This window comes from Hamadaea flava (assembly GCF_024172085.1).
GTDB lineage: Bacteria > Actinomycetota > Actinomycetes > Mycobacteriales > Micromonosporaceae > Hamadaea > Hamadaea flava.
In genome coordinates, this window is record NZ_JAMZDZ010000001.1 from 4,968,597 (window position 1) to 5,197,289 (window position 228,693).

The following is a 228,693-nucleotide window of genomic DNA, read 5'->3' on the forward strand; positions in this document are numbered from 1 at the left end:
CGACCCTCCTCATGCGCAACGGGGAGCGACTGGAGTTGAAGGAGGGCTGGACCAGCGACCTGCTGCACAAGCAGAGCCGCGACGTCCTGCTGGAGATCCTGGAAGGGATCGGGCCGAGATGACCGTCGAGTCGGTGACGATCGAGCAGATCCCGGACGGCCGGGTGCCGGAAGATCTCGAGGAGTTCGAGACCCGCGCCATCGGCGACTTCCGCCTGGTGGCACTGCTCGTCGGGGCGGTGCTGGCCGGCGCCATCGCGGCGAGCAGCCCGCACGACGACGACTCGGTGCAGAAGTGGGTGCTCTACGTTCTCGTCGGCGCGCTGATGGGCGCGGCGGCCGGGGAGGGCTTCGGCTTCGGGATCTCCCGCTGGCGGGAGGTCAGCCGCATCCGCCCGATCTCCCTCTGGCGGGTGCTGCCGATGCTGATCCTGGTGGTGGCCATCGCGATCGGGCTCATGTGGCTCACCCCGGTGGTCTCCTCGGCGATCACTCCGCGCGGCTGGGCGTTGTCGATCATCGCCATCATCGGCGCGCTGCCGCTCGCGGCGACGCTGACCGCGGTGCAGTTGCTGACCCGGCGCAAGCTTCCCGGTTCGGTCGGCCAGCAACTGGAGACGCTGCTCTGGCTGCGGCGTACGGTCTCGCGGATGCTCAGCGAACTCGGGGTGCTGGTGCTGCTGGTGATGGCGGTCAACCGGGCGGCGCTGGAGTTCGGCGAGAAGCAGGATCCGATCGTGGTCATCTTCGCCGGGGCGATCGGCTCGTTCATCGTCGGCATCATGTACGTGCCGGCCGCGACGACGTTGCGCCGCCGGGCCAACACGTACGTGCAGCGCAACTTCAAGCTGGACGCGGTGCCCCAGGGTGAGCTGATCGGCGCGGCCGAGGACCTCGGCAAGCTGGAGAAGCTGCTCGGCCTCGATCAGACGACGTTCGGCGATCTGCGCTCGGGGCTCGTCATCCTCACGCCGTTCGTGGTGAGCGCCCTCTCCGCCCTCCTCCCCAAGTTCTGACGTCTCGGCGCTGGATCACGGATCTCGGTCGAATCTTGGTGCAAGATCCGACCCGGAACCCTGATCCAGCGCTGAACGGGACGGCACCGGCTAGAGGCGGAACTGGGCGAAGCGGCGCTGGATCGCGCCGTTGATCTGGGTGAAGGAGCCGCCCGCGGCGGCCTTGCCGAGACGCGGACTTGCGGCCATGGCCTCCACGCCCATGACGCCGTTCGCGTCGGCGAGCCACGGCTGCAGCCGGCCGGACGGGTCCAGCGCGGCGAGCTTGATCCGAGTCGTCGACCCCTCTTGGCAGGCTCCCTTGTCACCGACCGCGGCGGACTTGCAGATGCGGTCGAAGTGGCCGCCCATGAGGATCGTGTCGTTCACGCGGACCACGGATTGCACGTCGCCGTCGGCGGTCACGGTCCACTGCGTCGCACCGGTCGTCGCGTCGAGCGCCATCGCCCGGCCGCCCCGGCCCGCGACGGCCGCGTAAAGGCTGCTTCCCGTCAACGACAGGCTGCTCACGGCGTACTCTATGGTGCTTCGGAACGAGGGCCGGACGGCGCCGGTGCGCGGATCGACCACCGCGACGCGTGCGGTGTTCTTGAGCCCGTTGACCTGCGTGAACGCGCCGCCGAGCAGGACCCGGTCGCCGGTGACGACGATGGCGTTGACCGAGTCCTGCGCGGCTGGCTTCCACTGTGGATCGAGTGCGCCGGTGGCCAGGTCGAAAGCGGCGAGGCGGCTGCGGGGCTGCCCGTCGATCTGGGTGACCGTGCCGCCGACGTAGATCCGGCTCCCGCTGATCGCGATGGCGTGCGGGTGGCCGTAGACGGAGTGGCGGAACGGGGCGAGCGTGCCGGTGACCGGGTCGATCTGCGCAAGATTGTCGCGGGTCAGGCCGTTGACGGAGCCGAAATCGCCACCCACGTAGACGCCGCGGTCGGTCGCGGCGATGGCCCGCACTCGGCCGTCCGCGACCGGACTCCAGTCGAGCAGTCGCCCGGTCCGCGCGTCGAGCGCGGCGAGCCGGGTCCGCGGGACCAGCTTGCCCGCGGTGTCGATCGCGTGCGTGAAATCGCCGCCCACATAAAGCCGATCGCCCAGGTAGGCCATGCTCTGGATGGCGCCGTCGAAGGTCACCGTCGGTTCGGGAGAGGCCCGCACATCTGCTTGCGCGACGCCGGGGAACAGCGCCCCAGCGATGATGAGGCCAGCGGTCAGAGTGCGAACAACTCGTGACATATGGGATACAACGAGGCAGCGAACAGCGAGCCACTAGGCTGTGGCACGCTTCCGTCGTGAATATCGCGGTGATCGGTCTCGGTCTCATCGGCGGATCCCTGCTGCGCGCCCTCGCCGTGGCCGGCCACCGGGTGCTCGGTTACGACGCCGATCCAGCGATACGCGCAACGGCGCGGACGGCGGCCGCGAAGGCGTCGGCGGACCACCGGTGGCAGATCGCGGCCTCGGTCGGGGAGGCAGGCAAGCCCTCCGAACTGGTCGTGCTGGCGGTTCCGCTGACGTCGGTGGCCGGCGTGCTGGACGAACTGGTCGACGCCGGCTTCACGGGGTTGATCACCGATGTCACCAGCGTCAAGGAACCCGTACGCGAGCTCGTCGAGGAACGGATGCGCCGAGCGGCCACCCCGTTGGCCGGATTCGTCGGCGGGCACCCGATGGTCGGCCGGGATCAGTCCGGCTTCGAGGCCGCCGACCCGTACCTGTTCACGCAGTGTGCCTGGGTTCTGTGCCTCGAAGAGGAGACCTCGCTGCCGGACTGGCTGCATCTCGCGGCGCTCGTGACCTCGCTGGACGCCCGGGTGGTCCCGACGACGGCCGCCGACCACGACCGTTCGGTGGCCCGCGTCAGCCATCTCCCGCATCTGCTGGCCGCCGCCCTCGCCGCGAGCATCGCCGCCGACCCGCTCAGCGCCACCCTGGCCGCCGGCTCCTTCCGGGACGGTACGCGAGTAGCCGCGACCCGGCCCGAACTGACAGCCGAGCTGGCCGGCGGCAACGCCCAACCGGTCGCCGAGGCGCTCGACGCGTTGATGGCCGACCTGGAGAAGGCCGGTACGCTGCTGCACCGCGCCGACCCCATCCGGGCCCTGCGGCCCTGGCTGCGGCCGGGATTCGAAGCCCGGTCGCAGTGGCCGGCGTTGGCCGGCGACTCGGCCGACCTGCCCGCCCGGGCCGACGTGCTGCGGCGGCTCGGCGGAGTCGGCGGCTGGATCATCGACGTGGCGGGGGATCGGCGTACCGTGACGGCCGTCCGCCCCGCCCACCCCTAGCGCTCGCTGCCTTCGCGGGCGCTGCCTTCGCGGGCGCTGGTTTAGCGGCAGATCACGGATATGCCGGTGATCATGGGCGCGTTTGGCCTGCTTATCCCTGATCTGGTGGCAACGCCGGCCGACACCGTGTGCGGTCGAACCCGTTAAGCCGGACATGAGACCGACTTTGCGCGAGCCCTATCCGGTACGCGTACCGGCAGTGCTCGCGGGGCTGGCCGGAGCGGGCGCGTGGCTGGCCGGCTTCGGTACGCTCGCCGCCGACCTGGCCGGGTACGCCTGGTGGACGCTCGGCGCCGGGGCGGCCGCGTGGCTCGCCGCGCTGGCGTTGCTCCGCCATGGCGACCGGGGCGTGGCGGCTGGAATCGCCGTCGCATTGGCTATCGGATGGTCGAGTACGGCGGTCGCTCTGGGGGTCACGTGGGTGCAGACCGGGACATGGCCGTTGTGGTGACGTTCGGTAGCCGTACAGTGGCAATAGTGGGCTTGACGTGCGAGGTCGGTGCGGGCAGTCTCAGCTTCGTGTGGACGCTGCAACGGCTTGACCCGGAACGGCGGCGCCGGCGGATCCAGCTCCTGTCGGAGCTCGCCGACGCCAAGTCGGTGCGCGTACGCCTCGCCCCTCGGCGTGCTCGTGGCGACCAGCTGCGGGATCTCATCGCTTTGCGGCGCAGACTCGCCGGATGACTCGTGGCCTCCGCTAAACGCCGAGGTCACCGGATACTGTCACACAAGGCCCCGATGTCGCGGGGACTGAAGTTGACCTTCAAGGAAGACGATCGTGTCGCACTTTGCCGCCGCGGTGGTCCGGGGCCGCTCCGGGTGGACCGCCACTGAACTCGACCTGAGCGACGCCGCCGATGTCGAGGATGTCGCCGACCGCTTGCGCGACGTCGACCTGTCCGCGTCCGTGTCGCTGCTCTTCGTGGAGTCCGACGACTCCTACCTGGCCGTCATGCGTCTCGACGACGGCGAGGATCTACGCGTCTTCGGCTCCGACTCGGCCTTCGTCGACGAGTCCCGGCTGGGCAAGCTGCTGCTCGGCGACCTGACGCTCGGCGGCACGATCGAGCCGGCCCTGGAGCCGACCGACGCCGACGACTTCGCCGAGGACACCGAGACCGAGGAAGAGGAGCGCCCGGCCGCCGACCCGACGGTGAATCCGATCGGCGACGCCGACCTGCTCGCCGATCTCGGCGTCTCCGCGCACCATCTGCTGGAGCTGTGCGCGACCGACGGGCTCATGCCGGCCGACGTCACGGCCGAGATCACCCAGATCATCGGCTGCGCCGACGAGGTCGAAGAGCTGCGCGAGGCGTGACCGCGCTCGCCGAGCGGCACGCCCGGTGGATGCGCCGCGCGCTGGAAGTGGCGCGTACCGCGGTCGCCCGGGGTGACGTGCCGGTCGGCGCGATCCTGCTCGACCGGGACGGCGTCGAGATCGCGGTCGGCCACAACGAGCGGGAGTTCGACCTGGACCCGACCGCGCACGCCGAGATCGTCGCGATCCGGCGGGCCGCCGCTCGGCTCGGCACCTCTCACCTCGACGGCTGCACGCTCGTGGTCACCCTCGAACCGTGCACGATGTGCGCGGGCGCGATCACCCTCGCGCGGCTCGGCACCGTCGTCTTCGGTGCCTGGGAACCCAAGACCGGCGCGGTCGGCTCACTCTGGGACGTCTTGCGCGATCGGCGGCTCAACCATCGACCCGAGGTGTACGCCGGAGTGCTGGCCGACGAGTGTGGCGCCCTCCTCCGCGACTTCTTCCGCACCCCACCCCCCAATCTGGCGTGATCATCGCGCCGGCCATGTCGGTTGGCGCGGCGAAATGCCCGATCTGACAGCGTGGCTGGCGCGATGATCACGTGACATGCGGCACGGAAGGTTTACGACCGGTCGGTCTTGTACTTAGGCTCAGGTGGTGAGTGCGAAGACGGACGGCCGAGTCGTCCGCGGCGACCGGACGCGTACCGCCGTCCTGGACGCCGCGGTCGCGATGGCCACCGAATCCGGCCTGGACGGCCTGTCCCTGGGCCAGCTCGCCGAACGGCTCGGAGTCAGCAAGTCGGGCCTGTTCGCGCACTGGCGCTCGAAGGAAGAGCTGCAGCTCGCCGCGATCGAGCACGCCCGCAAGATGTGGGCCGACCTCGTCGTCGCGCCGGCTCTCCACCAGCCCCGCGGCGTACGCCGGATCTTCGCGCTTCACGAGGCGAGGCTGCGGTTCTACGCGGACGGAGTCCTTCCGGGCGGCTGCTTCTTCGCCGTCGCCGAGTTCGAGCACACCGGGCGTACGGGAGTGGTGTCCGACCGGCTGGGTGAGGTGCTCGGCGAATGGCTCACCCTGCTGCGGCGGCTCGTCCGGGAGGCGGTCGAACTCGGGGAACTCCCCGCCGACGTCGACCTGGAGCAGCTCGCCTTCGAGATCGACGCGGCCGGCGTCGCCGCGATGCTGCATACCCGGCTGCTCTCCGCGAGCACCGCTCACGCGCGTACGGCGGTCCTCACTCGGCTGCGCACGCTGACCACTGATCCGACCCTGCTTCCGGAGGAATGATGACCGAGACCCTGCAGCACGCCGGCGTGATCCGCGAAGTCGTCGTGCACTTCGACGACCTCGACGCCTCCGCTGTCGTGCACAACTCCCGGTACGCCCTCCTGCTGGAGCGCGCCGTGTCGACCTGGTTCAGCGAGCACGGCTACTCGTTCGCCAACGGGCGTCCGACCACCGAGGACATGGTCGTCGGCGTACGCGAGTTCACGATCACCTACAACGTGCCCATCCGCGGCACCGGCCCGGTCGACGTCCACTTCTGGATCGACAAGCTCGGCCGCACCAGCGCCGTCTACGGCTTCCGATTCCTCTCCGCGGACCACACCACCGTGTACGCCGAAGGCCGCCGCGTCATGGTCAAGATGGACTTCGCGGCCGGCGTACCGGTGCCGTGGACCGAGGACGGCCTGGCGCTGGTGGAGCCGTTGGTCAGGCGATAGCCGTGTCGAGGGCGACCTCGACCATCTGGGAGAACGTCTGCTCGCGTTCCTGGGACGTGGTCGCCTCACCGCGCTTGATGTGGTCGCTGACGGTGAGGAGCGTCAGCGCGCGTGCCCGGAAGCGGGCGGCGATCGTGTAGAGCGCGGCCGACTCCATCTCCACCGCGAGCACGCCGTAGTCCGCGAGCTTGTCGTAGAGGTCCGGCCGGTCGGTGTAGAACGCGTCCGCCGCGAGGACCGGGCCGACGTGCATCTCGATGCCGCGCGATTCGGCCACCTCGACCGCCTTGCGGAGCAGCCCGAAGTCGGCCACCGGCGCGTAATCGATCAGGCCGTCGAACCGCACCCGGTTCATGTTCGAGTCGGTCGCCGACCCGTTGGCCGCGATCACGTCGCGCAGGTTGAGCGACTCCGAGAGCGCACCACAGGAGCCGACCCGGATCAGCGTCTTCACGCCGTACTCGTTGATCAGCTCGTGCGCGTAGATCGACGCCGACGGCATGCCCATGCCGGAGCCCTGGATCGAGACGTCGACGCCCCGATACTTCCCGGTGAACCCGAACATGTTGCGGACCGTCGAGTAGCACTTCGCATCCTCGAGGAAGGTCTCCGCGATCCACTTCGCGCGCAGCGGGTCACCCGGCATGAGAACCCGCTCGGCGATCTCGCCAGGCTTTGCTCCGATGTGCGTGCTCATGGTCCCGATCTTCGCACGTTGACCGGTTCGCCGGGCGTCGGTTACCCAGGTGACCGGGGCGCTGGGGGTCGTGTAAGGTAGCGCGCGGTGGTGTGTCCGAGTGGCCTAAGGAGCACGCCTCGAAAGCGTGTGAGGGTGCAAGCCCTCCGCGGGTTCAAATCCCGCCGCCACCGCTTCTGGTCACGGCTCGCGTCCTGGTGATGCGGGCCGTGACCCTTTTCATGTCCAGCATATGCGCAGGTCCGGACATAAAAAGGGCCCCCCGCGTACCCGCTAGAGCTCGCTTATCCTTGCTGCCTTCCGGCCCTGGGGAGGTTCACGAGGTAACGCCACGCGAGGGGCGTGACCACTGTACCCGGTAACCCGGGTGGGACGAACGCCGGGCCTTATGTATCCTTCTCCACGGAGGATTCGCCTAGAGGCCTAGGGCGCACGCTTGGAAAGCGTGTTGGGATAAAACCCTCACGAGTTCGAATCTCGTATCCTCCGCTCGGTTGAGCAGTACAAAACGCGGGACCAGCCCTATCCAAGCTGGTCCCGCGTTCTGCGTCTGGCCGACTCTCCCCGTTGATCATGGAGTTGACCGTGGCCTCGACGGTGTGGCGTGACCGGAAACACCATGATCAAGGTGAACGCGCGGAAGACGGGCGTGACGCCTCTCGGCGATGTCGGCCGGTCGTGAGAGGCTATGAGTCGGCAATCGGGAGGTGGTCGTCCGTGGCGTTGGCGCTCTATCGCAAGTACCGTCCGCGCACCTTCGCCGAGGTGATCGGGCAGGAGCACGTGACGGAGCCGCTGATTCAGGCGCTCAGCGCCGGGCGGCTGAACCACGCATACCTCTTCTCCGGGCCGCGCGGCTGTGGCAAGACCTCCAGCGCCCGCATCCTGGCCCGGTCGCTGAACTGTGAGAAGGGTCCGACGCCCGACCCGTGCGGTGAGTGCGAGTCCTGTCGGGCCCTGGCGCCCGACGGCCCTGGCTCGATCGACGTCATCGAGATCGACGCCGCGTCGCACGGTGGTGTCGACGACGCCCGTGAGCTGCGGGAGCGAGCCTTCTTCGCGCCGGCCGTCAGCCGCTTCAAGATCTACATCATCGACGAGGCGCACATGGTCTCGTCGGCGGGCTTCAACGCGCTGCTCAAGCTCGTCGAGGAGCCCCCGGATTACGTGAAGTTCGTGTTCGCCACCACCGAGCCGGAGAAGGTGCTCGGCACGATCAAGTCGCGGACGCACCACTATCCCTTCCGGCTGATCCCGCCCGGCGTTCTGCGGCCTTACCTCGAGAAGCTGTGCGAGCTCGAGGGCGTCACCGTCGACCCGATGGTGCTGCCGCTCGTGGTTCGCGCCGGCGGCGGCTCGGCCCGGGATTCGCTGTCCGTGCTCGACCAGCTCATCGCGGGCGCGGGACCCGAAGGCGTCGCGTACGCCCGCGCGGTCGCGTTGCTCGGCGTCACCGACGCCACGCTGATCGACGACGTCTGTGACGCGCTCGCCGCAGGAGATGCGGCCGCTGCCTTCGGTGCGATCGACCGGGTCGCCGAGGCCGGGCATGATCCCCGCCGCTTCACCGCCGATCTGCTGGAGCGGTTGCGCGACCTGATCTTGCTGCGGCAGATCCCGGACGCGGCGGCCAAGGGCCTGATCGACGCCCCGGCCGATCAAGTGGAGCGGATGCAGGCTCAGGCGCAGCGGCTCGGTCCGGCGACGTTGTCCCGGTGGGCCGAGATCGCCCACAACGGGCTGATCGAGATGCGGGGCACGACCTCGACGCGGCTGCTGCTGGAGCTGATCACCGCGCGGATGCTCCTGCCGACCGTGGACGCCTCCGAGGTCGGGCTGCTGTCCCGGATCGAACGCCTGGAGCAGGGCGTACCGAGCATCGGTTCGGCGGGCTCGGCTCCAGCGTCCGCAGGCTCCGCTCAGGGTTCGGCGCTGCCGGGCGACGGCGACGGACGAGCGGCCGCCCGTGCCGCAGCGGCGTCGGCTGCCCGATCGGCGTCCTCCACCACGCCGTCTTCTGCTCCCGCGTCGGCCCCACCGGCGGCGTCGGCCGCGTCCGTTGCGCCGACTCCGGTATCGGCTGCGCCCGCCCCGGTCGCCGACCACCCGACCTCGGCACCGCCCGCGAACGGGCCGGTCGCCGACCGTTCGGCTGCGGCGAACCGACCGGTGTCCGCCCCGGTGAATCCGGACCCCGCATCGGTCGACCGCCCGGTATCAGCCCCGGCGAGCCCGGCGTCCGCTGTTCCGGCCGGCGGCGAGATCGACGCTCCTACCCTGCGCCGGGCCTGGGACGAGATCGTGCAGCTCACCGGGCGCAGCAACAAGCGGATGGCGGCGATGGCGCGAGACGGCGTCGTCCGCGACGTCGACGGCACCACGATCGTGCTGGTCTTCAAGGCTTCATTCCACGCGAACTCGGTCAGCGCCGATCCCGGCGCCCTGCTCGACGCCGTGCACGAGGTCGTCGGCGGGCGCTGGCAGCTGCGCTGCGAAGTCGGTGGCGGCGGCGACCAGCGTGGCGGCGGCGACCAGCGTGGCGGCGGAGGCGGCGGCGCGGTTTCGCGTACGGCGAGCCGGCCGGCGCAGCCGACTCGTCCGACTGCCGGACCACGTGAGCCCCGGAGCGCGCCTCCGGCGGCCGATGCGGAGGACTGGCCAGCCACCGCACCGATCGGCGGTGCCTCGGGTTCGTCCAGTGCCGATGCCGGCGGCGATGGCGATGCCCCGGTGAGTCCGGCCGGGCCGTCGGCCGCCACCCCCGTACGCAGCCAGCCGGTCGCCCAAGCGCAGGCTGCCGCCCAGACGCAGCCTGTCGGCGGCCGGGCCGGGACAGCGACCGCCGTCGCCGACGAGGACTTCGGTCCGCTCGACGAGCCGCCGTACGACCCCGAGTTCGACGGGCCTCTGAACCGTTCAGCCGCCGGCGGGGCCGCGACGGCGACCGCGGTCGCACCGCAGCGTGCGGCGCAGAACGGCGCTCGGGCGGCGGCCCGGTCAGCAGCAGCTGCCGCAGCTGGCGCCGCTGCGGGCAAGACGGCCCCGGCCAACGGACGCGCAGCTCCGCGTACGCCTGCCTCGCCGACGGCCGCGCCCCGGGCGGCGACCGAGGCCGAGGAACCCGGGTTCGATCCGGGTGACGAGCCGACCGACGAGGTCATCGACGCCGCCACCGTGCGGCAGTCCGTCGAGCAGCAGGCGATCGACTCGCTCCGGCAGTCGTTCTCGCACGTCGAGAAGATCGCGGACCTCTGAGCACGCACTCTCTCGGCGACGACCCGCCGCGCTGTCTCAGGGCGGGCGGGAACAGCGGTGAGCGCGAGGTTAGTCGGTCCGCTGCATTATTCTGGCGGCGTAAGCATTCGTGACGAAAGGCTGACAGATGCGTCCCGGTGGCATGCCCAACATGCAGCAGCTCATGAAGCAGGCGCAGCAGATGCAGCGCAAGCTCGAGGCCGCCCAGGCCGAGTTGGCGGAGCTGGAGCTGACCGGTGCCGCGGGCAACGGTCTGGTGACCGTCACCGTGACCGGTGACGGCGCGCCCAAGAGTGTGACGATCGATCCGAAGGTGGTCGACGCCGACGACGTCGAGACCTTGGAGGACCTTGTGCTCGCCGCGTTCACCAGCGCGCTCGACGAGGCGGCGAAGGTGCGCGACGCGAAGATGGGGCCGTTGACCGGCGGCATGGGTCTGCCGTTCTGATGTACGAGGGTGCGATCCAGGATCTGATCGACGAGCTCGGCCGACTGCCGGGCATCGGGCCGAAGAGTGCTCAGCGGTTGGCGTTCCATGTGCTCGCGGCCGACCCTGCCGACGTGCGCCGGTTGGCGCAGACGTTGCTGCGGGTCAAGGACGTCGTGAAGTTCTGCACCATCTGCTTCAACGTCGCCGAGGACGACAAGTGCCGGATCTGCCGGGACGCCCGGCGGAGCGACGAGGTTCTGTGCGTCGTGGAGGAGCCGAAGGACGTCGTGGCGATCGAGCGGACGAACGAGTTCCGCGGGCGCTATCACGTCCTCGGTGGTGCCATCAATCCCCTCGAAGGGGTCGGTCCGGACAATCTGCGCATCCGCGAGCTGATGGCGCGACTGTCCACTGGGGAGGTCAAGGAGATGATCCTGGCCACCGACCCGAACACCGAGGGTGAAGCTACCGCCACGTATCTGGCGTTGCTGGTCAAGCCCATGGGGATCACGGTGTCGCGGCTCGCGAGCGGCCTGCCGGTCGGCGGCGATCTTGAGTACGCCGACGAGATCACCCTGGGCAGGGCGTTCGAAGGACGACGAACCGTCTGACGGGCTCACAACGATCCCTGACAGGGCTCACAACGATCTGATATCGGCCTCTCCTCTGTCCACCGATCAGCTATTAGTGTCCGGCTATCGGTGAAGCACGTCACAGGACAGAGGTGAACCATATGAGCGCCTCAAGGCTCCGAACCGTTACCGCGGTCCTCGCAGCCTCGGTGGCCGTTTCGCTGGCCCTGGCCGGATGCCAGAGCAAGCGGGATGACACATCAACCTCCACGAAGAAGGACAAGCTCGTCTTCGGGGTGGCCGGCGACGCGAAGGTCATGGACCCCGCGTTGGCGAGCGACGGAGAGTCGTTCCGGGTCGCGCGCCAGATGTTCGAGGGTCTGGTCAAGCCGGAAGAGGGTGGCACGAAGATCGTGCCGTCCCTGGCCGAGAGCTGGACGCCGGACGCGGCGGGTACGACGTGGACGTTCAAGCTGAAGACGGGCGTCAAGTTCCACGACGGCACCGACTTCAACGCCGAGGCCGTCTGCACCAACTTCAACCGCTGGTACAACTGGTCCGGCCTGATGCAGAACCAGGACATCTCGTCGTACTGGCAGGACGTCTTCGGTGGCTTCGCCAAGAACGAGTCCGCCGAGCTTCCGCCGAGCCTCTTCAAGAGCTGCACGGCCAAGGACGCGGCGACGGTTGACATCGCCCTCACCCGGGTCACCTCCAAGTTCCCGGCGGCGCTCGCGCTGCCCGCGTTCTCGATGCAGAGCCCGAAGGCGCTCAAGGACTTCGAGGCCGACAAGGTGGGCGGCACCGCCGACAACATCACCTACCCGGCGTACGCGCAGGAGCACCCGGTCGGCACCGGCCCCTACAAGTTCGTCAAGTGGGACCACACCAACAAGGCCGTCGAGCTGGTCGCGAACGACAGCTACTCCGGGGACAAGGCGAAGATCAAGACCCTGATCTTCAAGACCATCTCCGACCTGACCGCCCGCAAGCAGGCGCTGCGCAGCGGTGAGATCCAGGGCTACGACCTGGTCGCCCCGGCGGACATGAAGCCGCTGAAGGACGAGGGCTTCAACGTCCTGCCCCGGCCGGCGTTCAACATCCTCTACCTGGCGATCAACCAGAGCGGCAACCCGGCGCTCAAGGACGTCCGGGTCCGGCAGGCGATCGCGTACGCGGTCAACCGCCAGGCCATCGTGGACTCCAAGTTCCCGACGGGCTCGTCGGTGGCGCTGGAGTTCCAGCCGCCCGGTCTCGACGGTTACAACGACGCCGTGACCAAGTACGACTACAACGTCGACAAGGCCAAGCAGCTCCTGGCCGACGCCAAGGCGACGAACCTGAAGCTGGACTTCTACTACCCGACCGAGGTCACTCGGCCGTACATGCCGGCGCCGAAGGACATCTTCGAGCTGATCACCGCCGACCTCGCCAAGGTGGGCATCACGGTCACGCCGCACGCGCTGAAGTGGAGCCCGGATTACCTCAACGCGGTGCAGACGGGCAAGAAGCACGATCTGCACCTGCTGGGCTGGACCGGTGACTACGCGGACGCGTACAACTTCATCGGCACCATGTTCGACCGCCAGAAGGGCGAGTGGGGCTTCAACAACCCTGAGCTGTTCGCGCAGTTCAAGGAGGCCGACAGCGAGCCGGATCAGGCGAAGCGGGTCGAGAAGTACAAGGCCCTGAACGCCAAGGTCATGGAGTTCCTGCCGGGTGTGCCGATCGCGCACGGTCCGCCGGCGATCGTCTTCGGCAAGGACGTGACCGGGGTCAAGCCCAGTCCGTTGACCGACGAGAAGTTTGCGACGGCGTACTACACGTCCTGATTCCCCACATAACGCCTAGGCGGCACACGGCAATGCCCGTGTGCCGCCTAGCCGTGGCACACCCACAAGGACGCCGCCCATGTTCCGTTACATCGTCCGGCGACTGCTCCAGCTCATACCCACGCTGCTGGGCTTGTCGCTGATCCTCTTCCTCTGGCTGCATCGGCTGCCCGGCGGACCCGAGACCGCGATCCTCGGTGAACGCGGTACGCCCGAGACGCGCCTCAAGCTGCGCCACGACCTCGGCCTTGACCAGCCATTGTGGATCCAATACGCCCGGTTCATGCGCCGCCTGATCACCGGTGACCTCGGGGTGTCGATCAACACGCACCGCCCGGTGACCACCGAGTTCATGGAACGTTTCCCGGGCACCGTCGAGCTGACCGTCTCCGCCCTGATCATCGCCATCGGCCTGGGCATTCCGCTCGGCTACCTGGCCGCCCGCAAGCGCGGCGGTCTCCTGGACTACTCCTCGGTCGCGGGTTCCCTGCTCGGCGTCTGCGTCCCGATCTTCGTGCTGGCGTACCTGATCAAGGAGGTCTTCGCCGTCAAGCTGGGCTGGTTCCCGTCGGCCGGGCGGCAGGACGTCACGATCGACGCGACCCGCGTCACCAACTTCTACGTCCTCGACGGCATCCTCACCGGTGAGTGGGACGCGGCCGCCGACGCGCTGAAGCACCTGATCCTGCCGGCGATGACCCTGGCGACCATTCCGCTCGCCATCATCGTGCGGATGACGCGGGCCAGCGTCCTGGAAGTCCTCGGCGAGGACTACGTCCGGACCGCGCAGGCCAAGGGCCTGACCGAACGCACCGTACGCGGCCGGCACATCATGCGGAACGCGCTGCTCCCCGTCGTGACCACGATCGGCCTGCTCACCGGTGGTCTGCTCTCCGGCGCGGTGTTGACCGAGACGGTGTACGCCTTCACCGGGATCGGCCAGTTCATCGCCGAGTCGATCGACCATCGGGACTATCCGGTGCTCATGGGCTTCATCATGTTCGTGGCGATCATCTACGTCACCGTCAACCTGCTCGTCGACGTCGCGTACGGCGTCATCGACCCGAGAGTGAGGGTGCGATGACCCCCGACAATCTGACTCCCGAGGCAGCCGCTTCGGGCGCGACCGCGCCGGAGCAGCGTCAGGACGAGGCGACCGGGCTCAAGGGGCTGACCCCGAAGGCGAAGAAGCAGCGGCTCGACCGGCTTGCCGAGCTGGCCGCGGTGCACGCCGACGAGAAGGGCCGCAGCCTCTGGGCCGAGGCGTTCCGCCGCGTACGCCGCAATCCCGCCGCCATCATCGGTGCGGGCATCCTGCTGATCTTCGTGCTGGTCGCGATCATCGGCCCGTTCCTCGTCCCGTACAGCCCGACCTCCACCGCCTGGGCCGACCAGGTGAAGGAGGGCCAGAACATCATTCCCGGGCCGAGTTCCGAGCATTGGTTCGGGCTGGACCACAACGGACGGGACGAGTTCAGCCGGGTCATCGTCGGAGCCCGGCAGACGCTGCTGGTCGGCGTCGTCGCCACGTCGCTGGGTCTGCTCGTGGGCTGCCTGCTCGGCGGGCTCGCGGGTTCGGCGTACGCGTTGGGCGGCCGTCGCGGACGGCAGGTCGACAACGCCATCATGCGGGTCGTCGACATGCTCCTGGCGATGCCGAGCCTGCTGCTGGCGGTGAGCGTCGCGGCCTTGCTCGGACCGAGTCTGATCACCGTCATGATCGCCGTCGGGGTGATCTCGGTGCCGGTCTTCGCCCGGCTGCTCCGCGGTTCGATGATCTCTCAGGGCCATTCGGAATACGTCACCGCGGCCACCGCGCTCGGCGTACGCCGGGGCCGGATCGCTGTCGCCCACGTGCTGCCGAACTCGCTCGCGCCGGTACTCGTGCAGGCGACGTTGACGCTGGCCACGGCCATCATCGAGGCGGCCGCGCTGTCCTTCCTGGGCCTCGGCAACCCCGACCCGGCGGTGCCGGAGTGGGGCGTCATGCTGACCGACGCGCTGACCCGTCTCGAGGTGGCGCCCCGGCTCACGATCTATCCCGCCGTCGGGATCATCATCACCGCGTTCGGGTTCACGCTGCTCGGCGAGGCGATGCGTGAGGCGCTCGATCCGAAGCTGAGGAAGTGACATGGCGCTGTTGGAAGTGCAAGACCTCGGCGTCACGTTCCACGCCGATCGCGACGTCCGAGCGGTGGACGGCGTCTCGTTCACCGTCGACGCCGGTCAGGTGGTCGGGCTGGTGGGGGAGTCGGGGTGCGGCAAGTCCGTCACCTCGCTCGCCCTGATCGGCCTGCTCCCGCATCAGAACACCAAGCGCGTGCAGGTGGACGGCAGCGCCAAGTTCGACGGGCTCGACCTGTTGCGGGCTGACCGGCGTACGCTGCGCGACATCCGGGGCCGGGAGATCGCGATGATCTTCCAGGACCCGCTGTCCTCGTTGAACCCGGTCGTGCCGATCGGAGTGCAGGTCGCCGAGGTGCTGGTACGCCACCGGGGCCTCGGCAAGCACGAGGCGGAGCGGCGTTCGGCCGAGTTGCTCGATCGCGTCGGCATCCCGGACCCGCGACGGCGGCTGAAGGAGTACCCGCATCAGCTGTCGGGCGGGATGCGCCAGCGGGCGCTGATCGCGATGGCGGTGGCCTGTCGGCCCCGCCTGCTCATCGCCGACGAGCCGACGACCGCGCTGGACGTGACCATTCAGGCCCAGATCCTGGAGTTGCTGAAGGAGTTGGTCCGGGAGGACGGCACGGCGCTGATCATGATCACGCACGATCTCGGTGTGGTCGCCGGGCTCTGCGACAGCGTCAACGTCCTGTACGCCGGACGGGTGGTGGAGAGCGCCGGCCGCCATGAGCTGTTCGGCCACCCCACGCACCCGTACACGGTGGGGCTGCTGAACTCGATTCCCCGCCTCGACGCCCTGCGCGGCGAGGAGCTGACCCCCATCCGGGGCTCGGTACGCGACGTCCTGGCCTGGTCGGCGGGGTGCGCGTTCGCGCCCCGATGCGACCGGGCGATCGACACCTGCCTGACCGGCCCGCCGCCCCTGGAGGGCGACCGGCATGCCTACCGCTGCGTCAACCCGGAGGTCGCGCCGTGACCGCACTGGTGGAGATCAAGGATCTGCAGGTCCATTTCCCGATCCTGCGTGGTGTCGTGTTCGACCGGGTCGTCGGCCACGTCAAGGCGGTTGACGGGGTGACCCTCAGCGTGCCCCGGGGCAAGACGTACGGGCTGGTCGGCGAGTCGGGCTGTGGCAAGACGACGCTGGGCCGGGCGCTGTTGCGCCTGGTCGAGCCGACCGGCGGCTCGGCGCTGTTCGACGGGACCGACCTGACCAGCCTGAGCCCGTCCGCGTTGCGGGGGATGCGGCGGCGGATGCAGATGATCTTTCAGGATCCGCTGTCCTCGCTGGATCCCCGGCAGAACGTCGAGTCCATCCTGACCGAGGGCCTGGCCGCGCACGGGATCGGCGCCGATCGGGCCGAGCGGCGGGACATCGTCTGCGAGACGCTGGACGCGGTCGGCCTGCCCCGCTGGGCGCTGTCCCGCTACCCGCACGAGTTCTCCGGCGGGCAGCGGCAGCGCATCGGCATCGCCCGCGCCCTGGTCCTCAATCCGGATCTGATCGTCGCCGACGAGCCGGTGTCGGCCCTGGACGTCTCGATCCAGGCCCAGGTGGTCAACCTGCTGGGCAAGCTGCAGGCCGAGCGCGAGCTGACCTATCTCGTGATCGCGCACGACCTCGCGGTGGTGCGGCACATCTCCGACGTCGTCGGCGTGATGTACCTGGGCGCGCTGGTCGAGGAGGCCTCGTCGACCGAGCTGTACCAGCGACCGCTGCACCCCTACACGAAGGCGCTGATGTCGGCGGTTCCGGTGCCGGATCCGCTGGTCGAGGAGCGTCGCGAGCGCATCCTGCTGTCCGGCGACCTGCCCTCCCCGGCCAACCCGCCGTCGGGCTGCCGCTTCCGCACCCGGTGCCCCTGGGCTCAGGAGCGCTGCGCGCAGGAGCGCCCGGAGCTGCGCGTACTCGCCGAGGGGCACACGGTGGCGTGCCACTTCGCCGAGGAGATCGAGAACGGCTGAGTCCTCGGGTCAGGGTGCGACACGGACCGCGTGCCGCACCCCGGCCCGAGCCCGGTCCAAATAGGCGCGGACGATCGTGGCGAGCACGGCCGCCGGGTCGATCCGCAGCTCGTTGGCGGTGAAGGTCAGGACGAGCACGCCGTATTCCGTGAAGGCCTGCTGGCGGCGCAGTCGCCGGGTCCACGCCTCGGGCGAGGGGTCCTGGTCGGGCGCGATGACTTCCAGCGCGATCGCGGTGTCGGCGATCCAGCCGTCCGGCGTCGGCAACGCCTCGCCGTCCGGCCCGAGCAGCGCGGGCTGCCAGCGGATCTCGGGCAACGCCGGATTGCTCGCGCACAGCTCCCGCAACCGGGTCAGCGGCGAACCGCGCAATCCCTGCTCCACCTCGGTGAGCGCCGCGCGCAGCAGCAGGCTCCCGCGCTTCGGCCCGTCACGCAGCTCGTCCTGCAACGCGTCCAGGGTGGTCAGCCGCCGCTGCAACGACTCCACCACCAGCGTGCGGGCCGCGTTTTGGTCCAGTCCCGGGACCATCCGCACGGTGTCGGCCACGGCTCGTGCGGGCGAGACCACCGCCATCCGGCCGATGGTGGTCGCTCTCGGATCCAATCTATGGGTACGCGAGACGGCGGCGAACCGGGCCGGCGACAGGCGTCGGCGATCCGGGATCAGCACGTGCACCAGGTCGTCAGCCGGTGCGGAGTGGACGACGTGCAGCTGAAGCGCGGTCGGCCCGGTGAGCTGCGCGGACTCCCCCGCGTACAGGAGGCTGGCGAAGGCTCGCTGCTCCCGGCTCAGCGGACCGCCATGGGTGGCGTAGACGGCGGGCAGGACGGTCTGCCAGACGCCCCGCTCCAACCGCCAGCGCAGTGCGCCCTTCGTCAGGGAGTCGGGCATGCCGCCGAGGACCTGGTCCCGCCGGACCAGGCCGTATTGCTTCTCCAGCAGCCCGTCCAGGTCGGGGCGCGGCCATCGCCTCGGCATGGCGGCCAGCCTGCCGGAGCGAGGCGTTCCCTGTTAAGTGCCTGTGGATAACGATTCTTCATCAAAGACCCAGGTCAGGACGCTGTCACAACACCACTGGGGCTTTGATCACCTTTCGCAGCGCTTGGGCTGCGTCGACCACACCGCGCTGCGTCGACCACACAACGCTGGGCGGTCGCTGCGCTGGGCGTATCCCTTGTCCCTAGCCTTCGGGCCGGTGGAGCAAGCCGACCGCGAGCTGATGCACCGCCTGGAGGTCGTCCGGGGCGACCAGCGGGACCGCACCACCCGTGATCTTGTACCACTCCGCCGCACCCTTGTACTGCACGGACGTCCGGGCTGTGGCACCGTCGAGCGTGGTACGCAGCGTGAGATCGCCGGTGACCACACCCACCTCGTCGGTCATCACCCCACCGGGGCCGGGCACGATGTCGGTGACGAGTTCGGCGGGCGTGGTCATCCGGGTCTCCTGTCAGGCGCAGGTCTTGAGCATCGCGGAGAGGGCGTCCTTCTCCTTGGCCGTGATCGTGAGCTTGTAGTACGCCTTCACGGTGATCCAGTCCTGGGCGTAGACGCACCAGGCGTCCTGCGACGGCGGCTTCCACGTCGACGGGTCCTGGTCGCCCTTGGACCGGTTGGAGCTGGCCGAGACGGCGAACAGCTGCGGGCGCTCCATGTCGTTGGCGAAGTCGGACCGCTGCTCGTCGGTCCACTTGTCGGCACCCGACCGCCAGGCGTTGGCCAGCGGCACCATGTGGTCGATGTCGACCTTGGTCAGCTCGGTCTGGGTGGTGTCGTCGTACCAGCTCGCCCAGCTGCCGCCGGTGACGTTGCAGCCGCTGAGCTTGACGTTCTTGCCGTCGCGCTGCAGGACCTTGTCCCGGACGTCGCAACCGGTCCCGGCGCTGCGCCAATGGGGGAACCGATCGCGCGAGTACCCGGTCATCGGGTGCGCGTCGGCGATCTTGAGGCTCGCGAGGGCGGTCGAGACCGCCCCAGCGGCGGTGGGCTTGAGCCCACCCGTGGATGAGGATGGGCTCGCGAGCGGATCCTCGGTGCAGCCCGCGGCGAACACGAGGGCGGCGGCGAGCGCGCCGATGAGGCGAAGGGGGGTACGCACGCTGAGAGTCTCCCTTGGACCGAGGGGGTGTGGTAAGGATTCTCCCGCGCGTCGGCGTGTCAAACCTCCCTGGGCGACTTGACTGCCCAAGGAAGATGGTGATCGTGACGGAGCTGCGCCTCGGGACGACGGCGGGCCGGGCGACCCTGGCCGCGGCGGTGCTCGCCAGCGGCATGGCCTTCCTGGACACCACGATCGTCACCGTGGCGCTGCCGGCGATCGGCGAGGATCTCAGCGCCAAGCTGTCCGGTCTCCAATGGACCGTCACCGGCTACACCCTGACGCTGGCCGCGTTCGTGCTGCTCGGCGGGGCGCTCGGCGATCGGCACGGCCGCCGGAAGATCTTCCTGATCGGCGTCGGCTGGTTCACCCTGGCCTCCATCGCCTGCGGCTTCGCCCCGACGATCGAGGCGCTGATCGCCGCCCGCATCCTCCAAGGCGTCGGTGCCGCCCTGCTCACCCCTGGTTCGATGGCCATCCTGCAGGCGTCGTTCGCGCCGGAGGACCGGTCGAAGGCGATCGGCGCGTGGTCGGGACTGTCCGGGGTGTCCACCGCGATCGGCCCGTTCATCGGCGGCTGGCTGATCGACGTGCTGAACTGGCAGGCGGTGTTCTTCCTCAACGTCCCGCTCGCCCTCGCGGTGTGCTGGCTCGCCCGGCGGATGCCGGAAAGCCGCAACCTGATCGCGCGGCACACACGGTTCGACGTCGCGGGCGCCGTGCTGGGCGCGCTCGGCCTCGCCGGATTCACGTACGCCCTGATCGCCACGCCGGAAGAGGGCTTCGGCAGCCCAGAGGTCTGGGCCGGCTTCGCCGTCGGCGTGTTCTGCCTGTTCACCTTCATCGCCGTGGAACGCCGCCGGAGCCGTCCGGGCGTCGGCATCTCCGACCACGAAGGGCGTCCCCGCATCGTCGCCATGATGCCGACGTCGCTGTTCGGCTCGCGTACGTTCAGCCTGCTCAACGCGTACACGGTCGTCGTCTATGGCGCGATGGGCGGACTGCTGTTCTTCCTCGCCATCCAGCTGCAGACGGTGTCGGGCTACTCCGCGCTGGAAGCCGGGATCGCCACCCTCCCGATGACGTTGCTACTGCTGGTGGGCTCCGGACGCAGCGCCGCACTGGCCGCCCGGATCGGTCCCCGGCCGCAACTGGTCCTCGGCCCGATCCTCTGCGCCGGCGGCACGCTCCTGCTCCTCGCCGTCGACGAGAACACCCTCTACTGGCGAGACGTCCTACCCGGCGCGATCGTCTTCGGCCTCGGCCTGACCCTCCAAGTCGCCCCGCTGACCGCCTCGGTCCTCGCCGCCGTCGACGACGCGTACGCGGGCATCGCGAGCGGGATCAACAACGCCGCCGCCCGCGCCGCCTCGTTGCTGGCCGTCGCCGGGCTGCCGATGATCGTCGGGCTCGCCGGAGCGGCGTACGCGAACCCGGAAGCCTTCAACTCCGGCTACCACGAGGCGTTGTGGTGGTGTGCCGGTGGTCTCGCCGCCGGGGCGGCGCTGGCCGCCTTCCTCCGCCCCCGTCGCTCCTAGCGCTCGCCCGCTCGGGCCGCCTTCAGCAGCAGATGAGGGATATGCCTGCGATCTTGGTCCAAGATCGCAGGCATATCCCTGATCTGACGGGTACGCCTGACGGAGAAGGGGTCAGCGGTTGACGGCGCTGGAGACGGCCTTCAGCGAAGCGGTGAGAATGCTGCCGTCGACCCCGACGCCCCAGCGGATCTCGCCGTCGATCTCACACTCGACGTACGCGGCCGCCTGCGCGTCGTCACCTGCGGTGAGCGCGTGCTCGGCGTAGTCCAGGACGCGTACGTTGACGCCCCGGTCGCGCAGTGCGTGGGTGAAGGCGTCGATCGGGCCGTTGCCGATGCCCTCCAGGCGGGAGTCGACCCCGTCCAGCCGGGCCTCGACGTCGATCTCGACCTTGTCATCCACAGTGGAGATCGAGTAGGAGTGCACCGTGATCCGGCGATCGGCGAAGTACTCCTGCTGGAAGATCTCCCACATGCGGCTCGGGCCGACCTCGCCGCCGGCGTCGTCGGTGTGCCGCTGGATGACGCCGGAGAACTCGATCTGCATCCGGCGCGGCAGGTCGAGGTGGTGCTCGCTCTTCATGATGTACGCGACGCCGCCCTTGCCGGACTGCGAGTTGACCCGGATGACCGCCTCGTAGCTGCGGCCCAGGTCCTTCGGGTCGATCGGCAGGTAGGGCACCGCCCAGTAGCCGTCGCCCTGGGCCTCCAGGCCCTTCTTGATGGCGTCCTGGTGGGAGCCGCTGAATGCGGTGTAGACCAGGTCGCCGGCGTACGGGTGCCGCTCGTGCACGGGCAGCTGGTTGCAGTATTCGACGGTCCGCTTGATCTCGTCGATGCCGGTGAAGTCGATCTCCGGGTCGATGCCCTGGCTGAACAGGTTCAGGCCCAGCGTCACCAGGTCGACGTTGCCCGTACGCTCGCCGTTGCCGAACAGGCAGCCCTCGACGCGCTGCGCACCGGCCAGCATCGCCAGCTCGGTGGCGGCGACGCCGGTGCCCCGGTCGTTGTGCGGGTGGACGCTCAGCACGACGCTGTCGCGTCGCGGGAGGTGCCGATGCATCCACTCGATGCTGTCCGCGTACACGTTGGGGGTGATCATCTCCACCGTGGCGGGCAGGTTGATGATCAGCGGCCGGTCCGGGCTCGGGTCGATCGCCTCGATGACCGCCGAGCAGATCTCCAGCGCGTAGTCCTGTTCCGTGCCCGTGTAGGACTCGGGGGAGTACTCGTAGTAGATCTCGGTGTCGGGGGTGTGGATCTCGGCGTACTTCTGGCACATCCGGGCGCCGTCGACGGCGATGGCGGTGATGCCGGCCCGGTCCAGCCCGAAGACGACCTTGCGCTGCACGATCGAGGTCGAGTTGTAGAAGTGCACGATCGCCCGCTTGGCGCCGCGCAGCGCCTCGAAGGTTCGGTCGATCAGGTGCTCGCGGCACTGGACCAGGACCTGGATCGTGACGTCCTCCGGGATCAGCTGCTGCTCGATCAGCTGGCGGACGAAGTCGAAGTCGGTCTGGCTGGCGGCCGGGAAGCCGACCTCGATCTCCTTGTATCCCATCCGGACCAGCAGCTCGAACATGCGGCGCTTGCGTTCGGGGGACATCGGGTCGATCAGGGCCTGGTTGCCGTCGCGCAGGTCGACGGCGCACCAGCGTGGGGCGCGCTCGACGCGGCGGGCGGGCCACTGCCGGTCGGGCAGATCGACGGCGATCTGCTCGTGGAAGGGCTGGTAACGCTCGAAAGGCATGCCGCTCGGGCGTTGGCGCGCGATGGGGTCCGCGGCGTCTTCGCTGGAACTCGGCACGATGGATACGTCCGACATAGGTCGATTCTCCCGGATGGTCAGGTGGCTCAAGGAATGCGTGTGGGCTGATTCACAGGCCGGAAGCGAGAAAATCCGGCGGGATGCGCATCGATCGACCGGCCGGGACGCGGTACGCGCGTCGCATCACCGCGACGAGATGCCGGTCTCAGGCCTCGTCGCGGCAGCGAAGGAGAAGCGCACGCCACATGACCTTGGCAACATTACCGGCAGATCACGGACCTGGTACGCACCTCCCACATCGCGGGAAGAGCGGGTTGCCGCCGGTGAACGGATCATGGTCGAATCCCGGACCATGGGGGAACGACTGCTGAACAGGATCTTGCCGCCGCCCGGACTACCCCGGCGACTGGCCGTGCAATCGGCGATCATCGCTACCGGCTCCGGCACCTTCCTCACCGGAAGCGTCGTCTTCTTCACCCAGATCGTGGGTCTCACCCCGGTGCAGATCGGCCTCGGCTTCTCGATCGTCGGCGGCGTCGGCCTGGTCGGCTCGCTCCCGCTGGGGCATCTCGCGGACCGGATGGGCGGCAAGCGCGCGTGGGTCCTCGGCGCGCTCGGTGAGGCCGCCGCGTTCGCCTGCTACCCGTTCGCGCGCGGGTTCTGGTCGTTCGTCGCCGTCATCGTGGTCGCCTCGGTCGCCGACATGCTCGCCAACGGCGGTCGCACCGTTTACACCGCCGCAGCGCTGCCCAGCGAGAGCCGGGTCCGGATCATGGCGTTCATGCGGGCGTACCTCAACGTCGGCTTCACGATCGGCGCGGGCCTGGGTGCGGCCGCGTTGGCGCTGAACTCGCACGCGGGCCTGATCGCGCTCGTCCTCGCCAACGCGTTCGGCCTGTGCGTGAACGCGTTCGTGGTGTCCCGCATGCCCACGATTCACGCGCCGCGCGAGACGCGTACCCGGACCAGCCCATGGGGCGTGCTGCGCGATCACCCCTACACCGCGCTGTCCGTACTGCTCTCGGTGATCTGGCTGCACGGCATGATCTTCAACGAGATCATGCCGCTGTGGGCCGTCACGATGACCGACGTGCCCAAGCCTGTGCTCGGCGCGCTGTTCGCGCTCAACACCGTGATGGCCGTGCTGCTTCAGGTTCCGGCCACGCGCGGCGCCGACTCGCTTTCCGGATCGGTACGCCTCATGCGGTGGGCCGGACTGGCGAGTGCGATCGCCTGTCCCGTCATCGCGTTGAGCGGGATGACGCATGGGTGGCTGACGGTGGCGGTCCTCGCCGCCGGTGTCGCGCTGACGACCGCCACGGAATTGTGGGCGTCGGCGGCCCAATGGTTCTTCCAGACCGAGATCCCGCCCGCCGACCAGCGCGGCGCGTACGTCGGGGGCAGTCGCTCGATCGCGGGCGTCGCCAAGATGGTCGGCCCGGCCTCGCTGACCTTCCTCGCCATCCAGACCGGCGGCTGGGGCTGGTGGCTCATCGCGCTGCTCTTCCTCGGTTGCACTGTCGCGATCGGACCGATCATCGGCTGGGTGGAGCGCACTCCGCGCAACGGAGCGGCCGTCCCCGCCCCGGAGCCGGTAACCGTCGCGTGATCACCAGGACCACCGGCGACGGTTGACTGCGCTAGCCTGGCGGTCCTCACGAAACCCCGTCACAACAAACCAACGGGAGGCCATTGTGCGGCAAAGAGCTGCGACATGGCGGTTTGTCGGCGTGTTCATGACCATGATCGCCGCCGCCGCCGCCGCTGTCGCCGTCGCCTTACCAGCCGAGGCGGCTGGTCCGGAGATCCACCAGGTCACGCTGACGGACGGACTTCTGCAGCCACGCTCGAGCGCGGCCGATCCAGAGAACTCCGTCCGCCTCACTCCGCAGATGGTCGCCTCGGCCGAGGGCGTCCTAACTGGACTGGTGTACAAGTATGACGTCAGCGGCCTCGCCGGAGTGGCCGGATACCGCAAGCCCTTCGACGCCTGCACCGAAGCGGCATCGATTCTGACCTGCCCGGCATCGACGGCGGTCGGGTTCCATCCCCCGGCTCCCACTTTGGCGCCTGCGCTGACCGTCTTCGCCTTGCCAGGAGTGGCGGCCGGCCTCTCTGGAACGGTCAAGTTCGAGGTCGTCGCCCCCTCAGGCACGGTGACCGCCTCGGCGCGAGTGACGGTTGCCGAGCTGGTCGACCTTACCGGTGACGGCGGCAGCACGGCGACCGTCGCACCCGGCGGTCGGTTCGACGCCGAATTCCAGGTGAAGAACACCGGCTCGCGGGCCGTTCACGGCGTGGTGGCGGGATCTGCGTCTCTTGACCAGGGCTTCCCTTACATGAACGCGATGGTCCAGCCGGCGGCGCGCTTCGAGAACTGCTTCTACTCCGGGGATCTCCTCGTGAGCTGCCGATTCGACGCTGAGCTTCTGCCCGGTCACACCTACCGATTCACGCATCCGTTGCAGGTCCGGGCTGACGCCGTGGCACCCACACGGTCTGTCGTCACACTGGACTGGTCCACGTCTGCGGAGCGTCCGGATTCGACCGGAACGGCCGGTACCAACGGCAAGCTGGCGCTGATCGATGTCACGACCGGCCTGCCGGCCGCTCCCGCCAAGGACGGCGTGGCGCAGAAGGACGTCCTGCGGTTTGCGGATGGCACGGGCGGTTTGTTAACGCGCCTCAACCACTCGGCCGCAGTTGTGACCATCCGGGGCGACCAGCGTGGAGACGCGTACGCCGTCGGCGACTCGGCGCAGGTTGCCGTGGGCGGGTCCGTCGCGGTTCAGCTGGGCCTCGGGAACAACGGGCCCGCCGCGCTCAACCTGGAACAATTCCAGCCACTGCGAGTGGTCGTCACCGCCCCGGCGGGCAGCGTCATCGTCGGGGCACCGGCCGCGTGCCAGGTCACGTCGGACAAGTCGACCGCGACCTGTCCGATCCGCGACGTCGTCGCCGCTGGGGAAAGCCGCACGCTTGACCTGACTCTGCGAGTCGATCACCTCGTCGCGGGTGCCACCGGCAGCGTCAAGGTGATCGGCACGACCGGATCGACAGCTCCCCCAGCGGCGGAGGACCTCGATCCCACCAACAACACCGCCACGATCGTGCTCACCGCGCCGACGACGTCCCCGTCCTCGTCCCCGAGCATCACCGAGCCCGGCGGGCTGCCGGTCACCGGCCTTCCGGTCGCGGTGGTGGCGGCAGCGGGTCTGCTGCTGGCCGGTACGGGCTTCGTGCTCTACCGGGTGGCCCGTCGCCGACGGTTGACGGAGATCTGACCGGCACGCATGACGAAGGCCGGCGAGGACACTGCCTCGCCGGCCTTCGGCGTACCGGGGTCAGCGGGTGGCGGGGACGAACTCCGCCGCGATCAGCTCCGCGATCTGGGCGGTGTTGAGCGCCGCGCCCTTGCGAAGGTTGTCGCCGGTGACGAAGAAGTCGAGGGCTCGCGGGTCGTCGAGCGAGCGGCGCAGGCGGCCGATCCAGGACGGGTCGGTGCCCACGGCGTCGATCGGCATCGGGAACTCGCCGTTGGCCGGGTCGTCGACGAGGATGACGCCGGGCGCGCCGCGCAGCACCTCACGGGCTCCCTCAGCGTCCACTTCGGAGCCGAAGACGGCGTGCACCGAGATCGAGTGGCCGCGGCTGACCGGCACCCGTACGCAGGTCGCGCTGACCTTGAGGTCGGGTAGCCCGAGGATCTTCCGGGACTCGTTGCGCATCTTCAGTTCCTCGGACGACCAGCCGCCGTCCTTGAGCGAACCCGCCCACGGGATGACGTTGAGCGCGACCGGAGCTGGGAAGGGGCCGAGGTCGTCGCCCACGGCGTTGCGGACGTTGCCGGTACGCGAGCCGAGCGCCCGATCTCCGGCGACTCGGGTGAGCTGGTCGTGCAGGGCGTCGACGCCGGCCTGACCGGCTCCTGAGACCGCCTGGTACGAGGCCAGCACCAGCTCCTTGAGGCCGTACTCGCGGTGCAGCGGGGCGACCGCGACGATCATGGCCAGCGTGGTGCAGTTGGCGTTGGCGATGATGCCCCGGTTCCGGTTGCGGGTCTGCTCCGGATTGATCTCGGGCACCACCAGCGGGACGTCGGGGTCCATCCGGAACGCGCCCGAGTTGTCCACGACGATCGCGCCCGCCTCGGCGGCGACCGGGGCCCAGGCGGCCGAGATCTCGTCGGGCACGTCGAACATCGCGACGTCGATGCCCTCGAACGCGTCCGTGCTGAGCGCGACGACCTCGACCTGTTCGCCCCGCACCGACAGCCGCTTGCCGGCCGAGCGCGGGGAGGCGATCAGGCGGATCTCGCCCCAGACGTTCTTGCGGCTGGTCAGGATTTCCAGCATCACGGTGCCGACAGCGCCGGTGGCGCCGACGACAGCGAGGTTCGGCAGCTTGCTCACGCGACTACCGCCCGGTGCCGGCGTAGACGATCGCCTCGGTGTCGCCGCCGAGCTCGAACGCGTCGTGCACCGCGAGGACAGCCTTGTTGAGGTCGCTGTCCCGGCAGACCACCGAGACCCGGATCTCGGAGGTCGAGATCATCTCGATGTTGACGCCCGCCTCGCCGAGGGCGGCGAAGAACCGCGCCGCGACACCGGGGTGCGAGCGCATCCCCGCGCCGACCAGCGACACCTTTCCGACATGGTCGTCGAAGAGCAGGCCCTTGAAGCCGATCGAGGACTGCACCTTCGACAGCGCCGCCATCGCGGCCGGGCCGTCGTCCTTGGGCAGCGTGAAGGAGATGTCCGTACGCCCGGTGCCCTCGGTGGAGACGTTCTGCACGATCATGTCGAGGTTGGTCTCGGCGTTGGCGACCGTCTCGAAGATGCGCGCGGCCTCGCCAGGGGTGTCCGGTACGCCGACGATGGTGATCTTGGCTTCCGAGCGGTCGTGCGCCACACCGGTGATCAGTGCCTGTTCCACGGGGAGGTCCTCCATTGATCCGGTGACCATGGTGCCGGTCTTGTCCGAGTACGACGAGCGCACGTGAATCGGCAGGTTCGCCCGCCGGGCGTACTCGACCGAACGCAGGTGCAGCACCTTCGCGCCGCACGCGCACAGTTCGAGCATCTCCTCGTAGGTGACCTGGGCGATGTGCCGGGCGTTCGGGACGATCCGGGGATCGGCCGTGAACACACCGTCCACATCGGTGTAGATCTCGCACACGTCGGCGTCCAGCGCCGCGGCCAACGCTACGGCCGTCGTGTCGGAGCCGCCCCGGCCCAGGGTGGTGATGTCCTTGGTGTCCTGGGAGATCCCTTGGAAGCCCGCGACGATTGCGATCGCGCCCTCGTCGAGGGCACCGCGCAGCCGGCCCGGCGTCACGTCGATGATCCGCGCCTTGCCGTGCACCGACGTGGTGATCACGCCGGCCTGCGACCCCGTGTAAGACCGGGCCTCGTAGCCCAGGTTGTGGATCGCCATCGCGAGCAGCGCCATCGAGATGCGCTCGCCGGCGGTCAGCAGCATGTCGAACTCGCGACCGGGCGGCAGAGGGCTGACCTGATGTGCGAGATCGATCAGCTCGTCGGTCGTGTCACCCATCGCGGAGACGACCACGACGACCTCGTCACCGGACTTGCGGGCGTTGACGATCCGCTCCGCGACCCGCTTGATCCGCTCGGCGTTCGCAACCGAGGAACCGCCGTACTTCTGCACCACCAGGGCCACGGTGCGGCTCTCCTCTCCTCGCCGGCCTGTGCCGTCAGGCTGCGCGGCCGGCTGTGTCGTCAGAAAGACGTGCACGCCCGCTGACTGCGGCGCACGGGACTTCGCGCGGGGGTGTCCGGGCGAAGGCACCTGTGAGGATACCGGTCCGCCCCCCTGATCAGCACAGTCCGTTCCCACGATCTGACCCGGCGTACAAGATCTGCGCGAGGCCGCCGGGGCGGGCGATCAGGCTGCGTCCCGGACCGCGCCGGGCCGGAAGGATTGCGGCCGAAGATCGGCTGTGTCGTTGCACACCGGCGTGGCGCGCTGGGACGAGAATTCGCCCATGCGTGTCGCCCGACCCCTTATCGCCCTCGTCGCTGTGGCGACCGCGGCCGTCCTCGCCTCCGCCTGCAGCTCGCCGCCACCGACCGAGGTCGATCCCACCACCGGCCCGGCCGCGCCGGACGACCCCCGGTCAGTCCTCGCGGCTCGCGCGGCCGCCGCGAAGGACCTGCACCAGACGGCGCTCTACTCGCTCAAGACGACCGGCCGCCCCGACCGGTCCGTGACCGTCACTCTCGCGCAGGACGGCGGGTGGAAGGTCGACGTCCCGGCCACGGCCCTGGGGGGCACGGTCGACATCTCACTGGTACGCACCTCAGGCTCGCTCTACCAGTGCGCGTTGCCGTCGGCGACCCGGCCGCAGAGTGGATGCGTACGCCTGTCGAAGGTGGTGTCGGCGTACGACCCGAAGGTCCAGCATCTGTTCACCGACTGGCTGGAGGTCTTCATGGATCGCCAGGCCGCCTTGGCGGTGACGACGGCGACGGCGCTGCCGGGCGTGCAGGGCGCCTGCTACACCGTCGACACCTCGGCGGTCTCCGTCAAGGCGCCGGTCGATCCGGGCATCTACTGCTACGCCGACAACGGGACGCTGACCGGCGCCCGGACCAGCGTCGGAACGCTCACTCTCGTCGGCGCGCCGACGCCCGCGCCGCCGACGATCACGTTGCCGGGCGCGGTCATCCCGGGGCAGCCGTTGGTGAACGCGTCGCCGCCCGCGCCGTCGCTCACCCCGAGCGCCAGCGGTACGCCCAGTGGAAAGCCTTCTGTGACACCCACCACAAGCAGGCGTTGAGGCAGGTCCCAATTGGCCGGATTCGCCCGGCGCTCTCAGCGGACGTGAGTATCGTGGGCGGCCATAACGCCCCCTGGGGCGCCCCTGCCACCCCGGACGAGATCAAGGAACGTGCTTACCCCTCCGCGCATCGTCGAAGATGTGACCGACCGGCTCCGCGCCGCGCACAGCGCGGTCGACGCCTGTCGCGCGGTGGTCGACGTCCTGGCCACGCACACAGACGCGTTGATCGCGACTCTGCTGCACGTCCACGACCACCTGCGATGCGTCGCGGCGGCCGGGTCCTGGCACGTCTTCTCCTCCGTCCCGTTGGGCCGGGGCGTCGTCGGCCGCGTGTACGCGTCCGGGCGTACCGCCGTGCTGACGGACGTGACGGTCGACCCGGAGTTCATCCGGCTCGGCCCGGACGTGGTCGCCGAGATCTGCGTACCGATCCTCGATCGCACCGGTGAGCCGCTCGGCGCGCTGAACCTCGAGTGGACCAGCGAACTCGCCGCGACTCCTGATCTCGGCGCATGGCGGGTGCTCGCCGAGGAACTCGGCAAGTCGCTCGGGGCGCGCATTGACGAACTGGGCGGGCCGCCGGCCGAGACGCAAGCGGAGAAGCTGCTCCGGCACAGCGTCGCCCTGTCGGCGGCGGGAACCGAAGCCGAGGTGTACGCGCGAGTGGCCGAAGCGGCGCGGGACGTCTCCGGGCTGTCCTCCGCCGTCGTGCTGACGCCGATCGCCGGCGACATAGCGGAGCCGGCCGACGTGCCCGTCGGGGTGACCGGAAGCGCCGCTCTCTTCATCGGCGGAGTCGTGTTGCGGAGCAGCTCCCCAGGCCGGCACGACCGGGTGCTCGTCCAACGGCTCGCCGACCTGGGCGGGCGGGAGTTGGGCGTACTGCTCGACCGGGCGCGCCGGCACGGCACCTCGTTCTCCCTCGGCGACCCGGACCAGCTCGATCCGCGTGGCTTCGAAGCGGTCACCAAGACCGGCGTACGCACGATGATCGTGGCCCCGATCGGCCCCGGCGCGCTGGGCGGCGTCCTGGTCGCCTTCGACGACGTGACCGCCCATCCCGAACCGGCCCGGGTCAGCCTGCTCGAACTGCTCGGCACCCAAGCCTGGACCTGCCTCGACCGGTTGCACTCGCTGACCCGGCTGCGGCACCGGGCCAGCTCCGATCCGCTGACCGGACTGCGGCACCACGGGCCGTTCGGCGAACGGCTGGCCGCGGCCGAACCGGGCCGGACCGCGCTGCTCGCTATCGACGTGGACCAGTTCAAGGTCATCAACGACACGTACGGCCACGCCGCCGGCGACCGGGCGCTCGTCGACCTGGCCCGCGCGCTCGAAAGCACCCTGCGTCAGGGGGACGAGCTGTACCGCATCGGCGGAGACGAGTTCGTCGCCGTGGTCGAGGTGCCCAGCCCGAACGAAGCCGTCGCGGTCGCCGAGCGGCTCACGGCGGCCGCTCGCCGCGTCGGGCGGACGATCTCCGTCGGCGTCGCCCTGCAACGTCGCGACGAACTCGGCGAGACCACACTCAGCCGGGCCGACCAGGCGCTCTACGAAGTCAAACGCCGCGGCCGCGACGGCCTCCACCTAGCCCCCTAACTGCTTTCCGCGCGATCATGAACTATCGGTCGTGATCAACCGGCGTGTCATGTCCGTGGCGGCCTGATCAACTCCGCGAGTACCTGATCAACTTCGCTAGCGGGTGCGCGTACGGGATCGGGCGAGAACCGCGCCGAGCGTCATCACCGCGGCGGCGACCGCCACCCGGCGACGTGACCTTTCGCGTTCCTGTTCGTGGGACTCTGCGTTCGCCACGATCGGGCTGACTCGCTGCGGCGAGGTGGGCAGGAGTGCCGGTGGCACCACCACTCTCGGGGGAACCAGTGACTGCGGCGGGACAGGTCGGAGGATCAGTGGCGGCGGGGCGGGTCGCGGCACTACTCGCGCAGGCTTCGGCGCCACCACGACCGCCGGTGGCTTGGGCGGACTCGGTGGCTCGGGCGGACTCGGTGCCTTGGGCGGACTCGGTGGGCTGGGCAGACTCGATGGGCTGGGCGGCCTTGATGGGCTGGGCGGCCTTGATGGGCTGGGCAGAGCCGTCGGGCTGGGCGGGACAGCGATCGCCGACGGCGAGATCGGGGACGCCGGCGGCGAAGGGGACGGGGACGGGCTGACCGGACTCGGGCTCGGCGTTGGGCGTACCACTGGAGAAGGCGGGACCGGCGACGGCGAGGGACTCGCGGGCGGAGTCGGAACAACCGCGCAGCTCGCGGCGTCGGCGGCCGTGACCGGTACGCCCATCGCGACCCGCGTGACCGCGTGCCCGTCGAGCGGTACGCGAAAGGTCGTGCCGGTCTCGTTCCGGAGGGCGAACAGCGCGTTGTGACCGAGCCAGATCGCGCCGTAGCTGCCGCGGGGCAAGCCGGCCGGGTAACCGAGTGCCGTGACCGTGCCGATCGTCGGGTCGACTGAGATCAATGCCGGTCGGCCGGACGCGGTCGAGATCGAGAGCAGCGCTCCGCGGGTGGGGTCGAAGGCCCAGTCGCCGATCTCCACCGGCGCGCTCAACGGAACCGCGGTCCGGGCCAGTCCGGCGATCTGCACCGTGACCAGGTCGTTTCCGCTCAGCAGGAGCAGTCCTCCGGCATGCGCGGTGCCGACGAAGACGTCGCCGAGGCCGCGCGCGGTGCCGAGCACGCTGATCTGCCCAAGCGCGGAGATGCGCACGAACTGTGCCCGCGCCCCCACGGGCTGTGCGATGCCGTAGAGCGAGTTGTCGTCGTCGCGGCCGATCGCGTTGATCCGCTGGGGGAGGACTCGGATCGACATCGGTACGCCGTCCACCCCGACGGTGACTAATGTGGACGGCCCGGTGGCGGCGGTACGCACCTGAACCGCGCCGCACGAACTCACCGCTTCGGGTCCGGCGGCCCTCATGGCGGCCAGCCCGACCAGCGGAATCGCCCCAGCCACGGCGTACGCGATCACCCGCATGACGAGCACAACGCCGCCCGTTACGAGGCGTGACGGACGCCGTTCTGGTCTACGTGGGACTGATCTTCGGAGGCATCCTGGTCGCCGTCGTCACGGCACTCGTCGCGGCCGGCATCGTCATCGTCGTCCAGCGGTTCACCGACGCAGCCCGGGAACGGCACGACGGTTACGTCGACGCCATCGGCATGGTGTTCGCCGTCGTCGGCGTCCTGTACGCCATCGTGCTGGCCTTCGTCGTCATCACCGTCTGGGACCAGATGGGCTCCGCCCGCCAGGACTCCTTCACCGAAGCCACCGCGCTCGTCGACGTCTACGCGTACGCCGAGAACGTCCAGGACCCGGCCCGCTCCGAGATCCAGCTGCTCGCCCGCTCGTACGCCGAACAGGTCATCCGGGACGAATGGCCGGCCATGCAACACCACGAGTCAGTCCCGCTCAACGGCTGGAACACGCTCGACCGGCTCCGCGAGGCGGTGCGCGGCACCGGCCCGCACGCCGACGCGTCCGACGCCACAGTCGACTCCTACGAAGCCGCGATGAACGCCCTCACGACCGCCTCCGAAGCCCGCACCGCCCGCGCCACCGCCTCCACGCGCGGACTCCCGCTCGTGATGTGGTTCCTGCTCGTCGGCGGCGGCCTGCTGACCATCGCCTTCGCGTACCTGTTCGACATCGCCGGGCTCGTGTCCCAACTTATCTTCACCGTCGGGCTCACGGTCATGGTCGTCCTGCTGTTGTACGCCGTCTACCAGCTCGAATACCCGTTCGCGCGGGGGGAGCGGATCGAAGCTGACGCGTTCCGGTTCGCCCTCGCGCGGTTCGCCCAGCTGTCTGGCTAGCCCCCTTCCCGCTCGCCCCGCTCGCCCGCGCTCGCCCCGCTCGCCCGCGCTCGCCCCGCTCGCCCGCGCTCGCCCCGCTTTGTCTGCGCGATCATGAACTTATGGTCGTGATCGACCGGTGTGTCGTGTCCGTAGCGGCCTGATCAACTCCGTAAGCGGGTGATCGACTTCGCCGGCGCCGAGGGTGCGGTCAGCGGACCCGATCGGGATCGGGCGTCTCCGCCAGGGACTCGGCCGTGACGGGATGCCGAATGCCGGGATGGGCCTCCGGGAGCGCCTTCCGCAGAACCACCCAGCTCAACGCCAGGCAGGCGGCGACCAGCGGCCAGGTCAGCGCGGCCTGCGTCAAGCCGAGAGCGGTGGTCGCATCGGCGAGCCAGAGCGGGGTGAAGACCGCGATGCGGACGGCGTACTGGCCGACCCAGATCCAGCTCGCGCGCTGATATCCACGCAGCAGCCAAGGGTCCCTCCGCCAGCGCGTCTTCTGCCCGAGGGCGGTGCCCACGACGACACCCAGCAACGGCCACCGGGCGACGATGCTCACCGACCAGGCGAGCGCGCTGACCACATTGCTGGCCAGCCGGGCCAGGAAGAAGTCCGAGCCGCGTCCGGTGTAGAGCGCGATCGTGGCGGCCACCCCGACGCCGAGCGCGCCGAGCAGGACAGCCGTGAGCTTCCCACCGCGCCGCCAGCGCCACAGCCCCACACCGATGGTGGCGACGCCGGCAGCGATCGCCCCCCACGCGATGGACTTGCCGCCGACGAGATACCCGGCCACGTACGCCAGCGGCCCGACGCTCGCGTCCACCGCACCGCGATAGCCGCCGAGCACGTCGTGCAGGGATTCCTGCCTTGCCTCGCTGTCGTTCATCTCGCATCCTCGGTAGCCGGTCGCCCCGTCAGCGTCTTGACCATAACCGCACCGTCCGCCGGTATTCCGCGCGAACGTGCTCGATGTCGGACCGGCCACGTCATGCAAGTTAGGGTAGGCTAACGCGCCCGACGCCGAATAGGGGCTAGGGGATCTGCCGACCTTGCCAGCAGATTGCGGCGGCAGCCATCGTGATCGTCCAGATGAGCAGAGTCATCATGAGCATGCCGATTCCGACCAGCATCGGGGCGTTGAGGTTCTGTTGGTCACCGCTGCAATAGTCGCTGAAGCAGCCCTCGTCCAGGCCATAGGTGAGAAACAGCAGGCCGAGGAACAGCGGGACGGCCCCGAAGCAGGTCATCGCGAGAAGCCAGGGGTTCGACCTCGGCTCACCCGCACTGGAGGGCTCAGCACTGGGGGCGGCGTCGCCCGCCCTTGCCGGTTGAGACATGCGGCGGACGGTAGTCGATCAGCCGGAGCCGCGTAATAGCACTCAGGGCCGCTCTTGCGAGCGGCCCTGACATGGTCGGGGTAACCGGATTTGAACCGATGGCCTCTTCGTCCCGAACGAAGCGCGCTACCAAGCTGCGCCATACCCCGATGGCAACTCGGAAATAGTAGCGGACACCCCCGCCCCCGCCAAACTGGGTATCCCCCAGAACTCCCCGAGCCGCCTCGAGCGGATCGACAGCGGATCAGCGGGGGATCAGGGTCAGGATCGAGGCTTCGGGCCGGCAGGCGAACCGGATCGGTGCGGTCGGGTGCGTACCGAGGCCCGCACTCACGTGCAGCCACGCGTCGGTTCCGAGCCAGCGGTGCAGGCCCCGGGCCATGCTCCGGTCCAGGCCGCAGTTGGTCACCAGGGCGCCTACGCCGGGTACGCGTACCTGGCCGCCGTGGGTGTGCCCGGCGAGGAGGAGGTCGCAGCCGTCGGCTGCCAGCTCGTCGAGTACGCGGGGCTCCGGCGTGTGGCTGACTCCGATGGCGAGGGCCGCCTCGGGCGTACGCCGGAAGCCGGTGTAGTCGTCGCGGTCGATGTGCGGGTCGTCCACCCCGACCAGGTCGACGACGCGGCCGCCGGCCTTGATCGAGTCCCGGGCGTTGTTCAGGTCACTCCAGCCCGCCGCGGTGAACAGCGCTCGCAGTTCCTCGTGGGGGAGTTCGACGCCGTGCCGGTAGGTGTCCGCGCCGTCGATCTCCGGGTCGTGGCCGAAGTAGCTGAACGGGCTCTTCCAGACCGGGCCGGAGTAGTCGTTGGAGCCGAAGACGAAGGCGCCCGGGTACGCCAGCAGCGGCGTCAGCGCCTCGCTGAGCGCCGGCAACACGCCCGGATGGCCCATGTTGTCGCCGGTGACGATCACCAGGTCGGGGTCGAGCCCGGCCAGCTGAGCCACCCAGCGCTGCTTGCGTGTCTGACCTGGCGTCATGTGCAGGTCAGACAGGTGCAGGATGCGGAGCGGCTCCGACTCCGGAGCGAGGACCGGCACGTCGAACCGGCGCAACGTGAACATGTTGCGCTCGACCAGCGACGCGTACGCGAAGGTGGCCGCGCCCGCCACGACGGCGCCGGCGGCGATTTTCCCGAGCGAACCCATGCCCATTAGCGTAGTTTCTTCGATCGTGAGCACGCTGAAGGACCGCCTGACGGCGGACATGCGGAACGCGATGAAGGCCCGGGACGAGACCGTCACCCGGACGCTGCGGATGGCGCTGGCCGCTATCGGCAACGCCGAGGTCGCCGGGAAGGTCAAGAAGGAGCTGACCGACAGCGAAGTGCTGACGGTGCTGACCAAGGAGGCGAAGAAGCGCGCCGAGGCGTCGGAGGCGTTCGCCGGTGCTGGCCGCGCCGAGTCGGCCGCTGCGGAGAAGGCCGAGGAGGCTGTGCTTCTGGCGTATCTGCCGCAGCAGCTCACGGACGACGAGTTGACCGCGGCCGTGACCGCCGCGCTCGCCGGCGGCGACTTTTCCGGACCGGGCTCGATGGGCCCGGCGATGAAGGCCGCGCGGGCCGCGGTCGGCGACAAGGCCGACGGTGGCCGGGTGAGCGCCGAGGTGAAGCGTCAGCTCGGCCTTTGAGCCCGAGTTGATCAGTCCGTCCCGGAATTGATCAGGACGCTGCGGACGCGACACGCCGGTTGATCACGACCGATAGTTCATGATCGCGCGGAAACACTGATCGCGCGGAAACACCGATCGCGCGGAAACACCGATCGCGCGGAAACACCGGGTGGGCAGCAAAAAACCGGCGGTGAGGGCTTGCCAGATCGCCCCCGCCGCCGGTTTTCTCACGCTGTGACCAGTTGCCTGGTTGTCTGCTCCTTGAGCGCGGTTTCGAACGTGCGGCGCCAGCTGATCACCTGTGGGTGGCGGCGGAGCAGCGCTCGCCGCTCACGCTCGGTCATGCCACCCCACACGCCGAATTCGATGCGGTTGTCGAGTGCGTCTGCCAGGCACTCGTACCGCACCGGGCAGCCCCGGCAGATGCGCTTCGCTACGTTCTGTTCCGCACCCTGGACGAACAGTGCGTCCGGGTCTCCGTTCCGGCATGCAGCCATGCTGGGCCAGTCGGAATTCATGCTTCACGTCCCCCCTTGCGTTCCCCCTCGCCGCCCCTGGGGTCTTCTGACGCTCTCCTGCCCCGCGCAGGGCAGGCGAACGCAGATCTCCTCCCCGTCTTTACCCCTCGACGGGCGGCATTGCTCGCCGGACCATCATGCTCCGTAGTCAGGCGATTACGCAATGTTGTCGGCAAAATCGCCTCAAACGGATTTTTCTGCGCGCTTCGCTCCGGCGTGCCATATGTGGATCTTCTTCGGCTGGGACGGGACCCGATCCCCCCGAAGGGGTACCGGGCGGACGTTGCCTGGGGTAGGGCAACCGCACACCGGGGGTCGTGCGTCTTGACCAACGAAGCTGCGGGCGATCGGTGTCGCATTTCGGCCGCGCCAAGGTGAGCAGCGGCCTATCGCCGCTCCTCGTACACTGAGCCGACCGGTGGGATACCCCGTTCCCCCGTCACTAGACCCCCAGGCGGTGAAGCCGGATGCGTAAGAGCGATCACAACGTGTTCGCGAATGTGTTGTCGCTGCTGATCTGCGGTGTGCTCGCGGGTGTCGTGGTGGCGGCGGCGGCGTTCCCGGCGATCGCGATGTCCGGTTTGGCGGCCAAGTCGGGCGCGCAGGCGTTCGCGGATCTGCCGACCGAGCTGACGGTGAAGCGGTCGCCCCAGATGAGCAAGATCTACGCGAACGACGGCAGAACCCTGCTGGCCTCGATCTATGACGAGAACCGGCAGGACATCGCCTTGGACGAGATTCCCAAGGTGATGCAGCAGGCCATGATCGCCGCCGAGGACCACAAGTTCTACGAGCACAACGGCGTAGACGTCAAGGGCATCGCGCGGGCCTTCGTGGCCAACAAGAACTCCGGCGAGACCCAGCAGGGCGCCTCGACCCTGACGATGCAGTACGTCCGGCTGTCGATCACGTACGCCGCGAACAACCCGAACGACGTGCTCGACGCGGCCGTCGACACGAACGCCCGCAAGCTCCGCGAGGTGAAGTACTCGCTGGCGATCGAGAAGAAGCTCACGAAGGACCAGATCCTGGAGGGCTACCTCAACATCGCGTACTTCGGCAACCACGCGTACGGGATCTACGCGGCGTCGCAGGTCTACTTCGGCAAGGAGCCGAAGGACCTGACCATCGAGGAGGCGGCGTTCCTGGCCGGCCTCGTCAAGTCGCCGAGCGCGTACAACCCGGTGATGGACGACGGCTCGACCGACGAGGACGCGTTCAAGGAGGGCAAGAACCGGCGCGACTGGGTCATCGACCAGATGCTGGAGATCGGGGCGATCTCGGCCGACCAGGCGGCCAAGGCCAAGGCGACCGAGCTGAAGATCACCGGCAAGCCGGCGCCGAACGGCTGCACGGCCACGCTGGTCGCCAGCGCCGGGTTCTTCTGCGACTTCCTTCAGCGCTGGTGGATGAACGAGCCCGCGTTCGGCGCGAACTCCTACGAGCGCGAGCGGGCGTTGAAGACCGGCGGCTACAAGATCGTCTCCTCGCTGGACGTCCTGACCCAGAACGCGTCGAAGAAGAACGTCGAGAAGTACCTGGCCACGGGCAAGAAGCACGCGCTGATGGTGGTCTCGGTCGAGCCCGGCACCGGCAAGGTCCGGTCGATGGCGGTCAACCGCAACTTCAAGATCGACGACGCGGCGAGCCCGAAGAACGGCCTGTCGACCGACCCGGCGAAGTCGAAGAGGGGCATCCGGGGCACCTATCCGAACACGGTGAACCCGCTGATGAGCGGCGACCAGTACGGCTACCAGTTCGGCTCGACCTTCAAGTTCTTCACGATGGTCGCGGCGCTGGAGAACGGCTTCCCGCTCGACTACACGATCAACGCGGTCAGCCCGTTCGTCTCCCGGTACCCGGTCGCGTCCGGCCCCGCCAGCTGCGGCGGCTACTGGTGCCCGGTCAACGCCAACCCGAGCTGGATGAACGGCGTACGCAACATGTGGTCGGGCTTCGGCCGCTCGGTGAACACCTACTTCGCGGCACTGATTCAGCGGGTCGGGCCGGAGAAGGCGGTCGCGGCGGCCAAGGAACTCGGCCTGACCTTCCGGGGCAACGCCACGAAGTGCTGCGACGACGCGTACTACGCGGCGCACCCGGACGCCTGGGGTGCGTTCACCCTCGGCGTCACGGAGAACACCCCGATGGAGATGGCCAACGCGCTCGCGACGCTGGCCGCGGACGGCAAGTACTGCCAGCCGATCCCGGTCGAGGCGATCATCGACCACAACGGGGCCAGCCTCGACGTCGCCAACCCGCGCTGTGAGCAGCGGGTGAAGGTGGACGTCGCGCGAGCCGCGATCGACGCGGCCCGCTGCCCAGTGGGCGACAAGTCGCTCTGGGGCAAGTGCGAGGACGGCACCGCCCGGACAACCAAGGGCATCGTCGGCAAGCCGATCGCGGGCAAGACCGGCACCACCGACGACGAGCGCACCGCGTCCTTCATGATCACCACCAAGCAGCTCGCGGTCGCCGGCATCGTCGCCGACCCGGACTACATCCACAACAACGTCAGCCGGAAGAATCTCGGCGGCAAGGATCCGCACAGCGGGGTGGTGAACCCTGCGGTGGCGTACACGCTCAAGGACGCCATGAAGAACAAGCCCTCGGTGCAGTTCGAGAAGCCCAGCTCCAAGATCGCTTTCGGCACCAAGGTCAGCATCCCCAACGTGACCTGCAAGTCGGTGGCCGACGCGACCTCGATCCTGAAGAACAAGGGCTTCACCGTGGACGTCGACAAGAAGCCGGTGGCCTCGTCCTGCCCGGCCGGGACCGTCGCGGGCACCAGCCCGAGCGGCTCGACCAGCAAGGGCAGCAACGTCACGATCCAGATCAGCGCCGGTGGCGGCGGCCCGGGTGGTCCCGGTGGGCCTGGCGGCCCGACCACGCCACCCGGTCGTAACGACGGCGTCCAGACCTGGCTCTGCCCGCCGTTCTGCCTGCCGGCGCAGCCGCTCCAGACGCTGCCGTAGACCGCCCTCGACGGGCTGCCGCTAGAAGATGGCGCGCAGCCCGTCGAGGTCATGCACGTCGGTCGCCTGCGCCTCGATCTCCAGCACCGGCACGTGCCCGAACTCGCCTGTGAACCGCGAGATCACCGCTCGCTCGCGCGCCGCCTGCGCAGCGAGTGCCGCGTGCACCCGCAAGGCGTCCGCGGTCAGGTCCGAGACGCCGGCCAGCTCGTCCGCCGCAGCCAGCGCGGTGTCCGCGTCCAGATCGACCAGACAATGATGTACGCGATTGAGCAGCAGACCGGCCAGCGGCATCCGTTCGACGCCCAGCCGGGAGGCGAAGAAGGCGGCCTCGCGGACGGCGTCGGGTTCGGGCGCGGCCACGACGAGGAAGGCCGTCTGCGGATCCTGCAGGACGCGGTAGGTCTGCTCGGCCCGTTCCCGGAAACCGCCGAACATCGAGTCCAACGCCGAGACGAAACCCGACAGATCGGAGAGCAGCTGGGCGCCGAGGATCTTCTGCACGGTCTTCGAGACCACCCCGAATCCGGCGGTGACCAGGGAGAACATGCTCCGGCCGCCGGCCTTGGCCGGGGCCAGCAGCAGCCGCAGCATCCGGCCGTCCAGGAACCGGCCCAGCCGGGCGGGCGCGTCCAGGAAGTCCAGCGCGGACCGCGACGGCGGGGTGTCGACGACGATCAGGTCCCACTCGTCGGTCGACCGGAGCTGGCTGAGCTTCTCCATCGCCATGTACTCCTGCGTACCGGAGAAGGTGGAGCTCATCGCCTGGTAGAAGGGGTTGGCGAAGATCTCGGCGGCTCGCTTGGGCTCGGTGTGCGCCGCGACGATCTCGTCGAACGTGCGCTTCATGTCGAGCATCATGGCGTTCAGCTCGCCGCCGTTCTCGCCGCCGTTTTCGTGGCCGCCGTCGAGACCGGGGACCGCCCGGGGCGTGTTGTCCAGTTCGGTCAGGCCGAGCGACTGGGCCAACCGGCGCGCCGGGTCGATCGTGAGCACGACCGTACGCCGTCCGTGCTTCTCCGCGGCTCGCAGTGCGAGCGCGGCCGCCGTGGTCGTCTTGCCTACCCCGCCCGAACCGCAGCAGACCACGATCCGGATCTCCGGATCGCCGATCACCGCGTCGACGTCGAGCACGGGCTGCTCACCAGTCATGCTGCCGCCCCCAGGAGGCGGCCGATCTCCCGCAAGGCGGCGAAGTCGATGCCACCCGGGATCAGCGGCAGTTCCACGACCGGGCGGCCGACCTCGTCCAGCTCACCTCGCAGTTCGGTCTCGACCGTGCGCCGGGCGAGATAGGCCTGCGCCTGCTCCTGGAGTCCCACGACGGTCGGCCGGTCCGTCGCCAGGCCGGCTGCGGCCAGACCTCGACGGAGCTCCGCCTGCGTCACTTTGCGTACCCCTTCCAGCAATGGGGGATGCGCGGCGTTGACGATGACCTTGCCCACCGGGATGCCGAGGCCGCGCAGCTCGCGCGCGGCGTCGATGGTCTCCTGCACGGGCATCTCCTCCAGCAGCGTGACCAGGTGGACCGCGGTCATGGGGGAGCGCAGGAGGGCGGCCACGCCCTCGCTCTGGGTCTTGATCGGCCCCATCTTGGCCAGCTTGGCCGCCTCGGCCGTGACGTTGAGGAAGCGCCCGATCCGGCCCGTAGGCGGCGCGTCGAGCACGACCGCGTGATAGACCCGCTTGCCCTGGTTGTCGGTGCGGGTGGTCGCCTCCTTGACCTTGCCGGTCAGCAGCACGTCTCGCAGGCCGGGGGCGATGGTCGTGGCGAAGTCGATGGCACCCACCTTGCGCAGCGCCCGACCGGCCGCGCCCAGGTGGTAGAAGAGCGTGAGGTACTCCAGCAGAGCCTCTTCCGGGTCGACGGCCAGCGCGCGGACCTCGCCGCCGCCGGGCGTCGTCGCGATCGTCCGCTCCTCGTAGGGGAGCGGGTCACGGTCGAAGAGCTGAGCGATGCCCTGCCGGTCCTCCACCTCGACCAGGAGGGTGCGCCGTCCGCCGGCGGCCAGCCCGAGGGCCAGCGCCGCCGCGACGGTGGTCTTGCCGACCCCGCCCTTCCCGGTGACCACATGGAGGCGGGCCGGCCACTGGTTGGCGGCCGGCCCGTCGCTCGAAGCCGAGGTAGTCACACTGCTGAGGCTACCTGCTATGCAGGCACTTACTTCGACTGCACGTCGCAGACCCACCAGCCCTGGTCGTTGATGGTGGTCAGCACGAGCTCCTGCTTGCTGACCTTCTCATCGGCCGTGGTCATGGTGAGCTTGACGGTGACCTTCGCGTCCTTCTCGGTCGTGTCGCTGACCGCGGGCGTGTCCCAGGTGAACGTCGGCCGGGAGTAGGTGTCGGCCAGCTTCTTGATCGCGTCGACCTGCTGGGTGATCGTCTTGGAGTCGCGCGCCTGGGCGCAGACCGTCTTCTCCGCGTCGCTGGCGCTCTGGTCCTTGTAGAAGGCCTCCAGGAAGGCGGTCGCCGCAGCCTTGGGGTCGGCCGCGCCCTGCCCGCCCTGGTCGGTGTTCTTCAGCAGGAAGTACGCGCCCACACCGCCGCCGAGGCAGAGGACGAGCACGACGGCGAGCGTGATGCCGATGATCATCGGCGCCTTACTCTTCTTCTTCGGCTGCTCCGGCTGGCCGGGGAAGCCGGTCGTGGGGTAGCCGGCGCCCGGGAAGGTCTGCCCGGTCGTGGGGTACGCCTGACCCGAGGTCGGGTACGCCCCGGCCGGGTAGCCGCCGCCCGAGGTCGGCCCGCCCGAGGTGGGCGGCGTGCCGTACGGCGGCACCTGGGCAGCGCCCGGGTTGTACTGCGGCTGGGCCGGCTGCGCGGGCTGCCCGTACGCCGGGGGCTGCGCGGGCTGGCCGTACTGAGGCAGCTGGGTCGTCGGCGGAGTGGTCGGCGGGTACGCCGGCTGCGCGGGCTGCCCGTACTGCGGCTGCTGCCCGTATTGGGGCTGCTGCCCGTACTGCGGCGCGGGCGGGTATGCGGGTGGCTGCTCCGGAGTCGCCGGGTACGCCGGCGGCTGGGCCGGGCTCGACGGAGTCGCCGGATTGCCCGGGTAGGCAGGCTGACCGGAGGACGCGGTGTGCTCCGGGTACCCGCCTGTGGCGAACGGATCGGCGGGCGGCGGGTAGCTGCCCGGCGCCGGATGCTCCTCCGACGGTCGGTTCGGGTCGGTCATTGCTCTGCTCCCCAGTGTCGTAAGGCGGCCCAGCATATCGGCCCCGGACAACCCGCCGCAGCCCGCGTCCCGCTGTCTCACACCCCGGTCGTCATGGATACCTTGTCCTCATGACGGTCTCCTTGACGAAGTGGGAATATGCCACCGTGCCCTTGCTGGTGCACGCCACGAAGCAGATCTTGGACAACTGGGGCGCCGACGGCTGGGAGCTCGTCGCCGTCGTGCCCGGCCCGAACCCCGAGCAGCTGGTCGCGTACATGAAGCGGCCGAAGGAGGCGTGATGTCCGAGGTTCCCGCGTCCGGGGTGAACCCGTTCGACCGGCTGGCCGAGCTGGGCCTCACGCTGCCCGACGTCGTACCGCCGGTGGCGGCGTACGTGCCGGCCGTCCAGTCCGGCGCCCACGTCTACGTCTCCGGCCAGTTGCCGATGGCCGACGGCAAGCTGCTCGCGACCGGCAAGGTGGGCGCGGACGTCGCGCCCGAGTTGGCCAAGGAGCTGGCTGCGCGGTGTGCGCTGAACGCCCTGGCCGCCATCGACGCGCTCGTCGGCCTGGAGAAGGTCGTCAAGATCGTCAAGATCGCCGGGTTCGTGGCGAGCGCCGAGGGATTCACCGGCCAGCCGGGCGTTGTCAACGGCGCTTCCGAGCTGTTCGGGGCGGTCTTCGGGGAGGCCGGCCGGCATGCCCGTAGCGCCGTCGGCGTCAGCGAGCTGCCGCTCGGTTCGCCGGTCGAGGTCGAGGTCATCGCCGAAGTCGGCGAATAGTCCCACGGTGCGAAAAGCAGGTAAGGAGCGTCGCTGAGAGCGACGTAACATCGTGACGTGACTAATGGGGTTGGGGCGCGAGCGGGGTGGGGTCCGGAGTCCGGTCTGCCCGGGTTCATCCGGCATTTGCTCGCGCCCAACCCTTCTCCGATGACCCTGGACGGCACCAACACGTGGGTTGTGGACGGCGTACTGGCGATCGATCCGGGGCCGGCGGACGACGAGCATCTCCGGGCGATCGGCGCAATCAGGTATACGACGATCACGCATGGTCACATTGATCACGTGGAAGGCGTACCGCGGTTGATCGAGCTGACCGGGGCGGAGCGGATCGCCCCCGAGCGCGTCGCCGAGGTGATCGAGGGCGCGTCCGTCGTGCCCAGCCCCGGGCATACGAGCGACTCGGTCTCCTTCCTCGTCGACCGGGGCGGTGACCGAGTGATCTTCACCGGCGACGCGATCCTCGGCCGGGGCAGCAGCGTCGTGATGTGGCCGGACGGCGACGTCGGGGCGTACCTGGAGACCTTGAAATACCTGAGCGAGCTGGAGGGCGTCACCGTCCTGCCCGGACACGGCCCGATCCTGCCCGACTGCGCCGCCGCGGCGAATTGGCTGCTCCAGCACCGCCTGGAGCGCCTCGATCAGGTACGCGACGCGCTGCGTCAGGGCGCGGAGACGCCGGAGGACGTCGTCCGGATCGTGTACGCCGACGTCGACCCCGGCGTGCGGATGGCCGCCGAGTGGACCGTCCGGTCGCAACTGGCCTACCTCCGGGGCAACCCGTGACCTGCCCGATCTGCGGCACGGTGGCGGTACCCGGGGCCAACTTCTGCCACAACTGCGGTGCGGCGCTGCCCGGCGCGGCGGACCTGCCGCAGGCCGAGCGGCGGAACGTGACCGTGCTCTTCGGCGACCTCTCCGACTTCACCTCCTGGTCGGAGGAGCTGGACCCGGAGCGGGTCGGCGCGGTGACCGACCGGGTCATGTCGGCGCTCGCCGGTGCGGTGAAGACCTTCGGCGGGCACGTCGACAAGCTGACCGGGGACGGGATCATGGCCGTCTTCGGCGCTCCGGTCGCGCACGAGGACGACGTCGAGCGGGCCGTTCGCGCGGCGCTGTCGATGCAGCGGGCCGTTCGCCGGGTGCTCGACGACGAGCGGGGCGGCGGCGCTCCGCTTGGGCTGCGCGTCGGGCTCAACACCGGCGAGGTCATCGCCGGAGTCCAGGCGGGGCTGGAGTACACCGTCATCGGCGACACCGTGAACACCGCCGCCCGGCTGGCCGACGCCGCCGCGATCGGCGCGGTGTACGCCGGTGCGCGTACCGCCTCGGCGACCCGGCACCTGGCCGGCTGGCGGGAGCTGCGGCCACTGCGGCTGAAGGGCAAACGCGATCCGGTCGAGACGTTCGAGCTGCTCGGCCTGCACGACGCGCCCGGCACCCGGAGCGGCATCGGCGATGAGGCCCCCTACGTCGGGCGCGAAGCCGAGCTGGGCCGGGTGATCGGCCGGCTCGCCGAGGTCATCGACCGGGCGCAGCCGCGTGTCCTGGTCATGACGGCCGAGGCGGGCATCGGCAAGACCCGGTTCGCGGCCGAGGTCGAGCGGTACGCGGCCGGGTACGACATCGGGCCCGGCCGGTTCGCCACCCGCCGGATCGACACCGGGACCCGGGTGCTGTCGGTCCACTGTGCCGCTTTCGGCGAGCGCCGCCGGCTGGCGCCGCTGGCCGACCTGGTCCGCACCGCGATCGGGCTGCCTGTCGACGCCACGTCGACCGCGTTGACGCGACCCGCCGTGGAGGAACGGCTGCGGCGACTGTCCAGCCGCCTCGCCACCCGGGTGGGTCCGGAGCAGCCCGTACCCGAGATCCCGACCGAGTATCTGCTGACCCTCCTGGGGGTGGCCGCCGACCCGGCGTCCGGTGCGCCCGCGATCGGCGACGGGCTGCCGGACGGCGTGGAGCGTACGGGGGTCGACATCAAGGTCCTCGCGACCGCCGTCGCCCAGCTGCTCTCGGCGCTGACGTTGGAGTCGCCGCTCGTCGTGATCGTGGACGACCTGCATGACGCGACTCCGGAGACAGTGGACGCCCTCGGCGTCATGCTGGAGGAACTCGACGGTCCGGTGCTGGTGGTTCTGCTGGGCCGCCCGGAGTTGGTGCGTACCGCCGGTCTGCTGACCCGGCTCGCCGACGCCGAGGTGCAGGCGTTGCCGCCGCTGCGGGGCGCCGACGCCGCCCGGTTGCTGTCGAGCTACCTCCGGGGCGGCCGCCTGCCGCAGGCCGACGAGGACCGGCTGCTCGCGACCGCGCAGGGTAATCCCTTCTACCTGGCCGAACTGGTCACGCTGCTCATGGAGCGCGGTGCGCTCACCCGTGGGCCGAGTCCGCGCTCGGCGACCCGCCCGGTCGAGACCGACGGCGACACGAAGTGGCGGCTCACCCCGGGGTCGCTGGACGCCCGGCTGCTCTCCCGGGATCTGGCCGCGGTGCTCGCCGCGCGTATCGACGCGCTGCCGCCCGACGCCCGTTCGGTGCTGCGGGACGCGGCGGTCGTCGGTGACAGCACGCCGGCCGGAGCCCTGGAGGCGTTGCGGGAACGGCGTTCGTCCCGGGACGGCCGCCCGGCCGCGGTCGTCGCGGTGGAACTCGACCGGGCGGTGGACGAACTGCTCGCCCGGCGCATGCTGCGACGCCAGCGCGGCGGGTACGCCTTCGCCACCCCACTGCTGCGGGAGGCGGCGTACGCCGGGATCTCCAAGGCGGATCTGGCCGAGCGGCACGCGTTCCTCACCGAGTGGGCCGCCCGGGGGCTGCTCACCGACCAGGTCGGCCAGCGCTCCGATGCCGAGCTGGACCGCACTTCTGGCGGCTCGCGCCAGCATTCCCCGGCTTGGATCGCGCCGAGTGGCCGGGCGTTGCCCCCGTCGCTGGCAGGCTTCTCCGACGACGCCCGCGACGAGTTCATCGCCGAGCACGCCGAACGGGCGGCCTTCCTCGCCGACGCGATCCGACTGCGACCGGATTCGTCCGCGCGGTCGGTCGCGACGCTCGGCGTCGCCGCGCTCGGCCGGTCGGCGACCCGGGCCACCCACGCCGGTGAGCCGGTCACCGCGCTCGACCTGACCGCCCGGGCCCGCAAGCTCGCCACCACCGGTTCGGTGCCGCTGCCGGTGCAGATCTGGCTGGTCCACACCCGGGCGCTGCTCCAGTCGGGCCGCCCGGCCGAGGCCCTGGTCGAGGCGGAGAAGATCGCCGCGAACGCGGGCGACGACGGCCGCGCTCGCGCTGCCGCTCTGCTGCTGGCCGGGCGCGCCCATCGGGAGCTGGGCGACCCCGCCCGGGGCTCGGAATGCTGGCACGAGGCGCTGACCGTGGCGACCGCGGTGGACGCTCCGGCCGAACGCGCCGAAGCGATGCGCCGCCTGGGCATGGCGGACTTCCTCAACGGGCGGCTGGCCGACGCGGGCAGCCGCTTCACGGCGGCGTACCAGGTCGCCGTGGCCGCCGGGGATCGCCGGTCGCAGGCCTGGTCGTTGCAGAACCTCGCGTGGGTCACCACGACCCGGGGCGACTTCGCCGGGGCGGACGCGGCGCTGGCCCGAGCGGCCCGGCTGTTCGCCGAACTGCACGACCCGGTCGGGCGGGCTTGGCTGCGGGGTGCGCTCGCGTTCAACCGGCTGCTCTCCGGACGGCTCCGGGACGCCCAGCGGCTCGCCCGCGTGTTCCTGCCGTTCGGGGAGCGCGTCGGCGAGGTGTGGGCGGTCGGCACCCTCCGGGCCGTCGATGCGTACGCCGCCGCCGAGCTGGGCGAACTCGACTCCGCCGACCGTGACGCCCGGCGGGCGTACCGCGACTTCGCCGCCGCCAACGATCTCTGGGGACGCGGGTTCGCCCTGGTCGTCCGGGGTGTCATCGCGCGGGAGCTGAACGAGCTGGGGCACGCCGCCGACCTGCTCAGCGATGCCCTGGAATACGGCGAGCGAGTCAACCACCCCCTCCTGCTCGGCATGGCCGGGAGCATCCGCGGCTTCATCAGCCTGGAGCAGGGCGACCCGGAAGGCGCCGAGCGCGACGCCCGGCGGGTGCTGACGCTGACCCGGGCGCACGGCGTACTGGAGTCGGCGCAGGTCGGGCCCAAGGCGCTGCTCGGTGCGGCGCATCTGGCCAGTGGCCGCGTACGCGAGGCGCTCGACGTGCTGCGCCCGTTGGCCGAAGCGCCGTACGCACCGTCGATGCTGTTCGCCCGTCGGCAGGCGGTCGCCCTGTACGCCCGGGCCCTGCTCGCGGACGGCCGACCGGCGGAGGCGCTGGAGCAGGCTCGGCTCGCCGTCGGACTCCGGGCCGACGATGTGCGTAGTCGCGTCTCGGCCGAACGGGTCCTTGCGGCCTGCGAGTCGGCGATGGGATATCCGGCCGCATCTACGAGCCGCTAAGTTCTCCCCTGTGAGCACACCCGTCATCCCCGGCCTCGGCGAGCTTCAGCTGCTCGCCCGGGGCGGCTACGCGACGATCTATCGTGCCGCCCAGGGTTCGGTCGGCCGGGAGGTCGCCGTCAAGGTCGAGAATCGCACCCTCGACGACGAGCACGATCGTCGCCGGTTCCTTCGTGAGGCGCACGCCGCCGGGCGGATGTCGTCGCACCCGTTCGTCGTCGACCTCTTCGACGCCGGTGTCCTCGACGACGGCCGGCCCTTCCTGGTGATGGAGCTGTGCGCCGAGTCGTACGCCGACCGCATGAAGCGCGGCGTGCTCATCGCCAGCGAGGTCCGCGAGCTGGGCGTCAAGCTGGCCGGAGTGCTCGCCGACGCGCACGACCTCGGCGTCCTGCATCGGGACGTGAAACCGGCGAACATCCTGGTCAGCTCCTTCGGTGAGCCGGCCCTGGCCGACTTCGGCCTGGCCATCCTGGTCGAGCTGCGGGACCCGACGGTGAACCTGGAGATCCTCACTCCGGCGTACGCGCCGCCGGAGATGTTCGACCGCGCCCGCCCGGCGCCCTCGGCCGACGTCTACGCACTCTGCGCGACCCTGTACGCCCTGCTGACCGGGGCTCCGCCCCGCTGGCGGGACGAGGCGATGGGCGGCATCGCCGCCCTGCTCGAACTGTTCGGCGAACCCATCCCGGACGTCCCCGGCGCGCCGAACGAGCTGGTCGAGGTGCTGCGGACGGGGATGGCGAACGATCCCGAGCATCGGCCGACCGCCCGCGAGCTGATCGCCCGGCTCAAGGAACTTGATCACACCGAGGGCGTGGTGCCCAAGCCGCGCCGGTCGCCGGGGGACGAGCCGACCGAGGCCACGCCCCGTCGCTGGTCGCTCGCCCGGCTGTTCGGGCTGGATACCGCTTAACGCGCCAGTCGGGCACAACACGCCAATCGTGCGTACCGGTCTTCAAGAACCACTCGTTGTCGTGTTGTCGACTGCGGTGGAGAAGATGGACTTAGGGCGGACATGGCGATTCTCGAGACCAGCCTGGATCCCCGGACACCGTCTTATCTGGACAACCGTGGTCTCATGACGGCTGCCCTCGGCGAGGTCGAGACGGCCTTCGCGCGGGCCGTCGAGGGCGGCGGGGAGAAGCACGTCACCCGGCATCACGCGCGCGGCAAACTGCTTCCGCGGGAACGCATCGAACTGCTGGTCGACCGGGACAGCGCCTTCCTCGAACTGTCCACCCTGGCGGGCTACGGCACCGGTCGGCCGGTGGGCGCGGGCGTGGTCACCGGGCTCGCGGTCGTCGCCGGGCGGCCGTGCGTACTGACGGCCAGCGATCCCACCGTCCACGGGGGCTCGCTCAACGCGTACACGTTGCGGAAGCTCGCGCGGGCCGCGGAGATCGCCCTGGCCAACCGCCTGCCGCTGGTGAGTCTCGTGGAAAGCGACGGTCCGGACCCGGCGGGTGGCGGCGAGCTGCTGCTCGCCGGCGGTGCCTCGCTGCGCGACCAGGCCCTGCTCCGCGCGGCCGGAGTGCCCGCGATCTGCGCGGTGTTCGGCGTGGTCAGTGGCGTCACGCTGCCCGCGATCGCCGATCAGACCATTTTGGTACGCGGACAGGCGCGCGTGCATCTGGCCGGTCCTCACCTGGTACGCGCGGCGACCGGGGAGTCCGTCGACGACGAGGCGCTCGGCGGTTCGACGCTGCACGCGACCCGGACGGGGATGGCGCACCAGCTGGCCGAGGACGAACGGGACGCGTTGCGCCTGGTACGCCTAGCCGTCGACCGGCTGTGCCCGGAGGTGACCGAGTCGCCGCGACAGGTGGTCGCACCCCGGCACGAGCCCGAGGATCTGCTGGCCGTTGCCCGGGGCGACGACGCGTTCGATCCCCGGGAGATCCTGGCCCGCGTGCTCGACGCGAGCCAGTTCGACGAGGTCGCCCCATTGTTCGGGGAACGGCTGCGGACCGGCTTCGGCTCGGTGCACGGCCATCGGATCGGCGTCATCGCCAGTGCGGGCCCGCTGCTGGGCGTGGACGAGGCCACCAAGGCGGCCCGGTTCGTGCAGCTCGCCGCGGCGGCCCGGGTGCCGCTGGTGTTCCTGCCCAACACCAGGGGATTCGGGCTGGGCGTGGCGCAGGAGGGCGGCGGCATCTCGGTACACGCCGCCGCGCTCGTGCAGACCATCGCGACCTGCCCCGTCCCGATGATCACGATCGCCGTCGGCGGCGCGCACGGTTCGGCCGGTCAGGTGCTCGGCGGACGCTCGATGCGGCCCCGTTTCCTGTTCAGCTGGCCGAACGCGCGCGCCGCGGTGTTGCCGCCGGACCAGTTGGAGGCGGTCGCCGTGCACCGGACGGCGGTCGACGAGACCGGAGCCGGCACCCCCGACATCCCGCCGGCCAGCGCGCTGCACGAGTCCGGCCTGCTGCACGACGACGGCGTCATCGACCCCCGCGACACCCGTACGGTGCTCGGCATCTGCCTGTCGGTCCTGCCCTCGATCGGGGCGACGTCCACTTTGGGGGGAGCATGATCAGGCGGTTGCTCGTCGCCAACCGCGGCGAGGTCGCGCGGCGCATCTTCGCCACCTGCCGGACCATCGGAATCGAGACGGTCGCCGTCTACTCCGATCCGGACGCGAACGCCCCGTACGTCGCCGAGGCCGACTACGCCGTCCATCTGCCGGGGGCCGCGCCCAGCGCCACCTACTTGCGCGGCGACCTGATCATCGCGGCCGCCCGCAAGACGCTGGCCGATGCGATCCACCCCGGATACGGCTTCCTCGCCGAGAACCCGGACTTCGCCGAGGCGGTCGCCGAGGCCGGCCTGCTCTGGATCGGCCCGCCCGCCAAGGTCATCGAGGTGATGGGGGACAAGGTCGACGCCAAGGCGCTGCTCGCCGAGGCCGACGTGCCGACCCTGCCCAGCTGGACGGATCCCGACCAGGTCGACGAGTTCCCGGTGCTGGTGAAGGCGTCCACCGGCGGCGGTGGGCGGGGGATGCGGATCGTCCGCGAGCGCGCCGTCCTGGCCGAGGCCGTCTCGTCGGCCCGCCGGGAGGCGTTCGGCGCGTTCGGCGACGGGGACGTGTTCTGCGAGAAGTACATCGAGGGCGCGCGCCACATCGAGGTGCAGGTCCTGGCCGACCAGCAGGGCGGGATCGTCACCCTGGGCGAACGGGAGTGCTCGATCCAGCGCCGGCACCAGAAGGTCATCGAGGAGACGCCGTCGCCGGTGGTGACGCCGGAGCTGCGTGAGCACCTGTGCCGGGCGGCCATCGCGGCCGCGCAGGCGGTCGGCTACGTCGGCGTCGGCACGGTGGAGTTCCTGCTGACCCCGAACGGCGACTTCTACTTCCTGGAGATGAGCACCCGGCTCCAGGTCGAGCACGCCGTCACCGAATGCGTGACCGGCGTCGACCTGGTCCGGATGCAGATCGTCGTGGCCGAAGGCGGGCCGCTGCCGGTACTCACCCCGCCGCCGCTTCGCGGGCACGCGATCGAGGCCCGACTGTGCGCCGAGGACCCGGCCGCCAACCATCTCCCGGCCACCGGCGAGATCCACCGGCTGGAGATCCCCGGCGTCGCGGGACGGTTCAGCATTCTGACCGCACCCGGCATCCGCCTGGACAGCGGGGTCGAACCGGGTTCCGTGATCGGCGTCCACTACGACTCGCTGCTCGCCAAGATCGTGGCGTGGGCGCCGACCCGGCCCGAGGCCGCCCGGCTGCTCGCCGCCACCCTGGCCCGAGCGCGGATCCACGGCGTCGTCACCAACCGGGACCTGCTGGTGCGTACGCTGCGCCACCCGACCTTCCTGGCCGGGCAGACCGACACCTCGATGCTCGACCGGCATCCCGAGGTGCTCGCCCCACTCCTGTCCAGCGTGGACGCCGTACGCCTGTCCTGCCTCGCCGCCGCGTTGGGGGCGGCCGCTGAACGGCGAAACGGCGCGGCCTGGCAGGCCAGCATTCCGTCGGGCTGGCGAAACGTCCCCACCGCCGCCCAGACCGCCGTCTACGAGGGACCGGCGGGGCCGGTCGAGGTCGGGTACCGCTTCTCGCGTACCGGAGCGCTGGCCCAATGGTGGGTACGCGCCGTCGACCCGGAAGATCTCGAACTGGCCCCGCTGGGCCAACCCGGGCTCTCCGAAGACCATCCGCCGGTGGCGGTGGTGTCGGCGACCCCGACGCTGGTCGTCCTCGACGTCATCGGCATCCTGCTCGCCGTCCACCTGCATCGGGTGGGCGCGGTGACCTACGTGGACAGTGTCGAAGGCTCGCTCGCGCTGACCGAACTGCCCCGCTTCCCCCTACCGGGATCGGAACTCGCCGAAGGGGCGTTGACCGCTCCACTGCCCGGCGCGGTCGGCCGCGTACTGGTCGTGCCCGGCCAGCGGGTGGACATCGGCGAACTGCTGATGACCGTCGAGGCGATGAAGCTGGAGCACCCGGTGCACGCACCCGCCGCCGGCATCGTCACCGCTCTCCCCGTGACCGCAGGCTCCCAGGTGGACACCGGCACCGTCCTGGCCATCCTCACCCCCTAACTCCCCCGACTTTGCGCGTGGCTCCCCCGACTTTCCGCGTGGCTCCCCCGACTTTCCGCGTGATCATGAACCTATGGTCGTGATCGACCGGGTGGTTTCAAGTCCGCGGCATCCTGATCGACTCCCTAGCGGCCTGATCAACAAGCCCGAATGCGAAGGAGCCGCCGACCCGCGGGGACTGGATGGTGGTCCCCGCCGATCGGCGGCTCGTGCGAAAGGGCGGTGCTGCCGGTCTGCCGGGCTGTCCACCGGAGTGACGTTGCAGTGTCTGCCGCTTGAAACCTCCGGCAGACCGGCCGTTCGGGATTACTGCTGGCCGGAGGACCCGCCGACGCTCGACGCCGTCGCGGAGCCGAGTACGCCGATCGCGTTCCCGCTGATGTTCACCGGGATCTGGATCGGGGCGTACACCTGGGTGCCGTTCAGGACCCCGATGTTGCCCGTGCTGACGAGCGTCGGGCTGCCGTGACCGTGGTCGTCGTGGCCGCTGGGGCAGCCGCACGGACGCGGCTTGCCCTTGCCCTCGGTCGGGGCGCCGGTGCTCTCCAGCATCTCGGTGGCGGGCCGGCCGCCGAGCAGACCGGCCGCCGGGCCGGAGCCTCCGAGCAGGTCGCCGACCACGGGCAGGCCGGAGCCGTCGGTGAGGCCGCCGAGCAGGCTGCCTACGACCGGCAGTCCGTCGACCAGACCCTCGGCAGGACGCCCGCCTCGGTGGACTCCTTCGTGTAGTGCCCGCCCGGCTTGGTCTTGCCGGTGATGGTCGCCGAGGCGCCGCCCTCACATCCGGCGTACGCCTGGCCGAGGACCGCGACGGCGTTGCCGCAGACGTCGACCGGGACCTGAATCGGGGCGATGATCTGGGTGCCGTTGCCGATCCCGATGTTCGGGCCGGTCTTGGCCTGGTAGTGCGCCCAGCCCCACTCGGGGGAGAGCATGGCGGCCGAGCCGCCGACGCAGCCCGCACCGGCTGCGCCGCCGACGGCGACAGCGTTGCCGCAGACGTCGATCGGGGCCTGGACGGGCAGCAGGACCTGAGTGCCGTTGAGGATGCCAACGTTGTCGCTGCTGACCAACGTGGCGTCGGCGTGAGCGGCGGTGCCGGTCGCCAGCAGCGCGCCGGCGGTCAGGGCGCCGGCGTTGAGTGAGCGTCGAACCCACGTCTTCATCGCGAGGGACCTTCTCTCGAATCGTCGGGTGTACCGGTTGGACGATTCGAGAAACGAGGCGATTCGGGCAACTGACGCTGCTGTGTCGGATGAGCGACATAGGAAATGCCGGGTAATTCCGTCAGAATTCCCGGCAATGTCCGATTTATACGGTATGCAGAGTGCGTACCTGAAAAAACCTCAGACGCGAGCCCGGCGAGCGAGCCGCTCGGGGTCGAGGATGATCACGCTCTTGCCGTCGAGTCGCAGCCACCCGCGCGAGGCGAAGTCGGCGAGCGCCTTATTGACGGTCTCCCGGGAAGCCCCGACCAGTTGGGCCAGCTCCTCCTGGGTGAGGTCGTGCGTGACCCGCAGGACGCCGCCGTCGCGGGTGCCGAAGCGGCCCGCCATCTGCAGCAGGTTCTTGGCGACCCGGCCCGGGACGTCGGTGAAGATCAGGTCGGCGAGCGCGTCGTTGGTCCGGCGCAGCCGCCGGGCGAGGACGCGGAGCAGCTGCTCGGCGATCTCCGGCCGATTGGTCAGCCACGGGCGCAGGGCGGCCTTGCGCAGGCGGGCCAGCCGGGAGTCGGTGACGGCGGTGGCCGTGGCGGTCCGCGGCCCGGGGTCGAACAGCGACAGCTCGCCCATCATGTCGGACGGACCCATCACGGCGATCAGGTTCTGCCGGCCGTCCGCGGCGCGGCGGCCCAGCTTGATCTTCCCGGACAGCACGATGTAGAGGCTGTCGCCCGGCTCGCCCTCGTTGAAGACGACCTCGCCCTTGCGAACCTCGATGGTCTCGATCTCACGGGCGAGAGCCTCCGCGGCCTCGGGATCGACACCCTGGAAGATCCCGCTGCGGGCCAGCACCTCATCCATGCGCCACACCTCCACCTGTGCGCTTCTGCGCTTGCCTGCTTCTGCGCTGCCTGCGGCAGCCACGCAACAAACGCGCAACGTCAGTCTAGGCGCAACGCGACGAGAACCGGACGGGTACCCAAAAGATCGCTGTTAGCCCCAGAGTAGGGTCGTGCGGTGCGTCCTGAGCTGGTCTTTCGCGAAGAGGGCGGGCTTTTGGCACCGCTGCTGGTCTGGCGGTTGCCGGGCGCAATCCCGACAATCTCCTCAGGTCCCCTCGGCGGGGGCATCGGCGAGCGCCGTTGGGTGATGAACGCCACTGTTCCGATGTCGTACGACCGCGATGATCCTGGCGTTCACCTGTCCGACATCGCGGGAGATCTCGGCCTTTCCGGACCCGGTGCCGGGCTTATGACCGGGGTCGACGTCGCGCGGGTGGTCACCACCGAGGACGACGGGGTCGAGGTCTTCGCCACGGTCGGCCTCGGCCGCCCGATCCTCGCCGCAGCACCCGCCGAGGACTTCGGCGAACTCGTCGGCACGGTCAACATCATCGCCTTCCTGCCCGCGCGGCTCAGCGATGCCGCGCTGGTCAATGCCGTCGCCACCGTCACGGAGGCGAAGACACAGGCCCTTTTCGAGCTCGGGTACGCCGCCACGGGGACCTCGACCGACGCGGTGTGTGTCGTGGTGTCCGATTCCGGGCCGGCCGAGGCGTACGGGGGTCCCCGGTCGCGCTGGGGCGCACCCCTCGCACGCGCCGTTCACCAGGCGATTCTCCGCGGCGGCCGGGACTTCCGAGCCGACCCGGTCGGCTGGTCGGATCGGACCTGATCAACCTTTCGGGGCCCTGTTCGGCCCGTTCTCCGGGGTCGGCGGAGGGCTTGTCCGCCGGGTAGTCTGTGCGCGATGTCCGCCCCTCGACAGACCCCCCGTTCGTCGCGCCCCCGCTTGATCCTCGGCCTCGCGGTCGCGGTAGTCCTGGTGGGCGCGGCCAGTGCTGCGTACGGCGCGTTCAACGCCACGCGCAAGCCGCAGTGGAACGGTGGTTCGCCCGCCGCCGCCGCGTCGAGCAACGCCGCCGATCCCTCGCCGAGCCAGACCGCTGCGGCCGTGGCCGAGGCGATCACGCTGACGGCGACCGGCGACAACGTCATGGGCGGGCCGGGCAACATGCCGCCCAACGGCGGGAACGACCTCTACACCAAGGTCAAGCCGCTGCTCAAGGGCGACCTGGTGATGGGCAACCTGGAGGAGCCGGTCACCGAGGACACCGGCTACCGCAAGTGCGGCGCCGGCTCGACCAGCTGCCATCAGTTCTACGTGCCGCCGAGCTGGGCCAAGCACCTGAAGAACGCCGGCTACCAGCTGATGAACATGGCGAACAACCACGGCAACGACATGGGCTCGAAGGGGTACACGAACACCCAGAAGTCCCTGGACGCGGTCGGGCTCAAGCACACCGGCGCGCCCGGCGAGATCACCGTCGTGGACGTCAAGGGCATCAAGGTCGCCGTCGTCGGCTTCTCCTCGTACGCGTGGAACAACAGCCTGATCGACATCCCGAAGGCCAAGCAGCTGATCCAGCAGGCCGACAAGCAGGCAGATCTGGTCGTCGTGCAGGTGCACATGGGCTCCGAGGGTACGGCGTACACCCATGTGAAGCCGGGCACCGAGATCTTCCTGGGGGAGAACCGGGGCAATCCGATCGGGTTCGCGCACGCCATGATCGACGCCGGCGCCGACCTGATCGTCGGGCACGGCCCGCACGTGCTCCGCGCGATGGAGTTCTACAAGGGCCGGCTGATCGCGTACAGCCTGGGCAACTTCCTCGGCGGCGGCCGCACGCTGAAGCCGGACGGCGTCCTGGGCTACACCGGCGTCCTCAAGGTGCAGCTGACCAAGGACGGCACCTGGGTCGGCGGCCAGTTCGACTCGGCGATCATGAACAGCCAGGGCGTACCCGGGCCGGACGCGCAGAAGCGCGGCGCGACCGCCATCCGGAACCTCACGAAGTCGGACTTCCCGACCACCGGGCCGAAGATCGAGTCCTCCGGCAAGATCACGCCGCCGGCTGCCTGACCCGGCCGGTCGCGGCGGATGTCAGGGCGGCGACGTACGCTCGACGCCGTGACCGAGACCGACTTGGGCCGCAAACGCCGGGCCCGGAAGATGGCCCGCGAGCTGGCGGTGATCCATCCCGACGCGCACTGTGAACTCGACTTCACGACCCCGCTGGAGCTGGCGGTGGCGACGATCCTCTCGGCGCAGTGCACCGACGAACGGGTCAACCAGGTCACGCCGAAGTTGTTCGCGCGCTATCCGACGGCAGCCGATTACGCGGCCGCCGACCGGACCGAGCTGGAGACGATGATCAAGCCGACCGGCTTCTTCCGCAACAAGACGGACTCGCTGATCAAGCTGGGCGCCGCGCTGGTGGAGAAGTACGACGGTGAGGTCCCGGCGAAGCTGACTCAGCTCGTCGAGCTGCCCGGCATCGGGCGCAAGACGGCCAACGTCATCCTCGGCAACGCGTTCGGCGTACCGGGGATCACCGTCGACACGCACTTCGGCCGGCTGGTCGGGCGGTGGAAGTGGACCGACGAGACCGATCCGGTGAAGATCGAGCACGCCGTCGGCGCACTGATCGAGCGTCGGGACTGGACGATGCTGTCGCACCGGGTGATCTTCCACGGGCGTCGGGTGTGCCACGCGCGCAAGCCGGCCTGTGGGGCGTGCACGCTCGCCCTTTCCTGCCCGTCCTACGGCCTCGGCCCGACCAATCGCGCCGAGGCGGTCAAGCTGCTCAAGGGTCCGCGGGTCGAAGAGCTGGCCGCACTCGTCGACGAGGAGTTGCCGGTCGACTCGGGCGGGGTGTCCAAGGCGGGCTCCGCCATGAAGGTGGCCCGGGTCACGCCGGCCGACAATCCCGATGCGGCGAAGCCCGATTCGCGGCGGACCGGCGCCGGCCAGGGTGCCGCGTGAGGCGGTGGGCGGTCACGGTGCTGGCCGGCGCGCTCCTGCTCGCCGGCTGCGGCAGTGACGAGCCGAAGAATGCCGAGCCACCGATAGACGGGCCGTTCGCGGAGTGCGCCGCGCTCTCGTCCGACAACGCCTCGCCGGAGCTGCCCGACGTGACGCTGCCCTGCTTCCACGGTGGCCAGTCGGTGCGGTTCTCCCAGCTCAAGGGGGCTGTCGTGGTGAACCTCTGGGCGTCGTGGTGCCAGCCCTGCATCCGCGAACTGCCCGCGTTCACCCAGCTCGCCGGGAAGAAGGACGCGCCGAGGGTGATCGGCGTGGTCACGACGGATAAAAGGAACAGTTCGGCCGCGCTCGCCGAGGAACTGCACGTGACCTTCCCGACCCTCTTCGACGACCGGGGCCGCCTCGCGACCGCACTCGTCGAGGCGGAACGCATCAAGTCCAGCGCGCTGCCGGCGACCGTCTTCGTCAAGGACGGCCGGATCGCGTACGTCTATCAGGGTTCGGCCCTCGATGAGGCGAAGCTGACCGAGTTGGTGGACCGGTATCTCGGGGTGAAGGTGTGACGGCGCCGATCCCGGAGTGGCTCAAGGGTTTGCAGGAGCGGGTCGCGGAGTCCCGCTCGGCCGATTTCAGCCGCTGGCCGCTGCCGGAGCACGGCGGGCGCGAAGCAGCCGTGCTCGTGCTGTTCGGCGAATCCGAGGAGCACGGCCCCGATGTGTTGCTGCTCCAGCGCGCGGCCACGATGCGCAATCACGCCGGGCAGCCCGCGTTTCCCGGTGGCGCAGCCGATCCGGGCGACGGTGGACCGCAGCAGACCGCCCTGCGCGAGGCGAACGAGGAGGTCGGTCTCGACCCGGCCAGCGTGACGGTGCTGAGCGAACTTCCGCCGATCTGGATATCCGTCAGCGACTTCGTCGTCACGCCGGTCCTCGCCTGGTGGCACAGCCCGCACCCGGTGTACGCCGTCCAACCGGCCGAGGTCGAGCGAGTGGCGCGGCTGCCGCTGACGGAGCTGACCGATCCGGCGAATCGGTTGCGCATCCGGCATTCGAGCGGATACATCGGACCGGCGTTCTCCGTCGGTGGCCTGCTCGTCTGGGGTTTCACTGCCGGAATCCTCACCGTTCTGCTGGACCTCGGTGGGTGGAGCCGGCCTTGGGACACATCTCGCGTCGAGAATCTCCCCGTAGGCTAGGCGGATGTCCGTGGTCGATGCCGTGCTGATCATCCTGATGATCATTTTTGCGATCTCCGGATACCGGCAGGGCTTTCTCATCGGGGTTCTCTCCTTCGCCGGGTTCTTCGTCGGCGCCCTGATCGGATTGCAGATCGGTCCGCTGCTCGCCGAGCACTTCGCCTCGCCCACGATTCGCATCGTCATCGCCCTGATCGCCGTGTTCGGCCTGGCCATCCTCGGGCAGGCGGCGACCGGCTGGCTCGGCTCGAAACTTCGCGGCGGGATCACCAACAGCAGCTTTCAGACGGTGGACGACCTCGGTGGCGCCGTCGTCTCGGTGGTCGCGGTCGCGATCGTCGCGTGGTTGGTGGCCATACCGCTGGGCAAGTCCGACTCGGACTGGTTGTCGAGTTCCGTACGCAACAGCGTGGTTCTCAGCGGTATCGACAAGATCATGCCGAACGACGCGTCGAAGCTGACCCAGGCCCTGCAGGAGACCATCGACACCAACGGCTTCCCGGACGTCTTCGGCGACCTCGTGCCCACCCGCGTACGCCCGGTGCCCGAGCCGGACAGCGCGCTGGCGAAGTCGCAGGTGGTGGTCAACTCCCACAAGTCGGTGGTCAAGGTGCTGGGCAGTGCACCGAGCTGCTCCCGCCGCATCGAGGGCTCCGGTTTCGTGTACGCCCCCGAGCACGTCCTGACCAACGCCCACGTGGTCGCGGGGACGACGGCGGTGGCCATCAAGGACGAGGACGGCGACCGGCATTCCGCGCGGGTGGTGGTCTACGACCCGGAACGCGACCTGGCGGTGCTCTACGTCCCAGGGTTTTCCGCTCCGGCGCTGCGGCTGGCCGACAACGAGGTGGACACCGGCGCGGACGCGATCGTGCTGGGCTATCCGCTGGACGGGCCCTACAACGCCCAGCCGGCCCGCGTACGCGACGTCGGCGACATCACCGGGCCGGACATCTACGACGACCAGAAGGTGACCCGCGAGGTCTACACGATCCGGGCGCTGGTCCGCAGCGGTAACTCCGGGGGGCCGCTGATCAGCCCGAACGGCCGCGTACTCGGGGTCATCTTCGCTGCCGCGGCCGACGACAAGAACACCGGTTTCGCGGTGACGGCCGACGAGGCGACACCTGTGGCGGCGGCCGGCGCGACGAAGACGACCGGGGTCGGCACCCAGACCTGCGCCTGACGCGTCATCGCCAGATCATGGTTACGCATGCTGCTCGCGCCCGGGAAGCACGCACATCCGTGATCCAGCGCCTAACCCAACAGGCACCGACGGGTGGCAAGGGGCTCAGGTGAAGCGGCGCAGGGTGGCCGCGGCCCCGCCGACAAGCACGAGGACGACCGCGATCCCGGCCGGCAGTGCGGCGAGGAGCGGCCGATGACCGGCCGCCCGCTCGGGTTGCGCCCGGGCCACGCTCGCGGCCGGTGACGCGGTCGCCGATGCTCCGGCCTTTCCGAAGCGCGCTTTGCCCGGTGGCGGGACGGTGTCGAGCGGGTTCGCCGCCACCGCGGGAACCGTCAGCGTCAACGCGGCCACGGGATCCACCATGCCGTAGCCGTAGGTCGTGTCCCGGCCCAGCGGGCCCAGATCGCCGGCGGTGGCGATGAGGCGGTTCACGACGTTGGCGGCCGACATCTCCGGCCACTTCGATCGGACGAGCGCCGCCGTAGCGCTCACCAGCGGCGCGGCGAAGCTGGTGCCCTCGACCGTCCAATAACCGCCCGGCCGAGCGCCGACGAGGTCGGCTCCGGGCGCGGCGAGAATGGTCTCGGGTCCGGTCAGCGCGCCGGACCACAACGTCCGGCCGTTGCCGTGGCCGAGCCCGGTCACCGCCAGTACGCCGGGCTCTCGCGCCGGATACCAGACGTCGTCCGGATTGGGCGGCGACTCGTTGCCGGTGCAGGCCACCACGACGACGTCCTTCTCGAAGGCGTAGTCGAGGGCGTCGGCCAGTTCGGGACTGCTCACCGAACCGCCCAGAGAGAGATTGATCACGGTGGCACCATGGTCGACCGACCAGCGTACGGCGTTGGCGACGACCCGGGCGTCGTCGTATTCGTTCTTCGCGTCGAGCACCCGAACCGGGAGGATCTTCGCGCCGGGCGCCAACCCGAGGACGCCCGACAAGTCGTCGGCCCGCCCGGCGATCAGCCCCGCGACCGTGGTGCCATGGCCGACCGCGTCGGTCTGGCCATTGCCGCCGGGGCGGACGAAATCCGTCCCGGGCAGCACCTGACCGGACAGATCGGGATGGCGACCGTCCACACCGGAGTCGATGACCGCGACGGTCACGCCGCTGCCGTCCGACCAGCGCCAAGCCTGCTGCGCGTGCAGTTGGCCCAGCTGCCACTGGTCTCCGCGTACCTTGTCGGCGGCGAGCCCGGCGCCCTGACCGCCGGCGGCACTCGACCCGGACACCGGTGACGCCGGAAAACCCGCGGCCACGCCCAGCAGGAGCCCCGCGCCCACACGAAGCAGCGCCGTCGCGGTCTTCTGCGATCCGGCGCTGCGTTCAGCCGACGGGCGTCTCACAATGGGTGAAACCTACCGGCTTTGATCGATGAGCGCACGCCTTGCGGCGTGACAATCACCCGGCGATGGCTTGAATCTGATCGAAGACGTTGAGGACCCAGAGCGCGGCCGGGATGACCGACACGACGATCAGCATCTCGAAGAGGTCGGCGATCCGTCCGATGTACGGCGACGGCGGCTTCGTGGACCAGGCCTGCCCGGCGACCACGACGATCAGTGCGATCGCGACCGAGCCCACCGCGATCAGCGCCCGCATGCTGCTGTCGGCGCTCAGCACCATGCCGACGAGCAGCACGGTGATCCCGGTCAGGCCGGCGACCAGCAGCGGAACCCGCTGACGCGGGCTGACGAACAGCCGCGAGCGCAGGAGCAGCGCGACGGCCGCGACCGCGGTCAGCACCTTGCCCGCCACGCCGCCGCCGGTCACGAGGACCGCAGTCGCGCCGACGGTGAGGACGGCGTATCCGATGAGCATTCCGGAGAGCAGCTCTTCGGACCGGGAGACCGCCGAGAACACGCGCTGCCGATCGGGCAGCCGGCGCGCGGCCTCCAGCGAGGGCGAGGAGCCCGCCGCGTAGATCTCCTTGGCGCCCTGACCGGTCGGCAGCGTGACCGACGGGACCGGCACCTTGCCGAAGCGGATCGCGAGCACCGGGACCAGACCGATGCCGCAGACCAGCAGCGCGAGCAGCACGGCGGCCGCGCCGGCCGGGTCGAGGAAGCTGAGCAGACTGGCGAGCCCGGTGAGCAGGCCGAAGGTGACGCCGGCGGTGAACACCCGGACCCGGCCGCCGACACCGGCTCCGCCGAGGGCCGAGAAGAGCAGTACGCACATCGCGCCGAGCAGCAGCTGCGCCTGCCCGAGCCAGGGGACCAGGCCCATCGCGCCGGGCAGCGTGTCGCCGCCGAGGATGAGCGCGCCACCGGCGAAGGCGTAGGGCAGGCTGAACCCGCCGAGCACCGCGCCGACCCGGGCGTCGCCGTACGCCCGCGAGGCGACCACGCCCGCGAACAGCAGCAGCACCGCTGCGGCGAGGCCGAGCCAGCCACCGGGCTGCCAGCCCGGTCCGCCCTGCAGGATGGCGAGTACGCCGCCCGCGAGCAGCACGCCCGCACCCACCACGGTGGCGGTTCGAGTGCTGACGGGTGACCAGCCCGCGCCGCGGCGACGGGCGCCCTCGGCGATGGCTTCGACGACGTCGTCGTATTCCAGTTCGGGCCAGTCGGCGCGCGCCGGAACCAGGTGCAGGACCTGGCCGTCACGCACGTTCTGCTGGTGGAGGCTGCGGTCGCCGGCCAGCGACGTGCCGTCGGCGCGGCGCAGAACCCAGCCGCCGTGCCGCTCGCCTTCGTCGGCGAAGCCTTCGCCGGCGTGCTGGAGGAGTTCGGGGAGGATTTCGGCGATCGCGATCTGTTCCGGCAGCGCCACATCCACCCGGCGATGCGGGGTGTTGATGGTGACGCGCGCGAGCCCGAGCGCGGCGGAGGTCATGCTCACCGGAGTACGTCTATCACGAATCGCCCCTCACCGTCACCCCGCATAGACCGCAGTGAGACCCGGCTCTGTCAGGCGGGGTGCGTCCAGTCGGTGGCATCGCCTAGCATGGGCGGCGCTGAGCGCGCGTCATGGGGAGGAGGGCCGCCGGTATGGGAACGATCGTCGTGAAGCGGGGCCCGCGTCGGCCCGCTCCGGAGATTCCCAGCGGAGAGCTGGTCATCGAGGCTCCACCGGAGATTCCGCAGGCCAGTGGGGCCCGCTGGCAGCAAGCCATGATGGCGCTGCCGATGCTTGGAGCGATGCTGCCGTCCGCCTACATGATGGGCAACGGGCAGAACGGCAAGATGGGTTACGTCATGGGCGGCATGATGGGCCTGTCCATGATCGGCATGATGGCCATGAACCTCAGCCAGGGCGGCGGAGGCCCGAAGAAGGCCGAGATGATGGCCGCCCGGCGCGAATACCTGCGCCACCTGGCGACGATGCGGACCAAGGTTCGCGAGACCGTGGCCAAGCAGCGGACGGGTTTGTTCTATCGGCACCCCGATCCGCAGCGGCTATGGTCCACAGTCGACTCTCATCGGCTCTGGGAGCGCCGCCCGACCGATCCCGACTACGGGGTCACCCGCATCGGCATGGGACCGCAGTCGCTCGCGACTCCGCTGGTTCCGCCGGTCACCCGGCCGCTGGAGGAGCTGGAGCCGATGACGGCCGGCGCCCTGCGCCGGTTCCTGGACGCGTACTCGGTCGTGCCGGACCTGCCGGTCGCCGTGTCGCTGCCCGCCTTCGCCCGGGTCTTCGTCCGGTCGGAGGCGCCGCCGAACAACACCTACGGCTACAGCTCCGGGCGGCTCGCGCAGCCCGAGGCCGACCACCGCGACGGTAGCGAGACGCACAGTCTGGTCCGCGCCGTCGTCAGCCAGCTCGCCACCTTCCACGCGCCCGACGACCTCCTGATCGCGGTCTGCGCTCCGGCGCATCGCCGGGATCGCTGGGACTGGGTCAAGTGGCTGCCGCACAACGCCCATCCCTCCAAGGTGGACGCTCTCGGCCCGGTGCGCATGGTCGCGCCGACCGCCGTCGCGCTGGAGGAGATGCTCTCCGACATCATCGGCAACCGTCCCCGGTTCGGCGGCGGCGCGTCCGGCCCGTATGTCGTGGTCGTCCTCGACGGCGCGGACCTCACCGGTTCGCAGCACCTCGCGGCCGACGGCGGCATCGCGGGCATGACCGTGCTGGACCTCGACGGCCAGCCGCCGCGTCTGCTCGACCGGACCACGCTGACGCTGGAGATGCAGCAGGACACCCGGCAGCTGGAGATCTACACCGCCGACGGGTCGGCTGACGTCGGCTTCGCCGACGGGCTCACGTACGCCGAGGCCGAGTCGGTCGCCCGGCGGCTCTCTCCGCTGCGGCTGTCCGCCGCGACCAAGTCGGCCGACGCCCCGCTCTCGGGCGACCAGGGACTCGGCGACCTGCTCGGCATCCCCGACCCGGACACCTTCGAGGTGGCGCAGGGCTGGCGGCCACGGGCCGACCGCGACAAGTTGCGGGTGCCGATCGGCGTCGGGGTCGACGGCCAGCCGGTCGAGCTGGACATCAAGGAGTCGGCTCAGGACGGCATGGGCCCGCACGGTCTGCTGATCGGCGCGACCGGTTCCGGTAAGTCCGAGGTGCTGCGAACGCTGGTGCTCGCACTGGCGCTGACGCACTCCTCGGAGGAGCTGAACTTCGTCCTCGTCGACTACAAGGGTGGTGCGACGTTCGCCTCGATGGACGTGCTGCCGCACACCAGCGCGGTCATCACCAACCTCGAGGGCGAGTCGCTGCTCGTCGACCGTATGGCCGACGCCATCAACGGTGAGGTCATCCGCCGCCAGGAGCTGCTGCGGGCGGCGGGCAACTTCGCGAACCTGAAGGACTACAACAAGGCCCGGCTGCAGGGTAAGGCGCTCGCGCCGCTGCCGTCACTGCTCATCGTGGCCGACGAGTTCTCCGAGCTGTTGACGGCCAAGCCGGACTTCATCGACATCTTCGTGCAGATCGGCCGGGTCGGCCGGTCGATCGGCATCCACCTGCTGCTGGCGAGCCAGCGGTTGGAGGAGGGCCGCCTGCGCGGTCTGGACACGCACTTGTCCTACCGGCTCGGTCTGCGGACCTTCTCCGCCATGGAGTCGCGCACGGTCCTGGGCGTACCCGACGCGTACGACCTGCCCCGGGCGCCCGGCCACGGCTATATGAAGTTCGGCACCGAGCCCCTGGTCCGGTTCAAGGCCGCGTACGTCTCCGGCTCCTACAAGAAGGCGGGCGCGTCGCCGACCCGGGCCGGCGGCCGGCGTACCGACATCGACATTCACAACTTCGGGACGCACTTCGTGCCGCTGCCGAAGAAGCCCGCCAACGCGGAGCCCGAGGTCAACTGGGAGGTCAAGCCGGGCGAGAGCCTGATGGACGTCCTGATCGGGCGGCTGGCCGGCAAGGGCCCGCCGGCGCACCAGGTCTGGCTGGAGCCGCTGGACGCCTCCGACACCCTGGAGGAGGGCTTCGGCAAGATCGCGATCCACCCGGAGCGCGGTCTGACGACGGCCAACGCCGAACTGCACGGCGCGCTGACGGTCCCCACCGCGTGGGTCGACCGGCCCGCGCAACAGCGCCGGGACACGCAGTGGATCAATCTGTCCGGCGCGAACGGGCACGTGGCGATCGCCGGGGCGACCCAGAGCGGCAAGTCCAGCCTTCTGCGGACGATCATCAGCGGCCTGGCGCTGACCCACACCCCGGCCGAGGCGCAGTTCTACTGCCTCGACTTCGGCGGCGGCACGCTGGCCGCGCTGCGGGAGATGCCGCACGTCGGCGGCGTGGCGGGCCGCCTCGACACCGCCCAGGTACGCCGGACGGTCAGCGAGGTCGCGATGCTCCTCGCCGAGCGCGAGGCGCGGTTCGCCGAGCTGGGCGTGGACTCGATGAACAACTACCGCAAGCGCCGGGCCTCCGGCGAGGTCAACGACCCGTTCGGAGACGTCTTCCTCGTCATCGACGGCTGGGCGACCCTGCGGGAGAGCTACGACGACCTGGAGCCGGTCATCACCGACCTGGCCACCCGGGGTCTGTCCTACGGCGTCCACATCATCGCCAGCTCGCTGCGCTGGCGGGACTTCCGGGCGGCCATTCAGGACCAGTTCGGCACCAAGATCGAGATGCGGCTGGGTGACCCGTCGGACTCGATCGGCAAGGTCCGCAAGGCGGCGCAGAACGTCAAGAACGCGCCGGGCCACGGCGCGACCAACGACGGTCTGTACTACCTGACCCTGCGCCCGGAGCTGACCTCGCTCGGCACCGACCAGACCTCGCTGAGCAAACACGTCGCGCAGCATTGGAAGGGCCAGCCGGCACCGCGAGTGCGGATGCTGCCCCCGGTCTACGGCTACGACCGCCTGCCGCTCACCGGCGGCGATCCGCTGCACATCCCGATCGGCCTGTCCGAGGACCTCGCCCCGATCTCGCTCAACTTCCGCGACGACCAGCACTTCCTGGTCTTCGGCGAGAGCGAGTGCGGCAAGTCGACGTTCATGCGGGCACTGGCGACCACGATCACCAAGCGGTTCACCCCGGACGAGGCGAAGCTGCTGATCGTCGACCACCGGCGCAGCCTGCTCGGTGCGATCCAGGGCGACCATCTGCTCGGCTACACGACCAACTTCGAGCAGAGTACGCAGTACCTTCAGGCGGTCGCCGGTTACATGGACCAGCGCAAGCCCCCGGCCGACGTCACGCCGCAGCAGCTGCGCGACCGGCCGTGGCTGGAAGGCCGCCCGGAGTGCTTCGTCCTCATCGACGACTACGAGATGGTCGCGTCCGGCGCGGGCAACCCGCTCGATCCGCTGGTGCCCTACCTCGAGATCGCCCGCGACGTCGGTCTGCACCTGATCATCGCGCGGAACTCGACGGGCGCGAGCGGTCTGTCCTACCAGCCGCTGTTCCAGATCATGCGGCGGGTCGGCAGCCCCGGCCTGCTCATGTCCGGGGACAAGGGCGAAACCTCGCCCCTGGCGGACATCCGCTTCGAGCGGATGGTTCCGGGCCGTGGCCGGCTCCTGTCGCGCAAGCAAGGGGTACGCCTCATTCAGGTGGCGAACCTGCCCGGCGCGTAGGTCGGGCAGCCCCGCTCGATCCAGCGACGGCTGGGCGGACGGGGCGGCCCGCCTGTCAGCTCGGCGGTCCTTACCGGACCAGTAGCCGACCGCCCTCCCGGTGCGCTTCGATGCCACCGGGCAGGGCGGTCGCTCCTTGTCCGTGCCAGTCGGTGACGAGCGCGTCCAACGCGGCGACGTGCCGGTGGCCGAGGGCGGCCGCGGGTGCGCCGAGTTCGAGCGCCCAGGTGTGCAGTACGCGACCGCGCAGGGCGTCCGGCAGCGCCCGGAGGGCGTCGACCTCGAGTCCGCCGTCGCACCGGCACCCCTCGTACGCCTCCGCCGCCAAACCGTCCAAGTAGGACGCGTCCACGGCGAGCTGAGCGGCTGTCTGAGCGAGGTTGCCGACGACGCCCGGCCCCAACGCCGTCACCAAGGCGGGCAAGGCATCGGACCGTACGCGCGCTCGTGCGTACCGGGTGTCGGCGTTGTGCGGATCCTCCCAAGGCGTGAGCCCTTGCGCCGCACACGCTTCCCGAAGCGTCGTACGCCGGACGCCCAGCATCGGCCGGAGCAGCGCCACCTGGCCGACCTCCCGGCGTGCGGGCATCCCGGCCAGGCCACGGGGACCGGCGCCCCGAGCCAGGGCCAGCAGTACCGTCTCGGCTTGGTCGTCGAGTGTGTGACCTAGGAGGAGCGCTGCGGCGGCGTACTCGTTGGCATGGTGAAGGAGTGCCTCGTAGCGGGCGTGGCGTGCGGCGCCTTCGGGACCCATCGGATCAGCCGGGTCGATCGTGACCGGGGCGATCAGGACCGGAGCGAGCCCCGCCGACGTGGCCCAGGCCGCGACGGTGGCGGCGCGGTCGGCGGATCCGGTCTGGAGGTTGTGGTCGACGGTGATCAGGCCGACCCGCCAGCCGGTACGCGGACCGGCGAACGCCGCGGCCGCCGCCAGGGCGAGCGAGTCGGCGCCACCGGAGCAGGCGACAAGGACGAGCCGATCGTCACCATGGCCGAGCGCACGCCGCACCGCGGTACGCGTCTGCGCGACGGAGGGGTGGGGACCGGTCAAGGCGCGACCCGGGCGACCCACGCGTCCGGATCGGTCAGCTCGGCCAGCGTCGGTAGGTTCGCCGGAGCGGCCCAGACCCGGTTGAAGCCGGCCATACCGACCCGGTCGATGGCGCTCTGGACGAACTTGCGGCCCTCGGCGTATTGCCGGAGCTTCGCGTCGACGCCGAGCAGCCGGCGGATCACGGACTCCACGGGGTTCGCGGTGGCACGGCGGCGGTCGAACCGGGCCCGGATCGCCTCGACCGACGGGATGACGCGCGGACCGACCCCGTCCATGACGACCTCGGCGTGCCCCTCGACGAGAGTCATCAGCGCCGTGAGCCGATCCATCACCACCCGCTGGGCGGGCGACTGCACGAGGTCCAGGACGCTGGCCTGGCTGCCCTTGTTCCGGACGGCGTCCGCAGCGGCCGACACGGCCCGGCCCACCCGGCCGAGCAAGGCGGAGGCATCGGTGTCGGACGCGTCGATGAACGCCTTGACCTCGCTGAGGAAGTGCCCGCGCAGCCACGGGACGGCGGTGAACTGCGTCCGATGGGTGACCTCGTGGAGGCAGACCCAGAGCCGGAAGTCGCGGGGTTCGGCGCCGAGCTTGCGTTCGACCGCGACGATGTTCGGGGCCACGAGCAGCAGGTGGCCGGGTTCGCCGGAGAACACCTCGTATTGCCCGAGCACCCGCCCGGACAGATAGGCCAAGATCGTCCCCGCCTGCACCGCGGTGACCTTCGCCCCGACCATCTCCAGCGGGCCGGTGCCGGCCGTCTGCGATCGTCTGGCGAGCTGAGCGGTCAGCGGACCGATGACCTGCCGCATCCCGGCGACGTTGAGCGCCGCCCAGTCCCGGCGATCGACCACCCGCACCGGTGGCACGTCGACCTGCGAGGTGAGCCCGGTGAACTCGGCCACGTGCTCGGCCGCCTCATCGGTCAGCGTCCGCAGTTGCCGGACGACTTCGACCGCCTCCGCCTTGGTCACCTTCGGGCCGGTCGGGCCCAGGGTGGCGGCGGTGGATGCGGCCAGGTCCCAGTCGACGAAATCCGCCATGCGCTCGACGCTACCCGGTTCCAGCCCGCAACCGCCGTTGATCTTGAACAGAAAAACGCGGCCAGGGCGACGTTTTCTGTTCAAGATCAACGGCGGAAGGTCAGTGCGAGGTGTCCTTCGCCCGCTTGAACGACGCGACGATCTCGGCCTCGGCCTCGGTCCGGCCGACCCAGGTGGCGCCCTCGACGCTCTTGCCGGGCTCCAGGTCCTTGTAGACCTCGAAGAAGTGCTGGATCTCCAGCCGGTCGAACTCGGCGACGTGGTGGATGTCGCGCAGGTGCTCCAGGCGCGGGTCCTCGGCCGGGACGCACAGGACCTTGTCGTCGCCGCCCTTCTCGTCGCGCATCCGGAACATGCCGATCGCGCGGCAGCGGATCAGGCAGCCGGGGAAGGTCGGCTCCTGCACCAGCACGAGCGCGTCGAGCGGGTCGCCGTCCTCGCCGAGGGTGTTCTCGATGAAGCCGTAATCGGCTGGGTACTGCGTGGATGTGAACAGTGTGCGGTCAAGCCGGATACGGCCCGTCTCGTGGTCGACCTCGTACTTGTTGCGCTGCCCCTTAGGGATCTCAACCGTGACGTCGAAATCCATCTCACGCTCCTGACACGTTTTCTCGCCGACTCTGGCTTCTGCTCGATAGTGTCGCGTAGGTCGATCGGAAAGCTCACCGGGAGGGTCTGTGGGGAGGCAAGGTTCACACTACGGCGACGAATCGCCGTGGGCGGCCGGATGGTCCGGAAACGGACCAGAACCGGCATCTGACCAGCCCGAATCTGGTTATCCACCGGATTATCCACAGGCTCCAGCCGACTATCCACAAGCTTATCCACAGGCTGCCACGCCACAAACCGGACGTTATCCACAGGCTGCGCAAAACCCTCCACAGGCCACCGCGCACCCTCAGTCTCGACCGTCCGGCACGGTCTACGGCTCCGTTCCCCCGAGTGGTACGCCCACCGCAGGCCGTTCACCGCGCGCCTCGGGATCGGCCTCGGTCCCGCCGTCCGGCCCGATGCCCGGCCCGTCCTCGCCTTGGGCGCCGCCCCCACCACCGCCGTCGTCCACCCCGATATCCACAGGTCAGCAGCCCGGTGCCGGGCGGGTCTACGGCAGCGCGGCGATGCCGCCCGGCGCGCCGCAGTCCCCGCCACCGGGATCCCCCCAGTGGGGCCAGCCGCCGGCCTCGCCGCCGCCGGGCTTCCCGCGAGCGGGCTCCCAGCCGCCGGACTTCCAGCAGCAGGGCTTCCCATCGCCGGACTTCCACCAGCAGGGCGAGCAGCAGCCGGGCTACCAGTCGCAGCGCGAACAGCCGTGGGGAGAGCAGCAGCCGGGCTACCAATCGCAGCGCGAGCAGCAGTGGGGCGACCCGCGATCGGCCACTCCACCGCCGGTTCGGCCGGGCGCCGCTTCGGCCGAGCCGCCTGAGCCGCCGCGCAAGGGCCGCCGCGGCCTGTGGATCTCGCTGGCGACGGTACTCGTCCTCGTGCTGGCCGCGGCCGGCGGCGCAGTCGCGTTCGCGCCGGATCGCGTACGCGAACTGCTGGGGCAGACGACCCCGGTCAACTCCTGGTCGCCGGACGCGGTGGCGAGCGCGGCCGGAGTCCTGTCCGCGGCGACCGGCACCGCGCCGACCGCCGAGCAGGTCAAGGCGGCTCTCGAAGAGCTGCGTACGCACACCGACCTGGGTCCGTCGGTCAGCGTCTCGGTGGTGGACGTGGCGACCGGGGAGAGCCTCTACGACGCCGGTTCCTCGCATCCGGCCGTCCCGGCGTCGACCACGAAGATGGCGACCGCCGCCTCCGTCCTCGCCACGCGAGGACCGGACTACCGCATGACCACGAAAGCGGTGGCCGGGCCGAACGAAGGTGAGGTCGTGCTGGTCGGCGCGGGCGACCCGACGCTGACCGCCGGCGCGACCGGGTACTACCCGGGCGCAGGGCGCCTCGACCAGCTCGCCGCGCAGGTGAAGACGGCGCTCGGCGGGAAGTCGCCGACGAAGCTGATCTACGACACGTCGATCTACACGGGATCGTCGATCGCCGAGGGCTGGGACGACGACGCCGCCGTCGGCCCGTACGGCGCCCGGACGACCGCGCTTGCGATCGACGGCGCGCGGACGAGCCCCAAGCGGCCCAAGAACATCGACGACCTGCACGCCGGGCAGGCCCGGTCGGCGCAGCCGGACAAGGCCGCCGCGCTCGCCTTCGCCAAGCTGCTCGGGGTTCCGGCGTCCTCGGTGACGGCCGGAACGGCCCCGTCCGGTGCCCAGCAGCTCGGCGCGGTGCAGTCGCCCCGGATCGAGAGCCTGGTCGAGATCATGCTCGAGGAGAGCGACAACGTGGTGGCCGAGGCGCTGGCCCGCCAGGTCGCGCTCGCCAAGGGACAGCCGGGCAGCTACGCCGGCGCTGGGACCGCCATCAAGCAGGTGCTCGGTGAGTTGGGCGTACCCACGACGGGCGTGGTGATCAAGGACGGCTCGGGACTGTCCCGGCTGGACCGGCAGCCGCCCGCCATGCAGACGGCGCTGCTCGCCCAGGCCGCCGGAGACAAGCATCCGCAACTGCGCTCGCTGTTCGCGGGACTGCCTGTCGGCGGCTGGTCCGGGACGTTGTCCGATCGGAACACGACCACCGCGGGCACTCCGGAGTCCGGGGCGGGCGTGGTTCGGGCGAAGACCGGAACGCTCACCGGCGTGGCCGCGATCGCCGGGATCGTCGTCACGAAGGACGGCCGGCTGCTCGCCTTCTCATTCCTCGCCGACGCCGTGCCCTCCGGGACGGACACCGCCCGGGAACGCCTCGACGCGATGACGAACGCCCTCGCCGCCCTCTGACACCCCGCGCCCCTGACCCCCCTCGCGCCCCTGACACGCGCTGGCGCGTTCCCTGCAGATCACGGTTACGCAGCCCAAACCGGCCCAAGATCACATGCTGATCCGTGATCTGCAGGGAACGCGGCGGGCGAGAAGCCGGAACGGGGTGACCGAGACGCGGGGTTGACGGGTAGGCGACAGGTCGAAGTGTCGGCGGGGTCAGGCGGCCGAACTGGGGCAAGATCTGCCGTATGTTTTCGCGGCTTTTGTTGCCACTTGCACTAGTTGTCGTATCTATCCCTGCCCCCGCGAGCGCGGCGACCCACGCGACAGGGGCGACACAGGAAGAACGAGTCAGCCTGGTGTCGCGCTACACCGCCGCGAAGACGAGCGCGCTCGCGCGTACGGATCGTTCGCTGCTGGGGCGTACGGACAGCGCTCAGGTGAGCGTGCTGGTGAAGCTGGCCAACGATCCCGTGGCGACCTATCGGGGCGGCGTTGCGGGGTTCCCGGCGACCAGTCCGGCGATCACCGGGCGGCCGTTGTGGGGCGGCCCGGCCGAGCAGGCGTACGAGCGGTTCCTGGCCCAGCAGGAGGACGCCTTCGGCACGGCGGTCGCCCACGTGCCCGGCGTACGCCTGGGGCAGCGGCTGCGCACCGTCTACGGCGGACTGGCGCTGACCGTCCCGGCGAACCGGGTCGGCGACCTCCTCAAGATCCACGGCGTCGTCGCCGTCCAGCGTGACCAGGTACGCCAGCCGCTGACCGACGCGAGCACCAAGTTCATCGGGGCGGACACCGTGCAGCAGTCCCTCGGCGGTCCGGCCGACGCGGGCAAGGGTGTGATCTTCGGGGTGCTCGATACCGGCGCGTGGCCGGAACACCCGTCCTTCGCCGACCAGGGCAACCTGTCCGCCCCGCCGGCGAAGGCCGACGGCAAGGCTCGGGCCTGCGACTTCGGCACGAACCCGGTGACCGGCGTGAAGTTCCGGTGCAACCACAAGCTCATCGGCGGGCAGCCGTTCCTGGACGCGTACTTGACGGCGCACGAGGGCGAGAAGTATCGCAGCGCCCGCGACAGCGACGGCCACGGTACGCACACCGCCTCGACCTCCGCCGGCGACGTTCTGAGCAGTGCCAAGGTGTTCGGGGTCGAACGCGGCCCGCTGCGGGGAGTCGCGCCCGGTGCCTGGGTCAGCGTCTACAAGGTCTGCGGCGCCGAGGGCTGCTTCTCGTCCGACTCCGCAGCCGCCGTCGCGCAGGCCGTCAAGGACGGTGTACGCGTCATCAACTTCTCCATCTCGGGTGGCACCGACCCCGAGACCGATCCGGTCGAGCTGGCCTTCCTGGACGCGTACGCCGCGGGGGTGTTCGTCGCCGCGTCGGCGGGCAACGAGGGTCCGGAGGCCGAGACGGTGAACCACCTGTCGCCCTGGGTCACCACAGTCGCGGCGAGTACGCAGCGGCGCGAGTTCGACTCGACGATCACCCTGAAGGCCCCCGGCGCGAAGGACCTGACGCTGACCGGATCGAGCATCACCGCCGGAATCGACGCGGCGACCCCGGTCGTGCAGGCCAAAGACGTCAAGGGGTACGACGGCGGCGCGCTCTGCCTGACGAAGCCGAAGAAGAACCTCTTCCAGGGCAAGATCGTCGTCTGTCAACGCGGTGAGAACGCGCGGGTCGAGAAGGGCTACTTCGTCAAGCAGGGCGGCGGACTCGGGATGCTGCTCTACAACCCCACGCTCCAGGACACCGAGACGGACAACCACTGGCTGCCGACCGTCCATCTCGCAACCGGTGCTCAGCTTTCGGCGTACCTGAAGAACAAGGGCGTGACGGCCAGCTTCACCGCGGGGCGCGCCACGCCGGGGAATGGCTCGCATGAGCCGCCAGGAGTGCAGTCAGCCGGGCGGGGCGACGTGATGGCGGCGTTCTCCTCGCGCGGGCCCGGCGGGCTCGCGTTGAAGCCGGACGTGACCGCGCCCGGCGTGCAGATCCTGGCCGGGACCACGCCGACGCCCGAGGACCCGACCGGCGGCCCGGCCGGGCAGTACTTCCAGGCCATCGCGGGCACCTCGATGTCGGGACCGCATGTCGCGGGCGCGGGCATCCTGCTGCGCGCGTCGCATCCGAACTGGACGCCCGGTCAGATCAAGTCCGCGCTGATGACGACGGCCGTGACCAAGGTCGTCAAGGAGGACCTGAAGACGCCGGCCGACCCGTTCGACTACGGCGCGGGCCGGATCGCGGTCGACGTCGCCGTCAACCCGGGCCTGACCTTCGACGAGACCGCCGACCGGATGGCCGCACTGGCCGCGGACCCGGTCGACGCGGTGCGGCTCAACACGCCGTCGATCAACGCGCCGGTCATGCCGGGCCGGCTCACCGCCGTCCGGACCGTCGAGAACGTCTCGGGTCACCTCCAGACCTACCGGCTGACCAGCACTTCACCGACCAAGTCCGCGATCACCGTCGATCCGCCGACGCTCACGCTCGCACCCGGGCCACCGGCCGGTTCGCGGTGGGCATCGCCTCGTGGGCGCCGAAGCGCCAGCTCTTCGGCGAGGTCCGGCTCGTGCCCGTCGGCGGCTCGGTCCCCACGCTGCACCTGCCGGTCGCGTTCGTCCCGCAACAGGGCGCGGTTGCGCTCGCCGCGAAGTGTTCCGGCTCGTCGTGCTCCTTCACCGCGACCAACAAGGGGTACGCCGAAGCCCGTGTCTCGATGGCGTCACGCTTTCCGTCCGGGGCCGCCGTCGGCCACGTGACCGGGGCGTCGCGTACGTCGCTGGACACGATCGGACGGTCGAAGGTGACCCTCGCCGGGATCACGCCGGGCAAGCCGTCGCTGTCCACCGCGACCGGATCCTTCTACCAGCGGCCGGACGCGACCGCCGACCCGATCGGCGACGAGGAGATCATCAACTACGACACCCCCGAGTTCCAGTACGCCGGCCAGGCGTACACGCGGATCGGGGTGACCTCCGACGGCTATCTGGTGGTCGGCGGCGGGACCGGCCAGGACGTCACGCCGGAGCCGAACGGGCTGCCGGACCCGAAGCGCCCCAACAACATCCTCGCTCCGTTCTGGACCGACCTCGACGGCACGTCCGCCGGGGGCATCCGGGTCGACGTGCTCGACCGTGAGGGCGCCCGGTGGATCGTCGTGGACTGGGACGTCACCGTGTTCGGAACATCCTCGGCGCGGCGCTTCCAGGTGTGGCTGCCGCTGACCGGAGTTTCGCCTTCAGCGAACATCCGGTACGCCTACGACCCGTCGGCGCTGCCGAAGGCCCCGCCCGGTGGGCTGAAGTACCTCGTCGGCGCGGAGAACGTGGCGGGGTCCGCCGGGGACGCGTTGTCCGGCCTGCCGAAGGGCGACTTGTCGGTGCCGACCACCGCCGGTAAGCCGGGCGGGTCGCTGACCTACTCGGTCACGCTCACCGGGGGCACCGCCGGGTCGGTCACGACCTCGATGACGTCGTCCACCGTCCCCGGAACGACCGTCCTCCACACCCCCCTTGCCGCCCCCTGACGGCCCCACCCCCGCGGCCTGACCGTGCGATCATGAACTGACGGTCGTGATCGTGCGGCGTGTCGCGTACTCAGGTTCATGATCGATCCGGCGCAGGCATGATCAACGCCGCCAGAGTCCGGCCAGGAAAGGGGGCGGGGTCCAGCCGGGAAAGGGTCCAGCGTCACTGCTTGGCGGCCATCCGGGCTCGATAGTCTGTAAGGCATGGCTGATCTGCCCGGGTGGTATGACAACGACATCGACCGCGTGATCGTCTCCGAGGACGACATCCGCGCCAAGACCGATGAGCTGGCCAAACAGGTCGCTGCGGACTACGCGCAGGCGGACAGCGTACTGCTGGTCTGTGTGCTCAAGGGCGCGGTCATGTTCATGGCCGACTTCGCCCGCGCGCTGAGCCGCTACGGCCCGCCAGCCGAACTCGAGTTCATGGCGGTCTCCTCGTACGGCCAGGGGATGACCTCCAGCGGGGTGGTCCGCATTCTCAAGGACCTCGACCGAGACATCGCCGGCAAGCGCGTGATCGTGGTCGAGGACATCGTCGACTCCGGGCTGACCCTGAGTTGGCTGCTCAAGTACCTCGAATCGCGGTCCGCCGCGAGCGTGGACGTCGTGGCTCTGCTCCGCAAGCCCGACGCGATCAAGGTGCCGGTCCCGGTGAAGTATGTCGGGTTCGACATTCCGAGCGAGTTCGTGGTCGGATACGGCCTGGACTATGCGGAGCGGTACCGTGACATGCCATATGTCGGAGTTCTAAAGCCAGAGGTATACCAGAGATAGCGGTTACGGGTCTACGAGGCGTAGGCCCGCCGTCTCTCAGGGTGTTCACAGGGGCGCGCTGTTGCGGCAAGTGTGACATCTACGGTGTACCGTCAAGTGACCTGACGGCCTACGTATCGATCGGGAGGTTTCGGGTGCGCCGCACCCGACAACAACGGTATGGAGCGACTCCCCTTTTATAAGCGCCCGTGGTTCTGGTTCGTGCTAGTCGCGGCCGCGATCGCGGTGTTCTTCGCGACCTACAGCAGCTCGGGGACCTACCGCGACGTCGATACCTCGGTCGCGCTCGCAGAGCTCAACAAGCCGGACAATGTCAAGAAGGTCCTGATTCAGGACAAGGAGCAGACGATCCAGCTCGAACTGGCCAACAAGGCCAAGTTCGGCAGCGTCGAGACCGACAAGATCCAGGCCGAGTATCCCGCGCAGAGCGCCGACTACATCTTCGACCAGGTGCGCAACGCGAACCTCGCCGACGGCGGTAGCTACAACACCGAGGTCACCCAGGACTCCTGGATCACCTCGCTGATCTTCTCCTTCGCGCCGCTGCTGCTCATCGTCCTGTTCTTCTTCATCATGATGTCGCAGATGCAGGGCGGCGGCTCCCGGGTGCTCAACTTCGGCAAGTCCAAGGCCAAACTGGTCAGCAAGGACATGCCGAAGACCACCTTCGCCGACGTGGCCGGGGCCGAGGAAGCGGTCGAGGAACTGCACGAGATCAAGGACTTCCTGCAGAACCCGTCGAAATACCAGGCGCTGGGCGCGAAGATCCCGAAGGGCGTACTGCTCTTCGGTCCGCCCGGAACCGGTAAGACGCTGCTCGCCCGGGCAGTCGCCGGGGAAGCGGGCGTCCCGTTCTACTCGATCTCCGGCTCGGACTTCGTCGAGATGTTCGTCGGTGTCGGTGCGTCCCGCGTACGCGATCTCTTCGAGCAGGCGAAGTCGAACGCTCCGGCGATCGTCTTCGTCGACGAGATCGACGCCGTCGGCCGGCACCGTGGCGCCGGCCTCGGCGGTGGCCACGACGAGCGCGAACAGACGCTGAACCAGCTGCTCGTCGAGATGGACGGCTTCGACGCGAAGGGCGGCGTCATCCTGATCGCCGCCACCAACCGGCCGGACATCCTCGACCCGGCGCTGCTGCGCCCGGGTCGGTTCGACCGGCAGATCGCCGTCGACACGCCGGACATGGAGGGCCGCAAGGCGATCCTCCGCGTGCACGCCAAGGGCAAGCCGTTCACGCCGGACGTCGACCTCGACGCGGTGGCTCGGCGTACGCCGGGCTTCACGGGCGCCGACCTCGCGAACGTGATCAACGAGTCGGCGCTGCTGACCGCCCGCAACGACAAGCGTGCGATCACCAACGACTTCCTCGAGGAGTCGATCGACCGCGTCGTCGCCGGTCCGCAGCGGCGTACTCGGGTCATGTCGGACCACGAGAAGAAGATCACGGCCTACCACGAGGGCGGGCACGCCCTGGTGGCGCACGCGATGCCGCACTCGGCCCCGGTCCACAAGGTCACCATCCTGTCGCGCGGGCGGTCGCTCGGGCACACGCTGGTCCTGCCGACCGAGGACAAGTACACGCAGACGCGGGCCGAGATGATCGACACCCTGGCGTACGCGCTGGGCGGCCGGGCCGCCGAGGAACTCGTCTTCCACGAGCCCACCACCGGCGCCGGCAACGACATCGAGAAGGCGTCGGCGATCGCCCGAGCCATGGTCACTCAGTACGGCATGAGTTCCAAGCTCGGCGCGGTCAAGTACGGGACCAGCGGTGACGAGCCCTTCCTGGGTCGTAGCTACGGCCACGAGAAGGACTACTCCGACTCGGTCGCGGCCGAGATCGACTCCGAAGTGCGGGCGCTGATCGAGCTGGCTCACGACGAGGCCTACGCGGTTCTCGTCGAGTACCGGGACGTGCTCGACAACATCGTGCTGGAGCTGATCGAGAAGGAGACCCTCTCGACGGCCGACATGAACCGGATCTGCGCGCGGGTCACCAAGCGTCCGCCGATGGCTCCGTTCAACGGGTTCGGGAAGCGTACGCCGTCCGACCTGCCGCCGGTGCAGACCGCGGCGGAGCGTGCGGCCGCCGGTTCGGCCTCGGCCGGCTCGGCGCCCGCGACCGGCGCTCCGCAGTCGGTGGCCGACGGCGCGACCCTGATCGAGGGGTCGAACTGAACAGCAGCACCTCGGTGACCCCGGACCCCGCTGACGCGGGCTCCGGGGTCACCGCCGCTTCCGAACTCGACCTGCTCGCCGCCCGTCTCGTCGACGGGTCGATCAACGGCGGCCCCGTCGAGAAGGCGGTCGACCTCGAACGCATCGAACGCGCCGTACGCGAGATCCTGATCGCCGTCGGCGAGGACCCGGACCGGGACGGTCTGGTCAAGACGCCCGAGCGGGTGGCCCGGGCCTACGCCGAACTCTTCGCCGGCCTCCGGGTGGACCCGCGGCGGGTGCTGCGGACCACGTTCGAGGCCGATCACGAGGAGATGGTGCTCGTCCGCGACATCGAAGTCTTCAGCCTCTGCGAACATCATCTGCTGCCTTTCCGGGGCGTGGCCCACATCGGCTACATCCCGAACGAGGACGGCCGGATCACCGGTCTGTCCAAACTGGCCCGGCTGGTCGAGGTGTACGCCCGCCGCCCGCAGGTTCAGGAGCGCCTCACCTCGCAGATCGCCGACCTGCTGGAGAGCCAGCTGGGCGCGCGTGGCGTGATCGTGGTGCTCGACTGCGAGCACATGTGCATGGAGATGCGCGGCATCCGGAAGGCCGGCGCGCGTACGGTGACGAGCGCGGTGCGGGGCATCCTCCGCTCGGACTCCAAGACCCGCACCGAGGCGCTGACCCTCATCAACAGCCGGTAGCCGTCAGGGGCACCAGCCGCGAGCCAGCAGCACCGCTCGCAGCTCCCGGAGGACGGCCGCCTGTTCGCGGTCGACGCGGTATCGGTGGACGCGCAGGACCCGCCAGTCCGCCTCCTCGTAGCCTTCGCCGCCGTCCCCGGGACGCGAGAACACCAGCGCCACCCGGAAACGCGGCCAGCCCAGTTCAGGCTGAAGCAGCACGCCCCGGGGACCTTCCACTGTGTAGTGCGGGATCGGCCGGGGCAGGCCCTGTTGCAGGATCGCCAGCCGGAGCCGGGACGCGTCGGCGTCACGGGAACGCCCGTCCGCCAGTTCGAAGGCGTGCTCTGCCTTCCGGTAGCCGCGGACTCCGGCACGGCTCTCGGCGTACGCGTGCAGCTCGTCGGGAGTGACCAGCGCCCGCGCGAGCAGTCCGTCGAGGGTGGGGATGGCCTGTTCCAGCGGGAGTGACGCGGCCAGGTCCCACGCGGTACGCCGTGGCGACGTGAGCATGAGCCCGTCGAGCACGTCGACGTCGCCGGGGTCGATGGTGGTCTGATGGACCTTGATCGCGGACCAGCCGCCCGGTTTGGCCGGCGGCGGGACGGTGACGTGCACCGGGTCCCCATAGTCGGCGGCGAGGTCGACGCCGTGCAGCCAGGCCGCCGACGTGTGCGAGAAGCAGGCCCGGCCCGGCAGCACGAGCGCGGCGGCGTGGCAGTCGACCCCATGGTCGAGCAGTACGCGCGAGTCGACGTAGATGTCGCGGCGGACCCGCCGCCAATCGTTGGTACGCAGTTGGTCGGTGGTCAGCAGCCCCTCGGCGACGGCGGCGCTGCCCCGGAACACCGTGAAGCTGAGTTCGGTCGGGCGGTCAAGCAGTTCCTCCATGACAGAGAACATTCGCGTCCGGCCTACCGCCGCCTCAATGCCTGTGGACAACGGGCCGCGCCTGCCCGGCGCAGGGGTGTGGACGACGTTGCGGCACCTTTGTGGATCTGCTATGCGGTAGCGCGCCACGCGTCAGCGTCGCCGATGGCCCCCGTGGCCAGCGTGTGTGCTTCGTTGAGCCGCTCCCGAGCCTGTTCGAGCTTGCTGATCGCGTCGATGAGCGTGGGGGACACTGTCCCGGCGGCGGTGAGCCGCAGCATCGTGAGCGCTTCGTCGAAGGTCTGCCCGACCGCTCGCAGGCGGATCAGCGCGTCACCGGTCTGCGACACCGTCGCCGCCACCCGCAGTTTGACGTCCTCGACGCTGCTCACCGACTCACCTCGTCAACCAGAGAAGGGCGAACACCGCGGTCGAGAGGACCTGCGGCAGCGCGACGACGGCGAGCCCCATCGCGGCCGTACGCGTCCGGCTGATCACGCCGGTGGCGATCCAGCCGATGCCGAACGCCCCGAACGCCAGGAGGAACCCGGTGCAGCCCGCGTAGAACGGACGAGTCCGCTCGTCCACGAGCAGCACGAACACGATCTGAGCCAGCAACGCCGCCGCCGCGAGACCGCCGTAGACGGCGAGATTGCGTGTCGTGGCCGACGGTGGCCGGGTCGGGGCCTGCGCCAGCGCGCCGTCGGCCACGTCCACCGTCGACATCGCCTGCCGCAGCGCCGCCAGCACCACCGCCGGGCCGCCCGAGACGGCCCGCTCCGCGCTCGTCGTCTCCGCCGGCGTCGGCGCCAACGGCGGCATCGGGCGGCCGCTCGCCGTCGCCATTTCGGCCATCCGCTGCTGCTGCAACGCCAGCCGCGCGCGAATCGGCGGCAGCTCCTCCCGAGCCGCGCGCAACGCCGCCTGCTCCGTCGCCACCGACGTGGACGCCTCACGGCGTACGGCGTCCAAGCGTTCCGCCGCCGCCAGGTACTCCTGCCAGGCACCGGTCATCTGCCGGCTGCTGTCGCTCATCGCCGAGCCGCCGTCCTCCATGGTCGCGTCGTCCTCGTCCATGGTCGCGTCACTCATGGCCGCACCGCTCATGGCTGCGTCGTGGTCGCTCATTGGCCGGCCGCCGTCGTCCGCGGGTCCACGCCTTGGTCGCTCGCCGTCGTGCGCTGGCCCGGCGGGGTGCGCGTCTCGACCGCTGCTCTGGCCTCGGGCGTCGTGAAGGGCACCATCACGGCCGTCAGGCCGGTGTGCCGGTCGTGGAACAACGCGCGGCCCGGCCGCGGCTCCCACTGGAGCGACTCGCCCAGCATCAGCGCCACCTCAGGCCCCGGCACGTTCAGAAACACCAGCCCGGCCACATCCTCGCGGCCCGCGGAGAACCCGACGTCCTCCGAGAACCGGCGCAGCTGCCGCCACCAGCCCAGCAGGTGCAGGCCGCGGCTCGGGTCCTCGCGGATCAGCGTCCGCGCCTCGCTCCCGGCCGTCTCCATTCCCCAGACCACCAGGTACGCGTTGACGCGTGCCACGGATTCCGGGATGTCGGCCTTCTCGGTGGTGATGACCTCGTGCCCTTGGCTCCGCAGCTCAGTGTGCAGCGCCTCGACGGCGGCCACGGTCTGCGGGACCATCGGCGCCAGGACGAACCGGACCGAGCCCGGCCGGTGCTGCGCGGCCAGTGAACGGACCGCCGCGACCAGGACGTCCGCGCCCTCGGCGGACGGACCGAGGACGGCCAGATGCCGCCCCGGCGTCGCGTCGAAGGGGAACGCGACCGTCGTCATGTTCACGTCGACCTGCCGCCCCAACAGGGCCGCCTTGGCCGTCTCCGTCTGGGTCTCCTTCAGCGCCTGATACAACGGATCGTTGTCGAGGTGCTGCGCGGCGTACCCCGAGAACACCACCGGCGGCTCGTCGTGCTCGTCGCGGGCCTGCCACAGCCGCTGCCGCAACGCGGTCAGGATCTGCTGATCGGCATGCGGATCAGGGAACCGCACCAGTTTCTCGTGCGCCCGCCGGGAACCCCGTGGCCCGCCCAAGCCGCCCGCGGTGTTCACGATCGCCGCGCCCAGCTGCAACGTCGCGGCCGACTCGTTCGTCGGCTCCAGGACGTCCGCGCCGCCCGGCAGCGCCACGCGTACGGGGAACTGGCCGAAGATGGAGTCACGCTTGGCGTAGAGCGCCTCGATGCCCCGCACGGTCTGGCTCGCCAGAATCAGATGTATGCCGAACGACCGCCCCTTCCGGGCGACCGACTCCAGCAACGCCACCGCCTCGGTGGCGATCCGGTCCGTCCCGGCGAGCAACACCTGGAACTCGTCGATCACGCACACGATCCGAGGCAACGTCTCGCCCAGGTTCCGCAGATCGACGTACCGCGAGACGCCGTTGGCCTTGAACATCTCGGCCCGCCGCGTCATCTCCGCGTCCAGCTCGCGCAGGACCGCCAACCCGTAGGTGCGATCGCTCTCCACCCCGACCGCCCGCGCGTGCGGCAGCCAACTCGCGTCCCGAGGCGTCGGGATGAACTCGGAGAACGACACGCCCTCCTTGAAGTCCAGCAGGTAGAGCGCCAGCTCCTCCGGGTCGTACCGCGTACACAATCCATAGAGGACGTCGATGAGGAAGGCGGTCTTCCCGCCACCCGACCGGCCGCCCACCAGCCAGTGCGGCGTCAGATCGGCGAAATGCAGACTGATCGGCGTGTCCCCGGAGATGCCGACGGTCACGCTCAACCCGGCCGCCGACGAATCCGCCCACCAGCCGTGATCCGGGTCGGGCAGCAGATCCAGCAGGTGCACCGAACCCTGCTGGGCGAACTGTGAGCCCAACTCATGGCACACCCGGTCGATCAGCTCCAACGGCGGATCCGGATCCAAGTACACCGGCACGTTGAACGGGTCGCGGCCTCGGCTCCACGACGCCCCCGGCGGATTTCCGACCAGCACGTGCGGATTGCGTACCGAGATCTCGGTCGCCAGCGGCAGCCGATCCTGCGTCGTCTCCGGCGTCAACGGCGCCGGCGGCCACCCGGCCACCACCATGTGCAGCCCATGGGCCGGACCCCGCTTGGCGAGGTCGACGATCCGAGCCAGATCCGACGCGTCCGCCAACGACGGCAACCCGGCGATCACCAGCAGCATGCTCCGGTCGCGGCGCCTCGGCTTCGCCTTCCGTTCCTGATCCGGCCGGCTGGGGCGTACCCAATGCTCCGCCTCCGCGAGCACCGCCCGCAGACCCTCCCGATCCGTCGCCGGCTCAGGCAGCAACCCGGTCTCGGACAGCGCCGCGAACGGCGCGAACACATGCCCGTGCCCGTCCACCGCCCGCACGATCAACGTCCCGGACGGCGCGGTGGCCAGCAACCGCACCACGATGCTCCGGAGCGCGCCCGTCACCCGAGCGTCGCGGGCGTCGGCCGAGAAGGCCAGGTGCCCCACGCCCAACAACGGCACGACCAACGGGAACCGGGCATCGTCCAACGGCTGCGCCGTGCCCACCCGCACATACTCCGGGCGACGCTGACCGCCCAACGGCGTACTGGCCGGAACCGCGTCCAACGGCTGCCCCAACCAGGCCGGGGCGAGCGCCTGAGCGGCGGCGCGCAAACGCTCAGCCAACTCGTGCTGCTCAGCGATATCCGTACGCGGCAACGGCAGATAGGTATCCAGCGTCGCAGCGGCCGCGGTCACCACCGCCGCCGCGTGCCGGTGCAAACCGGCCGCCTGATCGAGAGGTGCGCTCGTCTCCGCCACGCCGGACCGCCTCCCATCTGCTTCCGGCCAAGACGGTAGCGCACGAGGCGGACATCGGCGTGTCACGCCGCGCGCCTCAGCACGATCTCACTCCAGGAGCCACGCCGACGGATCCGGCATTGCGCCGTGAAGAGGACGACGGCCGTCACCGAGGCACCGGCCCTCGGGTAAAGATAGGGCGTGCCGGTCGTCGAAGCCTCCCTCATCGTCCCCGTCCCGCCCGAGGTCGCGTACGCGGTCTCGCAGACCACGGGCGAGATCCGCTACCGCTGGGATCCGTTCGTACGCGAACAGCACTTCCTCCACGGCGCGACGAAGCCGGCCAAGGGGGTCCGAACGTTCACTCGGTCGCGGCACGGCTTCACGATGATCAGCGAGTATGTCTCGTACAACCCGCCCAGCAACGTCGGCATGAAGATGGTCGAGGGGCCGTGGTTCTTCGAGATGATGGGCGGCGGCTGGCGATTCAGTCCAGCTGAGGTACCTGGGCACAGCATCGCGACCTGGCGGTACAACTTCCGCTGCCGACCGCGCCTGGTACGCCCGATCGCCGAGTGGATCGGGCGGCGGCTGCTCCAACGGGATATCGACCGGCGGATCGCGGGGTTCAAGAAGGGCTGCGCAGACCCGGTCGTCCTAGCCGCTGTCCGCGACGGCCTTGATCGTCCGTAGCCCCGTTGATCATGGGGTTCGCACCCTCGACACACCGCCGAGGCAACAGTTAACTCCATGATCAACGAGGCGAGGCGAGGCGAGGCGAGGCGACGGCGGGGGCGACGGTCACGGCGACGGCGACGGCGACGGCGGTGAGTTGTCAGCCGTAGAGGGCGAGCGCAGGCGCGGTGACGAGCTGGATGAGCTGCGCCTGCGTCAGGATCGGCTCATCGCCGAACGTCGGCGGCCGCACGGTTCGGTAGTTGTCGGCGCCGGCGGTGATCAGGGTGTGCCCCGTCCACAGAGTCACCTCCAGCCAGCGGGAACCCGGTCCGAGCAGGTCGGGGTAGGAGTCGACGGCCACCTGCCGACCGTCGGGCAACGTGACGGTGGCGTCACCGGATGGGGGAGCGACGGTCGACCGGGTGATCATGACGCTGAAGCTGCCGCCGGGCGTACGCGCGCTCGCCAGCAGATGATCTGACGCGGAGACGGTCTGGAAGGGCGCGACTGCGCGCCAGGTCGCGGGTAGGTATCGCGCGTCCGGGGTGAGCGCTGCGACCGCGTCCACCAGGTAACAGGACACTCGGGTCGCGGTGGTCGAGTCCACTGCCGACAAGGGCGAGCTGGCCGCGAGCGGGTCGACAGTGATGTCGGGTGTCGCCCCGGTCACGAGCGGTACTCGGGCTAGGCATGGAGCTTCGCCGGAGAGCACAGTCTGAGGCTCGTTCGAGGGCAGCGAGAACCAGACGAAGGTCGCTGCGACGAGGGCGACTGCGGAGAATGCACCGAAGCGGAACATGCGTCGCCGCGAGCCCTGCTTCAGCAGGTCGGCCGAGGTCAACGTCATCGGTGGTTCGTCCTCGACGACATACGTGCGCAGCTTTTCGCGTACCAGAAGATCATCCATGAGAGTCTCCGAAGTGTGACCGAAGTTTGGCCAGGCCATGTGCGGTCTGGCTCTTGACCGTGCCTTCCGCGATGCCGAGCAGGTCCGCGGCCTCAGCGACCGAAATGTCCTCAAGGTGCCGCAGCACCACGAGCGCGCGCTGCCGGGGCGGCAGCGCGTCGAGCGCGGCGCGGATGTCCAGGCCCAGGTCAGGCGCGGGCTCTGCGGCGCGTTCCGGCACGTCGGCCACCGCGGTTTCGTGCTTCTTGCGCCTATGCGACAGGTACGCATTGACCAGCGTCCGTCGCGAGTAGGCGTCGAGTGTGGTCGGATCGAGTCGTCGCCAATGCCGATAGAGCTGTAGAAAGGTGTGCTGGACGAGGTCCTCCGCGAGATGCCAGTCGCCGCTGAGGCCATAGCCGAGCCGGCGCAGCGGGGCGGCCCGCGCCGCGAAGTATTCGGAGTAATCGGCCTTCCAGGTCATGCATCACATACGCGCCTACCGGACGCGGGGTTGCATGTCAGGCGTTGGCGATCTGCCGGTCGATGATGCGCAGAATGCGGTCGACCGCGGCCGGGTCGATGCCCTCGTCGCCCCGCAGGCGCAGGGCCTCGGCCTGGGCGGCGGCGTGGAGTTCGAGGTTCACGGCGCGCATGTGACGGAAGCGCGCACGTTCCTCGATGAGACTTTCCGTCTCAGGGTTTGGACTGACCTGGGCCACGATTCGCCGTACGCGTTGCCGCCACTGTTCAGCATGTTCGTCGTCGAGGTCGCCATCGGCGTGTAGTTCGGTGATCCGCTCGTTCATGGCGCCGACGACCCGGACGGCGATCTCCCGCGTCGCCCGCTCCGGGTCGGCCGTCGCGACGCCGATGTGCCTGACCAGCCATGGGAGCGTGATGCCGGGCAAGATCAAGGTGACCATGACGACGACGAACGCGATCAGGATCAGCGTGCCCCGCTCGGGTGTCGCCGCTGGCAGCGACAGCGCGGCGGCGATCGTGACCACGCCGCGCATGCCGGCCCAGCCGAGGACGATCGCCTCGCGCCAGTTGCCGGGCACAGTGCTGCGCAGGAAACGGTGCGCGAACAGGCCTGATGCGACCAGCCACACCATGCGTACGCCGATCAGCACGGCGGCGACCGCGAGCCCGATCATGATCTGCCGCCAGATGTCGGACCCCGCGTCCTCGATGATCGGCCGCATCTCCAGTCCGATCAGGATGAACGCGATCGACGTGAGCAATAGATCAAGGGTGGCCCAGAACGCCGATCCCACCAGTCGGGACTCCGCGTCCTGAATGTGGTAGAACGCTCCGCCCAGAACCAGGCCGATGGCGAGCACCGCGAGAACTCCGGAACCGCCGATCTCCTCGCCTGCGGCGTACGCGGCGAACGGCAGCACAACGGTGAATGCGCCGGCGAGCACCGGATCGGTCAGCCAGTCCAAGATCTTGCCCGCGACCAGCGCCAACAGCAGCCCGACTCCGATGCCGAGCACCGAGGCCGCGAGAAACTCGCGCCCCGCGCTGCCGAACGAGATACTCCCGCCCACCGCCGCCGCGGCCAGCGCCGTATTGAACAGCGTCAGTGCGGTCGCGTCGTTGCCCAGGCCCTCGCCCTCGATCACCGCCACCATCCGGTGCGGCAGGCCGAGCTTCCCGGCCACACTGGTCGCGGCCACCGGGTCCGGCGGCGCGCAAGCCGCGCCCAACGCGAACGCGATCGCCCACGGGACCTGCGGCAACAGGCTCGACAGCACCGCGGCCACCGCGAACGCGCTCACCGCGACCAGCGCCACCGCCAGCATCAAGATCGGCCGCAGGTTCGCGCGAATATGTGCCCAGCTTGTACGCGTAGAGGCGGCCCACAACAACGGGGGCAACAGGAAGGGGAGCACGAAGTCGGGATTGAGCTCGATCTCCGGCACGTTCGGAATGAGCGCCGCCGCTATCCCGACCATGGTCAGCAGCACGGGATAAGGCAGGCCGAGCCGCGACGCGAGCGGCAACGCCACGACCAGCGCGCCGACCGCGAGGATGAGCAGCTCGATACGATCCACGCCGATCATCCTCGCCCCCCGATACGCCACCAGGCGGCTGGCCGACGGCGTGTCGCCGGCGCTACCTCTGGCTTCTCGCCAGGAGGTTCATCACCGCGCCGATCACCGCGATCAATGCCCCGATCAACATCAGTACGCCGCCCCACCCGAACTCGCCCGCGGTCGTGGCGCCGACCTGAATCCGGGCACCCAGGAATTCAGCCGACGTCGTCGTCTCCGAACCCTTCTCGGTCAGCGCGTATCCGATCAGGACACTTGCCGCGTACGCCGCCACCACCAGCTGCAGCTGACTCGTCCGGAAGGTGACCAGACTCCGATCACCATTGAGCGCCCGACTCAGCCCTAGCGCGAGCAGCAGCAGTCCGCCGACGACGACGAACCAGGTCAGCGGGGCGAGAAAGCCCGTCCACTCCCAAGCCAAGTAATCCACACCCGTGCTGTTGCGAGTCGCCGGCTCATAGCTCACGAACGGAGCGAACGAGAAACCCAGAATCAGTACGCCACCCAGCATGACCAGCGCGTCCGAGATCGGAATGCGTACGTCGGCGGGCTGCGTGACCGGCTGCTGCGCCATGGGCTCCGTCATGCGCGCCACTATCCTGGCGGGTGCCCGATCTGTCCAGGGCGGCCTGTGTGACCAGCTGAGTACTCGGAGTTATCCACAGGCCCTTTCATCGATGTCTTGCGCGGTTTACGCTGCCCCCTTGCGGTGATGGGGGATATCGATGACAGTGCGCGGAATAGCGATCGACCTGCAAGCGGTGACGGACCTGTTCACCAAACTAAGCTCCGATGTGGACGTCGGTCTGGTGCCCGACGGAGAACGCGCGGCGCTCGGCGTCGGCTGCGGCGCTCGGTTCGGAACCGGATTCGCGGCGCTCGACGTCCAAGGACACGTGAAAGCCAGCAACGTCGCGTTCACCCTGGCGAGCACCAGGTACGTCGACAACTTGAAATCCCATCTCGCCAACGCCCGGGGTCTGATGGCGTCGGTTGAGAAGGTGCTGACGAACTACCGCTCTGTCGACAAGGTAGCCGCGGTCCTCGCCACCTCGGCGATGACGCGATCGGCCGAGTTCTCCGACGAGTCGACGTCATCCAACACGGGCATCGTAGGAACGGGAGTGGCGACGACGCTTCCACAGCCACCGCTCCCACGGGCTCCAGAGTTCGCCTCGGTCGACGTCGCTTGGGGCACGGCGTACGACGTCCAGCGTATGAAGGACATTCTGTTCCGAGATGACATCAAGGAATCCTGGAACCAAGTAGGGGCGTTGCGCCTCCTTGGCCAGGCCCTGGAGAACCACTACCGTCGCTTCCTCGAGTTGCGTCCCAAACTTGCCGAAGTCTGGCCGGTCGACGGATCTCCCACTGCGGCAGAAGCACAGGCCCGCATCGACGAGCACGCACGAGCCGTCTGGCAGGACGCCATCTGCGCTCAGACCACGGCGAAAGCACTGGACGGAATCGTTGCCGCGATCGCCAAGGCGCGAGAGAAGATGCTTCCGTTGCACGAGCGATGGCAGACAGTCACGACGGACTTCATGCCCGAGGCCTTCGACCACGCCGCCCAGGAGCTGAACGTACGCGGCCGGGAGGTCATGAAGGAGTTGGATGCGACGGTTGGTGATCTCCGTACGCAGATCTACTTCCCCGAGACTACAAGGCAGGTTAAGGGCGAGCTTGATGAGCCACCCGAGGAGACTTTCGATCCTAGAAGGTCTGGACCCGAACCATCGCCTGATTCTGAAGATGTAGGGGGCAGCCGCCAATCACTTCAACGACCGGTGCCCCCGATTCCTGGTGTGCCGCCGGGTGATGGGCCTGTGTTGTCGGGAGGTGTGCCACCTGTTGGCATTTCGCCATCGACGCCGCCATCAACGCTTCCTGTTCCACCGGGAGTAATGTCCGAGGCTCCATACGGTGGTGCCTGGGTCCTGCCGGGCCCGGCCACCAGCACATTTCGACAGAACTTGCCAGTGGGTGGGGTAGTTGCGGCATCACCTGCCGTAGGGTTCCGCAACCGAGCATCTGTTGCCGGGACGGCTGGATCATCCGGCATGATGAGCGTTCCGGTTGGCGGATATGGCGGAGGCGCAGCAGCTTCCGAAGGATCTGGCCGGCAGAAGATGGCGACCGAGCAGTGGGAAGTCGCGGAGGGCGTTCCCCCGGTTATTGGCGAAGCCGGCCCGTTCTTTGAGGAAGAGAAAGAACCTGATGACGAACAAAGGATGCGGCAGGAGTTCGAGGACTGGTACAACCGAACCATGCTGCCGTGGACCGAAGGGCTGAACCTGTGAGGATCGGTAGTAGGCTATGTCGAGCCACGTCGCTAACCTTGGTCGTGATTGCAGCGTCCCTACCGGTGCTATCGAAGGGCGCATCTGCGAAGGCCGATAACATTCAGGATGGCCAATGGTATCGTGCTTTTTTGGATCTTGATGCTGCGCACAGGGTGTCGAAGGGTGAAGGCGTGTCGGTTGCCATCATTGATACCGGAGTCGATGCTACGCATCCCGCGGTAAAGGGGCGGGTTGCGAAAGGTGCGGACTTCAGCGCGGGTGGACAGTCGAGTACGGGGAATGGGTGGATTGACCGGAACGGGCACGGCACACAGATGGCTGGGCTTGTCGTGGGGTTCGGCAGGGTACAAGGCGTTGCACCTGCAGCAACGGTTATTCCAGTCAATGCCAGCGTAACTTCGTCCGCGCTTGGAACCGCACGTCTCGCTGAGGGCATTCGGTGGGCCGTTGGTCAGCATGTAAAAGTGATCTCGATATCCTCGGGCGGAGATGATGATCTGCGGCTGAGACAGGCGGTAGAGCTCGCAATCGCCAACGACATAGTTATCGTAGCCGCAGCTGGTAATGCTGGTGAAGATGCTGCCGTTACCTATCCTGCAGCATATCGTGGTGTGATCAGCGCATGCGGCGTGGATCGCATGGGTGCCCATTCGACAATATCGATTATTGGCCCAGAGCTGACACTGTGCGCTCCGAGCAATGGCATATCTAGTGCGTATCCCGGGGGCCGATACGTCGTAGGCTCGGGGACATCAGAAGCCACGGCACTAATTGCTGGTGCGGCCGCGCTAATCCGATCTAAGTTCCCAACGTTGACGGCAACTCAGGTGATGGAGCGCCTGTACGCCACCGCGATAGACAGGGGCGCGGCAGGCAAAGATGATGTGTACGGTTATGGAGTAATTGACGTTGTTCGCGCGCTTACGGCCGATCTGCCGCCCTCTGCTCCAGCGTCGAGCCCGTCATTCCTGCCGACAAGCTCGCCAGATGCTCGAGTGTACGAATCAAGCCAGGACACGAAACCGTGGCTGATCGTCCTCGGGAGCATCTTGTGCCTAGTGCTTCTGGCGGTTGGTAGCGCCCTGGCAGTCGCCGCGACGCGCTCAAGCAAGAATTAATTGCTTCGAATCTATATATTTGTTTGGACTGCTTCGGGCAGGTGTTAACGGGCGCATGGGATAGCGCCCGCGCTGTCGTTCGCTGTCGGCTGAACACCACGCGTTGTCGGCGAGGACATTCGATATTCTTCGGCCATGGCGACGGGACGTCTGAAGCGCGGGATTTTGGTGGCGGGTGGGGTGTTGGTGGTGGGCGCATTGATCCTCGGCGTGCTGACCCTTCGTGCGTATCACGAGGCGACAAAGATCGACCGATCGGTGCCGAAGATCGTAGTTCGGAACTATATCGATGCATTTCTAGTGCGTCGCGATGATCAACGTGTCGCGTTGTTTACCTGCAGTGATGGGTCTGCGCTCGAATCCATCATTTCGCTTAGGGAGCAGCTGGTGCGTGAGGAGACAGCGGGAGACGTCACCACCAGAGTTGTTCTGACGCGGTCCACCGAACTGGACGGGGGCCGCCGTGTTGATGTCGAGCTCCAGCTGAACCAAGGTTCTGGTCTTCAAACCGACCGACGAACTCAACATTGGCTGTTCCGAATGGTGGACGAGGATGGGTGGCGCGTCTGTGGCGCTGAGCAGCTCCCGGATCCCAGCCCAAGCCCGAGCGCCTCGCCGTCGGCTACTCCACCCACAGCAGGTTGAGATAGACCGCACGAGTGGGCGGAACTAGTCCCGTAGCCGCCCACCGGTACCAGTCACCCTCGGCTGCGACCCGTACCTGGGCCTGGGTCTTGCCAGCGTAGGGCTCTGTCACCGCGCGAAGCCCCCGCTCCGCGGTGAAGTCGTCGGATCGTTCGGGCATCGCGACGAGGCGTCGGCCGGTGAGGTATGGGACTTCCTCGGCGCGGATGGCGCGGCGTACTGGTGGTTCGTCGAGACTCACCGGGCCTTGCTTGTTGCTATCTGGTCCGTCGTCGCCGATGGTTTCCACCCACACTCGTTCGGCCGGGATCAGTGGGGCGAATACTTCGATGCGGTCCTGCTCGGCGCGATACCAGTCGGCCTCCGGCATCACGGGCACGAGGCTGCGCGACTCTTGGCGTACCAGTGAATCTGCGCGGAGATCAGCGCGCCAGCCGTGGCCTGGCAGGCCCACGATGACGCGCTTCCCACGTAGCTCGCCGACGTATTTCATGGCCGGAACCGGCACGATGGGTGAGGGCCAACGGTAGAGCTCGTTGGCCCAGCTGGCGAAGTCCGCTTCGGTCATGGGTGTAACTCCGCAGGTTAGGGTGCTTCTCCGAGGGGCGCGCCACGGGCGGCCATGAACGGCACCGGACTGACCCCGCCTGCGAATGACCGGTCGCCGTTCAGGTGCGTTTCGAAATGCAGATGCGGGCCTGACGAGTGCCCGGACGTACCGACAAGGCCGATGACCTGGCCAGCCGAGACGCGGTCGCCGACTGAGACGAACGGTCGCTGAACCATGTGGCAGTACCGCGTGATGACCTGGTCCGCGTGCAGGATGTCGACGAACCAGCCACATCCAGGTGTGCTCGGCGAACCGTCGCGGTCGCAGTTGCCGACATCGCATTTGCTCACGATGACGACGCCGGCGGACGCCGCCCTAATACGCGTGTAGCGCGAGGCGCCGAGGTCGACACCATTGTGGGTGGGGCGGTCAGCGGTGCGGAACCCCGAGACGATGCCTGCCTTCACCGGTACCGTCCAGCCCGAGGCTGCGATCTCCCCAGGTCCGGCGCACTTCAGGTCCGCAGCGGCAGCGGCTGCGAGGCCCGCACCGTCGGCCAGCGTGTTGACGATCGTCGTCGCGAGCGGCTCGTGCTTCGCATAGGCATCCGGGTACGCCGACCGCTGAACGGCTTGAGCTGCGACCGTCAGCGGGATCGTCGCCCAGTCCGCCACCTTCACGAGTTTCTGGTAGAACTTCCGCGACGCGTACCGGGGATCCATGATCTGCTCGGGGGTGCCCCAGCCCTGGCTCGGACGCTGCTGGAAGAGGCCGAGCGAATCATGGTCGTTGCGTTCGCCCAGGTAACCGTGGTTGGTCAGACTGCTTTCCTGCATTGCCGTCGCGACTGCGATGATCCAGCCGCGCGGCGGGATCTTCATCTCGTGGCCGACGCTGATGATGATCGCCGCGTTACGGACCTGGTCCTGGCCGTATGGGCCGATCCGCGGCATCTCCTTGTTGGGGTCGATGACCCCCTTCTGCCCGCAGGTGAAGGCATTGTCGCCGACACTCGTGCCACCGAGCTGGTCCAAGGTGAACGCGCCGAGCCCCCCGCCGCAGCAGAGTAGGACCAGGGTGGCGACCAGGGCGATCCAGAGAGCTGGGCGTGGACGGCGGCGACGTCCGCGAAGCTCCTCGTGCTCCGGGTCGTCGAGGACTGCAGCGTCCGGTCCGTCGGCGCTCACGTGCGCTCCCAGTCCACGCCGTCGACGAACCAATGCCCGGACGGTCCGACCAGACGGAGCACCAATCGTCCGCTGTCGAGCGGAATGCTGGCCTGGGCGGCCGACTCCGAGTAGATCACCAGCGTCACCTCGCCAGTTACCTTGCTGGCCGGAACGCTACTGGGCTCAACGTCCTTGAGCTGGTCGATCAGCTGTTGGGTGCAGTGCGGGCGAAGCGCATCCAGCCACTTGTCGGCCGACCTTGTCCGCTCAAGCCAACTCGCCGCGAATGTCAACGCCACCTGATTCGGCGGGGCGGCTCCCTTGGCGACGCTCGGGCTCACGGTCGGCATCGCGGAGACCACGCCGTCGTCTGGTCCGTAGCTCTTTGTCGTGGCTATCTCGGCTCCGCTTTGGCCGGAGGAATCGGGCGACCAGCCGGTGTTAGACGACGAGTCGCCGAACAGACGGGCAGCACCGACCAGGATGACCACGATCACGGCGAGAGCCAGGGCGACGCCTACCCGAGAACGGAGGATACCGGTGAGCACCGCGCGCATGACTACCTCGCCTCTGCTCTCACCACCGGTCTGGCGGAGCTCGGCTCCGACACGGAGTCGCGGGCGGCATCAGGTCGGTAGAGCGCCTGTGCCGGAGCGGCCTCGGGAAGATTCGGGTCCGACCAGCGGCGCTGCTCGGGCAACGCCTCGCTGCGGACGAGCTCGCGCTGAATGGTCTCGGTGACCGCCGGACGTGTCTCGCTGGGCGAGTCCGGTCGCGTCTCGGGTCGTCCCGCGATTGCGACGGCCGCGCCCGCCGCGGCACCACCTGCGGCCGTGGCCGCTGCCGTCGCGGCAGCCGGCCGGACGAGCGCACGGGCCCAGCCGTTCGACGGCGTGCTGCCGCCGAGCTGCGTCACGCGCCGATAGGGGCGCAGCAGGATCCACGCCACGATGCCGCAGAGCAGCATCAGTACCACTTGCAGCCAGCCGGGAAGGCTGGGCGTGCTCATGATCAGATCCACTGCGGACAGATAAACGGCGGCACCCGTGCCGAAGATCGCGATGTTGAAGACCGCGGCCAGGACGGAACCGGCGAGGCGGCGGAGACCGGCGCTGGCCGGTCGCAGAAGGCCGACCGTGCCCAGTGCTGGGGCGGCGATGACGGCCCAGCGGAAGATCAGGAAGCCCAGGAGCACCAGGATGGAGGCCACGATGTCGAAGATCGCGAAGGAGATCGCGGAGAGGATCGCTACGAAGCCGGCTCCGATGCGCTCCATGCCCTTGGTGCCGCGGAGATACTCGTAGGCGTCGGGGTCCTCGGTGCGGATCTGTTCCGCAACCTTCATCCAGTTCTGTTGCTTTGAACGAATGAGTTCGTCACGGTCCTGGGCGCGTTTCACAGGGTCGGACTCTGTTTGAAGCGCGGCTACGTCTCCCCAAGTCAGCGACTTCGAGTCGTAGAGCGCGGGTCCATACTTCAGCGCGGTTTCACTGTCTGCGGACCCGAGCGCTCCGCGCACCCAGTTCCGATAGAGCAACGTCTCCGTCGCCGTATCGCTGGACCTGACAGCTGGCGGCCGATTGTCTGTGCAATCTGGAGTCTCGTTGACCTTTCCCTTGCAACGTTCAGGCACATGGGTGGTGGACGAAGGCCCGACAGCGTCATGAACCACGCCGAGAGTGCTCGTAAGCGCTGAATCAGCAAGGTTGGCCGAATGCACTGGCCACGCCGCGATCGCCGTGACGGCCACCATGACGAAGATGGCCCAGCCCGCAGTGGTCATCGCCCCCGACATGTTGGCGTTTCTCGAGCGCCAGATCAGGTACAGACCCACCACGCCCAGGGTGATGATGCCGAAGACGGAGAAGACCTTCGAGTAGATGGCCTGTGTAGCGTTCTTGACCAGTGGGTCGGCCCAGCCCCACATCTGGCCGGGATCCCAAGCACGCTCGCGGAGTGCGTTCGATGCACCGACGATGCCACTGGCCAACATGAACTCGCCGTTGGCGACGGTATTCTCGAACTTGTAGTCCGGATGCATCAATGTCTGAGCGCATCCGATGTCGTAGGTCGTGTAGTCGTATCCCGCGTAGCCATACGAGCTGTATAAGCCTAGGCCGATGCTCGCATCGTCGTTCCAGGTGGGTTTGCTGAGGAACCAGCCGGCCATTCCGTTGTCCGGCGCCTCCGGCGTCGGTGCCTGGAGACACTGCGCCCTTGACGCCGCGACATCTTGGAGCCGGTCGACGCAAGTCTGCAGCGGGTACTTCTGCCACTCCTCCAGGGAGCATGCGGGCTCCCCTGGGGCTGCGATCACTAGGGGTTCCGCGCCGACCGCGGGCGTACCGAAGAGCGTGCCGATCCCGAGAACCAGGGTGGCGAGCACCCCGTAGACGAGTCGCCGCATCGGGTCACCCCGCCTGGGCAGGTGCGGCAGCTGGGTCGCCGAGCGGTGTGGTGTCGAGTGCACTGAGCAGCCCCTCCACATAGGAGACGTCCACACGTATCTTCTGCACTCGTCCATCCACGTCTCGGACAACGAATTCGCGGTAGCCGAGGCGCGCCGAGGATGCCCCGTCGGCTGCGGAGAGTCCGGCGAGGACTGCCTCGTAGCCGACGTCGGTGGGTACGCGCAGCAGCCGCAGCGCCTCGGAGGCGATCTCGGTGTCCTCGGCGATGCGGCCGACGAAGACGGTGGAGACGAGGTTCTGGACGTCCAGCCCGAGGATGTCTTTGGGGTTCTGGGAGGCGACCAGGGCGGCGAGGTTCCATTTGCGGGAGTCGCGGGCGAGGCGTACCAGGAAGGAGCGGCCGGACCGCCAGCCTTCCATGAAGTGCGCCTCGTCCAGGCCGACGAGTTTGCGCTGGTGCATGTCGCCGGAGTAGCAGCGGCGTACGGCTAGTCGGTGTGCGGTGTGGAGCATCGGGAGTGCCAGCGCTTCTTCGGCTGACCAGTATTCGCGTTCGATCTTGAGGTCGGGCAGGCGGAGGCCGGCCATCGTGATGACGGTGAGGGCCGCGTCGGAGCCGAGTAGGCCGGCTGGGGGTGCGCCGAAGAACAGCAGCGCGAGCGGCATCTCCGCGGTGTCGAGGAGCAGGTTCGCCAGTTCCCGGCCTTCGCCTCCGTCGAGCCCGCGGAGGCATTCGACGACGTCGTCGAGGGTGGAGGTCTCCTCGGCGGGGATCGTCCGCACGGCGTGCCGCAGCAGCGTGGCGGTCGAGGCTTCCCGGGCGACCTGCGGCGGGACGAGCATCGAGGCGATGTCCTGGACGAGCATGCGGCGCTCGGCTCGGGCGTTCGAAACGGCGATGTCGAATTCGCGGTCGCCGTCGGATCCGGCCGGGAACTCGTCCCGGGAGGGTGTCGGGATCAGCGCGTACGGGGCGAGGGTGCCTTGTTCCGATCCGGTCAGGTTGATGACGCGGGAGTATGGGCGCAGTTCCGGCATCGCGGTGAGGCGGGCGAGCGGACCGCTCGGGTCGAGCAGCGTCACGCGTACGCCGCGGCGGGCGGCCAGGTAGCCGAGCGCGCCGAGCAGGGTGGACTTGCCACCGCCGGGTTCCGCGACGAACACGCCGAGGCCGGAGCGTTCGCGTACCTCCATGGGGAAGTGCAGGTCGAGGAAGACCGGCCGGCGCGAGGTGCCCGCCGTACGCCCGATGAGGTCGCCGCGATGATCGCCGACGGTGGACGCCGCCTGCGGCAGCGCTGCCGCGAGCAGCTTGACCGGCATCCGCCGCAGGTATCCGGAGTTGGCGATCGGCTCACCCGGGATGAACTCGCGGATGAGTTGCTCCTGCTGTTTGGGGTGCTGCAGGGCGATGCGCATCTCGCGGCTGTAGAGCTGGGTGACTCGGCGTACGCGTTCCAGGCATTCCTCACGGGAGGAGCCGGCCACGGCGAGGCGGTGCCAACCGTGGGCACGGGCCGAGTCGACCGGCAGCCCGGTCGTCATCTCGTCGCCGATGACCAGGGCCCGCTTGGCGAGCCGTTCCAGCTCGGGCGGGGCGTCCATGCCGTGCTCGAGGTAGTCGAGCTGCTGCGAGCGGATCATGCGCAGCCGCTGTTCGAGGTTCCGGAAGCTGTCGGATTGGCCGAGGATGTCGATCCGGCTGGAGATCTCCATCGGGTACGGCAGCCGCTCGTGGAAGTGCAGCCATGGTTCGTGCCGCTCGGGGATGTCCAGCGGTTCCATGCGGCCGACGGTCAGCACGGCGACGTGCTTCGCTTCGCCGGTGAGCCGGTTGACGAGCTTGACGCTGGATCCGTAGGGCGCGCGGTAGCGCTCGATCTCCTCGGTGAGGGCGAGCAGGTCACCGGTGTCCCACTGGCCGTGGCCGACGGCGCCGATGTGGGTCGGCGGGTCCATGCAGAGCGCGACCGACCGGTAGAGCAGCCATTCCAGTTCCTCGGCGGTGGCCCGGCGGCCGCGCATGCCGAACGCGCCCAGCACCTCGTCGAATTGCTCGACGGCACGCTCCAGTTTGGACCGTTCGGACAGCGTGCTGCCCTTGCCGAACGCGCGCAGCAGCCGCCCGGAGAACGAGTCGCCCAGGCTGCGCCGGGCGAAGGTCACGCCCAGATAGGTCCGGCCCTCGGCGTGGTTGGAGCCCACGAGGTGCTTCTGCGCCGCCACGAGGTGGTCGCCCCACGACGGCGCGCCGGCCACTCCGGCCAGCGGTCGCGGGGTCAGGCGGTCGATCTGGCGGGCCCATTCGGCCGCCGGGAACGGCCGCGAGGTGCGGCGGATGTGGAGGCGGAAACCCGCGAGGCCGGCGTACTGCTCGGCGATCGCGTCGATCAGTGCCTCGCGCTCCGGGTCCGGGCGGAACGCCCAGCGCACCTCGGGCACCCAGTACCAGGCGGTGACCGCGTGCGCGGTGAACGTCAGGTGTCCGGCGATCTCGGTCAGCGCCAGCTCTACGGCGGCGCTCTTCACCTTCTCGCTCTTAGGCCGCGGCGCTTGCGGCGCGGCCGCGCGCTTCCGCGACGAAGGCGCGGGTTCAGATCTGCGTTCGGGGGTCACGGTTCGCGTGGGTCCAGGCTTCTTCCTGGCCTCCGGCGCGGACCCGCCGGGCCGTGCCTCTCGCCGCGCACCATCCGCGGGTCGCGCACGCTCCAGAGCATTCGGTGATACGCCCAGCGCAGCGCCCTGAGTCGGGGGACGGCCCGGGGGGTTGGCCCGCGCCGGCACGTTCGACTGAGCCGGCGGGCCGCCGGCCTGAGCCGGAGGCGCGCTCGCCTGCGCGGGAGGAGCCGAGGTCGATCCTCGCTGGGAGCCTCCCGGTCCGGCCGGCAGTTCCGAACGCCGGAGGACGGAGACCGCCGACGGGTTCGGCGCGTCGGGATCGAAGAGATTGAGGAACGGCGACTCGACATCGCTTGCGGCCCGCGGCGCCGGGGTGGTCGGGCCGGGATCGTTTGCAGGCTCTTCCACGATCTCTCCGGAGAGGACGGTGTCGTCGAGCTCGTCGGTGGTCACGTGATCGACCTCCGGACGACGATACGGCGAGCGACCACGCGTGGTTCGGTGTTCTCGTGCGCGGCTTCGCGGGATCGGCGCCAGTCGGTGAGTGCCGTCCGGATGACCAGGCGAGCCGGCCGATCCGGATCGACATGGCGGAAGATATATGACGTCGAGACCATGGCCAGGGCGATCTCCCACGCCGGGAAGGCGTCGATCGACTGGGTCAGCAGGAAGTGCAGACCCATGTAGAGGGGGACCAGCAGGATGAACAGGCCGTATTGCGCGTAGGGCAGCTGTACCGGGAGGGTGTAGCCGGGCGGGCCGAGGTAGACCAGGCGGGCCCGGTAGATGTCATCGTCGGTGCGCAGCCTCATCGTGCCGGGTCACCCGAAGATGAGGTTGACGAGGTATTCGCCGAAGAAGAAGAAGGCGCCGGCGCCGGCGATGAACAACAGGCCGACGATCGCGATCGCCGAGCTCGTCATCACTTTGGACATCTCGCCCTTGCCGGCCCGGCCGATGAAGATCACGCCGAGCGCCGCCAGCAGGATGGGCACGATGTTCTTGACGAAGAACCCGAGGACCTTGTCGGTGTTGACGCCTTGGCCGCCGGGGCTCGGCGACGGAGCCAGCTCCATCATGGAGCTGACGTGTTGCATCGCCGCGTGGGCGAGCCCTGTGGCGATCATCGTGCGTCCCTCCCCGATGCGAGTCACTGGCCGGTCGGTTCAGCTTTTCAGCCGTAGACCGGTTGAGCACGGACCCTGTGTGCGGGGACCGGCGTGTCTCGCAATTTTGTCCATTTTTGCACCTCACCGCGAGGTTCAATAGGGAAGCGTACGGGGCTCTCCGGTCGCTTACAAGCGTGTGCCCGGCTCTCGCCGTGGCCAGTTCGTGCGCCCGAGTAGGGTGAGGTCGTGCTGCCGATCGACCGCAAATGGTCACCGCCCGTGGTCATGGGTGTCCTCAACGTGACGCCCGATTCCTTTTCGGATGGCGGTCGCTACGAGAATTTCGACGCCGCCGTCGAACACGGTTCGTCCCTCGTCCGTGACGGAGCGCTGATCATCGATGTAGGGGGAGAGTCGACCCGACCGGGGGCGGCGCGGATCGACGCGGAGACGGAAATCGGTCGAGTCGTCCCCGTGATCCGCGCGCTTTCGGCACAAAATGTGCCAACGAGCATCGACACCACGCGGGCAGCGGTCGCGGCGGCGGCGTTGTCCGCCGGGGCGAGCGTCGTGAACGACGTCTCAGGTGGACTCGCCGATCCCGCGATGGCGAAAGTGATCGCCGACGCGGGCTGCCCCTACGTGATCATGCACTGGCGGGGCCACTCCGAGCGGATGCAGGACCTCGCCGTCTACTCCGATGTGGTCGCCGAGGTATGCGCTGAGCTGCGCGAACGCGTCGACGAGGCGACTGCGGCCGGCGTACGCCCGGAGCAGATCATCCTCGATCCCGGGCTCGGCTTCGCCAAACGCCCCGAGCACAACTGGGCGCTGACCCGGGGCCTGCCGGCGCTGCTGGAACTGGGGTTCCCGGTGCTGTTCGGGGCCAGCCGCAAGAGTTACCTCGGCACGCTGCTGGCGATGCCGGACGGCACGCCGCGTCCGGTCGACGAGCGGGAGGCGGCCACCCTGGCGTCCAGTGTGCTCGCGGTCGCCGCCGGCGTGTGGGGCGTACGCGTCCATGAGGTGCGCGCGACCGTCGACGCGCTCGCGGTCTGGCGGGCGTCCGGGGAGCCCCGGCTGACCTGGAGCGCCCCGTGATCGAACTGACCGGGCTGCGAGTCTTCGGCCGTCACGGCGTCTTCGACTTCGAACGAGAACAGGGCCAGGAGTTCGTCGTCGACGTACGCCTGGAGCTGGACCTGACCAAGGCGGCGGCCAGCGACGACGTGGCCGACACCGTCCACTATGGCGAACTCGCCGACGCGCTCGTGGCGATCGTCGGCGGCGAGCCGGTGAACCTGATCGAGACGCTGGCGAGCCGGCTGCTGGACGCCTGCCTGGTGGACGAGCGGGTCACCGCCGCGACCGTCACCGTCCATAAGCCGCAGGCCCCGATCCCGCACGCGTTCGCCGATGTCAGCGTCACCCTGAGCGGACGGCGTACCGAGCGGTGATCACGGTCGTGCTCAGCCTGGGCAGCAACCTGGGCGATCGGGAGGAACACCTGCGCCAGGCCGTACGCGCGCTGGGCGACAGTCTGCTGCTCGTCAGCGGGGTCTACGAGACGCCGCCCTGGGGCGACGCCGACCAGCCCGCGTACCTCAACGCGGTGGCGCTCGTCGGGGAGGCCGGTCGCGGCGTCGACGAATGGCTGTCGGTGGCGCAGCAGCTGGAGCGGGATGCCCATCGGGAACGTGACCCGAGCCGTCGCTTCGGCCCGCGTACCCTTGATGTCGATTTGATCACCGCGACCACCGCGGCGGGTGAGCCGGTCCTGAGCGACCGACCCGAGCTGATTCTTCCGCATCCACGCGCCCACCTGCGGGCCTTCGTGCTGCGGCCGTGGCTGGAGATCCAGCCGTACGCGAGCCTGCCCGGTCACGGGTGGGTCTATGACCTGATCCGCGCCGAGCCGGTGGCGTCCGACGTGCTGGCGATGACGGCGAGGCCCGAGATCTCGCTAGAGTCGTAGCGGACGGAAGGGGACCGGCATGACCGAGCCGAAGCCATCGCTGCGGCCGACCAACCCGGCGACGTTGATCGTGGCCGGCCTGCTCTCGGCTGCGACGGCCTGGTTCGTGATCAGTACCTGGTACGGGGAGATGCCGGCGCTGCCCTGGATCCCCGCGGTGACGCTGGCGCTGCTGGCGTTGTTCGAGGCGGTCCTGGCGAACAACACCCGGGCCCGGATCGCCCGTAAGCCGGGCCGCCCGCCGGTGGAGCCGCTGCTGGTCGCGCGCTACGTCGTGCTGGCCAAGGCGTCCTCGCTGGCCGGATCGATCTTCGCGGGGTTCACCGGCGGACTGCTGATCTGGCTGCTCATGGAGCGTGGCCGGTTGGCGGCGGCGCAGCACGACCTGCCGCCGGCGATCGGGGCGTTCGTGGCCTCGCTGATGCTCATCGCGGCCGCGCTGTGGCTGGAGCACTCCTGCCGCGTGCCGAAGCAGCCCGACGACAAGGACGAGCACAACGGGGAGAACGGCCGTAACGGCGAGACCGGACGGCGCACTCCCGCCTGATCCACCGTTCGGCCCGCCGAGCGACCCACTCGGGGTATGGCGACGCAGCGCTCCCAGCTCTCTTCGATCGGGAATCGGACGCGGTCGAGGGGCTTTTGCGAACGGCGCTCACCCGGTAGGTTCGCAGCCTGTGGCGGCCCGCACTCCACGGCCGCCTGCGGTCATGACGGCCGCTCGACGGCTGCCCCCGCGGCCGGACCCGATGGAGGCGGCTCCCGATGCCTTACGACGACGGCGACAACACGCGATTTCGCGGCGAGCCGGGATTCCGCGAGGAGCCCGATTTCCGCACGTCGACGTCGACCGGCTCGATCCCGCCGGTGCGGGCCTCCTCCGGACCCCTGGACGACATCTTCGACGACCCGACGCACGGCGACCCCGGTCGTGACCGCATGGCGGTGCACTTCGCCTGGGAGGCGATCCTGCTCATCGGGGCCGGCGTCCTCGGCTTCCTGATCTACAGCCAGCACAAGTCGGCGGTGACCGGGCAGAACCTGCGGGAACTCGTCGTCTTCGCGGCCGCCCTCGGCCTGCTGGCGTTCGGCGCCGCGGCCTCCTTGCGCGCGGCCGCCCCGAACCTGGCCATCGGGCCCGTGGCGGTCGCGGCGGCGATGTCGTTCGCGGAGCAGGGCAACGCCGGCGTGAGCGCGGCCGGGCCGAAGATCGTGGGCCTCGCAGCCCTGGTCGGGTTGGTGATCGCGGTCCTCGTGGTCGGCTTCCAGGTGCCGGGCTGGGCGGCGAGCCTCGCGGGCGCGCTCGTGGTGATCGTCTGGATCCAGAAGCACGCCGCGCCGATCACGGTCGCGGGCGAGTTCGACCCGACCGACCGGTCCTGGTACTACTTCGGCGGCTTCGCGGCCGCGTCCATCCTCGGCGCCGCCCTGTGCGCGATCCGGCCGTTACGCCGCGGCGTCGGCCGCTTCCGCCCGGTCGGCGACCCCGCGGCCCGCCGCGGATTCTTCGCCGCCCTGGTCACTGGGGTCGCGGTCGTCAGCTCGACGGTGCTGGCCGCCGTGGCCGGCATCCTCATCGCCGGCCTGAACAGCAGCGTCCAGCCGGACCTCGGGATGGAATGGACCGGCCTCGCGATCGGCGTCGCACTGGTCGGCGGGGTGAGCGCCTTCGGCCGGCGGGGTGGCGTCTTCGGCACCGTCCTCGCGACCATCGTGGTCTCGCTGGTCATCCGGTTCGGCGAGGCGGCCGACTGGCGGCTCTCGCCGTACGCCGTCGCCGCGGTCACCATCGCGGCCGGACTCGTCGTCACCCGGCTCGTCGAGACGTTCGGCAAGCCGCTGCTGACCCCGGACGAGGAGACGTGGACTTCGGAGTCCACCTCGACCTGGACCGGTGGCACCAGCTGGGGCGGCGCGGACACAGGATCATGGTCGGCGTCATTGCCGACGCAGCCGACGGTCAACCGGCCCGACCCGTGGCAGGACGACCGCTGGGGCGCCGGCCGCTGACCCCCTATCCCCGCGCGGATGGGTGCGGGTTTGCTGCGGATCACGGTTACGCATGATTCCCGAGCCCAAGATCGCATGCATATCCCTGATCTGCCGCCAACGCGAAGGCGGCGGCGTGCGGACGGGGGCGACCTGGGGGTGAGTAGGCTCAGCGCATGACGGAGTCGGGCCTGCGCGAGCTGACGGTCGGCACGGGGACCGGGATCGAGACCGAGGACATGGTCCTCAACATCGGCCCGCAACACCCCTCGACGCACGGTGTGCTGCGGCTCAAGCTCACGGTGGACGGCGAACGCGTCGTCACCGCCGAGCCGATCATCGGCTACATGCATCGCGGGGCCGAGAAGCTCTTCGAGGTACGCGACTACCGGCAGATCATCGTGTTGGCGAACCGGCATGACTGGCTCAGCGCGTTCTCCAACGAACTCGGGGTGGTCCTCGCGGTCGAGCGGCTCATGGGCATCGAGGTCCCGGAGCGGGCGATCTGGCTGCGGATGGCGCTGGCCGAGCTGAATCGGGTGCTCAGCCACCTGATGTTCCTCGGGTCGTATCCGCTGGAGTTGGGCGCGATCAGTCCGGTCTTCTACGCCTTCCGCGAGCGGGAGGTCCTCCAGGTCGTCATGGAGGAGGTCTCCGGCGGCCGCATGCACTACATGTTCAACCGCGTCGGCGGGGTGAAGGAGGAGGTCCCGGCGGGCTGGTCCCGGCGGGCGCGGCAGGCGATCGACGACGTCCGCCGTCGCATGCCCGACCTCGACAACTTGATCCGCAAGAACGAGATCTTCATGGCGCGTACGGTCGGCGTGGGGGTGCTCAGCGCTGAGCAGGCGGCGGCGTACGGGGCGTCCGGGCCGGTCGGCCGGGCCAGTGGACTGGACTTCGACCTGCGGCGTGACGACCCCTATCTCGCGTACGACCAGCTGGACGTGCCGGTCGTGACGCGTACGACGGGGGACTGCCACGCCCGGTTCGAGGTGCTGCTGGATCAGGTCTACGTCTCGCTCGACCTGGCCGAGCAGTGCCTGGATCGGCTGGACCGCACGTCCGGTCCGGTCAACGTGCGGCTGCCCAAGGTGGTGAAGGCTCCCGAGGGCCACACGTACGCCTGGACGGAGAACCCGCTCGGAGTCAACGGCTACTACCTGGTCTCCCACGGGGAGAAGACGCCGTGGCGGTTGAAGCTGCGGACCGCCTCGTACGCCAATGTCCAGGCGCTGTCGACGTTGTTGCCCGGCTGCCTGATTCCGGACCTGGTGGCGATCCTCGGCTCGATGTTCTTCGTCGTCGGCGACATCGACAAGTAGGGCCGCCGAGCAGCGACACCTAGGAACTCAGTAGTCGTCGGCGTACCGGCGGCGCCGGGGTTCCTGCTCCCGAGCCGGCCACTGGTTCAGCCACTCCGCGACCGACGGTTCGTCGTTCTGGGCGGGCAGCGCCCGCGGTCCTCGCTGGTCGTTCCAGCGGTCGCCGTCCCAGGAGTCGGAGCGGCCCGCCCGCGGTTCGTCCCGGTGAACGGGCTCGTCACGCCGAACGGGCTCGTCACGCCGAACGGGTCCGTCACGCCGAACCGGCTCGTCGCGGCGGATGGCCGCCCAGCGGTCCTCGATCCGCATCTCGGAGCCGTTCTCGTCGGAGTGCATCGAGGCCCGGCGCTCGCCCATGCGCAGTTCAGCGCCCCGGTCGTCGTTGCGGACGGCGGCCCACCGGTCGCCGGCCTGTACGCGGGACCAGTCGGCCTCGACGGGAGCCGCTTCGTGACGTCGCTGGCCCGCACTGGGACCGGACTGGTCCTGCATCGCCTGTCGGCTCCACCGGTCGCGGGGGTTGTCCTCATGTGACAGCAGCGGCTCACGCGGCGGCGCCGGGGGCGACGTCGGCTCGGCGAGCCGGTTGCGCAGCTGCTGCTCGGTCCAGGACTCGCCGTACTCGTCCGGGTAGGCAGGCCGAGCCGGTTGCGCCGGGTACGCCCCGGCCGAGGCGTACCCGGGCCAGCGCTCGTCGTCCTCGGCGCGACGACGGCCACCGGATCGCGCGGGCGGGGCCTGCTGGGCGTCGGCCCAGGCCGGTGCCGGCGGAGTGGCCCGCCCGGCGTGCGGCTGCTCCTCGGCGTGCGGATCGATGTGCGGGTCGACGATCGTGGACCGGGTGGTGACCTGCACGGTCTCGGTATGCCGGACGACGCCGGCCGGGACCGAACCGCTCACGGTGCCCGGACGTGGGGACGCCGGATGGGGCGACGGCGACTGGGCCGAACCACGGGCCAGCTCGCCGCGCATCGCCTCGACCTGCGCGCGGAGCTGGTCGACGGTTTCCTGCAGGTGCTGGAACCGCTCGGCGAAGGCCCGATGTGTCGCCCGCGCCGCGGTGGTGATGTCGTTGCGGACGTCCTCGCGCACCACGTCGATCTCGTCGTAGATGGTGTCCTCGAGTTCGACCTTCACCGAGTCCGGCGCCGGGCGCAGCACGATCGCCAGTCCGATCAGGACGACGGCGAGCAGCGCGAGGCCGATGGCGGCCCGCAGCGAACGGTCGCCACTGCCGATCAGCAGGGCCAACGCGGCGAGCGGTGCGACACCCACCCCGGCCCAGAGCAGGCCGGTGGGCAGCTTGACGTTCTGCCGTTCGGGGGACTCGGAGGAGGCCGGCATGGCAGGTCAGCCTACCGACAGGGGCGGCGAATGTCACTGCCGGCAGGTCGCGTCGCCGCCCGGAATCCGGACTTTGTCAGCTTTCGGGGGACATCAGGTAGTCGATGAAGCGCGCCCGGATGAGCGGTTCGAGATCGCCGTAGTCGTGGCCCTTCAGCTCGCGCCACATGTTGTAGTAGTCGTCGATCTGCGGGCCGATGTCGCCCAGCGAGTCGTCGCCCTGCTCCGCGTCGCCGGCCGACGGGAGGTGCTGCGCGAGGTCCACGAAGAAGCCGAGGTCGCGCCGTTCCTGGGCCAAGTCGAAGGCCCGGTCGCGCAGCTCTTCGGTGGTCAGCGCGTCCAACTCTGCGAAAGTCGCCATGGTGTCCACTCTATGGTCACCGTCTGAACGGCCCACCAGTGATCTCCCAAACCGCCCTCGGCCAGGAGTTCCGCCGCCTGGCTCGCGCCGCTCAACGCCCGCAGATACCCGGCGGGGTCGGCGGTCGCCAGGTCCAGGGGTGGCCGGGCCCCGTCGACACCGAGGGTCGCGAGGGCCTCCCGCTGCCTCAGCACTGGTACGCCCAAAGCATCGACCGCCACATGCGCGGTGATGTCGGTGCTCCCGTCGAACCGGGGCTCGACCTCGCGGCCGTCCCGGAAACCGGTGAGCGTCGGCCGCCGGTCGGCCCGGGTGTGGCCGTAGTCGATCGCGACGGCCAGTCCGGCGGTCAACCGGCTGACGGCGTCGGCCCAGGCCCGGTCCCGGGGCAGCCCGATCTCGGCGGTGTCGCCGGGGTCGTGCAGCGGCCACCATTCGTCGGTCCACTGGGCGTCGGCCGGGTCGAGGGGCGTACCGAGGCTGCCGTCGTCGAGGAGGTAACGCGGGACGCCGTCCGGGTCGACGACGGCCACGTCGAGCGGGACGTTGTCGAGCCACTCGGTGGCGATGAGCAGCCCGGTGAACTCCTCCGGCAGCTCCGGGCGCCAGTCGATGCCGGGATCGAGGCCGGCCGGGCGATCGGCCAGCTCGACGGCGACCGGGCGTACTCGGGAATCCCGCCCGATCAGCGCGTACACCTGGGAGAGCAGTTCACCGCGCCCGGCGCCGACGTCCACGACGGTGAGCACGTCGGGGTGCCCGAGCGCCTTGTCCACCCCGGCGACGAGATGGGCGATCGCCGTGGCGAACACCGGTGAGGCGGTCACGCTGGTCCGGAAGTGATCGGCCGGACGCTCACGCCGGAAGAACCCGTCCGCTCCGTAGAGCGCGGCCGCCATCGCCTCCCGGAGCCGGACCGCCACGGCGGCTACCGGCCGGTGCCCAGCGTGCCCGCGGTGATCGCGTCCAATCGCTCCAGCTCCGCCGCACTGGGGATCCACCCGCCCGCCTGTGCGTTCGCGCGTACCTGCTGGGGAGAGGTCGCGCCGGCGATCACCGTGGCGACGCCCGGCTTGGCCGCGAGCCCGCCGATGGCGATCTCCAACATCGACACGCCCGCCTCGTCCGCGTACGCCCGGAGCCCCTCGACGGTGTCCCAGTCCGCCGCCTTCAGCCAGGCCGCGTAGCGGTCGTCGGCCATCCGCGAGCCTGCCGGCGGGGTCTGATCCCGGTGGTAGACCCCGGTGAGCAGTCCGGACTGGAGCGGGAAGAACGGGATGAAGCCGACGCCGGCCCGCTCGCAGGCGGGCAGCAGCTCGGCCTCGGGCTTGCGGGTGAGCCAGTTGTACTGCTGCTGCGTGCTGATGAACGGGGTCAGCCCGGCGGTCTTCGCCGTCCACGCGGCGTCGGTGACCTGCCAGCTCGCGAACTGCGAGGAGCCGAGGTACCGGACCTTGCCCTGGCGGACCAGGTCGTCGAGAGCGCGAAGGGTCTCCTCGATCGGCGTGGCCGGGTCGGGATAGTGGAACTGGTAGAGGTCGAGGTAGTCGGTCTGCAACCGGCGCAGCGAGTCCTCCACCGCTTTCAGGATGTACCGCCGGGAGCCCCGCGCGCCGTCGGCCGAGCGCGGGTCGCCCGCTCCGGCGCCCATGTCCATTCCGAACTTGGTGGCCAGCACGACGCTGTCGCGGCGGCCCTTGAGCGCCTCGCCGAGGAACATCTCGCAGGTCCCACGCGGGGTGCCGTAGACGTCGGCGGCGTCGAAGAAGGTCACCCCCACGTCGATCGCGGCGTCGACGACCGCGCGGGTCTCCTCGGCGTTCAGCTTCCGGCCGAAGTTGTTGCATCCCAGTCCGACGACTGAGACCACCAGACCGGAGTCGCCCAAGCGGCGGTAGCGCATGGCAGCCATGATCGAAAACCTACCTGTAGTCTTCGGGATGTGACGAGCGTTCAACAGATCGACAGCATTCTGCAGCGTGCGGCCGATGGCGGTCGGATCAGTCCGGACGAGGCCCTGCTCCTCTACACCGACGCGCCGCTGCACCCGCTGGGCGAGGCCGCGGACGCCGTACGCCGCCGGAGATACCCCGATGGCATTGTGACCTACCTCATCGACCGGAACATCAATTACACGAACGTCTGCGTGACGGCGTGCAAGTTCTGTGCCTTCTTCCGCGCGCCCAAGCACGCCGAGGGCTGGTCGCACCCGATGGAGGAGATCCTGCGCCGCTGCGGCGAAGCGGTCGACCTCGGCGCGACGCAGGTCATGCTCCAGGGCGGCCACCACCCCGACTACGGGGTCGAGTACTACGAGGAGCTGTTCTCCTCGGTGAAGCAGGCGTACCCGCAGCTGGCGATCCACTCGATCGGCCCGAGCGAGATCCTGCACATGGCCAAGGTCAGCGGGGTCTCGATCGAGGACGCCGTCATCCGGATCAAGGCCGCCGGCCTGGACTCCATCGCTGGAGCAGGCGCGGAGATGCTGCCCGACCGGCCGCGTCAGGCGATCGCGCCGCTGAAGGAGTCGGGCGCGCGCTGGCTGGAGGTCATGGAGGTGGCCCACCAGCACGGTGTGGAGTCGACCGCCACCATGATGATGGGCACCGGCGAGACCAACGCCGAGCGGATCGAGCACATGCGAATGATCCGGGACGTGCAGGACCGCACCGGCGGCTTCCGGGCTTTCATCCCGTGGACCTACCAGCCGGAGAACAACCACCTCAAGGGGCGTACGCAGGCCACGACGCTGGAGTACCTGCGGCTCATCGCGGTGGCCCGGCTGTTCTTCGACAACGTCAACCACCTGCAAGCCTCGTGGCTGACCACCGGTAAGGACGCCGGCCAGCTGGCGCTCCACATGGGTGTGGACGACCTCGGCTCGATCATGCTCGAGGAGAACGTCATCTCCTCGGCAGGTGCGCGCCACCGCTCCAACCTGCAGGAGCTGATCTGGATGATCCGCACCGCCGGTCGCATCCCGGCGCAGCGGGACACCCTCTACAACCACCTCCAGGTGCACTGGACGCCGGCCGACGACCCGACCGACGACCGCGTCACCTCGCACTTCTCCTCGATCGCCCTCCCGGGCGGCGGCGTCGGCAAGGCGCTTCCGCTGGTGGAGGCGCACTGATCGCGGCGGGGCCGCGTACTGAGCCCACTTCGTCGGCAAGCTCGCCACGTGACGCAGAAGTGCACGACGGCCGGGTGGCCGTGGCGGTCGCCGTGAGCGTCGCCCTGCCGGCCGCCGGAATCGGAATTCTGTGGCGTATCCGCAGGCGGGGCGCGGTCCCGGCCGACCTGTGACACTCGGGTGATACTGTCCGTCATCACCTCTCAGGGAGCGGACCATGTGGATGCGCAGAGTGCTGGCCGCAGCCGCGGCGGCGCTCGTCGCCGGGCTGGCGACGGGAGCCGCGACGGCGTACGCCGCACCGACGACAGCCGATCTAGCGGTGTCCGCCTCGGCGGTCGGCGGACGGGTCGGCCAGGCGGTCGACGTCCGATACGTGCTGCGTAACAACGGTCCGCAGAGCGCCGCTCCACTCACCTACACGGTGGACTTCACCGCCCCACCCGGTACGCGCATCGTCAGCACCGGCGGCGGCATCTGCCAACCCGCGTCCGGTACGCACGCCCGCTGTGCGTACAGCGCCGCGTTGGCGGACGGCGCCCGGCGGCAGTTGACGCTGCGGCTGCGGATCGACAGCGCACCCACGGGGTGTGGCGCGTTGGTGATCAGTTACGCCGACGACCCTCGGCCGGGCAACAACACCGCCGCGGTGCGGGTGGCCGTCGACGGCCGTCCCCGTAACTGCTCCGGTTCGGACACGACCGCGTCGCCGAGGCCGACGAAGTCCAAGGTGTCCCCGACGCCGTCCGACGAACCGACCGTCGACGCCACTGAGGAGTTCACGGACGAGACGAGCAGCCCGGACGACAGCCCGCAGCCGGCGACCATGCCGCAGGACACCGTCGGCGGGTTGGGCCTCGGCTCCGTGCTCGTGATCGGAGGTGGCGCCGTGCTCGTCTCGCTGGGCGGCCTGCTGCTGTGGTGGATGCTGCGCAAGGATCCCGACGACGACGCCGACGACGCCACCGGGCCGATCTACCGCTGATCGGTGCGGCGTACCTCCTGCGTAGAGTGGGGGACGTGACCCGCGCAGACCTGGACAAGGACCGGCACGAGATCGCCGAGATGTTCGACGGTGTGGCCGACCGCTATGACCGCACCAACACGATCCTCTCGTTCGGCCAGGATCGGTCCTGGCGGAAGGCGACGGCCGCCGCGCTCGATCTGCGGCCGGGGGAGCGGGTGCTCGACCTCGGGGCGGGCACCGGGATCTCCACCGTGGATCTGGGTCGGTCCGGGGCGTACGCGGTCGGGGCGGACATCTCGCTGGGCATGCTCGGCGTCGGCCGGCGAGTACGCCCGCACGTGCCGTTGGTCGCCGGGGACGCCTTGGCGCTGCCCTTCGCCGACGCCTCCTTCGACGCGGTGACCATTTCCTTCGCCCTGCGCAACGTCAACGACACCGCGGCGGCGCTGCGGGAGATGGCCCGTGTGACCAAGCCCGGCGGCCGGCTCGTGGTGTGTGAGTTCTCCCACCCCACCGTGCCGGTCTTCCGCACTGTGTACCTGTCCTATTTGATGCGTAGCCTGCCCGTCGTCGCCCGCAAGGTCGCGTCCAATCCGGACGCGTATGTGTATCTGGCGGAGTCGATCCGGGCCTGGCACAACCAGTCGAGCTTGGCCGAGGTGATCGCCGCGAGCGGCTGGACGAAGGTCGGCTGGCGCAACCTGACCGGCGGCATCGCTTCTCTGCATCGCGCTGTCCGCGTCTGACCTGCCGGTACGCCCGTTGGACGGGGTGTGGGAGTACTCGGAAATCTCGGCGGCGGATTCGGTGAGGAGCCGGTTCGGGTCGCGGATCTTGAAGCGGCCGCGGCGGAAGAGGCTGAGCCTTCGTCGAGAGAAAGCCGAGCTGAGAAACGGTCAGTCAACTTAGTAGGTCGCCCACAGTATGAAACACGCATTCCTCGCGAACTGGACAAGCGTTCGGAGCGTCCCGGATCTTGAGCTGCGGAAACGAGAGCAAGCTCACTGGTAAGGGCAACCTAAGTCACACGCGTTCACAGAAGCGGTACTAGAGTGCGCCTGAGCCGAGCTTGTGAAGAGTTTCACGAGCGTGTTCAGCGGTGGAGGTGACCGTGACCACGACTGATATGGACGCCGACGTGATCGTCGTCGGTGCAGGTCCGGGCGGTTCAGCGACCGCCTACCACCTGGCCAAGCACGGCGTGAACGTCCTGCTGCTGGAGAAGACCGAATTCCCCCGCGAGAAGGTCTGCGGCGACGGACTGACCCCACGGGCCGTCAAGCAGCTGATCGACATGGGCGTGGACGTCGGCCCGGAGCAGGGCTGGCTGCACAACAAGGGACTGCGGGTCATCGGCGGCGGCATCCGCCTGGAGCTGGACTGGCCGGAGCTGGCCAGCTTCCCGAACTACGGCCTGACGCGTACCCGGATGGACTTCGACGACCTGCTGGCGCGGCAGGCGGTGGCGGCCGGCGCGAAGCTGCTCGTCAACAACAACGTGATCGCGCCGGTGCTGGACGCCGCCGACCGCGTCGTGGGCGTGACGGCCAAGACGCCGGAGGGCGAGGTCACCTACCGCGCCCCGCTCGTGATCGCGGCGGACGGCGTGAGCGGGCGGTTCCCGCTGGCGCTGGGCGTGGCCAAGCGGGAGGACCGCCCGATGGGCGTGGCGGTCCGCCGCTACTACCGCAGCCCCGCCAAGCACGACGACGACTACCTGGAGTCCTGGCTGGAACTGCGCAGCCGGGAAGGCGGCGACAAGCTGCTGCCCGGCTACGGCTGGATCTTCGGGATGGGGGACGGCCGGGTCAACGTCGGCCTCGGCGTCCTGAACAGCTCCGTCGCGTACGGCAAGACCAACTACCGCCAGCTGCTGATCGACTGGATGGGCAGCACCCCCGAGGACTGGGGGATGCGGGACGAGGCCAACGCCGACGGCCCGATCATGGGCGCCGCCCTGCCGATGGGCTTCAACCGCACGCCGCACTACACGCGGGGCGTACTGCTCGTCGGGGACTCCGGCGGCATGGTGAACCCCTTCAACGGCGAAGGCATCGCGTACGCGATGGAGTCGGGTGCACTGGCCGCCGAGATCGTGACGCAGGCGCTCGCCCGGCCCGAGGGTCCGGACCGCGAGCGTGCTCTCCAGGCGTACCCGCAGGAGCTGAAGATCCGCTACGGCGGCTACTACCGGCTCGGCGGGATGTTCGTGAAGCTCATCGGAAATCCGCAGGTCATGAAGCTGGCGACGAAGCACGGCATGCCGCATCCGACGCTGATGCGCTTCGTTCTGAAGCTTCTGGCCAACCTCACCGACCCACGCGGCGGCGACGCGATGGATCGGATCATCAACGGCCTGAGCCGGGTAGCCCCGGCGGTGTAGGGAAGGGACGTCGAGCAATGTCGCTCTCGCCATACGTACCGATAGTCGGGCTGTTCGCCCTCGCGGCGGCGTTCGCCCTCTTCTCGGTGGTGATCGCGCCGTTCGTCGGTCCCCGCCGTTACAACAAGGCCAAGCTCGACGCCTACGAGTGCGGGATCGAGCCGACGCCGCAACCGATCGGCGGTGGACGCTTCCCGGTCAAGTTCTACCTGACCGCGATGCTCTTCATCGTCTTCGACATCGAGATCATCTTCCTCTACCCGTGGGCGGTCAGCTTCGATCGGCTGGGCGTCTTCGGCTTCGTGGAGATGGTTCTCTTCATCGGCACGGTCTTCATCGCGTACGCCTATGTCTGGCGGCGCGGCGGCCTGGACTGGGACTAGGGGACAGGGCGAGCCATGGGTATCGAGGAGAAGCTGCTTCCGAACGGGGTCCTGCTGACCACCGTGGAGAAGCTGGTGAACTGGTCGCGCAAGGCGAGCTTCTGGCCGGCGACCTTCGGCCTGGCCTGCTGCGCGATCGAGATGATGGCGACCGGCGCCGCCCGCTACGACCTGGCCCGGTTCGGCATGGAGGTCTTCCGGGCCTCGCCGCGGCAGGCCGACCTGATGATCGTGGCCGGTCGGGTGAGCCAGAAGATGGCTCCCGTCCTGCGCCAGATCTACGACCAGATGCCGGAGCCGAAGTGGGTGCTCTCCATGGGCGTCTGCGCTTCCAGCGGCGGCATGTTCAACAACTACGCGATCGTTCAGGGCGTGGACCACGTCGTGCCGGTCGACATGTATCTGCCCGGCTGCCCGCCGCGGCCCGAGATGCTGATCGACGCGATCCTCAAGCTGCACGAGAAGGTCATGGCCGAGCCGCTCGGCGACCGGCGGGCCAAGTCGATCGAAGCCAAGATCGCTGAAGGCCGTGGCCCGATCGTCAAGCCCGGTTCGATGCCCTCCAGCTACCGCTTCGACAAGCAGAAGCGGGCCGCTTGGGAGAAGGCCGTCGCCGAGGGCACGGAAGAGCAGCTGCGCATCTCGAACTGGATGCAGCGGGAGGTGGCGAAATGACGGAGTCCGTCAGCGGCGGCCGCGGCCTGTTCGGGGTCAGCGGCAGCGGTGACACGTCCGGCTTCGGCGGACTGGTACGCAAGGCGGGCGTACCCGCCTCGCTCGGCCGTCCGGTCGGCGTGGAGGAGTTCGACGAGGTCCTCGACGGCCTGGCCGACGCGCTCAGCGGCGGCGAGCGGCCCGAGGGCGAGGTCGAGCCCGCGTTCGCCTCGTTCGACGAGGTGATCGAGCGCATCGTGGTCGACCGCGGTGAGCTGACCCTGCACGTCAAGCCGGAGGCCATCGCGGACGTGTGCCGCACCCTCCGCGACGACGAGGGTCTGCGGTACGAGCTGTGCTCGTCGGTGTCGGGTGTGGACTATCCCGCCCAGGACCGCCGGCTGCACGCCGTCTACCACCTGACCTCGATGACCTACCGCCGGCGTATCCGGCTGGAGTGCGCGGTCACTGCCGAGGAGCCGCACCTGCCGAGCGTCACCAGCGTCTACCCGACCGCCGACTGGCAGGAGCGGGAGACCTACGACATGTTCGGGATCATCTTCGACGGCCACCCCAACCTCACCCGGATCCTCATGCCGGACGACTGGGAGGGCCACCCGCAGCGCAAGGACTACCCGCTCGGCGGTGTGCCGGTCGAGTACAAGGGCGCCGAGATTCCACCGCCGGACCAGCGGAGGTCCTACCGATGACTAGTAGTTACGACACTTACGCGCCGGAGCGCGAGACCACCCAGGGCAAGGTCTTCACCGTCACCGGTGGCGACTGGAACGACGTGGTCAGCGGCGTGGACCCGATCCATGACGAGCGGATCGTGGTCAACATGGGTCCGCAGCACCCGTCGACCCACGGCGTGCTGCGGCTCGTCCTCGAGTTGGAAGGCGAGACGGTCACCGACGCCCGTACCGTCATCGGCTACCTGCACACCGGGATCGAGAAGAACCTCGAGTTCCGGACGTGGACCCAGGGCACGACCTTCGTGACCCGGATGGACTACCTGGCGCCGATCTTCAACGAGACGGCGTACTGCCTCGCGGTGGAGAAGCTGCTCGGCATCACCGACGACATCCCGGAGCGGGCGACCACGATCCGCGTGCTGATGATGGAGCTGAACCGGCTCTCGTCGCACCTGGTCTGGCTGGCCACCACCGGCATGGAGCTGGGCGCGCTCTCGATGATGATCTACGGCTTCCGCGAGCGGGAGTTCGTCCTGGACATCTTCGAGCTGATCAGCGGCCTGCGGATGAACATGGCGTACGTGCGGCCTGGCGGGGTGGCCCAGGACGTTCCGCCGGAGGCGATCAAGAAGATCCGCGAGCTGCTCGACTTCATGCCGAAGCGCATCAAGGACTACGAGAACCTGCTGTCCGACCAGCCGATCTGGTTGCAGCGTACGCAGGGGGTCGCGGTCCTCGACGTCACCGGCTGTCTGGCGCTGGGCATCACCGGCCCGGTGCTCCGCAGCGCCGGCCTGGCCTGGGACCTCCGCAAGACGCAGCCCTACTGCGGGTACGAGACCTACGAGTTCGACGTGCCGACGCAGCAGGAGGCCGACGTCTACGCGCGGTACCTGGTGCGCATCAACGAGATGCGGGAATCGCTGAAGATCATCGAGCAGGCGCTGGGCCGGCTCAAGCCCGGCCCGGTCATCGTGGCGGACAAGAAGATCGCGTGGCCCGCCCAGCTGGCCGTCGGCCTGGACGGCATGGGCAACTCGCTGAACCACGTCGCGAAGATCATGGGTCAGTCGATGGAATCGCTGATCCACCACTTCAAGCTGGTCACCGAAGGCTTCCGCGTCCCGGCCGGGCAGGTCTACGTCCCGGTCGAGGGTCCGCGTGGCGAGCTGGGCGCGCACGTCGTCTCCGACGGCGGCACCCGCCCCTATCGCGTGCATTACCGCGAACCCAGCTTCGTGAACCTGCAGGCCATCCCCGCGATGGCCGAGGGTGGTCTGCTGGCCGACGTGATCGCCGGCGGGGCGTCGCTCGACCCCGTCATGGGAGGGTGTGACCGGTAGTGATGAGCCACTTGGGTGAAGAACCAGGAGTGCAGTCAGTGTTCTCTGCCGAGACCTACGCGCGGGCGAAGGAGATCGTCGCGCGGTACCCCGAGGGCAAGCAGCGTTCGGCGCTCCTGCCCCTGCTGCACCTGGTGCAGAACGAGGACGGTCACGTCTCCCCGGAAGGTGTCACCTTCTGCGCCGAGCAGCTCGGCCTGACCAAGGCCCAGGTCGGCGCGGTCGCGACGTTCTACACGATGTACAAGCGCCGGCCCACCGGCGACTACCTCGTCAGCGTCTGCACCAACACGATGTGCGACGTCCTCGGCGGTCAGGCGATCTTCGACGCGCTCAGCGACCACCTCGGCGTGGGGCACGACGAGACCACGCCGGACGGCAAGATCACGCTGGAGCACGCCGAGTGCCTGGCGGCCTGCGACTACGGTCCGGTCGTCACGGTCAACTACGACTTCGTCGACGGGCTCGACCCGGAGTCGGCGGTGCAGCTGACCGAGGACCTGAGCGCCGGGCGTCCGGTGCAGCCCTCCCGGGGCGCGCGGCTCTGCTCGCTCAAGGAGATGGCGCTGCAGCTCGCGGGCTTCGCCGACGAGCGGGACGGCGCGGTCGCCGACGGTCCCGCGGGAGAGCCGACTCTGCGGGGCGTCAAGCTCGCCCAGCAGTACGGGATCAGCCCGGCCGGCTTCGACCTCAACACGCCGATCCCCTCCGCGGCGAACGGAGCCAACAAGTGAGTGTCTTTGAGAAGCTGACGCCGGTCCTCACCAAGCGCTGGCTGTCGCCCGACGCCTGGCGTCTCGACGTCTACGAGCAGCTCGACGGGTACGCCGCGCTCCGCAAGGCGCTGAAGGTGCACCCGGACGACCTGATCGCGTTGGTGAAGGACTCCGGTCTGCGAGGACGCGGCGGCGCCGGGTTCCCCACCGGCCTGAAGTGGGGCTTCATCCCGCAGAACGACGGCAAGCCGCACTACCTGGTGATCAACGCCGACGAGGGCGAGCCGGGGACCTGTAAGGACCTGCCGCTGATGACCTACGACCCGCACGCGCTGGTCGAGGGCGCCATCATCGCCTCGTACGCCATCCGCGCCAACCGCGCCTTCATCTACATCCGCGGTGAAGCCGTCCACGCGGCGCGCCGGCTGCGGCACGCGGTGCAGGAGGCGTACAAGGCGGGGTATCTGGGCCAGAACATCCTGGGTTCGGGGTTCGACCTCGACCTCGTGGTGCACTCCGGCGCCGGGGCGTACATCTGTGGCGAGGAGACGGCCCTGCTGGACTCGCTGGAGGGGATGCGCGGCCAGCCCCGGCTGCGCCCGCCGTTCCCGGCGACGCACGGCCTGTACGCCTGCCCGACCGTGGTGAACAACGTCGGCACCATCGCCAGCGTCCCGTACATCGTGCTGGGCGGCGCGGCCTGGTGGAAGACGATGGGCACCGAGAAGTCGTCCGGCCCGATGATCTACTCGCTGTCCGGCCGCATCCAGCAGCCGGGGCAGTACGAGTGCTCGCTGGGCGTCACGCTGCGGGAGCTGATCGAACTGGCCGGCGGCATGCAGCCGGGCCACAACCTGCGGTTCTGGACCCCGGGCGGCTCGTCGACGCCGTTGCTGACCGCTGACCACCTCGACGTCCCGCTGGACTTCGACAGCGTCGCGGCGGCCGGATCGATCCTGGGCACCACGGCGACGCAGATCTTCTCCGATCAGGACTGCCCGGTCTACGCGACGTACCGCTGGCTGGAGTTCTACCACCACGAGTCCTGCGGTAAGTGCACTCCTTGCCGCGAGGGCAACTACTGGATGGTGCGCGTCTACCGCCGCATCCTGTCCGGCCAGGGCTCGCACGAGGACCTGGACACCCTGCTCGACACCGCCGACAACATCCTGGGCCGCTCGTTCTGCGGTCTCGGCGACGGCGCCACCAGCTCGGTGACCAGCTCCTTGCAGTACTTCAAGCAGGATTACCTGGACTACATCGAGGGCCGGAAAGCGCCGAAGCTCTCGGAGAAGGCATTGGCAGGTGCTCACTGATGACGTCCGCCGAAGTAGCCAAGAGCACCGACGAGGTCACCCTCACCATCGACGGGATCGAGGTGACCGCGCCCAAGGGGACGCTGCTCATCCGGGTCGCCGAGAAGATGGGGATCGACATCCCGCGGTTCTGCGACCACCCGCTGCTGGCCCCGGCCGGCGCCTGCCGTCAGTGCCTCGTCGAGGTCGAGGGGCAGCGCAAGCCGGTCGCCTCCTGTACGCAGACCGTCGCCGACGGCATGGTCGTGCGTACGCACCGGACCAGTGAGGTCGCGCAGAAGGCGCAGTCCGGGATCATGGAGATGCTCCTGATCAACCACCCGCTCGACTGCCCGATGTGCGACAAGGGCGGCGAGTGCCCCCTGCAGAACCAGGCGATGAGCACCGGCCGGACGGATTCGCGGTTCCACGAGCACAAGCGCGAGTACCCCAAGCCGATCAACATCTCCAGCCAGGTGCTGCTGGACCGCGAGCGCTGCGTGCTCTGCCAGCGCTGCACCCGGTTCTCCGAGGAGATCGCCGGGGACAAGTTCATCGACCTGATGGATCGGTCCTCCGCCGAGCAGATCAACGTCTACCGCGACGAGTTCTACGGCGGCGAAGGCGACGGCGTCTCGATCGACGCGGGCGACGAGCCGTTCAACTCCTACTTCTCCGGCAACACCGTGCAGATCTGCCCGGTCGGCGCGCTGACCGGCGCGCAGTACCGGTTCCGCGCCCGGCCGTTCGACCTCGTGTCGTCGCCGAGCGTGTGCGAGCACTGCTCGGCCGGCTGCTCCCAGCGGACCGACCACCGGCGTGGCAAGGTGCTGCGGCGCCTGGCCGGTGAGGACGCGCAGGTCAACGAGGAGTGGAACTGCGACAAGGGCCGGTGGGGGTTCCAGTACGCCACCGCGTTCGACCGGCTGACCACCCCGCTGGTCCGCGACAAGGAGACCGGCGAGCTGCGGTCGGCCAGCTGGAGCGAGGCGCTGACGGTCGCCGCCGAGGGCCTGCGGGCCGCCCGGGACGGCGAGCACGGCGTCGGCGTCCTGACCGGCGGCCGGCTGACCGTCGAGGACGCGTACGCGTACGCGAAGTTCGCGCGGGTGGCTTTGACGACCAACGACGTGGACTTCCGGGCTCGGCCGCTGTCGGCGGAGGAGGCGGACTTCCTCGCCTCCACCGTCGTCGGGGAGACCTCGGTGACCTACGCCGACCTGGAGAAGGCGCGGCACGTGGTGCTCGTCGGGCTGGAGCCCGAGGAGGAGTGCCCGATCGTCTTCCTCCGCCTGCGCAAGGCGGCCACCGCGAAGCGACTGCGGGTCACCGGCGTCGCTCCGTTCGCCACACGCGGCCTCGCGAAGCTGTCCGGCACGCTGGTCACCGCCGCCCCGGGTGAGGAGCCCGAGGCGCTCGACCGGATCGTCGGCGTGGACGCGGAGACCGTCATCCTCGTGGGCGAGCGACTCGCCACCGTCCCGGGCGGCTTCTCGGCGGTGGCCGCGTTCGCCGCGCGTACCGGTGCGAAGCTGGCCTGGGTGCCACGGCGCGCGGGAGACCGCGGTGCTGTCGACGCGGGCTGCCTGCCGAACCTGCTGCCGGGTGGGCGGCCGGTGGCCGACCCCGCGGCCCGCGCCGAGCTGGCGCAGCTGTGGGGCCTGGAGCCGGGCGTGATCTCGAGCCAGGCGGGCAGGGACACCGACGCGATGCTCGCGGCGGCCGCCGACGGGCGATTGGGCGCGCTGGTCGTGGCCGGTGTGGACCCGGGCGACCTGGCCGATCCGGCGCTGGCCGAGCAGGCCCTGACGAAGGTCGGGTTCCTGGTCAGCCTGGAGATCCGGGCGACCGCGGTCACCCGGCACGCCGACGTGGTCCTGCCGGTCGCGACGACCTCCGAGAAGGCGGGGTCGTTCGTGGACTGGGAGGGCCGGCTGCGGCCGTTCGACCAGGTCTTCGAGTTCACCACCACGCAGGGCGGACGGCAGGCGGCGGCGATGATGGCCGACGCCCGGGTGCTCGACGCGATCGCCGCCGAGCTGGGCGTCACGCTCGGCACGGCCGACGTCACCGCGGTACGCCAGGAGTTGGGCAGCCTGCCCGCGACGGCGGCGGAGCAGCCGCTGGCCCCGACGTACGCCCCGGCGACCCGGCCCGCGCTCGCGGCCGGGACGGCGATCCTCAGCTCGTGGCACTACCTGCTGGACAACGGCAGCCTGCTCGACGGCGACGAGGTCCTGATGGGCACCGCCCGCCCGAGCGTGGCGCGGCTTGCCAAGGCGACCGCGACCGGGCTGGGCGTCGCCGACGGGGACCTCGTCACGGTCAGCACCGAGCACGGCTCGGTGACGCTGCCCGCGCTCATCACCGACATGCCCGCGGACGTCGTCTGGGTGCCGGCGAACTCGCCGGGCTCGACGGCCAACCGGACGCTCGGCGCCCACTCGGGCGCGGTCGTCACGGTCGCCGCGGGAACCACCGCCGCTGGAGGTGCGCAGTGATCCTCGCCCAGGATCCGACCCTGGAGAACTTCGGCCAAGATCCGTGGTGGCTGGTTCTCGTCAAGGTCGTCGCGATCTTCGTCTTCCTCGTCGTGATGACGCTGTTCGCCATCTGGTACGAGCGGCGGGTCGTGGCGCGGATGCAGGTCCGTCCCGGACCGAACCGCAACGGTCCCTTCGGTCTGCTCCAGTCCCTCGCCGACGGCCTCAAGCTGGCCTTCAAAGAGGACATCATGCCGAAGCTCGCCGACAAGGTGGTGTTCTTCATCGCCCCGGTGATCTCGACGGTCTGCGCGTTCACCGCCTTCGCGATCATGCCGTTCGGCCCGATGGTCTCGATCTTCGGCACGAAGACGCCGTTGCAGCTCACCGACATCCCGGTGGCGGTCCTGCTGGTGCTGGCCTGCTCCGGCATGGGCGTGTACGGCGTGGTGCTCGCCGGCTGGGCGAGCGGCTCGACCTACCCACTCCTCGGCGGTCTGCGCTCCAGCGCCCAGATGATCTCCTACGAGGTCGCCATGGGCCTGTCGATCGTGGCGGTCTTCATGACGGCCGGGACGATGAGCACCTCGGGGATCGTGGCCGCGCAGGCGGACGGCACCAAGTTCGGGTCGTTCACCGCCCCCAGCTGGTACGCGCTCCTGCTGCTGCCGAGCTTCGTGATCTACTTCGTCTCCGCGATCGGTGAGACCAACCGGGCTCCGTTCGACCTCCCCGAGGCCGAGTCGGAGCTGGTCGGCGGTTTCCACACCGAGTACTCGTCGCTGAAGTTCGCGCTGTTCTTCCTCGCCGAGTACATCAACATGGTGACCGTCTCCGCGCTGTGCACGACGCTCTTCCTGGGCGGTTGGCGCGCACCGTGGCCGATCAGCTTGTGGGACGGAGCCAACGACAACTGGTTCCCGCTGCTCTGGTTCACGATCAAGGTTCTGTTGCTGCTGTTCGTCTTCGTCTGGTTGCGGGGCACGCTGCCCCGGCTGCGGTACGACCAGTTCATGCGGTTCGGCTGGAAGGTGCTCATCCCGGCCAACCTGATCTGGATCCTGGCCCTGGCCGGCATCAAGACGCTCCAGAACAGCAACGCGTCGCGTACGCAGACGCTGTTGTGGCTGGGCGGCGCGGTCGTGGTCCTGATGGCGGTCGCGCTGCTGTGGCCGTCGAAGAAGGAACCGACGCCAATGACTCTCACCGAACAGGTCGCGCAGCGCCCGGCGGGAAGCTTCCCGCTGCCGCCGCTGGACCTGGTCGTCCCGGTCAACCCCCGGGCGAGGCGGATCTCGGCCGACCGCGGTTCGGCCGAGACCGACAACGACCAGCCGGTGGGTTCCGGCGCTAAGGAGGCGTGAGATGGGTGCCTTCACCGGAATGGCCAAGGGCTTCGGGGTCACCTTCTCGCACATGTTCAAGAAGGTCGTGACCACGGAGTACCCGGAGAAGCCGGACGCGACCGCGCCCCGCTTCCACGGCCGGCACGTCCTCAACCGGCATCCGGACGGCCTGGAGAAGTGCATCGGGTGCGAGCTGTGCGCCTGGGCCTGCCCGGCCGACGCGATCTACGTGGAGGGTGGCGACAACACCGAGGAGGCCCGGTTCTCCCCGGGCGAGCGGTACGCCAGCATCTACCAGATCAACTACGCCCGGTGCATCTTCTGCGGCCTGTGCATCGAGGCCTGCCCGACTCGTTCGCTGACCATGAGCAACGAGTACGAGCTGGCCCGCGACGACCGCCAGGCGCTGATCTTCACCAAGGAGCAGTTGCTCGCGCCGCTGCTGCCGGGGATGGAGCAGCCGCCGCACCCGATGTATCTGGGTGAGACGGAGAAGGACTACTACCTGAGCGGGCCGACCAACCCGGGTGTCTCGGTGGGAGCTGAGGGGCGATGACTAGCGCACTTCAACTAGCGGCCGCGGCCGGTGGGGTGGCGACTTCCGAGAAGGTCGTCTTCTTCGTCCTGGCCCCGATCGCGCTCATCGGCGCGATCGGCATGGTCGCCAGCCGTAACGCGGTGCACTCCGCGCTCTGGCTGGTGCTGACGATGCTGTGTCTCGGTGTCTTCTACATCGTGCAGGCCGGGCCGTTCATCGGCATGACGCAGATCATCGTCTACACCGGCGCGATCATGATGTTGTTCCTCTTCGTGCTGATGCTCGTCGGCCGGGACGCCTCGGACGCCGTGATCGAGACATTGCGCGGTCAGCAGACCGCCGCGATCATCCTCGGCGTAGGCTTCGCCGGCCTGCTCGGCACGGGCCTGCTGCGCGTGGTCGAGAAGATGACGGTCACCGGGCTCGACGAGGCGAACGCCAAGGGCAACGTCCAGGGCCTCGCCTCGCTGCTGTTCACCAAGTACGTCTTCGCCTTCGAGATCTCCAGCGCGCTGCTCATCACCGCCGCCGTCGGCGCGATGCTGCTGGCGCACGTGGAGAAGCGCAAGGAAGACAAGATCAACCAGCCGGACATGATGCGGGCGCGGTTCGCGCCGGGCAACTACCCCGGCCCCAAGCCGGGTCCGGGTGTCTTCGCCACCTCGACCTCGATCGCCACCCCGGCGAAGCTCCCGGACGGCACGCCCGCCCAGCGCAGCATCTCGCCGATCCTGCCGACCCGGGAGCTCACGGCCGCCGAGGTCGCCGACAAGCACACGGAAGGCCGGTGATCGAAGTGACTCCGATGTGGTACATCGTGCTCTCGGCGGCGCTGTTCACCATCGGCGCGGTGGGCGTGCTCATCCGCCGGAACGCGATCGTCCTGTTCATGTGCATCGAGCTGATGCTGAACGCGGCCAACCTCTCGCTGGTCACCTTCAGCCGGATCAACGGCTCGCTGGACGGCCAGATCATGGCGTTCTTCTCCATGGTCATCGCCGCGGCCGAGGTCGTCGTCGGCCTCGCCATCATCATGGCCATCTTCCGTACGCGACGCTCCGCCAGCGTCGATGACGCGAACCTGCTGAAGTACTGAGGTCGCAATGCAGACATTGATCACCCTGGTGGTGGCGATCCCGGCGGTCAGCGCGGCGTTCCTGCTGCTGTCGGGCAAGCTGGCCAACAAGTGGGGACACTGGCTCGGCGTACTCGCGACGGGGACGTCGTTCGTGCTCGGCCTGATCGCTTTCATCCGCCTCGCCGACCTGCCGTCCGACAACCGCGCGGTTCAGGTCCACCTATGGGACTTCATCCAGTCCGGCAAGCTCGACGTCGGGTTCGGCCTGCTCTTCGACCCGCTGTCGGCGGTCTTCGTGCTGCTGATCACCGGCGTGGGCTCGCTCATCCACCTGTACGCCGTGGGCTACATGGCGCACGACGAGGGACGCCGCCGCTTCTTCGGGTACTTCAACCTGTTCGTCGCGGCCATGCTCCTGCTGGTGCTGGGCAACAACTATGTGATGCTCTACCTCGGCTGGGAGGGCGTCGGTCTGGCGTCGTACCTGCTGATCTCGTTCTGGTACAACCGGAACTCGGCGGCGACCGCCGGCAAGAAGGCCTTCCTGATGAACCGGGTCGGTGACGCGGGCTTCGCCCTCGGCATCTTCCTGATGTTCTACACGCTCGGCACGACCGACTACGACAAGGTCTTCGACGGCGTGGGCAGCCTGGCCGCCGGCACGGTCCTGATGATGGGCCTGCTGCTCCTGCTGGGCGCGACCGGCAAGTCCGGCCAGTTCCCGCTCCAGTCCTGGCTCCCGGACGCGATGGAGGGCCCGACCCCGGTCTCCGCCCTCATCCACGCCGCGACGATGGTGACCGCCGGTGTGTACCTGATCGCACGGTCGAACCCGATCTTCTCGGCCAACCACACGCTCCAGACCGTGGTCGTGAGCGTCGGTGCCCTGACCCTGCTGATCGGCTGCATCATCGGCTGCGCCAAGGACGACATCAAGCGTGTCCTGGCCTGGTCGACCGTCAGCCAGATCGGCTACATGTTCCTGGGCGTCGGACTCGGCGGGGCGGCGTACGCCCTGGCGATCATCCACCTGCTCGCGCACGGCTTCTTCAAGGCCAACATGTTCCTCGGCGCGGGTTCGGTCATGCACGGGATGAACGACCAGACCGACATCCGCCGCTTCGGCGGGCTGGCCAAGTACATGCGGATCACCTGGCTGACCTTCATGATGGGCTGGCTGGCGATCATCGGCATCCCGCCGCTGTCGGGCTTCTACACCAAGGACCCGATCATCGAGGCGGCGTTCAACCGGCCCGGGTGGACGGGCTGGCTCTTCGGGAGTGTCGCTCTTGCTGGAGCAGGACTTACAGCCTTCTATATGACAAGGCTGTTCGTGCTCACCTTCCACGGCCCGAAGCGCTGGACCGAAACTGAGCCGCAACACGGATCCGCAAGCGGACCCGTGCCCGTGCACCCGCACGAGTCCCCGGCGATCATGACGATCCCGCTGATCTTCCTGGCCATCGGCTCCATCGTGGCCGGTTTCCTGATGAAGACCAGTGTCCTCGACTGGCTCACCCCGGTCGTCGACCCCGAGGGCGTCGTGGACGAGGTCCACCGGATCACGGCGGTCGAGGGCGCACTCCTGTCCGTCGCGGTCACCGTCATCGGCGCCGGGTTCGCGTACCTCCTGTTCCGCCGGGGGACCGCGTTGGTGGAGCAGCCGGCCGGCCCGTTCGTCACGGCGGCCCGGCGCAATCTGTACGCGGACGCCTTCAACGAGGCGGTCTTCGAGAAGCCCGGCCGCTGGCTCACCCGCGGTCTGGTGTTCCTCGACAACCGCGGGGTCGACGGGCTGGTGAACGGCCTGGCCGCGCTGACCGGCGGCGGGTCGAGCCGGCTCCGGCGGCTCCAGAACGGTTTCGTGCGCTCCTACGCGCTGTCCATGCTCACCGGCGCGCTTGTGGTCGTGGGCGCGTTCTTGATGGTCACGCTCTGATGGCGAGGTTGTGATGTACCTATCGATCATGACGGCGGCGCCGCTGGCCGGTGCGATCGCGGTGGCCTGCCTGCCGCGTAGTCGTGGCGCCCTGGCGAAGCTGATCGCGCTGGTCGTGTCGGTGGCCGTCCTCGTCGTCGCGGTTGTCGCCTGGTTCAAGTTCCAGCCAGGCGGCGACCGGTTGCAGCTCACCGAGAGCTACACCTGGATCCCGGCCTGGGGCGCGCGGTTCAGCTTCGGCGCGGACGGCATCGCCCTGGTGATGCTCGGCCTGATCGCTCTGCTGGTGCCACTGGTGATCATCGCCAGCTGGAACCACGCGGAGCAGGACAGCCGTCGCTCCGTACCGGCGTTCTTCGCGCTGCTGCTGTTCCTCGAGGGCTCGATGATCGGCGTCTTCGCCGCCACCGACGTCCTGCTCTTCTACGTGTTCTTCGAGATCATGCTGGTCCCGATGTACTTCCTGATCGGCTCCTACGGCGCGGACGTGCCGCAGAAGCAGCGGCAGTACGCGGCGGTGAAGTTCTTCCTGTACTCCCTGGTCGGCGGTCTGTTCATGCTGGCCGCCGTGATCGGCCTGTGGGTGCTGGGCGGGCACACCTTCGACTGGCAGACGCTCACCAGCGTCGAGTTCTCGCGCGGCGCCGGCCGCTGGATGTTCCTCGGGTTCTTCCTCGCCTTCGCGATCAAGGCCCCGTTCTTCCCGTTCCACACCTGGCTGCCGGACGCCGGTGGCGCCGCCCCGGCCGGGGTGGCCGCGCTGCTCGTCGGCGTCATGGACAAGGTCGGGACGTTCGGCATCCTGCGGTACTGCCTGACGCTGTTCCCGGAGGCGTCGAAGTACTTCGCCCCGTTGGCGATCACGCTGTCGGTCGTCGGCATCCTGTACGCCGCACTGCTGGCGGTCGGCCAGAACGACCTGAAGCGGCTGGTGGCGTACACGTCGATCGCGCACTTCGGGTTCATCGGGGTCGGCATCTTCGCCTTCACCACCCAGGCGGCCACCGGAGCGGTGCTCTACATGCTGAACCACGGGCTCGCGACCGGCCTACTCTTCCTCGTCGTCGGCATGCTGGTCTCCCGGCGCGGCAGCGCCGCGATCAGCGACTTCGGCGGCGCGGGCAAGCTGGTTCCGGCGCTCGCCGGGGTCTTCTTCTTCGCGGGGATGGCCTCGCTGGCCCTTCCCGGGCTGGCGCCCTTCGTCTCCGAGTTCCTGGTGCTGATCGGCACGTTCACGGTCAACAAGACCGCCGCCGTGATCGCCACCGTCGGGATCATCCTCGCGGCGGCGTACGTGTTGTGGATGTTCCAGCGGACGATGCAGGGCACGCTCAACCCGACGCTGAAGGAGGTCAGCGGGCTGCGCCAGGACATCTCCAAGCGGGAGATCCTGGTCGTCGCGCCGCTGATCGCGCTGCTGCTGGTCCTCGGCTTCTACCCGAAGCCGGTCCTCGACGTGATCAACCCGGCGGTGTCGGTCACGTTGCAGCAGGACCTGGGCGTGCAGGACCCCGCACCAACCCACTCCACGACTGAGGCGGGCAAGTAATGGACAACCTCACTCTGCCGCACCTGAACTACGCGGCACTGGCGCCGATGCTGATCCTGTTCGGCGCGGCGTGCGTCGGGATCCTCGTCGACGCCTTCGTGCCCCGGAAGGGCCGGTACGGCGTACAGCTGGTCGTGGCGCTGGCCGGACTGGTCGGCGCGTTCATCGCGATCATCGCCCGGATCGGCAAGGTGACCGCCGACAACGCGGTCACCGCCGGGGGCGCGGTCGCGGTGGACAAGGCGGCGCTGTTCCTCCAGGGCGCGATCGTGGTGCTGGGCGCGGTGGCGCTGCTGCTCATCGGTGAGCGCGCGCTGGAGCGGGGCGGCCCGTTCGTCGCCCAGGCGGCGATCACCGTCGGCTCCGAGGCCGACCAGCAACAGGCCAAGACGGGGAGTGGGGCGACCGAGACGTTCCCGCTGGCGCTGTTCTCGCTGTCCGGGATGATGCTCTTCGTCGCCTCGAACGACCTGCTGACGATGTTCATCGCGCTCGAGGTCTTCTCGCTGCCGCTCTACCTGCTCTGCGCGCTGGCCCGTCGCCGGCGGCTGATCTCGCAGGAAGCCGCGCTGAAGTACTTCCTGCTCGGGGCGTACGCGTCGGCGTTCTTCCTGTTCGGCCTGGCGCTCCTCTACGGGTTCTCGGGTGGGGTGGGCTTCGCCCAGATCCACGCGGCCGCCCAGGACAGCAAGAACCCCGTCGTCCTCCTGTACGCCGGCCTGGCGCTGCTCTCCATCGGTCTGCTCTTCAAGGCCGCTGCCGCGCCGTTCCACGTCTGGACGCCGGATGTCTACCAGGGCGCGCCGACGCCGATCACCGCTCTGATGGCGGCCTGCACCAAGGTGGCCGCCTTCGGTGGTCTGCTGCGGGTGCTCTACGTCGGCTTCGACCGCGTCGAGTGGCAGTACGCCCCGATCATCTCGGCGGTGGCGGCGCTCACCATGATCGTCGGCGCCATCCTGGCGGTCACCCAGACCGACATCAAGCGGCTGCTGGCATACTCGGCGATCGCCAACGCCGGATATCTGCTGGTCGGCGTCATGGGCAGCAGCAAGGACGGGCTGTCGAGCGTCATGTTCTACCTGGTCGCGTACGGGTTCACGGTGATCGCGGCGTTCGCCGTGGTGACCCTGGTCCGCGACGCCGACGGTGAGGCGACGCACCTGTCCCGGTGGGCCGGGCTCGGCCGCCGCTCGCCGTTCTACGCCACGGTGTTCACCGTGATCCTGCTGTCCTTCGCCGGTATCCCGTTGACCAGCGGTTTCACTGCGAAGTTCGCGGTCTTCTCGGCGGCCGGCGGCGGCGACTCGTCCTGGCTGATCATCGTCGGCGTGGTGAGCAGCATGATCCTGGCCTTCCCGTACCTGCGGGTGGTGGTCATGATGTGGCTCTCCGAGCCGGGTGAGTCCACTCCGTCGGTGTCGATCCCGGGCGCCCTTACCGCGGCCGCGCTTGTCATCGGCGTCGTGATCACGATCGCGGTGGGCGTGGTGCCGCAGCCGCTCATCGAACTGACGACAAATGCGGCGAGCTTCGTCCGTTGAGTGATTCAGCGGCGAGCTTCGTCCGTTGAGTGATTCAGCGGCGAGCTTCGCCGTTAAACGTCCACTGAGTTACGCCTGCGCCCCGCCCCCTGGGATGATCTGTTGATCAGCCCCGGGGGCGGACGCGTACTGGCGGGGGCATGCTGGACGGGGGACGGCGATATGACAGGGTGGGGGACGTGGTGAACACGGCTGGTGGACGAACGGGGCTCGGTCTCCCCGACTCCGAACTGGAGTCGGAGGTCACCGCCGCGCTGGTGCGGGTGGAGGATCGGATCGTCGAGTCGGTGGACAGCGCCGACCCGTTCGTGGCGGAGGCGGCGCGGCATCTGCTCGACGCCGGGGGCAAGCGGTTCCGGCCGCTGCTGGTGATCCTGACCGGATACTTCGGCAAGCCCGATCCGGATCGGATCGCCGACGCCGGGGCGGTCATGGAGCTGACGCACCTGGCGACGCTCTATCACGACGACGTGATGGACGAGGCGAAGCTGCGGCGCAGCGCGCCGAGCGCGAACGCCCGCTGGGGCAACTCGCTGGCCATCCTGGTCGGCGACTACCTTTTCGCGCAGGCCGCCGAACTCGCGGCCAATCTGGGCACCGAGGCGGTCAAGCTGCAGGCCCAGACCTTCGCCCGGCTCGTGCACGGCCAGATCGCGGAGACCATCGGCCCGCGCGACGCCGACCCGATCGGCCACCACCTGCGCGTACTGGCGGAGAAGACGGGCTCGTTGATCGCGACGTCGAGTCGGCTCGGCGCGATGGTGTCCGGGGTGGAGGAGCCGCTGCTTCGCGCGCTGAGCGAGTACGGCGAGACCATCGGGATCGCCTTCCAGCTCTCGGACGATCTGCTGGACATCGCCAGCGAGTCCACCCAGTCGGGCAAGACGCCGGGCACGGACCTCCGCGAGGGCGTGCCCACCCTGCCCGTCCTCTACGCGCTCGCAGACGATGACTCCTCGCCCGACGCTCAGCGTCTGCGCGAGATCCTCGCCCTTGGCCCGCTCACCGACGACGCGCTCCACGCGGAGGCGCTCGGCCTGCTGCGCGACTCGGCCGCACTCAAGCGCGCGCGGCAGACAGTCCACGGGTACGCCGACAGAGCGCGCGACGCCTTGACGGCGCTTCCGGATGTGCCCGCGCGAACCGCGCTGGCCGGGTTGTGCGACGTGGTGGCGGACCGCAGCAGTTGATCCGGGGTCAGAAGGTCATCGGGGCAGGCGCTTCCGTCTGGGCGAGCGCCTCCCGTAAGTGCAGCGCGGTCTGCTGCAGCCGGGTGCGTACCAGGGTGGCCTTCTTCTGGAGGTCGCCGGCCGGCGTGGCGCACGCGACCACGAATCGCTGGTTCTCGTCGCGGTGCGTCCGGATGAGGACCGAACCGCATGCCAAGTCGGGGCGGTATTGCGCGATCTCGACCTGCATGCCGAGTCGTTCGCCGCGCGCGAGGTCGGCTTCCAGCGTCTGCACCGACACCAGGGTGTTCCGGGTGAATCTGCGAAGTCCGGACAACTCCAGGTAACGGCGCCGTTGCACCGGGTTGAGCGTGTTGAGCAACGACTTGCCCAACGCGGTCGCGTGCGCCCCGTCGTCGAAGCCGGGCACCAGGTCTTCGACGTACGGCGAGCTGCGGCCTTCGGCCACCGCGGTGATGACGATGCGCTTGTCGACGAAACTGCCCAGGAAGTGGCTGTATCCCGATTCCCAGGCGGCCCGCCGGAGCACGTCGCCGACGGCGCTCGGGCCGCGGAAAGCATGCACCAGCTCGCGGAACCGGTCGGCGACCTCCAAGCCTGTCGTGTACGCCCCGTCGGCGAGCCGCGTCAGGTATCCCTCGTAGTGCAGCGTCCGGACCAGGTGGTACGCGCTGGTGGCGCTCATGTCGCAGCGGCTGGCGATCTGCTTGACCGACAGGCCGGTCGGTTCACGCCCGACTGCTTCGAGGATTCGCAGCGCCCGGGAGACGCTCTGCACGAGATTGGGTGGCTCCGCCCGGGGCTCACGCATGGCCGCTCCTCAATCACAGTGGGTGACATCGGCTTCCGGTCTTCAAGAATAGGCGGAAACACGTGTGGCAGTCGACGCCCTCGACGAGAAGAGCGCCGACTGCCACAGTGGTATGTCGGGAAAGGACGGTTAGCGGCCGATCGACCGGCCGTCCGGGTGCCACACGACCGCGATGCCGGGCTTGGCGTGGTCGCCGTCGGGCCACACCGAAGCGGGGCTGTCCCAACTCGCGCCGCTGAACTCACCCGGGTGCTGGACGGCGACGAACAGTGACTCACCGTCACCAGTCAACGCCGGACCGCATGTTTCCGCGCCCTTGGGAACGGTGAGGAACTGCTTGAGATGTCCGGCCTCCGGACCCGACAGCGGCACCGCGAAGAGACCGTCGTTGGTGCCGAAGGCGTTGCCGTCGGTGGAGATCCACAGGTTGCCCGAGCGGTCGAACATGACGTTGTCGGGGCAGGAGATCCGGGAGACCTTGGTCTTGTCGTACCCGGCGAAGTAGGTCGCCGGGTCCGCCGGGTCGCCGCAGACGATCGGGATCGACCAGGTGAAGGACGTCCCGGCGTGGTCGCCCCGATCCTCGACCAACTCCAGGATGTGCCCGTGCTTGTTGGCGTTGCGCGGATTCACCTCGTCCGCGGCCGCCTTGCCCGCGGTGCCGCGCTGGGTGTTGTTGGTCAGCGCGACGTAGATGTGGCCGGTGACCGGGTTCGCCTCGACGTCCTCCGGGCGGTCCATCTTCGTCGGGCCGATCTTGTCGGCGGCCAGGCGGGTGTGCACCAGGACCTGCTCGACGGTCATCCCCTCGACCATCGACCGGTTGTCCTTGACCAGCGGCAGCCAGACCCCCGAGCCGTCGAACGCGCCGTCGCCGGGGAGCTTGCCGGAGCCGTCGATCTCGGCCGCACTGGTGTAGGAGAACTTCGCGACGTACAGGTCGCCCGACTCCAGCAGGGTCAGGTTGTGCCGGTTGTCGCCCGGCCGGTATCGCTTGTGCGTGACGAACTTGTAGAGGTAGTCGAAGCGCTCGTCGTCACCCATGTAGACGGCCACCCGGCCGTCCGGGGCGATCACGATGTTCGCCGCCTCGTGCTTGAACCGGCCCAGCGCGGTGTGCTTGCGCGGGGTCGAGTCCGGGTCGAACGGGTCGACCTCGACGATCCAGCCGAACCGGTTGGCCTCGTTGGGGGTCGCCGTGAGGTCGAAGCGCGGGTCGGCCTTGTCCCACTGCCGGGAACCGGACGGGTAGCGGGTCGCCGTGCTGATGCCGTACCGGTCCAGGCTGGCCTTGGCCTCCTGGGGCGCGCCGTCGGCGCCGACGAAGTACTGGTTGAAGTTCTCCTCGCCGGACAGCACCGTGCCCCACGGGGTCACGCCGCCGGAGCAGTTGTTGAGCGTGCCGATGACGGTCCGGCCCGCCGGGTCCGCCGCCGTACGCACCGAAGCCGTGCCCGCGACCGGGCCGGTCAGCCGGAACTTCGTCGACAGGGCGCTGATCCGCCTGTTGTACGCGCGCCGACCGTGCGCCACAGGGCGCCACTGGCCGGTGCCGCGTACGCGCTCGATCTCCACTACGGACATGCCGTGCGCGGCGATCGCCGTCTTCTGCTGCTCGACCGTGAGATTCGCCAGCCCGGTGAACCCGGGGAACATCAGCTCCTCGTTGGTGTACTCGTGGTTGCACACGAGCAGCGCGTGGCGGTCGGAGTGGTCCAGCGGCAGGATCGCCACGAAGTCGTTGTTGTAGCCGAACTGCTTTTCCTGCGCGGCCGGCGACTGGTTGTACGCGTCGAAGGCGGGCGCGCCGGGCACGACCGCGTCGCCCCAGCGGATCACGACGCTCTGGGCGTACCCGGCGGCTACGGTCAGCGCGTCAGCCGTGTTCGGCTCGACGGCCCCGAAGGTCAGCGGCTGCGGGCCCCGGCCCGGCCGCCAGCTGTTCGCCGCGTTCTCGGCCGCACCGTGAGCCGCCTCGGCGGCCTCGGACGATCCGGCGACACCGGCGCCGGCCAGACCCAGCACGATCGCTCCGGCCCCCGCCGCCTGCAGTACGCCCCGGCGCGAGACCTCGGACCGAGCCATGTCCCCGAAGTATTCGTTGCCGGACTCGTTCGGCGCCGGATGGTCGCAGGCGTTGCCACAGCGATAGAGGCACGTCATGGCCGAGCGGCTGCCGCCACTGTGGCCGCTGCTAAGCAGTGGGAGTGGTTTCCGTGTCATGAGGCCGGACGGTAAGTGCGGCAGATGATCCACCGTCTTCCACCACGTGAACGGCGATTGAACGCTGCCTGGTCAGGTGGACGAAGCCGTCCGCGCTGAAGATGCCCAGAGCCAGCCAGACCAGTGCGAAACCGATCCACCGGGCGGTCGGCATCGGCTCGTGGAACCAGAAGACGCCGAGCCCGAATTGGATGATCGGCCCGATGTACTGGAGCATGCCGATGCCGTACAACGGGATCCGGTTGGCCGCGCCCGCGAACATCATGAGCGGTACCACGGTCGCGATCCCCGAGAAGACCAGCAGGAAGGTGTGCGTCGCCCCCGCCGACCCGAACGAGCTGTGGCGCAGCGTCATCAGGTAGATCATGGCGGGCAGCGCCAGCACCGCCGACTCCAGCAGCAGGCCGTCCGCCGGAGGCAGCCCGACCCGCTTCTTGACCAGCCCGTACAGGCCGAACGAACAGGCCAGGGTCAAGGCGATCCAGGGCAGCCGCCCGTAGTCGACGGCGAGGACGACCACGGAGACGACGCCGACCGCGACCGCGAACCACTGACCCCGGCGCAGGCGCTCATGAAGCACCACGACGCCGAGCATGATGACCACCAACGGCGTGATGAAGTACCCCAGCGCGGTCTCCACGACTCGGGAGCTGTTCACCCCGTAGATGTAGGTGCCCCAGTTGACGGCGATGAGCACGGCGGCCAGTGCCATCGCGGCCAGCCGCTTCGGTTGCCTCCGCAGCCCTGCTACCGCGCGCCAACGACGAAGCGCCGTGACGATGATCGCCACGGTCGTCAACGACCACACCACCCGGTGCGCGAGGATCTCTGCCGCCCCGGCCGCCTGTAGGTGCTTGAAATAGAGGGGGAAGAACCCCCACATCACGTACGCCCCGATGCCCAGGAGGTAGCCGCGCCGGACTTCGTTCACCGGCCAACCCTATGCCCGGCGGGGCGTACGTGATGATCACCGTGGTCTCCGTCACCGGGGACTGCGGTGGGCGTACACGTTGATTATCAGTCTTTGTCGGGGATCGCGAGGTTGATCGCCCAGCTGATGACCCCGACGATCAGGGCACCGAGAATCGCGGACAGTACGCCCTCGACCTTGAACGGCAGCCCGAGCTGGTCCGCGATCCAGCCGGTCAGCAGGAACAGCAGACCGTTGACCACGAGCGCGATCAGGCCGAGGGTGAAGACGTAGAACGCGCAGCCGACGGTCTTGATGATCGGCCGCAGGATCGCGTTGACGACGCCGAAGATCGCGGCGACCGCGACCAGCGTGCCGATCTGGCCGATCACGGAGTCGGTGTCGAGGTAGATGCCGCTGATGAGGAGCGTCGCGATCCATAACGCGACCGCGTTCACCGCCAACCGGAGGAGGATGCCCATCCGCGCATCGTGCCATAAGCCCGCACACCCGGCGATACCCCAGTTCGCCGCGAATCCCGTTACGCCAGAAGCTGTTGCTCCATGGGCGCGGTGCCGAGCGACGCCCAGCGGACCGAGCGGCGATGCACCACACCGATCAGGCCCGGCACCGGGCGGCTGAGCGCCTCCCGCTGGTTGTCGCTGAGACCGAGGACGGAGACCGCCAGCGCGGCGGCCTCAGCCGTGGTGGGCTGGAGCAACGCGATGTCGGCATGCCCGAGGGCATCGATGTCCACTGGGGACAGATCCTCGCGGACCACCAGCGTCGTCTGCCACGGGTGACCGGCGGACCGGTCCGCCCCGACCGGGCCGACGTCGACCACCATCATCAGCGGCCGCAACTGAGTCGCGGGCGGGACCGCGAGCGGCTGCCCGGGCGCCACGATGGCCAAGGAGTCGTTGGGGCCGCCCAGGTTGCGGAAGAACCGCTCCCAGGCCGGCGGACGGGCCGTCTGCACGACCACGCGGGCGCCGAGGGCCAGCGCGCGCAGCGTCAGCAGCTGAGCCGACTGGGTGCCGCCCACGAGCATCGCCCGCGTCGCCTGCGGCCGGAAGATCCGGATCGACACCGGTTCGCGACGGCGGTTCGGGCCGATCATCAGACCGGCGGAGCCGATGGGCGTACGCATCATCGTCAGGGGCGCGGCCGGCCGGGAGATGCCGTGCTCCACCTCGGTCGGCATGTCGGCCGGGGCCGAGCCGCCCAGCGGCAGCGAGTCGCAGAAGCCTTCGAGGTGCTCGCCGTCGAGGCGGTGAGCGGCGGCGCGGTCCGCGCCGAGGACGCGATGCAGCGCCGTGTCGGCCTGCGTCAGGCTCGTCTGGTCCGCGGCGGTCAGCCGGACCACCAGGTCGGTACGCATCTCGGCGGCCTCGCCGGTCGTCCACGGGCCGGCGGTGAGGCTGACCGTCACCGCTCGGGCCGGGATCGCCATCAGCCGTGTCACGAGGTCCCGAGCGGCCTCGGTCCGCAGATCGGGCCAGCGGCGTACGCGATAGGAGGCGTGCAGCAGACCGCCCGCGGTGACGCCGGACCACGCTTCGCGAACCGGGTTGGCCCCGTCGTGCGCGGCCAGTTCCAACACCGTCCGCAGCGCCGCGTCGTCGTCGAGCACCCGGCTCGGGATCGTGTCCAGCTTGCGACGGACCTTCCGGATCACGCCGCTCAGCGCGCGGCGCAGGTCGGTCTCCTCCCAGCCCTCAGCGGCCGGCACGTGCACCGCGATGAGCATGCGTTCCGAGGCGGGCAACCGTCCCTCGGTGAGCTGCCGGTACGCCTGAGCCGGGGCGCCCGGCCCGCCGACCGGGACGGAGCTGTAGACCAGCTGGACCCGGAACCGGGGCGTGTTCGGCGCGGGCGGCGGCAGGAGGCCGGCCGGCGAGGGCACCGAGAGCAGACCGCTCGGCAGCAGGCTGTCGTCGCCGATCTCCAGGACGGCGGTCAGCCCTTCCTCGTGGGCGATCACCGCTCCCGGCTCACCGTCGAGCTCCATCCTGTCGACGGAGACGCCGGGCCGGACGAACTGGAGCAGGGCGGCGCCGTCGGAGCCGGGCGCCAGGCTCCGGCGGTGCGTCCGGTAGCTCAGCCAGATCCGCATCCACTGGAACAGCCAGCGGCCCCGTAGCCGCGCCCAGGCCAGCACGATGAGGGCGGCGGCGACCACGGCCAAGCCGATGGTGGGCGCCATCCCCCAGAGCAGGCCGACGAGCAGCAGTGCCACCGCCAGCTCGGTGGCCACGATTTGGCCACTGTGGACACGGTTGGGGTTGCTGCGCCGTCGCGCGCCCCCGGTAACCGTCGGCTGAAGGGACGTTGGTGAATGCACAACGCCGACCGTCATCCGGTTCGCCTCCCCCTGGTCCGCCCGCCCCGGCACACCGGTGAGCGGGTGATCCCGCCGACGCATCGAGGTGGGTCGGCGGCACGTTCCTCCGGCCGCCTATCCTAGGCGGGTCTTGCGTCACTTGGGGAGGGACGATGCCGTCGAGGCAGGATCAGCTGCATTCCTACCAGTTCTCCGTTCAGCGCGTCGTGTCGGCGTTGGTGATGCGTGAGACCGACCCGGCCCAGTTCCCGTTCCGCCGGGTGACGGTCGCCGGATTCGCCAGCTTGATGATCGGCATCGTGCTGATCGCCGGATTCGGGGTGTACGCCCTGTTCACCGGCGGGGCGTCCGAAACGTGGAAGCAGAAGACGAACGCCGTGCTGCAGGAGAAGGGGACCGGCGCGCACTACGTCCTCAAGGACGGTGTGCTGCACCCCACCCTGAATCTCGCCTCCGCCCTCCTGTACGCGGGCGGCAACGAGCGAGCGGTCATCGAGGTGAGCGCCAAGTCGCTCGCGACGGTGCCCCGGGGTGCGATGGTCGGCATCCCGGACGCCCCCGACTCGGTGCCGACGGCGGACCGTCTCATCAACAGCACCTGGACCGTATGCACGCTGCCCGTGACGGACGGGGCGTCGGACGAGGGCGGGCAGCGGTCGCTGCTGGCCGTCGGGAACCTGCTCGGCGTGGCCGACGGCGGGACGGCGCTGACCGACGAGACCGGGATGGCGGTGAGCGTACCGGGGGACGACGGCGCCTGGCTGATCTGGCACCAGCGGCGCTATCTCATCAAGAACGTCAGCACGGAGGTCCTGGGCGCGCTCGGCATCAGCCAGGATCCGAAGCAACTGCCCGAGGTGGACCGGGCGTTCCTCAACGGATTCGCCCAGGGCGACCCGATCCAGGCGCCGTCGGTGTCTGGCACGATGGACGAGAAGTCCGGCGTACGCGACTTCAACGTCGGCGACGTCATGCGCTTCCGCGGCCCGGCCGGCGACCGGTACTTCGTGGCCGCCAAGGGCAGCCTCCAGGAGATCACGCAGGTGCAGGCGGCGCTGCTGAAGCCGCGGGTGTCGCCGCCGTCCATTCAGGAGCTTCCGGGCGACCTCGGCAAGAGCCTGATCCCGCAGGGCGACGGCGCGCCGCCGAGCACGCCCATCAAGGCCGTCGACCGGGGCGACTCCGCGGTGTGCGCTACCGCCGCCGACGACTCCGGCTTCACCTCGGTCCGGTACGGCGTCGCGGTGCCGCCGGTGGCGGCCCTGATGCGGACGGCGGGCAAGAGCGCCAAGACGGGCGCGCCGCTGGCCGATTACGTGTCGGTGCAGGGCGGCCGTGGCGTACTGGTCGAGGGCTACACCGTGGCGAAGACGTCCAGCGGCGTGGTGAGCCTGGTGACCGACGCGGGGCAGCAGTTCCCGATCGGCGACGCGGCCGCGTTGGCAGCTTTGGGATTCAGCGCCGCCAAACCGTCCAAGATGCCCGTGAACCTCGTCGCCTTGTTGCCGCAGGGCGCGGAGTTGAGTCAGACGGCCGCCGCGACGACCGTGACCCTGGGCTGACGTGCCGTTCAGCTCAGTTGATGGAGTTATCCACAGGGGGTGGCGTCGCTTGTTTTGGGCGGCTACCGTTCTGCGCAGTGCGTCGATCGGACAGAGGTCGACGGTGGGGACCCGTATTTTTAGACAGGGAGCGGGGTGACACATGTCCCAGACGGCAGCACAAACCGCGTTCATGGAGACGACTGCCAGCAAGTTCGAGTCCACCAACGGTGAACTTCAGAGCATGCTGCGGACGCTGATGGGCAACCTGGAGATTCTGCAGTCCGGTTGGAAGGGCGCCGGTGGCCGGTCTTTCCAGCAGGTCAAGGAGCAGTGGAACCAGGACCAGGCCAAGCTGCAGCAGGCGCTGCTGGAGACGGCGAGCGCGATCCGTGACTCCGGTAAGAGCTACGCCAACACCGACTCGGAGTCGTCGAGCCGGATGAACAACGTCAACCGCGGCGGCATCAACCTGTCGCTCTGACCTGGGGAGGTTCAGAAATGTCCGACGACAGCCTTGTCGTAAATTTCGCCTCGATGCAGCAGGCAGCCGGCGACATCCAGTCGGCGCTGACCAAGCTCAACGGCTCGCTCGACACGCTCGAGTCCGACGCCTCCAAGCTGGTCGCTACCTGGGAAGGTGACGCGCAGGAGGCGTACTCGCGCCGTCAGGCGCAGTGGCGTGCGGCTTCGCGCGACCTCTCGCAGATGCTCCAGGACATCAAGGGAGCGCTCGAGGAGTCGGCTTCGCACTACCACTCGACTGAGAAGAAGAACACCGGCCTGTTCGCCGGCTGATCTTCCAGCGAAGGCGGCGGCAAGGACCACGACGGTCCTTGCCGCCGTTGCTTTTTGTCCTCATTGTATGTCCCACTTGGACAGTCGGCATGAAGTGTGCCGAGTTCCCGAAGTGTGCCGAGTTCCCCTGGCGACTCGATCGCCGAATCCACGGTGAACGTATCCGGTGAACGAAACGGCCGCGCTGCCTGGCAGCGCGGCCGTTCGGGTCGTCCGGGACTGTCTCGCAGAAGCCGAGCTCACTCGGCCGGACGCCACCGCCGCCGAGCGCCGTTGAAAAGAATCGACGAGCTGAGTAGCACGATGACGGTGAGGGCCACGCCACCGAGGGCCAGCCACAGGGCCATCGCCTTGCGATCGGCGGCCCGCTGCTTCGCCGCCACGATCTGCGGGTCCTCTTCCGGCATCGCCGCGGGAGGATTCTTGAACGCGGCCCCGAAGGCCGGCACCTCGTTGACCGCGCGGACCGGGTCGACCACTCCGGCGCCGTAGGTCTTCGAGTTCTTACCACCCGGTGACGGATCGGCGGTCGCCATGATCTGGCTGACGTACTGCGCGGCGGTCCAGTTCCGGTGGGCCTGCTTGAGCAGGGCCACCGTGCCGGCCACCACCGGAGCGGCGAAGCTGGTTCCCTGCGCCTCGGTGTAGATGCCCGGCGTCCAGCCGGTCAGGATGCCGCCACCCGGGGCCGTCACATCGACGTAGGTCCCCGTCGTGGAATTGCCCCAGAGTGATCCGTTGCTGGTGATCGCGCCGACCCCGAGGACACCCGGCACGTTGGCCGGGAAGCTGTTCTTCGCCTTCGGGTCGTTGCCGACCGCCGCTACGACGACCACGTTCTTGTCGAGCGCCCGCTGCACGGCGTCGGCGAAGACCTTGTGCTTGTCCGGGTCCGCTTCGCCGTCCAGGTACGCGAACGAGATGTTGATGACGTCGGCGCCCTGGGCGACCGCGTAGTCGATGGCGGCCGCGATCTTGCCGTCGTCGGTCTTGCGGCCGTCGTCGTCGCTGCCGCCGACGGTCTCGTTGACCCGAATGGGCAGGATGGACGCGCCCGGGGCGATCCCACGGAAGCCCGACCGGACGTTGCCGGCGATCAGCGAGGACACCGCCGTGCCGTGGCCGCGGCAGTCTTCCCGACCCTTGGTGGTGTTGCCTGCCTCCAGGAAGTCCTTCCCGGTGGCGAGCACCCGGCCCTTGAGCGCCGGATGGGTCGCCTGCACACCGGAGTCCAGCACCGCCACGGTGACGCCCCGGCCGTCCAGGGTGGCCGGCAGCCGCCCCAGGGCGAACCGCGCGAGCATCCAGTTGCCGCTGTCATCCTTTGGCGGATCTGTGACAGGTGCCTGGCTCGAGTTCACGCCCTCGCAGTTGGCCAGGGCGGGCGCCGCCGGTACCACGACCAAGGCGGCACCCAGCAGGGACACCGTCGCGAAAGCGCGCAGCCTCATAGATCGCCTCCCCCAAATCCGGGGCCGATGCTATCGCAAGCCGGGCATCCGCCGCGGCTCGGCAGAAGGATGCCGTTGAAGAGCACCGGTGGATATCCCGCAGCGAGGTCGCCTCTTGTTAGGTTGTATAGGCGCGGGGTAGCTACGTGATAGCGCACCGGAACCATGGGAGGACACCTTGGCCGAGTGGCAGCCAAGCACGCAGGCGGAAGCCGCCTTGCGTGACGCGCTGCGTGCCGGGGATCAGGATCGGTATTTTCACATCCTCTCCCAGCTGGAACTGCTCCTGCCGGTGCCGCCGGAGGGCACCGCTCAGGGCACCGGCGGCTGGGGCACCTGGACCGCCGACCGGCGTACGCACGTGCTCGCGTTCACCTCCTACGAGGCGATGTACGCCTGCCTGGCGCAGAACGCCGGCTCAGCGCGTACGGTGCCCTATCTGCGGCTGGCCGAGCAGTGGCCGAACCACGAGTGGTGGCTGGCGGTGAACCCGGGGCTCCCGATCGAGGGGTATCTCCCGGCGTGGTTCATCGCTCAGCTCGCCCAGCAGATCCGGGCCGAACTCAGCCGTCCCGAGCCGCCTCGGCTGCAACCACCTGGCCCGATGCGGGAGGCTCGGCCGGATGCTCGGCCCACGCCCCCCGGGACGGACCGGGGTGGGCGGAACGGCTCGCCACCACGGTCGCGAGCGGAACGCCTGGAGGCGCTCACCCGCGCGCAGGCCGGAGCGACCGGGTACGCCCCGACGACGCCGCCCGCGGTGAACGCGCCGCCCCCGGTGAACCCGGCGATGAACCCGCCCGTGAACCCTGCCTCGACGAATCCGGCCCCGATGAACCCGTCGCCGACGGAACCGCCGGCTCCAGCGGCCCCGCCGATGAGCCCGCCGCCCACGTCGCCGCCGCCCAAGCCGGAGCAACGGCAGTCCAACGGAACGCCGCTGCTGGAACTGGAGTCGGCCGGCCGCCCGGCCGGAGGCCGCCACGCTGACGCCTTCGTCCCGGCGAACGAGGTCGAACGGCAGCTCTTCGACGCCGCCGAGGTGGACAACACCGACCTCTTCCTCTCCACGCTGCTGCTGGCTCAGGTGCTCGTCCCGGTCGCGGCGAGCGCGCGTGGGGTGCTCCGGCCGGGCGATCCAGGCTTCGGCTGGCAGACCCAGCAGATCGACGGGCAGCCCTACGTCGTGGTGTTCACCTCGACGGAGCGCGCCGGCGCCCAGGCTGGGCAGTGCGTACGGGTGCGGTTCATCCAGCTCATCAGTGCCTGGCCGGACGAGACGTGGTCGTTCGCCGTCAACCCCGGTACGCCCGTCGGCGCCACGCTGCCCGGCGATCAGGTGGTGACCCTGGCGAGCTGGGCCGGCCGGATGGGATTGTCGAGCGAGGAGACCTCCGAGATCCGCTCGTCGGTCCCGGCGGTGTCGCCGAAGGCCGCTCCGCCGACGGTGATGCAGAAACCCATCTCGCCCAGCCAGATCGGTTTCTACCTCGAACGCGGTTACGACCGGGTGTCCGGCTTCGTCCATCGGGCTCACGAGGTCGGCCAGCTCAAGACGCCGGACCAGATGCGGCAGGCGCTCGGGCTGACCTGGCAAGGGTCGCCGTTCGAGGAGGAGGCCGACGAGATCTTCATCCTGCGGTGGTCGGCGTACCGGCCGAGCCTCTATCGGATCCCGTACGGCGGACAGACCGAGGCCGCGATGAAGGCGATGGAAGGCTGGGTCATCGAGCGGTCGCCGTTCCGCGGCAACGGGTTCGCCCCGGGCGAGTCCAGTACGGTCATCGCCGAGTTCAAGGTGGACAGCGCGCGGCTGCCGCACGGCGCCCGGTTGCTGCGCCTAGGCGCGGACGGCGTCGAGGAGATCATCGCGGTGCTCGACGCCGACGGGCCTCGTTGGCTGCGGGTCGGGGAGTACCCCCGCAAGCCCGCACCAGCGCCCGACCATGGTGGCGGCGAGGGCCGACCGGCCGTGGAGGGCACCATCGAGGGCGAACTCGTCGGCGAGGAGGAATGACCGTGCGCGACGGCTACATCGCCCGGTGGCGGGGCCTGGAATATGAGGCCAGCCCGGACGGCGACGACGTGCGGATCTACCTGCCCGAGCCGGCCGACGGCTTCGAGGAGGTACGCCCCGGGCGCTACGTCCGGGTGCTTCCGATCGCCCAGGTCGACGACTTCTGCTACGTACGCACGGCGTGCACCTGGCGGGGCGAGCCGTTCATCGTGCTCGGCCGCCACGAGAAGTGGTTCCGGGTCGAGTACACGGGCGGGAAGGCTCCGGTGGCCCGCGACCTCGGCCTCGAGGAGTTCGACTACGGCGTCTACCAGGGCTGGGCCCCGGTCGCGGACGTCAACGACCTCCGCGAAGTACGCGTCTGACCGGTCAGGCCTTGATCCAGCGGAGGATCTCGCCGGTCACCGTCTCGGCCGCCTCCAGGTGCGGGAAGTGGCCGATGCCGTCCAGTAGCCGCCACTCGTACTCGGCCAGCACGTAGCGTCCGGAGCCCTGGGCGGTCGACGGAAGGGCCGCCGTGTCCAACGCGCCATGCAGTTGGAGGGTCGGTGTGACGATCGGTTCCCGGAGCTGCCGGGTGAACCGGTAGCCGTGCCAGCGCAGGACGGAGCGGAACGCCCACCGGTACGCCTCCAGCGCGCAGAACATCGCCTGCGGGATGCGCATCGCTTGGCAATACCGGTCGCGGACTTCGGCGTACGAGCTGGTGGAGCGGAACGACGGGCCGGTCCAGGCGTCGAGGAGTGCGCCGATCGCGGCGGCGTCGTCCCGGGTGAGCTGGTGCTCGTAGCGGGGCAGCTGGAAGCGCAGCAGCTGCGCGGAAGCGGCGGTCTGCCCGCGCAGGTCGGTGAGGATGGCCGAGCGTAGCCGCAGCGGGTGCGCGGCCCCGAGCACGACGAGCCGCCGCACCATGCGGGGGTGGAACGCGGCGGTGGTCCACGCGATCATGCCGCCGGCGCCCGCGCCGACCAGGGCGGCGTCGCGTTCGCCGAGCGCGCGGATCAGGCCCATCACGTCGGCGGCGAGGGTGAACCCGTCGTAGCCGCGCGGCGGTTTGTCGGTCGCGCCGTAGCCGCGTAGGTCGACCGCGACCGCCCGGTAGCCCGCGTCGGCGAGCGCGACCATCTGCGCGTGCCAGCCCCACCAGAACTCCGGGAAGCCGTGCAGCAGCAGGACGAGCGGGCCGGTGCCGGCCTCGACGACGTGGAAGCGCGAGCCGTTGGCGTGGACGAAGCGATGCGTCCAGGGGCCTTCGACGAGTACGCAGGCCTCGTCGATGATGTGCCGCCGCTCGCTGTCCACGGCGGCAAGCTTAACCTTCGGCTTGGGACCGTATGCGTCTGCGCAGGCCGGCCGCGCCGAGCAGAGCCGCCACCAGCGACCCGGCCAGGACCGCCATCTTGATCCGGTTCTGCTGGTCGCCGGCGGGGAAGGCCAGTTCGGCGATCAGGAGGCTGACCGTGAAGCCGCAGCCGGTCAGGGCGGCCACCGCGGCGAGGTCGCGCCAGCGCAGCCCGGTCGGCAGTTCGGCCAGCCGCAGCCGGGTGGACAGCGCCGCGCCGCTCAGTACGCCGACGAGCTTGCCGACCAGCAGCCCGAGGAAGACGCCGAGCGCGACCCGGTCGCTGAAGATCCCGCTCAGCGTTCCACCCTTGATCGGGATGCCGGCCGCGAAGAAGGCGAACACCGGTACGCAGATCCCGGCCGAGATGGGCTGCAGCGTGTGTTCGAGCCAGGTCGCCGGAGCCTCTCGTTCGCCGGGATCGCCTTTGACCCGGGTGGCGAGCCCGAGGGCGACCCCGGCCAGGGTCGCGTGGACGCCGGACGCGTGCAGCAACACCCACGCAGTGACGCCCAACGGGAGGTAGAGCCACCAACCCCGGAAGCGCATCTGCTGCAGGGCCGCGTACGCCGCGATCGCGCCGACCGCGCCGATCAGGGCCAGCACGTTGAGCGTCGCGGTGAAGATGGCCGCGATGAGCAGGATCGCGCCCAGGTCGTCCACGATGGCCAGCGACAGCAGGAAGACGCGCAGCGACGACGGCAGTCCCGATCCGGCGATCGCGAGGACGGCGAGCGCGAACGCGATGTCGGTCGCGGTCGGCACGGCCCACCCGTCGGTCCCGCCCGGCGCGCCGATCGCGACCAGCAGCGCGACCCCGGCCGGCACGATCATGCCGCCGAGCGCCGCGAAGATCGGCAACATCGCCCGGCGTACGTCGCGCAGCTCGCCGACGACCAACTCCCGTTTCAACTCCAGCCCGGCGACCACGAAGAAGATCGTCAGCAGCCCGTCCTTGGCCCACGTCGCCAGGCTGAGGTTCAAATGGAGGCTCGCCGGCCCGACCACGGTCTCCGACAGTTGCTCGTACGCGTCGGCGGCCGGGGAGTTGGCGACGATCAAGGCGATCGTGGCGGCGCCGAGCAGGATGAGCCCGCCGATCTGCTCGGTCCGCAGGAACCGGGCGACCTCGGCGAACGCGGCCTGACCACGCCGGGCGGTACGCCGTCGCAGTCGCCGCTGACTCGTCACGATCATGAGCTTATCCGCCCCGATGCGCGCTTCCAGCCCTTCCCACCAGGAACGGCCGCCCTTCCCGGCAGGACCGACCCAAGTGGCCGCACGGGAAGCGGCGAGAATCCGGTCGGACATCAGGTAAGGCGCGGGATAGGGTCAGGCCATGACACCCCCGTTCGTCGTGGACGTCAGCGGCACCCCCGCCGACATGGGCCGGGCGTACGGCGCCCAGGCCGCCGACCTCATCCGAGCCAACGTCGACGAGTACCTGATCCGCTTCGAGGCGTCCGTCCGGCTCGACCGGGCCGCCGTCGTCGCCGAAGGCCGCAAGTACATCGCCCCCACCGAGCAGCATTTCCCGCGGCTCGCCCAACTTCTGGAGGGCGTCGCGGTCGGGGCCGGCGTCGAACCGGCCCTCATCTACGCCATCAACGCCCGATCTGAACTCCTCTACGGCACCCCCTCCTGCGGCTCGCCCGGCGGGGCCGGGGCTTCCGGCGGAGCCGACATGGGCGAGTGCACGGTGGTCGGCGTACTGGGTGAGCGCAGCGACGACGGGCACACCCGCATCGCCCAGAACTGGGACTGGCACCCCGAGCAGCGTCCCTACACGCTGCTGCTGATCACCCGCGACGAACTCGGCCACGAGGTCGCCACCCTGACCGAAGCGGGCATGCTCGCGAAGTCCGGCCTGAACAACAAGGGCCTCGGGGTCTGCGTCAACCTCATCGGCTCCGACCGCGACGGCCGGCCCGGCGGCGTCCCGTACCACGTGCTGCTCCGCTCGGTCCTGGAAGCCGACTCGCTCTCGTGGGCGCTGCGCAACGCCGTCCGCGCGCCCCGGAGCGCCTCGATCAACCTCCTCATCGGCCAGGCCCACCCGGACGGCGGCGAGATCATCGATCTCGAACTCGTCCCGGGCGATTCGGGCTGGCTCCACCCGCAGGACGGCCTGCTCGTCCACGCCAACCACTTCGAGACGACGCTGCCGGTCTACGACACCATCAAGGACTGGGGCGGCTCGTCGCTCTTCCGGTCCGCGCGGGTCCGGCGCCTGCTCCAGGCCCACCCTCAGGTCGGCGAGAAGGAGCTGCTCTCCGCGCTGACCGACCACCACAGCTTCCCGGTCTCGGTCTGCCGCCACCTCGACGACCGCGACGCGCCGCTCGATCGCTCGGAGACCATCTGGACCACGATGATGGACCTCGACGCCAAGACCCTCCGGCTGATCGCGGGTCCGCCCTGCGAGGGCGGCGCCGGTTCGCTGTTCTCACCCTTCTCCTGACTTGTACGCACAACGCAGCAGCCGAGGCCGGTTCGAGAGAACCGGCCTCGACTGTTTTCTCACCTATTCCTGTCCGCCGGATAGTATCCAATCGGATACATTTGGAGGCGAGGATATGTCAAACGACCTGGTTCAGCGTGCGAGATCGGCTGCCGGGCTGACGCAGGCCGATTTGGCCTCCCTGTCCGGCACTTCGCGACCCACCCTCTCCGCCTACGAACGGGGCCAGAAGTCGCCGACGCTGGCCACCGCGGAGCGGATCATCGAGGCGGCCGGTTTCGAGCTGACGATCCAGCCGCGCCTCGACTTCACGGTCGAGGAGACCACCCGGGGGCATGTCATCCACGTGCCGAGTCATCTTCCACGGCAGGAAGTCCAGCACGCCTTCGCCAGCGTGATCCTCCCGCTGCACCTGAACTGGTCAGGCCCGGCCCGGGTCTTCGACCTGGCCGATCGACGCCAGCGGGCACGGGTTTACGAGATCGTCCTTCGGGAGGGAACTCCGGCGGACATCGCGCGCTACATCGACGGGGCTTTGCTGGTCGACCTGTGGCACGACCTGGTACTGCCCAGAGCTGTCCGAGCGGCTTGGGCGCCGCTCGTCGGCGTGGCTGGGCAGTAGCGGAGCAGCGACCGGCCTGGGCTGGCAGGTCGATCGAATCCAGGATGCCGAGACCTTCTGCCGGATGAAGGTGACAGGACTCAGCGAGATCCTGATCGTGGATCTCGCGGTCGACGCCGCTCCGAGCCACCGGACGATCAGGACGGCGCTCGGCCCGAGCTACGCTCCTGAAGAACTCGCCGGGCGGAAGACGATCGCCCTGTTCGACAGGGCGGAGGCCCGCGACTTCGCCGACGTTTACGCACTGGCCCAACGCTTCGGGCGAGAGACGCTCATCGCCCGCGCGGCCGAGGTCGACGCCGGCTTCGACCTGCAGATCTTCGCGGCGATGATGCGGACGCTCGACCGGTTCGCCGACGACGAGATCCCGGTGGAGGGCACGCCGGTGGCCACCCTGCGGGAGTACTTCAGGGACTGGGTCTTGAGCCTGACCGACGCAGCGGGCTAAGAAAAGCGAACGGGGCCGGTCCGTCAGGACCGGCCCCGCCTTTCGCGTCGAGCGTCAGCTCAGCGCGGGCACCACGTAGATGGTGGCGTAGGAGTTGTCCTTCGCCACGCGCTTGATGGTGATCGTGACGCCGTACGAGACACCGGCGTCACCCGGCTTGCCGGTGCCGAGAACGGTGTTCCCGGCGACGGTCAGGCCGTAGTACTGCGGCAGCAGGTTGCCGTTCGCGTCGACGACGCGGGTCGAGTACAGCTGGTTGTCCACCGACGGGATGACCACCGAGGCGTCGGCGTCGCGGTAGAACAGCGAGCTGCCCCGGATCTCGATGCCCGGGTACCAGGCCTGGCTGTCGCTGAACGTCGACACCGCCGGGAGCGAGCCGAAGTCGGTGCAGTACTCGCTGTACGGCGCCTTGACGTCCTCGATGCACTCCTTGAAGGCGTACGTCGGCTGGAGCGTGAACGCCGCGTTGGACGACTGCGGACGGCTGGGCAGGTTCTTCAGCGTCGTCGTGTCCTTCGACGCCCCCACTCCCGTACGCCGCAGCGGGTCGAAGTGCGAGTCGACGACCAGCAGACCACCCTTCGAGCCACCGCTCGGCAGCGCCGTGATGTTGGCCGTCGGCCAGTTGTCGGTGCCGTACGTGGTGTCCCGGTACCAGAGGAGCATGCCGGGCGCGTTGTACGCGACCTTCTCGACCTTCCACGCGTCGCGCGAGTAGGTCGTGTCGTAGGTGTACTTCAGGCCCTCGTCGAAGCCGTCGAAGTTACGCCACTCGGCCAGGTAGTACTGGTTGCGCCACTGCGAACCCGGGTCGAGGATCCAGCCCGCGCCCGTGGTGTCCACGAAGGTGCCGCCGGTCTGGGCCCAGCCGTTGTTCGCCTCGGCGTCGTCCGACCACGTGGTCGCGCCGCCGCCGGTCACCGACAGGTCGTCGACGAACCAGCCCTTCTCCAGCGACGCCTCGTCGGTGGCGTAGCGGAGCCGGACCTGGACCGTCTGCCCGGCGTACGCCGAGAGGTCGACGTAGTCGTGCCGCCAGCCGGTGGTGTGCCCGGTCAGGCCGTACTTCTTGCCGCCGTAGTCACGCATGCGGCCGTTCGGGTCGCCGTAGTTGTCCGGGGTCGTGACCAGTGCCCCGCCCTCGGTGTAGACCTTCTGCTCCGACCAGGTCGAACCGTCCGTGGACAGCTCGATGAAGCCGTAGTCCCAGTCCTGCTCGATGCTGTAGTCGCTGTAGAGCCAGAACTTGGCGTCCGCCGCGGCGGGCACCTGGACGGTCCGGGTCAGCTTGACGTCGGCCCAGTTCTGGTCGGCGTTCGAGTACCACATCTGGCTGCCGCTGTGCGGCGTCGCCAGCGAGATCCTCTTCTGCGGCAGGTCGATCTTGATGCCGTCCTGGGTGCCGACCGGCGTACGCGACGTCTGGCCGAGCTGCACCGCGCGCGCGTCCGAGCCGGGCGTGATGACCAGCGGGTCGGCCCAGCCGAGCACCCACTTGTCCCAGATGCCCATGTGCGTCGGGGTGCCCTGGAAGATCGCGCCCGAGTGCGAGCCGGACGACATCAGGTCCCAGAAGTCCACGTCCGAGTCGGCCGCGCCGCTCGTGTCGTAGAGGTCCGGCAGGCCGAGGTCGTGGCCGTACTCGTGGGCGAAGACGCCGACACCGGAGTCCTCCGGCTGCACGATGTAGTTCGACACCTTGAGGTCGGTGCCCGGGATGGTCGCGCCGCCGGCGACCGACGAGGAGTGCGCCCAGATCGAGTAGATGCCCTGTGCGCCACCGCCACCGGACTTGTCCTTGCCGGCGTGCACCAGCACGAGGTGGTCGATCACGCCGTCCGGCTCGAAGAAGTTGCCGTCACCGTCGCGGTCGGCCTGGTCCTCGATGTCGTAGTCGGCCCAGGGGAAGCTCGGGTCGGCCGCGGCGAGCGCGGCGACCGCGTCGATCGCGAGCTGGCCCTGGCCCCGGGCGTTGGTCGGGTGGCCGTTGCCGGCCTGCGACCGCGGCAGCACCCAGTTCCCGTTGGCGTCCTTGGTGCAGCGGGACGCGGCGTACCAGCCCTCGGAGTGCGGCATCGTGATCCACGGCGAGGCCTGGCCGTTCACCGTGTACGCGCCCTTGGACATCTCCAGGTACATGTTGTGCATCGTCTTGCCGGCCAGGTCGACGCCGGCCTTGCCGTCCGGGCCGGTCAGGTCGGTGCGTACGCGGTCGGTGATGCCCGTCGTGGTGTAGAGCATCTTGTTGTAGTGCTCCGACGAGAAGTCCGGGACCCACATCGAGTTGTTGTCGGTGTGGCCCAGCGTCCCCGGATTCTGGATCTGGTTGTGTAGCGGCCCGTTCTGGACCGTGCCGTTGACACACTTGCGGTCGTCGGCGGTGGTCGACGCGTCCGGGTCGAACACGTTGTCCGGCACCATGACGTTGGAGAAGTCGTCGTTGGCGTTCGGGTTGAACTCCATCAGGATCGTCAGCAGCTTGGCGACCTGCGTGCCCTTGGCGTTCTTGATCTGCCGCGGGTTCTTGCCGGTCTTGGCGGCCTGCGCTTCGAGCTTGGCCAGCTGCTTGGCGGTGACGGGGTTGCCACCGGCGTACTTGCGGTCGAGTTCGACGGCCGCGGAGCCGCTGCCGCCGAAGACGCCGTTCTTGCCCTTGGTCTCCGGACGGTCGTCCGGCTGGACCGAGGGCTCGGCGTAGTTGAGGTAGTACTCGTCGGCGCCGATGCTGGCGACCGGGGTCAGGGTGCTCGATCCGGGCAGGGCCGATAGGCCGAGCGCGGCGAGCGCCAGTGCGGGTACGGCTGCGAGTACGCGCAGTCGCCGCCGCCGGCGGACGGGGTGAGTCATGACACTCCAAACTCCACAAAGGATGGACGGCCTGGTAGGGGCCGAAAGGGCCGCAGAAGGCGGCCGCATGAAGTGATCTCACGATCGCAGAGGGCGATGCGGTGAGGCGCTCGGTGGAAGGAATGCATGATCGTCGCGGGGCGTGTCACGGATGACGTGACAGCGGACGGCCGATTGACGGACAAAGAAATCCGGGCGAAGCCCGAATGGCTTCGCCCGGATCTTGGTGCGGTTACCTCAGTCTTCGCTGGTAGTGCTCATGCCCTGCTGGATGAGCTGCATGACGCCGGCGTCCTGCAGGGTGGTGACGTCGCCGAGCGCACGCTTCTCCGCGATGTCCTTCAGCAGCCGCCGCATGATCTTGCCTGAGCGGGTCTTCGGCAGCTCGGAGACGAACTGGATCTGGCGCGGCTTGCAGATCGGGCCGAGCGTCTTGGCGACGTGGTCCTTCAGTTCCGCCTCGGAGGCCGAGGCGTTGCCCTTGAGGATGACGAACGCGACGACCGCCTGGCCGGTGGTCGGGTCGGTCGCGCCGACGACCGCCGACTCGGCGACCGCCGGGTGCGACACCAGGGCCGACTCGACCTCGGTGGTGGAGATGTTGTGGCCGGACACCAGCATGACGTCGTCGACCCGGCCCAGCAGCCAGAGCGCGCCGTCGTCGTCCTTCTTCGCGCCGTCGCCGGCGAAGTAGTAGCCGTGCTCGGCGAAGCGGGACCAGTAGGTGTCGATGAACCGCTGGTCGTCGCCCCAGATCGTGCGCAGCATCGACGGCCACGGCTCGTTGAGGACGAGGTAGCCGCCACCGCCGTTGCCGACGATCTGCCCCGCGTCGTTCACGACGTCGGCCGCGATGCCGGGCAGCGGGCCCATCGCCGAACCGGGCTTGCAGGCGGTGACGCCGGGCAGCGGCGAGATCATGATCGCGCCGGTCTCGGTCTGCCACCAGGTGTCCACGACCGGCGTACGCCCGCCGCCGATGTGCTCGCGGTACCACATCCAGGCCTCGGGGTTGATCGGCTCGCCGACGCTGCCCAGCAGGCGCAGCGACGACAGGTCGAACTGGGCCGGGATGTCATCGCCCCACTTGGCGAAGGTGCGGATCGCGGTCGGCGCGGTGTAGAGGATCGTCACGCCGTACTTCTGGACGATCTCCCAGAACCGGCCGCGGTGCGGGGTGTCCGGGGTGCCCTCGTACATCACCTGGGTGGCGCCGTTCGAGAGCGGGCCGTAGACGATGTAGGAGTGGCCGGTCACCCAGCCGATGTCGGCGGTGCACCAGTAGACGTCGGTCTCCGGCTTGAGGTCGAAGACGGCGTGGTGGGTGTAGGACGCCTGGGTCAGGTAGCCGCCAGTGGTGTGCAGGATGCCCTTCGGCTTGGCGGTGGTGCCCGAGGTGTAGAGGATGAACAGCGGGTGCTCGGCGTCGAACGGCTGTGCCTCGTGCTTGTCGGAGGCGGTGGCCACGGTCTCGTGCCACCACAGGTCCCGGCCCTCGGTCCAGTCCACGTCCTGACCCGTACGCCGGACGACGAGGACCTTCTCGATCGTCGGGCACTCGGCGACGGCCTCGTCCACGGTCGGCTTGAGGGCGCTCGGGTTGCCCCGGCGGAAGCCGCCGTCGGCGGTGATCACGACCTTCGCGCTGGCGTCCTTGATCCGGCCGGACAGCGCGTCCTTGCTGAAGCCGCCGAAGACGACCGAGTGGGTCGCCCCGATCCGAGCGCACGCGAGCATCGCGACGGCGGCCTCGGGAATCATCGGCAGGTAGATGGCGACGCGGTCGCCGGCGGTCACGCCCAGGTCGGTCAGCGTGTTCGCCGCCCGGCAGACCTCGGCGTGCAGGTCGGCGTAGGTGATGGCCCGGCTGTCGCCCGGCTCGCCCTCCCAGTGGATCGCGACCTTGTCCCCGTTGCCGGCCGCGAGGTGCCGGTCGAGGCAGTTGTACGCGACGTTGAGCGTGCCGCCCACGAACCACTTCGCGAACGGGGGGTTGGACCAGTCGAGCACCTGGTCCCACTCCTGGAACCAGTCCAGGCGCTGAGCCTGCTTCGCCCAGAATGCCAGGCGGTCGGCGGCGGCCTCGTCATAGGCGGCGGCGGTGACGTTCGCGTTCGCCGCGAAGTCCGCGGGCGGCGGGAACTGCCGGTCCTCGGAAAGCAGGTTCTCCAGTGTTTCACTCATTCCCGGGTGCCTCCTCGGGGTGGTTGTGATCCAGATCTGTGACTCAGGCCGCAAGCTGATGTTGATGTTACGTGCCGATGTCGGAGCGGAGTAGTTAGGGTTCCTTCCAATTAGCCGCTACTGGCTGGTAGCTACGCTGGTGAGCGTGGACGACGCCTTGGCACCCTTGCTGGACCTCCCCGACGTCGCACCGGCGATCGCCGATGCGCGGAACGCCGTCGACGCGGCGCTGCGGCACCGGGCGCTCCGGCGCTCCGGCGGCGTCGTCGCGGCCGAGGTCAGCCTCCGATCCGCCGTCGCGAGCGCGGCGCTCTCCGGGCACGCGTACGCCGTCGAGGACGTCCGGGCCGGAACGGTGCTCGACCCGGTGGTGCAGGGCGCGCTCCGGATCGCCCAGCAGATGCCGGGGTTGGCGGAGACCTTCGCCAAGGCGCCCCGCCAGGTACTCGCTCGCCTGCACACGGTCGCTGCTTCCGGCGTACTAGCTGATGCCGAATTGGGCCGGCCGGTCTCGGATCCGCTGGTGAGCGCGCGCCTGAACGCCCTGTGTGACCTGGTGGTGGCCGCGGCGGGCGACCCGATCGTGCGGGCCGCGGTCGTGCACGGCGAGTTGCTTGCGCTGAACGCGTTCGCCGAGGGCAACGGCGTGGTCGCGCGGGCGGCAGCGCGCGCCACCCTGATCGGCAGCGGATTCGACCTGCGGGGATTGATCGCCGTGGACCTCGGCCACCGGGAGCGGGAGCCGGAGTACGTGGGCAGCGCACACGCCTTCGCGACGGGCACCGTGGACGGTGTGCGGTCGTGGCTCAAGCACTACGCCGCGGCGGTCACGATCGGGGCGGCTGAGTTCACGAAGATCGCCGACGAGGTCCTCGCCACGGCTTAACTCAATTGTCCCACCTGTCACACAATCGGGGCCATCGCTGGCTTACCGGCGGGTACGGGCGTAGAAAAGGGGATACGGAAAGAGCAACCTTTCCGGGCACAGCCGCCGGGCACCCACGCGCGATGACTGCCGTCGTGAAGGCACGACACGTCGGAACCGTAAGGGCTGACGCGTTCGAGCAAACGGACACGCCTGGTAACCCGAGCGGGAGTGCGAGATGGCGCCGCAGGACGTGCGGCGCCATCCTATGTATACAGAGGGCTTTCGCTCGGGCGAGCTATTCGCCGGCTGCGGCGGCCCGCGTCTTGCGGCGGTGGCCGTACCAGGCGATGCCGATGGCCACTCCGACGCCGACCGCCGCGGCGGCCGCGACCGGGACGGCCGGGCGCTCCATGATCTGCTTGCGCATCCGCGCGCCCAACGGGACCGGCCGACGGAACTCGAGGATCGGCCACTCCCGTTCGACGGCGAGTTTGCGCAGCCCGCGATCGGGATTGACGGCTGTCGGATTTCCGACGATCTCCAGCAGCGGCGCGTCCGAGATCGAATCCGAGTACGCGTAGCACTCGCTCAGGTCGTATCCGCGCTCGGCGGCCAGCTCCTTGACGGCGCTGACCTTGCCGGTGCCGGCGGCGTAGAAGTCGATCTCGCCGGTGTAGACGTCGTCGACGATCCGCATCCGCGTCGCGACCACGTCGTGTACGCCCAGCTGAGCGCCGATCGGGCGGACGAACTCCTCACCCGAGGCGGAGACGAGGACGACGTCCCGGCCGGTGGCCTGATGCTCGGCGATCAGCGCCGCGGCCTCGGCGTACACATAAGGCTTGATCAGTTCGTGGAGCGTCTCGTCCACGATCTGCCGGACTTGCTCGGCGCTCCAGCCCTTGCACAGCTCGGCCAGGTAGTCCCGGGTCCTCGCCATCGAGGCGTCGTCTGCGCCGCCGATCTTGAAGGAGAGCTGCGCATAGGCGGCCTTCACCGCGTCGCGGCGCGTGATCAGGCCGTCCCGATAGAACGGACGCCCGAAAGCCAACGCGCTGGACTTCGCGATGACCGTCTTGTCCAGGTCGAAGAAAGCGGCGCTTCTGCCCACGGCGAGCCAGTCTAGTCGGGCCGAGCGGTCCGGCGGGGCCGCCCAGCGGTGCGCCATACCACCCAGACAGGGATGAATACCTGCAACCGGTTACTGTGCGATGCACCAGCAGCGCGGAGAGTTGCGAACGCACCGCAAGTTTCGATGATCTCGGCGTGTCGCCGCGAGTTGTGCTCGACCCCCCTCGACTTAGCGGCCCTGCCTCAGGCATGCTTGTGCGCAAGCACTCGGCGGTTGCACCCCCCGCTACCGCTGGGTGGGTTACGACTCAACCCCCCCGGAGTCGGACCCCTGACGACCCCCGTCTATTGACGGGGGTCGTCTTCGTTACGGCGAACCTTTCCCCCTGAGTCCCCCGTGGAATCCCCCTGAGTGGTTCCCCCCGGAACCTTCCCCCTCGGTCAGTTCTCCACACTCGTTCGCCGTCCACAGAATTCCATCGCATCTATGTGGGCCTCGGCTGTCCGCTACGGGACCGTGTGCAGGTCACGAACCCGACTCCCTTGGTGTGATGAGGATCCCGCGATGCCGAGCCGACCACTGCTGCTGTCCGCCGACGCCCACCTGACCGACGAGATCCTCCGGCTGGCCGCCGTCGCGGGGGTCGAACTGGAATTCGCCCTCGACCCCGACGCCGGCGTCGCCTTCAGCCGGGCGCCGCTCGTCCTGCTCGGCGCGGAGGTCGCCGACCGCGCCCGGCGGCTGCCTCGGCGTACGGGGGTGATCGTGGTCGGGTTGGGCGATCGGCCACAGGATCTGCTGCCGATCGCGGAGGCGCTGTCGGCCGAGTTCGTCGCCTGTCTGCCCGCCGCCCAGGAGTGGCTGCTCAGCCGGCTCGCCGAGACCGCTGTCGCGACCGGGCGCCAGGGTCGAGTCGTCGGCGTGATCGGCGGCCGGGGCGGGGCGGGCGCGTCCACCGTGGCCGCCGCGCTCGCGGTGACCGGCGTACGCGCCGGACTGACGACCTTGCTCGTCGACGCCGATCGACTGGGTGGCGGCATCGACCTCACGCTGGGCTGGGAAGACGTCGCCGGCCTGCGCTGGCCCGCGCTGGCCGGAGCCGGTGGCCGCATCGATCCCGGGTTGCTGCGCCGGGCGCTGCCCGGTCGGGGCGCGCTGGCGGTGCTGTCGTGGACCCGCGCCGAGGGCTGGGCCGGCGAGCTGACCGCCGACCTCGGTGGCGAGCGGACCGGGCCGGAAGGCTGGGGGAGCGACGTCCTCGCGACTCGCGAATGGACACTCGCGGACGCCTGGACCTCCGGGACCGCGCCCGTTCCAGTGGACCGCGCCGCGGAGGCCATGCGAGCCGCGCTCGACGCCGGTCGCCGGCAGGCCGATCTCGTCGTGCTCGACCTGCCCCGGTACGCCGACTCCGCGGCCGAAGCGGGCATGGCGGCGGCGTACCGGATCTTCGTCGTCGTCCCGGCGGAACTCAGGGCGACCGCGGCCGCCCTGACGGTGGTCCGCCGTCTGCGGGAGTTCTGCGACGACCTCCAGCTCGTCGTACGTGGTCCCGCCCCGGGCGGCCTCCGAGCGGCCGAGATCGCCGGAGCCCTCGGCCTCCCGCTGGCCGAGGTGCTGGCTCCGGAGGCTGACGTGGCCAGGGATCTGGAGAAGGGCGCCGCACCCGCCGGGACCGGCCGGGGCGAGTTGGCCTCGGTCTGCCGGAAGCTGCTCGGGGGCCTGTCGTGACCGGGTCGCTGCTGGATCAGCTGGCGGGCCGGTTGCGCGATCAGTTCGCGGTCGACGGGGCGACCGCGACGCCGGTGGCGATCGCGACGGCGTTGCGGGCCGAACCGGAGGCGGCGGTGCTGGGCGACGCCGGGCTGTTGCGCATGGCCGACCGGGTGCACGGCGACCTCGCCGGGGCAGGCCCGCTCGCGCCGTTGCTCGCCGACGCGGACGTCACCGACGTGCTGGTCAACGGGGTCGAAGTGTGGGTCGACCGAGGCCGAGGTCTCCAGCGAGGTCCAGCGGTCTTCGGCCACCCCGACGACGTACGCCGCCTGGCTCAGCGCATGGCAGCAGGTGCGGGGCGGCGGCTGGACGACGGTTCGCCGTTCGTGGACGCCCGCCTGCCCGACGGCACCCGTTTGCACGCGGTCCTGCCGCCGGTGGCGGTGGGCGGCCCGTGTCTGTCGCTGCGAACCTTCCGGCATCGTCCGTATGTGCTCGGCGAGCTGGTCAGCGCGCCGGTCGCCGAGTTGCTGGCGGCGATCGTGGCGGCCCGCGTCAGCTTCCTCATCGGCGGCGGGACGGGGTCGGGGAAGACGACGCTGTTGGCGGCGATGCTCGGGCTGGTGCCGGTGTCCGAGCGGATCGTGGTCGTCGAGGACTCGGCCGAGCTGCGGCCCCGGCATCCCCACGTGGTCGCGCTGCAAAGCCGTACCTCCAACGTGGAGGGTGCAGGCACGGTCGGGCTGGCGGATCTCGTCCGTCAAGCGCTCCGGATGCGGCCCGATCGGCTCATCGTCGGCGAGTGCCGAGGTCCAGAGGTCGTCGACCTGCTCGCCGCGTTGAACACCGGCCACGAGGGCGGCGCGGGAACGCTGCACGCCAACACCGCCACCGACGTCCCGGCTCGGCTGGAAGCGCTCGGCTTGACCGGCGGACTTCCCCGCGCGGCACTGCACGCGCAACTCGCCTCTGCCCTCCAGGTCGTGCTCCATCTGCGCCGGGACACCCACGGTCGCCGCCTCGACGAGGTCTGCGTCCTGCTGCCGGACCGCTCCGGGCTGGTCACCGCCGTCGTCGCGTGGCGGCGTACGAGTGGACCCGGCCCGGCCGCCGGGCATCTCGGCGCGCTGCTGTCCGCGCGCGGCGTCGCGGTTCCCGCCCTGCTCCGCTCGGGTCCGGCGTGACCCGCGCGGTCCGCCGCCGGTTCGCTCGCGTTCTGGCGGTACGCCCACCGCAGCGTCCGGCCCGGCGACGGGTGCCGGTGGCGTACCCGGCGCTGGTGGGCGTCACGGCGACGGCTGCGGTTCTCGGCGGCGTGGTTGCCGGGCTGCTGACACTGCTCTACGGCGGCGTGATCGCGTACGCGATCCGGGCGCACCGGGCAACGCGGGCGACTGCCGCGCGACGGGCGGCCGCGCTGGACGCGATCGCCGACGCGGCCGCGGCGCTCCGGGCGGGATCGTCATCGGCAGCGCTGCCGCTGATCGCTGATCCGGTGCTGTCGGCCCAGGTCAACGCCGCTGTCGAGGTCGCCGGGGAAACCGGGGCGCCATTAGCGGAGTTGTTCGACCGGATCGAGGAGGAACACCGGGGCGCCACCCGGGCAGCCGCGCGGGCTGCGGCGGAGGCGGCCGGGGCCTGGATGACAGCCGTCCTTCTCCTGATCCTCCCGGTCGGCGGGGTCGCCCTCGGACACTTCATCGGCGTGGACTCCGTCGCCGTCCTGCTGCGTACGCCGATCGGCGGAGCATGTGCGCTCGCCGCCGCTTCGCTCCAACTCGCCGGCCTGCTCTGGGTACGCCGAATCGCCGTCGCCCGGCCGCCCCGCGATCGTCACCAACGCGATCTGCCGCTGGCGGCCGAGCTGCTGGGCGCGGTTCTGCGGGTCGGCGTACCGGTGGATCACGGAGTGCTGGCGGTGGCCCGAGCGCTGCCGCTGGGGGAGCGGCTGACCCGAGTCGGCCGGGCCTTGCGGCTCGGGGCCGCCCCCGCGGAGGCCTGGCGGCATTTGGCCGACCTCGACGGCGCCCAGCGGCTGATCACGGCGGCGATCCGGAGCGCGGGCAGCGGCGCGGCGCTGGCCGCCACCTTGCGGCGTATCGCGGGTGACCTGCGCGCCGCCGAAGCGGATCGGGCCGAGGCCCGGGCCCGTCGCGCGGCGGTGCTGCTGGTGCTGCCGCTCGGACTGTGCTTCCTGCCGGCGTTCGTGCTGGCCGGGCTGGCCCCCGTGGTGATCGCGGTGGTCGGGCAGCTCTCACAGTGAGGAGTCCATCCACATGAAACAACCATCCGATGCCGGGAAGCTGAGCCGTCGGGTCATACCGCCGGAGGGCGGCATGCTGAGCCGTCGGGTCATACCGCCGGACGGCGGCATGCTGAGCCGTCGGGTCATACCGCCGGACGGCGGCATGCTGAGCCGTCGGTCGACACTGCGGGACGGCGGCATGCTGAGCCGTCGGGTCATACCACCGGACGGCGGCATGCTGAGCCGTCGGTTCATACCGCCGGACGGCGGTATGAACACCGCGGAGTACGCCGTCGGCACGTTGGCGGCAGTCGCCTTCGCGGGGCTGCTCTACAAGGTCCTGACCAGCAACATCATCCAGTCCGCGCTGACGGCGATCATCCAGCGAGCGCTGAAGTGATCGGTGTTCTCCGGTGCGGCCGGGCGCGTCCCGGTCGCACCACCTCAGCCGGATCCGCGACCGTGGAGTTGGCGGCGAGCCTGCCAGCGGTCGTCCTGCTGCTCCTCGTCGGCCTGACTGCGGTGGACGCAGTCGCGACGCGGTTGCGATGTGTCGACGCCGCACGGGACGCGGCGCTGGCGGTCGCCCGTGGCGAGCCGGCGAGCACCGCTCACCTGCCCAGCGGCGGTCACCTCACGGTCAGCGCGTCGGGCGACCAGATCACCGCAGTGGTGAGCGCGCCCGTGTACGCGGGCTGGCGCAGCCTGCGCGTGTCGGCCATGGCGGTCGCGGCGGTCGAGTCGTGACCGCGCTTGGCCGGTCGCGGCAGCGTGACCGGGGTTCGGCAACGATTTGGGCGTTGACCGTCGGGCTGGTCGTCGTCCTGTTCGGCGTCGCGATGGCCCAGGTCGGCGTGGCGATCACCGCCCGGCGCAGTGCTCAGGTGGCAGCCGATCTGGGCGCGCTGGCCGGGGCGGCTCGGGCGATCGAGGGCGCGGCCAGCGCGTGCGGGCGGGCGTCGGCGTACGTCGTCGCCAACGGCGCTGAACTGCGGGACTGCCACCTCGACGGCCTCGATCTGATCGTCACCGCAGCCGTCCCCACCCGCTTCGGCACCGCTACCGCCGCCGCGCGCGCTGGCCCTGTCGCCTGACGCGTCAGCGCTGGATCACGGATCCGGGTCGAATCTTCGCCCAAGATTCGACCGGGAACCCTGATCCAGCCCGGTGGGGGTGGCGCAACGGATCGCGAATCGCGTCAGGCGAGGGCGGCGAGGAGGAGGTCGAGGACGACGATCGCGCCTTCCTTGTCGAGCGGGTCGTTGCCGTTGCCGCACTTGGGCGACTGCACGCACGACGGGCAGCCGCGCAGGCATCCGCAGGCCGCGATTGCGTCCCGGGTGGCGCGCAGCCAGTGCCCGGCGATCCCGTACGCCCGCTCGGCGAAGCCGGCACCGCCGGGATGCCCGTCGTAGACGAAGATCGTCGGCGCGCCGGTGTCGTAGTGCAGGGCGGTCGACAGTCCGCCGATGTCCCACCGGTCGCAGGTCGCGACCAGCGGCAGCAGTCCGATCGCGGCGTGCTCGGCGGCGTGCAGCGACCCCGGCAGGTCGTCGATCCCGGCGACCACCTCCGGGGACAGCGTCGTCCAGACGGCGACCGTACGCAGTTCCCGGGGCGGCAGGTCGAGCGGAAAGGTACCGAGCACCTCGCCGCTGCCGACCGCCCGGCGCTGATAGGAGACGACCTGGTGGGAGACGTCGACGTCGCCGAGGAACAACCCGATCGGTCCGGCATCCACATAAGACCGGACGGCGACGATGTCGAGGTTGGTGACGTCGCGGGCGTGCGTCGTGTAGTCCGGCTCCTCGGTGCGAACGAGGGCGGTGGCGTCGTCGAGGTCCAGCCGGTCCACCACGTACGACGTGCCCTGGTGCAGGTAGACAGCGCCGTCGTGCAGCGCGTGGTGCGCCGAGCCGGCGTCGAGCGTGCCGACCAAGCGACCGGAGTCGGCCTCGACGATCGCTATCGGCGCACCGCCGGTGCCGCGCAGGTCGACCTCGGGCCGCTGCGGATGCGTCCAGTAGAGGCCGGTCGGCCGTCGCCGCAGGGCGCCCGCCTCGACCAGCTCGTCGACCAGCTCGGCGGGCGCGTCGAACAGGGCGAGGTCGGCCGGGGTGAGCGGGGCTTCCATCGCCGCGGCGCACAGATGCGGGCCCAGGACGTACGGGTTGCCCGGGTCGAGCACGGTGGCCTCGACCGGCCGGTCGAACAACGCGGCCGGGTTGTGGACGAGATAGGTGTCGAGCGGATCGTCCCGCGCCACCATCACACAGAGCCCGTCGCGCCCGGCCCGCCCCGCGCGCCCGGCCTGCTGCCAGAGCGAGGCCAACCGGCCGGGATAACCCGCGAGCAGCACCGCGTCGAGGCCGGTGAGGTCGACGCCCAGCTCCAGGGCGTTCGTCGTGGCCAGCCCGGTCAGCTCCCCGGTGAGCAGCGCTCGCTCCAGCGCACGCCGATCCTCGCGCAGATAACCACCCCGGTACGCGGCGACCTGTGTGGACAGCTGGGCGTCCACCTCACGCAGGGCGCGCCGGGTCATGGCGGAGACGACCTCCGCGCCCCGCCGGGACGGGACGAAGGCGAGCGTACGCATCCCGGCCACGACGGCGTCGGTGAGCAGATCGGCCGTCTCGGCCAAGGCCGACCGCCGGTGTTCCTCGCCGGACGCGTCCTTCTGCAACGGCGGTTCCCACAACGCGAAGGTCATCGCGCCTCGGGGAGCCGTGTCCTCGCTGACCGCCACCGCCTCCGCCCCGATCAACCGGCCGACCGAGGCGGCCGGGTCGCCGGAGGTCGCGGAGGCGGCGAGGAAGACGACGTCGCGCGGGGTCAACCGGCGCAGGCGGCGCAGCACGTGGGCGACGTGAGAGCCGAACACTCCGCGGTACGCGTGGCACTCGTCCACGATCACGTAGCGCAGCCCGCGCAGAAACCGCCGCCAGCGGCCGTGCCCGGGGAGGATGCCGTGGTGCAGCATGTCCGGGTTGGTCAGCACCAGGTTCGCGTGCTGGCGTACCCAGTCCCGTTCGTCGCGTGGCGTGTCGCCGTCGAACACCGCTGCGCGTACCCCTGGGAGATCCAGAGCCGCGACGGTCCGCAGCTGATCCGCGGCGAGCGCCTTCGTCGGGGCGAGATAGAGGACGCGGGCGGTGGGTTCGGTGATCAGCTCGCTGAGCGCGGGCAGCAGGTAGGCCAGCGACTTGCCGGAGCCGGTGCCGGTGGCGACCACCGTGTGGTGACCGGCGCGGGCGTGCTCGCCGACCGCGACTTGATGTGGCCACGGCGCCGCGATGCCCGCCTCGATCAACGCTGTGACAAGCGGCTCCGGCGCCCAGTCCGGCCAGGGCGCGGAGGCGCCCGCCCGGGACGGCCGAAACTCGATGTGCGTGATCGCCTCGCGAGCGGCGTCCGGGCGCAGACGAGCCAGGCCGGACGCGGCGAGCAGAGCCATGAGGTCGGAGGTGGGGTCGGCGGCAGTCACTTCCACGAAAGCCTATCCGGATGCTGTGACACTCCGGCCATGCCGAGGAGGTGCGTCCGTCGGGGACGATGGCAAGATGCCAGTCATGGAACTCTCGCTGGCGACGCGGACTGTCGCTGCCCACACGGTGCTGGAAGTCACCGGGGAAGTCGACGTCTACACCGCTCCCAAGCTGCGGGATCGGCTCACCGAGCTGCTCGAGGCGGGCACGCGGGCCCTGGTCGTCGACCTCGGCCGGGTGGAGTTCCTCGACTCGACGGGGCTGGGCGTGCTCGTCGGCGGGCTGCGCAAGGCGCGCAACCTGGGCGGCAGCTTCGGCTTGGTCGTGGGGCAGGAATCGCTGCTCAAGGTCTTCCGCATCACCGCTCTCGACCAGGTCCTCCCGCTGTATCCCACGATCGAGGCGGCCACCGGGCAGTCGGGCGACGGTGGTCGATAGGTGGCGACAGTACGCCTGGAGTTCACCCCCGAACCCGTCTACGTCCGTACCGCCCGGCTCGTCGGTGTCGCCGTGGCGCGTCGCGCCGGGCTGCCCGAGGATCGGCTGGACGAGGTACGCCAAGCGATCGGGGAGGCCTGTGGCCGCGCGGTCACCCGGCATCTCCGGCACAACCTGCGGGCGCCGGTGCTGGTCGAGATGCGCGACGAGAACCCCTACACCGTCCTGGTGACCGACCGGGCTCCGGACGACGCCGCCTCCGACATGGAGGAGGAGATCACGGTGGAAGCGAGTCTTGCCCTGCTCAGCGGGGTGGCCGAGGAGCTCGAGGTGCATCAGGCGCCCGACGGAGCCGGCTCGGTCGTGCGGATGTCCTGGACGGCGCGGCCCGTACGCACCCGGCGCTGAGCACGAACTGGTGACCCTAACCCATGACCCCGGCGTAACACAGCGGCAAAGATCACCGCGACACGGCCGGACCTTGGTGTGACCAGGAACACGGTTCACCGCTAGAGTGCTCGGGTTATCTGCAACCGCCGCTACTCACTGTGAATGGCGGCGATCAACAGGAGGACATCGATGTCCGGGACCACAATTGTCGCCGAAGGCGACAAGGTGGCCCTTACCGGTAACAACGTCACGTACATAGTGGTGGCCGCCGTGATCGCTCTTGTGGCGCTCGGCTTTGCCTTCACCCTCGTGCGAGCCGTGCTCGGCACCGGCAAGGGCACCGTCAAGATGCAGGAGATCGCGGGCGCCGTCCAAGAGGGCGCCACGGCATACCTGTTCCGCCAGTTCAAGACCCTGGCAATCTTCGTCGTGATCGCAGTCGTCGTACTCTTCGTGCTTCCCGTGCACGGCGTGTCCGACAACGTAACCGCGGTGAAGATCGGCCGCTCGGCCTTCTTCGTGGTGGGTGCGGTCTTCTCCGCGTTCATCGGCGGTGCCGGCATGGCGCTGGCGACTCGGGCGAACCTGCGGGTCGCCGCGGCCGCCCGTGAGGACGGCGGCCGGGAGAAGGCCATGTCGATCGCGTTCCGCTCCGGCGGCGTGGTCGGCTTCCTCACCGTCGGTCTGGGCCTGCTCGGCGCGGCGATCGTCGTGCTGGTCTACAAGGGCGACGCGCCGACCGTGCTGGAGGGCTTCGGCTTCGGCGCCGCGCTGCTCGCGATGTTCATGCGGGTCGGCGGCGGCATCTTCACCAAGGCCGCCGACGTCGGCGCGGACCTGGTCGGCAAGGTCGAGCAGGGCATCCCCGAGGACGACCCGCGCAACGCGGCCACCATCGCGGACAACGTCGGCGACAACGTCGGCGACTGCGCCGGCATGGCGGCCGACCTGTTCGAGTCGTACGCGGTCATGCTGGTCGCGTCGCTGATCCTGGGCAAGACCGCGTTCGGCACCCAGGGCCTGGTGTTCCCGCTGATCGTCGCCACCATCGGCGCGCTCGTCGCGATCGTCGGCGTGTTCATCACCCGGCTGCGTACCTCCGACCGCAGCGGCCTGACCGCGATCAACCGGGCGTTCTACATCTCGGCCGTGATCTCGGCCGTGCTGGTCGGCGTCGCGACCTGGCTGTACCTGCCGGCGTCGTTCAAGGAGTTCGACGGCGGTCTGCAGGACGTGGACGCCAACCCGCGGGTGGTCGCGCTCGCCGCGGTCGTCATCGGCATCGTGCTGGCCGCCGCCATCCAGGCGCTGACCGGCTACTTCACCGAGACGAGCCGCCGTCCCGTCCGGGACATCGGCCGGTCCTCCGAGACCGGCCCGGCCACCGTCATCCTCGCCGGCATCAGCGTCGGCCTGGAGTCGGCGGTCTACAGTGCGCTGCTGATCGGCGCGGCCGTCTTCGGCGCGTTCCTGCTGGGCACGGGCTCGATCACGCTGTCGCTGTTCGCCGTCGCGCTGGCCGGCTGCGGCCTGCTCACCACGGTCGGCGTCATCGTCGCGATGGACACCTTCGGCCCGATCAGCGACAACGCCCAGGGTATCGCCGAGATGTCCGGCGACATCGACGAGCGGGGTGCGCGTACGCTCACCGACCTCGACGCGGTCGGCAACACCACCAAGGCGATCACCAAGGGCATCGCGATCGCGACGGCCGTGCTCGCCGCGACCGCCCTGTTCGGTTCGTACACCGACACCCTGGTGTCCACCCTGGGCGGTGGCGAGGCCGCGGCGGCGAAGCTCGCCGAGTGGCTGAACATCTCCAACCCGGCCAACCTCGTCGGCCTCATCTGCGGCGCGGCGGTGGTCTTCCTGTTCTCCGGCCTGGCCATCAACGCCGTGTCCCGGTCCGCGGGCGCGGTCGTGATGGAGGTGCGCCGCCAGTTCCGGGAGTTCCCGGGCATCATGGACGGTTCGCAGCGTCCGGAGTACGGCAAGGTCGTGGACATCTGCACCCGGGACGCGCAGCGCGAGCTGATGACCCCCGGTCTGCTGGCCGTGCTCGCCCCGATCGCGGTCGGCTTCGGCCTCGGCCCGGGCGCGCTCGTGTCCTACCTGGCCGGCGCGATCGGCACCGGCACCCTGATGGCCGTCTTCCTGGCCAACTCGGGTGGTGCCTGGGACAACGCCAAGAAGATGGTCGAGGACGGCGAGTTCGGCGGCAAGGGTTCGCCGCAGCACGCCGCGACGGTCATCGGCGACACCGTCGGCGACCCGTTCAAGGACACCGCCGGTCCGGCCATCAACCCGCTGATCAAGGTCATGAACCTGGTGGCCTTGCTCATCGCCCCGGCCGTCGTCACGCTGAGCTTCGGCGCCGACGCCAACACCGGCGTACGCGTGGCGATCGCGGTCGTCGCGTTCGCGATCATCGCGGGCGCGGTGGTGTTCAGCAAGCGCAAGCCGATCGGCGTGGGCGGAGACGGTGACTCGGGAAAAGCTGACGCCGCCTCGGCGGCGGATCGCGAGTCCGTCACTGCGTAGCCAGTCAGTCGGAAAATAGACAAGACCCGAGCCTTCGGCTCGGGTCTTGTCTATTGGGGGGACATAGCACGCCTGTGCTACGCGTCGTAGGCTGCTTCCATGCGAAGGCTCGCGCCACTCGCCGCCCTCGCGGCCGCTCTCCTCGTCGCCGCGTGTTCCAGCGGCCCGCCGCCCCGGGTCTGGGCGGCCAGCGTCTGCAGTGCACTCACGCCCTGGCGGGCCGAACTGCAGAGCTTGACGACCAAGGCCCAGGAGCAGGCCAACGCCGCGCCCAACTCGGCACAGGCCAAGGAGAACCTGGTCCGGCTCTTCGACGGGGCGCAGAAGTCCACTGAGGCGGCTCGGGCGAAGGTGGAGGCGGCGGGCGTACCAGACGTCGACGACGGCGCGAAGATCGCGCACAACTTCATCGCCACGCTGACGGCGGTGCGGGACGCGTACGGGCATGCCAAGGACGGCGTCACGGCGCTGGCCCCGGGGGACGCGCACACCTTCTCCGACGGGGTGGCGACCGTGCTGACCACCCTCAACACCGAGTACTCCAAGAGTGCGATAGACGTCAGCCAGCTGGATTCCGTCGAGCTCCGCAAGGCGTTCGACGAGGTCCCCGAGTGCAAGTAGCGCGGGACCGGGATGCTGGCCGTGCGACCGTCCAGAGGGCAGCTGCCGATCTTCGCCGCCGCCTCGGCCGACCCTGGCCCGGGTGATCTCGCCGGGCTGCTGATCGGGCCGGGTCAGGTCGTCCGCATGGGCGGGACCGCCCGGGTGTCGGTCGTCGTGGACGCCCCGTGGCGGGTCCATGCCCTCGACGCCGAGCTGCGCCGCCGCGATCTGGCGATGCAGTGGGAGCCGTCCACCGTCGAGGGACACTACGGCGTACGCACCTCCTATTCGGGGGTGCTCGCCGAGTTGTCGGCGCGCTGGCTGCGCGGTGCCGTGAAGGCCCCGCCGTCGGCGTTCCTGCTCGACGGCGTACGCCTGAGGCTGTGGTTCACCGCTGCGGGCACGGTCACGCCCGACTCGCCGGAGTTGCTGCTTCGGCTCGGCCAAAACGACGAGCAATGCTGGACGCCCGCTGTGCGGGCGCTGGCGGTGCTCGGCTTCCCCGTCGAGGCGGCCAGGGGCCCGGCGCTGCGGATTTCCGGCCGTCGCCGGATCCGGCGGTTCGCGGAGTTGATCGGCGAGCCGCTGCCCGTGGTCCCGCTCACAGCATGGCCAGCGTGAATTCGCCTTCTTGATCTTGCTGGAAACGGCAAAATGCATGATCAACGACGTTGTGCCCGCGGGAAAGGTATCGTCTACGCGTCGATGGGGTGCGATGGGGTGCGCAACCGGAGCATTCAGCCGAGCGTTACCTTGGACATCCGCGGGCGAGAACGCCCCCGACCCTGTAGGCGGAGTGACGCCGCCTACGGACCAAGCCACTGCGGAGAGGTGCCGTGCCGACAGCCGCCAAGAACCGACTGGTCATCGTCGAGTCGCCGGCGAAGGCGAAGACGATCTCGGGCTACCTGGGCCCGGGATACGTCGTGGAAGCGAGCCTGGGCCACATCCGGGATCTCCCGGCCGGGTCCAAGCAGCTGCCTGACCGGTACAAGAAGGAGCCCTGGGCGTACCTGGGCGTCGACGTGGACCACGGCTTCACCCCTATATATATCGTCAACCCGGACCGGGCCAAGCACGTCACGAAGCTGAAGGCCCTGCTCAAGGATGCCGACGAGCTCTACCTCGCGACAGACGAGGACCGTGAGGGCGAGGCCATCGCCTGGCACCTCGCGGAGACCCTGAAGCCGAAGGTCCCCGTCAAGCGGATGGTCTTCCACGAGATCACCCGGCCGGCGATCCAGGCGGCGGTGGCCAACCCCCGCGAGATCGACAAGGACCTGGTCGACGCGCAGGAGACCCGGCGCATCGTCGACCGGCTCTACGGCTACGACGTCTCCCAGGTGCTCTGGAAGAAGGTCGCCCGGGGGACCAGCGCGGGCCGCGTCCAGTCGGTCGCCACCCGGATCGTGGTCGAGCGGGAGCGCCAGCGGATGGCGTTCCGCTCCGCGACGTACTGGGACATCGTGGCTGAACTTGCTGCTTCCGGAGGAAGCACCAACGGCTCAGCGAACGGGCACGCCAGCTTTAACGCCACGCTCATCGCGCTGGACGGCGACCGGGTCGCGACCGGCAAGGACTTCGACCCGGCCACCGGCCGGGTCCGCGGCGGCGTCGTCCACCTCGACGAGCCGGCCGCCCGCGGGCTGGCCGCCCGGCTGGACGACCGGCCGTTCACGGTCACCCGGGTCGAGGAGAAGCCTTACCGGCGTAAGCCGTCCCCGCCGTTCATCACCTCCACGCTGCAGCAGGAGGCTGCCCGCAAGCTGCGGTTCTCGTCGGCGCAGACGATGCGTACGGCCCAGCGCCTGTACGAGAACGGCTTCATCACCTATATGCGTACCGACTCAGTGAACCTCTCGGAGTCGGCGCTGACCGCGGCCCGCAGCCAGATCGCGGAGCTGTACGGTCCGGCCAGCGTGCCGCCGCAGGCGCGGCGCTACACGGGCAAGGTCAAGAACGCGCAGGAGGCACACGAGGCGATCCGGCCCGCCGGCGAGCACTTCCGTACGCCCGGCGACGTGGCCCGCGAGCTGTCGGTCGAGGAGTTCAAGCTCTACGAGCTGATCTGGAAGCGGACCCTGGCCTCGCAGATGACCGACGCGATCGGCAACTCGGTGAGCGCCCGCATCCGGGCGATCTCGACCTCCGGCGAGGAGGCCGACTTCGCCGCCTCCGGGACGACCATCACCGAGCCCGGCTTCCTGCGGGTCTACGTCGAGTCCAGCGACGACGAGACCGAGGACACCGACGGGGAGAGCAAGCTTCCACAGCTGGTCAAGGACCAGAAGCTGACCGAGAAGTCGCTGACCCCGATCGGGCACACCACGCAGCCGCCGGCCCGCTACACGGAGGCGTCGCTGGTCAAGGCGCTGGAGGAGCTGGGCATCGGCCGCCCCTCCACGTACGCCTCGATCATGCAGACGATCCAGGACCGCGGCTACGTCAACAAGCGTGGTCAGGCGCTGATCCCGAGCTTCCTGGCGTTCGCCGTGGTGGGCCTGCTGGAGGGGCACTACCCGCGGCTGGTGGACTACGGCTTCACCGCCGCCATGGAGGACGAGCTGGACCAGATCGCCGACGGCGACGCCTCCAGCCTCGAATTCCTGACCTCGTTCTACTTCGGCGCGCCGAGCGCGGCCGAGGGTTCGGTGGCGCAGGCGGGCGGCCTGAAGAAGCTGGTCACCGAGAAGCTCGGCGAGATCGACGCCCGCGAGGTCAACTCGATCCCGCTGTTCACCGACGACCAGGGCCGGGAACTCGTGGTCCGGGTCGGTCGCTACGGCCCGTACATCCAGCGGGGCAGCGGCGGCGGCACGACGGACGTCGACCCCGACGCCGAGTCGGCGGCCGACGGCGACCGCGTCTCCATCCCGGAGGGGCTGGCCCCGGACGAGCTGACCCCGGAGAAGGTCGAGGAGCTGTTCCTCGGCGGGGGCGGCGAGCGCAAGCTCGGCGAGCACCCGCAGACCGGCGAACCGGTGGTCATCAAGTCCGGCCGGTTCGGGCCGTACGTCTCCTCCGGCGAGATCAACTCGTCGCTGCTCAAGACGCAGTCGCCCGATTCGCTGACCCTCGACCAGGCGGTGCAGCTGCTCAGCCTGCCGCGGCTGGTCGGCAACGACGAGAGCGGCGTGCCGATCTACGCCCGCAACGGCCGCTACGGGCCGTACATCGAGCGGGAGAAGGATTCGCGGTCGCTGGAGAACGAGGATCAGCTCTTCACCGTGACCCTGGACCAGGCGCTCGCGCTGCTGGCCGCGCCGAAGACGCGGGGCCGCCGGGCAGCCGCGCCGCCGTTGCGGGAGATGGGCAACGACCCGCTGACCCAGAAGCCGCTGGTCATCAAGGACGGCCGGTTCGGGCCCTACGTCACCGACGGCGAGTCCAACGCCTCGTTGCGGCGGGGCCAGAGCCCAGAGAGCCTGACCCTGGAACAGGCCTCGGAGATGCTCTCCGAGAAGCGGGCGAAGGGTCCGGCCCCGAAGAAGGCGGCTCCGGCGAAGAAGGCGGCGGCGAAGAAGGCGGCTCCGGCGAAGGCGACGGCGGCGAAGAAGGCTACCGCGAGCAAGGAGACCGGGGCGGCGAAGAAGGCCACCAAGAAGACTGCGGCGAAGAAGACCCCCGCAAAGAAGGCAACGTCGGCGAAGAAGACGGCTGAGTAGCAGAGACGTCACGCCGGGCGGCTCGTTGATCCGAGTGGCGTTACAGTTTCGGTCTCTGCGTCGCGGTCGTGAAGGTCGCCGACGCCGTTGCGAAGGAGCGGCGAGTGACAACACCAGCCGTGACGACCCGTCCACTGCGGCGGGTACCGGTCCAGGGCCGCAGTGTGGCCCGGGTTCAGCGGATGCTCGACGCCTGCGCGGAGCTCGTCGACGAGGTCGGCTACGAAGGCCTGACCACCACCCTGCTCGCCGAGCGGGCCGGGGTGGCGATCGGGTCGGTGTACCAGTTCTTCCCCGACAAGCGCGCCATCGTGCAGGCTCTCACGCTGCGTAACGTCGAGGCGTACCTGGCCCGGCTGGCCGAGCGGATCCCCGCCGGTGAGCTGGACGACTGGTGGGACGGCGTCGACGCGGCGATCGAGGAGTACATCACGCTGCACCGGACCGTGCCCGGCTTCCGTACGCTGCACTTCGGCGACGTGGTGGACGTCCACCTCATCGACGCCGAGCGTGACAACAACGAGGTCATCGCCGACCACCTCGCTGAGCTGCTGGTCCTCTACCACTCGGTGCCCGACCGGCCGCGGCTGCGGTTCGCCCTGGTCATCGCGGTCGAGGCAGCCGACGCATTGATCAAGCTCGCGTTCCGCCGTCAGCCGGACGGTGACGACGCCGTGCTCGTCGAGGCGAAGGCACTGGTTCGCGAGTACCTCCACCGCCACGTCGGCCAGGTCTGACCGAGATCCTCCGCCGCTGGTGAGCCTCACTGCGGACGGGTGACTCGGGGGGTACGCACATCGATCCCGAGATCCGGGTAACTTCAGGGTGCTCATTCTCGCGGGCGCTCGGCGCCGCACGGCTAGAGTGATCCCAGGGCGCCCAGCGATGGGCAGGCGAGGTGGAGGCTGCCATCGGGAACCGGTCGCGTGGGCGGGCTGACGCAGGCGGTCCAGGGGACCGCGGCGCGGCCCCGGCTGCCCTGTCCGGCGACGTCTCCATTCTGAAGATCCGGCCGTTCCGGCGGCTGTGGATCGTCCTCGGGGTCGCCTCGCTCGGCGACTGGCTCGGCCTGCTGGCCACGGCCACCTTCGCTTCGGCCCAGGTGAGCGGCTCGGCCGCCAAGGGTTTGGCGTTCGGCTCCGTCATCGCGGTCCGGCTGCTGCCGGCGCTCGTCTTCGGGCCGGTGGCGGGCGTCCTCGCGGACCGGTTCGACCGGCGCTACATGATGGCGATCTGCGACGTCCTGCGGTTCTTCCTGTTCGCCTCGATCCCGCTGGTGGCGCTGCAGAGCACGAACTCGACGGTCACCATCGGCTGGGCGGCGGTCGCCACCTTCCTCATCGAGACGATCACCCTGATCTGGATCCCGGCCAAGGAAGCCTCGGTCCCGAACCTCATTCCGCGGGGCAAGCTCGAGGACGCCAACCAGCTCACGCTGATCACGACCTACGGGATCACGCCGGTGCTGGCCGCGCTCGGGCTGGCCGGGCTGAACCAGCTCTATTACTCGGTCAGTGCGGGTGGCGTCGACCTGCCCGAGACGACGGCGTCCACCGTCGCGCTGTACTTCAACGCGCTGTCCCGGCTGGCCACGGCGGTCGTGGTCTTCTTCGGCATCCGCGAGATCAGCGGCCGGGACGGCCGGCATGAGGTCCCGCAGGAGAGCGCGCTGCGCCAGTTCGTCGACGGCTGGCGCTACATCGCGCGGTCGCCCCTGGTGCGGGGCCTGGTCCTCGGCATCCTCGGCGCGTTCGCCTGCGGCGGTCTGGTGATCGGCACCGCGCAGTTCTACGCCCGGTCGCTGAGCGGTGGCGACTCGACGTTCTACCTGCTGTTCGGCCTGATCTTCATCGGCCTCGGGGTCGGCATCGCGCTCGGCCCGCGCCTGATCGGCCAGCTGTCCCGGCGTCGCTGGTTCGGCTTGTCGATCATGCTGGCCGCCCTGTCGGTCGCCGCGCTGGCGCTCGCGCCGCACCTCAGCGTCGCCGCCGTCGGCACCCTGCTCGTCGGGGCCGGGGCGGGCATGGCCTTCCTCTCCGGGACGACGCTGCTCGGCGGCGAGGTCGAGGACGAGGTCCGCGGCCGCGTCTTCGCCTTCGTCCAGACCTCGGTCCGGGTCGTGCTCATGCTCGCGATCGCGCTGTCCGGCGTACTGGTGGGGGCGGGCGGCTCGCCCGAGCTCTCGATCGGCGGCACGACCGTCCCGATCTCCTCTACGCGCGTACTGCTCTTCATCGCGGGCATCTGCGGCACCCTGGCCGGCTACTGGGCCCTGCGCCAGATGGACGACAAGCCCGGCGTACCGCTGCTCCGCGACATCTGGGCCTCGATGCGCGGACGACCGCTCGGCCTGCTCGGCGACAGCGCGGCCAGCGGGATGTTCATCGTCTTCGAGGGCGGCGAGGGTGCGGGTAAGAGCACCCAGATCGAGCTGCTCGCGACTCACCTGCGGGAGCAGGGGCGCGAGGTGCTCGTCACGCGCGAGCCCGGCGCCACGCCCGAGGGCGCGCGCATCCGGGAACTGCTGCTGGAGACCCACTCGCCGGAGGGCTCGCTGTCCGCGCTCGGCCCCCGGGCGGAGGCTCTGCTCTACGCGGCGGACCGCGCGCATCACGTCGATTCAGTGGTACGCCCAGCGCTCGACCGGGGTGTGGTGGTCATCAGCGACCGCTACGTGGACAGTTCGCTCGCCTATCAGGGCGCGGGGCGGACGCTGGACGCCGACCAGGTCGCCTGGCTGTCGTCGTGGGCGACCGAGGGGCTCACCCCGGAGCTGACCGTGCTGCTCGACATCGACCCGCGGATCGGGCTCGACCGGGTCGCCGAGCGAGGCGATGGCCACGACCGGCTGGAGAGCGAGGCGATCTCGTTCCACGACCGGGTCCGGCACGCCTTCCTCAGCCTGGCCGACGCCGAACCGCGCCGATACCTGGTCGTCGACGCCACGCTGCCGGTCGACCGGGTCGGCGAAGCCGTCGCGGAGAAGGTCGACCGCATGCTGCCGCCGTTCCACGAGGCCGACAAGAGCCGTTCGGCCGGGCAGGGGGACGCGGAGCCGCCCACCTTTCGTTCGACCGGATCGCTCGACCGGGCCGAGGTGACCGCCGAACTCGCGACTCGCCGGGAAAGCGCTCGCGCTGAGCCGCCAGAAGTGCAGTCGGCGCACCGATGACGGCCGACGTCTTCGATGACCTGGTCGGCCAGCCAGAGGCGGTCGAGACGCTGCGAGCTGCGTCGGCGGCGGCCGACCTGATTCTGCGCGGTCAGCCGTCCCCGCCCGGGGTGATGACCCATTCGTGGCTGTTCACCGGCCCGGCCGGCTCCGGCCGGTCGACGGCGGCCCGGGCCTTCGCGGCGGCGCTGCAATGCGTACGCGGTGGGGTGGGCTGCGGCGAGTGCTCCGGCTGCCACACCGTCCTCGCCGGTACGCATTCCGACGTGCGATTCGTCGTCCCGGACGGGCTGAGTATCCCGGTCGCGCAGATGCGGGAGCTGGTCCTGCGGGCGGCGAGCGCCCCGACGGCGGGCCGGTGGCAGGTGCTGGTGGTAGCGGACGCCGACCGGCTCACCGAGGCGGCGGGCAACGCCCTGCTCAAGGCGGTCGAGGAGCCACCGGAACGGACGGTGTTCCTGCTCTGCGCGCCGTCGACGCATCCGGACGACATCTCCGTGACGATCCGGTCGCGGTGCCGTCTCGTTCCGCTGCGCCAGCCGGGAGCCGACGCTGTCGCCTCGTTGCTCACCCGGCGGGACGGCGTACCAGCTGATGTCGCGGCCTGGGCTGCCGCGGCCGCGCAGGGACATGTCGGCCGGGCGCGCCGGTTGGCCGCGGACTCGCACGCGCGGACCCGGCGGGACGCGGTGCTGGCGGTGCCCCGGCAGCTGACCACGGTCGGCGCGTGTTTCGACGCGGCGGCCTCGCTGATCGAGGCGGCCGAGGCCGAAGCGGTGGACGCGGTGGCGGCGGTGGACGCGGCTGAGCGCAGTGCGCTGGAGATGGCGCTGGGCGCGGGCGGGACGGGCAAGGGCGCGGCGGGCGCGGCCCGGGGCAGCGCCGGGCAGCTCAAGGAGCTGGAGAAGCGGCAGAAGTCGCGGGCGACGCGGGCGCAGCGCGACGCGTTGGACCGAGCGCTGATGGACCTCGCCGGGTTCTACCGGGACGTGCTGAACGCGCAGTTCGGCGCGGCGGTCGCGCCGATCCACACCGACGTCGACCAGGTCACCCGGGCGGCGGCGGCGAAATGGCGACCGGAGTCGACGCTGCGCCGGCTGGAGGCCGTGCTGGCCTGCCGTGAGGCGATCGACATCAACGTCAAGCCCAAGATCGCGGTCGAGGCGATGATGCTCGCGCTCTGGCGCGGCTGACGCCCGATCCCTTTCTCGGCGAGTTATCCACAGAGTTGTCCACAGGGATTGCCTCGTTATCCACAGGGACTACCGGGGCTGTGGAAGCGCCGGTAGCCTCGGCGACGTGCGGGAGATCGACGAGGCGTGGATCGAGGAGGCGGTCACCGCTTACCGGCGTATCGAGGATCGGCAGGCCGAGTTCCAGCGGTCGCTCTCCGCGATCGAGGTGAGCGTCCGCTCGCCCGACGGTCTCATCGAAGTGGTCGTGGCGGGTGAGGGAGGGGTGCGGAACGTGGCCATCGTAGGTGCCCTTCGCAGTCAGACCTCGGCCGAGATCAATCGGTCGATCCAAGCCGCGCTCCACGCCGCCAAGGACGCCGCCGACTGGGCGCGTCGACGCCTCCACCAAGAGGTCTTCGGGGACTACCCGCGCCTGGGAGGCCCGTCATGAGCGGACTCGCCAAGCTCGCCGACGCGCTGGAACGCGCCGCCGAGCAGATCGCTGACATCCCGGCCGAGCTGGCCCGGCATGAGGTGACCCCGTTCAACGACCTGGCCGCGGCGCCCGGCCGGCTCGGCGACATCGGCCGTGACCTGCGCCGTCAGTGCGCCGACGCGTTCCAGAACCGCTACGACGAGACGACCGACGCCGCCCGGCGGCTCGACCGGCTCGCCGAGGGCGTACGCGAAGCCGGGGCGAACTATGCCACGGCCGAGGACACCGTCCGCGACGACGCCCGCCGGGAGCAGACCTTCGGGGATCATCCGGACTGGGGCCTCTGATGGACGCCCTGGACAAGATCGCCGGCCCCGCCGCTGACCTGCTCCAGCGGGTCGACGCCGCGTTGGGCCGCCACGGCGCGCCGCCCGGTCACCAGGTGTGGCCGCTGCTGCGCTGGGTCGGCAGCCTGCCCGGCCCGGCGGTGCAAGCGGTCGTGGGCCTGCGCCCCATGCAACTGCCCGGCGACGATGTCCGCGCGCTGACCGACCGCCTCGTCGAAGCGGTCTCCACCGTGGATCGTGTGGGCGTCAACTGGGAGGGCGACGCCGGGGCGGCGTACTTCTCGCAATGGTCGGCACACCGCCGGCACATCGCCGATCCCGACACGTCGCTCGGCGCCCGGCTCGACGACTTCGGGGCGTACCTGGACGACGTGGAGGGGTGGATCGCGGAGAGCCGCGTCTCCCTGGCGATGCGGCTGGCGCTGGTCATGAAGTCGGCCGAGGCGATCAGCGTCGTCACCGGGCTGGACCCGATCGAGGTCGGGCTGGCCGCCGCCACGATCGGCGCGCTCGTCCTGGAAGAGGTCGAGGAGATCTGCAAGGCGGGCGAGGAACTGCGGGAGACCTGGGAGACGCGGCTGGCCGCGCTGCCGTTCCGGCCCGGCCCGGACTTCGGTCCGTCGACCGGCGGCATCACCCGCGTCGACCTGTAGCAACCGTTCTCGAACGCACGGACGCCGCCGCTCCCGCGAGAGCGGCGGCGTCCGGTGCGGTAGGCATCAGACGGAGCGCCGTCGGGCCAGCAGGATCATCAGCCGCCCGAGCAGGGCCAGCAGCACACCCGCCCCGACCACGTACGCGACCGGGCCCATTCCGGTCTGGGGGAGCGTCCCCGGTCCGCCGCAGCCGGGGCCGCCGCAGCCGGCCGGGCTCGTGCTGGGCGCCGGGCTGACGCTGGTCGCCGCCGAGGGCGACGTCGACGGGGTCGGCGAGGAGACCACCGGGACGTTCGGGGCCGTGGCCGAGGTCCGCAGCAGTCCGACCGCCAGGTCGAGCACGGTCACCTGAGCCTGGTCCGGGCCGCAGAGGATCAGCTGGATCCGCAGGGAGGCGGCTTCCGCCTCGACCGCGGCGTCGGTGATCGACTTGTCGAGCGCGCCGAGCGAGATGCGGAGCATGGCGTACTTCCCGGGGCCGGGCACCTGGAGGCCCTCGACGTGGACGCTGCCGACGAGCGAGTTCAGCAGCGGCACGTTGAGCCCCCGCAGCAGGGTGCCGAGCGGGTCGCCGCCGGTGGCGGGGAGCACCACGTCGACGTGCTTCGCCGGAGTGTTCAGCCGCTGCGTCGGTACGCCGGGGCCGGAGATCTCCAGCAGCGGGTTCGAATACTCCACACTCGACGTACGCGCGGCGCCGGTCGCGGTCGCGGTCAGTGTCGGCCGCTTGAGGACCTTCACGGCCACCGCCCCGTTGAGCAGGCGCAGATCGGTCAGCTCGACCTCGGCCGCTGCGACCGACGCCGTACGCCCGCCGACCGTCCGCAGCCCGGTCACCGCCTGGCTGGACAGGTTGCGCGGTAGGCGTACCACAGCGGAGGAGGAACTCGGGAGCACACTGACGTCGGCGACGGCGGCCGAGCTGACCCCTGCCGGACCGGTCTGCCGGCCGCAGGCCATCCGGTCCACCCAGGTGGCGTGGGCCGACAGGGCGCCGGTGCCCACCTTCGCGACGCCCGCGTCCTGGCTGAGCGCGTTGTAGACGGCTGGACCGGCGTGCGTGGGCGGAGCCTGCTGGCTGACCGCGCTGCCGAGAAAGAGCGGGGAGAGTTCGAGCCCGACGACGCCGGCCTCGGTGTAGCGGGCGGCGGCCCGGGCGGCGACGGGTTTGCGGGCGTCCATCGTGGATCGACTGGACGCGAGGGCGAGTTCGGCGACCGGCCCGACCGGTACGCCCAGCGGCCGCAGGTCGAGAGCGGTGAGCCGGACCAGGTCGGCGGAGGACTCGGCGGCGTACGCCATCGGCGCGCAGCTCGCGGCGGCAGCGGATTCCGGCAGGACGACCGGCACGGCGGCGAAGAGCGCCAGCAGACCGGTCGACAGCGAGCGGAAGCGTCGGGGAGGCAGCATGCCGGGCCCAACGAACGCGTCCGCCGAACGGTGACGCGTTTGTCGGGCACTACCCGCATTTGGCTAACGACGAATGGTACGAATAGGTACGGGTGGTGCGCCGTTCCGCCGATGGTCCTAGAGTGGCGGGATGGGCATGCTCTGCGCGGTCACGTTCAACCAGTACGGTCGGCTCTTCTACCTCGACCCCGGCGAGTTCCAGCCGCAGGTCGGGCAGAAGGTCCTGGTCCCGACGGATGACGGCCCCGAGGTCGCCGAGTGTGTGTGGGCCGCGCAGTGGGTCTCCGACGACACCTCCGGCTTCCCCAAGATGCTCGGGCTCGCCGGCGACGACGATCTCGACCGCGACAAGCAGCTCCGGGCGCGCAAGGCGGAGGCACAGGTCGCCGCCCGCAAGCTCATCCGGGAGCACCAGCTGCCGATGAAGGTCGTCGCGGTCGACCACGTCGACGGCGCCTCCCCGCAGACCACGATCTACTTCACCGCGCCGCATCGGGTCGACTTCCGCTCGCTCGTACGCGACCTCGGGGCGACCCTCAAATGCCGGGTGGAGCTGCGGCAGCTCTCCGCGCGCGATTCGGCTCGCGTACAGGGTGGGATCGGATCGTGCGGGCGCGACCTGTGCTGCGCCACCTTCCTCACCGACTTCGAACCGGTCACCATCCGGATGGCCAAGGATCAGGACCTGCCGCTCAACCCGCTGCGGATCTCGGGTGCCTGCGGGCGGCTGATGTGCTGCCTCAAGTACGAGCACCCGCTCTACCAGGACTTCCAGGCCAGCGCCCCGGCGGTCGGCGAGCGGGTCACCACCGACGAGGGCGACGGCAAGGTGGTCGCCCATTCCGTGCCGCGCGACTCCGTCGTCGTACGCCTCGACGCGGACGGATCGCGCCGGGTGTGCCCGAAGGCGTCCGTCTGCGGATCGCGCAAGCTCTTCGAGGACCGCTACCAAGCCTCTTCCTGACGGCTCGCCCTGCAGATCACGGATACGCAGCCTGAAACCCGCCCGGGAGGCATGCAGATCCGTGATCTGCTCGGTGAAGAGCACGCTGGGCGGCAAAGGCCCGAAGGGCCGACAGCGAAACTGTGCGATGGACGCTAGGCTGCACGGCTGTGACGAACCCCCAGCAGCAAGCGGGACAAGGCATTCCGGAGCAGTCCCCGGCGTCGGCGTTCGAGGGTCCGCCGGTCGGCGGTCCGGGCACCCCGGCCCCGGAGTCCGGTGTGGACCCGGGCAGCGAGCCGACGGTCCAGTTCGCGATGCTTCCGCAGCACCGTCCGACCTCGATGGAGCCGACCGAGCTGGGGTTCACGCCCAAGGAGCCGGTGCCGTGGCTCGGCCCGGTGCTGCTCGCCGTCACCGGCGTACGCGTCGCCTTCGCCGAGCAGTTCGGGGCGTACCTCGACAAGCGGGAACTGCAGGGCGCCTTCCCGACGAAGATCTACGACGACCACGCCGAGGACGAAGAGCTGTGGCTCGACTACATCTCCGACCTCGGTGACGGGTTCAACGCCACCTACTCGATGGCCTGGCTGCTGTCGCAGAAGTCGTTGCGGGTCAACACCACCGACGACCACCAGGACGACCTGGTGCTGACCGAGCTGCCCCGGGGCCAGGTGCTCGTCATGGGCGGCGACCAGGTCTACCCGACCGCCAGCGGTCAGGAGTACGAGGACCGGATGGTCGGGCCGTACCTGGCCGCGTACTCGACGCCCGAGCCCGGACAGACGCCGCCGTCGGCGTTCGCGCTGCCCGGCAACCACGACTGGTACGACGGCCTGACCGCCTTCCTGCGGTTGTTCGCTCGCCGCGAAGGGGGTCACGTCGGCGCCTGGCAGACCAAGCAGACGCGGAGCTACTTCGCGTTGAAGCTGCCGCACAACTGGTGGCTGCTCGCGGTCGACGTGCAGGGTGAGGCGTACCTGGACGATCCGCAGCTCGACTACTTCCGGAGCGTCGCCAATCTGCTCGGCCCGGACGACAAGGTGATCATCGCGTTCCCGCAGCCGTCCTGGGTGCAGACGCTCGAGCACCCCCGCGGCTACGACACTCTCGGCTACTTCCGGCGGAAGCTGATCGAGCCGACGGGGGCCAAGGTCAAGCTCATGGTCTCGGGCGACCTGCACCACTACGCCCGGTACGCCGAGGCGGAGTCGAGCGAGGAACAGCTCATCACCTGCGGCAGCGGTGGGGCGTACCTGTATGCGACGCATGGGCTGCCGTCGAAGATCACCGTCCCGCCGCGGCGTCCGTTCGCGATCGACACCCAGCAGCAGTCGTTCACCCTGCGCAAGACCTATCCGAGCAAGTCGAGGTCGCGGGCGCTGTCGGTCGGCATCTTCCCCCGGCTGCCCTGGCGCAACCCCGGCTTCGCGACCTTCCTCGGCATCATCCACACGCTGTTCCTGCTGTCGCTCAAGGGCAAGGCACATCAGCTCCTGAGCTTCCCGGCGTTCCTGATGATCGGCCTGATGCTGGCCGGATCGCTGTTCTTCGCGGTCGGCCTCTCGCACGGCATGCTCCGCCGGATACCGGTCCTCCTCGGACTCGCCCACGGCATAGCGCACGTCCTGCTCGGGTACGCCGGCTACTTCGCCTGGCGCGAACTGCCCTTCGACGATCAGCCGTGGCCATGGCCGGGCGTGCTCGCGTTCGCCATCTACGGCCCGGTCGCCGGGCTCATCGCCACCGAACTCGTCGCGCTCTACCTGTTCCTCGCCGGCGGTTTCCGGGTGAACCTCAACGAGCTGTTCGCCGGGCAGGGGATCGAGGACTACAAGGGCTTCCTGCGGATGCGCTTCGCGCCGGACGGCTCGCTCACGATCTTCCCGATCGGGGTGGACCGGGTGGGCCGCAAGTGGGAGCCCAAACCGCAGCGGGACGCCAGCACGCCCTGGTTCGACCCGGCCAAACCGCTCCGGCCCAAGCTCATCGAGGAACCCATCGTCATCCGCTGACCATCACCTCCAGCTTCCGACAGCTTCCCGCAGCGCCGGATCAGGGTTCTAGGTCGAATCATGATGCAAGATTCGACCTAGAACCCTGATCCAGCGCCAGAGCGGGAGGCGGGGGGCGGAGAAGCGGGAGAGGGGAGGCGAAGTGCTGAATGAGATCGCGCGCATCATCGCGGTCGGACTGGCGCTGCTGGGCCGGCTGATCCGGCGGGCGTTCCGGGGGCTGCGGTTCCTGGTGCTCCTGGCGGCCTCCATCCGGACCACCACGGCGTCGGCCGTGCCTGGCAGCGGGCGGCTGCTCAACATCGCCCTCTATTCGACCGCGGCCGATCTCCTCCTGCTCGCCGAATGGTGGCGGCGCTCCGCTCCCGCGCCTGGCGTACTCGCGTTGATCGGGCTCATCCTCGGTCTCGCCGCGTGCGGCGCGGTCGGCTGGCTGCTGCACGACCGGACGTGGTCGCGCTTCGTGCTCGCCGCGGTCGAGTTGGGCCGACTGCTGGCCGTCCTCCTCGTCGCGCTGAACCTGACCCCCGAGACGGCCCCCGCCGCGCTCATCGCGTTCGGGCTCGTCGAGCGGGCACTGTGGACGGTCTCGGGGACGCCGGGCCACCGGGCCGCGACCGCCTCGGCCGCCGCGCGCTACGTGGGCGCGCTGCTCGTACCGGTCGCCTTGGTCGTCCTGGCGGCGCTCGTGGTGGGCGGCCTCTTCGCGCCGCTGCTGGCTCAGGTCGCCCTGCTGGTCGCGCTGATCGCGGCCCTCCTGCTTCCGGCAGCTGGTACGCCGAAAGCAAGGCCGCCGAAGCAGCGCCCGGCGCCGCAGCGCAAACAGCAGCCGCCGCCCAAGCAGCAGGCGCAGCCGAAGTCGAAGTCGCAGCCGAAATCGCAGCCCGAGCCGGCGGAGCCGGACTCGCCCGACGGCTCCTACCACGTCTACCGGCCGTCGTCGCTGAACACCCGCCCACCCACCACCCCACCCGCGGACCCACCCGCCCAGCCCCGTTGATCATGGAGTTAACTGTGGCTTCGCGCCGGGGAGCGCTTGCGCGAGCCGCCAGGAGTGCAGTCAGTGTGTCGAGGCTGCGAAATCCATGATCAACGCGGCGAGGAAGAGGGGAGCGCACGATGCGGGTGCTGATCGCGACAGCGGTCGAGGTCGAGGCCGACGCCGTACGCCGAGGGCTGGGCGACCGCGATGACCTCGTGGTGGCCCCGATCGGAGTTGGCCCGGCGAACGCGGCGGCGGCCACCGCCCGGCTGCTGACCCTCGCTGAGGCGGCCGGCGAGCCCTACAGCGGCGTCCTCAGCATGGGTATCGGCGGTGGCTTCGCCGACGTCGTGGACCTGGGCGGGCTCGTCGTCGCGACGCGGAGCATCGCCGCCGATCTGGGCGCGCAGTCCCCGGAGGGCTACCTCACCATCGACGAGCTGGGCTTCGGCCGGGCCGTCTCCGAAGTGGATCCTGCGCTGCACGCGCTGCTGCGTGGGCGGCTGCGCGACGCCGTCTCCGGCGACGTGCTCACCGTGTCCACCGTCACCGGGTTGGCCGGACGAGCCCAGGAGCTGCGGCTCCGCTATCCGCACGCGGCAGCCGAGGCGATGGAGGGCGCCGGGGTGGCGGCGGCCGCCGCGACCTGCGGCGTCGCGTACGCCGAGATCAGGGCCATCTCCAACGCCATCGGCCCCCGGGATCGGGCGGCGTGGCAGATCGGCGCCGCTCTCCAGGCGCTGACGGGTGCCGCCGCCACGATCGGGGATAGCCTGGAAGCACTATGAAGATCGCGTACTCGCCCTGCCCGAACGACACCTTCGTCTTCCACGCGCTGACCCACGGTCTGGTGCCGGGCGCGCCCGAGTTCGACGTGACGTTCGCCGACGTCGACGTGACGAACACGGCCGCTCTCGACGGCCGGTTCGACCTGGTCAAAGTCTCCTACGCCGCGCTGCCCTGGCTGATGGACCAGTACGAGTTGCTGCCCTGCGGCGGCGCGCTCGGCCGTGGCTGCGGCCCGCTCCTGTTGACGCTGACGGCCGGCGGGATCGACGGGAAGACGGTCGCCGTGCCTGGGGAACGGACTACTGCGTACCTGTTGATGCGACTGTGGGCCGAGCAGAGCGGGCAGCGGCCCGCGGAAATCGTGGTGGTGCCGTTCCACGAGATCATGCCGGGCGTCGCGGCCGGACGGTTCGACGCGGGTCTGGTCATCCACGAGGCCAGGTTCACCTATCCGCGCTATGGACTGTCGCAATTGGTGGATCTTGGCGAATGGTGGGAATCCGACACCGGGTCGCCGATTCCGCTCGGGGCCATCCTGGCCAAGCGCGGTGTCGTCGATCCGCGAGCGGCCACGGAGTGGATCCGGGCGTCGGTCCGGCACGCCTGGGCGCTTCCCGCGGACAGTCGGGACTACGTTCTCGCCCACGCGCAGGAAATGGAGCAGGCCGTGGTCGATCAACACATCTCGTTGTATGTCAACGAGTTCACCGAGGATCTCGGCCCGGCGGGGTACGCGGCCGTCCGCGAACTCCTGAACCGTTCGGAGAAAGCCGGACTCACCCCCGGTATTGCTGTTGGGCTGGACGATCTCGCTCGATAGCCTTAACCCGGCCGCATTGCCGCGGCGCGACGACGGGTCACGACGTGGCCGCACAGGGATGGGAAGCAGGGATCAACGGTGCCTACCGGTCGGGTCAAGTGGTACGACGCCCAGAAGGGCTACGGCTTCGTCACCAGCGACGAGGGCGGCGACGTCTTCCTGCCCAAGACCGCTCTCCCTGGTGGGGTCGCCGAACTCAAGGGCGGCCAGAAGATCGAGTTCGGGATCATCGAGGGGCGCAAGGGTGCGCAGGCGATGGGCGTGAAGCTGCTGGAGGCTCCGCCGTCGCTGGTGCAGGCGCAGGCTGAGGCGAAGCGGCGTACGCCGGACGAGCTGAACACGCTCATCGAGGACATGATCAAGGTGCTCGAGGCGAAGATCCTGCCCGACTTGAAGCGCGGCCGGCACCCGGACCGCAAGACGGCGCAGAAGATCGGTGAGGCGCTGCACGCGGTCGCCCGCGAACTCGAACTCTGACGCGTTCTCCACGCGCTTTCTCAGCGTGCAGATCACGGGTATGCAGGCTTCCTCACCGAATTGAGCCTGCGTACCCGTGATCTGCACGTATCACGCTTCGGGGACGGCTGCGGTTACGCGCGATAGCGCGAAGGTGTGGATCGTCTGCGTACGCTCGTCTTCCGCGCGCAGGTAACCGGCACCGATGGAGACCGGCCGGACCAGGCGTGAGTTGGTCGTGCCGTGGGCGTCGACGTAGCCGACCCACACCCGCGCCTTGTCCCGGACCGCCTGCTGCAGAACGGCGAGCGCATCGCTGTGCGCCTGAACGGCGGTGATGCCGTCGACTGCGCCCCCCGTGGCCGCGCGTACGGCCAACGGGGCGCGCCGGGCGGCTCGGGCAGCGGCGTCGCCGTGCCGCAGATGTTCGACGATGCCGAGCAACCGCGGCCGGGTCAGCCCGCTCGCGGGGTCGATCGGCGGCGCTACGACGGCCCGGGCCGGCGCGCGGCGTACCTTGGGCTTGCTCAGCACGACCGCGCCCGTCGGGTCCTCCGGCACCGGGGTGTAGCCGGCTTCGCGCAGGGCGGCCAGCAGCCGCCCTGGGGGCGACAGCGTGATCAGGACCGTCGGGGCGAGCCGCCGCAACGACAGCCCCGACAGCCGCCGGTCGGCCAGTGCGGAGGCGATCAGCGCCTCGTCGTCGCTGCGCAGATAGGACCCAGCCGCGCCGGTACGCAGCCCGCCGTGCGTACGGGAGATGTCGTCGATGAGATAGGTGAGCGCTTGCGGCACCGGCGTACGCGATCGTTTGCCGAACAACGTGTGCAGGTCGGCTGCGGCGTACCCGGCGTCGAGCGCCCGCCGCACGGAGTCCCGGGTGACCCGGTAGACGACCGCGCCACCGCCCGACTCGTGGTCGGCGACCATGTCGAGTTCGGCGGCGAGCTGCGGTTCAGGCGGTCCGGGCACCACCACGGTGAGGTCGGCCTGAACCATCAGATGGTCGACCGGCGGGGGCAGCAACGCCCCGAGCGCGAGCGAGGCCGGGCTCTCCTCCCGAGGCCGGTCGGCCCCCGGGCGGCGGCCCAACGGGTCGTCCTCCGGGTTCTCGCCGTCGTCGAGCAGCAGCGCGCCGACGGCGGTCAACCCGCCGAACCCGGTCACGCCCAGGCTCGCCGCCTCCGCCAGCACGGCCGAATAGACCGCCTCACGACCGCGCACGCGGATCGGCGTACGCCACCCGAGCAGATCCAGCACATCCTGTTCGGACGGTGCCGTGCCGAGCGGTAGCGAGCCGAGCAGTTCCCGGCGCAGTCCCGGCATCCCCGCCCGTTCGGCTTCCGGGGCCAGCGCCGTGATCGGCCGGTCGCGTTCGTCGCGCAGCCCGATCAGCGACGGCTGCCGGGGCATGTTCAGCCACGCCTGCGCGAGCTGGGTCCACCGCTGCGCCAGCGGCTTGTCCCGCCAGCCGTCATAGCCGGCGGCGGGGAGGTATTCCGTCTCGGTCTCGCCGATCAGCCCGGCCGCCGCGACCACTTCCACCAGCAGCGCCGCCGTCGGTTCCGGCAGCTCGGCGGCCTTCGCGAGGCGCCGCAACGGCAGCACCCCGACCCCACCGCCGCGCAGGATGCTGATCGGCTCGGCGGCCAGCGCCTCCAGGACCGCTTCGGCCTCGCGGACGACCGTCATCGCCTGCCCGGCCCCGGCCCGGTCGATCGTCGCCTGCGGTCGCGTCCCGGCCGGCAACTCCGGCGGCTGCGGATGCAGGCGGCCCAGCGGACCCTGGTCCCGCCGCAGCAACAGACCCAACTCGCGGGGCAGCTCGACCGTCTGGTCGTCCAGGCGTACCAGGAGGTGTTGCTCGAGGAGTTCGAGCACGGCCGCGGGCGGCTCGCTGAACGTGCCCACCGGCGGCCCCTCGGCCAGCCGGTCCAGGACCGCGCGGGCCGAGGGCGGGGCGGCGAGGAGCGTGCGGCGCAGCCGGGCCGGATCCGCGGCGAGCGCGTCCGCGGCCGGGTCGAGTTCCGCCGCTGGTCTTCCTAGTCCCGCCGGGTACGCCGAAAGCACTTCATCGATCGCACCAGTGAGTCGCAGTTCCTCCTCGGGCCCGTAGAGCAGGAGAAGTTTCTGGAGCGCGTGCACGGCTTCCCGAACCCGGGCCGGCTCCGGCCCGCCGGAGGGCACCGCGGCCAGTGCCACGATGGCGTCCATGGAGGTGTAGCCGTCGTCGCTGCGGGTCAGCCGGGCGGCGTCGAGGATTTCCAGGGTGAACCGGTCGAGCCGCTCGACCACTCGGGCCAGCGACAGCCGGGTCTGCGCGCGAGCCGCCAGCGCGGAGAGGTCCGGCGGCACCGGTGTGATCAGATCCGGGCGGGCACGCAGCAGCTCACCGAGCGCCTCGTCGGAGAGGGCCCGCAGCCGGTCGGTGAATGAGGTGGTCATCGTCGCTCAACCGTACCCATTCGATCGCCTGCTGCGGGCCGCGCGCGCTCAGGTTCCCGGCCGGCGGCCGTACAGGTGAACCTTGGTGCCGTAGCCGAGCGTCGCGTAGTACTTCTGCGCGTCGACCTTCAGCAGGTTGACGCAGCCGTGCGAGCCGATCCCCGTGTTGTGGATGTACGTGGTCGTCTCGTGGAAGCCGTCGCCGTTGTAGAACTGCTGCCAGGACGGCAGCCAGACCTTGTACGGGTTGGACCAGTGCTTCGGCGAGCGGTCGAAGATCTTGAACCAGCCCGACGGCGTCGCATATCCGGCCATCCCCGTACGCGTGACGGTCGGCCCCCAGATGACCTTGCCACCCTTCATGATGTAGGTCGTCTGGTGGGTGAGGTCGACGCAGGCCACCAGCCCGGTGCCGGCCTGGCACTTGGCGGGGTCCGTGGCGGCCAGCCGCTTGGCGACGCTGGCCGTGGTGTCCCCGGCCCGGCCGTTGGCGGGCGAGATGCCGAACCGCTTCTGGAACTTCTTGATGGTCGCGCAGTCGGCGTCGGTCTGGTGCCCGTCGACGACGATCGGACCCCACGTCCCGAGCTTGGCCAGGGCGGTCTCGACCTCTTTCTGGCGCGGACCCTGCTGGCAGCTCGACGTCGTGGTGGTCTTGGTCGGCGTCGTCGTCTTGGTCGGTGTCGGACTCGGGCTCGCGGTGATGCTCGGGCTCGCACTCGGCGACGCGACGGAGCTGGTCTCCGCGACCGGCGCCAGTGTCGGCGAACCGCCGCCGGCCTGCGAATCAGGCTGGCATGCGGTCAGTGCGAACAACGCTGCGGCCGCCCCCGCGATGACGGCGACCGCGCGGTTTCTTCTCATGAAGCCCTCCCCAGTGCTCCGGAACCACGTCTTGACCGATCAGACGTATGCGGGGGCGCGTCCGGTTGCAGGCTGAGAGTAGACAAGAGCGTCCAGAAGGGAAAGAGAGCCGAATGTGAGTTTCCTGGCAAACCATTCGGAGGATGGTTGATCGAGACTTCGACGGTCCACCCTCAGGAAATGGAGAAGCGCGCGCGGCTTTCCCTGGCGGTCACCGCCGCCGTCGCCGTGGTCTGTGCGACGGGCTGGCTCGTGCTTGCCTGGCTCGTCCGGGGGGAGCCGTTCGGGGACGCCGTCAACGAGGCGTTCGGCGTGCTCTTCGGGGTTTTGATCTTGCTTTCCGTCATCGGCGCGCTCCGAGCACGGTCGCGCGCCAATTCGGGCGAAGATCCAGAAAAACCCTCATAATTCCCAGGGGGATGGCACCCTGGAACAGTGACACAGGTGAGCGCGGGAGGGATCGAGATGACCGCCGAGCCGGGCCCGGAGGGCGAGTCAGTGGAGGCGGAGACGCCGGCTGGCGAGCGTACCGGTTTGTCACGCGGGGCACAGGTCGCGGTGGCCCTCACGGCGTTCGGCCTCACCGCCTGGTTCTTCTTCGCCTGGCTGGTGCTCGACCGGATGATGCTCGACGCGGCCGGTGAGGCGATCGGCAGCGGACTGCTCCTGCTGCTGCTCGTCTCCATCGTGAGCGCGCTCGCCCGCAGCCGCGCCGACTAGCCGGGTGACCCCGGCCACTTCCGGCTACGGGTCACGCAGTGGAGAAACGGCTGCCGGCGGCACTGCGTCCGCCCCCGTTGGACTCCCCCGAACGCTCATGCCGCCGGCCTTGCCGGCCGCTCAGGCCGACCGCTTCTTCCACACGAGGGACGCACAGAGTCGAGGGGGAGGTTGCGAGTCGGCCGCCGATTCGACCGTTCGGCGGGGGGACCGTAACCGAGCGGAGGAGCGTCGCGTCACGCCTCACCCGGCCGGGACTGCCGGTGAGCAGGCGACCCGTGTCAGACTGGAGGGTCGCCCCTTACTGCATCGAGGTGAGTTCATGTCGAGCGGCCCGCTGATCGTCCAGTCCGACAAGACGCTGCTGCTGGAGGTCGATCATCCGGACGCGGCGGCCTGCCGGGCCGTCATCGCGCCCTTCGCCGAGCTGGAACGCTCACCCGAGCACGTGCACACCTACCGCCTGACTCCGCTGGGCCTGTGGAACGCCCGCGCCGCCGGTCACGACGCCGAGCAGGTCGTCGACGCGCTCCTGAAGTACTCGCGGTATCCCGTCCCGCACGCGCTGCTGGTCGACGTCGCCGAGACGATGGACCGGTACGGTCGCCTGCAACTGGCCAACGATCCGGCGCACGGACTGGTCCTGCGGGGTCTGGACCGGGCCGTGCTCGTCGAGGTGGCGAAGTCGAAGAAGCTCGCCGGCATGCTCGGTACGCAGCTCGACGCCGACACCATCGCCGTGCATCCGTCCGAACGAGGCCGCCTCAAGCAGGCCCTGCTCAAGCTGGGCTGGCCGGCTGAGGATCTGGCCGGCTACGTCGACGGCGAGGCGCACGACATCGACCTCGCGCTGGACGGCTGGAGCCTGCGTTCGTACCAGAAGGAGGCGGTCGAGCACTTCGAGGCGGGCGGCTCCGGCGTCGTCGTCCTCCCGTGTGGCGCAGGTAAGACGCTGGTCGGCGCGGCGGCGATGGCTTCGGCCAAGGCGACCACCCTGATCCTGGTGACGAACACAGTCGCGGCCCGGCAGTGGAAGCGTGAGCTGCTCGCCCGGACCTCGCTCACCGAGGAGGAGATCGGCGAGTACTCCGGCGAACGCAAGGAGATCCGGCCGGTCACCATCGCCACGTACCAGGTGCTCACGATGCGCCGGGGCGGCACCTTCCCGCACCTCAACGTGTTCGACGCCCGGGACTGGGGACTCATCGTCTACGACGAGGTCCACCTGCTGCCCGCGCCGATCTTCCGATTCACCGCCGACCTCCAGGCCCGGCGCCGGCTCGGGCTGACCGCCACCCTCGTCCGGGAGGACGGCAAGGAGGGTGACGTCTTCAGCCTCATCGGCCCCAAGCGCTACGACGCGCCCTGGAAGGACATCGAGGCGCAAGGCTGGATCGCCCCGGCCGAGTGCATCGAGGTACGCGTCACGCTCACCGACGAGGAGCGCATGGCGTACGCGATGGGGGAGGCGGAAGAGCGCTATCGGATGGCGTCGACCGCCCGGACGAAGCTGCCCGTGGTGCAGGCGCTCGTCGAGCGACACCCCGACGAGCAGGTGCTCGTGATCGGGGCCTACCTCGACCAGCTCCACCAGCTCGGGGAGTACCTCGACGCACCCATCCTCGAGGGGAGCACCACGAACAAGGAACGGGAGCGGCTGCTGGACGAGTTCCGCTCGGGCAGCCTGCGTACGCTCGTGCTGTCCAAAGTGGGCAACTTCTCCATCGACCTGCCCGAGGCGGCGGTGGCGATCCAGGTCTCCGGCACCTTCGGTTCCCGGCAGGAGGAGGCCCAGCGCCTCGGCCGGGTGCTGCGCCCGAAGGCCGACGGACGTCAGGCGCACTTCTACACGGTCGTCTCCCGCGACACCATCGACACCGAGTACGCCGCCCACCGGCAGCGCTTTCTCGCCGAGCAGGGGTACGCCTACACCATCGTGGACGCCGACGACGTTCTCGCCTGACGTTCGTCTCAGCGTGCGATGGCACTTCGTGTGCCGGCTTCGGGGGATCTGGATCGGCGGCCGGCCCGCGCGGCGCGAGCGTCGCTGGAACGCCATCGACCCTACGGGCGACTGGTGAGGTAGCTGGTGTTCCACCGGCGGATCGGCCACCGGCGGATCGGCCACCGGCGGATCGGCCACCGACCGCGAGGCCACCGACGGTGCCCCGCGGTGAACGGTTCGACTTCCGGATGGTCACGTACCGAACCAGTGCGGGGAAAGGTATCTGGGCTTCCGGAGATCGTTCCAACGGACTACGCGGCGTCGATCCGTCCGGCTCGCCGGGCCGACGCGGGAAGCGCTGCCCGAGCCGCCCTAGTCCACTCAGGACCGAGTGCGTCCCGACGCCTTGACCTGGTCGCGCCAGGTCGACCGAAGCGCCGCGAGTTCGGCGCGCGGGAAAGGCCGTCCCCACCGAGCCAGATAGCCGTCCTCGCCGGGGTCGACCTCGATCGCGTCGAAGGCTCGCACGACCGCGCGCGCCAGGACGTCCAACGGTTGTTCACTGGCCCAGAAGATGTCCCCGGCACCGGTCAGGGCCAGCCGAAGTGTCGCCGCGTCAAGCCGATCGGTGCGCCGGAGCGTCAGCCGGTAGATCGAAGGCTCGGCGTTGAACAGGACTTCGGCTTGCGGCTGACCGAGCAGGAGGCGCGTCACCGCCGTGAGGAAGTCCTCGGGGGCTTCGGTGAGGTAGGAAACGGGCACCTCGATGTCGGCTAGGTCGTCGGCGAGTATGCAGACCGCCCAGCCGCGACCGGTCAGGCGCCAGCCGACGTGGAGGCGGCCGGCCATCCCGGGTCAGTCCTTGCGGCCGGTCACGGCGATGGTCACGCCGAGGCCGATCATGGTCAGCCCGCCGACGCCGCCGATCATCCGCAGTCGGCGGGGCGAGCGGCCGAACCATTCGCGGGCGTAGGACGCAGCGACGCCCCAGAGGCTGTCGCAGACCACCGCGATGAGGTTGAAGACCAGCCCGAGCAGGAGCATTTGGGCGATCACGTGGCCCTGGGCCGGGTCGACGAACTGGGGGAGGACGGCCGCGAAGAACACGATGGTCTTCGGGTTGGACACGCCGACCGCGAAGCCGTCCCACAGTGAGCGCAGGCCGTCGTGTGTCGACTCGTCGGCGGTGAACACCGTGGTCAGCGACTTTCGGGCCCGCCAGGCCCGGACGCCCAGATAGACCAGGTACGCCGCCCCGGCGAGCTTCAGGACGGTGAAGACGACGATCGAGCGTTCGACGATGGTCCCGACGCCGAAGGCGACCGCCGCCACGAGTACGCACGCCCCGAGGGTGTTCCCGGCGACCGTGGTCAGCGCCGCGCGCCGGCCGTGGGCGAGCGCCCGGCCGACCACGAACAGCACGCTCGGGCCGGGGATGAGGATCAGCACCAGGGACATCGCCGCGAAGGCGAGCAGACGGTCGGCGGACACCATGACCGAATGGAACGGCATCGGCCGCCCGAAGCACAACCCGGTTATCGGGGACGGCGGCGACGCGTACCTGGGAGGGCCGGACCGGGTGACAGTAGTGGTTCGTGGAGGTCGGCGTACTCGCTGATCCGCTCGAGGACCCGTGTGGGCGTGAAGTCGGCCGCGGTGAACGAGCCGCTCGCGACTTCGTCCCAGGTGATCGGGGTGGAGACGGTGGGTGAGTCGCCCGCGCGGAGCGAGTAGACGCAGACCGTGGTCTTCGAGGGGTTGTTCTGGCTCCAGTCGATGAAGATCTTGCCGGGCCGTCCGGCCTTGGCCATCTGGTCCGTGATCGCGTCGGGTGCGGCTCGTGCGAACTCGCCCGCCAGCTCGCGGGCGTAGTCCATGATCTGCTCGGCGGTCGCGGTGACGGGGCAGGTGACCTGCATGCCCTTGCGCCCGGAGGTCTTCGGGTACGCCGTCAGTCCGTCCACCGCCAGCCGATCCCGCAACGCTTGCGCGACCGCGCGGCATTCGTCGAGGCCGGCCGGTTCGGTCGGGTCGAGGTCGAAGACGATGCGGTCCGGGTGTTCGGGGCCGTTCGCGACCTGCCATTGGGGCGTATGCAGTTCCAGCGCGGCGAGATGGGCGAGCCAGACGAGGGTGGCGAGTTCGTCGACCACGATGAGCCCTCCGTCGACCCGGACCCAGCTGGGCTTGGCGGCCGGCGCGTTCTTCTCGAAGAAGCCTTGGGCCTGCGCGCCGGACGGGTAGCGGATGCGGGTGACCTGGCGGTCGGCCAGGTGCGGGAGCATGAGCGGGGCGACGCGGGTGTAGTAGTCGATGATCTCGGCCTTGGTGAAGCCGTCGGGGTAGAGAGCTTTGTCCAGGTTTGTGAGGTCTATCCGTCGGCCATCCACTTCGACCCTGGTCACATTCTCAGGATAGGCCGCGCCCGCCGAGCGGTACTGTCAAGATGGTTGATATGCGGGCAATCTGGAAGGGCGCGATCTCCTTCGGGCTGGTCTCCATCGCGGTCCGGCTCTACGCCGCGACCGAGGAGAAGGACATCCGGTTCCACCAGGTGCACGTCAAGGACGGCGGGCGGGTCAAGTATCAGCGGGTCTGCACGGTCGACGGCAAACAGGTGGATTACGACCAGCTCGCGAAGGGCTACGAGGTCGGCGACCAGATGGTCGTCCTCACCGACGACGACTTCGCGGACCTGCCGTTGAGCAGCTCGCGGGCGATCGACGTGCTGGAGTTCGTCCCCGAGGATCAGATCGATCCGATTCTCTACAGCCGGGCCTACTACCTGGAGCCGGACGGCAACGTCGGGCTCAAGCCGTACCTGCTGCTGCGGGACGCCTTGAGCAAGGCGGGCCGCGTCGGGCTGGTCAAGGTGGCGCTGCGCCAGCGCGAACAGCTCGCCACCATCCGCGTACGCGACGACGTGCTCGTCCTCAACACGATGCTCTGGCCCGACGAGGTACGCGAGCCCGCGTTCGACGTGCTCGGCGGGGCGGACCAGGTGAAGCTGCACAAGCAGGAGCTCCAGATGGCCGGCTCGCTGATCGAGTCGATGTCCGACGAGTTCGACCCGACCGAGTACACCGACGCGTACCGGGAGGCGTTGCAGCAGGTCATCGAGGCCAAGGTGGAGGGCCGCGAAGTGGTGGCCCCGCCGCAGCCGCAGGAGGGCGAGGCCGAGGTCATCGACCTGATGGCCGCCCTGCGCGAGTCGGTCGCCAAAGCAAAGGCTGCGCGCAAAGCGGCGTGATCAGCGGACCGTCATCCGCCCGGTGCGCTCGAACTCCGCGAGGTCGGCCAGCGTCCGCTGCATGGTGGGACTTTGGTTCGGGAAGTCGTCCGGGTGGAAGTACGCCGCGTCGGTCGCCTCTTCCGGGTCCGGGTCGAGGTCTCCGGTGACCTCGGTGATCAGGCACGCCAGGATGACGTGCTGATAGGTGTGCTGCCACTGGTTGGTGTGGGTGTGCTCCGGCCCGGTGTAGAGGGCGAACGGGACCGCGGTGACCGCCTTCAGCCCGGTCTCCTCATAGGTCTCCCGGATCGCGCAGTCGAGCATCGACTCGCCGATCTCCATGCCGCCGGCCGGGAACGCCCACATGCCGTTGTCCGCCCGCTTGATCAGCAGAAACCGCCCTTGCTCGTCACGGACCACACCGCGCCCGCCGAGCAGGAACAGCGTCTCGTCGGGCAACGCGGCCCGGAGCTTGCCGTGATAAGACGCCCACCATTCTTCGACCGCACCCATGCGGGGAAGAGTAGCCCCAGAAACCGATTCGACGCCGCCCGCGCCGATGGTGCATCATCTGCGCCGATGAGTACCAGGAAACGTTTCGCGCTCGACCTGTCGCCGCTGCGCCGCCGGGACTTCCGGCTGCTCTACAGCGCGATGACGGTGACCTCCATCGGGTCGTTCATCACCTTCGTGACGATCCCGTACCAGGTCACCAAGATCACTGGCGATCCGTTGCTGGTCGGCCTCATCGGCATCTGCGAACTCGTCCCGCTGCTGTTCATGGCGTTCGTCGGCGGCGCGCTCGCCGATTACGTCGACCGTCGCGTACTGGTCTTCGGCGGCGAGGTCGCCCAACTCTCGCTCACCGTCCTGCTGCTGCTCAACGCGCTGCTCGGCGAGCCACACCTCTGGCTGCTCTATCTGATCGCGGCGCTCGCGGCCGCCGTCGACGGCCTTCAACGGCCCGCGCTCGAAGGGCTCACCCCGCGCCTGGTCGACCCCGACAAGATCCCCGCGGCCAGCGCGCTCACCTCGCTGCGCCACCAGTTCGCGTCGATCGGCGCCCCGGCCATCGCCGGGCTGCTCATCGCGGCGTTCGGCACGGGCCGCGGTCTTGCTTGGGTGTACGCCATCGACGTGGCCACGTTCGGGGTGTCGCTTGCCCTGCTCGCGATGATGAAAGCGGTCCCGCCGCCGGAGCTGGCGGACCGGCCGTCGCTGCGCAGCGTCGCGACCGGCCTGCGGTACGCCGTCCGCCGGCCTGAGCTGCTCGGCACGTACCTCGTGGACATCAACGCGATGGCGTTCGGCATGCCCCAGGCGCTCTACCCGTTCTTCGCCGACCGACTAGGCGGCCCAGCCGTCCTCGGCCTGCTGTACGCCGCGCCGAGCGTCGGGTCGATGCTGGCCACCCTGACCTCGGGCTGGACGCTGCGCATCCATCGGCATGGGCTGGCCGTCGTCATCGCGGCCGGACTCTGGGGCGTCGGCATCGTCCTCTTCGGCATCTCGAACGCCCTGTGGCTGGCGATCGTCGGCCTGCTCGTGGCCGGGGCGGCCGACATGATCTCCGGCGTCTTCCGGTCGACGATCTGGAACCAGACCATCCCGGATCACCTCCGTGGACGTCTCGCGGGCATCGAGATGCTGTCCTATTCGATCGGCCCGCTGCTCGGCGGCGTACGCAGTGGCGGCATGGCCAGAATCGTCGGGGTCGGCGGCTCGGTCGTCTGGGGCGGCGCGCTCTGCATCGCCGGGACGGTCGCCCTGGCGGCGGCGCTGCCGAAGTTCCTCAAGTACGACGGGCGCGACGGGCTGGCCCGCAAAGAAGCCGAGGAGGCCGAACGAGCAGCGCTCGTGGCCTCCTCGGCGGGGTGATGCTCAGCCGCGCTCAGCTCACTTGTTGGGCGCGAGGCACAGGATGAAACCGCTGGTCGCCTTGCCGTAGAAGTAGGCGCTCTCCGCGGTCGGGTAGTCGGTGCACGGGTTCTCGGTCGTCTTGAAGTACGACTCGGTCTTGCCGTTGATCACGCCGACGACCTTGTCGTGCGCCTTCGAGTCGGTGCACGAGACGGTGGTGACGTCGTCGACGTCGGCGTCCGTCTTGGCCTCGGTCACGCACTCGCCGACCGCCGGGGTCTTCGCGGTGATGTTGCCCGAGAAGTACTTGTACGCGAACCAGCCACCAGCGATGACCAGGACGATCGCGCCGATGACCAGACGCCACAGCAGAGCCGCGCCGATGCCCTTGGCGATCTTCTTGCCGGTGGACTCCTGGGGAGCCTGCGGCTGCGGGGCGGGCTGGTAGGTAACGGGCTCGGACATGGGGGTGCTTCCTCCAGAGGGGATGATGCCTGCGGATCATTCCGCGACCGGCACACCCTAGCGACACCCGCCGACATGTCTCGCCCTGGATGCACGATCAGCCTGAGATTTCGCTGAATAGTTACCTACCGAGCTGCGATACGAGCCAATCACACCAGTCGACCATCGTCCGTTCGGCGGCGATGCCCATCCGGAGCGTCGCGTACGCCCCGAATCTGGGGCCGGCCGGATCGTCGTCGCCCCGGGCCTCGGCGTCCGCTTGCTGCGCGAGGTAGTCGTCGAGCTGCGCCTGATGCTTCCGGGCTTCGCCGCGATACAACGCGCGCATGCCGTCTCGGTCGGCGGCCGCGAGGGCGTACGTCTTGAGGACGAGTTCGTCCTTCGGCGGTCGCCGCTGGGGTGGCTCGGTCAGCCAGCGTGCCAGCTCCGTCCGGCCCGCCTCGGTCAACCGGTGCGTCTTGCGGTCGTGCGGGCCGGGCCCGGCCGCGGCGTCGTGGTCGATCAGCCCGTCCTCGGTCATCCGGGCCAGCTCCGGATAGATCTGGCTCTGCTGAGCGGTCCAGTAATAGCCGATCGGACGGCGCATCCGCTGCACGATCTCGTAGCCCGTCAACGGGCCGGCGTGCAGGGTGCACAGGAGGGCGTAGCGCAACGTGCTCACATCTGCTATTTCAACAGAGACATAGTTTATGTCACTTCTGACATAGTCACCTCTCGGCAAGCAGGGAGCTGCGATGAGAACCATCCGAGCCACGGGCGCTGCGTTGGGCGTACTCATGGTGATGGCGGCATGCGACGCGAAACCCGAGGCCGCGCCACCGAGCCCGACTCCCACGGTGGCCGCGTCGAGTGCGAGCCCGAGTCCACGGGTGCCCGACGTCCCGCGCGGCGGCGACCAGACGATCTCGCTGGACGTGGGCGGGCAGGCGCGGACGGCGCAGGCGCACGCGCCCGCCGGATTCAAGCCGGGGATGCCGCTGGTCGTGGCGTTCCACTACTACCGGTCGGATGTGGACACGCTGCGGCGGATGACCCGGCTGGACACGAAGGCCGATCAGAAGGGGTTCATCGTGGTCTATCCCGAGACCATCATCTCGGGGTTCAACGCGATGGACTGTTGCGGCGACTACGACGACGTCGGGTTCGTCAAGGCGCTGGTCGCCCACATGATCGAGGTCTGGCAGGTCGATCGCCGGCGGGTGTACGCGACCGGCATCTCGAACGGGGCCGACATGACCTTCCGGATGGCTGTCGAGGCACCGGGATTGTTCGCCGCGATCGCGCCCGTCTCGGGCGGCTTCACCGGCTGGCGGGCGACCGACCCCGCGTTCAAGCCGAGCGAGCCGGTCTCCGTGGTGACCTTCATCGGCGGCGCGGACAACGCGGACGTCTTCAACGGCGGACTCGCGAAGTGGCGCTCGCGCGTGCGCTGCACCGCGTCGGCCAAAGGCGTCTACGCCAAGGCGATCACCTGGACCCGTACGCACTGCGCAGACGGCTCGGACGTGGTGGACTACCAGATCGGCGGGATGGAGCATCGCTGGCCGGGCGGCACCGACGTCGGGCTCGGCAGCCCCGAGACCAAGATCAACGCAGTGGACGTGATGTGGGACTTCTTCGTTGCTCACCAGCTGAAATGACGGCCGGGTCCACGGATCAGCAACCGGATCGCGGGCGGTTCGGCGGTTGAGGCCGATCGACCAGCCGGGGCCTGCGACAGGTCTTCACTCCCTATGATCCACGCATGTCACACCCCGGATCCTGGGTTCCGCCGAGCGAACCACATCATGAGCTCGAGCTGTATCCGCAGTCGCAGCCGCCCTGGGGAGCGCAGGCGGGCTGGTTGCCCCAGCCGGTCTGGGGGCCTCCGCCGGTGTCGGACAAGGGAAGGCTTGCGGCGGGCCTCCTGCAACTGCTCCTGCCGCTCGTCGGTATCTGTGGCGTCGGACGCCTCTACGCCGGGCACGTGGGCATCGGGCTGACTCAGTTGCTCGCCGGAATATCGGGCATCGCACTCGGCTGCTGTGGAGTAAGCCTGTCGATGTTCATCGTCCCGCTCGTGCTGCTGCTGATCACCCCCGGCGTGGCACTGTGGTCGATGATCGATGGAGTGATCATTCTGGCCGGCAGCGACTTCCGGGACGGGGCCGGGCGGCCGATGCACTGATGCGGACAGGAAAAGGGGCCTCAGCTGGTGAGCTGAGGCCCCTTTTTCGCAGAGCCGCCTAACGGAATCGAACCGTTGACCTATTCATTACGAGTGAATCGCTCTGCCGACTGAGCTAAGGCGGCAACGGTTGACCAGTGTACGCGATCCTCCGGCGATCTTCCTAACCGGTATCCTCAAGCACGTGACGTCGACCCCGCCCGCCGCCGAACAGCCGGTGAAGCCGCTGGACCCGCCGATGACCCCGCTGGCGATCGGCGGCATCGCGCTGTGGGCGGTGGCCGGAGTGGTGCTGTGGATCGCCGACGCGCCGACCAGTTGGCTGTGGATCTGCGTCGCCGGAGTCATCTCGGGGATTCCCGGCTGGCTGACCATGCGGGTGCACGACCGCAACCGCGCCCGGCGGCTCTCCGCCTGACGGGCGCGCAGCCGGCTTCCTAGACCTCGACCTCTTCGACCGCGCCGTCGTCGTACGCCGTGGGCAGCGCCTCGACCGGGGAACCCGCGTCGACGACCACCTCGGAGTGCGCGCCGCAGCCGTGATCCAGGGAGACGACGCGACCGTCGTCCGGGGCGTACTCGTTGCCGCAGACGCCGAACATCTGCTTCATCGCGCCGCCCATGAGCAGCAGGAAGCCGCACGACACGCAGCGCGCATGCCGGGGCGCGGCCTCGGCGATGGGCGCGTGCGGACCGTGATCCCCGTCATACCAACGCTGGGCGGTCTCCTCGCGGCCTTCCTTGCTCATCATGCGCGGCCGGCCCAGGCCCAGTTCCCAGCTCTCCGCGTCGATCTCGGGATCGTCGGCGAGCAGGTAGCCCGGGACGAGCCGGGTGTCATCGGGCGGAGTCGGGAGCAGGTCTCCGACGCCCAGGTCGCCGGGGCGCAGCCGGTCCTCCCAGGGCAGCCAGCCCGGGGCGAGCAGGGCCTCGTTGCCGGGCAGCAGCACGGTCTCGCAGACCGTGACGAGCTTCGAGCGCGGCGCCCGGGTCACCGTGACGGCCCACTGCCAGCCCCGGTAACCGGGCCGGAGGGACGCGAAGTAGTGCGTGACGAGCCGGTCGGCCTCGGCCACGACACCCTGGTGGGCACCGACCTCATCGCCCGGGACCTCGGTGATCGCGGCGCGGGCGACCTCGACGGCGTCGGCGCAGACCTGATCGAGGCGGGCGGGGCGGGTGGCGGTCCTGGTCACGGGGACATTCTTCCTCATCGGTGCGCAGTCGCGCGAGCGCCCCCGCTTTCCCGCTGCTCTCGGTTCGCCACGCTGGGCGCTGCCGCCCGCTTCGCTGCGGCTGCTGAGGCCGCCGCTGCTGAGTCAGGCGCACGATGCGGCGGCGATAGGCGCACGATGCGGCGGCGATAGGCGCCAGATCACGGATGTGCCTGCGATCTTGGCCGCCGGAAGCATGCATAACCGTGATCCGCATCCGGCCCCGCGCCGCACGGGTCGGCCCTGCGCCGCACTGGGCGGACACGACAAGGCTGCGACCTGGTGGGACAGACGTGACGGGTGCCCTTCTTTATGCCACGATGCGGCCCATGTCGACGACTGCGCAGGAACTGCCGTTCCTGGACCGATACTTCGAGATAAGCGCACGGGGGTCCACCCTCGTCCGTGAACTCCGCGGTGGCCTGGCCACCTTCTTCACGATGGCGTACATCGTGGTCCTCAACCCGCTGATCCTGGGCTCGGCCGAGGACAGCACGGGTGCGAAGCTCTCCATCCCGCAGGTGGCCGCAGCAACGGCGCTGGTGGCCGGCGTGATGACCGTGTTCATGGGGATCTACGGACGGTTCCCGCTCGCCTTGGCGGCCGGCCTCGGCGTCAACGTCATCGTCGCCAAGGACATCGCCTCCCAGATGACCTGGGCCGACGCCATGGGCCTGGTGGTCATCGAGGGCATCCTGATCGGCATCCTGGTGCTGTCCGGGCTGCGTACGGCGATCTTCCATTCGGTTCCGGGCCAGTTGAAGATCGCCATCGGCGTCGGCATCGGGCTCTTCCTGGCGTTGATCGGTTTCGTCGACTCCGGCTTCGTCATGCGGGTTCCGGACGTCGCGGGCACCACCGTTCCGGTGGGCATGGGCTTCAACGGCGTGATCATCACCTGGCCGGGGATGGTCTTCGCGATCGGCCTGCTCGCGACGATCGTGATGCTCGCCCGCAAGGTACGCGGCGCGATCCTGCTCGGCATCGTCGGCACCACGATCCTTGCGATCATCGTCGAGGCGATCGCCAAGGCCGGCCCGTCCGGTCCGGGCGGCAACCCGCACGGCTGGGGCCTGAACGTGCCGAGCTGGCCGGACAAGGTGGTCGGCGTACCGGACCTGAGCCTGCTCGGCAACTTCAACCTGGTCGGCGGGTTCAAAGCGGCCGGCGCGGCGGTCGCCCTCGTCTTCGTCTTCGTGCTGATGCTCAGCGACTTCTTCGACACGATGGGCACCATGGTCGCGGTCGGCGAGGAGGCCGGCCCCGACGGCAAGCTCATCAGCGAAGACGGCATGCCGCCGCGTTCCAAGGAGATCCTGATCGTGGACTCGGTGGCCGCGGCCGCCGGCGGCGCGGCGAGCGTCTCCAGCAACACGTCCTACATCGAGAGCGCCGCGGGTGTCGGCGAGGGCGCGCGGACCGGTCTGGCGAGCGTCGTGACCGGCGTGCTGTTCCTGCTGGCGATGTTCCTGTCGCCGCTGGTGACGGTCGTTCCGTTCGAGGCGGCGGCGACCGCGCTGGTGATCGTGGGCTTCCTGATGATGACCGGCGTACGCCAGATCGACTGGACCGACTACGAGATCGCGATCCCGGCGTTCTTCACGATCATCCTGATGCCGTTCACCTACTCGATCACCAACGGCATCGGCGGCGGCGTGATCACCTTCGTGCTGATCAAGGCGGCGAAGGGCAAGGCGCGTGACGTCCACCCGTTGCTGTGGGGCGTGGCAGCATTGTTCGTGCTGTACTTCCTCCGAGGCGTCATCACCGAGTTGATCTGATCCGGTTCCGTTTCGCCGGCTGGATGCTTGTGGCGGCTCGATGCTTGTGGCGGCTGGATCAGGGGTCCGGGTCGGATCTTCACCCAAGATTCGACCTGGAATCCTGATCCAGCGCTCCGAACGAGAGCAGCCGAGTTGATCAAGGCCGAACGGCGGCGAGCGCGACCCGTCCGGGCGGTACAAGATCAACCGGACGGATCAACATGGTGTTTCACCTCATAAAACGATGTCGTTAGCCAGGCTCATTAGCTAGCCTAATAATCGTGACGGAGTGGCCGATGGTGGCGGAACCTGCAACCGAACTTGCGGTTCGATTGCGTGACGCCATCACGCGGCTCAATCGGCGGGTCCGGCAGGCCCGGCCGGTTGGCGATCTGACGGTGACCCAGCTGTCCGCTCTGACCAGCCTCGAACTGGCCGGTGCCCTGACCCCCCGGGAACTGGCCGACGTGGAACGCGTCCAACCGCCGACGATGACCAAGATCGTCGCGAAGTTGGAGGCCCGTGGCCTGGTGCAGCGTACGCCGCACCCGACGGACAAACGGCAGGTCATCCTGTCGAGCACGGGTCTGGGCCGCGACATCCTCGGGCAGTACGAGCGGGTGCGAGACGAATGGCTGGCAGCCCGCCTGGCTGAATTGACCCCCGATGAACGTGACGTGCTTTCGCACGCCGCCGAGGTGTTGTCCAGGATCGCCCGCAACTAGAGCGCGCATCGCCTGTACGTGGGCCGGCCCGCTTCGTCCGATGTGGATGTCGGCTAGGCGGAGGGCAGCGCTCGTGAAAACCATGTTCCGGTCACTGATGGTGCGGAACTATCGTCTGTTCGCGACCGGTCAGCTGGTGAAGCTGATCGGCTCCTGGATGATGTTCGTCGCGCAGGACTGGCTGGTTCTCTCGCTGTCGGACAACAGCGCCACCGCGCTCGGCATCGTGACCGCTCTCCAGTTCGTACCGGCCGCCCTGCTGACCCTGCCGGGCGGGCGTCTCGCCGACCGCTACGACAAGCGCCTGATCCTGCTGGTCGCCAACAGCTTCTGGACCTTCCTGGCGCTGCTCTTCTCGATCCTGGTGCTGGCCGGCACCGTGCAGATCTGGCACATCTACGTCTTCGCGCTGTTCCTCGGCATCGCCCAGGCCATCGAGACCCCCGTACGTCAGTCCTTCGTCTCGGAACTGGTCGGCTCCCCGTTGCTGCCCAACGCGTTGTCGCTGTCGGCGGCCACGTTCAACTCCGCCCGCATCATCGGCCCGGCGCTGGCCGGCGTCGCGATCGCCGCGTTCGGCACCGGACCGGTCTTCCTCATCGCCGCCGTCAGCTCGCTGTCGCCGCTGCTGGGGTTGGCTCGCATGCGCCCAGGTGACCTCTTCCGTAAGGATCTGGCGTCGAAGGACGAGCGAGCCGACGCGCGCATCCTCGACGGGCTGAAGTACGCCTGGCACCGCGCCGACCTGCGGCTGCCCATGCTGCTCATGGGCGTCATCGGCATGGCCGGGTTCAACTTCCAGCTGACGTTGGCCGCGCTGGCCAAGACCGTGTTCAACACCGGCGCCGCGTCGTTCGGCCTCTTCACCACCGCGCTCGCGGTGGGCGCGCTCGGCGGTGCGCTCGCGGGCACCTTCCGTAAGGGCCGCCCGTCGGTCTATCTCATGCTCACCGCGGCCATCACCTTCAGCGCGCTGGAGCTGTTCGTCGGACTGGTCCCGGCGTACTGGGGGGTCATTCTGCTGCTCGTGCCGACCGGCTTCTTCATGGTCTTCTTCGCCCAGTCGGCCAACCAGCGGGTCCAGCTCGGCACCGAGGCGGCCTACCGCGGCCGGGTCATGGCGCTCTACGTGCTGGTCTTCCTCGGCACCACGCCGATCTCCTCGCCCGCGATCGGCTGGGCGGCCGAGCACCTGGGCGCGGGCACGTCGATCTGGCTCGGCGGCGCGGTCTCTTTGATCGCCGCGCTGGTCGCGCTCGCGTGGCAGTTGCGTCACGCGGGGGAGCGGCTCCAGCTGACGGTACGCCCAGTGCCGAAACTGACCGTGTCGACGGCGCGGGGGTAGTCCGGGACGGGTTGTCGTACCGCCGTGATGAGGTGAGGTTATGGAGACCACGAGATTCCTCGAAGTGCTCGGCGACGACTACCGGCGCCTACTCGGCGTCGCCGCCGGCGACCTCGCCGTCACGGTGCCCACCTGTCCTGATTGGACGCTTGCTGACCTGGTGGAGCACGTCTCGATGGTCTACCTGCACAAGGTGGCGACCATGCGACTCGGGACGTTCCCGAGTCCGTGGCCGCCGGAGGACCTGCCCCCGGAGGCTCCGGCCGACCGCCTCGCCCGGGCGTACGCCGAGCTGACGGCGGAGTTCGCGCGGCACACGCCGGAGACGGCCGTGCAGACCTGGTACGAGCCGGATCAGACGGTCGGCTTCTGGATCCGGCGGATGGTGCACGAGTCGGTGATCCACCGGATCGACGGCGAGCTGGCGGCCGGGCTGCCGCCGACCGAGGTCCCCGACGACGTCGCCCTCGACGGGATCGACGAGAACCTGCAAGCGTTTCTGGCGTACCAGGTCGGCCGATGGCCGGAGGAGTTCGCGGCGGCGCTCGCCGACTGTGGTGGCGAGACCCTGCTCGTCTCGGCGGGCGGCCGCGGTTGGCTGGTGCGGCTGCGACCAGGCACGGTCACCGTCGAGGCGGCCGAGCCGGACGCCGCCGCCGACGCGACCGTCTCGGGCACGCCCTCGGGCGTACTGCTGTGGCTGTGGCGGCGCACCGACGACCTAGCGGTCCGCCTCTCCGGTAAGCCCAGCGTTTCCGGCAAACTATGTGATCTCCAGCGGATCGCCACACAATGAGCCTGGGCGGTATCACTGGGCGGAAATTCGTAGCGATCACTTCAGACGACGACTAGGCTCGGAGGACGTGGCGGTGGTTAAGGCATTGGAGCTGGCCGTGGCGCTCATCGCGCTGGTCACCCTGCCGTGTGCGATCGCCGCCATGATCTGCGCCGACGAGCTCATCATCTCCGTCCGCGAGTCGCTGCGCCGCCGCCGCGAACACTGGCTTGAGCAGCGCATCCTGCATCAGATGGAGCGATCGCTGACCCCGCCGCGCGCCTTCCTCGCGCCGGTCGCCGCCCTCTTCGCCACCGCCGGCACGGCTCCTGTCGCGGCCGGGACCGGGCGTGGCGGCGTACCGGAGGAGGAGGCGCCGCACGGGTGGCTGGCGATGCCGGCGGCCGTCTGGGCGAGCATCACGGCACGGTTGCAGGAGGCGGCTCCGCCGCCGCCCGCGCCGGCGGCTGTCACGCACCTGCCGTTCGAGCGCATCGCCGCCGACCTGCGCCGGCTCGGCTCGGACCGGCTCGGCATCGGGCAGCGCAACGATGTCTGGCACGGCGCGGTCGAACGGGCTTACGACGTCAAGCTGAGGGAGGCGTGCCGGGCACTCGGCATCGTCGAACATCTGGAGGAGTTGGCGGATATGGACCGAGAGATCGAGCGGTTGCGGATCGAGGGCGAGTTGATCGCCGCGGGGGTACGGCTGCGGTGAGGATGTTCGTAGCCCTGTTCCCGCCCCCGCCCGCCGTCGCCGATCTGGAGTCCTTCGTCTCGCGGCTGAATCTCGGCAAAGCCACCGCCGCCGGTCGCGACGTCCGGCTCGACGCGCCGGAGCGCTGGCATGTGACGCTCGCGTTCCTCGGCGAGGTCGACGAGGCCGGCGTCGCCGCCGCCGAGGGCGCGGTCGGTCGCGTCGCGGAGGCCTGGCCCCAGGAGCACGCCGGAGTGCCGCCGTTGCGGCTGGCCGACGGCGGCCGGTTCGGCACCGGGTCGAGCACGATCCTCTGGGCCGGTCTGCACGGCGACCTGGGCCGCCTGACCGACCTGGCCGGGCAGATCAATCACCAGCTGGCCGACGTCGGGCTGCCGAGCAGTGACGGCAAGCCGTTCCGGCCACACCTGACCCTCGCCCGGTGCGGCGACCGGCTCTCCAGCGACGAGGTCGCCGCCGATCTGGCCCAACTGCACCAATACGCCGGTCCGACCTGGAAGGTCGACGAGCTGGTACTGGTCCGGAGCCATCTCGACGGCGACCGCAGCTATGAGCGTCTCCGCTCCTGGCCGCTGTCCTAGGGCCGCCTAGGAAACGGTCACCAGGCCCAGGCTTCGGGGCCGGGGCCGCCCTTGCCCACGGGCGGGAAGAGCTCGTCCAGCCGAGCCAGGGTCTCCGACGAGAGCGTCACGTCGAGCGCGCCGACCGCCGAGTCCAACTGTGCCTGCGTACGCGGGCCGATGATGGGCGCGGTGACCCCTGGCCGGGACAGCAACCAGGCCAGGGCGAGGTTCGCCGGGTCGACGCCGATCTGCTCGGCGAGCTTCTCGTACGCCTCGATCGTCTCCCGGTTCGCCGCGGCCGCGTCGCTCGCCCGGCCCTCGTTGACCCGGGCGGCGTCGCCGGTGGCCTGCTTGCGCAGCATGCCGGAGAGTGCTCCGCCGTGCAGCGGCGACCACGGGATGATGCCGATGCCGTAGTGCTGCGCCGCCGGGACGACCTCGAGTTCGACCGTACGCTCGAACAGGTTGTAGATGCACTGCTCCGAGACGAGCCCGAGGAGACCGTGTTCCTTCGCCGACGCCTGGGCGAGCCCGAGGTGCCAGCCGGCGAAGTTGGACGAGCCGACGTAGAGCACCTTGCCGGCCTGCACCAATGTGGACATCGCCTGCCAGATCTCGTCCCACGGGGTGGACCGGTCGACGTGATGCATCTGGTAGAGGTCGATGTGGTCGGTCTGGAGGCGGCGCAACGAGTCGTCGCAGGCTTTGACGATGTGCCGGGCGGACAGGCCCGAGTCGTTGGGCCAGTCGCTCATCTTCCCGAAGACCTTGGTAGCCAGGACGACCTTGTCCCGGCGGCCGCCTCCGGTGGCGAACCAGCGTCCGATGATCTGCTCGGTGACGCCCTCGCCGGTCTTCCAGCCGTACACGTCCGCCGTGTCGAAGAAGTTGAGTCCCAGCTCCAGCGCACGATCCATGATCGTGTAGCTGTCGGGTTCGGTGGTCTTGGGACCGAAGTTCATGGTGCCGAGGCAGAGCCGGCTCACACTCAGGCCGGTCCGGCCGAGTTTCGTGTACTCCATGGACCGACCCTATCCTCGGTCCTTACCGTTGCGACGCTCCAGTGCGAAAGCGGGCAGGCGTCAGGAGGACTCGCGTGCGGCGGGCGCTCCGCCGAACAGCACGTCGTCCCAGCTAGGCAGGCGCTTGCGCGGCTTCTCGCCGGTGCCCTCGGCTGCTGCGGAGGCACGCCGCGGACGGAGCACCGCCAGCGACGGAACCGCGGGGACCTCCTTCGGCGCGTCGGGCTCGTCGTCGAACGCCGTGCCCTGACCGCCGATCATCGCGGCGGCGCCGCCGACGACCGTCCGCCGGTCGCCTGGCGCGTCCAGGCCCCGGCCCGGCGAACCCGGCCGCTCGAGCGCGGCCACCAGGGCGTCGCGCCCGGCCCGGATCGGGTCGCGGCCGGGCCGGCGACCGGAGTCGGCCGCAGCAGGCAGGCCGTGGCCGCCGCGCGAGGTCTCGCCCCGGGTGGGCGGCGCGTCCGGCGCCGACGTCCGGTCGGCGCACAGGTACTGCGCCATGTCGTCGTAGGGCGTGACGGACTGGCGGGTCTTGTCCAGCTCCCAGATCGCCTGCGCGGTGGCCTTGCCACTCGGCCAGGTCGCGACGACACGCCAGGTGCCGTCCTCCCGCCGGTACGCGTCCCAGGAGATCTTCTCGGCGTCGACCCCGTGCTGGGCCAGCCGAGCGTCGACGACCTCGGCGAGCGACCCGGGCAGGCCACGGTCGGCCGTCTTCAGCTTGGTACGCCGCGCGTGCTGGGCGAGCATCGCCCGCTCCTGGAGAACGGGACCGGCGTACCGCAGTACGCGGTCGACCGGAACTCCGGCGACCCGGGCGACGTCGTCGGCGCTCTCGCCACCGCGAATGCGCGCCTGGATGTCCCGCGGCGACAGCGCGGCACTCCCGTCGATCTGTCCAGCCGCGACGGTCAGCGTCGCGGTCGGACCGGTACGCTCTGCCTGCACCGCGCCGGAGACCCGGTCGTCGATGGGCAGCGCCAGGAGACGGCCGACCTCGTCTGCGAGAACAAGAGCTTGGCCGTCCTCGGAGAGGGCGACGAACCGAACTGGCCGCATCGCTTGCCTCCGTCCCTGAGCGGACCGACGTCGGCGGGGAGATGACGCCGACGCTTCCTTGGACACGGTACGCGGTGGGCGCACATCCGCACACCCGCCACGCCGCCAGAGTTCATGTTTTGGGGAATCGATCATGTATGGGGGTGATCGATCATGGATACGTGCACGTGACACGCCGGTTGATCACGCACGCTAGTTCATGATCGTGCAGAAATGGCGGGGACGCGCGGAAGCGCGGGCGCCCGGAGATCAGGAGCGGGTGACTTTGACGACGATCTCCGAATCGGTGATCGAGGTGAGGTTGACGGTGAGCCCGCCGATGCTCGCCGAGGCGTCGCGCTGCACGGTGACCTGTTGACCGCCGACCTTCAGCGTGACGGAGTTGTCGTCGGCGCTGACCACCGAGATCTCGACGCCGAGCACGTTTATCTTGGCGTTGTCGGCGCTGCGATCGAAGGTGATCGTGCACTCGGACGTGCTGGGGCAGTTCGCCGACGCGTTCTCGGCCGAGCATCCGGCGAGCGTCGCGGGACCGGCTAGGCCCAGCGTGAGCAGGGCGGCAGCCGTCCAGCGAGAACCGCGCCGCAGCGATGCGATCATGTCTGCGATCATATTCGGCGAATCGGTGGGAGGGGTGCGAAAGCATGCTGGAGCAGGTCGAAACGATCGTTCGCGAGGTCGCCGAGGAGGTCGTGCTGCCGAAGTTCCGGTCGCTGACCGCCGGTGAGATCGAGGAGAAGTCGCCCGGTGAGCTGGTGACTGTGGCCGACCGCGCGAGCGAGGTGTTGCTCGCGAAGCGGCTCGCCGGACTGCTGCCCGGGGCCCAGATCGTCGGTGAGGAGGCGGTCGCGGCGGACCCGGGCGTACTCGACCGGCTGGCCGGGGACCAACCGGTGTGGTTGATCGACCCGGTCGACGGGACCAGCAACTTCGCAGCCGGCCGGGAGCCGTTCGGGATCATGGTCGCCCTGGTCCGATCGGGCCGGCCGGTGCTCGGCGTGATCTACGAGCCCGTCCCGGGTGCGATGACCGTCGCGGAAGAGGGCTCGGGAACCTATGTGGACGGCGTGCGTACGCGCATGGGCTCGGAACCTCTCACGCTCGGTGAGCTGCGAGGCGGCATTCTGACCCGATTCCTCCCCGACGGCGTACGCGAGCGGGTCGAGGCCGGGGTGTCCGGGTTGGGCGCCGCACTGCCCGGCTTCCACTGCGCCGCCCACGAGTACCGCGAGATCGTCACCGGTGGCGAGGAGTTCGCGTTCTTCTGGCGTAGCCTTCCGTGGGACCACGCCGCCGGCGCATTGATCGTCCGTGAGGCCGGTGGTGTCGCACGTCGCTTCGACGGCACGGATTATGTCGTCGGCGACGGCCGGACGGGTCTGCTCGCCGCTCGCGATCAACTGAGCTTCGAGCTGCTGCGGGAGGCACTTGTCGACGGGCTACCGTCACATTGGGTGACCGCCTGACGAGCGATCTGGGACTGCCAGGCGCCCAGCGCGGTCAGGTACGCTGTCCGGCGGTTTCCCCGACAGGTGACCCCCCACCTGCGGTGATGAAAGGAACCGACCGTGACTCTGGCGGCACTTCCACGTCGATGGCTGGCGCCGTTGCTGGCGCTCGTCGTGGCCGTGACGTTGTTCGTCACGCCTTCGGGCGCGTACGCCGAACCCGATGAGGGCGGCAATGCGACGCAGCTGATCCAGAACATCGAAGCGGCGTCGCGCGGCTACCTCGAAGCGCAGGACGGGCTGGAGGCGTCCCAATACAAGCAGGCGGCGCTGCAGAAGGAGTTGGTCCAGGTCAACGCCGAGCTGACGCCGCTGCGCAAGGAGGTCGCCGCGATCGCGGTCGAGGCGTACACCAACGGGCGGCTCACCACGATCGGCGCGATGCTGTCGGCTTCCAGCTCCGACTCGTTCCTGGAACGGGCGACGATGCTGGAGGAGATGAACTACCGCGAGGACGACTCGCTGCGTAAGTTGACGCGGCTGGAGTCGAAGGCGAAGGCCGACAAGGAGGCCATCGACGCCGAGGCGGCGATCCAGAAGGCACAGAAGGCCGAGATGAAGAAGCGGCTCGACGCGCTGGAGCTGACGCTGTCGAAGTCCGGCGGGCGCAAGGCCGCGACCGGCTGGCTCAAGATCCCGGCACCGAAGGCGATCCCGACCAAGCGCAACGCCGACGGCAGCCTGCCCTCGGAGAGCGCCAACGTCAAGGACCCGACCGGGACCGGTGGCAAGATCACCCCACGGACGAAGCACGCCCTCGACGAGGCGAAGCGCGTCGGTTTCACCCGGTTCACCAAGTGCTGGCGTACGCAGAGCTGGGGCGAGCATCCCAAGGGCCGGGCCTGTGACTATTCGGTCAGTGTGGGCGGATTCGAAGGCGTGCCCAATTCCTCCGAACGCATCTACGGCGACAAGCTAGCCGCGTTCTTCATCCAGAACGCGAGGGCGTTGGGCGTCCTCTACGTGATCTGGTACCGGATGATCTGGACGCCCGGCGCCGGCTGGCACAACTACAGCGGGTGCTGTGGGGCGGCGGCCGAGCATCAGAATCACGTCCACCTCTCCATGTACTGAGTTATGTCGGCGGCCCACATAGTGAGGTCGCCGCCGCCCACCTAACGTCTCCGGGCAACATCCCCGTAACAGTGGAGACGCTGATGAGCGCTACTTATACGCGGCGGTCGCTGACCGCGGCCGCGGTGCTGGCCGTCGCCGCCGCGGCGGTGGGCTGCTCCAGCCCGCAGGACGCCGCTTCGGGCGACCAGAACGCCCCGTTCAAGGTCGGCCTGGTCTACTCCCAGTCCGGCGCGCTGGCCAGCTACGGCCAGCAGTACAAGGCCGGCTTCGCTGCCGGTCTCGCGTACGCGACCAACGGAACCGGCAAGGTCAACGGGCGGGCTGTCGAGGTCTCCGAGGCCGACGACGCCGGCGACCCGAACAAGGCGGTGTCGGCGGCCAAGGACATGATCGGCAAGGGCGTCAAGATCCTGGCCGGTTCGACGGCGTCCGGCGTCGCGTTGCAGGTCGCACCGATCGCGGCGCAGAACAAGGTGCTCTTCGTCTCCGGACCGGCCGCCACCGACGGGGTCACCGGGGTCAACCGATACACCTTCCGCTCGGGCCGGCAGTCGTACCAGGACGTGCTGACCGCGAAGTCCTTCATCGGCGACGCGACCGGCAAGAAGGTGCTGGTCTTCGCTCAGGACAGCGCGTTCGGCAAGGCCAACGAGGCGGCCGTCAAGGCGGTCATCGGCGGTGCGGGCGCGACGGTGAGCAGCATTCTCGTCCCGGCCACCGCGACCGACTTCACCCCGGCCGCCGTGCAGGCGAAGAACGCGAAGGCCGACCTGGTCTTCGTGGCCTGGGCGGGGACGACCGCGGGTGCGATGTGGCAGTCGCTGGACCAGCAGGGCGTCCTCGGTGCGACGCAGGTCGTCACCGGTCTGGACCAGAAGTCGACCTGGCCGACGTTCGGCGCCGCCGGCGGCAAGATCTCGTTCCTCTCGCACTACTTCGACGGCGCGACGACCGGCGCCAATGAGAATGCCGTGGCGAAGGCGGCGCGGGAGAAGGTCGGCGGCCCGCTCGACCTGTTCCACCCGGACGGCTTCACCGCCGCACAGCTGATCGTGCGGGCGCTCAGCGAGGGCGGCGACGACGTCGAGAAGCAGATCAAGGCCCTGGAGGGCTACAGCTTCGACGGCGTCAAGGGCAAGCTCACCGTCCGCGCCGAGGACCACGCGCTGCTGCAGCCGATGTTCCAGGTCAAGTTCGGCTCGGGCGGCCAGCCGGAGCTGATCAAGGCCGTGGACCCGCAGGACTGCGCGCCGCCCGCCGCCGCGATGAAGTCCTGATGTCCGACCACGTCGGTACCGGCCCGGCGGTCCTCGCGACCGCCGGGCTCACCTGGCGCATCGGCAACGCCACGATCGTCGACGGCGTGAGCCTCGACCTGCGCGCGGGGGAGTTCCTGGGCGTGATCGGGCCGAACGGTGCGGGCAAGACGTCGCTCTTCAACCTGATCAGCGGGCTGCGCGCGGCCACGGCGGGCACCGTCGAACTCCTCGGCCACGACGTCACCCGGCTCGCCCCCCATCGCCGCGCGCGGCGCGGGCTCGGCCGCACGTTCCAAGCCTCGTCCGTCTTCGGTTCCCTGTCGGTACGCGAGAACGCGCGACTGGCGGCCCAAGCGCAGCACGGGGGTTCCCTGCACGCGTGGCGCAGCACGAAGGGGTTCCGGGCGGTCGCCGAGCGGGCGGACGAGTGTCTGGCCGCGGTCGGCCTGTCCGGCCGGGGCGAAGCCGTCGCCGGAACGCTGGCCCACGGCGAGAAGCGGAAGCTGGAGATCGCGTTGCTGCTGGCCGGATCGCCCCGGGTGATGCTGCTGGACGAGCCGATGGCCGGGGTCGCCGCCGAGGACGTTCCCGACCTGGTCGAGGTCATCCGCGGCCTGACCGGCCACATCGGAGGGGCCGTCCTCATGGTGGAACACCACATGGAGGTCATCCTCGGGCTCGCCGACCGGCTCGCGGTGATGCATCACGGCGCGCTGCTGGCCTGCGACACCCCGGACGTGGTCATGGCCAATCCCGTCGTGCAGGAGGCTTACCTGGGGGAGGAGTTGTGACCGCCGGCATCGAGCCACAGAGCCTGCTCAAGGTCCGCGATCTCGCCGTCGTCCTGTCGGGGTTGAGCATCCTGCAAGGGGTCTCCTTCGACGTCGCGGACACCGGGGTCACCGTGCTGCTCGGCCGTAACGGCGTCGGCAAGACCACCACGCTTCGCGCGATCCTCGGCCTCGCGCCCGCCACCGGCTCGCTCACCTTCGACGGCGACGAGATCGTGGGGCGGCGCACACACGAGTTGGTCCAGAAAGGACTCGGCTATGTGCCCGAGGACCGCTGCGTCTTCGCGGGGTTGACGGTCGCGGAGAATCTGCGGCTGGCCGAACGCACCAAGACTTCCGCATACGACTTGGTCTTCGAGCTGTTCCCGGAGCTGAAGAAGCGCGCGAGCCAGAAGGCCGGCTCGTTGTCGGGCGGGCAGCAGCAGATGCTGGCGCTGGGCCGGGTCCTGCTCACCGAGAACCGCCTGCTGCTCGTCGACGAACCCACGAAAGGCCTGGCCCCCAAGGTGGTCACGGAAGTGGCGGACGCGCTCGCGCGGGTCGCGGTCCGCGTCCCGATCCTGCTGGTCGAGCAGAATCTCGCGGTGGTACGCCGACTGGCCGGTGACGCCGTCGTCCTCGCCGCGGGCCAGGTCGCCTGGACCGGCAGCGCGTCAGAGTTGCTCGGCGATCAGGACCTCACCAAGTCCCTACTGGGTGTGGGCGCCAGCATCGACGCCGACGGCAGGGGCGAGGAGCGTGGCGCCCACCCCGATGGCGGCACAGTGGGGAGTCACGCATGAGCACCATCGTTCTGCTCGCTGTGACCGGACTGGGTCTGTCGGCGCTGTACTTCCTCATCGCCTCGGGTCTGTCGCTCGTCTTCGGGCTGGCCGACGTCCTCAACTTCGCGCACGGCTGGTTCCTCACCGTCGGGGCGTACGCCGCCTATTGGGCGACGCCGAAGGTGGGCTTCGCCGGGGGAGTGGCGGCGGGCGTACTTGCCGGGGCGGTGGTCGCCGCCCTCGTCGAGCTGGTCATGATCCGGCCTCTCTATCAGCGCACGATCGCCCAGGTGCTCGTCACCGTCGGGCTGTCCCTCGCCGGGGTGGCGTTGTTCCAGGCGTTGTTCAGCCCGGACGCGCGTGCCTTCCCGAGTCCGAAATGGACGCAGCAGGTCGTGGACCTCCTCGGCGCCCGGGTCCCGGTCAAGTCGCTGCTGCTGATCGCGGGCGCGGTCGTGGTGCTCGCGGCGCTGCTCGCCTTCCTGCGGTGGACCCGCTACGGCCTGATCATCCGGGCCGGCGTGGAGAACCGGGAGATGGTGACCGCCCTGGGCATCGACGTCCGCAAGGCGTTCACGCTGGTCTTCGCGATCGGCGGCGCGGCGGCCGGGCTGGCCGGAGCGCTCAGCGGCGTCTACTTCGAGTCCGTGACCCCCACGGGCGGCGCCTCGCTGCTGATCTTCGCCTTCATCGTGGTGGTGATCGGCGGCATGGGCTCCATCACCGGCTCGGCGGTCGCGGCAGTCGCCGTCGGCCTGCTCCAGCAGTTCGTGAACTACTACGGCTCAGCCGGGGCGGGCGACGTCTGCGCCGTGGCGCTGCTCGCGATCGTCCTCCTCGCCCGGCGGCAAACGAGGCAAGCATGACCTATCTGCGGAGATACTGGCCGATCGGCGCGGTCGCCGTCCTGGCGTTCCTCCCGTACGCCGGAATCAGCGTCCCCGGCGTCTTCGACGGGCCGCTGAACAGCCCGGGAACGCTGCAACTGCTGGCGCTGTGCCTGCTCTTCGGCGGGCTGGCGACCGGATACGACCTGCTCTTCGGGCGTACGGGGCTGCTCAGTTTCGGGCACGCGTTGTTCGTGGCGCTGGGGGCGTACGGGGCCGACGTGCTGATCGGCAAGGCGGGACTGCCGCTGGCGGTCGCCGCTCCGGCCGCGATCCTGCTCGGCACCACGGTCGCCGCGGCCGTGGGCGCGATCGCGTTGCGGGTCACCGGCATCGCCTTCGCCATGGTGACGCTCGCGTTCGCCCAGGTCGGCGCGATCCTGGCGGCCCGGGACGCGTGGGGGCTCACCGGTGGGGACGAGGGACTGGCGTTGGACGTCTCCGGGTTGCCCTCGGGACTCGTCGGCGTCGTCAACACCTACAAGCTCTACTGGGTGAGTCTGGCGTACCTGGTGATCGTGATGATCGTGGTGCGGCGGACCGTGTCCTCGCCGACCGGCCGGGTGCTCGCGGGCCTGCGCGATGACGAGCGGCGAGTGGGCGTGCTGGGCCTGAACCCCTACGCCTTCAAGCTTTTCGCCTTCGTCCTCGCGGGCGCGCTGGCCGCTGCGGGTGGCGTGGTGCATCTGTTGCTCGTGCAGGGGGCCGATCCCAAGATCGCCGGCAGTGAGCTGACGTTGTCGTTGCTCGTCATGGTGGTGCTCGGCGGCCCCGGTACGCGCTACGGGCCGCTCCTGGGCGGCGTGCTCTACACCTATCTGGACTATCGGCTCACCCACGTCGCGGGCGGGCTGCCCGGACCGCTGAAGCAGCCGTTGTTCGTGCTCGGCGTGGTCTTCATCCTCGCCGTGTACTTCTTCCCCGGCGGCATCGCCCAACTGCGCCTGACCGCCCTCCGCCGCGCTGTCGGTTAGCACTGGATCAGGGACATGCCTGCGATCTTGGCCCAAGATCGCAGGCATATCCCTGATCTGCTGGGACTGTGACCGCTACAGACCGGGGCCGTGGCCGGCCGGGATGCTGCCGAGGCGGCCGGCCTGGAAGTCCTCGAACGCCTGCATCAGCTCGGCCTTGGTGTTCATGACGAACGGCCCGTACGCCGCGATCGGCTCCCGGATCGGCCGGCCGCCCAGGATCAGGACGTCCAACTTCGGGCTGCGCGACTCCTGCCGCGGCGTCGCCTCGATGGTCAGCGCTCCGCCGGCGCCGAAGACGGCCAGCTGACCGAGGCGTACCGGCTGCTTCTTCGCGCCCACGAAGCCGGAACCGGCGAGCGTGTAGACGAGCGCGTTGAAGTCCTCCCGCCAGGGCAGCCGCAGCTGCGCGCCGGGCTCCAGGGTGGCGTGGATCAGCGAGATCGGCGTATGCGTGACGCCCGGCCCGGGGTGCCCGACTGACTGCACTCCTGGCGTCTCGGCCGAGGACTCCCCGGCGATGTCACCGGCGATGACCCGGATGAGCGAACCGCCGTCCGGCGAGGTGAGCAGCGAGACCTGCCCGGCGCGGATGTCCTGGTAGCGCGGGTCGGCCATCTTGAGGCTGCGGGGCAGGTTCACCCAGAGTTGGAAGCCGTGGAAGAGACCGCCCGAGGCGACCAGTTCCTCCGGTGGCGCCTCGATGTGCAGCAGGCCGGAACCGGCTGTCATCCACTGGGTGTCGCCGTTGGTGATCAGGCCGCCGCCACCGTTCGAGTCCTGGTGGCGGAACGTGCCATCGAGGAGGTAGGTGACCGTCTCGAAGCCGCGGTGAGGGTGCCACGGGGTGCCCTTCGGCTCGCCCGGGGCGTACTCCACCTCGCCCATCTGGTCCATGTGGATGAAGGGGTCGAGGTGCTTGAGGTCCACACCCGCGAAAGCCCGGCGTACGGGGAAGCCCTCGCCCTCGAAACCGCTCGGGGCCGTCGTCACGGAGACGACCGAGCGCTCTTCCACGGCGGGACCGGGGTCTGCCACGCGGGGCAGGACGAGCACATTGTCAACGGTGATGGCTGGCATGCGATCAGAGTAGCAGATAGTTGAACCATCAACTAGTGTCGCCTTCGCTACACGGTCGTTGACTGGGACGTGGCGATGCTCCCCTGTTTTGCATGGTTTGGCCGGTTTACGCGGTCATTGGGCGTTGTCACCGTTCTCGCCGGTCTGACGCTGAGCCCCGGGACGCTGAGCCCCGGGATTGCGCTGGCCAAGCCGGGCAGCCCGCCCGGTCCGCCGGCCGGACTTACCCGAGAGCAGCTGGTCGAGCGCATCAATCGGGCGTCCGGCCAGCTCGAAGGCGTGATCGAGCGATACAACCAACTCCGCTCCGACCTGCAGACGACGGTCGCCCAGATCAACGTGCTCAAGCGACAGATCGGGCCGCTGGAACGGCAGGTCGCCGACCGTCAGGCGAAGGTCGGCGTGATCGCGAGTGCCGCGTACACGACGGCGGGGTCGACCTCGTTCGCCGTGTTGCTGCACGCCGACTCCACGCGCGACGTGCTCGACCAGCTGATGGTGATCCAGCTGCTGGCGGACGACCAGCGGCGCGAGATCACTTCGCTGACGCGGTTGCGGCAGGAGTACGTGGCGGCTCAGGAGACGCTGCGAACCCTGATCACGGAGGGCCGGGCGCAGCAGAAGGATCTCGCCACCAGCCGCGCCAAGATCGAATCGGATCTGGCGACCCTCCAGCGATGGCGTACGCACGCCTTCGGCCCGTCGGGGTCGCCGCCGCACGCCAACGCCCGGGTCGGCTGGGTGAAGCCGGAGGTGACCGGGATCCCCGCAAAGATCCTGAACTTCGCGTTGGGGCAGCTGGGGAAGGCGTACCGGTGGGCCGGTTCGGGGCCGGACGGGTTCGACTGCTCCGGGCTGGTGCTCGCGGCGTACAAGCGGGTCGGCAAGGAGTTGCCGCACAACTCGGCCCGGCAGTACGACGTGGTCCGCAAGATCAAGCGAACTCAGCTGGAGCCGGGCGACCTGATCTTCTTCTACCGTGACCTGCATCATGTCGGGATCTACATCGGCGGCGACCGGATGGTGCACGCACCGACCCCGGGGGAGAAGGTCCGCATCGACTTCTTCGACGATCTCCCGGTCCGCGGCTACGGCCACGTCACGTAGTCTCCAGCAGACCGTAGATTAGGGGTATGACGTGGGAAGAGGCCGCCGCTGAGCTGCGGGACGCGCTCCTGAGCGAGGATCTGATCCGGGCGGTCGCCAACACTGGTTCGCAGCGGCTGACCGTGCGGCCGATCGCGGTCAAATCCGGTCCGGCTCTGCAGATCGTCACCGAGGACGGCGTACGCCCGACGACCAAGACGGTCCCGGTCACCAAGGACTCCGTCGAGCCGATCCTCGACGAGCGCTACCGGAACTGGCACGTCGAGACGGCCCGGCAGACGGTGAAGGTGCAGATCAGCAAGAAGGGCCGGGTGCTGCTCTCCCATGGCGCCCCGCCGGCGGTGGTTCCGGAGCGCGCCGGTCATGATCGGGAGAAGCGGCATCTGCTCGATCCGGGCGACCCGCTGTTCGACGTGATCGGCGGCGACGCTCGCAAGCGACGGCAGGTCGACGCGTTTCTCCGGGCGCTCGACGCCACTCTGCCGGCCGAGGTGCCCGACAAGCTTCGGGTGGTGGATCTCGGCTGCGGCAACGCATACCTCACCTTCGCGGCGTACCGCTATCTGACCGGACGCGGCCTGGATGTGCACCTGACCGGCGTGGACGTGCGGGAGGACCAGCGGGAGCGCAACACGCGGCTGGCCCGGGAGCTGGGTTTCGCCGATGTCGACTTCGTCGCGGGCACCATCCTGGACGCGCAGGTCGGCGGGCCGGTGGACGTGGTGCTGGCGCTGCACGCCTGTGACACCGCCACCGATGAGGCCCTGGCGCGGGCGGTCGAGTGGGACGCGCGCTGGATTCTGGCCGCGCCTTGTTGCCACAAGGACATCTCCCGCCAACTCCGTGAGCACCAGCCGACCCGGCCCGAGGCCACTGCGCTGACCCGGTCCGGGATCCTGCGCGAGCGTTTCGCCGACGTGCTGACCGACGCCCTGCGGTCGTCGATCCTCCGCGAGCATGGTTACGCCGTCGACGTCGTGGAGTTCGTCGACTCCGCGCACACGCCGCGGAACCTTCTGCTGAAGGCGGTACGCGGGAACCCCGAAAGCGCGGGAAGCGACTATCAGGCGTTGGTGTCCGAATGGGGTGTGCGCCCTCACCTCGCGGAGCTGTTGCACCGGATACCCTAGGGGGGTATGGTCGAGGCATGACGGAAACAACCGCCCTCGACAACCACGGGCACAGCTACAGCGCGGCCGAGGACAAGCAGGCCCTGCTCAGCCGGCTGCGTCGGGTCGAAGGTCAGGTGCGCGGCATTCAGCGCATGGTCGAGCAGGACACCTACTGCATCGACGTGCTGACCCAGATCTCGGCAGCCACCAAAGCGCTGCAGGCGGTCGCGGTCGGCCTTCTGGAGGACCACCTCGGGCACTGCGTCGTGCAGGCCGCCCGCGACGGTGATCCGACGGCCAAGGTCAAGGAGGCGAGCGACGCGATCGCCCGCCTGGTCCGCTAGCGCGACAGCGCTTCCGCAACGAGGAGAGCCACCATGTCTGTCGAGACGACCTACCAGATCAAGGGCATGACCTGCGGCCACTGCGCCCAGGCGGTGACCGGCGAGCTGACCCTGCTGCCGGGCGTACGCACCGTCGAGGTCGACGTGCCGGGCGGCGTCGCCAAGGTGAACAGCGACGCGCCGCTGGCCCTGGACGAGGTGCGTACCGCCGTCGACGAGGCCGGCTACGAGCTGGTCGGGATCGATGGCTGACACCCAGACCCGGGTGAACAAGGCCCGCCCGCGGACCGCCGACACCGGTGGCCTGCGGGTGGGTGTCATCGTCGGCGGCCTGGTCGTCGCCTTGATCGCCGGGTTCGCCCTCGGCAAGGCGATGGATTCGTCCTCGGCCTCAGGCGGCACTCCGGCCGGAGCGACGCCGACCTTCAACGAAGCCAGTCCGCATACGCACGCGGTGACGGGCATGACCGGCAGCGAGGTCGGCGGACTGTCGATCAACGCGGCCGGCTACACGCTCGTGCCGAAGCAGACCGCGTTCAAGGTGGGCGTACAGGACTTCCGGTTCCTCGTGACCGGACCGGATCGCAAGCCCGTGTCGACCTTCGCGGTCGTCCACGACCGGCCGTTGCACTTCGTGCTGGCGCGCCGGGACCTGTCCGGCTACCAGCATCTCCATCCGACGATGGCGCCGGACGGAACCTGGTCGGTCCAGCTGAACCTGGCCCAGCCCGGGATCTGGCGGGCGATCGCCGACTTCACGGCGATCGGTGCGGCCGGGGCGCAGACCGCGATCACGCTCGGTACCGACCTCACCGTGGCCGGTTCCTTCCAGCCGACCGCCGTTCCAGCGGTGGCGCGGCAGGTGGCCGTCGACGGCTACACCGTGGCGTACGAGGGGACGCTGCAGATCGGCGCGACCGCGCCGCTGCTGTTCCGGGTGTACGCCGACGGCAAGCCCGTCACGGTCGACCCCTACCTCGGCAGCTACGGCCACCTCGTCTTCCTGCGCGAGCTGGACCTCGCGTACGTGCACACCCATCCGGAGACACAGCTCCAGGGTGGTGCGGTGAAATTTTGGGCAGCCGTGCCCAGCACCGGGACGTACCGGATGTTCTTCGACTTCCAGGTGAGCGGCAAGGTTCACACCGCCGCGTTCACGCTGGACTTCGGGAACTGACCGTCGTCCGCCCAAACCGACCGGATTGGGAGGACACCATGCAACCGCAGAACGCTGCCCGCAGCGCCGTCGGACTCAGTGTCATCGAGCTGAGCATCGGCGGGATGACCTGCGCCACCTGCGCCGGCCGCGTCGAGAAGAAGCTCAACAAGCTGCCCGGCGTGACCGCGTCGGTGAACTTCGCGACCGAGACCGCGCACGTCTCGTACGAGCCGACGGTGACCTTGGACGACCTGGTCGCGACGGTCGTGGCGACGGGATACACGGCCACGCCGCCGGAGCCCGAGGTCACCGAACCGGCCGACGCCGCCGAGACGCCCGAGCACGACCCGCTGTTCCAGCGACTCGTCGGCAGCATCGCGCTGTCGATCCCGGTCGTGCTGCTCTCGATGATCCCGGCCCTTCAGTTCCCCAACTGGCAGTGGGCCGCGCTCACCCTGGCCGCCCCGGTCGTGACCTGGGGCGCCTGGCCGTTCCACCGCGCGGCGCTGCTCAACGCGCGCCACGCCACGGCCACCATGGACACCCTGATCAGCCTCGGTGTCGCCGCGTCGTTCCTGTGGAGCCTCTACGCGCTCTTCTTCGGCGACGCGGGGATGACCGGGATGAGGATGCGGCTCGACCTGTTCGCCGGGTCCGTCACCGAACAGCACCTCTACCTCGAGGTCGGCGCCGCGCTGACCACGTTCCTGCTGGCCGGGCGCTGGTTCGAGCACCGGGCGAAGCGTACGGCGGGGTCGGCGTTGCGGGCGCTGCTCCACCTCGGCGCGAAGCAGGCCACTCTGCTGGTCGACGGCAAGGAGCGGACGGTCCCGGCCGCCCAGCTCAAGGTCGGCGACGTCTTCGTCGTCCGGCCCGGCGAGAAGATCGCCACCGACGGCGTCGTCGTCGAGGGCGCCAGCGCGGTCGACGCCAGCATGCTCACCGGCGAGAGCGTCCCGGTCGAGGTCGGGCCGGGATCCGACGTGGTCGGCGCGACGGTCAACGCGGGCGGGCGGCTCATCGTCCGGGCCACGCGGGTCGGCGCCGACACCCAGCTCGCCCAGATCGCCAAGCTGGTCACCGAGGCTCAGTCGGGCAAGGCGCCGGTCCAGCGGCTCGCCGACCGGATCAGCGCCGTCTTCGTCCCTGCCGTCATCCTCATCGCGCTCGGCACGTTCGTCGGCTGGCTCGCGGTCACCGGCAACGTCACGGCCGCGTTCACCGCGGCGGTCGCCGTCCTGATCGTCGCCTGCCCGTGCGCGCTCGGCCTGGCTACGCCGACCGCGCTGCTCGTCGGCACCGGGCGCGGCGCACAGCTCGGCGTACTGATCCGCGGGCCGGAGGTCCTCGAATCCACCCGCCGCGTCGACACGATCCTGCTTGACAAGACCGGCACGGTCACCACGGGTGTCATGGCTCTCGCCGGCCTCTCGCCCGCCGAGGGGTTCACCGCCGAGAAGCTCCTCTGGTACGCCGGAAGCCTGGAACAGGCCAGTGAGCACCCCATCGCGCGAGCCGTCGCGGCAGCGACCCCGGACCTGTCCGGAGTGGACGAGTTCACGGCGTTGCCCGGGCTCGGGGCGTCGGGCGTGGTCGACGGCCGGACGGTCCTCGTCGGCCGGGCCGCGCTGTTGTCCGACAACGGCGTTACGGTGCCGGAGAGCGGCGTGCGCGAGGACATGACCTCGGTCGCCGTCGCCGTTGACGGAATCTTCGCGGGCTGGGTCTACGTCGCCGACACGGTCAAGCCGACCTCGGCCGACGCGATCGCGGCACTGCGCCGGGAAGGACTGCGCCCGGTGCTGCTCACGGGCGACGCGGCCGGTCCGGCTCGCCTGGTCGCCGAGCAGGTCGGCGTCCCCGCCGAGGATGTGGTGGCGGGCGTGCTGCCGGCGGGGAAGGTCGACGCGGTCCGGGAACTCCAGCAGCGTGGCGCCGTCGTAGCGATGGTCGGCGACGGGGTCAACGACGCCGCCGCCCTGGCCGCGGCCGACCTCGGCCTCGCGATGGGCACCGGCACCGACGCCGCGATCGAGGCGGCCGACCTGACCCTGGTCCGGGGCGACCTCACGGCCACCGTGGACGCGATCCGGCTGTCGCGGGCGACCCTGCGCAACATCAAGCAGAACCTGTTCTGGGCGTTCGCGTACAACTTGGTGTTGATCCCGCTGGCCGCCCTCGGCCTGGTGACGCCGGTGCTGGCCGGGCTGGCGATGGCCTTCAGCAGCATCTTCGTGGTGCTGAACAGCCTGCGCCTGTTCCGGTTCAAGAGTGACAGCCGCGGCTACTCGCGGGGCGGCTCGGCGGCCGCCGCGTAGGTCGTCGCCAGGCTGCTCAGCAGCTCGCGAAGCTCGGGCGGGTTGACCGCGGTGAACCCGACTCCGAGCTTCGTGACGAAGGTGACCAGGCCGAGCAGCGAACCCGTGCCGGTCTGGAAGAGGCAGGTCTGCTCGTCGATCGGGACGAGGAGGCCCGCCTCCGGCGGTATCCGGCCGGCCAGCGCCGCCGCCGGCGCGTGCAGCCGCACCTCCGCCTGATACGGCCAGGCCAGCGAACCCACCCCACGGCGTACGCGGTCGGTCGCCTCCTCGTCGGTCAGCTCGCGCGGCGTGAACCGGGGACCGGCCGGTGGCCGGGGCGTGATCCGATCCGCCCGGAAGGTACGCCAATCGTCCCGGTCGAGATCCCAGGCCAGCAGGTACCACCGCTGTCCGGTGTAGACGAGCCGCTGCGGCTCCACGATCCGGGTGGTGTCGCCGGAGTGGCCGGTGTAGTCGAACCGCAGCCGCTCATGGTCGCGGATCGCGGCGGCGACGATCGTCAGGTTCTGCGGGTCCACCGCCGGTCCGCCGCCCGCCGCGAACACGGTCGCCCGGCGTACGGCGTCGACCCGGCCGCGCAGCCGGGTCGGCAAGGTCTGCTGAAGCTTCGCCAGGGCGCGTACCGACGGCTCCTCGATCCCCGCGACCGAACCCGCAGCGGCGGCGCTGAGCCCGACCGCGACGGCCACCGCCTCCTCGTCGTCCAGGAGCAGCGGCGGCACGGTCTTGCCGGGGCTGAGCCGGTAGCCGCCGGTGATCCCGGTGCTGGAGTGGATCTCGTAACCGAGGATGCGCAGCCGCTCGACGTCGTTGCGCACGGTCCGGCCGGTGACCTCCAGGCGGGCGGCCAGCTCCGCGCCGGACCAGTCGCGTCGCGATTGCAGCAGGGCCAGCAACCGCAGAAGTCGGACCGAAGTCTCCAGCATTGAGGAATCATACGTTCCACAAAGCCTTCTAACCTGGTATCCATGAGCACACTTCGCGGACTCGCCACCATCAGCCTCTTCGCCGACGACCTCGACGCCGCCGCCCGCTGGTACGCCGACCTGCTCGGCGTGGAGCCCTACTTCTCGCGGGACGGCTACCGGGAGTTCCGCATCGGCGACTACCAGCACGAGCTGGGCATCATCGACCGGCGCTTCGGCCCGCCCGCCGGTACGCCGAGCGGCGTGATCGCGTACTGGCACGTCGACGACCTCGACGGAGTCTTCGCCCGGCTGCTGGCCATGGGCGCGACCGAATACCAGGGCGTACGCGAATGGGGACCCGGCTTCGTCACGGCGTCGGTCGTCGACCCGTTCGGCAACATCCTCGGCGTCATGTCGAACAAGCACTACGTCGAGATCCTGTCGTCCATGGGCGGTGCGGCGTGAATCCGCTGATCTTCGTCGACGCGGACGCGTTCGCCGGCTGGCTCGACGAGCACCACGCCGAGGCGGAGGCGATCTGGCTGAAGATCGCCAAGAAGGGCTCGGCGCACCGCACGTTGTCGAACATGGACGCGGTCGAGGTCGGGCTCTGTTACGGCTGGATCAGCAGCCATCGCAAGCCGCTCGACCAGGACTTCTTCCTCCAGCGGTACTCGCGGCGGCGGCCCCGGAGCCCGTGGTCGCAGGTCAACAAGGATCTCGTCGCGAAGCTGACCGCCGAAGGCCGCATGCGGCCGCCCGGCCTGGCCGAGGTCGACGCCGCCCAGGCAGACGGACGGTGGCCGAGATGAGCCCGACGCTCGCTACTTGAGGGCGAGGGCCAGTTCGCGGGCGGTGTCGGCAAGCAGCGTCGACGGGTGGATCGGCGTACCGGCCAAGGCGCTGATCAAGGCGGTGAACCCAGGCAGCGGATAGCCGTCGGGCTCGGCGACCGCCGGGGCGTGCCTGGCCAACGCCGGCCGGCCCCGCTCCCACGCCGTCAGCACCTCGTCCCGGGACGGCACCCCGAACCCGTGGCCGACCGGTGCCGCGTGCCGGAGGCGTACCAGGCCGGAATCGGTGAGGGTGGCCGCCAGCTTGCAGCCGTTGCCGAGCAGCTCGATCTCGGCCCGGTTGTGCCGGAGCAGCACCGAACAAGGCCGGGGACACGCCGCAGCGCAGACGCCGAACGCGTGCGACGTGATCGAATGCAGTCGATCCAGGTACGCCCGCCAACCGCTCGGCGGCTCATGCGCCACCTTCAGCGACCGCGCCGCCGCCGACTTCTCCGCCTTCGTCTGCGGGCACTCGCGGGTGTCCTCACCCCAGAGGCTGTGCTCCCCGCGTACGTCCGGCGGCAGGCGCGCCGGGTCGCCCGCGTGCCCCAAGACCTGCTCCCACACCAGAAGCGGGGCGTACTCGCTGACGATGTGGACGGCGGCCACCACCCCGGTCATCTCCCGGCGCTCCCATCGGGCCGCGATGACCTCCAGCAGCAGGGCGTACGCCGGACGCAGCGAGGCCAGCGCCCCCCGGTCGGCTTCGCCGGGAGCCTGCGGCATCCGGCACGCCAACGCCCGCGTACGCAGATCGGCCGGGACGTGATCCTCGCCGAAGTCCTCGGCGTCCAGATCCAGCAGGCGCTGGCCGAAGACGCACAGCTGCTGCACCTGAGCGATCTCCCGAGTGCTCAACTCGGGGTCGGCCCGCTGCGCGACGAGCGCGGCGACGTCGGCGAACGAATACCGTTCAGCGAGCGCGATCAGGACCCCGTGAACCGTCTCCACGCTGGAAGCTTCCCACGCCCACCGGCGATTTCGGCGCGGACAGCCGGTGAAGGATGGCGTCGAGATCCTGGTAGTCGCGCTCGGCGATGGCGCCCGCTTCGGCGATATTCGATTCCAGCTCAGCGCGACGGCCGGCGGCGGCGAGTTCGCGGGCCGCAAGCCGTTCCTCGAACCCTTCCTCGAGGCGGCTCGTCACCTTGTCGACATCCCTGCGACTCGCGGACAGCTCGCCCGCGAGGGTCGTCTGCGCGGTGGTCAACGCCGCCGCCAGGGCTTCGGCTCGTTCCGGTGCGTCCTCCGACGTACGCAGTTCCACCGCCACAATGCGGTGGCCGAACGCGGCGAGCATCATCTGGATCTCGGTCAGCCGTGGATCGTCGACGGGGACCACCGGCGAATCCGGCGTACGCGGTGGCACGAACGCGCGTCCGATGTTCTGGCCCGTCACCAGGTTGTGGTACCAGAGTCCGAGTTCGAAGCAGTCGTGCACCCGGCGGAGCGCCACATAGGCGTCGCCGACCCGGTCATGCGCCGCGTCGTTGCCGGTGTCGCGTACGCGCTCGAAAGCACGGAGGACGGCACCGGATATGGCCTTCGCCTCTTGGAGTGCCCGGATCTTCCGGCCGAAGGTGGCGCGTCTGGGCAGACTTACCCGCAGCGCTCCGGCAACGATCTGCGCGATGCGGTCCGCGAAGCGCCGGGACCGGATCAGGGAGTTGTCGGGGTCCTCGAAGATGTAGGACTCGGCACTTGCGCCGTCGTACGCGAGAAGCGGATCATGCCGGATCAGATAGCCGAAGTTCAGCGAGCGGCCGATGATATCGCTGGTGTGCGGCGCCATTGTTGCCTCCGTCCCGAAATCGAGTAAAGCCGTCCAGACTATCCGCCCGACTGTCCCAAGTGAGTGTCGGATCGAAGACAGTCGAAGGCTCGACGGCTGTCGAGGCGGAACCCAACTGACAAAGAGAATCCGTTACACATTTTCCAACGTGTAACGGATTCCTTGTCGGTGCCGCCGATCGATCGGCGGCAGGCCAGGTGTCAGTCGGTGGTGGTGGCGGCCGAACCCGGCTTGCGCGGGCTACGGCGACGACGGCGAGCCTTGGCCTGACCGTCGGCGGCGCCGGTAGCAGCCGCGACGGGATCCGGCACGGACGGGCCGGACGGGTCGGAGAAGAGGATCTGGGTCGCGTCACCCTTGACGACCTCGCCGTTGCGGCGACGGCGACGCTGGCGCGGTTCGTGATCGGCGGGCTCGCCGTCGGCCACCGGGGCGTCGACGGGCGCGGCGTCTCGCGTACCAGTGGCGGAGCGGCGGGACCGGCCACGGACCGGACGCTGACCGCGGCGGCCGCCCCCGAGGTCCTCCTCCTTCTCGGCGGCCAGGCCGACCCGCGACCGCTGCGCGGACGGCAGGGTGGCGGCGGCGTCAGCCGGGATGTCGAGGTCGGAGTAGAGCCACTCGGAGGTGTGGTAGGTCTCGCGCGGCTCGGGCTCGCCGATCTCGAGCGTCTTGTCGATGATCCGCCAGCGCGGCATGTCCTCCCAGTCCACGAACGTGACCGCGACGCCGGTGGCGCCCGCGCGACCGGTCCGCCCGATGCGGTGGACGTAGGTCTCGGGGTCCTCGGGGCAGTCGAAGTTGATCACGTGGGTGACCGCGGCGATGTCGATGCCGCGGGCCGCGACGTCGGTCGCGACGAGGACGTCGATCTTGCCGGCGCGGAACGCGCGCAGAGCCCGCTCCCGAGCGCCCTGGTTGAGGTCGCCGTGGACGGCCGCCGCGGCGAACCCGCGGAAGTCGAGGTCCTCGGTGACCCGGTCGCAGTTGCGCTTGGTCCGGCTGAAGACCATGGTGAGGCCACGGTCCTTGGCCTGGAGGATGCGGGCCAGCATCTCGAGCTTGTTCAGTGAGTGCGTGCGGTAGACGAACTGCTTCGTCTGCGGGCTGACGCCCGGCTCCTCGGAGTGACCTGCGTGCACCGTGATGGGCGAGTGCAGGAAGCGGCGCGACAAGGCCACGATCGCGTCCGGCATGGTCGCGGAGAAGAGCATGGTCTGGCGCTGCTCGGGCAGCATCGAGAGGATCTTCTCGACATCCTCGAGGAAGCCCAGGTCCAGCATGCGGTCGGCCTCGTCGAGCACGATCGCGAAGACGCTGTTGAGCTTGAGGTGCTTCTGCTTGATCAGGTCGAGCAGCCGGCCCGGCGTGGCGACGAGGATCTCGACGCCCTTCTTCAGCGCGTCGATCTGCGGCTCGTACGCGACGCCGCCGTAGATCGGCAGGACGCGGACGCCGCGGAGCTTGCCGGCGGCGGCCAGGTCCTTGGCGACCTGGAGACCGAGCTCCCGGGTCGGGACGACGACCAGCGCCTGCGGTGCTCCGTGGCCGCCCTCCTCGGGGCTGACGACCCGGTCCACCAGCGGCAGGCCGAAGCCGAACGTCTTGCCGGTACCCGTCGGGGCCTGCCCGATCAGGTCGGCGCCGCGCTGCGCGATGGGCAGCGCGTACTCCTGGATGGCGAACGCGTGAGTGATGCCGATCTCACTGAGCGCGGCAACGGTCTCCGGGCGGACGCCCAGGTCAGCAAAGGTAGAAGTGGTGCTCATGGAGTTGTGGGGTGCCCTCTCTATTGCGCCCCTGCTGCAAAGCACTTCTGGTATGGGGCGCGCTGTGTATTCGGCGCGGTCAGATCTGCGCCTGCGGTTCGCGTGGGCCGCACCCGTGCGCCAGGCTGATCAATCAACCGGCAGGCCCGGGGGCCGCATGCGGGTCGCAGGCCGGAGCGGCCTGCGACAACATCTATATCGTACGCCGAACAGGGCGTTCCGCGCACTGGGTAGTCACGTGATCACAAGACGCCGTTCGCGCTGTAGGGTGCCAAACGTGTCCGAGAACACACTCCCCTCCGGCTGCCGGGACCTCCTCGGCATGCTCGCGTACGCCGAACTGCTGGCCTTCGACCGGATGGCGGCCGACGCCCGGCTCGCCCCCGACCTGCACCGACGGGCGGTTCTCTGCGAGATGGCGGCGGTCGAGATCGCCAACCATCGGCGGATCGCCGACCGGCTCGCGTCGGCCGCGATCGACCCCGCCGAGGCGATGAGCCCCTTCCTCAGCGCGCTGGCCTCCTACCACGAGGCGACCGAGCCGACCGACTGGCTCGAGGCGCTGACCAAGGCGTACATCGGGGACGGGATCGCCGACGACTTCTTCCGGGAGATCGCCGAACACCTCGACGAGCCCGACCGGGACCTCGTCCTGCGGGTGTTGCACGACGACGCGTACGACGAGTTCGCCGCGAGCGAGATTCGCAGCGCGATCGCGGCCGATCCCAAGATCGCCAATCGGCTCTCGATGTGGGCCCGGCGGCTGGTGGGCGAGGCGCTGTCGCAGGCCGCCCGAGTCGCCGCCGAACACGGCGATCTCGTCGCGCTGCTCGGCGACGCGGAGGTGGGGGAGCAGCTGTTCACCCGGCTCAAGCAGGCGCACGCCGAACGGATGGCCGCCGTCGGGCTCAACAACTGAGCCCGCGTCGGCTTCCCGACGCGGGCTCAGTTCGACAGATGGGTCAGCGCGGGGTGAAGCCGACCGGGCGCGTCTGCGCCTCGGCGATCTCGATGTACGCCAGCTTCGCTACCGGCACGATGACCTTGCGCCCCTTGTCATCGGTCAGGGCCAGCACGCCCGAGTCGGACGCGAGCGCCTCGGTCACCAGCTGCTCCACCTCCGCCGGGGACTGGGTGCTCTCCAGCACGAGCTCGCGGGCCGCGAACTGCACTCCGATCTTGACCTCCACGGACGGGTCCCTCCTCGGTTGCGCGCGACGGCCATCGGCCGCCGTTTGTCGAAACACTATCGCGGGATGTCAGCCGGATTCGGCTCCGTGGCATCGTGTTCGCCGGAGGCGGATTCCGCGGCCGGGACTCCTCAGACGGAATCCTCGCTGTGATCGCCGGCGTGGTCACCGCTGAGCGGGAAGCTGGCGATGCCGCGCCAGGACAACGCGGAGATCAGCCGCTCGGCCTCCTCCTGCGCGATCTCCCGGCCGCCGGTCAGCCAGTAGCGGGCGGCGACCTGCGAGATCCCGGTCAGGCCGGCCGCCAGGATCTCCGCCCGCGCCCGGTCGACGGAGGTGTCGGCCATGATCGTCGCGGTGATCGCCTCAACCGAGGCCTGTTCGACACGCTCGACACGCTCACGAACCGCCGGGTCGTTGCGCAGATCTGATTCGAAGACCAGGCGGAACGCCTCGGACTCGTGGGAGACGAAGTCGAAGTACGCGTGCGTCGCTCCCCGGACGCGTTCCTTGTTGTCCGTGGTCGCCTGCATCGCCGACTGGATCTTGGCGATGATCGCGTCGCAATGGGTGTCCAACAAGGCCAGATAAAGTTCGAGTTTTCCGGGAAAGTGCTGGTATAGCACGGGTTTCGAAACGCCGGCCCGCTCCGCGATGTCGTCCATCGCGGCGGCGTGATACCCCTGGGCGACGAAGACGTCCTGCGCCGCCGCCAGCAGTTGCGAACGCCGGGCGGACCTCGGCATCCGGGTCGGTCGGCCCGCGGCCCGCGTGCCACTCGTCGCCGGTGCCATAGATCCCGTCCTCTCCGTACACGCTCGCCCCGCGCGTGTCGTCAGCTTCGTCGGCGGAAATTCTCCCGCCGTTGCAACTTATCGCGCTTCCCCTAACAAGGTAGCCTCACCCATGGGCTACCGAGGAGCGCACGGTGGACGTAACAGGACAATCGGGCAGCAGCGCACCCGCCAACGGCAATGGGAACGGCCATGTGAACGGACATGGCGAGCTTCCCGCCGAGGGCTGGGGCGAAGGCTGGTCCGGCGCGGGCTCCGCGCTGGAACCGGAGGCTGATTCCGTCGTGCCCGCCTGGCGGCGGGGCATGGACGCGTTGAACCACGCCCGTGCGCAGACCCCGCCCCGCTATGCCGAACTTCTCGCCGAGGCCGGCGTGCGCCCGCCGCACCAGGTCGAACTGCCCGAGGACGAAGACGCGCTGGACGGACCGATGCCTTCCCGGAACGGCGAGTTCGCCGGATTCCCCGCCGACGACGGAATGATCCGGCCGCTGGCTCCGCCACCGCGCTACGCCGACTCCCACCACCCCCAGCCGCAGCGTGCGGAGCAGCCGAGCTATCCCGAACCACCGCGTTACGTGGAGCAGCCGAGCTATCCGGAGGCACCGCAGTACGCAGAGACACCGCAATACGCCGAGACACCGCAGTACCCAAAGCCACCGCAGTACGCAGAGCCAGCGCAGTACGCAGAGCCGCCGCAGTACGCAGAAACAGCGCAGTTCCCGGACCCGCCGTTGTTCGCGGAGCCGTCCCCGGCCGAAGGCGTACCGCACGTCGCGGCCGGTCCCGCCCTGAACGGGTCGACCCCGTCCCAAGGGACGCCCAGTCCGTTCGCCCGCCTGCTGGAGGTCCCCTCGGTGCCGTCCGCGCCACCGGCCCCTCGTGCGTCGACGTATCCGCCCGCCGCCTCGAACCCGCTGCCGCCTGCTCCGCCGCCCTCGGCTGCGCCGCCGACACTGGAGCCGGTCGTGGCGCCCACGGCGGTTCCTGATCCGGTCGCGCGCCCGACCGCGCTCAGCCCTGGCCATCCCGGGGCGGAGGCGTACGCCCAGGATCGGGCGCAGGTCTCGGCCAGTGAGGTCGCGCAGCCATCGCCGACGGGGATCCTGCTGCCCGCGTACCACCGGGCGGAGCCGATCGTGCCGATGGACCCGGAGCCGCCCCGCGGCCAGGCCGAGCGACTGGATCCGGCCGACCCCCGGCCGGCGGCGCCCCCGGGACTGCGAGTGCCCGCTCCGGCCGCTTACGTGCCGCCGGGCGAGCCGACCGACCACATCGGACCATCGCGGGAGGTGCCGCCGCGGGATGTGCCACCCCGCGACCTGCCGCCGCGGGATGTGCCACCCCGCGACCTGCCGCCGCGTGATCTGCCCATGCGTCCGACGCCGCCGCGGGACCTGCCACAGCGCGAGCCGCAGCCGCTGGCGAACCACCCACGGCCGCAACCGCCGTACGAGCAGCCAGGTCAGCCGGACCACCGGACCCCGGCCGATCCGCCGCCGTCCCCGGTGGCGCGGGATCGGGGCGAGGTCGGCCACGGCCTGCCGCAGCGGGTTCCGTCCGAACCGGACGTGCCGCGCATTCCCGAGCCGAACACCGAACCGCCCGCGCCCGCCCCCGCCCTGTCGCGCATCGCGTCCGGCCTGCGCCGCGACGACCTGCCGCCGTCCGATCGGCCGGACGGGTTCGACGTGGCGACCGTGCTGTCCGCCGTCCGGGACGTGCCCGGGGTCCGGGACGCCCAGTTGCGCGCGACCGCGACCGGCGGCCACACGCTGCGGCTCGACCTCGCCGACGGGTCCGACCCGGCCTATGTCAGCCGGGTGGTCGCGCGGATGCTGAACGAGCGGATGGGCCTGGTCGCCGAGCCCCCCGCGCGGCCGACTCCGACTGCGCCGCCCGCTTCGGCCCCACCGGCCTCCGCCCGACCGGCTTCGGGCCCACCGGCTTCAGGCCCACCGGCTTCGGGCCCACCCGCGTCTGCGGCACGGACTCCGCTGCCCACGCCGGAACCCGCGCCGCCCGCAGCCGAGGAGTCGCCGCGCCGACCGGTGCCCGCACAGCATGCTGGACCGATCGAGCGGACGCCGATCCCGCCCTCCCAGCGCGGGACGAACCCGCCGCTACCACCAGGACTGATCCCGGCGAGCGCCGCGCCCCGCGAGCCGCGACGCCGCCACCCGGTGACCATGCGGGGCCGCTATCCGGATCAGCTCCGCCCCGGTGGGGACCGGTTCGGCCGTCCCGACGAACAGCCCGAACCCGGCCGCTCGCCGGCGCTGACCCCGCCCGCCGAGGCGTCCCGGGTGGTCCTCGACCACGTGCAGGTCAGCACGTTCGGCCTGGACGCCACCGTCGAGGTACGCCTCGTCGCCGGGGAGCGGGTGGCGCTCGGCGTCTCCAACGGCCCGGCGGTCGACGGCTACGTCCTGCGGCTGTGCGCGGCGGCCGCCGCCAACGCGGTCGACGAGCTGCTCAGCGAATCCGCCGACGGGCAGACGCGCGGGCACTGCTATGTCG

Annotated in this window: 206 protein-coding genes, 4 tRNA genes, 1 other RNA gene and 7 pseudogenes (2 of these 218 running past the window's edge); 140 read left to right on the top strand and 78 right to left on the bottom strand. The window is 69.7% G+C overall.

The genetic code is table 11. The features are described from left to right. Together HDA40_RS23475 and HDA40_RS23480 are read left to right on the top strand one after the other, a co-directional pair. Nucleotides 1-122: the 3' end of a M48 family metallopeptidase gene (locus tag HDA40_RS23475; protein ID WP_253759417.1), read on the top strand. The gene continues 1,720 nt to the left of window position 1, outside the view; the window shows 122 of its 1,842 coding nt (coding positions 1,721-1,842); the start codon falls outside the window, past its left edge; its stop codon occupies nt 120-122. Continuing rightward, on the top strand, nt 119-1,015 hold the full coding sequence (locus HDA40_RS23480) for a hypothetical protein (RefSeq protein ID WP_253759419.1): 897 nt from the start codon (nt 119-121) through the stop codon (nt 1,013-1,015). Before HDA40_RS23475 ends, HDA40_RS23480 begins: the two co-directional genes overlap by 4 nt. 90 nt (nt 1,016-1,105) lie before the next feature. Here the strand turns inward: HDA40_RS23480 and HDA40_RS23485 are convergent, their stop codons facing one another. Then, entirely contained in the window at nt 1,106-2,245 is a 1,140-nt protein-coding gene (locus tag HDA40_RS23485; protein WP_253759421.1) for an outer membrane protein assembly factor BamB family protein, read from the bottom strand. A gap of 56 nt (nt 2,246-2,301) precedes the next feature. Here HDA40_RS23485 and HDA40_RS23490 point away from each other — a divergent pair, with 56 nt between their 5' ends. From HDA40_RS23490 to HDA40_RS23520, 7 genes are all read left to right on the top strand, one after another. After that, entirely contained in the window at nt 2,302-3,294 is a 993-nt protein-coding gene (locus tag HDA40_RS23490) for a prephenate dehydrogenase (protein ID WP_253759423.1), read from the top strand. Between the two features lie 154 nt (nt 3,295-3,448). Continuing rightward, nucleotides 3,449-3,745 carry a hypothetical protein gene (locus HDA40_RS23495; RefSeq protein ID WP_253759425.1) on the top strand — a complete coding sequence of 99 codons (297 nt, stop codon included), beginning with the start codon at nt 3,449-3,451 and terminating at the stop codon, nt 3,743-3,745. Between the two features lie 26 nt (nt 3,746-3,771). Beyond that, nucleotides 3,772-3,978, top strand: coding sequence for a hypothetical protein (locus HDA40_RS23500; RefSeq protein WP_253759427.1), 207 nt, complete (start codon nt 3,772-3,774; stop codon nt 3,976-3,978). 94 nt (nt 3,979-4,072) lie between these two features. Continuing rightward, complete coding sequence (locus HDA40_RS23505) at nt 4,073-4,612, top strand: tRNA adenosine deaminase-associated protein (protein WP_253759428.1); 540 nt, start codon at nt 4,073-4,075, stop codon at nt 4,610-4,612. Then, complete coding sequence (gene tadA / locus HDA40_RS23510) at nt 4,609-5,085, top strand: tRNA adenosine(34) deaminase TadA (RefSeq protein ID WP_308197750.1); 477 nt, start codon at nt 4,609-4,611, stop codon at nt 5,083-5,085. The genes HDA40_RS23505 and tadA overlap by 4 nt, the downstream gene beginning before the upstream one ends. A 127-nt stretch (nt 5,086-5,212) precedes the next feature. Next, nucleotides 5,213-5,845, top strand: a complete 633-nt coding sequence (locus HDA40_RS23515; RefSeq protein WP_253759430.1) for a TetR/AcrR family transcriptional regulator — start codon at nt 5,213-5,215, stop codon at nt 5,843-5,845. After that, complete coding sequence (locus HDA40_RS23520) at nt 5,845-6,282, top strand: acyl-CoA thioesterase (protein WP_253759432.1); 438 nt, start codon at nt 5,845-5,847, stop codon at nt 6,280-6,282. Before HDA40_RS23515 ends, HDA40_RS23520 begins: the two co-directional genes overlap by 1 nt. Here the strand turns inward: HDA40_RS23520 and deoD are convergent. Continuing rightward, a complete protein-coding gene (deoD, locus tag HDA40_RS23525; protein WP_253759433.1) occupies nt 6,272-6,979 on the bottom strand; it encodes a purine-nucleoside phosphorylase in 708 nt (235 codons plus the stop codon). The two genes, HDA40_RS23520 and deoD, sit on opposite strands and share 11 nt — an antisense overlap. An 86-nt stretch (nt 6,980-7,065) precedes the next feature. Between deoD and HDA40_RS23530 the strand changes: the two genes are divergently transcribed. Further along, nucleotides 7,066-7,152, top strand: a tRNA-Ser gene (locus HDA40_RS23530). Nucleotides 7,153-7,230: 78 nt separating this feature from the next. Here the strand turns inward: HDA40_RS23530 and ffs are convergent. Next, nucleotides 7,231-7,324, bottom strand: an RNA gene (ffs, locus tag HDA40_RS23535) — signal recognition particle sRNA small type. A gap of 59 nt (nt 7,325-7,383) precedes the next feature. Here ffs and HDA40_RS23540 point away from each other — a divergent pair. The 9 genes from HDA40_RS23540 (at nt 7,384) to HDA40_RS23580 (ending at nt 17,160) form a co-directional block, all read left to right on the top strand. Then, a tRNA-Ser gene (locus HDA40_RS23540) sits at nt 7,384-7,468 on the top strand. A gap of 228 nt (nt 7,469-7,696) precedes the next feature. After that, nucleotides 7,697-10,234: a DNA polymerase III subunit gamma and tau gene (locus HDA40_RS23545; protein WP_253759435.1), complete on the top strand. Its 2,538-nt coding sequence runs from the start codon at nt 7,697-7,699 to the stop codon at nt 10,232-10,234. Nucleotides 10,235-10,385: 151 nt separating this feature from the next. Further along, the gene (locus HDA40_RS23550) at nt 10,386-10,682 is read left to right on the top strand and encodes a YbaB/EbfC family nucleoid-associated protein (RefSeq protein WP_253759437.1); all 297 of its coding nucleotides are present in this window, start codon (nt 10,386-10,388) and stop codon (nt 10,680-10,682) included. Then, nucleotides 10,682-11,275, top strand: a complete 594-nt coding sequence (gene recR, locus HDA40_RS23555; protein ID WP_253759439.1) for a recombination mediator RecR — start codon at nt 10,682-10,684, stop codon at nt 11,273-11,275. Before HDA40_RS23550 ends, recR begins: the two co-directional genes overlap by 1 nt. A gap of 122 nt (nt 11,276-11,397) precedes the next feature. After that, nucleotides 11,398-13,068 (top strand): ABC transporter substrate-binding protein, encoded by a 1,671-nt coding sequence (locus tag HDA40_RS23560; RefSeq protein WP_253759441.1) that lies wholly within the window; start codon nt 11,398-11,400, stop codon nt 13,066-13,068. 79 nt (nt 13,069-13,147) lie between these two features. Continuing rightward, nucleotides 13,148-14,152, top strand: coding sequence for an ABC transporter permease (locus tag HDA40_RS23565; RefSeq protein WP_253759443.1), 1,005 nt, complete (start codon nt 13,148-13,150; stop codon nt 14,150-14,152). An 86-nt stretch (nt 14,153-14,238) separates the two neighbouring features. Further along, nucleotides 14,239-15,198: an ABC transporter permease gene (locus HDA40_RS23570; protein WP_253763757.1), complete on the top strand. Its 960-nt coding sequence runs from the start codon at nt 14,239-14,241 to the stop codon at nt 15,196-15,198. A 1-nt stretch (nt 15,199) separates the two neighbouring features. Further along, the gene (locus HDA40_RS23575; protein WP_253759445.1) at nt 15,200-16,171 is read left to right on the top strand and encodes an ABC transporter ATP-binding protein; all 972 of its coding nucleotides are present in this window, start codon (nt 15,200-15,202) and stop codon (nt 16,169-16,171) included. After that, a complete protein-coding gene (locus HDA40_RS23580; protein ID WP_253759447.1) occupies nt 16,168-17,160 on the top strand; it encodes an ABC transporter ATP-binding protein in 993 nt (330 codons plus the stop codon). The genes HDA40_RS23575 and HDA40_RS23580 overlap by 4 nt, the downstream gene beginning before the upstream one ends. A gap of 9 nt (nt 17,161-17,169) precedes the next feature. On the opposite strand, the gene HDA40_RS23585 is transcribed toward HDA40_RS23580, so the two are convergent. The 3 genes and pseudogenes from HDA40_RS23585 to HDA40_RS23595 all read right to left on the bottom strand — a co-directional run bounded on the left by HDA40_RS23585 (nt 17,170) and on the right by HDA40_RS23595 (nt 19,261). Next, on the bottom strand, nt 17,170-18,141 hold the full coding sequence (locus HDA40_RS23585; RefSeq protein WP_253759449.1) for a hypothetical protein: 972 nt from the start codon (nt 18,139-18,141) through the stop codon (nt 17,170-17,172). Between the two features lie 202 nt (nt 18,142-18,343). After that, a pseudogene (locus tag HDA40_RS23590) lies at nt 18,344-18,574 on the bottom strand (hypothetical protein); the annotation flags it as partial. Nucleotides 18,575-18,613: 39 nt separating this feature from the next. Further along, nucleotides 18,614-19,261, bottom strand: coding sequence for an HNH endonuclease family protein (locus HDA40_RS23595; protein WP_253759453.1), 648 nt, complete (start codon nt 19,259-19,261; stop codon nt 18,614-18,616). Nucleotides 19,262-19,359: 98 nt separating this feature from the next. Between HDA40_RS23595 and HDA40_RS23600 the strand changes: the two genes are divergently transcribed. Then, nucleotides 19,360-20,799, top strand: coding sequence for an MFS transporter (locus HDA40_RS23600; protein ID WP_372503178.1), 1,440 nt, complete (start codon nt 19,360-19,362; stop codon nt 20,797-20,799). Nucleotides 20,800-20,910: 111 nt separating this feature from the next. Here HDA40_RS23600 and leuA read toward each other — a convergent pair whose 3' ends face one another. Next, complete coding sequence (gene leuA / locus HDA40_RS23605; RefSeq protein WP_253759456.1) at nt 20,911-22,623, bottom strand: 2-isopropylmalate synthase; 1,713 nt, start codon at nt 22,621-22,623, stop codon at nt 20,911-20,913. Between the two features lie 277 nt (nt 22,624-22,900). Between leuA and HDA40_RS23610 the strand changes: the two genes are divergently transcribed. Further along, nucleotides 22,901-24,175, top strand: coding sequence for an MFS transporter (locus HDA40_RS23610; protein WP_253759458.1), 1,275 nt, complete (start codon nt 22,901-22,903; stop codon nt 24,173-24,175). 127 nt (nt 24,176-24,302) lie between these two features. Beyond that, a complete protein-coding gene (locus tag HDA40_RS23615; protein WP_253759460.1) occupies nt 24,303-25,850 on the top strand; it encodes a DUF11 domain-containing protein in 1,548 nt (515 codons plus the stop codon). Between the two features lie 60 nt (nt 25,851-25,910). Here HDA40_RS23615 and HDA40_RS23620 read toward each other — a convergent pair whose 3' ends face one another. Both HDA40_RS23620 and HDA40_RS23625 read right to left on the bottom strand, forming a co-directional pair. After that, nucleotides 25,911-26,978, bottom strand: a complete 1,068-nt coding sequence (locus HDA40_RS23620; protein WP_253759469.1) for an aspartate-semialdehyde dehydrogenase — start codon at nt 26,976-26,978, stop codon at nt 25,911-25,913. A 4-nt stretch (nt 26,979-26,982) separates the two neighbouring features. Further along, entirely contained in the window at nt 26,983-28,248 is a 1,266-nt protein-coding gene (locus HDA40_RS23625) for an aspartate kinase (protein WP_253759471.1), read from the bottom strand. A 325-nt stretch (nt 28,249-28,573) separates the two neighbouring features. On the opposite strand from HDA40_RS23625, the gene HDA40_RS23630 reads away from it, so the two are divergent. Together HDA40_RS23630 and HDA40_RS23635 are read left to right on the top strand one after the other, a co-directional pair. Beyond that, nucleotides 28,574-29,368: a hypothetical protein gene (locus tag HDA40_RS23630; protein ID WP_253759473.1), complete on the top strand. Its 795-nt coding sequence runs from the start codon at nt 28,574-28,576 to the stop codon at nt 29,366-29,368. Nucleotides 29,369-29,479: 111 nt separating this feature from the next. After that, the gene (locus HDA40_RS23635; RefSeq protein ID WP_372502925.1) at nt 29,480-30,970 is read left to right on the top strand and encodes a diguanylate cyclase; all 1,491 of its coding nucleotides are present in this window, start codon (nt 29,480-29,482) and stop codon (nt 30,968-30,970) included. Nucleotides 30,971-31,066: 96 nt separating this feature from the next. Here the strand turns inward: HDA40_RS23635 and HDA40_RS23640 are convergent, their stop codons facing one another. Then, nucleotides 31,067-32,365, bottom strand: a complete 1,299-nt coding sequence (locus HDA40_RS23640; protein ID WP_372503179.1) for a DUF6923 family protein — start codon at nt 32,363-32,365, stop codon at nt 31,067-31,069. A gap of 29 nt (nt 32,366-32,394) precedes the next feature. On the opposite strand from HDA40_RS23640, the gene HDA40_RS23645 reads away from it, so the two are divergent. After that, the gene (locus tag HDA40_RS23645) at nt 32,395-33,204 is read left to right on the top strand and encodes a bestrophin-like domain (protein ID WP_253759478.1); all 810 of its coding nucleotides are present in this window, start codon (nt 32,395-32,397) and stop codon (nt 33,202-33,204) included. A 190-nt stretch (nt 33,205-33,394) separates the two neighbouring features. On the opposite strand, the gene HDA40_RS23650 is transcribed toward HDA40_RS23645, so the two are convergent. From HDA40_RS23650 to HDA40_RS23665, 4 genes are all read right to left on the bottom strand, one after another. Next, a complete protein-coding gene (locus HDA40_RS23650) occupies nt 33,395-34,075 on the bottom strand; it encodes a DUF3159 domain-containing protein (protein WP_253759480.1) in 681 nt (226 codons plus the stop codon). A 145-nt stretch (nt 34,076-34,220) separates the two neighbouring features. Continuing rightward, nucleotides 34,221-34,526, bottom strand: coding sequence for a hypothetical protein (locus HDA40_RS23655; protein ID WP_253759482.1), 306 nt, complete (start codon nt 34,524-34,526; stop codon nt 34,221-34,223). A gap of 72 nt (nt 34,527-34,598) precedes the next feature. Then, nucleotides 34,599-34,675 (bottom strand) — tRNA-Pro (locus HDA40_RS23660). A 95-nt stretch (nt 34,676-34,770) separates the two neighbouring features. Beyond that, a complete protein-coding gene (locus HDA40_RS23665; RefSeq protein ID WP_253759484.1) occupies nt 34,771-35,676 on the bottom strand; it encodes a metallophosphoesterase in 906 nt (301 codons plus the stop codon). A 19-nt stretch (nt 35,677-35,695) separates the two neighbouring features. On the opposite strand from HDA40_RS23665, the gene HDA40_RS23670 reads away from it, so the two are divergent. Beyond that, the gene (locus HDA40_RS23670) at nt 35,696-36,151 is read left to right on the top strand and encodes a GatB/YqeY domain-containing protein (protein WP_253759486.1); all 456 of its coding nucleotides are present in this window, start codon (nt 35,696-35,698) and stop codon (nt 36,149-36,151) included. Nucleotides 36,152-36,360: 209 nt separating this feature from the next. Here HDA40_RS23670 and HDA40_RS23675 read toward each other — a convergent pair whose 3' ends face one another. Next, nucleotides 36,361-36,651 (bottom strand): WhiB family transcriptional regulator, encoded by a 291-nt coding sequence (locus HDA40_RS23675; protein WP_253759488.1) that lies wholly within the window; start codon nt 36,649-36,651, stop codon nt 36,361-36,363. A gap of 467 nt (nt 36,652-37,118) precedes the next feature. Here HDA40_RS23675 and HDA40_RS23680 point away from each other — a divergent pair, with 467 nt between their 5' ends. Continuing rightward, complete coding sequence (locus HDA40_RS23680) at nt 37,119-39,626, top strand: transglycosylase domain-containing protein (protein ID WP_253759491.1); 2,508 nt, start codon at nt 37,119-37,121, stop codon at nt 39,624-39,626. 21 nt (nt 39,627-39,647) lie between these two features. Here HDA40_RS23680 and bagB read toward each other — a convergent pair whose 3' ends face one another. The 3 genes from bagB to HDA40_RS23695 are packed head-to-tail and all read right to left on the bottom strand — an operon-like array spanning nt 39,648 to nt 42,804. Next, the gene (gene bagB / locus HDA40_RS23685; protein ID WP_253759493.1) at nt 39,648-40,778 is read right to left on the bottom strand and encodes an ArsA family ATPase; all 1,131 of its coding nucleotides are present in this window, start codon (nt 40,776-40,778) and stop codon (nt 39,648-39,650) included. After that, complete coding sequence (gene bagA, locus HDA40_RS23690; RefSeq protein ID WP_253759495.1) at nt 40,775-41,758, bottom strand: ATPase BagA; 984 nt, start codon at nt 41,756-41,758, stop codon at nt 40,775-40,777. The genes bagB and bagA overlap by 4 nt, the downstream gene beginning before the upstream one ends. 29 nt (nt 41,759-41,787) lie before the next feature. Then, entirely contained in the window at nt 41,788-42,804 is a 1,017-nt protein-coding gene (locus HDA40_RS23695) for an Rv0361 family membrane protein (RefSeq protein ID WP_253759496.1), read from the bottom strand. Nucleotides 42,805-42,926: 122 nt separating this feature from the next. Here HDA40_RS23695 and sp36 point away from each other — a divergent pair, with 122 nt between their 5' ends. The 7 genes and pseudogenes from sp36 (at nt 42,927) to HDA40_RS23730 (ending at nt 52,557) form a co-directional block, all read left to right on the top strand. Next, nucleotides 42,927-43,085, top strand: a complete 159-nt coding sequence (sp36, locus tag HDA40_RS23700) for a Sp36 family protein (RefSeq protein ID WP_253763759.1) — start codon at nt 42,927-42,929, stop codon at nt 43,083-43,085. After that, on the top strand, nt 43,085-43,567 hold the full coding sequence (locus HDA40_RS23705; RefSeq protein ID WP_253759498.1) for a RidA family protein: 483 nt from the start codon (nt 43,085-43,087) through the stop codon (nt 43,565-43,567). Before sp36 ends, HDA40_RS23705 begins: the two co-directional genes overlap by 1 nt. A 57-nt stretch (nt 43,568-43,624) precedes the next feature. Beyond that, nucleotides 43,625-44,353 carry an MBL fold metallo-hydrolase gene (locus tag HDA40_RS23710; RefSeq protein WP_253759500.1) on the top strand — a complete coding sequence of 243 codons (729 nt, stop codon included), beginning with the start codon at nt 43,625-43,627 and terminating at the stop codon, nt 44,351-44,353. Next, nucleotides 44,350-47,991 (top strand): annotated as a pseudogene (locus tag HDA40_RS23715) (adenylate/guanylate cyclase domain-containing protein); the annotation flags it as partial. The gene HDA40_RS23710 and the pseudogene HDA40_RS23715, both read left to right, overlap by 4 nt. A gap of 22 nt (nt 47,992-48,013) precedes the next feature. Further along, a pseudogene (locus tag HDA40_RS23720) lies at nt 48,014-48,784 on the top strand (serine/threonine-protein kinase); the annotation flags it as partial. A gap of 237 nt (nt 48,785-49,021) precedes the next feature. Further along, nucleotides 49,022-50,542, top strand: coding sequence for an acyl-CoA carboxylase subunit beta (locus HDA40_RS23725; RefSeq protein ID WP_253759502.1), 1,521 nt, complete (start codon nt 49,022-49,024; stop codon nt 50,540-50,542). Further along, complete coding sequence (locus tag HDA40_RS23730) at nt 50,539-52,557, top strand: ATP-binding protein (protein ID WP_253759504.1); 2,019 nt, start codon at nt 50,539-50,541, stop codon at nt 52,555-52,557. The genes HDA40_RS23725 and HDA40_RS23730 overlap by 4 nt, the downstream gene beginning before the upstream one ends. A 306-nt stretch (nt 52,558-52,863) precedes the next feature. On the opposite strand, the gene HDA40_RS23735 is transcribed toward HDA40_RS23730, so the two are convergent. From HDA40_RS23735 to HDA40_RS23745, 3 genes are all read right to left on the bottom strand, one after another. After that, nucleotides 52,864-53,178, bottom strand: a complete 315-nt coding sequence (locus HDA40_RS23735) for a chaplin family protein (protein WP_253759506.1) — start codon at nt 53,176-53,178, stop codon at nt 52,864-52,866. Between the two features lie 41 nt (nt 53,179-53,219). After that, nucleotides 53,220-53,723, bottom strand: coding sequence for a chaplin family protein (locus HDA40_RS23740; protein WP_253759508.1), 504 nt, complete (start codon nt 53,721-53,723; stop codon nt 53,220-53,222). A 180-nt stretch (nt 53,724-53,903) separates the two neighbouring features. Continuing rightward, nucleotides 53,904-54,581, bottom strand: a complete 678-nt coding sequence (locus HDA40_RS23745) for a Crp/Fnr family transcriptional regulator (protein ID WP_253759510.1) — start codon at nt 54,579-54,581, stop codon at nt 53,904-53,906. Nucleotides 54,582-54,737: 156 nt separating this feature from the next. On the opposite strand from HDA40_RS23745, the gene HDA40_RS23750 reads away from it, so the two are divergent. The 6 genes and pseudogenes from HDA40_RS23750 to HDA40_RS23775 all read left to right on the top strand — a co-directional run bounded on the left by HDA40_RS23750 (nt 54,738) and on the right by HDA40_RS23775 (nt 59,926). Beyond that, nucleotides 54,738-55,394, top strand: coding sequence for an adenosylcobinamide amidohydrolase (locus HDA40_RS23750; protein ID WP_253759512.1), 657 nt, complete (start codon nt 54,738-54,740; stop codon nt 55,392-55,394). A gap of 75 nt (nt 55,395-55,469) precedes the next feature. After that, entirely contained in the window at nt 55,470-56,642 is a 1,173-nt protein-coding gene (locus HDA40_RS23755) for a CapA family protein (protein ID WP_253759514.1), read from the top strand. An 18-nt stretch (nt 56,643-56,660) separates the two neighbouring features. After that, nucleotides 56,661-57,416, top strand: a pseudogene (gene nth / locus HDA40_RS23760) (endonuclease III); the annotation flags it as partial. Between the two features lie 125 nt (nt 57,417-57,541). Next, complete coding sequence (locus HDA40_RS23765) at nt 57,542-58,108, top strand: TlpA disulfide reductase family protein (RefSeq protein WP_253759516.1); 567 nt, start codon at nt 57,542-57,544, stop codon at nt 58,106-58,108. Then, on the top strand, nt 58,105-58,740 hold the full coding sequence (locus HDA40_RS23770; protein WP_253759518.1) for an NUDIX hydrolase: 636 nt from the start codon (nt 58,105-58,107) through the stop codon (nt 58,738-58,740). Before HDA40_RS23765 ends, HDA40_RS23770 begins: the two co-directional genes overlap by 4 nt. Nucleotides 58,741-58,744: 4 nt before the next feature. Continuing rightward, nucleotides 58,745-59,926 carry a MarP family serine protease gene (locus HDA40_RS23775; RefSeq protein ID WP_253759520.1) on the top strand — a complete coding sequence of 394 codons (1,182 nt, stop codon included), beginning with the start codon at nt 58,745-58,747 and terminating at the stop codon, nt 59,924-59,926. 105 nt (nt 59,927-60,031) lie between these two features. On the opposite strand, the gene mycP (HDA40_RS23780) is transcribed toward HDA40_RS23775, so the two are convergent. After that, complete coding sequence (gene mycP / locus HDA40_RS23780) at nt 60,032-61,276, bottom strand: type VII secretion-associated serine protease mycosin (RefSeq protein ID WP_372502926.1); 1,245 nt, start codon at nt 61,274-61,276, stop codon at nt 60,032-60,034. A gap of 55 nt (nt 61,277-61,331) precedes the next feature. Beyond that, a complete protein-coding gene (gene eccD / locus HDA40_RS23785; RefSeq protein ID WP_253763761.1) occupies nt 61,332-62,768 on the bottom strand; it encodes a type VII secretion integral membrane protein EccD in 1,437 nt (478 codons plus the stop codon). Between the two features lie 155 nt (nt 62,769-62,923). Between eccD and eccCa the strand changes: the two genes are divergently transcribed. Beyond that, a complete protein-coding gene (gene eccCa / locus HDA40_RS23790; RefSeq protein ID WP_253759522.1) occupies nt 62,924-66,925 on the top strand; it encodes a type VII secretion protein EccCa in 4,002 nt (1,333 codons plus the stop codon). A gap of 70 nt (nt 66,926-66,995) precedes the next feature. Here eccCa and tilS read toward each other — a convergent pair whose 3' ends face one another. The 3 genes from tilS to HDA40_RS23805 all read right to left on the bottom strand — a co-directional run bounded on the left by tilS (nt 66,996) and on the right by HDA40_RS23805 (nt 69,611). Then, a complete protein-coding gene (gene tilS / locus HDA40_RS23795; RefSeq protein ID WP_253759524.1) occupies nt 66,996-67,976 on the bottom strand; it encodes a tRNA lysidine(34) synthetase TilS in 981 nt (326 codons plus the stop codon). Then, nucleotides 67,973-69,022, bottom strand: coding sequence for an Rv3626c family coenzyme F420 biosynthesis-associated protein (locus HDA40_RS23800; protein WP_253759526.1), 1,050 nt, complete (start codon nt 69,020-69,022; stop codon nt 67,973-67,975). Before HDA40_RS23800 ends, tilS begins: the two co-directional genes overlap by 4 nt. Before the next feature lie 100 nt (nt 69,023-69,122). Next, nucleotides 69,123-69,611: an inorganic diphosphatase gene (locus HDA40_RS23805; RefSeq protein WP_253759528.1), complete on the bottom strand. Its 489-nt coding sequence runs from the start codon at nt 69,609-69,611 to the stop codon at nt 69,123-69,125. Between the two features lie 421 nt (nt 69,612-70,032). Between HDA40_RS23805 and dacB the strand changes: the two genes are divergently transcribed. The 6 genes from dacB (at nt 70,033) to folE (ending at nt 79,017) form a co-directional block, all read left to right on the top strand. After that, complete coding sequence (gene dacB / locus HDA40_RS23810) at nt 70,033-71,853, top strand: D-alanyl-D-alanine carboxypeptidase/D-alanyl-D-alanine endopeptidase (RefSeq protein ID WP_253759530.1); 1,821 nt, start codon at nt 70,033-70,035, stop codon at nt 71,851-71,853. 341 nt (nt 71,854-72,194) lie between these two features. Continuing rightward, nucleotides 72,195-74,600, top strand: a complete 2,406-nt coding sequence (locus HDA40_RS23815) for a S8 family serine peptidase (protein ID WP_253759532.1) — start codon at nt 72,195-72,197, stop codon at nt 74,598-74,600. Then, on the top strand, nt 74,558-75,367 hold the full coding sequence (locus tag HDA40_RS23820) for an NIDO-like domain-containing protein (protein ID WP_253759534.1): 810 nt from the start codon (nt 74,558-74,560) through the stop codon (nt 75,365-75,367). Before HDA40_RS23815 ends, HDA40_RS23820 begins: the two co-directional genes overlap by 43 nt. 204 nt (nt 75,368-75,571) lie before the next feature. After that, nucleotides 75,572-76,144, top strand: a complete 573-nt coding sequence (gene hpt / locus HDA40_RS23825) for a hypoxanthine phosphoribosyltransferase (RefSeq protein WP_253759536.1) — start codon at nt 75,572-75,574, stop codon at nt 76,142-76,144. A 159-nt stretch (nt 76,145-76,303) separates the two neighbouring features. Beyond that, entirely contained in the window at nt 76,304-78,325 is a 2,022-nt protein-coding gene (ftsH, locus tag HDA40_RS23830) for an ATP-dependent zinc metalloprotease FtsH (protein ID WP_253759537.1), read from the top strand. A gap of 14 nt (nt 78,326-78,339) precedes the next feature. Further along, complete coding sequence (folE, locus tag HDA40_RS23835) at nt 78,340-79,017, top strand: GTP cyclohydrolase I FolE (protein ID WP_253759539.1); 678 nt, start codon at nt 78,340-78,342, stop codon at nt 79,015-79,017. 3 nt (nt 79,018-79,020) lie between these two features. Here the strand turns inward: folE and HDA40_RS23840 are convergent, their stop codons facing one another. The 4 genes from HDA40_RS23840 to HDA40_RS23855 form a co-directional block, all read right to left on the bottom strand. After that, nucleotides 79,021-79,887 (bottom strand): type IV toxin-antitoxin system AbiEi family antitoxin, encoded by an 867-nt coding sequence (locus HDA40_RS23840; protein ID WP_253759541.1) that lies wholly within the window; start codon nt 79,885-79,887, stop codon nt 79,021-79,023. A gap of 110 nt (nt 79,888-79,997) precedes the next feature. Next, nucleotides 79,998-80,258, bottom strand: a complete 261-nt coding sequence (locus tag HDA40_RS23845; RefSeq protein WP_253759543.1) for a hypothetical protein — start codon at nt 80,256-80,258, stop codon at nt 79,998-80,000. Between the two features lie 4 nt (nt 80,259-80,262). Further along, nucleotides 80,263-80,958, bottom strand: coding sequence for a hypothetical protein (locus tag HDA40_RS23850; RefSeq protein ID WP_253759545.1), 696 nt, complete (start codon nt 80,956-80,958; stop codon nt 80,263-80,265). A gap of 32 nt (nt 80,959-80,990) precedes the next feature. Further along, nucleotides 80,991-83,633, bottom strand: a complete 2,643-nt coding sequence (locus HDA40_RS23855; protein WP_253759547.1) for an FtsK/SpoIIIE domain-containing protein — start codon at nt 83,631-83,633, stop codon at nt 80,991-80,993. A 180-nt stretch (nt 83,634-83,813) separates the two neighbouring features. Here HDA40_RS23855 and HDA40_RS23860 point away from each other — a divergent pair, with 180 nt between their 5' ends. After that, a complete protein-coding gene (locus tag HDA40_RS23860) occupies nt 83,814-84,305 on the top strand; it encodes an SRPBCC family protein (RefSeq protein WP_253759549.1) in 492 nt (163 codons plus the stop codon). Nucleotides 84,306-84,447: 142 nt separating this feature from the next. Here the strand turns inward: HDA40_RS23860 and HDA40_RS23865 are convergent, their stop codons facing one another. The 4 genes from HDA40_RS23865 to HDA40_RS23880 all read right to left on the bottom strand — a co-directional run bounded on the left by HDA40_RS23865 (nt 84,448) and on the right by HDA40_RS23880 (nt 87,825). Beyond that, complete coding sequence (locus HDA40_RS23865; protein WP_253759551.1) at nt 84,448-85,197, bottom strand: hypothetical protein; 750 nt, start codon at nt 85,195-85,197, stop codon at nt 84,448-84,450. Beyond that, entirely contained in the window at nt 85,190-85,660 is a 471-nt protein-coding gene (locus HDA40_RS23870) for a SigE family RNA polymerase sigma factor (RefSeq protein WP_253759553.1), read from the bottom strand. Before HDA40_RS23870 ends, HDA40_RS23865 begins: the two co-directional genes overlap by 8 nt. A gap of 37 nt (nt 85,661-85,697) precedes the next feature. Beyond that, the gene (locus HDA40_RS23875) at nt 85,698-87,239 is read right to left on the bottom strand and encodes a cation:proton antiporter (RefSeq protein WP_253759555.1); all 1,542 of its coding nucleotides are present in this window, start codon (nt 87,237-87,239) and stop codon (nt 85,698-85,700) included. A gap of 61 nt (nt 87,240-87,300) precedes the next feature. Then, nucleotides 87,301-87,825: a hypothetical protein gene (locus HDA40_RS23880; RefSeq protein WP_253759557.1), complete on the bottom strand. Its 525-nt coding sequence runs from the start codon at nt 87,823-87,825 to the stop codon at nt 87,301-87,303. A 139-nt stretch (nt 87,826-87,964) separates the two neighbouring features. On the opposite strand from HDA40_RS23880, the gene HDA40_RS23885 reads away from it, so the two are divergent. The 3 genes from HDA40_RS23885 (at nt 87,965) to HDA40_RS23890 (ending at nt 91,305) form a co-directional block, all read left to right on the top strand. Then, entirely contained in the window at nt 87,965-89,539 is a 1,575-nt protein-coding gene (locus tag HDA40_RS23885) for a hypothetical protein (RefSeq protein ID WP_253759559.1), read from the top strand. A 173-nt stretch (nt 89,540-89,712) separates the two neighbouring features. After that, nucleotides 89,713-90,660 (top strand): S8 family serine peptidase, encoded by a 948-nt coding sequence (locus HDA40_RS42565; RefSeq protein WP_372503181.1) that lies wholly within the window; start codon nt 89,713-89,715, stop codon nt 90,658-90,660. A 135-nt stretch (nt 90,661-90,795) separates the two neighbouring features. Then, nucleotides 90,796-91,305 (top strand): hypothetical protein, encoded by a 510-nt coding sequence (locus HDA40_RS23890; RefSeq protein ID WP_253759561.1) that lies wholly within the window; start codon nt 90,796-90,798, stop codon nt 91,303-91,305. On the opposite strand, the gene HDA40_RS23895 is transcribed toward HDA40_RS23890, so the two are convergent. The 7 genes from HDA40_RS23895 to HDA40_RS23925 form a co-directional block, all read right to left on the bottom strand. Further along, a complete protein-coding gene (locus HDA40_RS23895) occupies nt 91,283-91,873 on the bottom strand; it encodes a hypothetical protein (protein ID WP_253759563.1) in 591 nt (196 codons plus the stop codon). The genes HDA40_RS23890 and HDA40_RS23895 overlap by 23 nt on opposite strands. Before the next feature lie 17 nt (nt 91,874-91,890). Then, a complete protein-coding gene (locus tag HDA40_RS23900; RefSeq protein ID WP_253763762.1) occupies nt 91,891-92,949 on the bottom strand; it encodes a M23 family metallopeptidase in 1,059 nt (352 codons plus the stop codon). An 89-nt stretch (nt 92,950-93,038) separates the two neighbouring features. After that, nucleotides 93,039-93,581 carry a hypothetical protein gene (locus HDA40_RS23905; protein ID WP_253759565.1) on the bottom strand — a complete coding sequence of 181 codons (543 nt, stop codon included), beginning with the start codon at nt 93,579-93,581 and terminating at the stop codon, nt 93,039-93,041. A 2-nt stretch (nt 93,582-93,583) separates the two neighbouring features. Beyond that, complete coding sequence (locus tag HDA40_RS23910) at nt 93,584-95,431, bottom strand: MFS transporter (protein WP_253759567.1); 1,848 nt, start codon at nt 95,429-95,431, stop codon at nt 93,584-93,586. 4 nt (nt 95,432-95,435) lie between these two features. Continuing rightward, on the bottom strand, nt 95,436-98,462 hold the full coding sequence (locus HDA40_RS23915; RefSeq protein WP_443671306.1) for an ATP-binding protein: 3,027 nt from the start codon (nt 98,460-98,462) through the stop codon (nt 95,436-95,438). Nucleotides 98,463-98,503: 41 nt separating this feature from the next. After that, nucleotides 98,504-98,866, bottom strand: a complete 363-nt coding sequence (locus HDA40_RS23920; RefSeq protein ID WP_253759569.1) for a hypothetical protein — start codon at nt 98,864-98,866, stop codon at nt 98,504-98,506. A 9-nt stretch (nt 98,867-98,875) separates the two neighbouring features. After that, nucleotides 98,876-99,133, bottom strand: a complete 258-nt coding sequence (locus HDA40_RS23925) for a hypothetical protein (RefSeq protein WP_372503183.1) — start codon at nt 99,131-99,133, stop codon at nt 98,876-98,878. Nucleotides 99,134-99,448: 315 nt separating this feature from the next. Between HDA40_RS23925 and folP the strand changes: the two genes are divergently transcribed. The 6 genes from folP (at nt 99,449) to HDA40_RS23955 (ending at nt 104,452) form a co-directional block, all read left to right on the top strand. Then, nucleotides 99,449-100,264, top strand: a complete 816-nt coding sequence (folP, locus tag HDA40_RS23930; protein ID WP_253763766.1) for a dihydropteroate synthase — start codon at nt 99,449-99,451, stop codon at nt 100,262-100,264. Continuing rightward, a complete protein-coding gene (gene folB, locus HDA40_RS23935) occupies nt 100,261-100,620 on the top strand; it encodes a dihydroneopterin aldolase (protein WP_253759571.1) in 360 nt (119 codons plus the stop codon). Before folP ends, folB begins: the two co-directional genes overlap by 4 nt. After that, nucleotides 100,617-101,138, top strand: coding sequence for a 2-amino-4-hydroxy-6-hydroxymethyldihydropteridine diphosphokinase (folK, locus tag HDA40_RS23940; RefSeq protein WP_253759573.1), 522 nt, complete (start codon nt 100,617-100,619; stop codon nt 101,136-101,138). The genes folB and folK overlap by 4 nt, the downstream gene beginning before the upstream one ends. Before the next feature lie 19 nt (nt 101,139-101,157). Beyond that, nucleotides 101,158-101,685: a DUF3180 domain-containing protein gene (locus HDA40_RS23945; RefSeq protein ID WP_253759576.1), complete on the top strand. Its 528-nt coding sequence runs from the start codon at nt 101,158-101,160 to the stop codon at nt 101,683-101,685. 218 nt (nt 101,686-101,903) lie between these two features. Further along, on the top strand, nt 101,904-103,148 hold the full coding sequence (locus HDA40_RS23950) for an ABC transporter permease (RefSeq protein WP_253759578.1): 1,245 nt from the start codon (nt 101,904-101,906) through the stop codon (nt 103,146-103,148). Between the two features lie 155 nt (nt 103,149-103,303). Then, nucleotides 103,304-104,452: an NADH-quinone oxidoreductase subunit D gene (locus HDA40_RS23955; protein ID WP_253759580.1), complete on the top strand. Its 1,149-nt coding sequence runs from the start codon at nt 103,304-103,306 to the stop codon at nt 104,450-104,452. Nucleotides 104,453-104,479: 27 nt separating this feature from the next. Here the strand turns inward: HDA40_RS23955 and HDA40_RS23960 are convergent, their stop codons facing one another. The 4 genes from HDA40_RS23960 to HDA40_RS23975 all read right to left on the bottom strand — a co-directional run bounded on the left by HDA40_RS23960 (nt 104,480) and on the right by HDA40_RS23975 (nt 108,060). Next, nucleotides 104,480-105,796, bottom strand: a complete 1,317-nt coding sequence (locus HDA40_RS23960; protein ID WP_253759582.1) for a hypothetical protein — start codon at nt 105,794-105,796, stop codon at nt 104,480-104,482. A 76-nt stretch (nt 105,797-105,872) separates the two neighbouring features. Next, the gene (locus HDA40_RS23965) at nt 105,873-106,157 is read right to left on the bottom strand and encodes a hypothetical protein (protein ID WP_253759584.1); all 285 of its coding nucleotides are present in this window, start codon (nt 106,155-106,157) and stop codon (nt 105,873-105,875) included. After that, nucleotides 106,127-107,080 (bottom strand): SAM-dependent methyltransferase, encoded by a 954-nt coding sequence (locus HDA40_RS23970; protein WP_253759586.1) that lies wholly within the window; start codon nt 107,078-107,080, stop codon nt 106,127-106,129. The genes HDA40_RS23965 and HDA40_RS23970 overlap by 31 nt, the downstream gene beginning before the upstream one ends. Nucleotides 107,081-107,085: 5 nt before the next feature. Next, nucleotides 107,086-108,060: an aldo/keto reductase gene (locus tag HDA40_RS23975; RefSeq protein ID WP_253763768.1), complete on the bottom strand. Its 975-nt coding sequence runs from the start codon at nt 108,058-108,060 to the stop codon at nt 107,086-107,088. 39 nt (nt 108,061-108,099) lie between these two features. Between HDA40_RS23975 and mqnC the strand changes: the two genes are divergently transcribed. The 19 genes and pseudogenes from mqnC to HDA40_RS24070 all read left to right on the top strand — a co-directional run bounded on the left by mqnC (nt 108,100) and on the right by HDA40_RS24070 (nt 129,393). Continuing rightward, nucleotides 108,100-109,290 (top strand): cyclic dehypoxanthinyl futalosine synthase, encoded by a 1,191-nt coding sequence (gene mqnC, locus HDA40_RS23980; protein ID WP_253759588.1) that lies wholly within the window; start codon nt 108,100-108,102, stop codon nt 109,288-109,290. Between the two features lie 217 nt (nt 109,291-109,507). Further along, the gene (locus HDA40_RS23985) at nt 109,508-110,275 is read left to right on the top strand and encodes a DUF11 domain-containing protein (RefSeq protein WP_253759590.1); all 768 of its coding nucleotides are present in this window, start codon (nt 109,508-109,510) and stop codon (nt 110,273-110,275) included. A 35-nt stretch (nt 110,276-110,310) separates the two neighbouring features. Then, a complete protein-coding gene (locus HDA40_RS23990; RefSeq protein ID WP_308197753.1) occupies nt 110,311-111,003 on the top strand; it encodes a demethylmenaquinone methyltransferase in 693 nt (230 codons plus the stop codon). Between the two features lie 380 nt (nt 111,004-111,383). Continuing rightward, a complete protein-coding gene (locus tag HDA40_RS23995; protein WP_253763771.1) occupies nt 111,384-112,640 on the top strand; it encodes a geranylgeranyl reductase family protein in 1,257 nt (418 codons plus the stop codon). A 17-nt stretch (nt 112,641-112,657) separates the two neighbouring features. Further along, the gene (locus tag HDA40_RS24000) at nt 112,658-113,023 is read left to right on the top strand and encodes an NADH-quinone oxidoreductase subunit A (protein WP_253759592.1); all 366 of its coding nucleotides are present in this window, start codon (nt 112,658-112,660) and stop codon (nt 113,021-113,023) included. Between the two features lie 15 nt (nt 113,024-113,038). Next, nucleotides 113,039-113,698: a NuoB/complex I 20 kDa subunit family protein gene (locus HDA40_RS24005; protein WP_253759594.1), complete on the top strand. Its 660-nt coding sequence runs from the start codon at nt 113,039-113,041 to the stop codon at nt 113,696-113,698. Next, nucleotides 113,695-114,387 (top strand): NADH-quinone oxidoreductase subunit C, encoded by a 693-nt coding sequence (locus HDA40_RS24010; protein ID WP_253759596.1) that lies wholly within the window; start codon nt 113,695-113,697, stop codon nt 114,385-114,387. Before HDA40_RS24005 ends, HDA40_RS24010 begins: the two co-directional genes overlap by 4 nt. Further along, a complete protein-coding gene (locus HDA40_RS24015) occupies nt 114,384-115,715 on the top strand; it encodes an NADH-quinone oxidoreductase subunit D (protein ID WP_253759598.1) in 1,332 nt (443 codons plus the stop codon). The genes HDA40_RS24010 and HDA40_RS24015 overlap by 4 nt, the downstream gene beginning before the upstream one ends. 2 nt (nt 115,716-115,717) lie before the next feature. Next, nucleotides 115,718-116,431: pseudogene (nuoE, locus tag HDA40_RS24020) on the top strand (NADH-quinone oxidoreductase subunit NuoE); the annotation flags it as partial. Nucleotides 116,432-116,445: 14 nt separating this feature from the next. Continuing rightward, entirely contained in the window at nt 116,446-117,747 is a 1,302-nt protein-coding gene (nuoF, locus tag HDA40_RS24025; protein ID WP_253759601.1) for an NADH-quinone oxidoreductase subunit NuoF, read from the top strand. Continuing rightward, nucleotides 117,747-120,227, top strand: coding sequence for an NADH-quinone oxidoreductase subunit G (locus HDA40_RS24030; protein ID WP_253759603.1), 2,481 nt, complete (start codon nt 117,747-117,749; stop codon nt 120,225-120,227). Before nuoF ends, HDA40_RS24030 begins: the two co-directional genes overlap by 1 nt. Next, on the top strand, nt 120,224-121,573 hold the full coding sequence (gene nuoH, locus HDA40_RS24035; RefSeq protein ID WP_253759605.1) for an NADH-quinone oxidoreductase subunit NuoH: 1,350 nt from the start codon (nt 120,224-120,226) through the stop codon (nt 121,571-121,573). Before HDA40_RS24030 ends, nuoH begins: the two co-directional genes overlap by 4 nt. 1 nt (nt 121,574) lies before the next feature. Continuing rightward, nucleotides 121,575-122,102 (top strand): annotated as a pseudogene (gene nuoI / locus HDA40_RS24040) (NADH-quinone oxidoreductase subunit NuoI); the annotation flags it as partial. 5 nt (nt 122,103-122,107) lie between these two features. Further along, complete coding sequence (locus HDA40_RS24045; protein WP_253759610.1) at nt 122,108-122,884, top strand: NADH-quinone oxidoreductase subunit J; 777 nt, start codon at nt 122,108-122,110, stop codon at nt 122,882-122,884. 14 nt (nt 122,885-122,898) lie between these two features. Further along, nucleotides 122,899-123,189: an NADH-quinone oxidoreductase subunit NuoK gene (gene nuoK / locus HDA40_RS24050; protein WP_253763772.1), complete on the top strand. Its 291-nt coding sequence runs from the start codon at nt 122,899-122,901 to the stop codon at nt 123,187-123,189. Nucleotides 123,190-123,196: 7 nt separating this feature from the next. Further along, nucleotides 123,197-125,110 (top strand): NADH-quinone oxidoreductase subunit L, encoded by a 1,914-nt coding sequence (gene nuoL / locus HDA40_RS24055; RefSeq protein WP_253759612.1) that lies wholly within the window; start codon nt 123,197-123,199, stop codon nt 125,108-125,110. Nucleotides 125,111-125,123: 13 nt separating this feature from the next. Continuing rightward, on the top strand, nt 125,124-126,659 hold the full coding sequence (locus HDA40_RS24060) for an NADH-quinone oxidoreductase subunit M (protein WP_253759615.1): 1,536 nt from the start codon (nt 125,124-125,126) through the stop codon (nt 126,657-126,659). Continuing rightward, a complete protein-coding gene (nuoN, locus tag HDA40_RS24065; protein ID WP_253759617.1) occupies nt 126,659-128,203 on the top strand; it encodes an NADH-quinone oxidoreductase subunit NuoN in 1,545 nt (514 codons plus the stop codon). The genes HDA40_RS24060 and nuoN overlap by 1 nt, the downstream gene beginning before the upstream one ends. Nucleotides 128,204-128,343: 140 nt before the next feature. Then, the gene (locus HDA40_RS24070) at nt 128,344-129,393 is read left to right on the top strand and encodes a polyprenyl synthetase family protein (protein WP_372502928.1); all 1,050 of its coding nucleotides are present in this window, start codon (nt 128,344-128,346) and stop codon (nt 129,391-129,393) included. A 7-nt stretch (nt 129,394-129,400) separates the two neighbouring features. Here the strand turns inward: HDA40_RS24070 and HDA40_RS24075 are convergent, their stop codons facing one another. The 5 genes from HDA40_RS24075 to eccE all read right to left on the bottom strand — a co-directional run bounded on the left by HDA40_RS24075 (nt 129,401) and on the right by eccE (nt 135,762). Beyond that, nucleotides 129,401-130,204, bottom strand: a complete 804-nt coding sequence (locus tag HDA40_RS24075; RefSeq protein ID WP_253759619.1) for an IclR family transcriptional regulator — start codon at nt 130,202-130,204, stop codon at nt 129,401-129,403. A gap of 129 nt (nt 130,205-130,333) precedes the next feature. Then, nucleotides 130,334-132,427, bottom strand: a complete 2,094-nt coding sequence (locus tag HDA40_RS24080) for a PhoX family protein (RefSeq protein ID WP_253759621.1) — start codon at nt 132,425-132,427, stop codon at nt 130,334-130,336. After that, the gene (gene rarD / locus HDA40_RS24085; RefSeq protein WP_253759624.1) at nt 132,399-133,358 is read right to left on the bottom strand and encodes an EamA family transporter RarD; all 960 of its coding nucleotides are present in this window, start codon (nt 133,356-133,358) and stop codon (nt 132,399-132,401) included. Before rarD ends, HDA40_RS24080 begins: the two co-directional genes overlap by 29 nt. Before the next feature lie 86 nt (nt 133,359-133,444). Next, complete coding sequence (locus HDA40_RS24090; protein ID WP_253759627.1) at nt 133,445-133,819, bottom strand: phage holin family protein; 375 nt, start codon at nt 133,817-133,819, stop codon at nt 133,445-133,447. 59 nt (nt 133,820-133,878) lie between these two features. Further along, nucleotides 133,879-135,762, bottom strand: coding sequence for a type VII secretion protein EccE (eccE, locus tag HDA40_RS24095; protein WP_308197754.1), 1,884 nt, complete (start codon nt 135,760-135,762; stop codon nt 133,879-133,881). 71 nt (nt 135,763-135,833) lie between these two features. On the opposite strand from eccE, the gene eccB reads away from it, so the two are divergent. The 3 genes from eccB to HDA40_RS24110 all read left to right on the top strand — a co-directional run bounded on the left by eccB (nt 135,834) and on the right by HDA40_RS24110 (nt 138,020). Next, a complete protein-coding gene (gene eccB, locus HDA40_RS24100; protein ID WP_253759632.1) occupies nt 135,834-137,243 on the top strand; it encodes a type VII secretion protein EccB in 1,410 nt (469 codons plus the stop codon). A gap of 142 nt (nt 137,244-137,385) precedes the next feature. After that, nucleotides 137,386-137,706, top strand: a complete 321-nt coding sequence (locus tag HDA40_RS24105; RefSeq protein WP_253759635.1) for a WXG100 family type VII secretion target — start codon at nt 137,386-137,388, stop codon at nt 137,704-137,706. Between the two features lie 17 nt (nt 137,707-137,723). After that, a complete protein-coding gene (locus HDA40_RS24110; RefSeq protein WP_253759638.1) occupies nt 137,724-138,020 on the top strand; it encodes a WXG100 family type VII secretion target in 297 nt (98 codons plus the stop codon). Nucleotides 138,021-138,259: 239 nt separating this feature from the next. Here HDA40_RS24110 and mycP (HDA40_RS24115) read toward each other — a convergent pair whose 3' ends face one another. After that, complete coding sequence (gene mycP / locus HDA40_RS24115; RefSeq protein ID WP_253759640.1) at nt 138,260-139,471, bottom strand: type VII secretion-associated serine protease mycosin; 1,212 nt, start codon at nt 139,469-139,471, stop codon at nt 138,260-138,262. 178 nt (nt 139,472-139,649) lie between these two features. Between mycP (HDA40_RS24115) and HDA40_RS24120 the strand changes: the two genes are divergently transcribed. Further along, nucleotides 139,650-141,488, top strand: a complete 1,839-nt coding sequence (locus HDA40_RS24120; RefSeq protein WP_253759642.1) for an SseB family protein — start codon at nt 139,650-139,652, stop codon at nt 141,486-141,488. Continuing rightward, the gene (locus tag HDA40_RS24125; protein WP_253759644.1) at nt 141,485-141,853 is read left to right on the top strand and encodes a UCP033725 family protein; all 369 of its coding nucleotides are present in this window, start codon (nt 141,485-141,487) and stop codon (nt 141,851-141,853) included. Before HDA40_RS24120 ends, HDA40_RS24125 begins: the two co-directional genes overlap by 4 nt. A gap of 4 nt (nt 141,854-141,857) precedes the next feature. Here the strand turns inward: HDA40_RS24125 and HDA40_RS24130 are convergent, their stop codons facing one another. Together HDA40_RS24130 and nhaA are read right to left on the bottom strand one after the other, a co-directional pair. Beyond that, the gene (locus HDA40_RS24130) at nt 141,858-142,790 is read right to left on the bottom strand and encodes an alpha/beta fold hydrolase (RefSeq protein WP_253759645.1); all 933 of its coding nucleotides are present in this window, start codon (nt 142,788-142,790) and stop codon (nt 141,858-141,860) included. Nucleotides 142,791-142,800: 10 nt separating this feature from the next. Then, nucleotides 142,801-144,027 (bottom strand): Na+/H+ antiporter NhaA, encoded by a 1,227-nt coding sequence (nhaA, locus tag HDA40_RS24135; protein WP_253759647.1) that lies wholly within the window; start codon nt 144,025-144,027, stop codon nt 142,801-142,803. 142 nt (nt 144,028-144,169) lie between these two features. On the opposite strand from nhaA, the gene HDA40_RS24140 reads away from it, so the two are divergent. The 3 genes from HDA40_RS24140 (at nt 144,170) to HDA40_RS24150 (ending at nt 146,361) form a co-directional block, all read left to right on the top strand. Further along, nucleotides 144,170-145,291 carry a C45 family autoproteolytic acyltransferase/hydrolase gene (locus HDA40_RS24140; protein ID WP_253759649.1) on the top strand — a complete coding sequence of 374 codons (1,122 nt, stop codon included), beginning with the start codon at nt 144,170-144,172 and terminating at the stop codon, nt 145,289-145,291. Between the two features lie 115 nt (nt 145,292-145,406). Beyond that, complete coding sequence (locus HDA40_RS24145) at nt 145,407-145,913, top strand: helix-turn-helix transcriptional regulator (RefSeq protein WP_253759651.1); 507 nt, start codon at nt 145,407-145,409, stop codon at nt 145,911-145,913. A 64-nt stretch (nt 145,914-145,977) separates the two neighbouring features. Next, nucleotides 145,978-146,361, top strand: a complete 384-nt coding sequence (locus HDA40_RS24150) for a nucleotidyl transferase AbiEii/AbiGii toxin family protein (protein ID WP_253759653.1) — start codon at nt 145,978-145,980, stop codon at nt 146,359-146,361. Nucleotides 146,362-146,415: 54 nt separating this feature from the next. Here the strand turns inward: HDA40_RS24150 and HDA40_RS24155 are convergent, their stop codons facing one another. Together HDA40_RS24155 and acs are read right to left on the bottom strand one after the other, a co-directional pair. Continuing rightward, nucleotides 146,416-149,211 carry an immune inhibitor A domain-containing protein gene (locus HDA40_RS24155; RefSeq protein ID WP_253759655.1) on the bottom strand — a complete coding sequence of 932 codons (2,796 nt, stop codon included), beginning with the start codon at nt 149,209-149,211 and terminating at the stop codon, nt 146,416-146,418. A gap of 237 nt (nt 149,212-149,448) precedes the next feature. Continuing rightward, nucleotides 149,449-151,395 (bottom strand): acetate--CoA ligase, encoded by a 1,947-nt coding sequence (gene acs / locus HDA40_RS24160; RefSeq protein WP_253759657.1) that lies wholly within the window; start codon nt 151,393-151,395, stop codon nt 149,449-149,451. Between the two features lie 145 nt (nt 151,396-151,540). On the opposite strand from acs, the gene HDA40_RS24165 reads away from it, so the two are divergent. Further along, on the top strand, nt 151,541-152,281 hold the full coding sequence (locus tag HDA40_RS24165) for a Fic family protein (RefSeq protein ID WP_253759659.1): 741 nt from the start codon (nt 151,541-151,543) through the stop codon (nt 152,279-152,281). Between the two features lie 277 nt (nt 152,282-152,558). Here the strand turns inward: HDA40_RS24165 and HDA40_RS24170 are convergent, their stop codons facing one another. Continuing rightward, complete coding sequence (locus HDA40_RS24170; protein ID WP_253759661.1) at nt 152,559-153,374, bottom strand: HAD family hydrolase; 816 nt, start codon at nt 153,372-153,374, stop codon at nt 152,559-152,561. Nucleotides 153,375-153,899: 525 nt separating this feature from the next. Between HDA40_RS24170 and ssd the strand changes: the two genes are divergently transcribed. The 6 genes from ssd to HDA40_RS24200 all read left to right on the top strand — a co-directional run bounded on the left by ssd (nt 153,900) and on the right by HDA40_RS24200 (nt 158,390). Further along, complete coding sequence (gene ssd / locus HDA40_RS24175; RefSeq protein ID WP_253759663.1) at nt 153,900-155,066, top strand: septum site-determining protein Ssd; 1,167 nt, start codon at nt 153,900-153,902, stop codon at nt 155,064-155,066. After that, on the top strand, nt 155,063-156,235 hold the full coding sequence (locus tag HDA40_RS24180; RefSeq protein WP_372502931.1) for a TadA family conjugal transfer-associated ATPase: 1,173 nt from the start codon (nt 155,063-155,065) through the stop codon (nt 156,233-156,235). The genes ssd and HDA40_RS24180 overlap by 4 nt, the downstream gene beginning before the upstream one ends. Continuing rightward, the gene (locus tag HDA40_RS42570) at nt 156,232-157,314 is read left to right on the top strand and encodes a type II secretion system F family protein (protein WP_372502932.1); all 1,083 of its coding nucleotides are present in this window, start codon (nt 156,232-156,234) and stop codon (nt 157,312-157,314) included. The genes HDA40_RS24180 and HDA40_RS42570 overlap by 4 nt, the downstream gene beginning before the upstream one ends. Nucleotides 157,315-157,531: 217 nt before the next feature. Then, nucleotides 157,532-157,696 carry a DUF4244 domain-containing protein gene (locus tag HDA40_RS24190; RefSeq protein WP_253763778.1) on the top strand — a complete coding sequence of 55 codons (165 nt, stop codon included), beginning with the start codon at nt 157,532-157,534 and terminating at the stop codon, nt 157,694-157,696. After that, complete coding sequence (locus HDA40_RS24195) at nt 157,693-158,043, top strand: TadE family type IV pilus minor pilin (RefSeq protein ID WP_253759665.1); 351 nt, start codon at nt 157,693-157,695, stop codon at nt 158,041-158,043. Before HDA40_RS24190 ends, HDA40_RS24195 begins: the two co-directional genes overlap by 4 nt. Continuing rightward, the gene (locus HDA40_RS24200; RefSeq protein WP_308197755.1) at nt 158,040-158,390 is read left to right on the top strand and encodes an Rv3654c family TadE-like protein; all 351 of its coding nucleotides are present in this window, start codon (nt 158,040-158,042) and stop codon (nt 158,388-158,390) included. Before HDA40_RS24195 ends, HDA40_RS24200 begins: the two co-directional genes overlap by 4 nt. Nucleotides 158,391-158,494: 104 nt before the next feature. On the opposite strand, the gene sftH is transcribed toward HDA40_RS24200, so the two are convergent. Further along, nucleotides 158,495-160,750, bottom strand: a complete 2,256-nt coding sequence (gene sftH / locus HDA40_RS24205) for a DEAD/DEAH box helicase (protein WP_253763779.1) — start codon at nt 160,748-160,750, stop codon at nt 158,495-158,497. A gap of 115 nt (nt 160,751-160,865) precedes the next feature. On the opposite strand from sftH, the gene HDA40_RS24210 reads away from it, so the two are divergent. From HDA40_RS24210 to HDA40_RS24265, 12 genes are all read left to right on the top strand, one after another. After that, nucleotides 160,866-161,219 (top strand): STAS domain-containing protein, encoded by a 354-nt coding sequence (locus HDA40_RS24210; RefSeq protein WP_253759669.1) that lies wholly within the window; start codon nt 160,866-160,868, stop codon nt 161,217-161,219. Continuing rightward, nucleotides 161,220-161,627 carry an ATP-binding protein gene (locus HDA40_RS24215; RefSeq protein ID WP_253759671.1) on the top strand — a complete coding sequence of 136 codons (408 nt, stop codon included), beginning with the start codon at nt 161,220-161,222 and terminating at the stop codon, nt 161,625-161,627. A gap of 171 nt (nt 161,628-161,798) precedes the next feature. Beyond that, on the top strand, nt 161,799-164,150 hold the full coding sequence (locus HDA40_RS24220) for a sodium-translocating pyrophosphatase (RefSeq protein WP_253759673.1): 2,352 nt from the start codon (nt 161,799-161,801) through the stop codon (nt 164,148-164,150). 99 nt (nt 164,151-164,249) lie between these two features. Continuing rightward, nucleotides 164,250-164,771 (top strand): hypothetical protein, encoded by a 522-nt coding sequence (locus HDA40_RS24225; protein ID WP_253759675.1) that lies wholly within the window; start codon nt 164,250-164,252, stop codon nt 164,769-164,771. A 21-nt stretch (nt 164,772-164,792) separates the two neighbouring features. Then, nucleotides 164,793-165,374 (top strand): hypothetical protein, encoded by a 582-nt coding sequence (locus HDA40_RS24230; protein ID WP_253759677.1) that lies wholly within the window; start codon nt 164,793-164,795, stop codon nt 165,372-165,374. Between the two features lie 215 nt (nt 165,375-165,589). After that, complete coding sequence (gene topA / locus HDA40_RS24235) at nt 165,590-168,418, top strand: type I DNA topoisomerase (RefSeq protein ID WP_253759679.1); 2,829 nt, start codon at nt 165,590-165,592, stop codon at nt 168,416-168,418. A gap of 104 nt (nt 168,419-168,522) precedes the next feature. After that, nucleotides 168,523-169,155, top strand: a complete 633-nt coding sequence (locus tag HDA40_RS24240; RefSeq protein ID WP_253759681.1) for a TetR/AcrR family transcriptional regulator — start codon at nt 168,523-168,525, stop codon at nt 169,153-169,155. A gap of 260 nt (nt 169,156-169,415) precedes the next feature. Continuing rightward, a complete protein-coding gene (gene tmk, locus HDA40_RS24245) occupies nt 169,416-171,590 on the top strand; it encodes a dTMP kinase (RefSeq protein WP_253763781.1) in 2,175 nt (724 codons plus the stop codon). Continuing rightward, nucleotides 171,587-172,783: a DNA polymerase III subunit delta' gene (locus HDA40_RS24250; protein WP_253759683.1), complete on the top strand. Its 1,197-nt coding sequence runs from the start codon at nt 171,587-171,589 to the stop codon at nt 172,781-172,783. The genes tmk and HDA40_RS24250 overlap by 4 nt, the downstream gene beginning before the upstream one ends. A 106-nt stretch (nt 172,784-172,889) precedes the next feature. Beyond that, on the top strand, nt 172,890-173,216 hold the full coding sequence (locus HDA40_RS24255; protein ID WP_253759685.1) for a YbaB/EbfC family nucleoid-associated protein: 327 nt from the start codon (nt 172,890-172,892) through the stop codon (nt 173,214-173,216). Next, nucleotides 173,213-173,548 carry a hypothetical protein gene (locus tag HDA40_RS24260; RefSeq protein WP_253759687.1) on the top strand — a complete coding sequence of 112 codons (336 nt, stop codon included), beginning with the start codon at nt 173,213-173,215 and terminating at the stop codon, nt 173,546-173,548. Before HDA40_RS24255 ends, HDA40_RS24260 begins: the two co-directional genes overlap by 4 nt. Further along, entirely contained in the window at nt 173,548-174,201 is a 654-nt protein-coding gene (locus HDA40_RS24265; protein ID WP_253759689.1) for a hypothetical protein, read from the top strand. Before HDA40_RS24260 ends, HDA40_RS24265 begins: the two co-directional genes overlap by 1 nt. A 66-nt stretch (nt 174,202-174,267) precedes the next feature. On the opposite strand, the gene HDA40_RS24270 is transcribed toward HDA40_RS24265, so the two are convergent. Further along, nucleotides 174,268-175,614 (bottom strand): hypothetical protein, encoded by a 1,347-nt coding sequence (locus tag HDA40_RS24270; protein ID WP_253759692.1) that lies wholly within the window; start codon nt 175,612-175,614, stop codon nt 174,268-174,270. Between the two features lie 130 nt (nt 175,615-175,744). Between HDA40_RS24270 and HDA40_RS24275 the strand changes: the two genes are divergently transcribed. The 6 genes from HDA40_RS24275 to HDA40_RS24300 all read left to right on the top strand — a co-directional run bounded on the left by HDA40_RS24275 (nt 175,745) and on the right by HDA40_RS24300 (nt 181,640). Continuing rightward, nucleotides 175,745-176,578 carry a PSP1 domain-containing protein gene (locus HDA40_RS24275; protein WP_253759694.1) on the top strand — a complete coding sequence of 278 codons (834 nt, stop codon included), beginning with the start codon at nt 175,745-175,747 and terminating at the stop codon, nt 176,576-176,578. Nucleotides 176,579-176,874: 296 nt separating this feature from the next. Continuing rightward, complete coding sequence (locus HDA40_RS24280) at nt 176,875-178,572, top strand: metallophosphoesterase (RefSeq protein ID WP_372503185.1); 1,698 nt, start codon at nt 176,875-176,877, stop codon at nt 178,570-178,572. A 142-nt stretch (nt 178,573-178,714) separates the two neighbouring features. Continuing rightward, complete coding sequence (locus HDA40_RS24285; protein ID WP_253759698.1) at nt 178,715-179,572, top strand: hypothetical protein; 858 nt, start codon at nt 178,715-178,717, stop codon at nt 179,570-179,572. 119 nt (nt 179,573-179,691) lie between these two features. Then, entirely contained in the window at nt 179,692-180,342 is a 651-nt protein-coding gene (locus tag HDA40_RS24290) for a futalosine hydrolase (protein WP_253759700.1), read from the top strand. Beyond that, nucleotides 180,339-181,163 carry a 1,4-dihydroxy-6-naphtoate synthase gene (locus tag HDA40_RS24295; protein WP_253759702.1) on the top strand — a complete coding sequence of 275 codons (825 nt, stop codon included), beginning with the start codon at nt 180,339-180,341 and terminating at the stop codon, nt 181,161-181,163. The genes HDA40_RS24290 and HDA40_RS24295 overlap by 4 nt, the downstream gene beginning before the upstream one ends. Before the next feature lie 78 nt (nt 181,164-181,241). Beyond that, complete coding sequence (locus tag HDA40_RS24300) at nt 181,242-181,640, top strand: cold-shock protein (RefSeq protein ID WP_253759705.1); 399 nt, start codon at nt 181,242-181,244, stop codon at nt 181,638-181,640. A 90-nt stretch (nt 181,641-181,730) separates the two neighbouring features. On the opposite strand, the gene HDA40_RS24305 is transcribed toward HDA40_RS24300, so the two are convergent. After that, nucleotides 181,731-184,064: a helicase-associated domain-containing protein gene (locus HDA40_RS24305; RefSeq protein WP_253759708.1), complete on the bottom strand. Its 2,334-nt coding sequence runs from the start codon at nt 184,062-184,064 to the stop codon at nt 181,731-181,733. 48 nt (nt 184,065-184,112) lie between these two features. After that, complete coding sequence (locus tag HDA40_RS24310) at nt 184,113-184,928, bottom strand: L,D-transpeptidase family protein (RefSeq protein ID WP_253759710.1); 816 nt, start codon at nt 184,926-184,928, stop codon at nt 184,113-184,115. A 180-nt stretch (nt 184,929-185,108) separates the two neighbouring features. Between HDA40_RS24310 and HDA40_RS24315 the strand changes: the two genes are divergently transcribed. The 3 genes from HDA40_RS24315 (at nt 185,109) to HDA40_RS24325 (ending at nt 187,611) form a co-directional block, all read left to right on the top strand. After that, entirely contained in the window at nt 185,109-185,336 is a 228-nt protein-coding gene (locus tag HDA40_RS24315) for a hypothetical protein (protein WP_253759712.1), read from the top strand. 36 nt (nt 185,337-185,372) lie between these two features. Continuing rightward, a complete protein-coding gene (locus tag HDA40_RS24320) occupies nt 185,373-185,648 on the top strand; it encodes a hypothetical protein (RefSeq protein WP_253759715.1) in 276 nt (91 codons plus the stop codon). A 322-nt stretch (nt 185,649-185,970) separates the two neighbouring features. Further along, nucleotides 185,971-187,611 carry a DNA repair helicase XPB gene (locus tag HDA40_RS24325; protein WP_253759718.1) on the top strand — a complete coding sequence of 547 codons (1,641 nt, stop codon included), beginning with the start codon at nt 185,971-185,973 and terminating at the stop codon, nt 187,609-187,611. A gap of 363 nt (nt 187,612-187,974) precedes the next feature. On the opposite strand, the gene HDA40_RS24330 is transcribed toward HDA40_RS24325, so the two are convergent. Genes HDA40_RS24330 through ligD form a run of 3 tightly spaced genes read right to left on the bottom strand, consistent with a single transcriptional unit; the run spans nt 187,975 to nt 189,998 of the window. Beyond that, complete coding sequence (locus HDA40_RS24330) at nt 187,975-188,442, bottom strand: hypothetical protein (RefSeq protein ID WP_253759722.1); 468 nt, start codon at nt 188,440-188,442, stop codon at nt 187,975-187,977. Nucleotides 188,443-188,448: 6 nt separating this feature from the next. Continuing rightward, nucleotides 188,449-189,087, bottom strand: a complete 639-nt coding sequence (locus tag HDA40_RS24335) for a LysE family translocator (protein WP_253759724.1) — start codon at nt 189,085-189,087, stop codon at nt 188,449-188,451. Nucleotides 189,088-189,128: 41 nt separating this feature from the next. Continuing rightward, on the bottom strand, nt 189,129-189,998 hold the full coding sequence (gene ligD, locus HDA40_RS24340; RefSeq protein ID WP_253759726.1) for a non-homologous end-joining DNA ligase: 870 nt from the start codon (nt 189,996-189,998) through the stop codon (nt 189,129-189,131). 50 nt (nt 189,999-190,048) lie between these two features. Between ligD and ku the strand changes: the two are divergent. Further along, nucleotides 190,049-190,831 (top strand): annotated as a pseudogene (gene ku / locus HDA40_RS24345) (non-homologous end joining protein Ku); the annotation flags it as partial. 12 nt (nt 190,832-190,843) lie between these two features. Here ku and HDA40_RS24350 read toward each other — a convergent pair. After that, entirely contained in the window at nt 190,844-191,338 is a 495-nt protein-coding gene (locus HDA40_RS24350; RefSeq protein WP_253759728.1) for an NUDIX domain-containing protein, read from the bottom strand. A 66-nt stretch (nt 191,339-191,404) separates the two neighbouring features. Between HDA40_RS24350 and HDA40_RS24355 the strand changes: the two genes are divergently transcribed. Continuing rightward, entirely contained in the window at nt 191,405-192,703 is a 1,299-nt protein-coding gene (locus HDA40_RS24355; protein WP_253759730.1) for an MFS transporter, read from the top strand. 18 nt (nt 192,704-192,721) lie between these two features. Here HDA40_RS24355 and HDA40_RS24360 read toward each other — a convergent pair whose 3' ends face one another. Both HDA40_RS24360 and HDA40_RS24365 read right to left on the bottom strand, forming a co-directional pair. After that, complete coding sequence (locus tag HDA40_RS24360; RefSeq protein ID WP_253759732.1) at nt 192,722-193,150, bottom strand: LppU/SCO3897 family protein; 429 nt, start codon at nt 193,148-193,150, stop codon at nt 192,722-192,724. A gap of 121 nt (nt 193,151-193,271) precedes the next feature. Beyond that, nucleotides 193,272-193,811: a PadR family transcriptional regulator gene (locus tag HDA40_RS24365; RefSeq protein WP_253759735.1), complete on the bottom strand. Its 540-nt coding sequence runs from the start codon at nt 193,809-193,811 to the stop codon at nt 193,272-193,274. Between the two features lie 73 nt (nt 193,812-193,884). Between HDA40_RS24365 and HDA40_RS24370 the strand changes: the two genes are divergently transcribed. Both HDA40_RS24370 and HDA40_RS24375 read left to right on the top strand, forming a co-directional pair. Next, a complete protein-coding gene (locus tag HDA40_RS24370; protein WP_253759737.1) occupies nt 193,885-194,790 on the top strand; it encodes a PHB depolymerase family esterase in 906 nt (301 codons plus the stop codon). A 104-nt stretch (nt 194,791-194,894) separates the two neighbouring features. Next, the gene (locus HDA40_RS24375) at nt 194,895-195,317 is read left to right on the top strand and encodes a hypothetical protein (RefSeq protein ID WP_253759739.1); all 423 of its coding nucleotides are present in this window, start codon (nt 194,895-194,897) and stop codon (nt 195,315-195,317) included. Nucleotides 195,318-195,369: 52 nt separating this feature from the next. Here the strand turns inward: HDA40_RS24375 and HDA40_RS24380 are convergent. Next, nucleotides 195,370-195,442: transfer RNA gene (locus tag HDA40_RS24380), tRNA-Thr, on the bottom strand. A gap of 59 nt (nt 195,443-195,501) precedes the next feature. Here HDA40_RS24380 and HDA40_RS24385 point away from each other — a divergent pair. Then, nucleotides 195,502-195,735 carry a DUF2530 domain-containing protein gene (locus HDA40_RS24385; RefSeq protein WP_372502937.1) on the top strand — a complete coding sequence of 78 codons (234 nt, stop codon included), beginning with the start codon at nt 195,502-195,504 and terminating at the stop codon, nt 195,733-195,735. 19 nt (nt 195,736-195,754) lie between these two features. Here HDA40_RS24385 and HDA40_RS24390 read toward each other — a convergent pair whose 3' ends face one another. Then, nucleotides 195,755-196,531 (bottom strand): DUF3027 domain-containing protein, encoded by a 777-nt coding sequence (locus HDA40_RS24390; RefSeq protein WP_253759741.1) that lies wholly within the window; start codon nt 196,529-196,531, stop codon nt 195,755-195,757. Nucleotides 196,532-196,860: 329 nt separating this feature from the next. On the opposite strand from HDA40_RS24390, the gene HDA40_RS24395 reads away from it, so the two are divergent. The 6 genes from HDA40_RS24395 to thpR all read left to right on the top strand — a co-directional run bounded on the left by HDA40_RS24395 (nt 196,861) and on the right by thpR (nt 202,438). Next, on the top strand, nt 196,861-198,312 hold the full coding sequence (locus tag HDA40_RS24395) for an NCS2 family permease (protein ID WP_253759743.1): 1,452 nt from the start codon (nt 196,861-196,863) through the stop codon (nt 198,310-198,312). A 278-nt stretch (nt 198,313-198,590) separates the two neighbouring features. Beyond that, nucleotides 198,591-199,019 (top strand): MarR family winged helix-turn-helix transcriptional regulator, encoded by a 429-nt coding sequence (locus HDA40_RS24400; RefSeq protein ID WP_253763784.1) that lies wholly within the window; start codon nt 198,591-198,593, stop codon nt 199,017-199,019. Between the two features lie 46 nt (nt 199,020-199,065). After that, complete coding sequence (locus HDA40_RS24405; protein ID WP_253759745.1) at nt 199,066-200,364, top strand: MFS transporter; 1,299 nt, start codon at nt 199,066-199,068, stop codon at nt 200,362-200,364. Between the two features lie 40 nt (nt 200,365-200,404). Continuing rightward, nucleotides 200,405-201,160 (top strand): maleylpyruvate isomerase family mycothiol-dependent enzyme, encoded by a 756-nt coding sequence (locus HDA40_RS24410; protein WP_253759747.1) that lies wholly within the window; start codon nt 200,405-200,407, stop codon nt 201,158-201,160. A gap of 67 nt (nt 201,161-201,227) precedes the next feature. Next, a complete protein-coding gene (locus HDA40_RS24415; RefSeq protein WP_253759749.1) occupies nt 201,228-201,857 on the top strand; it encodes a hypothetical protein in 630 nt (209 codons plus the stop codon). Between the two features lie 2 nt (nt 201,858-201,859). Next, complete coding sequence (thpR, locus tag HDA40_RS24420) at nt 201,860-202,438, top strand: RNA 2',3'-cyclic phosphodiesterase (protein WP_253763786.1); 579 nt, start codon at nt 201,860-201,862, stop codon at nt 202,436-202,438. 17 nt (nt 202,439-202,455) lie between these two features. Here thpR and HDA40_RS24425 read toward each other — a convergent pair whose 3' ends face one another. The 3 genes from HDA40_RS24425 to HDA40_RS24435 form a co-directional block, all read right to left on the bottom strand. Then, nucleotides 202,456-203,442: an aldo/keto reductase gene (locus tag HDA40_RS24425; RefSeq protein WP_253759751.1), complete on the bottom strand. Its 987-nt coding sequence runs from the start codon at nt 203,440-203,442 to the stop codon at nt 202,456-202,458. A gap of 60 nt (nt 203,443-203,502) precedes the next feature. After that, entirely contained in the window at nt 203,503-204,501 is a 999-nt protein-coding gene (gene sepH / locus HDA40_RS24430) for a septation protein SepH (protein WP_253759753.1), read from the bottom strand. Nucleotides 204,502-204,750: 249 nt separating this feature from the next. After that, nucleotides 204,751-205,101 (bottom strand): hypothetical protein, encoded by a 351-nt coding sequence (locus HDA40_RS24435; protein ID WP_253759755.1) that lies wholly within the window; start codon nt 205,099-205,101, stop codon nt 204,751-204,753. A gap of 44 nt (nt 205,102-205,145) precedes the next feature. On the opposite strand from HDA40_RS24435, the gene HDA40_RS24440 reads away from it, so the two are divergent. The 7 genes from HDA40_RS24440 (at nt 205,146) to HDA40_RS24470 (ending at nt 211,761) form a co-directional block, all read left to right on the top strand. Next, nucleotides 205,146-205,967, top strand: a complete 822-nt coding sequence (locus tag HDA40_RS24440) for an inositol monophosphatase family protein (RefSeq protein WP_253759757.1) — start codon at nt 205,146-205,148, stop codon at nt 205,965-205,967. A gap of 102 nt (nt 205,968-206,069) precedes the next feature. Next, nucleotides 206,070-207,083 (top strand): coiled-coil domain-containing protein, encoded by a 1,014-nt coding sequence (locus tag HDA40_RS24445; RefSeq protein WP_253759759.1) that lies wholly within the window; start codon nt 206,070-206,072, stop codon nt 207,081-207,083. Nucleotides 207,084-207,166: 83 nt separating this feature from the next. Beyond that, nucleotides 207,167-208,363 carry a substrate-binding domain-containing protein gene (locus HDA40_RS24450; RefSeq protein WP_253759761.1) on the top strand — a complete coding sequence of 399 codons (1,197 nt, stop codon included), beginning with the start codon at nt 207,167-207,169 and terminating at the stop codon, nt 208,361-208,363. After that, the gene (locus HDA40_RS24455) at nt 208,363-209,136 is read left to right on the top strand and encodes an ABC transporter ATP-binding protein (protein ID WP_253759763.1); all 774 of its coding nucleotides are present in this window, start codon (nt 208,363-208,365) and stop codon (nt 209,134-209,136) included. The genes HDA40_RS24450 and HDA40_RS24455 overlap by 1 nt, the downstream gene beginning before the upstream one ends. Beyond that, nucleotides 209,133-209,918, top strand: a complete 786-nt coding sequence (locus tag HDA40_RS24460; RefSeq protein WP_253759765.1) for an ABC transporter ATP-binding protein — start codon at nt 209,133-209,135, stop codon at nt 209,916-209,918. The genes HDA40_RS24455 and HDA40_RS24460 overlap by 4 nt, the downstream gene beginning before the upstream one ends. Further along, complete coding sequence (locus tag HDA40_RS24465) at nt 209,915-210,766, top strand: branched-chain amino acid ABC transporter permease (protein WP_253759767.1); 852 nt, start codon at nt 209,915-209,917, stop codon at nt 210,764-210,766. The genes HDA40_RS24460 and HDA40_RS24465 overlap by 4 nt, the downstream gene beginning before the upstream one ends. Then, a complete protein-coding gene (locus tag HDA40_RS24470; protein WP_253759769.1) occupies nt 210,763-211,761 on the top strand; it encodes a branched-chain amino acid ABC transporter permease in 999 nt (332 codons plus the stop codon). The genes HDA40_RS24465 and HDA40_RS24470 overlap by 4 nt, the downstream gene beginning before the upstream one ends. A gap of 75 nt (nt 211,762-211,836) precedes the next feature. Here HDA40_RS24470 and HDA40_RS24475 read toward each other — a convergent pair whose 3' ends face one another. Beyond that, nucleotides 211,837-212,841, bottom strand: a complete 1,005-nt coding sequence (locus tag HDA40_RS24475; protein ID WP_253759771.1) for a pirin family protein — start codon at nt 212,839-212,841, stop codon at nt 211,837-211,839. 117 nt (nt 212,842-212,958) lie between these two features. Here HDA40_RS24475 and HDA40_RS24480 point away from each other — a divergent pair, with 117 nt between their 5' ends. Genes HDA40_RS24480 through HDA40_RS24505 form a run of 6 tightly spaced genes read left to right on the top strand, consistent with a single transcriptional unit; the run spans nt 212,959 to nt 218,881 of the window. Further along, on the top strand, nt 212,959-213,948 hold the full coding sequence (locus tag HDA40_RS24480) for a C40 family peptidase (protein WP_253759773.1): 990 nt from the start codon (nt 212,959-212,961) through the stop codon (nt 213,946-213,948). A gap of 26 nt (nt 213,949-213,974) precedes the next feature. Further along, nucleotides 213,975-215,078, top strand: a complete 1,104-nt coding sequence (locus HDA40_RS24485) for a class I SAM-dependent methyltransferase (RefSeq protein WP_253759775.1) — start codon at nt 213,975-213,977, stop codon at nt 215,076-215,078. A 17-nt stretch (nt 215,079-215,095) separates the two neighbouring features. Next, complete coding sequence (locus tag HDA40_RS24490) at nt 215,096-215,404, top strand: metal-sensitive transcriptional regulator (protein WP_253759776.1); 309 nt, start codon at nt 215,096-215,098, stop codon at nt 215,402-215,404. A 33-nt stretch (nt 215,405-215,437) separates the two neighbouring features. Next, nucleotides 215,438-215,656, top strand: a complete 219-nt coding sequence (locus HDA40_RS24495) for a heavy-metal-associated domain-containing protein (RefSeq protein WP_253759778.1) — start codon at nt 215,438-215,440, stop codon at nt 215,654-215,656. Beyond that, nucleotides 215,649-216,581 (top strand): DUF8832 domain-containing protein, encoded by a 933-nt coding sequence (locus HDA40_RS24500; RefSeq protein ID WP_253759780.1) that lies wholly within the window; start codon nt 215,649-215,651, stop codon nt 216,579-216,581. The genes HDA40_RS24495 and HDA40_RS24500 overlap by 8 nt, the downstream gene beginning before the upstream one ends. A 38-nt stretch (nt 216,582-216,619) precedes the next feature. Further along, complete coding sequence (locus HDA40_RS24505; RefSeq protein ID WP_253759782.1) at nt 216,620-218,881, top strand: heavy metal translocating P-type ATPase; 2,262 nt, start codon at nt 216,620-216,622, stop codon at nt 218,879-218,881. On the opposite strand, the gene HDA40_RS24510 is transcribed toward HDA40_RS24505, so the two are convergent. Next, complete coding sequence (locus HDA40_RS24510; RefSeq protein ID WP_253759784.1) at nt 218,848-219,810, bottom strand: helix-turn-helix transcriptional regulator; 963 nt, start codon at nt 219,808-219,810, stop codon at nt 218,848-218,850. The genes HDA40_RS24505 and HDA40_RS24510 overlap by 34 nt on opposite strands. Nucleotides 219,811-219,852: 42 nt before the next feature. On the opposite strand from HDA40_RS24510, the gene HDA40_RS24515 reads away from it, so the two are divergent. Beyond that, complete coding sequence (locus HDA40_RS24515; protein ID WP_253759786.1) at nt 219,853-220,257, top strand: VOC family protein; 405 nt, start codon at nt 219,853-219,855, stop codon at nt 220,255-220,257. Further along, on the top strand, nt 220,254-220,604 hold the full coding sequence (locus HDA40_RS24520) for a YdeI/OmpD-associated family protein (protein ID WP_253759788.1): 351 nt from the start codon (nt 220,254-220,256) through the stop codon (nt 220,602-220,604). The genes HDA40_RS24515 and HDA40_RS24520 overlap by 4 nt, the downstream gene beginning before the upstream one ends. Nucleotides 220,605-220,616: 12 nt before the next feature. Here HDA40_RS24520 and HDA40_RS24525 read toward each other — a convergent pair whose 3' ends face one another. From HDA40_RS24525 to HDA40_RS24535, 3 genes are all read right to left on the bottom strand, one after another. Then, nucleotides 220,617-221,579: a hypothetical protein gene (locus HDA40_RS24525; protein ID WP_253759790.1), complete on the bottom strand. Its 963-nt coding sequence runs from the start codon at nt 221,577-221,579 to the stop codon at nt 220,617-220,619. Beyond that, nucleotides 221,542-222,420, bottom strand: a complete 879-nt coding sequence (locus HDA40_RS24530) for a DUF4145 domain-containing protein (protein WP_253759792.1) — start codon at nt 222,418-222,420, stop codon at nt 221,542-221,544. The genes HDA40_RS24525 and HDA40_RS24530 overlap by 38 nt, the downstream gene beginning before the upstream one ends. Nucleotides 222,421-222,620: 200 nt before the next feature. Further along, a complete protein-coding gene (locus tag HDA40_RS24535; RefSeq protein ID WP_253759794.1) occupies nt 222,621-224,189 on the bottom strand; it encodes a DEAD/DEAH box helicase in 1,569 nt (522 codons plus the stop codon). A gap of 277 nt (nt 224,190-224,466) precedes the next feature. Here HDA40_RS24535 and HDA40_RS24540 point away from each other — a divergent pair, with 277 nt between their 5' ends. Next, nucleotides 224,467-225,108 carry a ferritin-like fold-containing protein gene (locus HDA40_RS24540; RefSeq protein WP_253759796.1) on the top strand — a complete coding sequence of 214 codons (642 nt, stop codon included), beginning with the start codon at nt 224,467-224,469 and terminating at the stop codon, nt 225,106-225,108. A gap of 43 nt (nt 225,109-225,151) precedes the next feature. On the opposite strand, the gene HDA40_RS24545 is transcribed toward HDA40_RS24540, so the two are convergent. Then, nucleotides 225,152-225,379, bottom strand: a complete 228-nt coding sequence (locus HDA40_RS24545; RefSeq protein ID WP_253759798.1) for a DUF3107 domain-containing protein — start codon at nt 225,377-225,379, stop codon at nt 225,152-225,154. A 131-nt stretch (nt 225,380-225,510) separates the two neighbouring features. After that, nucleotides 225,511-226,173 carry a TetR/AcrR family transcriptional regulator gene (locus HDA40_RS24550; RefSeq protein ID WP_253759800.1) on the bottom strand — a complete coding sequence of 221 codons (663 nt, stop codon included), beginning with the start codon at nt 226,171-226,173 and terminating at the stop codon, nt 225,511-225,513. A gap of 134 nt (nt 226,174-226,307) precedes the next feature. Between HDA40_RS24550 and HDA40_RS24555 the strand changes: the two genes are divergently transcribed. Continuing rightward, nucleotides 226,308-228,693 carry the 5' portion of a hypothetical protein gene (locus HDA40_RS24555; protein ID WP_253763971.1) on the top strand. It continues 182 nt past the right edge of the window, so 2,386 of the gene's 2,568 nt are visible here — the first part of the coding sequence; the start codon lies at nt 226,308-226,310; the stop codon falls past the right edge of the window.

What these genes read in the sequence shown, in the direction of transcription:
- HDA40_RS23480 (WP_253759419.1), top strand. Translation starts at nt 119, where the DNA reads ATGACCGTCGAGTCGGTGACGATCGAGCAGATCCCGGACGGCCGGGTG.
- HDA40_RS23485 (WP_253759421.1), bottom strand. Translation starts at nt 2,245, where the DNA reads ATGTCACGAGTTGTTCGCACTCTGACCGCTGGCCTCATCATCGCTGGG.
- HDA40_RS23495 (WP_253759425.1), top strand. Translation starts at nt 3,449, where the DNA reads ATGAGACCGACTTTGCGCGAGCCCTATCCGGTACGCGTACCGGCAGTG.
- HDA40_RS23520 (WP_253759432.1), top strand. Translation starts at nt 5,845, where the DNA reads ATGACCGAGACCCTGCAGCACGCCGGCGTGATCCGCGAAGTCGTCGTG.
- deoD (WP_253759433.1), bottom strand. Translation starts at nt 6,979, where the DNA reads ATGAGCACGCACATCGGAGCAAAGCCTGGCGAGATCGCCGAGCGGGTT.
- HDA40_RS23550 (WP_253759437.1), top strand. Translation starts at nt 10,386, where the DNA reads ATGCAGCAGCTCATGAAGCAGGCGCAGCAGATGCAGCGCAAGCTCGAG.
- recR (WP_253759439.1), top strand. Translation starts at nt 10,682, where the DNA reads ATGTACGAGGGTGCGATCCAGGATCTGATCGACGAGCTCGGCCGACTG.
- HDA40_RS23560 (WP_253759441.1), top strand. Translation starts at nt 11,398, where the DNA reads ATGAGCGCCTCAAGGCTCCGAACCGTTACCGCGGTCCTCGCAGCCTCG.
- HDA40_RS23565 (WP_253759443.1), top strand. Translation starts at nt 13,148, where the DNA reads ATGTTCCGTTACATCGTCCGGCGACTGCTCCAGCTCATACCCACGCTG.
- HDA40_RS23575 (WP_253759445.1), top strand. Translation starts at nt 15,200, where the DNA reads ATGGCGCTGTTGGAAGTGCAAGACCTCGGCGTCACGTTCCACGCCGAT.
- HDA40_RS23585 (WP_253759449.1), bottom strand. Translation starts at nt 18,141, where the DNA reads ATGCCGAGGCGATGGCCGCGCCCCGACCTGGACGGGCTGCTGGAGAAG.
- leuA (WP_253759456.1), bottom strand. Translation starts at nt 22,623, where the DNA reads ATGTCGGACGTATCCATCGTGCCGAGTTCCAGCGAAGACGCCGCGGAC.
- HDA40_RS23610 (WP_253759458.1), top strand. Translation starts at nt 22,901, where the DNA reads ATGGTCGAATCCCGGACCATGGGGGAACGACTGCTGAACAGGATCTTG.
- HDA40_RS23615 (WP_253759460.1), top strand. Translation starts at nt 24,303, where the DNA reads ATGACCATGATCGCCGCCGCCGCCGCCGCTGTCGCCGTCGCCTTACCA.
- HDA40_RS23630 (WP_253759473.1), top strand. Translation starts at nt 28,574, where the DNA reads ATGCGTGTCGCCCGACCCCTTATCGCCCTCGTCGCTGTGGCGACCGCG.
- HDA40_RS23640 (WP_372503179.1), bottom strand. Translation starts at nt 32,365, where the DNA reads ATGCGGGTGATCGCGTACGCCGTGGCTGGGGCGATTCCGCTGGTCGGG.
- HDA40_RS23650 (WP_253759480.1), bottom strand. Translation starts at nt 34,075, where the DNA reads ATGAACGACAGCGAGGCAAGGCAGGAATCCCTGCACGACGTGCTCGGC.
- HDA40_RS23655 (WP_253759482.1), bottom strand. Translation starts at nt 34,526, where the DNA reads ATGTCTCAACCGGCAAGGGCGGGCGACGCCGCCCCCAGTGCTGAGCCC.
- HDA40_RS23665 (WP_253759484.1), bottom strand. Translation starts at nt 35,676, where the DNA reads ATGGGCATGGGTTCGCTCGGGAAAATCGCCGCCGGCGCCGTCGTGGCG.
- HDA40_RS23675 (WP_253759488.1), bottom strand. Translation starts at nt 36,651, where the DNA reads ATGAATTCCGACTGGCCCAGCATGGCTGCATGCCGGAACGGAGACCCG.
- HDA40_RS23680 (WP_253759491.1), top strand. Translation starts at nt 37,119, where the DNA reads ATGCGTAAGAGCGATCACAACGTGTTCGCGAATGTGTTGTCGCTGCTG.
- bagB (WP_253759493.1), bottom strand. Translation starts at nt 40,778, where the DNA reads ATGACTGGTGAGCAGCCCGTGCTCGACGTCGACGCGGTGATCGGCGAT.
- HDA40_RS23695 (WP_253759496.1), bottom strand. Translation starts at nt 42,804, where the DNA reads ATGACCGACCCGAACCGACCGTCGGAGGAGCATCCGGCGCCGGGCAGC.
- HDA40_RS23705 (WP_253759498.1), top strand. Translation starts at nt 43,085, where the DNA reads ATGTCCGAGGTTCCCGCGTCCGGGGTGAACCCGTTCGACCGGCTGGCC.
- HDA40_RS23725 (WP_253759502.1), top strand. Translation starts at nt 49,022, where the DNA reads ATGGCGATTCTCGAGACCAGCCTGGATCCCCGGACACCGTCTTATCTG.
- HDA40_RS23730 (WP_253759504.1), top strand. Translation starts at nt 50,539, where the DNA reads ATGATCAGGCGGTTGCTCGTCGCCAACCGCGGCGAGGTCGCGCGGCGC.
- HDA40_RS23740 (WP_253759508.1), bottom strand. Translation starts at nt 53,723, where the DNA reads ATGAAGACGTGGGTTCGACGCTCACTCAACGCCGGCGCCCTGACCGCC.
- HDA40_RS23745 (WP_253759510.1), bottom strand. Translation starts at nt 54,581, where the DNA reads ATGGATGAGGTGCTGGCCCGCAGCGGGATCTTCCAGGGTGTCGATCCC.
- HDA40_RS23755 (WP_253759514.1), top strand. Translation starts at nt 55,470, where the DNA reads ATGTCCGCCCCTCGACAGACCCCCCGTTCGTCGCGCCCCCGCTTGATC.
- HDA40_RS23775 (WP_253759520.1), top strand. Translation starts at nt 58,745, where the DNA reads ATGTCCGTGGTCGATGCCGTGCTGATCATCCTGATGATCATTTTTGCG.
- eccD (WP_253763761.1), bottom strand. Translation starts at nt 62,768, where the DNA reads ATGACCTCCGCCGCGCTCGGGCTCGCGCGCGTCACCATCAACACCCCG.
- eccCa (WP_253759522.1), top strand. Translation starts at nt 62,924, where the DNA reads ATGGGAACGATCGTCGTGAAGCGGGGCCCGCGTCGGCCCGCTCCGGAG.
- HDA40_RS23800 (WP_253759526.1), bottom strand. Translation starts at nt 69,022, where the DNA reads ATGGCGGATTTCGTCGACTGGGACCTGGCCGCATCCACCGCCGCCACC.
- HDA40_RS23805 (WP_253759528.1), bottom strand. Translation starts at nt 69,611, where the DNA reads ATGGATTTCGACGTCACGGTTGAGATCCCTAAGGGGCAGCGCAACAAG.
- dacB (WP_253759530.1), top strand. Translation starts at nt 70,033, where the DNA reads ATGCCCGGCCCGTCCTCGCCTTGGGCGCCGCCCCCACCACCGCCGTCG.
- HDA40_RS23820 (WP_253759534.1), top strand. Translation starts at nt 74,558, where the DNA reads ATGGCGTCACGCTTTCCGTCCGGGGCCGCCGTCGGCCACGTGACCGGG.
- hpt (WP_253759536.1), top strand. Translation starts at nt 75,572, where the DNA reads ATGGCTGATCTGCCCGGGTGGTATGACAACGACATCGACCGCGTGATC.
- ftsH (WP_253759537.1), top strand. Translation starts at nt 76,304, where the DNA reads ATGGAGCGACTCCCCTTTTATAAGCGCCCGTGGTTCTGGTTCGTGCTA.
- HDA40_RS23840 (WP_253759541.1), bottom strand. Translation starts at nt 79,887, where the DNA reads ATGGAGGAACTGCTTGACCGCCCGACCGAACTCAGCTTCACGGTGTTC.
- HDA40_RS23850 (WP_253759545.1), bottom strand. Translation starts at nt 80,958, where the DNA reads ATGAGTGACGCGACCATGGACGAGGACGACGCGACCATGGAGGACGGC.
- HDA40_RS23865 (WP_253759551.1), bottom strand. Translation starts at nt 85,197, where the DNA reads ATGGATGATCTTCTGGTACGCGAAAAGCTGCGCACGTATGTCGTCGAG.
- HDA40_RS23870 (WP_253759553.1), bottom strand. Translation starts at nt 85,660, where the DNA reads ATGACCTGGAAGGCCGATTACTCCGAATACTTCGCGGCGCGGGCCGCC.
- HDA40_RS23880 (WP_253759557.1), bottom strand. Translation starts at nt 87,825, where the DNA reads ATGACGGAGCCCATGGCGCAGCAGCCGGTCACGCAGCCCGCCGACGTA.
- HDA40_RS23885 (WP_253759559.1), top strand. Translation starts at nt 87,965, where the DNA reads ATGACAGTGCGCGGAATAGCGATCGACCTGCAAGCGGTGACGGACCTG.
- HDA40_RS23890 (WP_253759561.1), top strand. Translation starts at nt 90,796, where the DNA reads ATGGCGACGGGACGTCTGAAGCGCGGGATTTTGGTGGCGGGTGGGGTG.
- HDA40_RS23895 (WP_253759563.1), bottom strand. Translation starts at nt 91,873, where the DNA reads ATGACCGAAGCGGACTTCGCCAGCTGGGCCAACGAGCTCTACCGTTGG.
- HDA40_RS23905 (WP_253759565.1), bottom strand. Translation starts at nt 93,581, where the DNA reads ATGCGCGCGGTGCTCACCGGTATCCTCCGTTCTCGGGTAGGCGTCGCC.
- HDA40_RS23910 (WP_253759567.1), bottom strand. Translation starts at nt 95,431, where the DNA reads ATGCGGCGACTCGTCTACGGGGTGCTCGCCACCCTGGTTCTCGGGATC.
- HDA40_RS23920 (WP_253759569.1), bottom strand. Translation starts at nt 98,866, where the DNA reads ATGAGGCTGCGCACCGACGATGACATCTACCGGGCCCGCCTGGTCTAC.
- HDA40_RS23925 (WP_372503183.1), bottom strand. Translation starts at nt 99,133, where the DNA reads ATGATGGAGCTGGCTCCGTCGCCGAGCCCCGGCGGCCAAGGCGTCAAC.
- folP (WP_253763766.1), top strand. Translation starts at nt 99,449, where the DNA reads ATGGGTGTCCTCAACGTGACGCCCGATTCCTTTTCGGATGGCGGTCGC.
- HDA40_RS23945 (WP_253759576.1), top strand. Translation starts at nt 101,158, where the DNA reads ATGACCGAGCCGAAGCCATCGCTGCGGCCGACCAACCCGGCGACGTTG.
- HDA40_RS23950 (WP_253759578.1), top strand. Translation starts at nt 101,904, where the DNA reads ATGCCTTACGACGACGGCGACAACACGCGATTTCGCGGCGAGCCGGGA.
- HDA40_RS23955 (WP_253759580.1), top strand. Translation starts at nt 103,304, where the DNA reads ATGACGGAGTCGGGCCTGCGCGAGCTGACGGTCGGCACGGGGACCGGG.
- HDA40_RS23960 (WP_253759582.1), bottom strand. Translation starts at nt 105,796, where the DNA reads ATGCCGGCCTCCTCCGAGTCCCCCGAACGGCAGAACGTCAAGCTGCCC.
- HDA40_RS23965 (WP_253759584.1), bottom strand. Translation starts at nt 106,157, where the DNA reads ATGGCGACTTTCGCAGAGTTGGACGCGCTGACCACCGAAGAGCTGCGC.
- HDA40_RS23975 (WP_253763768.1), bottom strand. Translation starts at nt 108,060, where the DNA reads ATGCGCTACCGCCGCTTGGGCGACTCCGGTCTGGTGGTCTCAGTCGTC.
- HDA40_RS23985 (WP_253759590.1), top strand. Translation starts at nt 109,508, where the DNA reads ATGTGGATGCGCAGAGTGCTGGCCGCAGCCGCGGCGGCGCTCGTCGCC.
- HDA40_RS23995 (WP_253763771.1), top strand. Translation starts at nt 111,384, where the DNA reads ATGGACGCCGACGTGATCGTCGTCGGTGCAGGTCCGGGCGGTTCAGCG.
- HDA40_RS24000 (WP_253759592.1), top strand. Translation starts at nt 112,658, where the DNA reads ATGTCGCTCTCGCCATACGTACCGATAGTCGGGCTGTTCGCCCTCGCG.
- HDA40_RS24005 (WP_253759594.1), top strand. Translation starts at nt 113,039, where the DNA reads ATGGGTATCGAGGAGAAGCTGCTTCCGAACGGGGTCCTGCTGACCACC.
- HDA40_RS24010 (WP_253759596.1), top strand. Translation starts at nt 113,695, where the DNA reads ATGACGGAGTCCGTCAGCGGCGGCCGCGGCCTGTTCGGGGTCAGCGGC.
- HDA40_RS24015 (WP_253759598.1), top strand. Translation starts at nt 114,384, where the DNA reads ATGACTAGTAGTTACGACACTTACGCGCCGGAGCGCGAGACCACCCAG.
- HDA40_RS24030 (WP_253759603.1), top strand. Translation starts at nt 117,747, where the DNA reads ATGACGTCCGCCGAAGTAGCCAAGAGCACCGACGAGGTCACCCTCACC.
- HDA40_RS24045 (WP_253759610.1), top strand. Translation starts at nt 122,108, where the DNA reads ATGACTAGCGCACTTCAACTAGCGGCCGCGGCCGGTGGGGTGGCGACT.
- nuoK (WP_253763772.1), top strand. Translation starts at nt 122,899, where the DNA reads ATGTGGTACATCGTGCTCTCGGCGGCGCTGTTCACCATCGGCGCGGTG.
- nuoL (WP_253759612.1), top strand. Translation starts at nt 123,197, where the DNA reads ATGCAGACATTGATCACCCTGGTGGTGGCGATCCCGGCGGTCAGCGCG.
- HDA40_RS24060 (WP_253759615.1), top strand. Translation starts at nt 125,124, where the DNA reads ATGTACCTATCGATCATGACGGCGGCGCCGCTGGCCGGTGCGATCGCG.
- nuoN (WP_253759617.1), top strand. Translation starts at nt 126,659, where the DNA reads ATGGACAACCTCACTCTGCCGCACCTGAACTACGCGGCACTGGCGCCG.
- HDA40_RS24070 (WP_372502928.1), top strand. Translation starts at nt 128,344, where the DNA reads ATGCTGGACGGGGGACGGCGATATGACAGGGTGGGGGACGTGGTGAAC.
- HDA40_RS24075 (WP_253759619.1), bottom strand. Translation starts at nt 130,204, where the DNA reads ATGCGTGAGCCCCGGGCGGAGCCACCCAATCTCGTGCAGAGCGTCTCC.
- HDA40_RS24080 (WP_253759621.1), bottom strand. Translation starts at nt 132,427, where the DNA reads ATGACACGGAAACCACTCCCACTGCTTAGCAGCGGCCACAGTGGCGGC.
- HDA40_RS24090 (WP_253759627.1), bottom strand. Translation starts at nt 133,819, where the DNA reads ATGGGCATCCTCCTCCGGTTGGCGGTGAACGCGGTCGCGTTATGGATC.
- eccE (WP_308197754.1), bottom strand. Translation starts at nt 135,762, where the DNA reads ATGCGTCGGCGGGATCACCCGCTCACCGGTGTGCCGGGGCGGGCGGAC.
- eccB (WP_253759632.1), top strand. Translation starts at nt 135,834, where the DNA reads ATGCCGTCGAGGCAGGATCAGCTGCATTCCTACCAGTTCTCCGTTCAG.
- HDA40_RS24105 (WP_253759635.1), top strand. Translation starts at nt 137,386, where the DNA reads ATGTCCCAGACGGCAGCACAAACCGCGTTCATGGAGACGACTGCCAGC.
- HDA40_RS24110 (WP_253759638.1), top strand. Translation starts at nt 137,724, where the DNA reads ATGTCCGACGACAGCCTTGTCGTAAATTTCGCCTCGATGCAGCAGGCA.
- mycP (WP_253759640.1), bottom strand. Translation starts at nt 139,471, where the DNA reads ATGAGGCTGCGCGCTTTCGCGACGGTGTCCCTGCTGGGTGCCGCCTTG.
- HDA40_RS24125 (WP_253759644.1), top strand. Translation starts at nt 141,485, where the DNA reads ATGACCGTGCGCGACGGCTACATCGCCCGGTGGCGGGGCCTGGAATAT.
- nhaA (WP_253759647.1), bottom strand. Translation starts at nt 144,027, where the DNA reads ATGATCGTGACGAGTCAGCGGCGACTGCGACGGCGTACCGCCCGGCGT.
- HDA40_RS24140 (WP_253759649.1), top strand. Translation starts at nt 144,170, where the DNA reads ATGACACCCCCGTTCGTCGTGGACGTCAGCGGCACCCCCGCCGACATG.
- HDA40_RS24145 (WP_253759651.1), top strand. Translation starts at nt 145,407, where the DNA reads ATGTCAAACGACCTGGTTCAGCGTGCGAGATCGGCTGCCGGGCTGACG.
- HDA40_RS24150 (WP_253759653.1), top strand. Translation starts at nt 145,978, where the DNA reads ATGAAGGTGACAGGACTCAGCGAGATCCTGATCGTGGATCTCGCGGTC.
- HDA40_RS24155 (WP_253759655.1), bottom strand. Translation starts at nt 149,211, where the DNA reads ATGACTCACCCCGTCCGCCGGCGGCGGCGACTGCGCGTACTCGCAGCC.
- acs (WP_253759657.1), bottom strand. Translation starts at nt 151,395, where the DNA reads ATGAGTGAAACACTGGAGAACCTGCTTTCCGAGGACCGGCAGTTCCCG.
- ssd (WP_253759663.1), top strand. Translation starts at nt 153,900, where the DNA reads ATGCCGAGCCGACCACTGCTGCTGTCCGCCGACGCCCACCTGACCGAC.
- HDA40_RS24190 (WP_253763778.1), top strand. Translation starts at nt 157,532, where the DNA reads ATGCTGAGCCGTCGGTTCATACCGCCGGACGGCGGTATGAACACCGCG.
- sftH (WP_253763779.1), bottom strand. Translation starts at nt 160,750, where the DNA reads ATGGCTCTGCTCGCCGCGTCCGGCCTGGCTCGTCTGCGCCCGGACGCC.
- HDA40_RS24210 (WP_253759669.1), top strand. Translation starts at nt 160,866, where the DNA reads ATGGAACTCTCGCTGGCGACGCGGACTGTCGCTGCCCACACGGTGCTG.
- HDA40_RS24220 (WP_253759673.1), top strand. Translation starts at nt 161,799, where the DNA reads ATGTCCGGGACCACAATTGTCGCCGAAGGCGACAAGGTGGCCCTTACC.
- HDA40_RS24225 (WP_253759675.1), top strand. Translation starts at nt 164,250, where the DNA reads ATGCGAAGGCTCGCGCCACTCGCCGCCCTCGCGGCCGCTCTCCTCGTC.
- HDA40_RS24250 (WP_253759683.1), top strand. Translation starts at nt 171,587, where the DNA reads ATGACGGCCGACGTCTTCGATGACCTGGTCGGCCAGCCAGAGGCGGTC.
- HDA40_RS24260 (WP_253759687.1), top strand. Translation starts at nt 173,213, where the DNA reads ATGAGCGGACTCGCCAAGCTCGCCGACGCGCTGGAACGCGCCGCCGAG.
- HDA40_RS24265 (WP_253759689.1), top strand. Translation starts at nt 173,548, where the DNA reads ATGGACGCCCTGGACAAGATCGCCGGCCCCGCCGCTGACCTGCTCCAG.
- HDA40_RS24270 (WP_253759692.1), bottom strand. Translation starts at nt 175,614, where the DNA reads ATGCTGCCTCCCCGACGCTTCCGCTCGCTGTCGACCGGTCTGCTGGCG.
- HDA40_RS24275 (WP_253759694.1), top strand. Translation starts at nt 175,745, where the DNA reads ATGGGCATGCTCTGCGCGGTCACGTTCAACCAGTACGGTCGGCTCTTC.
- HDA40_RS24280 (WP_372503185.1), top strand. Translation starts at nt 176,875, where the DNA reads ATGCTTCCGCAGCACCGTCCGACCTCGATGGAGCCGACCGAGCTGGGG.
- HDA40_RS24290 (WP_253759700.1), top strand. Translation starts at nt 179,692, where the DNA reads ATGCGGGTGCTGATCGCGACAGCGGTCGAGGTCGAGGCCGACGCCGTA.
- HDA40_RS24295 (WP_253759702.1), top strand. Translation starts at nt 180,339, where the DNA reads ATGAAGATCGCGTACTCGCCCTGCCCGAACGACACCTTCGTCTTCCAC.
- HDA40_RS24305 (WP_253759708.1), bottom strand. Translation starts at nt 184,064, where the DNA reads ATGACCACCTCATTCACCGACCGGCTGCGGGCCCTCTCCGACGAGGCG.
- HDA40_RS24310 (WP_253759710.1), bottom strand. Translation starts at nt 184,928, where the DNA reads ATGAGAAGAAACCGCGCGGTCGCCGTCATCGCGGGGGCGGCCGCAGCG.
- HDA40_RS24315 (WP_253759712.1), top strand. Translation starts at nt 185,109, where the DNA reads ATGGAGAAGCGCGCGCGGCTTTCCCTGGCGGTCACCGCCGCCGTCGCC.
- HDA40_RS24325 (WP_253759718.1), top strand. Translation starts at nt 185,971, where the DNA reads ATGTCGAGCGGCCCGCTGATCGTCCAGTCCGACAAGACGCTGCTGCTG.
- HDA40_RS24330 (WP_253759722.1), bottom strand. Translation starts at nt 188,442, where the DNA reads ATGGCCGGCCGCCTCCACGTCGGCTGGCGCCTGACCGGTCGCGGCTGG.
- HDA40_RS24335 (WP_253759724.1), bottom strand. Translation starts at nt 189,087, where the DNA reads ATGGTGTCCGCCGACCGTCTGCTCGCCTTCGCGGCGATGTCCCTGGTG.
- HDA40_RS24350 (WP_253759728.1), bottom strand. Translation starts at nt 191,338, where the DNA reads ATGGGTGCGGTCGAAGAATGGTGGGCGTCTTATCACGGCAAGCTCCGG.
- HDA40_RS24355 (WP_253759730.1), top strand. Translation starts at nt 191,405, where the DNA reads ATGAGTACCAGGAAACGTTTCGCGCTCGACCTGTCGCCGCTGCGCCGC.
- HDA40_RS24360 (WP_253759732.1), bottom strand. Translation starts at nt 193,150, where the DNA reads ATGTCCGAGCCCGTTACCTACCAGCCCGCCCCGCAGCCGCAGGCTCCC.
- HDA40_RS24370 (WP_253759737.1), top strand. Translation starts at nt 193,885, where the DNA reads ATGAGAACCATCCGAGCCACGGGCGCTGCGTTGGGCGTACTCATGGTG.
- HDA40_RS24375 (WP_253759739.1), top strand. Translation starts at nt 194,895, where the DNA reads ATGTCACACCCCGGATCCTGGGTTCCGCCGAGCGAACCACATCATGAG.
- HDA40_RS24390 (WP_253759741.1), bottom strand. Translation starts at nt 196,531, where the DNA reads ATGAGGAAGAATGTCCCCGTGACCAGGACCGCCACCCGCCCCGCCCGC.
- HDA40_RS24395 (WP_253759743.1), top strand. Translation starts at nt 196,861, where the DNA reads ATGTCGACGACTGCGCAGGAACTGCCGTTCCTGGACCGATACTTCGAG.
- HDA40_RS24400 (WP_253763784.1), top strand. Translation starts at nt 198,591, where the DNA reads ATGGTGGCGGAACCTGCAACCGAACTTGCGGTTCGATTGCGTGACGCC.
- HDA40_RS24405 (WP_253759745.1), top strand. Translation starts at nt 199,066, where the DNA reads ATGTCGGCTAGGCGGAGGGCAGCGCTCGTGAAAACCATGTTCCGGTCA.
- HDA40_RS24410 (WP_253759747.1), top strand. Translation starts at nt 200,405, where the DNA reads ATGGAGACCACGAGATTCCTCGAAGTGCTCGGCGACGACTACCGGCGC.
- thpR (WP_253763786.1), top strand. Translation starts at nt 201,860, where the DNA reads ATGTTCGTAGCCCTGTTCCCGCCCCCGCCCGCCGTCGCCGATCTGGAG.
- HDA40_RS24425 (WP_253759751.1), bottom strand. Translation starts at nt 203,442, where the DNA reads ATGGAGTACACGAAACTCGGCCGGACCGGCCTGAGTGTGAGCCGGCTC.
- sepH (WP_253759753.1), bottom strand. Translation starts at nt 204,501, where the DNA reads ATGCGGCCAGTTCGGTTCGTCGCCCTCTCCGAGGACGGCCAAGCTCTT.
- HDA40_RS24435 (WP_253759755.1), bottom strand. Translation starts at nt 205,101, where the DNA reads ATGATCGCATCGCTGCGGCGCGGTTCTCGCTGGACGGCTGCCGCCCTG.
- HDA40_RS24440 (WP_253759757.1), top strand. Translation starts at nt 205,146, where the DNA reads ATGCTGGAGCAGGTCGAAACGATCGTTCGCGAGGTCGCCGAGGAGGTC.
- HDA40_RS24450 (WP_253759761.1), top strand. Translation starts at nt 207,167, where the DNA reads ATGAGCGCTACTTATACGCGGCGGTCGCTGACCGCGGCCGCGGTGCTG.
- HDA40_RS24455 (WP_253759763.1), top strand. Translation starts at nt 208,363, where the DNA reads ATGTCCGACCACGTCGGTACCGGCCCGGCGGTCCTCGCGACCGCCGGG.
- HDA40_RS24465 (WP_253759767.1), top strand. Translation starts at nt 209,915, where the DNA reads ATGAGCACCATCGTTCTGCTCGCTGTGACCGGACTGGGTCTGTCGGCG.
- HDA40_RS24470 (WP_253759769.1), top strand. Translation starts at nt 210,763, where the DNA reads ATGACCTATCTGCGGAGATACTGGCCGATCGGCGCGGTCGCCGTCCTG.
- HDA40_RS24475 (WP_253759771.1), bottom strand. Translation starts at nt 212,841, where the DNA reads ATGCCAGCCATCACCGTTGACAATGTGCTCGTCCTGCCCCGCGTGGCA.
- HDA40_RS24485 (WP_253759775.1), top strand. Translation starts at nt 213,975, where the DNA reads ATGACGTGGGAAGAGGCCGCCGCTGAGCTGCGGGACGCGCTCCTGAGC.
- HDA40_RS24490 (WP_253759776.1), top strand. Translation starts at nt 215,096, where the DNA reads ATGACGGAAACAACCGCCCTCGACAACCACGGGCACAGCTACAGCGCG.
- HDA40_RS24495 (WP_253759778.1), top strand. Translation starts at nt 215,438, where the DNA reads ATGTCTGTCGAGACGACCTACCAGATCAAGGGCATGACCTGCGGCCAC.
- HDA40_RS24500 (WP_253759780.1), top strand. Translation starts at nt 215,649, where the DNA reads ATGGCTGACACCCAGACCCGGGTGAACAAGGCCCGCCCGCGGACCGCC.
- HDA40_RS24505 (WP_253759782.1), top strand. Translation starts at nt 216,620, where the DNA reads ATGCAACCGCAGAACGCTGCCCGCAGCGCCGTCGGACTCAGTGTCATC.
- HDA40_RS24510 (WP_253759784.1), bottom strand. Translation starts at nt 219,810, where the DNA reads ATGCTGGAGACTTCGGTCCGACTTCTGCGGTTGCTGGCCCTGCTGCAA.
- HDA40_RS24515 (WP_253759786.1), top strand. Translation starts at nt 219,853, where the DNA reads ATGAGCACACTTCGCGGACTCGCCACCATCAGCCTCTTCGCCGACGAC.
- HDA40_RS24530 (WP_253759792.1), bottom strand. Translation starts at nt 222,420, where the DNA reads ATGGCGCCGCACACCAGCGATATCATCGGCCGCTCGCTGAACTTCGGC.
- HDA40_RS24535 (WP_253759794.1), bottom strand. Translation starts at nt 224,189, where the DNA reads ATGAGCACCACTTCTACCTTTGCTGACCTGGGCGTCCGCCCGGAGACC.
- HDA40_RS24550 (WP_253759800.1), bottom strand. Translation starts at nt 226,173, where the DNA reads ATGGCACCGGCGACGAGTGGCACGCGGGCCGCGGGCCGACCGACCCGG.